The organism is Streptomyces netropsis, from assembly GCF_014203545.1.
GTDB classification, from domain to species: domain Bacteria; phylum Actinomycetota; class Actinomycetes; order Streptomycetales; family Streptomycetaceae; genus Streptomyces; species Streptomyces netropsis.
Genome location: NZ_JACHJG010000012.1, coordinates 1 through 227,483 on the forward strand (window position 1 = coordinate 1; position 227,483 = coordinate 227,483).

The 227,483-nt window shown below is 71.0% G+C and carries 214 protein-coding genes and 9 pseudogenes (1 of these 223 running past the window's edge); 116 read left to right on the plus strand and 107 right to left on the minus strand.

The genetic code is table 11. The annotated features are described in order from the left end of the window. Positions 1-112: 112 nt before the first annotated feature. Positions 113-1,615: a M28 family metallopeptidase gene (locus FHS38_RS25275; RefSeq protein ID WP_376700067.1), complete on the minus strand. Its 1,503-nt coding sequence runs from the start codon at positions 1,613-1,615 to the stop codon at positions 113-115. Positions 1,616-1,840: 225 nt separating this feature from the next. After that, positions 1,841-2,830 carry a trypsin-like serine peptidase gene (locus tag FHS38_RS25280; protein WP_184737186.1) on the minus strand — a complete coding sequence of 330 codons (990 nt, stop codon included), beginning with the start codon at positions 2,828-2,830 and terminating at the stop codon, positions 1,841-1,843. A gap of 304 nt (positions 2,831-3,134) precedes the next feature. Here FHS38_RS25280 and FHS38_RS25285 point away from each other — a divergent pair, with 304 nt between their 5' ends. The 3 genes and pseudogenes from FHS38_RS25285 to FHS38_RS25295 all read left to right on the plus strand — a co-directional run bounded on the left by FHS38_RS25285 (position 3,135) and on the right by FHS38_RS25295 (position 4,881). Beyond that, positions 3,135-3,545: a VOC family protein gene (locus FHS38_RS25285; RefSeq protein WP_184737188.1), complete on the plus strand. Its 411-nt coding sequence runs from the start codon at positions 3,135-3,137 to the stop codon at positions 3,543-3,545. A 203-nt stretch (positions 3,546-3,748) separates the two neighbouring features. Then, a complete protein-coding gene (locus tag FHS38_RS25290; protein WP_184737190.1) occupies positions 3,749-4,213 on the plus strand; it encodes a helix-turn-helix transcriptional regulator in 465 nt (154 codons plus the stop codon). Positions 4,214-4,218: 5 nt separating this feature from the next. Beyond that, positions 4,219-4,881, plus strand: a pseudogene (locus FHS38_RS25295) (glyoxalase). Here the strand turns inward: FHS38_RS25295 and FHS38_RS25300 are convergent. The 3 genes from FHS38_RS25300 to FHS38_RS25310 form a co-directional block, all read right to left on the minus strand. Next, a complete protein-coding gene (locus FHS38_RS25300) occupies positions 4,854-5,282 on the minus strand; it encodes an RICIN domain-containing protein (RefSeq protein ID WP_184737193.1) in 429 nt (142 codons plus the stop codon). The pseudogene FHS38_RS25295 and the gene FHS38_RS25300 overlap by 28 nt on opposite strands. 207 nt (positions 5,283-5,489) lie before the next feature. Then, positions 5,490-6,068, minus strand: coding sequence for an MOSC N-terminal beta barrel domain-containing protein (locus FHS38_RS25305; RefSeq protein ID WP_229821965.1), 579 nt, complete (start codon positions 6,066-6,068; stop codon positions 5,490-5,492). A gap of 24 nt (positions 6,069-6,092) precedes the next feature. Further along, positions 6,093-6,674 carry a TetR/AcrR family transcriptional regulator gene (locus tag FHS38_RS25310; protein WP_184737195.1) on the minus strand — a complete coding sequence of 194 codons (582 nt, stop codon included), beginning with the start codon at positions 6,672-6,674 and terminating at the stop codon, positions 6,093-6,095. Positions 6,675-6,741: 67 nt separating this feature from the next. On the opposite strand from FHS38_RS25310, the gene FHS38_RS25315 reads away from it, so the two are divergent. Then, a complete protein-coding gene (locus tag FHS38_RS25315) occupies positions 6,742-7,224 on the plus strand; it encodes an SRPBCC family protein (RefSeq protein WP_184737197.1) in 483 nt (160 codons plus the stop codon). Between the two features lie 93 nt (positions 7,225-7,317). On the opposite strand, the gene FHS38_RS25320 is transcribed toward FHS38_RS25315, so the two are convergent. The 3 genes from FHS38_RS25320 to FHS38_RS25330 all read right to left on the minus strand — a co-directional run bounded on the left by FHS38_RS25320 (position 7,318) and on the right by FHS38_RS25330 (position 9,292). Continuing rightward, the gene (locus FHS38_RS25320; protein ID WP_184737199.1) at positions 7,318-7,923 is read right to left on the minus strand and encodes a GNAT family N-acetyltransferase; all 606 of its coding nucleotides are present in this window, start codon (positions 7,921-7,923) and stop codon (positions 7,318-7,320) included. Between the two features lie 249 nt (positions 7,924-8,172). Continuing rightward, positions 8,173-8,502, minus strand: coding sequence for a branched-chain amino acid transport AzlD family protein (locus FHS38_RS25325; RefSeq protein WP_184737201.1), 330 nt, complete (start codon positions 8,500-8,502; stop codon positions 8,173-8,175). Beyond that, on the minus strand, positions 8,495-9,292 hold the full coding sequence (locus FHS38_RS25330) for an AzlC family ABC transporter permease (RefSeq protein WP_184737203.1): 798 nt from the start codon (positions 9,290-9,292) through the stop codon (positions 8,495-8,497). The genes FHS38_RS25325 and FHS38_RS25330 overlap by 8 nt, the downstream gene beginning before the upstream one ends. Positions 9,293-9,366: 74 nt before the next feature. On the opposite strand from FHS38_RS25330, the gene FHS38_RS25335 reads away from it, so the two are divergent. The 3 genes from FHS38_RS25335 (at position 9,367) to FHS38_RS25345 (ending at position 11,895) form a co-directional block, all read left to right on the plus strand. After that, positions 9,367-9,813, plus strand: coding sequence for an Lrp/AsnC family transcriptional regulator (locus FHS38_RS25335; protein ID WP_268246166.1), 447 nt, complete (start codon positions 9,367-9,369; stop codon positions 9,811-9,813). Between the two features lie 147 nt (positions 9,814-9,960). Continuing rightward, complete coding sequence (locus FHS38_RS25340) at positions 9,961-10,914, plus strand: immunity 49 family protein (RefSeq protein WP_184737207.1); 954 nt, start codon at positions 9,961-9,963, stop codon at positions 10,912-10,914. A 165-nt stretch (positions 10,915-11,079) separates the two neighbouring features. Further along, positions 11,080-11,895 carry a DUF899 domain-containing protein gene (locus FHS38_RS25345; protein WP_184737209.1) on the plus strand — a complete coding sequence of 272 codons (816 nt, stop codon included), beginning with the start codon at positions 11,080-11,082 and terminating at the stop codon, positions 11,893-11,895. A gap of 109 nt (positions 11,896-12,004) precedes the next feature. Here FHS38_RS25345 and FHS38_RS25350 read toward each other — a convergent pair whose 3' ends face one another. Further along, complete coding sequence (locus FHS38_RS25350; protein ID WP_184737211.1) at positions 12,005-12,313, minus strand: hypothetical protein; 309 nt, start codon at positions 12,311-12,313, stop codon at positions 12,005-12,007. A gap of 478 nt (positions 12,314-12,791) precedes the next feature. On the opposite strand from FHS38_RS25350, the gene FHS38_RS25355 reads away from it, so the two are divergent. The 4 genes and pseudogenes from FHS38_RS25355 (at position 12,792) to FHS38_RS25370 (ending at position 16,215) form a co-directional block, all read left to right on the plus strand. After that, positions 12,792-13,451, plus strand: coding sequence for an NADPH-dependent FMN reductase (locus FHS38_RS25355; protein ID WP_184737213.1), 660 nt, complete (start codon positions 12,792-12,794; stop codon positions 13,449-13,451). A gap of 115 nt (positions 13,452-13,566) precedes the next feature. Then, a pseudogene (locus FHS38_RS25360) lies at positions 13,567-13,827 on the plus strand (MerR family transcriptional regulator); the annotation flags it as partial. 345 nt (positions 13,828-14,172) lie between these two features. Next, positions 14,173-15,285, plus strand: a complete 1,113-nt coding sequence (locus tag FHS38_RS25365; RefSeq protein ID WP_184737215.1) for a WD40/YVTN/BNR-like repeat-containing protein — start codon at positions 14,173-14,175, stop codon at positions 15,283-15,285. A 195-nt stretch (positions 15,286-15,480) separates the two neighbouring features. Further along, positions 15,481-16,215 (plus strand): flavodoxin family protein, encoded by a 735-nt coding sequence (locus FHS38_RS25370; RefSeq protein ID WP_184737217.1) that lies wholly within the window; start codon positions 15,481-15,483, stop codon positions 16,213-16,215. A 28-nt stretch (positions 16,216-16,243) separates the two neighbouring features. On the opposite strand, the gene FHS38_RS25375 is transcribed toward FHS38_RS25370, so the two are convergent. Further along, on the minus strand, positions 16,244-16,894 hold the full coding sequence (locus FHS38_RS25375) for a DUF4360 domain-containing protein (protein ID WP_184737219.1): 651 nt from the start codon (positions 16,892-16,894) through the stop codon (positions 16,244-16,246). A gap of 346 nt (positions 16,895-17,240) precedes the next feature. On the opposite strand from FHS38_RS25375, the gene FHS38_RS25380 reads away from it, so the two are divergent. Beyond that, complete coding sequence (locus tag FHS38_RS25380) at positions 17,241-18,479, plus strand: cytochrome P450 family protein (RefSeq protein ID WP_229821963.1); 1,239 nt, start codon at positions 17,241-17,243, stop codon at positions 18,477-18,479. Positions 18,480-18,519: 40 nt separating this feature from the next. On the opposite strand, the gene FHS38_RS25385 is transcribed toward FHS38_RS25380, so the two are convergent. After that, a complete protein-coding gene (locus FHS38_RS25385; RefSeq protein ID WP_184737223.1) occupies positions 18,520-19,218 on the minus strand; it encodes an ester cyclase in 699 nt (232 codons plus the stop codon). 151 nt (positions 19,219-19,369) lie between these two features. Here FHS38_RS25385 and FHS38_RS25390 point away from each other — a divergent pair, with 151 nt between their 5' ends. From FHS38_RS25390 to FHS38_RS25410, 5 genes are read left to right on the plus strand one after another with little or no spacing between them, the layout of a single operon-like run. Continuing rightward, the gene (locus tag FHS38_RS25390; protein ID WP_184737225.1) at positions 19,370-20,311 is read left to right on the plus strand and encodes an alpha/beta hydrolase family protein; all 942 of its coding nucleotides are present in this window, start codon (positions 19,370-19,372) and stop codon (positions 20,309-20,311) included. Between the two features lie 7 nt (positions 20,312-20,318). Next, complete coding sequence (locus FHS38_RS25395; RefSeq protein WP_184737227.1) at positions 20,319-21,446, plus strand: hypothetical protein; 1,128 nt, start codon at positions 20,319-20,321, stop codon at positions 21,444-21,446. Then, a complete protein-coding gene (locus FHS38_RS25400) occupies positions 21,427-24,420 on the plus strand; it encodes a P-loop NTPase family protein (RefSeq protein ID WP_184737229.1) in 2,994 nt (997 codons plus the stop codon). The genes FHS38_RS25395 and FHS38_RS25400 overlap by 20 nt, the downstream gene beginning before the upstream one ends. Beyond that, positions 24,417-25,571 carry a trypsin-like peptidase domain-containing protein gene (locus tag FHS38_RS25405; protein WP_184737231.1) on the plus strand — a complete coding sequence of 385 codons (1,155 nt, stop codon included), beginning with the start codon at positions 24,417-24,419 and terminating at the stop codon, positions 25,569-25,571. Before FHS38_RS25400 ends, FHS38_RS25405 begins: the two co-directional genes overlap by 4 nt. A 1-nt stretch (position 25,572) precedes the next feature. Then, positions 25,573-26,634, plus strand: coding sequence for a trypsin-like serine peptidase (locus FHS38_RS25410; protein ID WP_184737233.1), 1,062 nt, complete (start codon positions 25,573-25,575; stop codon positions 26,632-26,634). 9 nt (positions 26,635-26,643) lie between these two features. On the opposite strand, the gene FHS38_RS25415 is transcribed toward FHS38_RS25410, so the two are convergent. Continuing rightward, positions 26,644-27,081: an ester cyclase gene (locus FHS38_RS25415; protein ID WP_184737235.1), complete on the minus strand. Its 438-nt coding sequence runs from the start codon at positions 27,079-27,081 to the stop codon at positions 26,644-26,646. Positions 27,082-27,160: 79 nt separating this feature from the next. Between FHS38_RS25415 and FHS38_RS25420 the strand changes: the two genes are divergently transcribed. Together FHS38_RS25420 and FHS38_RS25425 are read left to right on the plus strand one after the other, a co-directional pair. Beyond that, positions 27,161-27,865, plus strand: a complete 705-nt coding sequence (locus FHS38_RS25420) for a TetR/AcrR family transcriptional regulator C-terminal domain-containing protein (RefSeq protein ID WP_184737237.1) — start codon at positions 27,161-27,163, stop codon at positions 27,863-27,865. Positions 27,866-27,959: 94 nt separating this feature from the next. After that, entirely contained in the window at positions 27,960-28,994 is a 1,035-nt protein-coding gene (locus FHS38_RS25425; RefSeq protein WP_229821962.1) for a TolB-like translocation protein, read from the plus strand. A 10-nt stretch (positions 28,995-29,004) separates the two neighbouring features. On the opposite strand, the gene FHS38_RS25430 is transcribed toward FHS38_RS25425, so the two are convergent. Beyond that, the gene (locus FHS38_RS25430) at positions 29,005-31,146 is read right to left on the minus strand and encodes a beta-galactosidase trimerization domain-containing protein (protein ID WP_184737241.1); all 2,142 of its coding nucleotides are present in this window, start codon (positions 31,144-31,146) and stop codon (positions 29,005-29,007) included. A 268-nt stretch (positions 31,147-31,414) separates the two neighbouring features. Between FHS38_RS25430 and FHS38_RS25435 the strand changes: the two genes are divergently transcribed. Continuing rightward, a complete protein-coding gene (locus FHS38_RS25435; RefSeq protein WP_184737243.1) occupies positions 31,415-31,837 on the plus strand; it encodes a DUF7144 family membrane protein in 423 nt (140 codons plus the stop codon). A gap of 16 nt (positions 31,838-31,853) precedes the next feature. Here the strand turns inward: FHS38_RS25435 and FHS38_RS25440 are convergent, their stop codons facing one another. Then, positions 31,854-33,209 (minus strand): chloride channel protein, encoded by a 1,356-nt coding sequence (locus tag FHS38_RS25440; RefSeq protein ID WP_184737245.1) that lies wholly within the window; start codon positions 33,207-33,209, stop codon positions 31,854-31,856. A 212-nt stretch (positions 33,210-33,421) separates the two neighbouring features. Here FHS38_RS25440 and FHS38_RS25445 point away from each other — a divergent pair, with 212 nt between their 5' ends. Beyond that, positions 33,422-33,958: a potassium channel family protein gene (locus FHS38_RS25445; RefSeq protein WP_229821961.1), complete on the plus strand. Its 537-nt coding sequence runs from the start codon at positions 33,422-33,424 to the stop codon at positions 33,956-33,958. A gap of 79 nt (positions 33,959-34,037) precedes the next feature. Here the strand turns inward: FHS38_RS25445 and FHS38_RS25450 are convergent, their stop codons facing one another. The 3 genes from FHS38_RS25450 to FHS38_RS25460 form a co-directional block, all read right to left on the minus strand. Next, positions 34,038-35,093 carry a beta-ketoacyl-[acyl-carrier-protein] synthase family protein gene (locus FHS38_RS25450; protein ID WP_184737249.1) on the minus strand — a complete coding sequence of 352 codons (1,056 nt, stop codon included), beginning with the start codon at positions 35,091-35,093 and terminating at the stop codon, positions 34,038-34,040. Positions 35,094-35,199: 106 nt separating this feature from the next. Next, positions 35,200-36,018: an MmyB family transcriptional regulator gene (locus tag FHS38_RS25455; protein ID WP_229821960.1), complete on the minus strand. Its 819-nt coding sequence runs from the start codon at positions 36,016-36,018 to the stop codon at positions 35,200-35,202. 639 nt (positions 36,019-36,657) lie between these two features. Then, entirely contained in the window at positions 36,658-37,797 is a 1,140-nt protein-coding gene (locus FHS38_RS25460; RefSeq protein WP_184737253.1) for a hypothetical protein, read from the minus strand. A gap of 254 nt (positions 37,798-38,051) precedes the next feature. Between FHS38_RS25460 and FHS38_RS25465 the strand changes: the two genes are divergently transcribed. Beyond that, positions 38,052-39,323, plus strand: coding sequence for an LCP family protein (locus FHS38_RS25465; RefSeq protein WP_229821959.1), 1,272 nt, complete (start codon positions 38,052-38,054; stop codon positions 39,321-39,323). A 30-nt stretch (positions 39,324-39,353) separates the two neighbouring features. Here FHS38_RS25465 and FHS38_RS25470 read toward each other — a convergent pair whose 3' ends face one another. The 5 genes from FHS38_RS25470 to FHS38_RS25490 all read right to left on the minus strand — a co-directional run bounded on the left by FHS38_RS25470 (position 39,354) and on the right by FHS38_RS25490 (position 42,236). After that, on the minus strand, positions 39,354-39,728 hold the full coding sequence (locus tag FHS38_RS25470) for a hypothetical protein (protein WP_184737255.1): 375 nt from the start codon (positions 39,726-39,728) through the stop codon (positions 39,354-39,356). A 95-nt stretch (positions 39,729-39,823) separates the two neighbouring features. Continuing rightward, positions 39,824-40,258 (minus strand): roadblock/LC7 domain-containing protein, encoded by a 435-nt coding sequence (locus tag FHS38_RS25475; RefSeq protein WP_184737257.1) that lies wholly within the window; start codon positions 40,256-40,258, stop codon positions 39,824-39,826. Between the two features lie 37 nt (positions 40,259-40,295). Beyond that, on the minus strand, positions 40,296-41,114 hold the full coding sequence (locus FHS38_RS25480) for a transcriptional regulator (protein ID WP_308433502.1): 819 nt from the start codon (positions 41,112-41,114) through the stop codon (positions 40,296-40,298). Next, the gene (locus FHS38_RS25485) at positions 41,111-41,521 is read right to left on the minus strand and encodes a hypothetical protein (RefSeq protein ID WP_184737259.1); all 411 of its coding nucleotides are present in this window, start codon (positions 41,519-41,521) and stop codon (positions 41,111-41,113) included. The genes FHS38_RS25480 and FHS38_RS25485 overlap by 4 nt, the downstream gene beginning before the upstream one ends. 232 nt (positions 41,522-41,753) lie before the next feature. After that, positions 41,754-42,236 (minus strand): DUF1453 domain-containing protein, encoded by a 483-nt coding sequence (locus tag FHS38_RS25490; protein ID WP_184737261.1) that lies wholly within the window; start codon positions 42,234-42,236, stop codon positions 41,754-41,756. Between the two features lie 69 nt (positions 42,237-42,305). Between FHS38_RS25490 and FHS38_RS25495 the strand changes: the two genes are divergently transcribed. Then, the gene (locus tag FHS38_RS25495; protein ID WP_184737263.1) at positions 42,306-42,923 is read left to right on the plus strand and encodes a TetR/AcrR family transcriptional regulator; all 618 of its coding nucleotides are present in this window, start codon (positions 42,306-42,308) and stop codon (positions 42,921-42,923) included. Between the two features lie 64 nt (positions 42,924-42,987). Here FHS38_RS25495 and FHS38_RS25500 read toward each other — a convergent pair whose 3' ends face one another. After that, complete coding sequence (locus FHS38_RS25500; protein WP_184737265.1) at positions 42,988-44,544, minus strand: AMP-binding protein; 1,557 nt, start codon at positions 44,542-44,544, stop codon at positions 42,988-42,990. A 292-nt stretch (positions 44,545-44,836) separates the two neighbouring features. On the opposite strand from FHS38_RS25500, the gene FHS38_RS25505 reads away from it, so the two are divergent. After that, complete coding sequence (locus FHS38_RS25505; RefSeq protein WP_184737267.1) at positions 44,837-45,199, plus strand: DUF4190 domain-containing protein; 363 nt, start codon at positions 44,837-44,839, stop codon at positions 45,197-45,199. Between the two features lie 62 nt (positions 45,200-45,261). Here the strand turns inward: FHS38_RS25505 and FHS38_RS25510 are convergent, their stop codons facing one another. Both FHS38_RS25510 and FHS38_RS25515 read right to left on the minus strand, forming a co-directional pair. Further along, entirely contained in the window at positions 45,262-46,650 is a 1,389-nt protein-coding gene (locus tag FHS38_RS25510) for a cytochrome P450 (protein ID WP_189222260.1), read from the minus strand. Between the two features lie 290 nt (positions 46,651-46,940). Next, positions 46,941-47,396: a Crp/Fnr family transcriptional regulator gene (locus tag FHS38_RS25515; RefSeq protein ID WP_184737271.1), complete on the minus strand. Its 456-nt coding sequence runs from the start codon at positions 47,394-47,396 to the stop codon at positions 46,941-46,943. Positions 47,397-47,772: 376 nt separating this feature from the next. Here FHS38_RS25515 and FHS38_RS25520 point away from each other — a divergent pair, with 376 nt between their 5' ends. After that, positions 47,773-48,459 (plus strand): DUF4142 domain-containing protein, encoded by a 687-nt coding sequence (locus FHS38_RS25520; RefSeq protein WP_184737273.1) that lies wholly within the window; start codon positions 47,773-47,775, stop codon positions 48,457-48,459. Between the two features lie 6 nt (positions 48,460-48,465). Next, positions 48,466-49,890, plus strand: coding sequence for a DUF1996 domain-containing protein (locus FHS38_RS25525; protein ID WP_184737275.1), 1,425 nt, complete (start codon positions 48,466-48,468; stop codon positions 49,888-49,890). A 127-nt stretch (positions 49,891-50,017) separates the two neighbouring features. On the opposite strand, the gene FHS38_RS25530 is transcribed toward FHS38_RS25525, so the two are convergent. Continuing rightward, positions 50,018-50,866 (minus strand): PucR family transcriptional regulator, encoded by an 849-nt coding sequence (locus FHS38_RS25530; RefSeq protein WP_229821958.1) that lies wholly within the window; start codon positions 50,864-50,866, stop codon positions 50,018-50,020. A gap of 794 nt (positions 50,867-51,660) precedes the next feature. Here FHS38_RS25530 and FHS38_RS25535 point away from each other — a divergent pair. The 3 genes from FHS38_RS25535 to FHS38_RS25545 all read left to right on the plus strand — a co-directional run bounded on the left by FHS38_RS25535 (position 51,661) and on the right by FHS38_RS25545 (position 54,838). After that, entirely contained in the window at positions 51,661-52,212 is a 552-nt protein-coding gene (locus tag FHS38_RS25535) for a hypothetical protein (protein ID WP_229821957.1), read from the plus strand. Then, positions 52,209-53,711 (plus strand): NADH-ubiquinone oxidoreductase-F iron-sulfur binding region domain-containing protein, encoded by a 1,503-nt coding sequence (locus tag FHS38_RS25540; RefSeq protein ID WP_229821956.1) that lies wholly within the window; start codon positions 52,209-52,211, stop codon positions 53,709-53,711. The genes FHS38_RS25535 and FHS38_RS25540 overlap by 4 nt, the downstream gene beginning before the upstream one ends. Before the next feature lie 128 nt (positions 53,712-53,839). Continuing rightward, positions 53,840-54,838 carry an SCO0930 family lipoprotein gene (locus FHS38_RS25545; protein WP_184737278.1) on the plus strand — a complete coding sequence of 333 codons (999 nt, stop codon included), beginning with the start codon at positions 53,840-53,842 and terminating at the stop codon, positions 54,836-54,838. A gap of 106 nt (positions 54,839-54,944) precedes the next feature. Here the strand turns inward: FHS38_RS25545 and FHS38_RS25550 are convergent, their stop codons facing one another. From FHS38_RS25550 to FHS38_RS25570, 5 genes are all read right to left on the minus strand, one after another. Beyond that, positions 54,945-55,595, minus strand: coding sequence for a DUF4360 domain-containing protein (locus FHS38_RS25550; protein ID WP_184737279.1), 651 nt, complete (start codon positions 55,593-55,595; stop codon positions 54,945-54,947). 90 nt (positions 55,596-55,685) lie between these two features. Further along, on the minus strand, positions 55,686-56,327 hold the full coding sequence (locus FHS38_RS25555; protein ID WP_184737280.1) for a DUF4360 domain-containing protein: 642 nt from the start codon (positions 56,325-56,327) through the stop codon (positions 55,686-55,688). Between the two features lie 226 nt (positions 56,328-56,553). Further along, on the minus strand, positions 56,554-57,570 hold the full coding sequence (locus tag FHS38_RS25560; RefSeq protein WP_184737281.1) for a quinone oxidoreductase family protein: 1,017 nt from the start codon (positions 57,568-57,570) through the stop codon (positions 56,554-56,556). 113 nt (positions 57,571-57,683) lie between these two features. Further along, positions 57,684-58,121 carry an Rrf2 family transcriptional regulator gene (locus tag FHS38_RS25565; RefSeq protein ID WP_184737282.1) on the minus strand — a complete coding sequence of 146 codons (438 nt, stop codon included), beginning with the start codon at positions 58,119-58,121 and terminating at the stop codon, positions 57,684-57,686. Positions 58,122-58,202: 81 nt separating this feature from the next. Next, positions 58,203-59,558: an aminotransferase-like domain-containing protein gene (locus tag FHS38_RS25570; RefSeq protein WP_229821955.1), complete on the minus strand. Its 1,356-nt coding sequence runs from the start codon at positions 59,556-59,558 to the stop codon at positions 58,203-58,205. A gap of 89 nt (positions 59,559-59,647) precedes the next feature. On the opposite strand from FHS38_RS25570, the gene FHS38_RS25575 reads away from it, so the two are divergent. Then, on the plus strand, positions 59,648-61,033 hold the full coding sequence (locus FHS38_RS25575) for a pyridoxal phosphate-dependent decarboxylase family protein (protein ID WP_184737285.1): 1,386 nt from the start codon (positions 59,648-59,650) through the stop codon (positions 61,031-61,033). Positions 61,034-61,059: 26 nt separating this feature from the next. On the opposite strand, the gene FHS38_RS25580 is transcribed toward FHS38_RS25575, so the two are convergent. Next, the gene (locus FHS38_RS25580; RefSeq protein ID WP_229822091.1) at positions 61,060-62,127 is read right to left on the minus strand and encodes a PP2C family protein-serine/threonine phosphatase; all 1,068 of its coding nucleotides are present in this window, start codon (positions 62,125-62,127) and stop codon (positions 61,060-61,062) included. Positions 62,128-62,641: 514 nt separating this feature from the next. Here FHS38_RS25580 and FHS38_RS25585 point away from each other — a divergent pair. The 6 genes from FHS38_RS25585 to FHS38_RS25610 all read left to right on the plus strand — a co-directional run bounded on the left by FHS38_RS25585 (position 62,642) and on the right by FHS38_RS25610 (position 69,505). Further along, on the plus strand, positions 62,642-63,781 hold the full coding sequence (locus FHS38_RS25585) for a PP2C family protein-serine/threonine phosphatase (protein WP_184737287.1): 1,140 nt from the start codon (positions 62,642-62,644) through the stop codon (positions 63,779-63,781). Between the two features lie 516 nt (positions 63,782-64,297). Then, positions 64,298-66,286 carry an RICIN domain-containing protein gene (locus tag FHS38_RS25590; RefSeq protein WP_184737288.1) on the plus strand — a complete coding sequence of 663 codons (1,989 nt, stop codon included), beginning with the start codon at positions 64,298-64,300 and terminating at the stop codon, positions 66,284-66,286. A 71-nt stretch (positions 66,287-66,357) separates the two neighbouring features. Further along, positions 66,358-66,945: a hypothetical protein gene (locus tag FHS38_RS25595; protein ID WP_184737289.1), complete on the plus strand. Its 588-nt coding sequence runs from the start codon at positions 66,358-66,360 to the stop codon at positions 66,943-66,945. 39 nt (positions 66,946-66,984) lie between these two features. Then, positions 66,985-67,839, plus strand: a complete 855-nt coding sequence (locus tag FHS38_RS25600; RefSeq protein ID WP_229821954.1) for a papain-like cysteine protease family protein — start codon at positions 66,985-66,987, stop codon at positions 67,837-67,839. Positions 67,840-67,862: 23 nt separating this feature from the next. Then, on the plus strand, positions 67,863-68,741 hold the full coding sequence (locus tag FHS38_RS25605) for a hypothetical protein (RefSeq protein ID WP_184737292.1): 879 nt from the start codon (positions 67,863-67,865) through the stop codon (positions 68,739-68,741). 233 nt (positions 68,742-68,974) lie between these two features. Beyond that, positions 68,975-69,505, plus strand: a complete 531-nt coding sequence (locus tag FHS38_RS25610) for a hypothetical protein (RefSeq protein ID WP_184737293.1) — start codon at positions 68,975-68,977, stop codon at positions 69,503-69,505. Positions 69,506-69,639: 134 nt separating this feature from the next. Here FHS38_RS25610 and FHS38_RS25615 read toward each other — a convergent pair whose 3' ends face one another. From FHS38_RS25615 to FHS38_RS25625, 3 genes are all read right to left on the minus strand, one after another. Continuing rightward, complete coding sequence (locus tag FHS38_RS25615) at positions 69,640-70,056, minus strand: VOC family protein (protein WP_184737604.1); 417 nt, start codon at positions 70,054-70,056, stop codon at positions 69,640-69,642. A 93-nt stretch (positions 70,057-70,149) separates the two neighbouring features. Beyond that, positions 70,150-70,830 carry a DUF899 family protein gene (locus FHS38_RS25620; RefSeq protein ID WP_184737295.1) on the minus strand — a complete coding sequence of 227 codons (681 nt, stop codon included), beginning with the start codon at positions 70,828-70,830 and terminating at the stop codon, positions 70,150-70,152. A 123-nt stretch (positions 70,831-70,953) separates the two neighbouring features. Continuing rightward, the gene (locus FHS38_RS25625; protein WP_184737297.1) at positions 70,954-72,105 is read right to left on the minus strand and encodes a hypothetical protein; all 1,152 of its coding nucleotides are present in this window, start codon (positions 72,103-72,105) and stop codon (positions 70,954-70,956) included. 128 nt (positions 72,106-72,233) lie between these two features. Here FHS38_RS25625 and FHS38_RS25630 point away from each other — a divergent pair, with 128 nt between their 5' ends. After that, a complete protein-coding gene (locus tag FHS38_RS25630; RefSeq protein ID WP_184737299.1) occupies positions 72,234-73,076 on the plus strand; it encodes an alpha/beta fold hydrolase in 843 nt (280 codons plus the stop codon). A gap of 108 nt (positions 73,077-73,184) precedes the next feature. On the opposite strand, the gene FHS38_RS25635 is transcribed toward FHS38_RS25630, so the two are convergent. Continuing rightward, positions 73,185-74,057, minus strand: a complete 873-nt coding sequence (locus FHS38_RS25635; protein WP_184737301.1) for a universal stress protein — start codon at positions 74,055-74,057, stop codon at positions 73,185-73,187. Positions 74,058-74,124: 67 nt separating this feature from the next. Then, positions 74,125-74,886 carry a hypothetical protein gene (locus FHS38_RS25640; protein ID WP_229821953.1) on the minus strand — a complete coding sequence of 254 codons (762 nt, stop codon included), beginning with the start codon at positions 74,884-74,886 and terminating at the stop codon, positions 74,125-74,127. 637 nt (positions 74,887-75,523) lie between these two features. Here FHS38_RS25640 and FHS38_RS25645 point away from each other — a divergent pair. From FHS38_RS25645 to FHS38_RS25660, 4 genes are all read left to right on the plus strand, one after another. Continuing rightward, on the plus strand, positions 75,524-75,802 hold the full coding sequence (locus FHS38_RS25645; protein ID WP_184737303.1) for a hypothetical protein: 279 nt from the start codon (positions 75,524-75,526) through the stop codon (positions 75,800-75,802). A gap of 111 nt (positions 75,803-75,913) precedes the next feature. After that, the gene (locus tag FHS38_RS25650) at positions 75,914-77,395 is read left to right on the plus strand and encodes a hypothetical protein (RefSeq protein WP_373301765.1); all 1,482 of its coding nucleotides are present in this window, start codon (positions 75,914-75,916) and stop codon (positions 77,393-77,395) included. Between the two features lie 141 nt (positions 77,396-77,536). Continuing rightward, positions 77,537-78,085, plus strand: coding sequence for a nitrobindin family protein (locus FHS38_RS25655; RefSeq protein ID WP_184737307.1), 549 nt, complete (start codon positions 77,537-77,539; stop codon positions 78,083-78,085). A gap of 243 nt (positions 78,086-78,328) precedes the next feature. Beyond that, positions 78,329-78,655 (plus strand): hypothetical protein, encoded by a 327-nt coding sequence (locus tag FHS38_RS25660; protein WP_184737309.1) that lies wholly within the window; start codon positions 78,329-78,331, stop codon positions 78,653-78,655. Between the two features lie 419 nt (positions 78,656-79,074). On the opposite strand, the gene ppk2 is transcribed toward FHS38_RS25660, so the two are convergent. The 3 genes from ppk2 to FHS38_RS25675 form a co-directional block, all read right to left on the minus strand. Further along, positions 79,075-79,932: a polyphosphate kinase 2 gene (gene ppk2 / locus FHS38_RS25665; RefSeq protein ID WP_184737311.1), complete on the minus strand. Its 858-nt coding sequence runs from the start codon at positions 79,930-79,932 to the stop codon at positions 79,075-79,077. Beyond that, positions 79,932-80,153 (minus strand): hypothetical protein, encoded by a 222-nt coding sequence (locus FHS38_RS25670; protein WP_184737313.1) that lies wholly within the window; start codon positions 80,151-80,153, stop codon positions 79,932-79,934. The genes ppk2 and FHS38_RS25670 overlap by 1 nt, the downstream gene beginning before the upstream one ends. Before the next feature lie 415 nt (positions 80,154-80,568). Further along, the gene (locus FHS38_RS25675) at positions 80,569-81,783 is read right to left on the minus strand and encodes an ATP-grasp domain-containing protein (protein WP_184737315.1); all 1,215 of its coding nucleotides are present in this window, start codon (positions 81,781-81,783) and stop codon (positions 80,569-80,571) included. Positions 81,784-82,010: 227 nt separating this feature from the next. Between FHS38_RS25675 and FHS38_RS25680 the strand changes: the two genes are divergently transcribed. The 12 genes from FHS38_RS25680 (at position 82,011) to FHS38_RS25735 (ending at position 94,216) form a co-directional block, all read left to right on the plus strand. Then, complete coding sequence (locus FHS38_RS25680; protein WP_184737316.1) at positions 82,011-82,718, plus strand: sensor histidine kinase; 708 nt, start codon at positions 82,011-82,013, stop codon at positions 82,716-82,718. Next, complete coding sequence (locus tag FHS38_RS25685; RefSeq protein ID WP_184737318.1) at positions 82,715-83,413, plus strand: response regulator; 699 nt, start codon at positions 82,715-82,717, stop codon at positions 83,411-83,413. Before FHS38_RS25680 ends, FHS38_RS25685 begins: the two co-directional genes overlap by 4 nt. Positions 83,414-83,647: 234 nt before the next feature. Continuing rightward, positions 83,648-85,015, plus strand: a complete 1,368-nt coding sequence (locus FHS38_RS25690) for an LLM class flavin-dependent oxidoreductase (protein WP_184737320.1) — start codon at positions 83,648-83,650, stop codon at positions 85,013-85,015. A gap of 21 nt (positions 85,016-85,036) precedes the next feature. Next, entirely contained in the window at positions 85,037-86,206 is a 1,170-nt protein-coding gene (locus FHS38_RS25695) for a pyridoxal phosphate-dependent aminotransferase (RefSeq protein ID WP_184737322.1), read from the plus strand. Next, positions 86,196-87,170, plus strand: a complete 975-nt coding sequence (locus FHS38_RS25700; RefSeq protein ID WP_184737324.1) for a 3-methyl-2-oxobutanoate hydroxymethyltransferase — start codon at positions 86,196-86,198, stop codon at positions 87,168-87,170. The genes FHS38_RS25695 and FHS38_RS25700 overlap by 11 nt, the downstream gene beginning before the upstream one ends. Continuing rightward, the gene (ectB, locus tag FHS38_RS25705) at positions 87,167-88,492 is read left to right on the plus strand and encodes a diaminobutyrate--2-oxoglutarate transaminase (RefSeq protein ID WP_184737326.1); all 1,326 of its coding nucleotides are present in this window, start codon (positions 87,167-87,169) and stop codon (positions 88,490-88,492) included. Before FHS38_RS25700 ends, ectB begins: the two co-directional genes overlap by 4 nt. Further along, the gene (locus FHS38_RS25710; protein WP_229821952.1) at positions 88,489-89,457 is read left to right on the plus strand and encodes a diiron oxygenase; all 969 of its coding nucleotides are present in this window, start codon (positions 88,489-88,491) and stop codon (positions 89,455-89,457) included. The genes ectB and FHS38_RS25710 overlap by 4 nt, the downstream gene beginning before the upstream one ends. 1 nt (position 89,458) lies before the next feature. Next, entirely contained in the window at positions 89,459-90,688 is a 1,230-nt protein-coding gene (locus FHS38_RS25715; protein ID WP_184737328.1) for an MFS transporter, read from the plus strand. Beyond that, on the plus strand, positions 90,681-91,421 hold the full coding sequence (locus FHS38_RS25720) for a TSUP family transporter (protein ID WP_184737330.1): 741 nt from the start codon (positions 90,681-90,683) through the stop codon (positions 91,419-91,421). Before FHS38_RS25715 ends, FHS38_RS25720 begins: the two co-directional genes overlap by 8 nt. A 112-nt stretch (positions 91,422-91,533) precedes the next feature. Continuing rightward, entirely contained in the window at positions 91,534-92,406 is an 873-nt protein-coding gene (locus tag FHS38_RS25725) for an NAD(P)-dependent oxidoreductase (protein ID WP_184737348.1), read from the plus strand. After that, on the plus strand, positions 92,403-93,686 hold the full coding sequence (locus FHS38_RS25730; protein WP_184737350.1) for an ATP-grasp domain-containing protein: 1,284 nt from the start codon (positions 92,403-92,405) through the stop codon (positions 93,684-93,686). Before FHS38_RS25725 ends, FHS38_RS25730 begins: the two co-directional genes overlap by 4 nt. Next, a complete protein-coding gene (locus tag FHS38_RS25735; RefSeq protein WP_184737352.1) occupies positions 93,683-94,216 on the plus strand; it encodes a flavin reductase family protein in 534 nt (177 codons plus the stop codon). Before FHS38_RS25730 ends, FHS38_RS25735 begins: the two co-directional genes overlap by 4 nt. Before the next feature lie 488 nt (positions 94,217-94,704). On the opposite strand, the gene FHS38_RS36170 is transcribed toward FHS38_RS25735, so the two are convergent. Beyond that, entirely contained in the window at positions 94,705-95,337 is a 633-nt protein-coding gene (locus tag FHS38_RS36170) for a TetR/AcrR family transcriptional regulator (protein WP_184737354.1), read from the minus strand. A 130-nt stretch (positions 95,338-95,467) separates the two neighbouring features. Here FHS38_RS36170 and FHS38_RS25745 point away from each other — a divergent pair, with 130 nt between their 5' ends. After that, positions 95,468-96,589, plus strand: coding sequence for a serine hydrolase domain-containing protein (locus FHS38_RS25745; RefSeq protein ID WP_184737356.1), 1,122 nt, complete (start codon positions 95,468-95,470; stop codon positions 96,587-96,589). A 387-nt stretch (positions 96,590-96,976) separates the two neighbouring features. Here FHS38_RS25745 and FHS38_RS25750 read toward each other — a convergent pair whose 3' ends face one another. The 3 genes from FHS38_RS25750 to FHS38_RS25760 all read right to left on the minus strand — a co-directional run bounded on the left by FHS38_RS25750 (position 96,977) and on the right by FHS38_RS25760 (position 99,456). Continuing rightward, positions 96,977-97,669: a class I SAM-dependent methyltransferase gene (locus FHS38_RS25750; protein WP_184737358.1), complete on the minus strand. Its 693-nt coding sequence runs from the start codon at positions 97,667-97,669 to the stop codon at positions 96,977-96,979. 639 nt (positions 97,670-98,308) lie between these two features. Further along, positions 98,309-98,590, minus strand: a complete 282-nt coding sequence (locus FHS38_RS25755) for a hypothetical protein (RefSeq protein WP_308433501.1) — start codon at positions 98,588-98,590, stop codon at positions 98,309-98,311. A gap of 173 nt (positions 98,591-98,763) precedes the next feature. After that, a complete protein-coding gene (locus FHS38_RS25760; protein WP_184737360.1) occupies positions 98,764-99,456 on the minus strand; it encodes an alpha/beta fold hydrolase in 693 nt (230 codons plus the stop codon). Positions 99,457-99,689: 233 nt separating this feature from the next. On the opposite strand from FHS38_RS25760, the gene FHS38_RS36175 reads away from it, so the two are divergent. Next, on the plus strand, positions 99,690-100,955 hold the full coding sequence (locus tag FHS38_RS36175; protein ID WP_184737362.1) for an RICIN domain-containing protein: 1,266 nt from the start codon (positions 99,690-99,692) through the stop codon (positions 100,953-100,955). Positions 100,956-101,082: 127 nt separating this feature from the next. On the opposite strand, the gene FHS38_RS25770 is transcribed toward FHS38_RS36175, so the two are convergent. Further along, entirely contained in the window at positions 101,083-101,730 is a 648-nt protein-coding gene (locus FHS38_RS25770; RefSeq protein WP_184737364.1) for an HD domain-containing protein, read from the minus strand. 71 nt (positions 101,731-101,801) lie between these two features. Between FHS38_RS25770 and FHS38_RS25775 the strand changes: the two genes are divergently transcribed. Then, complete coding sequence (locus FHS38_RS25775) at positions 101,802-102,797, plus strand: GlxA family transcriptional regulator (protein ID WP_184737366.1); 996 nt, start codon at positions 101,802-101,804, stop codon at positions 102,795-102,797. Positions 102,798-103,004: 207 nt separating this feature from the next. Here FHS38_RS25775 and FHS38_RS25780 read toward each other — a convergent pair whose 3' ends face one another. After that, positions 103,005-104,324: an FAD-dependent monooxygenase gene (locus tag FHS38_RS25780; protein WP_184737610.1), complete on the minus strand. Its 1,320-nt coding sequence runs from the start codon at positions 104,322-104,324 to the stop codon at positions 103,005-103,007. Positions 104,325-104,796: 472 nt separating this feature from the next. Between FHS38_RS25780 and rpmF the strand changes: the two genes are divergently transcribed. From rpmF to FHS38_RS25795, 3 genes are all read left to right on the plus strand, one after another. After that, positions 104,797-104,967 carry a 50S ribosomal protein L32 gene (rpmF, locus tag FHS38_RS25785; protein ID WP_184737368.1) on the plus strand — a complete coding sequence of 57 codons (171 nt, stop codon included), beginning with the start codon at positions 104,797-104,799 and terminating at the stop codon, positions 104,965-104,967. 6 nt (positions 104,968-104,973) lie between these two features. Beyond that, positions 104,974-106,152, plus strand: a complete 1,179-nt coding sequence (locus FHS38_RS25790) for a GTP-binding protein (protein WP_184737370.1) — start codon at positions 104,974-104,976, stop codon at positions 106,150-106,152. Between the two features lie 152 nt (positions 106,153-106,304). Further along, complete coding sequence (locus FHS38_RS25795) at positions 106,305-106,655, plus strand: TroA family protein (RefSeq protein WP_184737372.1); 351 nt, start codon at positions 106,305-106,307, stop codon at positions 106,653-106,655. 168 nt (positions 106,656-106,823) lie between these two features. Here FHS38_RS25795 and FHS38_RS25800 read toward each other — a convergent pair whose 3' ends face one another. Continuing rightward, positions 106,824-107,144, minus strand: coding sequence for a hypothetical protein (locus FHS38_RS25800; protein ID WP_229821950.1), 321 nt, complete (start codon positions 107,142-107,144; stop codon positions 106,824-106,826). Between the two features lie 49 nt (positions 107,145-107,193). Further along, a complete protein-coding gene (locus FHS38_RS25805; RefSeq protein WP_184737374.1) occupies positions 107,194-107,778 on the minus strand; it encodes a DinB family protein in 585 nt (194 codons plus the stop codon). A 5-nt stretch (positions 107,779-107,783) separates the two neighbouring features. Between FHS38_RS25805 and FHS38_RS35635 the strand changes: the two genes are divergently transcribed. Next, positions 107,784-107,912 (plus strand): hypothetical protein, encoded by a 129-nt coding sequence (locus tag FHS38_RS35635; RefSeq protein WP_260420916.1) that lies wholly within the window; start codon positions 107,784-107,786, stop codon positions 107,910-107,912. On the opposite strand, the gene FHS38_RS25810 is transcribed toward FHS38_RS35635, so the two are convergent. Beyond that, entirely contained in the window at positions 107,882-108,688 is an 807-nt protein-coding gene (locus tag FHS38_RS25810) for a DUF6193 family natural product biosynthesis protein (RefSeq protein ID WP_184737376.1), read from the minus strand. The two genes, FHS38_RS35635 and FHS38_RS25810, sit on opposite strands and share 31 nt — an antisense overlap. 218 nt (positions 108,689-108,906) lie before the next feature. Between FHS38_RS25810 and FHS38_RS25815 the strand changes: the two are divergent. From FHS38_RS25815 to FHS38_RS25835, 5 genes and pseudogenes are all read left to right on the plus strand, one after another. Then, positions 108,907-109,044 (plus strand): annotated as a pseudogene (locus FHS38_RS25815) (transposase); the annotation flags it as partial. Positions 109,045-109,219: 175 nt separating this feature from the next. Then, a complete protein-coding gene (locus FHS38_RS25820) occupies positions 109,220-109,636 on the plus strand; it encodes a hypothetical protein (protein WP_184737378.1) in 417 nt (138 codons plus the stop codon). A gap of 655 nt (positions 109,637-110,291) precedes the next feature. Continuing rightward, positions 110,292-111,185 (plus strand): methyltransferase domain-containing protein, encoded by an 894-nt coding sequence (locus tag FHS38_RS25825; protein ID WP_184737380.1) that lies wholly within the window; start codon positions 110,292-110,294, stop codon positions 111,183-111,185. 272 nt (positions 111,186-111,457) lie between these two features. Further along, on the plus strand, positions 111,458-111,901 hold the full coding sequence (locus FHS38_RS35640; RefSeq protein WP_229822086.1) for a transposase family protein: 444 nt from the start codon (positions 111,458-111,460) through the stop codon (positions 111,899-111,901). Between the two features lie 16 nt (positions 111,902-111,917). Continuing rightward, on the plus strand, positions 111,918-112,262 hold the full coding sequence (locus tag FHS38_RS25835; RefSeq protein ID WP_184737382.1) for a hypothetical protein: 345 nt from the start codon (positions 111,918-111,920) through the stop codon (positions 112,260-112,262). A gap of 88 nt (positions 112,263-112,350) precedes the next feature. On the opposite strand, the pseudogene FHS38_RS25840 reads toward FHS38_RS25835, so the two are convergent. The 5 genes and pseudogenes from FHS38_RS25840 to FHS38_RS25860 all read right to left on the minus strand — a co-directional run. Next, positions 112,351-113,158 (minus strand): annotated as a pseudogene (locus tag FHS38_RS25840) (IS5 family transposase); the annotation flags it as partial. Further along, positions 113,043-113,288 (minus strand): annotated as a pseudogene (locus FHS38_RS25845) (macro domain-containing protein); the annotation flags it as partial. The pseudogenes FHS38_RS25845 and FHS38_RS25840, both read right to left, overlap by 116 nt. Before the next feature lie 181 nt (positions 113,289-113,469). Then, the gene (locus tag FHS38_RS25850) at positions 113,470-113,769 is read right to left on the minus strand and encodes a hypothetical protein (RefSeq protein ID WP_184737384.1); all 300 of its coding nucleotides are present in this window, start codon (positions 113,767-113,769) and stop codon (positions 113,470-113,472) included. Between the two features lie 399 nt (positions 113,770-114,168). Beyond that, complete coding sequence (locus FHS38_RS25855) at positions 114,169-118,599, minus strand: WD40 repeat domain-containing protein (protein ID WP_184737386.1); 4,431 nt, start codon at positions 118,597-118,599, stop codon at positions 114,169-114,171. 7 nt (positions 118,600-118,606) lie between these two features. After that, on the minus strand, positions 118,607-119,467 hold the full coding sequence (locus FHS38_RS25860; RefSeq protein ID WP_184737388.1) for a lipase family protein: 861 nt from the start codon (positions 119,465-119,467) through the stop codon (positions 118,607-118,609). A 455-nt stretch (positions 119,468-119,922) separates the two neighbouring features. Between FHS38_RS25860 and FHS38_RS25865 the strand changes: the two genes are divergently transcribed. Together FHS38_RS25865 and FHS38_RS25870 are read left to right on the plus strand one after the other, a co-directional pair. Continuing rightward, positions 119,923-120,162, plus strand: a complete 240-nt coding sequence (locus tag FHS38_RS25865) for a hypothetical protein (protein WP_184737390.1) — start codon at positions 119,923-119,925, stop codon at positions 120,160-120,162. 61 nt (positions 120,163-120,223) lie between these two features. After that, complete coding sequence (locus FHS38_RS25870) at positions 120,224-120,856, plus strand: HAD family hydrolase (protein ID WP_184737392.1); 633 nt, start codon at positions 120,224-120,226, stop codon at positions 120,854-120,856. Here FHS38_RS25870 and FHS38_RS25875 read toward each other — a convergent pair. The 3 genes from FHS38_RS25875 to FHS38_RS25885 are packed head-to-tail and all read right to left on the minus strand — an operon-like array spanning position 120,744 to position 125,451. Beyond that, positions 120,744-122,093, minus strand: a complete 1,350-nt coding sequence (locus FHS38_RS25875; RefSeq protein WP_184737394.1) for an MFS transporter — start codon at positions 122,091-122,093, stop codon at positions 120,744-120,746. The two genes, FHS38_RS25870 and FHS38_RS25875, sit on opposite strands and share 113 nt — an antisense overlap. Then, entirely contained in the window at positions 122,090-124,099 is a 2,010-nt protein-coding gene (locus FHS38_RS25880) for a PEP/pyruvate-binding domain-containing protein (protein WP_184737396.1), read from the minus strand. Before FHS38_RS25880 ends, FHS38_RS25875 begins: the two co-directional genes overlap by 4 nt. After that, complete coding sequence (locus FHS38_RS25885; RefSeq protein ID WP_422399071.1) at positions 124,096-125,451, minus strand: ATP-grasp domain-containing protein; 1,356 nt, start codon at positions 125,449-125,451, stop codon at positions 124,096-124,098. Before FHS38_RS25885 ends, FHS38_RS25880 begins: the two co-directional genes overlap by 4 nt. Positions 125,452-125,787: 336 nt before the next feature. On the opposite strand from FHS38_RS25885, the gene FHS38_RS25890 reads away from it, so the two are divergent. Continuing rightward, positions 125,788-127,092: a PAS domain S-box protein gene (locus tag FHS38_RS25890; protein WP_184737400.1), complete on the plus strand. Its 1,305-nt coding sequence runs from the start codon at positions 125,788-125,790 to the stop codon at positions 127,090-127,092. Between the two features lie 402 nt (positions 127,093-127,494). Here the strand turns inward: FHS38_RS25890 and FHS38_RS25895 are convergent. After that, positions 127,495-127,770: pseudogene (locus FHS38_RS25895) on the minus strand (macro domain-containing protein); the annotation flags it as partial. 982 nt (positions 127,771-128,752) lie between these two features. Next, positions 128,753-129,883: an MFS transporter gene (locus FHS38_RS25900; protein ID WP_229821949.1), complete on the minus strand. Its 1,131-nt coding sequence runs from the start codon at positions 129,881-129,883 to the stop codon at positions 128,753-128,755. On the opposite strand from FHS38_RS25900, the gene FHS38_RS35645 reads away from it, so the two are divergent. Beyond that, positions 129,771-130,016 (plus strand): hypothetical protein, encoded by a 246-nt coding sequence (locus FHS38_RS35645; protein ID WP_229822120.1) that lies wholly within the window; start codon positions 129,771-129,773, stop codon positions 130,014-130,016. The genes FHS38_RS25900 and FHS38_RS35645 overlap by 113 nt on opposite strands. Before the next feature lie 432 nt (positions 130,017-130,448). Then, entirely contained in the window at positions 130,449-130,571 is a 123-nt protein-coding gene (locus FHS38_RS35650; RefSeq protein WP_260420917.1) for a hypothetical protein, read from the plus strand. A gap of 149 nt (positions 130,572-130,720) precedes the next feature. Here the strand turns inward: FHS38_RS35650 and FHS38_RS25905 are convergent. Both FHS38_RS25905 and FHS38_RS25910 read right to left on the minus strand, forming a co-directional pair. Further along, positions 130,721-131,042: pseudogene (locus FHS38_RS25905) on the minus strand (transposase); the annotation flags it as partial. 35 nt (positions 131,043-131,077) lie between these two features. Next, positions 131,078-131,893: an IS5 family transposase gene (locus tag FHS38_RS25910; protein WP_184737612.1), complete on the minus strand. Its 816-nt coding sequence runs from the start codon at positions 131,891-131,893 to the stop codon at positions 131,078-131,080. 192 nt (positions 131,894-132,085) lie between these two features. Here FHS38_RS25910 and FHS38_RS25915 point away from each other — a divergent pair, with 192 nt between their 5' ends. Further along, the gene (locus FHS38_RS25915; RefSeq protein ID WP_184737404.1) at positions 132,086-132,937 is read left to right on the plus strand and encodes a hypothetical protein; all 852 of its coding nucleotides are present in this window, start codon (positions 132,086-132,088) and stop codon (positions 132,935-132,937) included. A 198-nt stretch (positions 132,938-133,135) separates the two neighbouring features. On the opposite strand, the gene FHS38_RS25920 is transcribed toward FHS38_RS25915, so the two are convergent. After that, complete coding sequence (locus tag FHS38_RS25920; RefSeq protein ID WP_184737406.1) at positions 133,136-133,645, minus strand: O-acetyl-ADP-ribose deacetylase; 510 nt, start codon at positions 133,643-133,645, stop codon at positions 133,136-133,138. 305 nt (positions 133,646-133,950) lie between these two features. On the opposite strand from FHS38_RS25920, the gene FHS38_RS25925 reads away from it, so the two are divergent. From FHS38_RS25925 to rox, 13 genes are all read left to right on the plus strand, one after another. Beyond that, entirely contained in the window at positions 133,951-134,982 is a 1,032-nt protein-coding gene (locus FHS38_RS25925) for a hypothetical protein (protein ID WP_184737408.1), read from the plus strand. Between the two features lie 73 nt (positions 134,983-135,055). Continuing rightward, a complete protein-coding gene (locus FHS38_RS25930) occupies positions 135,056-135,826 on the plus strand; it encodes a vWA domain-containing protein (protein WP_229821948.1) in 771 nt (256 codons plus the stop codon). Next, complete coding sequence (locus FHS38_RS25935) at positions 135,814-136,719, plus strand: PP2C family serine/threonine-protein phosphatase (protein WP_229821947.1); 906 nt, start codon at positions 135,814-135,816, stop codon at positions 136,717-136,719. The genes FHS38_RS25930 and FHS38_RS25935 overlap by 13 nt, the downstream gene beginning before the upstream one ends. Further along, positions 136,716-137,879, plus strand: a complete 1,164-nt coding sequence (locus FHS38_RS25940) for a hypothetical protein (protein ID WP_184737409.1) — start codon at positions 136,716-136,718, stop codon at positions 137,877-137,879. Before FHS38_RS25935 ends, FHS38_RS25940 begins: the two co-directional genes overlap by 4 nt. Positions 137,880-137,883: 4 nt before the next feature. Continuing rightward, positions 137,884-139,614 (plus strand): dynamin family protein, encoded by a 1,731-nt coding sequence (locus FHS38_RS25945; RefSeq protein WP_184737411.1) that lies wholly within the window; start codon positions 137,884-137,886, stop codon positions 139,612-139,614. Continuing rightward, positions 139,611-140,417 carry a C39 family peptidase gene (locus tag FHS38_RS25950; protein WP_184737413.1) on the plus strand — a complete coding sequence of 269 codons (807 nt, stop codon included), beginning with the start codon at positions 139,611-139,613 and terminating at the stop codon, positions 140,415-140,417. Before FHS38_RS25945 ends, FHS38_RS25950 begins: the two co-directional genes overlap by 4 nt. A 1-nt stretch (position 140,418) precedes the next feature. After that, positions 140,419-141,000: a nucleotide exchange factor GrpE gene (locus FHS38_RS25955; protein ID WP_184737415.1), complete on the plus strand. Its 582-nt coding sequence runs from the start codon at positions 140,419-140,421 to the stop codon at positions 140,998-141,000. Next, positions 140,997-141,560: a hypothetical protein gene (locus FHS38_RS25960; RefSeq protein ID WP_184737417.1), complete on the plus strand. Its 564-nt coding sequence runs from the start codon at positions 140,997-140,999 to the stop codon at positions 141,558-141,560. The genes FHS38_RS25955 and FHS38_RS25960 overlap by 4 nt, the downstream gene beginning before the upstream one ends. An 8-nt stretch (positions 141,561-141,568) precedes the next feature. Next, complete coding sequence (locus FHS38_RS25965; protein WP_184737419.1) at positions 141,569-143,575, plus strand: dynamin family protein; 2,007 nt, start codon at positions 141,569-141,571, stop codon at positions 143,573-143,575. Then, complete coding sequence (locus tag FHS38_RS25970; protein WP_184737421.1) at positions 143,572-144,828, plus strand: Hsp70 family protein; 1,257 nt, start codon at positions 143,572-143,574, stop codon at positions 144,826-144,828. Before FHS38_RS25965 ends, FHS38_RS25970 begins: the two co-directional genes overlap by 4 nt. Continuing rightward, entirely contained in the window at positions 144,815-145,273 is a 459-nt protein-coding gene (locus tag FHS38_RS25975) for a hypothetical protein (protein ID WP_184737423.1), read from the plus strand. Before FHS38_RS25970 ends, FHS38_RS25975 begins: the two co-directional genes overlap by 14 nt. Positions 145,274-145,456: 183 nt before the next feature. Continuing rightward, positions 145,457-146,065: a hypothetical protein gene (locus FHS38_RS25980; protein WP_184737425.1), complete on the plus strand. Its 609-nt coding sequence runs from the start codon at positions 145,457-145,459 to the stop codon at positions 146,063-146,065. 209 nt (positions 146,066-146,274) lie between these two features. Beyond that, positions 146,275-147,714 carry a rifampin monooxygenase gene (rox, locus tag FHS38_RS25985; protein ID WP_184737618.1) on the plus strand — a complete coding sequence of 480 codons (1,440 nt, stop codon included), beginning with the start codon at positions 146,275-146,277 and terminating at the stop codon, positions 147,712-147,714. Here rox and FHS38_RS25990 read toward each other — a convergent pair. Beyond that, positions 147,694-148,365, minus strand: coding sequence for a PhzF family phenazine biosynthesis protein (locus FHS38_RS25990; protein WP_184737427.1), 672 nt, complete (start codon positions 148,363-148,365; stop codon positions 147,694-147,696). The genes rox and FHS38_RS25990 overlap by 21 nt on opposite strands. Before the next feature lie 14 nt (positions 148,366-148,379). Then, complete coding sequence (locus FHS38_RS25995) at positions 148,380-148,550, minus strand: hypothetical protein (protein WP_184737429.1); 171 nt, start codon at positions 148,548-148,550, stop codon at positions 148,380-148,382. 491 nt (positions 148,551-149,041) lie between these two features. On the opposite strand from FHS38_RS25995, the pseudogene FHS38_RS26000 reads away from it, so the two are divergent. Beyond that, positions 149,042-149,542: pseudogene (locus FHS38_RS26000) on the plus strand (NsdA family TPR-like regulatory protein); the annotation flags it as partial. A gap of 225 nt (positions 149,543-149,767) precedes the next feature. Next, positions 149,768-150,742, plus strand: coding sequence for an alpha/beta hydrolase (locus FHS38_RS26005; protein WP_184737431.1), 975 nt, complete (start codon positions 149,768-149,770; stop codon positions 150,740-150,742). Here FHS38_RS26005 and FHS38_RS26010 read toward each other — a convergent pair. Beyond that, positions 150,685-151,242, minus strand: a complete 558-nt coding sequence (locus FHS38_RS26010) for a hypothetical protein (protein WP_184737433.1) — start codon at positions 151,240-151,242, stop codon at positions 150,685-150,687. The genes FHS38_RS26005 and FHS38_RS26010 overlap by 58 nt on opposite strands. Before the next feature lie 85 nt (positions 151,243-151,327). Between FHS38_RS26010 and FHS38_RS26015 the strand changes: the two genes are divergently transcribed. Beyond that, the gene (locus FHS38_RS26015) at positions 151,328-151,510 is read left to right on the plus strand and encodes a hypothetical protein (RefSeq protein ID WP_184737435.1); all 183 of its coding nucleotides are present in this window, start codon (positions 151,328-151,330) and stop codon (positions 151,508-151,510) included. A gap of 67 nt (positions 151,511-151,577) precedes the next feature. Here the strand turns inward: FHS38_RS26015 and FHS38_RS35655 are convergent, their stop codons facing one another. After that, positions 151,578-152,057, minus strand: coding sequence for a DUF2637 domain-containing protein (locus FHS38_RS35655; RefSeq protein ID WP_229822857.1), 480 nt, complete (start codon positions 152,055-152,057; stop codon positions 151,578-151,580). 291 nt (positions 152,058-152,348) lie between these two features. After that, positions 152,349-152,597 carry a hypothetical protein gene (locus FHS38_RS26025; RefSeq protein WP_184737439.1) on the minus strand — a complete coding sequence of 83 codons (249 nt, stop codon included), beginning with the start codon at positions 152,595-152,597 and terminating at the stop codon, positions 152,349-152,351. 289 nt (positions 152,598-152,886) lie between these two features. On the opposite strand from FHS38_RS26025, the gene FHS38_RS26030 reads away from it, so the two are divergent. Beyond that, on the plus strand, positions 152,887-153,747 hold the full coding sequence (locus tag FHS38_RS26030) for an ATP-grasp domain-containing protein (protein ID WP_184737440.1): 861 nt from the start codon (positions 152,887-152,889) through the stop codon (positions 153,745-153,747). Positions 153,748-153,820: 73 nt separating this feature from the next. Here FHS38_RS26030 and FHS38_RS26035 read toward each other — a convergent pair whose 3' ends face one another. The 3 genes from FHS38_RS26035 to FHS38_RS26045 form a co-directional block, all read right to left on the minus strand. Then, complete coding sequence (locus FHS38_RS26035) at positions 153,821-154,849, minus strand: aminoglycoside phosphotransferase family protein (RefSeq protein WP_184737442.1); 1,029 nt, start codon at positions 154,847-154,849, stop codon at positions 153,821-153,823. Between the two features lie 136 nt (positions 154,850-154,985). Then, positions 154,986-155,588, minus strand: coding sequence for an AAA family ATPase (locus FHS38_RS26040; RefSeq protein WP_229822858.1), 603 nt, complete (start codon positions 155,586-155,588; stop codon positions 154,986-154,988). A 319-nt stretch (positions 155,589-155,907) separates the two neighbouring features. Then, entirely contained in the window at positions 155,908-157,116 is a 1,209-nt protein-coding gene (locus FHS38_RS26045; RefSeq protein ID WP_229822859.1) for a DUF5005 domain-containing protein, read from the minus strand. 143 nt (positions 157,117-157,259) lie between these two features. Here FHS38_RS26045 and FHS38_RS26050 point away from each other — a divergent pair, with 143 nt between their 5' ends. From FHS38_RS26050 to FHS38_RS26065, 4 genes are all read left to right on the plus strand, one after another. Further along, complete coding sequence (locus FHS38_RS26050) at positions 157,260-157,709, plus strand: hypothetical protein (protein WP_184737448.1); 450 nt, start codon at positions 157,260-157,262, stop codon at positions 157,707-157,709. Positions 157,710-157,785: 76 nt separating this feature from the next. Further along, positions 157,786-158,643 carry an alpha/beta fold hydrolase gene (locus tag FHS38_RS26055; RefSeq protein WP_184737449.1) on the plus strand — a complete coding sequence of 286 codons (858 nt, stop codon included), beginning with the start codon at positions 157,786-157,788 and terminating at the stop codon, positions 158,641-158,643. A 127-nt stretch (positions 158,644-158,770) separates the two neighbouring features. Further along, on the plus strand, positions 158,771-159,085 hold the full coding sequence (locus FHS38_RS26060) for a peptidase inhibitor family I36 protein (RefSeq protein WP_229822860.1): 315 nt from the start codon (positions 158,771-158,773) through the stop codon (positions 159,083-159,085). A 104-nt stretch (positions 159,086-159,189) separates the two neighbouring features. After that, positions 159,190-159,990, plus strand: coding sequence for a maleylpyruvate isomerase family mycothiol-dependent enzyme (locus FHS38_RS26065; RefSeq protein ID WP_184737451.1), 801 nt, complete (start codon positions 159,190-159,192; stop codon positions 159,988-159,990). A 68-nt stretch (positions 159,991-160,058) separates the two neighbouring features. Here the strand turns inward: FHS38_RS26065 and FHS38_RS26070 are convergent, their stop codons facing one another. The 3 genes from FHS38_RS26070 to FHS38_RS26080 all read right to left on the minus strand — a co-directional run bounded on the left by FHS38_RS26070 (position 160,059) and on the right by FHS38_RS26080 (position 164,342). Further along, complete coding sequence (locus tag FHS38_RS26070) at positions 160,059-160,352, minus strand: hypothetical protein (protein WP_184737453.1); 294 nt, start codon at positions 160,350-160,352, stop codon at positions 160,059-160,061. A 509-nt stretch (positions 160,353-160,861) separates the two neighbouring features. After that, a complete protein-coding gene (locus FHS38_RS26075; protein WP_184737454.1) occupies positions 160,862-162,349 on the minus strand; it encodes an amino acid permease in 1,488 nt (495 codons plus the stop codon). Positions 162,350-163,163: 814 nt separating this feature from the next. After that, positions 163,164-164,342: an MFS transporter gene (locus FHS38_RS26080; RefSeq protein ID WP_229822861.1), complete on the minus strand. Its 1,179-nt coding sequence runs from the start codon at positions 164,340-164,342 to the stop codon at positions 163,164-163,166. 147 nt (positions 164,343-164,489) lie between these two features. Here FHS38_RS26080 and FHS38_RS26085 point away from each other — a divergent pair, with 147 nt between their 5' ends. Beyond that, complete coding sequence (locus tag FHS38_RS26085; protein ID WP_184737455.1) at positions 164,490-165,335, plus strand: helix-turn-helix transcriptional regulator; 846 nt, start codon at positions 164,490-164,492, stop codon at positions 165,333-165,335. Between the two features lie 44 nt (positions 165,336-165,379). Here FHS38_RS26085 and FHS38_RS26090 read toward each other — a convergent pair whose 3' ends face one another. From FHS38_RS26090 to FHS38_RS26130, 9 genes are read right to left on the minus strand one after another with little or no spacing between them, the layout of a single operon-like run. Beyond that, positions 165,380-166,489: a zinc-binding dehydrogenase gene (locus tag FHS38_RS26090; RefSeq protein ID WP_221495361.1), complete on the minus strand. Its 1,110-nt coding sequence runs from the start codon at positions 166,487-166,489 to the stop codon at positions 165,380-165,382. Next, on the minus strand, positions 166,486-167,298 hold the full coding sequence (locus tag FHS38_RS26095) for a phytanoyl-CoA dioxygenase family protein (protein WP_184737456.1): 813 nt from the start codon (positions 167,296-167,298) through the stop codon (positions 166,486-166,488). Before FHS38_RS26095 ends, FHS38_RS26090 begins: the two co-directional genes overlap by 4 nt. Before the next feature lie 37 nt (positions 167,299-167,335). Then, on the minus strand, positions 167,336-167,752 hold the full coding sequence (gene panD, locus FHS38_RS26100; protein ID WP_184737457.1) for an aspartate 1-decarboxylase: 417 nt from the start codon (positions 167,750-167,752) through the stop codon (positions 167,336-167,338). A gap of 51 nt (positions 167,753-167,803) precedes the next feature. Next, entirely contained in the window at positions 167,804-168,334 is a 531-nt protein-coding gene (locus FHS38_RS26105) for a flavin reductase family protein (protein ID WP_184737458.1), read from the minus strand. Next, positions 168,331-169,518 (minus strand): acyl-CoA dehydrogenase family protein, encoded by a 1,188-nt coding sequence (locus FHS38_RS26110; protein ID WP_229822862.1) that lies wholly within the window; start codon positions 169,516-169,518, stop codon positions 168,331-168,333. The genes FHS38_RS26105 and FHS38_RS26110 overlap by 4 nt, the downstream gene beginning before the upstream one ends. A gap of 14 nt (positions 169,519-169,532) precedes the next feature. Then, entirely contained in the window at positions 169,533-170,693 is a 1,161-nt protein-coding gene (locus FHS38_RS26115; RefSeq protein ID WP_229822863.1) for an acyl-CoA dehydrogenase family protein, read from the minus strand. Beyond that, positions 170,690-171,010: an acyl carrier protein gene (locus FHS38_RS26120; RefSeq protein WP_184737459.1), complete on the minus strand. Its 321-nt coding sequence runs from the start codon at positions 171,008-171,010 to the stop codon at positions 170,690-170,692. Before FHS38_RS26120 ends, FHS38_RS26115 begins: the two co-directional genes overlap by 4 nt. Then, positions 171,007-172,587, minus strand: coding sequence for an amino acid adenylation domain-containing protein (locus FHS38_RS26125; RefSeq protein ID WP_184737460.1), 1,581 nt, complete (start codon positions 172,585-172,587; stop codon positions 171,007-171,009). The genes FHS38_RS26120 and FHS38_RS26125 overlap by 4 nt, the downstream gene beginning before the upstream one ends. Further along, positions 172,584-173,366, minus strand: coding sequence for an alpha/beta fold hydrolase (locus FHS38_RS26130; RefSeq protein ID WP_184737461.1), 783 nt, complete (start codon positions 173,364-173,366; stop codon positions 172,584-172,586). Before FHS38_RS26130 ends, FHS38_RS26125 begins: the two co-directional genes overlap by 4 nt. Positions 173,367-173,942: 576 nt before the next feature. On the opposite strand from FHS38_RS26130, the gene FHS38_RS26135 reads away from it, so the two are divergent. The 3 genes from FHS38_RS26135 to FHS38_RS26145 all read left to right on the plus strand — a co-directional run bounded on the left by FHS38_RS26135 (position 173,943) and on the right by FHS38_RS26145 (position 176,522). Beyond that, positions 173,943-174,809, plus strand: a complete 867-nt coding sequence (locus FHS38_RS26135) for a LysR family transcriptional regulator (protein ID WP_184737462.1) — start codon at positions 173,943-173,945, stop codon at positions 174,807-174,809. A 162-nt stretch (positions 174,810-174,971) separates the two neighbouring features. After that, a complete protein-coding gene (locus tag FHS38_RS26140; protein WP_184737463.1) occupies positions 174,972-176,000 on the plus strand; it encodes a methyltransferase in 1,029 nt (342 codons plus the stop codon). A gap of 33 nt (positions 176,001-176,033) precedes the next feature. Continuing rightward, complete coding sequence (locus tag FHS38_RS26145; protein ID WP_184737464.1) at positions 176,034-176,522, plus strand: GNAT family N-acetyltransferase; 489 nt, start codon at positions 176,034-176,036, stop codon at positions 176,520-176,522. Positions 176,523-176,608: 86 nt separating this feature from the next. Here FHS38_RS26145 and FHS38_RS36180 read toward each other — a convergent pair whose 3' ends face one another. Together FHS38_RS36180 and FHS38_RS36185 are read right to left on the minus strand one after the other, a co-directional pair. Next, the gene (locus FHS38_RS36180) at positions 176,609-176,824 is read right to left on the minus strand and encodes a hypothetical protein (RefSeq protein ID WP_229822872.1); all 216 of its coding nucleotides are present in this window, start codon (positions 176,822-176,824) and stop codon (positions 176,609-176,611) included. Between the two features lie 55 nt (positions 176,825-176,879). Then, positions 176,880-177,239 (minus strand): annotated as a pseudogene (locus FHS38_RS36185) (nucleoside hydrolase); the annotation flags it as partial. Between the two features lie 829 nt (positions 177,240-178,068). Between FHS38_RS36185 and FHS38_RS26155 the strand changes: the two are divergent. Then, positions 178,069-178,677, plus strand: a complete 609-nt coding sequence (locus FHS38_RS26155) for an HD domain-containing protein (RefSeq protein WP_184737466.1) — start codon at positions 178,069-178,071, stop codon at positions 178,675-178,677. A 72-nt stretch (positions 178,678-178,749) separates the two neighbouring features. On the opposite strand, the gene FHS38_RS26160 is transcribed toward FHS38_RS26155, so the two are convergent. Continuing rightward, on the minus strand, positions 178,750-181,512 hold the full coding sequence (locus FHS38_RS26160) for a SpoIIE family protein phosphatase (protein ID WP_184737467.1): 2,763 nt from the start codon (positions 181,510-181,512) through the stop codon (positions 178,750-178,752). Between the two features lie 637 nt (positions 181,513-182,149). Between FHS38_RS26160 and FHS38_RS26165 the strand changes: the two genes are divergently transcribed. Genes FHS38_RS26165 through FHS38_RS26180 form a run of 4 tightly spaced genes read left to right on the plus strand, consistent with a single transcriptional unit; the run spans position 182,150 to position 185,862 of the window. After that, positions 182,150-182,704 carry a MauE/DoxX family redox-associated membrane protein gene (locus FHS38_RS26165; protein ID WP_184737469.1) on the plus strand — a complete coding sequence of 185 codons (555 nt, stop codon included), beginning with the start codon at positions 182,150-182,152 and terminating at the stop codon, positions 182,702-182,704. Between the two features lie 19 nt (positions 182,705-182,723). Next, positions 182,724-183,278, plus strand: coding sequence for a thioredoxin domain-containing protein (locus FHS38_RS26170; protein WP_184737471.1), 555 nt, complete (start codon positions 182,724-182,726; stop codon positions 183,276-183,278). Continuing rightward, positions 183,275-185,188, plus strand: a complete 1,914-nt coding sequence (locus FHS38_RS26175) for an ABC transporter ATP-binding protein (protein WP_184737473.1) — start codon at positions 183,275-183,277, stop codon at positions 185,186-185,188. The genes FHS38_RS26170 and FHS38_RS26175 overlap by 4 nt, the downstream gene beginning before the upstream one ends. Further along, the gene (locus tag FHS38_RS26180) at positions 185,185-185,862 is read left to right on the plus strand and encodes a S26 family signal peptidase (protein ID WP_229822864.1); all 678 of its coding nucleotides are present in this window, start codon (positions 185,185-185,187) and stop codon (positions 185,860-185,862) included. Before FHS38_RS26175 ends, FHS38_RS26180 begins: the two co-directional genes overlap by 4 nt. A 4-nt stretch (positions 185,863-185,866) precedes the next feature. Here the strand turns inward: FHS38_RS26180 and FHS38_RS26185 are convergent, their stop codons facing one another. The 5 genes from FHS38_RS26185 to FHS38_RS26205 are packed head-to-tail and all read right to left on the minus strand — an operon-like array spanning position 185,867 to position 192,670. Beyond that, positions 185,867-187,378 carry an MFS transporter gene (locus tag FHS38_RS26185; protein ID WP_229822865.1) on the minus strand — a complete coding sequence of 504 codons (1,512 nt, stop codon included), beginning with the start codon at positions 187,376-187,378 and terminating at the stop codon, positions 185,867-185,869. Then, positions 187,375-189,165, minus strand: a complete 1,791-nt coding sequence (locus FHS38_RS26190) for an IucA/IucC family protein (protein ID WP_184737476.1) — start codon at positions 189,163-189,165, stop codon at positions 187,375-187,377. Before FHS38_RS26190 ends, FHS38_RS26185 begins: the two co-directional genes overlap by 4 nt. Beyond that, a complete protein-coding gene (locus tag FHS38_RS26195) occupies positions 189,162-189,749 on the minus strand; it encodes a GNAT family N-acetyltransferase (RefSeq protein WP_184737478.1) in 588 nt (195 codons plus the stop codon). Before FHS38_RS26195 ends, FHS38_RS26190 begins: the two co-directional genes overlap by 4 nt. After that, positions 189,746-191,044, minus strand: coding sequence for a lysine N(6)-hydroxylase/L-ornithine N(5)-oxygenase family protein (locus FHS38_RS26200; protein WP_184737480.1), 1,299 nt, complete (start codon positions 191,042-191,044; stop codon positions 189,746-189,748). The genes FHS38_RS26195 and FHS38_RS26200 overlap by 4 nt, the downstream gene beginning before the upstream one ends. A gap of 51 nt (positions 191,045-191,095) precedes the next feature. Further along, positions 191,096-192,670, minus strand: coding sequence for a pyridoxal phosphate-dependent decarboxylase family protein (locus FHS38_RS26205; protein ID WP_184737482.1), 1,575 nt, complete (start codon positions 192,668-192,670; stop codon positions 191,096-191,098). 396 nt (positions 192,671-193,066) lie between these two features. Between FHS38_RS26205 and FHS38_RS26210 the strand changes: the two genes are divergently transcribed. From FHS38_RS26210 to FHS38_RS26220, 3 genes are all read left to right on the plus strand, one after another. Then, a complete protein-coding gene (locus FHS38_RS26210) occupies positions 193,067-195,121 on the plus strand; it encodes a penicillin acylase family protein (protein ID WP_184737484.1) in 2,055 nt (684 codons plus the stop codon). Beyond that, positions 195,111-195,692: a GNAT family N-acetyltransferase gene (locus FHS38_RS26215; protein WP_184737487.1), complete on the plus strand. Its 582-nt coding sequence runs from the start codon at positions 195,111-195,113 to the stop codon at positions 195,690-195,692. The genes FHS38_RS26210 and FHS38_RS26215 overlap by 11 nt, the downstream gene beginning before the upstream one ends. 211 nt (positions 195,693-195,903) lie before the next feature. Beyond that, positions 195,904-196,635 carry an alpha/beta fold hydrolase gene (locus tag FHS38_RS26220; RefSeq protein ID WP_184737489.1) on the plus strand — a complete coding sequence of 244 codons (732 nt, stop codon included), beginning with the start codon at positions 195,904-195,906 and terminating at the stop codon, positions 196,633-196,635. A gap of 15 nt (positions 196,636-196,650) precedes the next feature. Here the strand turns inward: FHS38_RS26220 and FHS38_RS26225 are convergent, their stop codons facing one another. Together FHS38_RS26225 and FHS38_RS26230 are read right to left on the minus strand one after the other, a co-directional pair. After that, positions 196,651-197,631 (minus strand): DUF8017 domain-containing protein, encoded by a 981-nt coding sequence (locus FHS38_RS26225; RefSeq protein ID WP_184737491.1) that lies wholly within the window; start codon positions 197,629-197,631, stop codon positions 196,651-196,653. A gap of 49 nt (positions 197,632-197,680) precedes the next feature. Further along, positions 197,681-198,286: a hypothetical protein gene (locus tag FHS38_RS26230; RefSeq protein ID WP_184737493.1), complete on the minus strand. Its 606-nt coding sequence runs from the start codon at positions 198,284-198,286 to the stop codon at positions 197,681-197,683. Positions 198,287-198,540: 254 nt separating this feature from the next. On the opposite strand from FHS38_RS26230, the gene FHS38_RS26235 reads away from it, so the two are divergent. Continuing rightward, entirely contained in the window at positions 198,541-199,197 is a 657-nt protein-coding gene (locus FHS38_RS26235) for a CBS domain-containing protein (RefSeq protein WP_184737495.1), read from the plus strand. A 9-nt stretch (positions 199,198-199,206) separates the two neighbouring features. Here FHS38_RS26235 and FHS38_RS26240 read toward each other — a convergent pair whose 3' ends face one another. Beyond that, positions 199,207-200,085, minus strand: a complete 879-nt coding sequence (locus tag FHS38_RS26240) for a universal stress protein (RefSeq protein ID WP_184737497.1) — start codon at positions 200,083-200,085, stop codon at positions 199,207-199,209. 201 nt (positions 200,086-200,286) lie between these two features. On the opposite strand from FHS38_RS26240, the gene FHS38_RS26245 reads away from it, so the two are divergent. Continuing rightward, complete coding sequence (locus tag FHS38_RS26245; protein WP_184737499.1) at positions 200,287-201,159, plus strand: universal stress protein; 873 nt, start codon at positions 200,287-200,289, stop codon at positions 201,157-201,159. A gap of 24 nt (positions 201,160-201,183) precedes the next feature. On the opposite strand, the gene FHS38_RS26250 is transcribed toward FHS38_RS26245, so the two are convergent. The 3 genes from FHS38_RS26250 to FHS38_RS26260 all read right to left on the minus strand — a co-directional run bounded on the left by FHS38_RS26250 (position 201,184) and on the right by FHS38_RS26260 (position 206,883). Further along, positions 201,184-204,849 (minus strand): hydantoinase B/oxoprolinase family protein, encoded by a 3,666-nt coding sequence (locus FHS38_RS26250; RefSeq protein WP_184737501.1) that lies wholly within the window; start codon positions 204,847-204,849, stop codon positions 201,184-201,186. A gap of 46 nt (positions 204,850-204,895) precedes the next feature. Beyond that, positions 204,896-205,885, minus strand: a complete 990-nt coding sequence (locus FHS38_RS26255; protein WP_184737502.1) for an ornithine cyclodeaminase family protein — start codon at positions 205,883-205,885, stop codon at positions 204,896-204,898. A gap of 332 nt (positions 205,886-206,217) precedes the next feature. After that, complete coding sequence (locus FHS38_RS26260) at positions 206,218-206,883, minus strand: TetR/AcrR family transcriptional regulator (RefSeq protein WP_184737504.1); 666 nt, start codon at positions 206,881-206,883, stop codon at positions 206,218-206,220. 128 nt (positions 206,884-207,011) lie between these two features. Here FHS38_RS26260 and FHS38_RS26265 point away from each other — a divergent pair, with 128 nt between their 5' ends. Then, a complete protein-coding gene (locus FHS38_RS26265; RefSeq protein ID WP_184737505.1) occupies positions 207,012-207,941 on the plus strand; it encodes a zinc-binding dehydrogenase in 930 nt (309 codons plus the stop codon). 281 nt (positions 207,942-208,222) lie between these two features. Here FHS38_RS26265 and FHS38_RS26270 read toward each other — a convergent pair whose 3' ends face one another. Next, positions 208,223-209,080: an SMI1/KNR4 family protein gene (locus FHS38_RS26270; protein WP_184737506.1), complete on the minus strand. Its 858-nt coding sequence runs from the start codon at positions 209,078-209,080 to the stop codon at positions 208,223-208,225. Between the two features lie 148 nt (positions 209,081-209,228). Between FHS38_RS26270 and FHS38_RS26275 the strand changes: the two genes are divergently transcribed. Next, entirely contained in the window at positions 209,229-209,597 is a 369-nt protein-coding gene (locus FHS38_RS26275) for a bleomycin resistance protein (protein WP_184737508.1), read from the plus strand. A 44-nt stretch (positions 209,598-209,641) separates the two neighbouring features. Here the strand turns inward: FHS38_RS26275 and FHS38_RS26280 are convergent, their stop codons facing one another. Next, positions 209,642-210,538, minus strand: coding sequence for a YwqG family protein (locus FHS38_RS26280; RefSeq protein ID WP_184737510.1), 897 nt, complete (start codon positions 210,536-210,538; stop codon positions 209,642-209,644). A 155-nt stretch (positions 210,539-210,693) separates the two neighbouring features. Here FHS38_RS26280 and FHS38_RS26285 point away from each other — a divergent pair, with 155 nt between their 5' ends. Both FHS38_RS26285 and FHS38_RS26290 read left to right on the plus strand, forming a co-directional pair. Then, complete coding sequence (locus tag FHS38_RS26285) at positions 210,694-211,752, plus strand: aldo/keto reductase (protein ID WP_184737512.1); 1,059 nt, start codon at positions 210,694-210,696, stop codon at positions 211,750-211,752. Positions 211,753-211,922: 170 nt separating this feature from the next. Then, on the plus strand, positions 211,923-212,573 hold the full coding sequence (locus tag FHS38_RS26290; protein ID WP_184737514.1) for a hypothetical protein: 651 nt from the start codon (positions 211,923-211,925) through the stop codon (positions 212,571-212,573). 49 nt (positions 212,574-212,622) lie between these two features. Here FHS38_RS26290 and FHS38_RS26295 read toward each other — a convergent pair whose 3' ends face one another. The 3 genes from FHS38_RS26295 to FHS38_RS26305 all read right to left on the minus strand — a co-directional run bounded on the left by FHS38_RS26295 (position 212,623) and on the right by FHS38_RS26305 (position 214,779). Then, positions 212,623-213,255, minus strand: a complete 633-nt coding sequence (locus FHS38_RS26295; RefSeq protein WP_184737516.1) for an AAA family ATPase — start codon at positions 213,253-213,255, stop codon at positions 212,623-212,625. Between the two features lie 94 nt (positions 213,256-213,349). Then, on the minus strand, positions 213,350-214,054 hold the full coding sequence (locus FHS38_RS26300; RefSeq protein WP_184737518.1) for a lysophospholipid acyltransferase family protein: 705 nt from the start codon (positions 214,052-214,054) through the stop codon (positions 213,350-213,352). Between the two features lie 161 nt (positions 214,055-214,215). After that, positions 214,216-214,779 carry a YceI family protein gene (locus FHS38_RS26305; protein WP_184737520.1) on the minus strand — a complete coding sequence of 188 codons (564 nt, stop codon included), beginning with the start codon at positions 214,777-214,779 and terminating at the stop codon, positions 214,216-214,218. Between the two features lie 86 nt (positions 214,780-214,865). Between FHS38_RS26305 and FHS38_RS26310 the strand changes: the two genes are divergently transcribed. After that, positions 214,866-215,384, plus strand: coding sequence for a hypothetical protein (locus FHS38_RS26310; protein ID WP_229822867.1), 519 nt, complete (start codon positions 214,866-214,868; stop codon positions 215,382-215,384). Here the strand turns inward: FHS38_RS26310 and FHS38_RS26315 are convergent. From FHS38_RS26315 to FHS38_RS26325, 3 genes are all read right to left on the minus strand, one after another. Continuing rightward, positions 215,381-215,800: a GNAT family N-acetyltransferase gene (locus FHS38_RS26315; protein WP_184737522.1), complete on the minus strand. Its 420-nt coding sequence runs from the start codon at positions 215,798-215,800 to the stop codon at positions 215,381-215,383. The two genes, FHS38_RS26310 and FHS38_RS26315, sit on opposite strands and share 4 nt — an antisense overlap. A gap of 79 nt (positions 215,801-215,879) precedes the next feature. Next, positions 215,880-217,562: a murein biosynthesis integral membrane protein MurJ gene (gene murJ, locus FHS38_RS26320; protein ID WP_184737524.1), complete on the minus strand. Its 1,683-nt coding sequence runs from the start codon at positions 217,560-217,562 to the stop codon at positions 215,880-215,882. Between the two features lie 90 nt (positions 217,563-217,652). Continuing rightward, on the minus strand, positions 217,653-218,537 hold the full coding sequence (locus FHS38_RS26325; protein ID WP_184737526.1) for a hypothetical protein: 885 nt from the start codon (positions 218,535-218,537) through the stop codon (positions 217,653-217,655). Positions 218,538-218,641: 104 nt separating this feature from the next. Between FHS38_RS26325 and FHS38_RS26330 the strand changes: the two genes are divergently transcribed. Continuing rightward, complete coding sequence (locus FHS38_RS26330) at positions 218,642-219,640, plus strand: hypothetical protein (protein WP_229822868.1); 999 nt, start codon at positions 218,642-218,644, stop codon at positions 219,638-219,640. 132 nt (positions 219,641-219,772) lie between these two features. Then, on the plus strand, positions 219,773-220,201 hold the full coding sequence (locus tag FHS38_RS26335; RefSeq protein WP_184737528.1) for a hypothetical protein: 429 nt from the start codon (positions 219,773-219,775) through the stop codon (positions 220,199-220,201). Between the two features lie 218 nt (positions 220,202-220,419). Here the strand turns inward: FHS38_RS26335 and FHS38_RS26340 are convergent, their stop codons facing one another. Beyond that, positions 220,420-221,196 (minus strand): alpha/beta fold hydrolase, encoded by a 777-nt coding sequence (locus FHS38_RS26340; RefSeq protein WP_184737529.1) that lies wholly within the window; start codon positions 221,194-221,196, stop codon positions 220,420-220,422. Positions 221,197-221,375: 179 nt separating this feature from the next. Between FHS38_RS26340 and FHS38_RS26345 the strand changes: the two genes are divergently transcribed. Then, on the plus strand, positions 221,376-221,843 hold the full coding sequence (locus FHS38_RS26345) for a cupin domain-containing protein (RefSeq protein ID WP_184737531.1): 468 nt from the start codon (positions 221,376-221,378) through the stop codon (positions 221,841-221,843). 19 nt (positions 221,844-221,862) lie between these two features. On the opposite strand, the gene FHS38_RS26350 is transcribed toward FHS38_RS26345, so the two are convergent. Continuing rightward, complete coding sequence (locus FHS38_RS26350; protein ID WP_184737533.1) at positions 221,863-222,375, minus strand: DUF3995 domain-containing protein; 513 nt, start codon at positions 222,373-222,375, stop codon at positions 221,863-221,865. A gap of 176 nt (positions 222,376-222,551) precedes the next feature. Here FHS38_RS26350 and FHS38_RS26355 point away from each other — a divergent pair, with 176 nt between their 5' ends. Continuing rightward, positions 222,552-223,325 carry an ArsR/SmtB family transcription factor gene (locus FHS38_RS26355; protein WP_184737535.1) on the plus strand — a complete coding sequence of 258 codons (774 nt, stop codon included), beginning with the start codon at positions 222,552-222,554 and terminating at the stop codon, positions 223,323-223,325. A gap of 49 nt (positions 223,326-223,374) precedes the next feature. Here the strand turns inward: FHS38_RS26355 and FHS38_RS26360 are convergent, their stop codons facing one another. Beyond that, entirely contained in the window at positions 223,375-224,034 is a 660-nt protein-coding gene (locus FHS38_RS26360; RefSeq protein WP_184737634.1) for a DUF6629 family protein, read from the minus strand. Positions 224,035-224,198: 164 nt separating this feature from the next. Here FHS38_RS26360 and FHS38_RS26365 point away from each other — a divergent pair, with 164 nt between their 5' ends. Next, positions 224,199-227,483: the 5' portion of a hypothetical protein gene (locus FHS38_RS26365; protein WP_184737537.1), read on the plus strand. Its footprint extends 432 nt past the window's final position; the window shows 3,285 of its 3,717 coding nt (coding positions 1-3,285); it begins with the start codon at positions 224,199-224,201; the stop codon falls past the right edge of the window.

Below are 227,483 nucleotides of genomic sequence, written 5' to 3' on the forward strand. Positions count from 1 at the left end.
TGCCCCGGGCCCCCCCGCCCCGGGGGGGGGGGCCCCCCCCCCGGGGGGGGGGGCGGGGGGGGGGGGGGGGGGGCCCCCCCCCCCCCCCCCCCCCCCCGACGGGAGCATGTGCCTACTTGCCGGCCGGGTCGTCCAGCGAGCTGAGGTCGTGGGCGTAGATGCCGACCGCGTGCGCGATGACGTCGATGTTGGTGTCGAAGACCTTCAGGTCCAGGTTCTGAAGGGTGTCGCCGGCGCCGTGGTAGTTCGGGTCGTACGCGGTGCCCGCCGTGCCCCCGTACTTCGCGGCCTGCTCCTCGGTCTTGATGCCCTCGGCGCCGGTGAAGGTGCCACCGGCCGGGATGCCGACCTCGATGAAGGGGCCGTAGTCCGAGCGGCCGGTGAAGTCGGTGCCCTCGTGCGCCTTGCCCTTGCGGTCGAGGAAGCCGTTGATCAGCCGCTCGATCTGCGCGGAGCCCTTGGGGCCGGGGCCCGCCCCCGTGTGGTCGGAGTCGTCGCCGTCGTAGACGAACTGGGCCGCGTTCGGAGAGGCGATCATGTCGAAGTTGAGGTACAGCGCGATCTGCTTGCGCTGCTTCTCGTCGAGCTGGGAGACGTAGTGATCGGAGCCCAGCAGCCCGCCCTCCTCTGCCGACCACCAGGCGAACCGCAGCTTGTTGGTGGGCTGCTTGCCGGACTTGCGGATCTGGTCGGCGAGCTTCAGCGCGACCTCCAGCAGACCGGCGGAGCCGGAGCCGTTGTCGTTGATGCCCGGTCCTTCATGCACCGAGTCGAGGTGGCTGCCGAGCGCGACGACGCGGTCGGCGTTGCCGCCCTTGGTCTCCGCGATGACGTTGCGGGTCCGCTTCTTGAGGTGTTCCTGATCGAGCGTCAGCGAGAGCTTGACCTCACCCTTGGCTGCCGCGGCGGCCAGTGCCTCGCCGTCGGCCAGGGTGACGCCGGCGCTGGGGATCAGGCCCTCGGACGGCTTGCCGAAACCACCGCGGACGGGGGTGGTGCCGCTGTGGTTGTAGACGACGATGCCGATCGCGCCGGCCGCGGCGGCGGCCCGCTGCTTGTCGACGAAGGTGCAGGAACCGCGCTTGACCAGGGCGATCTTCCCGGTGAACGTCTCCGATTTGTAGTCATCCGCCTCGCATCCCGGGGTGGCGTCCACCCGGGCCGCGGCGATGGGCGCCTGGATGCCCTCCTTCGGCGTGGAGGGGGTGAACGTGAACGCCGCGACGTTCAGGGTGCGCGGGTCCGGGGAGACGACGGACAGCTTCTCGGTGTGCGTCTTGGCCTCCCAGATGTCGAAGTCCTGGTAGGAGACCCGGTATCCGGCCTTCTTCAGCAGCTTGTGGACATAGGCGGAGGACGCCTCGTGACCGGCGGTGCCGGCGGCGCGGTTGCCGCCGTTGTCGTCGGCTATCTCCTGCAGCTTCTCGAGATGGCGGTAGGCGCTCTTGCCCGAGGACTCCTTGACCAGCTTCCTGGCGAGCTGTTCCGCCTGTCTGTGCTGCCGGTCCGGGTGTGTGGGCGTCGCGCCGGCGGGAGCCGCCGCGAGCAGGACGGGGGTGGCGAGGGCGGTGGCGATGACGGCCGCCATCGCCCGGCGGCGGGGGTGTACGCGCACGGAGGTCCTTCCGGGCAGGGGCGGCCCTTCGGTGGTGGCCGCCCTGATGCGGTGATCGTGATCGGACAACGATCGGGGCTGAAAAGGACCGTAACGAGTTCGTGCAGGTCAGGGGAGGGGGTGAGCGGTGATTGACACAAAGTCGCCATACGCCGGTCATCCGCGTGGTCGGACGGACCCGGCCCGGTGGCCCTGGGGGGAGACCACCGGGCCGGGAGTCGGCCGTCAGGCTGTCTGCGCCTTTTCGTAGAGGCTCTTGACCTCGTCGCCGAAGTACGGGCCGTACATCCTGCCGGGCAGGAAGGTGTAACCGAAGCTGTTCACCGAAGCCTGCAGACCGGTCCCCGTCGACTCGCTGAACGAGTCGAACCACGGCCCGCCGCTGGAACCGCCCGTCATGTCACAGGACATGGCGTGGTCCGTGGTGAACAGGAAGTCCTTGGTGGTGTTCCCGCTGCAGTGGATGAGTTGCTTGCCGTCGTACGGTGCTGCGGCGGGGAAGCCGAACGTGTACATGGGCCGGTTGTAACCGCCGTTGAACTTCAGGCCCTGGCCGCCGACGACCTCGCCGAGCTTCTTGCCGTTCAGCGGCGCGACGACGGCGGCGCCGACGTCGTAGTTGATGCTCTCGCTCGCCGCCCACAGGTCCGTCGCCAGTGTCTTGGCCGCCGCCCACGTGCCGTGGGGGGTCTGGCCGTCGTGGTAGCCGGGGACGAACACCCAGTTGGTGTGCCAGCTGCCCTTGAGCTTGACGCAGTGTCCGGCGGTGAGGACCGTGCTCGCGTTGTGGCTGGTGACCGCGTTCCCCGAGCAGGACGCGGTACGCCCCTGGTGGGTGAAGAACACCCGGCCGGAGGTGACGAGAACGGCACCGCCGCCGCTCCACGGCCCGCCACTCTGCGGGAAGGCGCTGACGGCTCCCGAGCGTCCCGCCGGGGCGGTGGGGGCGACGGTTGAGGTCTTCCCGGCCCGCTGCGGGACGCCGGGCGCGGCGCCGGGGGAGAGCCTGTCGAGGGGAGCGAGGGGGGCCGCCGCGCGCATCCGGTCGGGTGTCCAGAAGTCGCGGGCGTGCTGCTGTGCGGTGGCCGTGGCCGCGAGGGTGTGGACGGTCGTGGGGGTGTTCGGCGCTTCGGCCGTCGCGGCCTGTGTGCCGGTGGTGAGCAGGGCGCCGACGGCCAAGAGGATGCCGGCTCCGAGGTGGTGGGGGCGTCTCACGCGTACTCCTTCCGCCGTGGTCGCGCGAGATGTCGCGCGAGCCGGAGGGCCGGGCCGCGGCTGGTGCGGTCCCGGGCATGCGAGCGGTGCGGATTCGGCGCTGGGGTGCGGATTCCTGCGTGCGTGAGCCAGACTGCCACGTCTTTGACGCAATGTCAGGGCCACGTCAAGCCAATGCCTGCTTCGATCACCACCTGCCCCGCGTATGGCCCGTTGCGGCGCCACCTTCCGTGAAGACCGGGGAGGCCGGATCGATCAGGAATCGAGAAGCGTGGGTCACGGAGCCGCGCCTAGCATCATCGTCATGGACATCACCATTCACACGAGCTTCCTCCCGCATGACGACCCGGACGCGTCCCTGGCCTTCTACCGCGACACCCTCGGCTTCGAGGTCCGCAGCGATGTCGGACAGGGCAAGATGCGCTGGATCACGGTCGGTCCCGTCGGCCAGCCCGGTACGTCCATCCTCCTGGCGCCGCCGGCCGCCGACCCCGGGGTCACCGAGGACGAGCGCCGCACCATCGTCGAGATGATGGCCAAGGGCACCTACGGCTGGATCCTGCTGGCCACCCGGGACCTCGACGGCACTTTCGAGAAGGTGCAGGCCGGTGACGCCGAGGTCGTCCAGGAGCCGACGGAGCAGCCGTACGGCATCCGCGACTGCGCCTTCCGCGATCCCGCGGGCAACCTGGTCCGCATCCAGGAGCTTCGCTGAGCGGTCCGGTCATCGATCCGACCGTGACGCCCGGTGTCGCGGCCACCTGTGAAAAATACGACGGCCGGCGCTTCCGGCCGTCGTGCTGGGCCTGCTGGGCCTGCTCGTCGACTTCGGCAAGCCGGCCGTCGCCATCGAGTACCTCGCCGCCTACCCCGGCCTGCGACCCAGGTGCTCGCGGACATCGATGAAGGAGTTCTCTCATGTGTCACCCCTCGTGGGGGCCCGCACGTACCTCGGCACAGCGCCTGAGCGACCTCGCACGACTGCGCCGCGTCCGCGACCGGATCGACCGGGAGTACGCGCAGCCGCTGAACGTCGAGGCGCTCGCCCGCGGCGCGAACATGTCCGCCGGGCACCTCAGCCGCCAGTTCCGGCTGGCCTACGGGGAGTCTCCGTACGCGTACCTGATGACGCGTCGCATCGAGCGCGCGACGGCGCTGCTGCGTCGTGGCGACCTCAGTGTCACCGAGATCTGCTTCGCGGTCGGCTGCTCATCGCTGGGTACTTTCAGCACCCGCTTCACCGAGTTGGTCGGCATGCCGCCCGGTGCCTACCGGCGCCGCGCGACGGGCGCTGCGGAGGGGATGCCGCCGTGTGTGGCAAAACAGGTGACAAGACCGGTCAGGAATCAAGAAGCGCCGGTCGCCGGGCCGCAACCAGCGTGATGGCCATGGCATCCATCGAATCCGTCACCCTCGACGTGGCCGACCCCACGGCCGCCGACCGCTTCTGTACCGCCGCCTTCGGTTTGGCACGCAGATACGCCTGCGGGCCTCGGAGGAACCCACAACCGGCTTCAGTGGGTTCACACTGGCGCTCACGGTGTCCCGGCCGGCGACGAGTCGACAGCCTCATCGACGCCGCCCTCGACGCCGGCGCCACGCCCCTGAAGCCTGCCGCGAAGTCGCTCTGGGGCTACGGCGGTGTCGTACAAGCCCCGGACGGGACGATCTGGAAGGTCGCGACCTCGGCGAAGAAGGACACCGGCCCTGCCACCCGGCGGGTCGACGAGATCGTGCTCCTGTTGGGAGTCGCGGATGTGGCCGCGAGCCAGCGGTTCTACGTCGACCGAGGCCTTGCCGTGGCGAAGAGCTTCGGCCGCATGTACGTCGAGTTCGCTGCCGGGGCGAGTCCCGTCAAGCTGGCGCTGTACAGGCGCCGTGCCCTTGCCAGGGACGCCGGAGTCTCTCCCGACGGCACCGGATCGCACCGGCTCGCGATCGGCAGCGATGCCGGGCCTTTCACCGACCCGGACGGGTTCGCATGGGAGGCCGCATCACCGGCCCCCGCGCCTTCCCGGAAGGATCACACGCGGTCGAGCTGCCACAGCTGATTGGTGCCGTACGTGCACGACCAGTTGTGGATCGTCGCGCCGTTTCCCAGACCCCCACGGGTGTCGAGGTCGAGGCACTTCCCGTTGTGCCTGGCCACCAGGTTGTACGCGTTGTTCCCCGCGTACGCCTTCCTCCACATCTGGTTGTTCTGGCCCAGGCACTGCCACTGGCCCACGCCGCCGCCGAAGTCCCCGTTCGGGCGGCTGGTGTCGACGGTCAAGCACTTGCCGCTGTGCTGTGCGACCAGGTAGTAGTACGTGCCGTCTCCCGACGGTACGAACTCCCACCGCTGATTGGTGCCCGTAGTGCAGTCCCAATTCTGCACACGCGCGCCGTTCTCACTGCTGTAGCCGGCCACGTCGGCGCATTTTCCGGAGAGCCAGTTCCTGAGGTAGGACATGTCGTTCTGCAGCGTGCCGGCGCTTTTCGAGTCGTTCGCTCTCGCGGGCGCTGTGTCGGCGACTCCCGTCCACGCGACCGTCGCAGCGAGCGCGGCCACGGTACCTACGAGCGATCTACGAAGACTCATTGCATCTCCTGATCCTGGGGACTCCGACGGCCCCTCACCCTAGGCCCGGGCAGCAGGCCGGGACAGGCGCGGATCAGGTCAGTTCGACGGTGTCCCCGAGTCGTACCCGCCCCGGGTGCGCGACCGTGGCCGGCGCATCCAGCCACTCGTCATCCACGAAGGGAGGCGTGCCCGGCGGTGTCCGCACCAGCAGGTTCGGCCGGAACCGGCGCTCGTCGACGGGCATGCCGGAACGGCCGCGCGGACCCAGTCGGGAGTGGCGGTGGTCAGGAGACTGAGCGGGAGCTGATCGAAATGCGAGCCCGTGCCCTCGCGGGCCACTTCGACGTCGTTCCGGTCCAGGTATCGCCGCACGTAGGCGGTGGGGTCCGGGACCGGCGCGCCGTCCGGGTCCAGCAGCTCGGGCAGCTCCGTGACTGTCTTCCCGCGATATCGGGACCGCAGGTGCAACAACCCCGGCATGCGCCGGAACCGGCGCGTGTTCTTGCCTGAGCCGGACTTTCCCTCGGCGTCCCGCACCGCGTAGAGCCTGTCGCCGACGAGGCCCCGGGCGTCGACGGCGGCCTCGTCCAGCAGTTCACCGCCGGTGGACTTGATGGGGTACCGCCAGATCCGTTCGATCGTGCCGAGCATCGCGCCCATGTCCGTCCCTTCCATGAGTTGTCCCTCAGCCGGCTGCGCTCAGGCGAGGAGCGCAGCCGTGCACTCCTCGGCCAGGCCCTCCGCGTGGCCGGGGAGGGCCTCGCCCGCCCGCAGGTGGCGGCGGACGAGGGAGAGCGGCAGGTCGATCACGGCGACGGAGACGCGTTCCCGGGCTGCGGGGTCCGCGGCGCCCAGGGCTGCGGCGAGGCGGGCGACGGCGTCCCGCACCCGCCGGCGGCCGCGGTCGGCGCGCCCGGCCTGCTCGTCGGGCCACTCGGCACGCCCGAAGTCCTGGGCGCCGTAGAGCAGGAGGGCGGCTTCCTCCGGATGGGCGCGGCTCCAGGCGACGACGTGGCGGGCTGCCGCTCTCCCCGCCCGGCGGGGGTCGCCCTCACCTTCGAGAGCGGCGAACCAGCCCTCCTGGAAGTGTTCGACCGTCCGCAGCCACACCTCGGCCAGCAGCACGGTCCGCCCGGCGAAGCGGTGGTACACCGAACCGCTCGGAGCCCCCACCTCCTTGGCGACCGCGGACATCGTCACACCGGCCGGCCCGGAGGCCGCGGCGAGCCGTACGGCGGCGTCGAGGAGCTGGTCGAGGTCGAAGCGGGGTGGTCGGGCCATGAATCAGAGAGTACTCTCCATAATATTAGAGATCCCTCTCTATATTGTTCCGGGAGACGGAGGGTCCATGGACGTCCACAACGTGCACGAGCGCCTGCTGCCCGTGACGGAGCGCGAGGCGGGGGCGCTGATCGACGGCCTCGCGAGCGACGACGACCGGCTGTGGCCGCACGAATCCTGGCCGCCGATGGCCTTCGACCAGCCCCTCGGGCCGGGGGCGGCCGGCGGCCACGGCCCCGTCCGCTACAGCGTTGCCGCATACGTCCCCGCCACACGGGTCCGCTTCACCTTCACCGGGCCGCGCGGTTTCCACGGCTTCCACGAATACGCCGCCCTGCCCGCGGGCGGAGGGCACACCGTTCTACGCCACACCCTCTCCATGGCCGCCCGTGGCCCGGCCGGCCTCACCTGGCCGCTCTTCTGGCGCCCGCTCCACGACGCGTGTCTGGAGGACAGCCTCGACCGGGCCGAACTCGCCTGCACGGGGGTGGTGGCAAGGCCAGCGCGCTGGAGCCGGTACGTCAGATTGCTGCGGGCCCTTGCCCGCTGACTCCGGACCGCAGGCCACCGGGGCACGGCGCGTCCGCGCCCACGCCGCAGCACAGGGGAGTGCGGCGCGGGCGCGGACTCCGGGGCCGTTGGCCTACCGGCGCACGTCTCCGCGCGCCTCCCGCCACATCGACCAGAGTGTCGGGCCGCCCCCGGGTACGTGGATCTCGCCCCGCACGGTGAACCCGAATCGCTCGTAGAAGCCGATGTTGGTTTCCTTCGACGATTCGAGGTGGGTCGGCAGTCCGGCCGCGTCCGCCTTGGCCAGGCCCGAGAGCAGCAGGGCGGCGCCGTGGCCGTTCCCTTGGGCCGCCGGGTCGGCGCCGAGCACCGCCAGGTACCAGTGGGGTTCCTGGGGGGTGGCCTCGCCGACCAGTTCCAGCATTTCTCCCAGCCGGGCCGTGTGCTCGCCCAACAGCCCGTTGATGCGGGCCAGCGTCCCCTCGTCCGGGTGCTGTTCGGCCGTGCCGGGCGGTGTCCAGAAGGCCGCTGCCGCGTCGGTGTGTTCACAGTGGCCAAGCGGGCCGTACTTTTGCGAGAGCATGACGTCGAACCACTGGGCGAGACGGCCCTCACGCCCTTCCTCGTCAGGGAAGAGCCACAGCATCATCGGGTCGTCCCCGAAAGCGCGGGCCAGGATGCGTGTGACCTCAGGAGCGTCGCCGGTCTCGATCGGCTTGGGTGTGTTCGTTGAGTGCATGCGGCCAACGTAGGTTCCAAGATCTTTCCGGCGCATCGGTCGTTCTACCGATTCCCCAGGAGCCGGGTGCTGACCGTTGCCACCACGGTCGGCACCCGGGTCGACTCCTCGATCGGCGACAAGGGACGGGATCCGTCCGGCTGTTGGGGCCACGGCCTCTTTCGACCTGCGGACCTCATCGCCACCGTCACGCTCGCACTTCCGGCGCAAGGCCCCGGGCGGTGAGCCGTGTTCGGCGTCGGACGGGGCTCAGGGGGCGAAGACCGTGCTGGCCAGGACCACGTGGGCGGCCGTGCCGCCGAGGATGCTCAGCAGCGCGTTGCGGCGCCACAGGTGCAGGCCGACGGTGACGGCGAGGGCGGCCAGCGGGGCCAGGGTGCGCGCGTGGGTGAGGGGGAGGTCGCGCAGGCAGTAGGCGAGGAGGATCACCATGACGCCGGCGGGCATCCGGGTGCTGAGGTACTGGACGGTACGGCTGGCGCGCAGGGGGGTGAGGGCCGCGAAGGGGAGGGCTCGCAGGCCCCAGGTGACGGCTGCGGTGACGAGGACGCCGGCGATGGCGTAGCGCGTGTCAGGCATGGGTGGGCTTCCTGCCGGTGGTGAGGTGGCGGGCCAGGAGGGCGGCGGTGAACAGGGCGAAGGCGGCCAGGAGCATCTGGCCGGGGAAGAGGAGCCGCGCGGCCAGGGCGCTGAGCAGGGCGAGCGCGGGGGTGGGCAGGTCGCCGCGCAGGTCCCGGACCGCGTCGAGGGCGAGGACCGTGAACATGGCGGTGAGGGCGAAGTCCAGGCCGGTGACGCCGTCCGGGATGAGGGAGCCGAGCAGGGCTCCGGCCACCGCGCTGCCTGCCCAGTACAGGTGCAGGAAGAGCTGCAGCCACAGGATGCGCCGACCGGAATGGGAGCGGGCCTGCTTCCCGGTGGTCAGCGCGTACGCCTCGTCGCACAGGGCGAAGGTGGCGTACGTCTTGCCGAGGCGCCCGGTTATGCGGTGCAGGGGGAAGGACAGCGCGTAGAAGACGTGCCGGACGTTCACCATGAACGCGGACAGGGCGATGGCCGCCAGCGGGGCCGCAGTGGTGACCATGCCGATGAGCAGGAACTCGAACGATCCGCCGAAGGCGAGCGTCGCGGACAGCCCCGCCCACCACCAGTCCAGGCCCGACTGGGTCGCGAGCGCCCCGAAGGCGAGGCCGAGCGGGACGAATCCCAGGCCGGCGCCCGCAGAGTCGTGGAACGCCGCACGCGCCTCGGACGGTCCGGCGGACGGAGAGACGGACGGAGAGACGGACGGAGAGACGGACGGAGAGACGGACGGAGGGGCGGGCGCAGGCCGAGGACGGTCCTCAGCAACAGCAGGACTTATGTTCATGGAGAAATTTTACGAAGAATCTCGCCTCATATGGTTGCTACTTGTCGCCCTATGATGGCGTTGTGAGCAATGAAGTGAGCCTCGATGAGGTAGATCGAGAAATTTTGTTTCATCTTCGTCAGGACGGGCGGCTGACCAACGTCGAGCTGGCCAAGCGGGTCGGCCTGACCCCGCCGCCCTGCCTGCGCCGGGTCAAGCGGCTGGAGGAGACCGGCGTCATCGCCGGGTACCGGGCCGTCATCGATCCCGAGGCCATGGGCCGCGGACTGGAGGTCCTCATCGACGTCGAGATCTACGCCCAGGACCGCAAGAGCTTCGAGGAGTTCGAGGACACCGTGGCCTCCTATGACGAGGTCGTCGAGTTCCGCCGCATGTACGGGCGCCCCGACTACTTCATCCGCGTCGCCGTGGCCGACCACGCCGCTTACGAAGCCTTCCTCACCGGCAAGCTCAGCTGCTTGCCCGCCGTCCTCCGTCTCGAATCCCACCTGACCATGAAGAAGATCAAGACCAACCGGTAAAGGCAGCCCGCGACAACTCACCGCCGACTGCCACCGGGTGCCGTCCGGGACATCTACGTCGCGTCACCTCGCCCCGTCCTCGCGGCCCGTGGCGATGTCAGCGCCCGCTGGTAGCGTCCCGCCGGAAGATCACGAGAGGACAGCACCGTGCAGGAAGTGACGCGCCACGAGGTCGGTGGACAGCACATAGCCCAGGCACTCGACGACATCAGCGGAAGGACCTGGCGCCGCTGGCAATGGCTGCGCTACGACGACCCGTCCCCGAAGAAGATGGAGGAGATGCGGGACGATCTCCTGGACCACATCGCCGCCCGCACCGTGGGGGATCTCGCGCTCGACGAGTCGTCGCGCACGGCACTGCGGACCGCGGCGGAGTGCTCCCTGGGGGCGCTGAGCGTCGGCTGCTTCCCCGACGGCGACCAGGAGATCGCCTTCCCCCTCATCGGCGAGCAGCTCAGCAGCGAGGACATCGCATTCGGCGACGCCGTCGAGCAGGCCCCCACCGCCAGGACCTGGCTCGACACGTTCGAGACATGCATGGTCAGCGGCCTGGTGTGGGAATGGCAGCGGGTGATCGGCCTGCTCCTGCGGAGCGATTTCGCGCCCGCGATCCGTGAGGGTGTGCCGTACTCGAAGCTGACCTCGACGTCGGATCCGGCGGACCTCGCGGCGATGGACGCGCTGTGCCACTACCTCACCCGGGCGGACGGGCACCTGCCCCGCGACTGGCCCACCGTGACCCTGCGCAAGCCGGACGCCGACGAGCGCGCCGAGGCCGCCCGGCGACTGGACGCCCTCGGTGCGCCGACACCGGACCAGCGCCTTCTCCGCGTACTCCTCGACGACGACCGGCACGCCTTCGAGCAGGCTCTCGTGGCCCGGCTCGTCGAGCACCGGGAGAGCGTGGGATCCGATCCCGCCCCCAGGACCCTGCTGCCGCTCGGCGCCCTTGCCCTGGCCGCCCTTGCGGTCCAAGTGCACGGGTGGGAGCTGGGCGTCCGGTCCGGCTATCTGCCGCACGACATGCTGGGTTCCCCGGAGGCGCTGCGGCGAGCGGCGGACGCAGGCGGGAATCAGCTGGGCTACTGGGCCGCCAAGTAGCCGGTTCCGACAGCGCGTCCGTGACCTTGTCAGCCCGACGTGGTCCGTGCGGGCTCGGCCGAGGGCACCCCCGCCGCGATGAGTTCCGGCGGGGCCGCGAGTCTGTTCCGATGAGCGTCGTAGGCCGTCGTACGCTGCCCGGCACGAGACACCACGGAGGGCACCATGACGACCACGCCCGGCAACGCGAGCGGCAACCTCCCCGGCAAGCCACCGGTCGTCGACCTGGCCACCTGGCAGGCGGCGCGCGAGGAGCTGCTGGTCCGCGAGAAGGCGCACACCCATGAGGGTGACGCGATCGCCGCGGCCCGGCGGCGGCTGCCGATGGTCGAGCTCGACGGCGCGGTCGAGGTCACCGGCGCCGACGGGCCGGTCCCGTTCCTCGACCTGTTCCAGGGGCGCGACGAGCTCGTGGTCTACCAGCACATGTGGTACGACGGCGCGCCGCACCAGGGGCAGTGCGAGGGCTGCACCACCACGGCCTGGCACGTGAAGGACGCCGTCTACCTCAACGCCCGGGGCGTCTCGTTCGCCGTCCTGACCTCGGGCCCGTGGGACGAGGTGGCTCCCTACGTCGAGTTCATGGGTTACACCCAGCCCTGGTACTCGGTGCGGGGCGTGGCGGCGCCGGTCGGCGGAGAGATGGGGCACATCGTCTGCTTCCTGCGCGACGGCGACCGCGTGTTCCTCACCTACTCCACGACGGGCCGTGGCAACGAGCCGGTCAACGGGTCCTTCGGCCTGCTCGACATGACGCCCTACGGCCGTGGCGAGGCGTGGGAGGACAACCCCGAGGGCCGGCCCGTGATCGGCGATGTCCGTGAGGGGTACCCGTCCGAGGGCCGCCAGGCCTGCTGGTACTGGCGCTCGGACGCCGACGGCGTTGCCACCTGGGGCCCGACCAGCCGGCCCGTGCCGCAGTGGACCCGCCCCGGCGCGACCCCGGTGGAGACCCTCGGCCGGCACGGCCACCACCACTGAGGTGCCTTCGCCGACGGCGCCGGCACCAGGCGCTGGGTGCCGGGCGGAACCTCCGGACGATGCGAACGGCGCCCGCGCGCTCGATCGGCCCCCCAGGGAGGGGATCCGGCTAGCGGTGTTTGGTGCGGGCTCCGTCGGGCCGGATGCGGGGGCGGCTGCGTCGGCGGGCTCGCTCCGGCAGCGCCGTCAGGTCCTTGTCCATCCACGGCTGGGCGGCAGCCCATGCGCGCCGGGACATGAACTCCCGAACCGGGCCGGGGATCCCGGCCGCGGCCCGCACACACGCAGTCTCGGAGCAATGCAGGGGCGACGCCTCCTGGCCGAGGTCGTCGTAGCGCATCGTCTTGGGCGGCATGTAGGTGCAGGCGCAGATCACACAGGTGAACACTGGGCGCATCTTGTCCGACTGGTCGGGCATCGCGCCCCCTTTCGGTCAGGCCACGCCACTACCGTGGCAGTGGGAACATGATGAGACCGTTTCATGGCTGACCGAGTTCTTGTGGCCGTTCCGGTCAACCTCTACGGTCCATGCGGTTTTCGTCGTGACGCGATCGCCGTCGCACGCCGGGCACTGCTGCTCTTCCTGCTGTCCCTTGCCCATGGCGGCCTCCTCACCGGTGGCTGTCCCGAGCGTATCGGTGGGTGCCGAGGGAGAACAGCCCGTCGCGGTGGGCTCCGGTGGGCGCGGCCGGCCCGGCTCGCCCCCGGGCCAGGCGCGTACGCATCGCCGCCACCGCACCGTTCCGCCTCCCGGACGCCCGCCCCCTGACGCCCGGGTGTCGTGATTGCCCGCCCACCCCGCACCCGCCATCATGAGGCGGTAGCGGGCCCGTACGGCCCCGCACAGCCGCCAGGCCCCGCCCACCGGCGGGCTCGCCACGAGGAAGGCCCTCGCCATGGCCGACGACGCCGCGCCCGCCCCGACCCGCGTCCTGGTCCTCAGTGCCTCGCTGCGCGCCGACTCGCTCAACACCCGCCTGGCGTCGCTCGTCGCTCGGATCGTGAGGGACACCGGCGCCACCGTCGAACTCGCCCGTCTGGGGGAGTTCCCCATGCCGCTCTACGACACCGACACCGAGGTCGCCGAGGGGCTCCCGGAGGGCACCCTCGCGCTGCGCGACCGGCTGGCGGCCTGCGACGCCTTCGTGATCGCCTCCCCGGAGTACAACGCCTCGCTGCCCGGCGGCCTGAAGAACGCGATCGACTGGGTCTCCCGGGTCGGGCCGCAGCCGTTCAAGGACAAGCACGCCCTGCTGGTCTCCGCGTCCCCGTCCCTGGTCGGCGGCAACCGCGGACTGTGGGCACTGCGGATCCCGCTCGAACACCTCGGCACGCGCGTCTACCCCGACATGTTCAGCCTCGCCCGGGCCCACGAAGGCTTCACCGACGACGGAGACCTGACCGACACCGGACTCCAGGAGCGGCTGACGGACGCGGTGACGTCGTTCCTCCGCCTGGTCGAGGCGGACACCCGCTACGTGTGCCTCCAGCGTCGCTGGTACGAGTTCCTCGGCGACTGCACGGACGCCCCCGTCACCCGGCGCGCCCAGGACTGAACGCCCCGCCCGCCGACCCGCGGGCCCGCCCGATCGTTGCCCGCCCGCGCGTGAGCGACTTGACCCTCACGCGACGTCAGGCCGCACCCTGAACGGGCAACGAAAGGGCAGAATCATGAGCTACTCCGTCGGGCAGGTCTCCGGCTTCGCCGGCGTCACGGTGCGCACCCTGCACCACTACGACAAGGCCGGGCTGCTGTGCCCGGGCGAGCGCAGCCCCGCCGGCTACCGCCTCTACAGCGACGCCGACCTGGCCCGCCTCCAGCAGATCCTCTTCTACCGCGAACTCGGCTTCTCCCTCGACGAGATCGCCGCCATCCTCCAGGACCCCCGGGCCAGCGCGCTGGACCAGCTGCGCGCCCGGCGCGCCGCACTGGGCGTGGCCACCGCCCCGATCCCCTTCAAGGACCTCACCGCGGTCCGGCTCGCCGACGCCCTCACGCGGGCCGTAAGGGACCCCTCGTACGCGCGGGCCGCCACCCTCGTCGCCCGCCGGACAGCCACCGAAGACGGCGCGGGGCGGGTGGCCGAAGCCCTGGAACGGCTCACTCCGGTGCGTTACTGACGGTCCGAATGGCGTAGATCTTGCGTCAAGCTCCTTTCGAGACAGCAAGATTGGCGGCCGACGGCGTTATGCGGCGCAGGCACGGGCGACTAGAACATGATCACCAAGTCGTTCCGCGCCGATAGCGCCATGCCTGTGCCCCACAAGGGAGAGAACATGAAGCGGATCAGTGCGGCCGTCATCACGGCCGCTGCTGCCTTCGCCCTTGCCCAGCCGACCACCGCCCTCGCGGCGGGCCCCGCCGCCTGGACGGCCCCGTCCTGCGCCCGCGTCACCGGTGACGGTTCCGTCACCTTCACCCGGGACGACGGCGCGCACCTGACGCCGACCAGCGTCCCCCTCAAGCCGACGAGCTACACCTTCGGCCTGGTCGCCCTGGACACGCCCAACACGCTGCTCGCCACCCACAACAGCGAACTCCAGCGCTCCACCGACGCCGGCTGCACCTGGACCCGGATCGCGAACCTCGACGCCGGCCTCACGCACCTGACCGCCGCCACCGGCGGCCGCGCCTTCGCGTGGGAGCAGAACGGCGGCTACCTCGCCCGCGTGGACGGCAAGAAGGTCACCCCGCTCACGGCGCCGACCACCGCCATCATGGGCCTCGGCACCGACCGGTCACGCCCCGGCCACCTTCGCCTGGCCGGCAACGACGGCGTGCTGTACGACTCGACGGACGCCGGCGCGAGCTGGCAGCGCGTCGGCACGCCCGCGTTCGAGGCCGGGACCGGTGTCTACACCGTCGCCTTCGACCCCGCCGACCTCGACCACGCCGTCGCGGGCGGCATGGTGCGCGGCGGGGCGGTGACCACCGACGGCGGTGCCACCTGGACCGCGTCGACCGGCCTGACCGGCCCGGGCAGTCCCGCGAACCTCTTCAACGCCGTCGTCTCGCCCGCCTCCTCCTCGGTCGTCTACGCCCTGGGCATCGACCTCGCCCAGGCCACGCCCGGCTCGCCCGCCGAGGGCCGCCACCTCTACCGTTCGTCCGACGGCGGCCGAAGCTTCACCAAGGTGGTCGACGACTCGGCCGAAACCAAGCTGACCAACGGCACCCTGCTGGCTCCGAGCCCGGTGGACCCCGACGTGCTCTACTTCGAGTACGGCACCTACTTCCAGGGCTACGGCACCGACCTCTTCCGGCTCGACGCCGCCACGGGCAAGGTCACCAAGACCCACAACGCCTACGACGGCATCTCCGCCATCGCCTTCAACCCCGCCCAGCCGAAGGTGATGTACCTGGGCCTGGAAGAAGTACGCGTCGACTGACCGGGGCCGAACGGCCCACCGCTGGCACGCGCGCCCCGCCGGAGAACCCTCCGGCGGGGCGCGCGTTGCTCCTTCAGGTGGGCCGTGCCCGGCAGGACGGGAACCGGAGGGGGCATCGGTCGTTGGGCCGGGCACGGCCACGCGAGCGCGGGCCGGCCCCGCACGCTCGACGGACACGACGGAAGAGGCTCCCCCATGTCATCCCCGGCAGCCACGGACGACGGCGACTGGCGCTTCGACGACCTGAGCGCGGTGTTCGTCAACTGCACCCTCAAGCGCTCGCCCGAGCCGAGCAACACCGAAGGACTGATCGACAAGAGCCGGGCGGTGATGGAGGCGCGCGGCGTCACCACCGCACTCGTACGGGCCGTCGACCACGACATCGCGACCGGCGTGTGGCCCGACATGACCGAGCACGGCTGGGAGCACGATGCCTGGCCGGGGCTCTACGAGAAGGTGATGGCCGCGGACATCCTCGTCCTCGCGGGCCCCATCTGGCTGGGTGACAACAGCTCGGTGATGAAGCGGGTCGTCGAGCGGCTGTACGCGTGCTCCGGGATCCTCAACGACCGAGGACAGTACGCCTACTACGGCCGGGCGGGCGGTTGCCTGATCACCGGGAACGAGGACGGCGTCAAACACTGCGCGATGAACGTCCTCTACAGCCTCCAGCACCTGGGCTACACCATTCCGCCCCAGGCCGACGCGGGGTGGATCGGCGCGGTGGGGCCGGGCCCCTCCTACCTCGACCCGGGATCCGGCGGGCCCGAGAACGACTTCACCAATCGCAACACCACCTTCATGAGCTGGAACCTGATGCATCTCGCGGCCATGCTCAAGCGGGCCGGCGGCATTCCGGCGCAGGGCAATCAGCGCTCCGCGTGGGAAGCCGGCTGCCGGTTCGACTTCCCCAATCCCGACTACCGCTGAGCGCCCCGCCGGCAGCGCGCCCGCCCGGCTACTTCCTCGGGCACTCCTTCCAGGAGAGCCGGTAGACGGTGTTGATGGCACCGTCCGTGGAGTCCATCGCCAGGAAACTGGTGGTCTTCTTCGGGTCCGAGGTGCCGGCGGATACGGTCAGCTCGGTGTTGATGTTGAAGTTGCGGCGCTCCCCGCACGGCGCCCACACCTGTGCGGCGATGTCGGTGGTGTCGGTGGCCTGCCAGCTGTCGTGGAACGGGCCCTTGTGGGGATGGATGTTGGTCGTGGTCTGCGACTGCCCCTGGAAGTAGTACGAGGCCTTCTGCTGGCCGGTCGCGCCCGCCTCGAGATGCCCGAAGCCGCGGTAGTCGGCTTGGGCGATGGCGTAGGTGAAGCCCTGGGGAACGTGCACGATCAGATTCAGCTGACAGTTCTTACGGAAGTCGGTCGGCTTGGCCCCGACGCCGACCTGGGCGAGATACTGGCTGTATGTCACGGTGAATGCGGTGTTGTCGGGCGAGACGGCCACCGCGGCGGTGCCCGCCGGGCAGCCCGAGCCGTTGACGGTGGCGATCTCGATCACAATCTTGTCGGGCGGCGCGGGGAAACCGGCCGCCGATGCCGGTGTGGACAACGCCGGGGTGCATAACGCCGCTATCGCGCTGCACGTGACAAGCACTCTGGACATGGCGCTCCCAGGGGGTAGGCGTGGGCCGTGCTCCGGCGCGCGGGACCTGCCGGGCGGTTTTCGGGCAGAGGGGTGCGGAGGAGATTCGGATACGCGGCAGTGCGGTGCGCGGGAGTCCGCAGACGAATGTGTCATCAATTCCACAGGGCGATACAGAAGTCAATACAAGCCGTTCGGGCGACAAATGGAAATCGGCCGCTCTGCCCGGGCGGCGGACCGCCGAAAATCGGCGTAGCTATCCGGCCGCGCCCGTCGCGCCGTTTTGTGGGAACCGGACAGACCGGCCCCCGGGCTGCTGGCCGGGGGCACCGTCGGCCGGTCGGCGCCGATGGGCGAGGATGAGCGGGTGCCCGACGCCCTGAATCCCGCAGATCCCGCCTTCGCGCGCGACCCGTACCCGTACTACGCGCGACTGCGCGCGGAAGGTCCGGCGGCGCGGGTGGCCCTGGCCAACGGCACCCATGCCTGGCTGGTCACCGGCTACCGGCAGGCCCGGGAGGTGCTCGCCGACCCGCGCTTCTCGAACGTACCGCCGCGTGCCGCGGGCCGTCCCAAGCCCGACTCCCCGGCGCAGCGCGCCCGTGGCTGCCTCGCCCGGCACATGCTCAACACCGACGCCCCCGACCACACCCGGCTGCGCCGACTGAGCACCGCCGCCTTCACCCCGCGCCGGGTCGACGCGCTCCGGCCGCGCATCGAGCGGCTGACGGCGGACCTGGTGGGCGAGACCGCGGAGCGGCTCGCCCGGGACGGGAGCGTGGACCTCGTGGACGCCTTCGCCTTCCCGCTGCCGGTGCTGGTGATCGGCGAGGTGCTGGGGGTGCCGGAGGCCGATCGCGCGGATCTGCGTACCTGGACGTACCAGGTCGGATCGCCCGCCGACGCCCTCGCGCCCGGTGCCGTCGACGAGGCGTGGACCAGCCTGCACGCCTACTTCACCGAGCTGATCGCGCAGAAGCGGCGCGCACCCGGCGACGATCTCTTCAGCGCGCTGGTCCGCGACGCGGGGGAGGGCGGGCTCGACGACGGCGAGCTGCTGGCCATGGCCTTCCTGCTGCTCTTCGCGGGCTACGAGACGACCATGAACCTGCTCGCCTCCGCGTCGCTGCTGCTGCTCACGCACCCCGGGGAACTGGCCACCGCGCGCCGGGAGGGGCACGACCGCTGGGCCGCCGTGACCGAGGAGGTGTTGCGGCACGCGAGTCCGCTGGAGGGGACGACGTGGCGGCGTACGACGGAGCGGGTGGATCTCGGCGGGGGAGCGGTCATACCGGCCGACGCCTCCGTCCTCGTCGTCCTCGCGGCCGCCAATCGCGACCCGGAGTACTTTCCGGCGCCGGACGCGTTCCGGCCGGACCGCTATCTGGCCGACGGGGGCCGGGCGGCGGCCCACGTGGCCTTCGGTCACGGCCCGCACTTCTGTCTCGGTTCGCGGCTGGCCCGGCTGGAGGCGGCGATCGCCCTCCCGCTGCTCTTCGCGGGGCTGCCCGAGCTGACCCTCGCCGCGGATCCGGCGGCGCTCGACTACCGCCCCGGTCTGCTGGTCCGCGGCCCGCGCGTTCTGCCGGTCCGCGGGGCGGTCTGAGCGGGGGCGGGCGAACGGTGCCGGCCTTCCGGATCGCCGGCTACATCTGGATCGCGCCGACCTGGCGCATCACGCGCAGCAGATCGTAGGTCCACCAGCCTTCCTGGATCCTGCCGTCGCGGAAGCTGAAGATCGTGACTCCGGTCATGTCCGCCGTGCGGCCCGTGGCCGGAATGCCCATGAAGGCGTCCTGGTGCGTTCCGCGCCAGGTCCAGCGGGTGACGACCTGATCCCCCTCGGCCACCTGGCTGTCGATCGTGAAGCCGAAGTCGAACGCCTTGCGCCAGCCGGCCACGTCCGCCTTGATGACGTGGGAGCCGACGGTGCTGTCCTCCTCCTTGGAGATGTCGTGGTCGCGGTAGTCGTCGGCGAACAGTTCGTCGACGAGGTCGAGGTTGCCCCCGACGGCTATCTCCTCGTAGAAACGGCGGGCCGTCGCCTTGTTGAGCTGTTCGTCGCGCACCACATCGAGGTCGGTGAACGTCGGCATTCCGTCGCAGAGCGCCACCATCTCTTCGAAGATGCGATTGGTTTCCGGCAGTTTCGAGTTCTCCATCGCCTGCTCGTACGACGGGAACTCGATGATTTCCACATAGTGGTCGCTGTCGGAGCGGTCCCGGCCGATGACCGAGTGGGTGGCCGTGCGCTTTCCCTCGGTCAGTTCGAGCCAGTTGTCCATGAGCCGGTTCATGTCGTCGTATCTGCGGGTCTTGCAGTCGACTATCTGTACGAATGTCATGGGGCATCGCCTCCGGGGTGATATCTCCATGTTAGGTCCCTACCAAGGGGTAGCCCGGATCGGCGGGAGCGCCTCGGTTGGCGGTCGTTTCCCGGCGGGCCAATACTGAGAGTGACCGGAAAGCGGTGCGGTGGTGGCGCGGGAGGCAACGATGCAACCCATGATCGTCTACGTCCACGGCAACGGAAACAAAGTCCGCCCGGAGCTGCTCAAGTCCCAGTGGGACACGGCGCTTTTCGGCAAGGACATGGCCGACGCCTCCCGCATGGCGTACTGGGCCTCGCTCCGGTACGACACGCCCTTGCCCGATTTCCGGCCCGACCCCCTGGACGGGGCGCCGGACGGGGAGCTGGAGACGCCCGTCACCGCACTCGTCGAGCCGGCCGAGGAATTCGTGGCGAAGGTGCGCGCCCAGGCCCGGACCGAGGCGGGCCCCGAGCTCGAAGGGGTGCCCGGCGCCGACGCGGCGGGGGACGGGGCCCTCGACGGATGGCTGCGCGGCATGACCTATTTCGCGGACACGCTCGCCGAGGGCACGGCCGAGGACGCCGGAGAGGATGCCTTCTCCCTGCTCGAAGCACTGCCACTGCCGCGCATCGTCCGCGACCCGGTGTTCCGACTGCTCGTCAAACACACCTTCAAGGACGTCCACGCCTACTTCTTCAGCGAGGCGGGACAGGCGATCCGCGAGGTGGTCAAGGAGGCGCTGGACGGCCTGGACGGCGCGCCCCTGGTGGTGGTCGGCCACAGCCTCGGCACCATCGTCGCCTACGAGGTGCTCAGCGAGGAGAAGACGGACGTGGACCTCTTCGTCACCGTCGGATCGCCGCTGGCGATCACCGAAGTACGCGACCGGCTGGCCCGGCCGCCGGCGGTCCCGGTCGGCGTGGTGGCCTGGCGCAACGCCTCCGACCTGCGGGACGTGGTGGCACTCGACCACACCCTCGCGCAGGAGTACGCGCCGTCGGAGCGGGTCACCGACCTGCTGGTGACCAATGACAGCGCCAACCACCACGGCATCAGCCAGTATTTGAGCGCTCCGCCGGTCCGGGAGCCGGTCCGCCGGTTGTTCGATTCCTCCGTGGGTGGGTAGGTGTGGCATGCCGCTGGCCGAAACGGAATGGGACCTTGTCACGACCTGGGTCCGGGAACACCTCCTGGACACCACCGACCCCCACGCCCAGCTCGCCCTGTACGACTTCCCCCCGGAATTCGTCGGCGCGCTACGGCTGACAGCGGTCAGCGGGGACAACGCCCGCGCCCTGGTGGCGGCGTCGCGCAAGGGCATCGAGCGGCAGGTGAAGCTGCTCGAGGTCGTGGCCGCCATCGACGAGCTGGCCGTTCTGCCGGAGGCCGTCAAGGCCGCCGAGTTCCGGGACCGGCTGCGGGAGGACGCCCGCGCCCACGCCTCCCAGGACCACTTCCGCACCTGCGTGCTGAAGAACGGGACCGAGGCCTTCATCGACCGCCAGCAGCTTCGGGAGACACTGCGCGAGTTCGTCGAGGACCCCGAGAAGCGCGTCCTGCTTGTCGACGGCGATCAGGGCAGCGGGCGGTCGTACACCTACAACCTCATCCGCCACGTCGGCCAGCACTGCGGCTTTCGGCCCGCGCGCGTCACCCTGTCGCGCACGGCCACCGCGGACAAGGTGATCCGCCGTCTCGCCGAGTTCGTCGCGGATCCCCGCTCGGGGATCTCCCCCTTGAACCCGACGGAACTCAACGACCTCCTCCCCTCGATCGACGACGCCGCGCACTGGGTGATCAGCCGGGCGACCACCGCCGACGACCACTTCTGGCTGGTCCTGGACGAATGCGACGAGCTCGACCCGAACTCCGACGTCTGGGACTGCATCGGGCAACTGGCCCTCGCCATCTATGAACACACCGCCGTGAGCGGGGACGAGTCACCCCGGATGGTGCTCCTGGGCTACGGGCCGACGATGCGTCAACTGCCCTACGAACTCCGGGGAAACCTGTGCCGGGACACGGCGCGTGCCGTCGAGCCCGCCGATCTGCGTGCCTTCTTCGACCAGTACTTCCACGACTTCCCCCCACCGCGCCCCGAGGGCGCCCCGGCGGAGGAGCCCGACATCACCGACCTCGTGGACGTGGCCGTCCAGGAGGTCCTGCACGCGGCGGAAGCGGAAACCCCCGACGGCGAGAGCTACATGCGGAAGGTCTGCACGGCGACGGAGGAGGCCATCCGTGTCTACCAGTCACTCTAGGACCCGTGAGGTGTTCGCCGCCCGGCTGCGGCAGGAGCTGCACGCCACGCGGACGCGCCCGCGCGAGGTCTCGGACGCGCGCCGGGCCTACCGGGAAGCCGCCTGCCTGCTCACCCAGTTCGACCCCACGCGGCTCCGGCGGCCGGACGAGGAGGAGGCCACCGGCGGGGCCACCTTGGAACTGGTCGACGACTGCACCGCGCTGGGCATGAAGGACAGGACCCGCTGGGCCCTCAAACCCGAGGCGCGGCGCACCGCGCTGCGCGGGCTGACCGGCCCCGAGGCCGCCCGGCTCGCCCTGGAGCGCAACCTCGGACAGTGCCCCGAGGGCCCCGGACCCGAACGCACCGCCCTGGCCTACCTCTCCGGCGAGCCCCCGCCACTGGAGGAGCAGCACGCACAGGAACTGGCCGACACCCTCCAGGCCGTCCTGTGGCTGTCGGAGATCCCCGGGACCACGGGCCTCCCGGACGTCGGACACCTGCAGCACGCGCTGGAGCGCGCCACGATCCTCCAGCCACTCGAACGCCTCGTGCGGGACCCCTTCCAAGGGCGCGCCCGCGAACTGGACGAACTGCGGTCCTACGTCGGCGTGCCCGCCGAAACCACCCGCGCCCGGATCGGACAGGCGGGCCGGAGCATCACGGGCTTCGCCGGGCGGGTCCGGGAACCCCCGCTGGTGGTCCACGGGCCCGGCGGCATCGGCAAGAGCACCCTGCTCGCCAAGCTCATCCTCGACACCCTCCACGACCCCGACCACGACTTCCCCTTCGGCTACGTCGACTTCGAGCGGCCCACCCTCTCGATCCACGAGCCGGTCACCCTGATCGCCGAACTCGCCCGGCAGCTCGGCGTCCAGTACCCCGGGTGCCGCCCGGAAATGGACGAGCTGGCGGGCGAGTGCCAGCGCAGGGCCGCGACCCAGCGGGAGGAACGGGAGCGGATGGCCCAGCTGAACCGGCTCTCCACCACCCGACCGACCCTGGGCCGCAGCGCCTCGCGGGAATTCCAGACGCTGGCCACGTCCGACGAGACCGACCTCATCCGACGGCTCGCCGACATCCTCGTACGGGCGGTGGCGGCCCCGGAAGGGGGGACGGGCCCGCCGCTGCTCATCGTCCTCGACTCGTTCGAGGAGGCCCAGTACCGCGGCTCGCCGGTGATGGGCAGGGTCTGGGCCCTGTTCGTCGCGCTCCAGAAGGCCTACCCACGACTGCGGGTGATCGTCTCCGGCCGCGCGCCCGTCGCGCACCCCGCCCGGACGGTCACCCCCCGCACCCTCGAACTCGTCGACCTCGACCCCGAGGCCGCCGTCGCCCTCCTGGTCTCCTGCGGAGTGGAGGACCCGGACGTGGCACGGGCCCTGGCCGACCGGGTCGGCGGCCACCCCCTCAGTCTGAAACTGGCGGCCAGGGCGGCCGTCCTGGCCGGGAACGAGACCGCGTCGATGGGCGAGCTGATCCGCAGCCTGCCCGCCCGGCGCCGGTACTTCTACCGCAAGGTCGACCAGATGCTCGTCCAGGGCATCCTCTACGACCGCATCCTCAACCACATCGCCGACGAGCGGATCCGCCGTCTCGCCCACCCCGGCCTGGTGCTCCGCGTCATCACCCCCGAGATCATCAAGGACGTGCTCGCGGAGCCCTGCGGACTGCGGGTCGACACCGTCGAGGAGGCGCGCCGGCTCTTCGAGGAACTCTCCCGCCTCGATCTGGTGGAGTCGGCCGGGCCCGACGCCGTGCGGCACCGCGCCGATGTCCGCGCCATCATGCTGCGGCTGTCGGGCAACGACCGGACCGCGCTGACGCGCACCGTCGAGCGCCGGGCGGTCGACTACTACGCGGCCAGGGACGGACTGGAGGCCCGCGCCGAGGAGATCTACCACCGGCTGCGGCTGAACGAGAACCCCCGCTCGGTGGAGGAGCGCTGGCTGCCGGGCGTCGAGCGGCTGCTGGTCGGGTCCCAGCAGGACATGGCGCCGAGAGCCGCCGGCTTCCTCGCCGCGCACCTCGGCGGGGACACCCCCGACCACGTCATGGCCGACGCCGACCAGGAGGACTGGGAGCGGATCGCCGCCCGCGAGGTCGAGGACCTCCTCGCGCAGGGCTTCGCCGAGGAGGCCGCCGTCCGGCTCCGGGAACGCCGCCCCTGGACCCCCTGCAGCCCCCTGCACCCGCTGCTCCTCGAAACCCTGAGCCGGACCGGGCGACGGGACGAGGCACGCCGGGAGGCCACGGAGGCGATCGACCGGGCGGAGGACGCCGGCTGCGCCGAGCAGCGGCTCGAACTGCTGCTGCTCGCCGCCCGCCTCGCGGAAGAGGACGGCGACCTGGAGAGCGCCGACCGCGACCTCCAGGTCGCGGAGGGCGTCGCGGCCGGACTGGGACAGGACCTCGAAGCCATGGGCGCGCTGCTGGCCCGGGCCCGGCTCACGGCCGACACGCCCGTGGATCCCGAGGTCGACACCCAGCTCGCCCGGCGTCTACGGCAGTTGCCCGACGCGACGCTGCTGGACCAGCCGGTGCTGGTGCGGGCCGTCGCGGCGGAAGTCTACGAACGGGACCCGCGCGCCCTCGACCACGCGCTGGAGGTCGTCGGGCTGCCCGGCACCGACGACGGCGTGCTGGAAGACATCGGTACGGCGATCAACCGCGCCGCGACCCGGCAGCCCGAGCTGCGCGGCGCCCTGATGAAGATCCTGGACACCGCCGTCGGCACCCCCCGGCCGCGGAGCGAGCACTCCAGCATCATCGGGATCCTGCGCGAGGTCCGCGGCCGCGGCACCCTGGACGACCTCGCCCGTCGGCTGCTGGTCCTGCGCGACGACAGCGGCGAACTCCTCGCCGGTGTGGCGACCGCCATGCGCAGGGGCACGGCGGGACCCTCGGCCCGAGCCCCCGCGACCAGCGCACTGATGGCCCGACCGGGCACCCCGGCGGAAGGGAACGGCCCCCAGCGGCCTGATGAAGAATGAACGCGTACCTCGCGCCCGACGAAGTCGTCCAGCTGCGTGACGCGGCGATGGAGGCCGGACTCGCCGACCCCACGGTCCGGGAGCTGCTGTTCGACGGCATCATGAACAAGTACCGCGGCACGCTGCCGCTCGTCCCGGCCCCCGGCCGTCAGCTGCACTCGGACCTGAACCAGATGAACCGCGTGGAGCGGCTGATCGACGGATCCGTCCCCCTGGAGACATGGCTGCGCAACGCCGTCGCCCAGACCGTCGAGGCGGGCCCGCTCGCCGTCATCCAACGCGCGCTGGACGACGTGGCCCGCACCGCGGCCGGCGAACCGGACATCAGCGCCGCACTGCCCACCGGGGAGACCAAGGAAGAGATCATCCACCGGGACGACACGGTGCCCTACGAGTTCCTCCGCTCCGGCAACGCGGCGGGGGCGGCGGTCGCCCGCGTCAAGGTCCCCCCGTACCAGGCGGGCGCGCCGCTCCAGCCGAACGGCTTCCCGCACTCGGGGACGGGCTGGCTCATCGCCCCCACCCTGCTCGTCACCAACCACCACGTGGTGAACGCCCGGTCCGGGACCGGCGGCGGGCGCGCGCTGGCCGAGCCCGCGGACCTGCGACTACAGGTGCAGCACTCGCGGTCCCGCTTCGACTACGACGCGGACGAGGTGGAGACCGACGAAGCCACCGCCAGTGACCTCGTCGCCTGGGACGAGGAACTCGACTACGCCATCCTGCGGCTCGCCGCCGAGCCGTCCCGGCCCGTGCTGCGGGTGGCCGCGCAGCCCCTGACGGTGGCCAAGGGCGAGTACGTGGCCGTCAACATCATCCAGCACCCCGGCGGCCAGCCCAAGCGCGTCGCCCTGCGCAACAACCTCGTCTACGAGGCGGACGAGCGCGACGTGCGCTACTTCACCGACACCCGCGGCGGCTCCTCCGGCTCGCCCGTCTTCACCGACGACTGGCAGGTCGTTGCCCTCCACCGGGGGACACGGCGGGTGGAAGACGTGAACTTCCAGGGCAGGAGCACGGCCTTCGTCAACGTCGGTACCCAGATGAACGTCATCATGCGCCACGTCAAGGAGCACTACGGGGAGGTCCACGCGGAGATCGAAGCAGCGCAGTCGGAACTGGCGCGGGTCAGCGCGCCGCAGGAGGTGTGACATGCGACCGAAGTCACCGGTGGCGACCGGCACCGAGCAGGTCTTCGGGGACCTGAGGGAAGTCGCCGACCGCGTCCGCGCGGGCCTGGAGGCGGAACGCCCCGAGTCGACGGAGGAACTCCCCCCGGACGAGGCCCCCGCCGGGCAGATCGGCCAGTTCGCCCAGTCGGAGCGCGACCGGGTCCTCACGGCGGGCGTGGGCGGGCTGGAGAAGCTCGCCGCCGGTCGCACGGACGAGATCAGCGACGACGAATCCTTCGGGATGGAGGCCATCGTCCTCCTCGAGGGCAGACCCGCCATCCTGATCCAGAACCAGGACTTCGCCTCCCAGCAGGGCGACTGGGCGGTGCTCGACGGGCAGCGGGCCGCCATCCGCGACTCCATCGCCCGCGTCGGCCGGGTGGAGGTCTCGGGACACACCAGCCTGGACTGGCTGGGCACGGCCTTCCTCGTCAGCCCCGACGTGGTGATGACGAACCGTCATGTCGCCGTGGAGTTCTCCCGCACCGACGGCACCGGCTGGACCTTCCAGCAGGGCATGGGCGCCCGTGTCGACATCGCCGAGGAACTCGGCACCCCGTCGACGGGAGGCGAGCCGTTCGCGTTCGCCGTCACGGAGGTGCTGGGCATCCACCAGGACGTCGACATGGCACTCCTGCGCGTCGACCCGTCCTCCGGCAGCCAGGCCCTGCCGCTCCCGCTGGCGGTGGCTGCCGACGCGCCGCCCGACGTCCCCGGCCGCCCGGTCTATGTGATCGGCTACCCGGCGTGGGACGGCCGCCGCAACGAACCGGAGTCGATGCGCAGGATCTTCATGGACGTCTACAACGTCAAACGCCTCCAGCCGGGCACCACGACGGAGGTCCTCCCCGAGGAGTTCACCGTGAAGCACGACTGCTCCACCCTGGGCGGCAACAGCGGCTCCCCGGTCTTCGACCTCACCGACCACCGTGTCCTCGGCCTCCACTACGGCGGCCGCTACGGCATCGGCAACTACGCCGTCCCGCTGTGGCAGATGGTGGACGATCCACTGCTGAGCCGAGCGGGGGTCAACTTCGTGTGAGCGCCGGCATCACCGGCCGTCCGGCCAGTCCCAGCCCAGTTGCATGAACATCCCCAGCCGGTCGCTCACCGCCCTGATCTCGGTGATCTTGCCGCGGGCCAGGGTGAAGATCCAGATCTGCTCGACCTCGAAGGCGCGCCGGGTCGGCTCCGGCATCCGAGGATGGGTTCCAGTGTGAACGCCGCGCACGGTCAGCCGCGCGACCACGCGGTCACCCTCGGCGATCAGTTCCTCGGGCACCATCTCGAGGGAACCGAACGCGTCGAGTTGCCGCTGGAACCCGTCGAACGCCGCGCCCGGCTCGTCGGCCTCGCCGTGGATGATCTTGTTGTGGTCGACCACGTCGAGAGCCATGTACAGGGGCAGGTCGGAAATCCGCCGGTCGTTGAGCGCGGCCAAGAAGTCCGACACGACCCGCTTGGCGGCCGTGAGCGACAAGGCGTCCATGGTTGCTGATCCCTTCTCCGGAACTCATTCTTACTGCGTAAGGGCAGGCTGATCGGTACTGTGGACTTACGATGTAAGAATGTCAAGCGGGAACGGGGCGGAAGTGGCACGCAAGCGGACCAGGGGTGAGCGGGCGGGGCTGTCGAGGGATTCGGTGCTCGACGCCGCGCTGGAGTTGGTGGACCGGGACGGACTGGGCGCGCTCACGATGCGCGGGCTCGGTGCCGAGCTCGGGGTCGAGGCGATGACGCTGTACCACTACGTACCCAACAAGCAGGCCCTGTTGGACGGGCTGGTGGAGCGTGTGTTCACGGGCGCGCTGCCTTGGGCCGAGGACGGGTGTCCGTGGCGGGCGTCGCTGCGGGCGTACGCCGAAACGCTGCGGACGACGCTGTTGCGCCACCCCGGTGTGCTGCCGCTGGTGGCCGGCCGGCCGGCGGTGACCCCCGGGACCCTGCACGCGGTGGAACGGGCCCTGCGTACGCTGCGCGCCGCGGGTTTCCCGCTCGGGCGGGCGCTCGACGTCGTCAACTCGCTCTCGGTCTTCGTGGTCGGCCACGCCGCCGCCGAGGCCGCCGTCGGTCCGGTGAACAAGACGGCGGGGCCCGGCTCCACGACGGACCTCGCCCGGCTGGACCCCGCGGAGTTTCCCCTGATCTCCGAAGCGGTCCGATCCGGTGAGGGCGTGGACGACGCGGCGCGCTTCCGGTTCGCGCTCGACGCCCTGCTCAGCGGGTTCGCCGATGACGGGCGGGGCGGGAGGGCGGGCACCTCCGCGGAGTAGACGCAGCGGTTGCCCGAGTATGCGCCGACTGGTCACCAGCTCCCCTCCGGAGAGCCGCTGTTCGTTGAGGGGTGACTGGACTAGGGTCGGTGCGGTGCGCCGTCGCCTGTACGTCACCGCGTTCGTGTCCCTCGCCGTCCTGACGGCCTGCGGTTCGCCGTCCGAGCCACCCGCGCCACGCCCCTCCGGGACATCGGCCGAGCGGGCTACGCGCGGCGACGGCGCCGAGCGGCTGTACCGGGGGACCGGGCGGGCCAGTGCCCAGAATCCCGCGTTCTCCCCGGACGGGAAAACCGTGCTGTTCACCGTCTTCCACGCGGGTTACAACGAGGGCGCCGCCGCACTGCGCGTGCTGCCCCTCGACGGCCGTGACCCCCGCGGCCCCGCCACCTTGTGGGGCGACGCGGACCGTGCCGCGGTGAATCTCACCGGTTCGAGCTGGCACGCGCGGGCCGGGGTGGCCTTTACCTCCGACCGGTCGGGACAGGACGAGGTGTGGGTGCTGCGGCCGGGCAGCCGGCCCACGCGCGTGACCGAGCACGACGGTGATTCCGGCTATCTGGAGCCCAGTTTCTCCCCCCGCGGCGACTGGCTCGTCTTCCAGGAAAGCGTCCAGCGGGAGAACGAGGACGGGCGGCCGGACCGGCCCTCCCGCCGTGAACTCGGCTCCCTCTGGAAAGTCAGACGGGACGGCGGTGACCCCACCCGACTCCTGGACGGCCCCGCCACCGGGACTGACAACCGCCAGCCGAACTGGTCGCCGAGAGGCGACCGGCTCGTCTTCCAGCGGCGCGGCCAGGACGACGACGAGTGGGCGCTGTACGTCATGAACGCGGACGGCGGTGGGTTGCGCCGGCTCGCCGTCGGCGCCGGCGAGCACACGGACGCGAGCTGGTCGCCCGACGGCCGCCGGGTGGTCTTCTCCTCCACCGCGGGCGGCCTGGACCTGCCGCAGATCTTCGTCGTCTCCGCGGACGGCGGACGCCCGCTCCGGGTGACCCGGAGCGGGCGTACCTATGACGGGGCGCCCAGTTGGTCACCGGACGGCCGGTGGATCGCCTTCGAATCCCACCCGGGGGACGAGGAGCGCCCGACGTCGCTGTGGCGGATCCGGGCCCCCAAGGCGTGAGACCCCTCCGTCAGCCCAAAGTGACGGCCAGCAAAGAGTATTGAGTGACCGTCAGGTCGACCGTGGCCGTCGCCGCACCGGTCATCCGCCACGTCACCGGCCGTGGTGCGGGGGAGGCGGCGTCCGGTGAGCTCACCGTCGCGGCCAGGACGCGTTTGCCCTCGGGGACCGTGAGGGAGACCGAGCACGTGGCCGGCGTGGTCCGGAAGGCGGCGGGGACGTCACCGAACTGCGTGAAGTTCACCAGCTGCACGATGGTGTCGTCGCCGAGCCGGCCGACCTCGAGGTGGATGCGACGGTCGCCCGTCAGCGTCACGGCGGCCGGGGCGGCCGCACGGACCGGGCCGAGCAGTGTGTCGGCACTCGCCTGGTCGGTGGCGGAGAGGTACGCGCGGCCGAGCAGGCTCTTGAAGTACCGGCAGGTGCCCGCCCCGAACCGGTTCTCCCTGCTGGTCGGCAACGGATCGCCCTTGCGGAAGCCGAGCACGTCGGCGAGGGCGTACTCGCTCCGGGCCGTGCCCACGTGATCGAGTGCGGTGGGCGCCGGACCGGTGATCACCAGGGTGCCCCCGCCCGACACGAAGTCGCGCAGCACGCCGGCCTCGGCGTCCGACACGGCTTGGAGATTCGGCAGCATCAGCACGCGGTAGCCGGCCAGATCGGCGGCGGTGAGCCCAGGGCTGGTCACGATGCCGAACGGGATGTGCGCGAAGACGAGCGACTTGACCGTGCCGCGGAACTCGCCGAGCCATTCCTGCTGGAGGCAGCTCTCCTCCGGGCTGCCGCCGCTCCACCAGTCCTTGACCCCCGTCGGCGCCTTGGCGTTGGCGAACATGCCCGTGCCCGGTGAGGGGCTGACGAAGTCGCGGGAGGAGGACGAGTGATAGACGCCGACCGCGGCGGCCGAGGTGGCGCCGTACAGCCGCTCCTGATGGGCCGAGACGAAGGCGTACATCCGCGTGCGCATCGCGAGATCGGTGCTGTCGCTCTTGAACGGGCTCTTGATCTCGTACGGATTGCAGCCCGCGGCCAGCAGTTCGGCCATCACCAGCGACGCGTCGTCGGCCTGCCAGCCGTACGAGAACGCCCACGCGGGCTTGGTGCCGCTGGCCGCCCGCGCGTATTTGTACATCGAGATCAGGCACGTCCAGTCCGTCGCGGTGGCGTGCCGCATCCCGTCGTAGAGGCCGAGGATGTCGACCTCCCAGACCTGGCTGACGCCCTCCGCCTGACGCAGATACGCCCCGTCGAGGCCGATGGAGGTGGCGTACTGGTAGTCCATGCTCACCGTCTCGTGGAAGGTGACCAGGTCCGGGTTGGCCGACCGGCCCGCCGCGGCGATGTCGAGTTGCCACTGGAGCAGATTGCGGTGCCGCCACTCCACGTACCGACGGAAGACCGGGTCGGCGAAGTCCGCCTTGGCCGGCAGCCGCAGACCGGTGTCCGCCTTGAACGCGGCCGCCGCCCAGGAGGAGGCGTCGCACCAGCTGAGCACCCCGTCGAAGTAGATCGGCACATCGGGCCATATCCCGTCCAGGCCCGTCCCGGCGAGTGCCTTGACGCGGCCCAGATAGAACTCCCGCCAGGGGGAGTTCGGGCTCACCCAGCAGCTCTCGTCGCCGGGGTCGACCCAGACGACCACACTGCCGTAGAAGACGTTGGGCTTTCCGTCGAGCGAGCGCTGCACCCAGGACTTGCCGTCGCCGTTCTTGTAGAACGACCGCCCCTTCTCGCCGCCGAGGCTGATGACTTCGAGCGAGGGGTAGTACATGACCACCCGGATACCCGCGCCGTGCGCGAGCCCGACGAACTCCTTGATCTTCCCGAGGTGCTGGGTGAACTCGGCGTCGGTCAGCCAGTGCGACAGAATGGTGTCGAGCTCGATCACACTGACGTTCTGCGCCTTGAGGGCGTTGATCACCGGCTTCATGTCGCGGGTGGGGTCGGCGTCCTCGTCGAAGGTCGCGTCGGCGATCCGGGCGAACCGGCTCCAGTCGGGGAAGCCGCCCCCCGTGGCGGCCGGAGCGGCCCAGGCGGGGCGTTCCTGCGGGCCCGGGAGAACGGGCAGGAGGTTGGCCGCGAGCGCCGCGCCCCCCGTTCCCAGGCCGGTCCGTAACAGCTTCCTCCTGCTGATTCTTCGTATTCCGTCCACAGCGGTCCCTCATTCTCACGGTGGGTGTCGGTGTGGTGCCCGAGCAGTCTGCCTGATCGTTTCCGGCCGTGCGGCAGGTTGTCGCGGGGGGCCGGGGATTCGGCTCGATCACGCCTACCGCACCGGTGTCGGCCCGGTCGGTCGCCGCTCCCGGCGGCCTCTCGTCCCGATCTGCCGGTCCGGCCCTGACATGGGACGATGGGAGAAGGAGGCCGCCGATCGGCCTGCTCCGGTCAGCGACGAAGCTCGTCTGTGAAGGAGCCCGACAATGACCACTCACGCAGGTGGGACGAGCACGGCCACCCGGGATTCCGGGAACGGTCTCGTCTCAGGTTGGACCGCGTTCGCCGCGATCCTGATGGTATTCGGCGGGCTGATGGCGATATTCCAAGGGATATCCGCCATAGCCAAGGACAACGTATTCGTTGTCACGCGCGAGTACGCCTTCCAGTTCAACCTGACGGGCTGGGGCTGGATCCATCTGATCCTGGGCATCGTCATCATGCTGGCCGGCTTCGCGCTCTTCAAGGGCGCGATGTGGGCACGCGTGGTCGGTGTCGTGCTGGCGGGCCTGGGCATGATCGCGAACTTCATGTGGCTGCCCTACTACCCGCTGTGGGCCCTGGTGCTGCTCGCGCTCGACGTCTTCGTCATCTGGGCGTTGTGCGCCGCGCCACGGCACACCACCTAGCGCGAAGCCGAAACGCTCACGCCCGACCCGTACCCCCGGCCGGTGGCGAACCGCCGGGGGCGGGGGTCGGTGTGAGCCGTACCGACACCACGTACGAGATGACGACGGCCACGATGACGAGCGGCATCACGGTGAGCCCCTCGGAGCCCAGCAGCAATGTGGCCAGCAGGACGGACGTCATCGGCAGCTTGAGCATCGCGACCGCCATGGCCCCGACACCCATCGCGAACCCCGCGGTGAGGGTCAGCCCGGGCAGCTCGGACAGCAGCATGCCGCCCGCCGCCCCGACGAACATCGCGGGGAAGATGGGGCCACCCCGGAAGCTGCTCAGCGACACGCAGTACGCGAGTGCCTTGCAGGCGACGAGGGAGACCAGCGCGGCCGTGGAGTAGGTGGCGCCGTGCGCCAGCAGCCCCTCCAGCGCGGTCTCTCCCGAGTACATCACCTCCGACGGCTCCCGTCCCGTGCCCGCCCCGTAGCCGATCGCGAGCCCCGCGACGGCCAGGCCCGCCACCACCGTGCCCACCACCCGGCGCCGTTCGACGCGCCCCTTCAGGAACAGGGCGAGCCGATGGACTCCCGCCCCCGCGAAGGCCGCCGCGATGCCGATGACCAGCGCCCAGCCGAACTCCGAGACCGTGGGCGCCGTCGCCTCGGGAATGTCGTGCAGGGCCAGTCCGTACGTACCGAGCCCCGTCCAGTCGCCGAGTCCCGTGAAGATGAGCGCACCGATCCCCGCGGCCAGCAGACCGGGTGCCAGTACCGTTCCCAGCAGTGGCCCGGCGAGCCCCGAGACCTCCATCAGGAGGAAGGCACCGAGCAGCGGTGAGCCCAGCAGCGCGCTGACGGCCGCGAAGCTGCCCGCCGCGCCCACCAGGGCCGCCGCCCGGGCGTCGGCGTTCCGCTTGGCCAGGCGCAGGGCCCCCACCGCCAGCCCGCCGCCGATGGCGATGAGCGGCGCCTCGGGGCCGAGCACCGCGCCGAGCCCCAGGGACGCCAGGGAGGCGCAGGCGACGCCGGGAAGCTCGGCCAAGGAGGGTGCGCCGCCCGCCTTGAAGCCGTCCGCCGGTTCATGCCCGCCGCGACCCGGCAGATGACGTACCGTCAACCCCACGAGCAGGCCTGCCAGGGCCAGCATCGGCAGAGGCCACCACACGGGTGTGTCGTGGAAGCCGAGGGCCGCCGGCAGGTCGGTGTAGATCACTGGTTGCAGCTCGTTGACCAGCGCGAGGAAGCCGAACGCCACCGCGCAGACCGGCACCCCGACGAGTGCGGTCAGGGCCAGGAGTCCCAGATAGGGCCGGGTGCGCAGGGGAGCGTAGGGGTCTTCCGGCGCTGCCGCCGATGCCGCTCCGGGTTCGCCGACCGACATGCGTGCCGCCTCCTCGCCGGGGTGAACGCCGGTGTCCTCGGGATCCGCGTGCCCGGCACGAGCCGGGCGATCATCCGTCAGTAAACCACCTGAAGACGGTATAAATGCCGCATGGCAGCTCAGGGCAGCCGGGTCGGCACCCGCCGTGGCACCGGCGTTCCGGTATGACACCCCCACGGCTCGGATCCTTCGGGCGGCAGGAACGCCGCCGGGTGTTGCTCCGTCATGTCCTGCGCCCGGTGGGAGCGGTGACCCTGCTGGTGGTGCTCTACTACCTGGCCCCGCTGGATCGCTCCCCGGACGCCGGGACGGCGCTGGCCCTGGCCGCGGGGCTGTTGTTGTTCCTCGCCCTCGTCGTCCACCAGGTCAAGGCGATCGCGCGCTCCCCGTACCCGCGGCTGCGGGCCCTGGAGGCGCTCGTCACCGCCGTGCCGCTGCTCCTGCTGCTCTTCGCCGCCGCCTATGTGCTGATCGAGCACGGTCACCACGGGTCCTTCTCCGAGGCGTTGAACCGCACCGACGCCCTGTACTTCACGGTGTCGGTGTTCGCCACCGTGGGGTTCGGTGACATCGCGCCCGTGACGATGGTCGCCCGTGTCGTGACCGTGGTACAGATGCTCTTCGACGTCGTGGCGCTCGGCCTGCTGGCGAAGAGCATCCTCGGAGCCGCCGAGGTCGGGGTGCGACGGCGGTCCGCACGGGACGCCGGAGAGGCGGGGCCCACGGGGAGCGGGTCCGCGGATTCCTGACCGGCGCCGAGCCGGCGAGGGCGCGGACCCGGCTGCCGGAAGGTACGGATCCGGGCGTCCCGCCCGCTCGCCCGGACGCTCAGGCGCACCAGGTGCCACGGCAGGACGCCGCGACGAAGCCGGGCCCGAACGCGAGCAGCAGCCCCTCCTCGCCGTCGCCGGGCGGGTCGTCGTGGGTGCGGGCGAGGACGTCCAGGACCGCGACGCCGCCCAGGTTGCCGTTCTCCTCCAGGCTGCTCCACGAGTGCCGGAGCACCTTGGGCTCGACGTCGAGGCCCCGGGCCACGTCGTCCAGGATGCGGGGCCCGCCGGGGTGGATGGCCGCCCATCGCGGGGGCGTGGGCGTCGTCCGTCCGGCGTGCAGCCAGTCGTGGAGGGCGGGCATGACGTCGCCGGCGGCGTTCGCGGCCTTGCGCGTGGAGTCGAAGTGCAGGCCGGCGTCGTCGAGGCGGCCCCAATAGCGGTCGTGACTGTCGGGGAGCCAGTACTCCCAGGTGTCGTCGATGCGCAGCCCCGGGCCGAGTGGGGTGTCGGTGACGACGCAGGCGCCCGCGCTGTCCCCGAACAGCGCTTTGTAGATCATGCTTTCCAGGGTGGTGTCCCCGTGGTGGTAGATCGTGCTGATCGCCTCGGCGGCGACGACGAGGACGCGGCTGCCCGGGTCGGCCCGGACCTCGCGGGCCGCGCGGATGAGGGCCTGCGCACCCCCGACACAGCCGAGGGTGGCCATCGAGATCCGGCGGACGTCGGGGCGCAGTCCGAGCGCGCCCGTCAGGTGGACGTCGAGGCCGGGCACGGCCCACGAGGTGGTGTGACTGGTCACCACGCAGTCGACGTCGGCCGGTGTCAGCCCGGCGGTGGCCAGGGCCGCGCGGGCCGCCTCCTCGGCGAGGCGGGCGGAATCGGCGAAGGCCACCCGGTTGCGCTCCCCGATCGTGGCGGTGCCCGCGACGGTGGGGGAGCGCAGCGACCGGGTGAAGCGCCGGGTGTGCACCCCGGTGGCCCGGACGACGCGCAGAATCGAGCCCAGCCGTGGGTTGTCGCCGTGGTGCTCGCTGATGTCGGCGCAGATGTCATCGGTGGTGACGACGTGGTCGGGCAGGGCTATCGAAGGCATCGAGACGTAGGAGGGCACGAGGGCTCCACGAGGTAGGCGGGCGCGGTTTGGCTCAAACCTATGTGTAAAGGTGTCGCAAATTCGCCTACACGTGCCATCGAATGTGCTGTGCCGATCCGGAGTATCACCGGGCGTGCAGCATGGGCTGACGCGGCCTCTGCTCTCCGCGGTGGAAGACGAGGACCATGAGGCGGGCGCGGGGGGAGGCGAGGGGTTCGGCCGTGCACAGTGACACCCAGCCCGGGCCCATCCGCGCGTGGTCGAGGGGGCGCTCGTCCCCGTCGGGGTGGATGTACGCGCCCCCGCCGGCCTCGTAGAGCGGGCCGACCACCGGGTCGGCGAGGATGTCCGCCTCCAGCGCGGTCAGCGTCTCGTCATGGGGCAGCGCGGCCACGGCGGCCCGCATCTGGGGGAGGACGAACGGCAGCCAGTACTCGGTCCACCCGGTGAGCACGTCGCGGGCCTCGGGTGCGAGCGTCATCCACCGCATGGTGTTCGCCGGGACCTCCCCGCTGGGGAACATGGCGGCGAACGCCTCGTTGAAGGCGAGGACGTTCCAGGACTGGTCGTTGAGATACGCCATGTGGGACATGCTGTTGACGACCTCCTGCCACGCCCCGGGAACCTCGGTGCCGGACCGGGGGTGCAGCGGGTACGGCGGGTCGCGGTGCACCGTGTAGAGCCACAGCAGCGTCCATTCGTGCTCGTTGAACGCGAGCAGCCGGGCCACGTCCCGCAGGAGGTCCTCGGGCGGGTTGGGGTGATTTCCGGTCTCGAGCCGGTTGAAGGTCCCCGGGGCGCGGTGCAGCAGTTGGTCGATCTGTGACTGTGCCAGTCCCGGGGCCCTTCGACCCTGCCGGGCCGGGCGGGCGAGGCCGTGCTCTTCCGGGGCTATGAGAGCCCGGCGCGCACGGAGCAGCTTCTGCAGTGCTTCCTTGTCCACGTACGAATCCCTAATATCACGAGCGGCACCGCCAGGGGAAGGCGATTTCATTGGACAGTTTTTCCACCGAAAATCTCGGGGAAGAAATGATCGCATCCCTCATGCATGATCGACCTGCGGGTCCGTGTCATGAGAGCGGCGCTGACCTGGGCGCCTCACCCTATGTGAGGCCCAATCAGGGAGGGTACAATTCACTCGTCGACCGATCGAAACGGGAAGCAAAGGGCGGCCGCCATTCGCCCGCAGCTGCCGAGATCTGCGTTACGTGACCCGCTATCGGGTCTGTTCCAGTGCTAATCGACGCCGCCCCGGCGGGCATCCGCGGTGAAGTCTCACAGAGACGGTCCGCGGCATTTGCGACCGCCTCCGGCCGGCCCCATGGGCACGGAATCCACATGCAGTTCCCCATGCAGTTCACCTGCGAACCGGCCGGACGGACGGCACCGGCGCCCTCGGCCGCCGGGAGAGGTTCGTCCCAGGATGCGGCGCTGATCCGCGGCGCATGGGGTGGCTGAACTTCGACGGTGGCGAGGGCTGTCGGCAACCGGCCGACGGCCCCGCTCGCCCAGGTGCCGACGACACCGGCACAAGGCGCTGACGGCTACCGCTCCGTTTTCCCCCGCCCGGCCCGGGGCGCGCTCAGCGCGCGGTCGGCCAGCCGGGCGTCTCCCGGAACCACCGCGCCTTGTAGAGCGAGCCGCCGGGCATGAACCCGGGCCGGCGCCTGCCCTCGGTGGCGAAGCCGACCGTGTTCGCGAAGTCGGCCTTCCACGACGGCTGCGCGTAGATGATCCCGTCGGTCGGCGACAGGCCGATGGACTTCATGCCGGAGAGCGGTTGCCCGGCGTCGTCGCGTTCCCTGACGTGGGAGCCGAAGCCCTTCAGGTACGTGTCGGAGGCACCGGAGAAGGCGCCCCGGTCGATGTCGAAGACGAAGACCGTCAGATCGGTGGTGACGAGCAGTTCACGCTGCCCGGGGACGGGGGCGATGTCGTGCGGCCCGTCGTACCACCCCGGCCACTCGGGCAACGCCGGAGACTTCCGCATGGTGTGAACGGCCTGCTGCGAGAGCGGCTGAGCGGCTGCGGAGTCGTACCGGTAGGCCACCAGGAGGCCGTGGACGTCGGGGCTGTCGGAGCCCTGCTGCGGCCAGCGGTTCGTACCGACCGCCCAGAGGACCTTCGCGGTCTCGTCCCACAGCAGTCCGTGGGACGAAGGAAGCCCGCCCACCCGTTGGATCGGCTCCGTGGCGATCCGCCGGTCCATCGAGTAGACCCACACCCCTCCGGCGGCCGAGGAACCCGTGTCGGCGACGGCGATCCTGTTGCCCGGCAGCATCTCCACGGAGTGCATGTTCGTGTTGTTGCAGGCGCCGAAGAGGATGTCGCCCCCGGGGTAGGAGACGACCACCACCCCGTTGCCCACGATCGCGGCGATCCTCGTTCCGTTCGCGGCCCACTTGGCCTCGGTCACGCCGTAGCTCTCCCGCAGGCAGGACAGGCCGGGTTCGTCACCGGGAGGGACCCAGGACCACAGGGGAGTGACGTTGCCCCGGGAGTAGACGTTGATCTGCTGCTTGATGTTCCTGGTGCCGCGCAGACCGGTGATGAACAGCGGTGCGGCGGCGTCCCGTACGAGCGGGCGCGAGGGCCCCGGCGCGGCGTGCGCGAGCGGGGCGGTACCGCTCAGGAAGAGGAGCCCGGCCAGGGGTGCGAGGAAGAACCGACAGATGCGTGACAGCGGCTTCCGTACGGGGGCGGCTTCGTCTCCGGACGACACGGGGGCTGCTCCTCGGCTGCCGAGCGGACGGTGGTGCATGGCCCGCCCAGCCGATCACCGCTCGGGACGCGCCGCCATTTCCGCTGGCCCATGTGGCGTAGGAGCCCGGCTGCGCGGGCGGCCCCGTCCCTGAAGGTGTCTTCAGCACCCTCAGCAATTCTTCAGCGACGGTCACTCAGGATCGGGTCCCGGTAGGCAAGCACCCGCGCCCTCGTCCGCAGAGCGGAGACGGGGCGAGACCGGAAGGACACCATGTGACCCGTCGCCGCCGAGCCCGTGCACCCCACCCCACCGAGTCCGCTCGGCCGACCGCTCACCCGTCTGCCGAGCGGCCCCGCCGCCACCGGCGGCCCAGGAGCCGACGGGCACGCCTCGGCCGGGCCGCGCTCGCCCTCACCGCGGTGACGGCGCTCTGCGCGGGCGGCACCGGCTGGTACCTCTACCAGGACGTCTTCCGGCACATCGGCACCTCCGACGCGCTGGACGACGACGCGCCGAAGTCCTCGGGAGGCGCGACCAACATCCTGCTCATGGGTCTGGACAGCCGTAAGGACCAGAACGGCGAGGACCTCCCGGACAGCGTGCTCGACAAGCTGCACGCCGGTGGCTCCGACATCGGCGGCTACAACACCAACACCCTGATCCTGCTGCACGTCCCCGCGGGGAACGGCAAGGCGACGGCCTTCTCCCTGCCCCGCGACGACCTGGTCGACATACCCGGCTTCCCGAAAGACAAGATCAAGAAGGCATACGGCCTGACCAAGGCCCGCACGGAGGAACGCCTCGCCCAGCAGGGCACCACCGACCGCCGCACCCTGGAGCGGGCGGGTCGCGAGGCGGGGCGGCGGGCCGAGATCGAGACGGTACGCAGGTTCCTGGACGTCCCCGTCGACCACTTCGCCGAGATCAGCCTGGCGGGCTTCTACCACCTGGCCGACGCCCTCGACGGCGTGGAAGTCTGCCTCAAGCACCCTGTGAAGGACCGCTACTCCGGGGCGGACTTCCACGCCGGGCGGCAGACGCTCGACGGTGCGCGGTCGCTCGCCTTCGTACGGCAGCGCCACGGTCTGGACGGCGGCGACCTGGACCGTACGCGCAGGCAACAGGCGTTCCTGGCCTCGGCCGGACACAAGCTCGACAGCGTCGGCACCTTCACGAACCCGGCCCGGCTGATGCGGCTCCTCGACGTCGTCAAACAGGACGTGGTCATCGACAAGGGCTGGGACCTGGCGTCCTTCGTCCAGCACGCGAGGAACCTCTCCCGTGGGGACGTCGAGTTCTCCACCCTGCCCATCGAAGGGTTCGCGAAGCACCACGGTGAGGACGTCAACCTCGTCGATCCCGACCGGATCAGGAACCTGGTACGGGAGAGGACGGGCGGCGGCCCCGACCGCACGGGGCAGCCGGGCACCGGCCGGGGGGACGGCCCTTCCCCCACCCGTCCGAACGCCGGCAAGCCCACCCCCGGTCCCCCCGCCCGGGACGAACACGTCGTCGAGGGCGGCGGAATACCGTGCGTCGACTGAACCGCCCGGCGCGGGGCGCGACCGGATGCGTCAGACCTCCAGGTCCGCCTCTATCCGCCGCAGCTGGTGCCGTGCCATCGCCAGGTTGGCCCGCTTGCCGTCGAGCACGAGGTAGAGGAAGAGGCCGGTGCCGCCGCGGCCGGTCAGCAGCCTGATCAAGTGGTACTGCGAGCCGAGGGTGATCAGGATGTCCTCGATGCTGTCCTGGATGTTGAGCATCTCCATGGCCCGCAGCTTGGCCCGCACCACGTCGGTGTTGGCCGCGGCCGCGACATTGAGGTCGAGTGTCTGCGACCCGCCGAGAGTGCCGAGCGCCATGCCGCTGCCGTAGTCGACCAGAGCGACGCCGAGGGCGCCCTCGATCGACGTCATCGCATCCTGCAGGGCCGCTTCGGTGTTCGCCATGAGAATCCCGCTTTCGTCATTGGTTGTCATCAAGGACCGCCCCGTCCCCACGGCTGTCCGCCGGCGAACGGGGGTGAAAGAAGAGGTGCCGTGGTTCACACCTGCCGTCGACGCTCCAGCGCGCTGTCGACGAGCTCCGATATTCGCGTTCCGGCCCTGCGGGCCTCCAGGTTCAGCCGGCCCACGTTGGCGTCGGCCGCCGCCAGGAGCGTCAACACGCAGGACGAACCCGCCGCGTACGTCGCCACATAGCCGCGCTCGCCGCGCACCAGCAGTTCGCGGAATCCGCCGTGACCCACGGCGTCCGTCAGCCGTGCGCCCACCCCCAGGGCCGCCGCGGTCAGCGCGGCCACCCCGTCGGGCTCCATGTCGGTGACGAGATGCGCGATCACCAGCCCGTCGGTGCTCGCCACCAGCGCACCGGTCAAGTGCGGTACGCGGACCCGTAACGCCTGGAGCTCGGTGAGCACCTCGGGTAGGGCCGTCATCGACTGTCTCCTTCCTGTCAATTGCCTCAAGGCGCGTCTCATCATGGGATCGGGGCATCCCGGCGGGGGGACGGAATGGTCACAGGGCCTCCAACGCGTCACGGATCCTGATGAGCAGGGAGGTCTCCGGGACGCCCGGCGCCTCGGGCAACGGCCGGTCGGCCTCGGTCGTCCCCGGGTCCGGGGGCCGGATCAGTCCCAGCGCCGTCAGCCGTCGGACGTCCAGGAGGGTGGCGAAGGCCGGGCGCCCGAGTGCCCGGGCGATCTGTACCGGGGTACGCACCCCGTCGGCCGCGCGCAGCACGGCCCGGCGGCCGCACACCGCCTGTGCGCCGCGCCCGCGGCGGCGGTCGGCGTCGGGCACGGGCACGACGGGGGCCGCGTCCACCGCCGCGCCCGGCCATGCCTGTTCCAGGAGCCGGCGCCGTCTGCGCACCTCACGCTGGAGGGCGGGGACCGTCACCGGCCGCACCGGGCCGAGCCAGTGCCGGGCCTCGCGGAGGAACCGCTCGGGTGGGCGCTGACCGTCCCCCAGGGGGTACAGGACGAAGTAGGCGGCGTCGAACAGCGCGCTCAGATGGCACAGTTCGAGCTCGCCCTGGCTCAACCGGCCGTGCTCGACGAGGAAGTCACCGGTCCGGTAGCCCGGGCCGCCTTGTGTCACGGCCTCCTCCCAGGTCTCCGGCGACAGCCGCCCCCGGGCGGTCAGCCGCCATCCCACGTCCGGTGCGGCCGGGCTCTCCGCGTGCACCACCGCCCCGTCGGAGAGATAGAGCGCACCCACCGGCCCGTGCAGTGCTCCGGTGGCGCCTTCGCCGGCCAGCCGGGCCAGCGGGTCGTCCTCGACGGCCGGCCGCACCGGAGTCGTACCCGCGGCTTCCGCGGCGCCCGCGGTCACGACAGAACCAGCCCGGCGGTCAGATCCCTCAGCCGGAAGCGGGCGACGGCCAGGTTGGCCTCGGCGCGGTCGAGCCAGAGGTAGAGGAAGACGCTGCTGTCGAAGGCGGTCTCCACGAAGCGGATCAGATGGTATCCGCCGCGCGCGGTGACGATGAGATCCTCCACGGGCCCGTCGGCCTGCCCTGCCCGTTCCGCCGGCCCGGCCTGTTCGGCCTGGGTGAACGCGCTGCTCTCGAAGGTGAGCCGGGCCAGTTCCGCGGCCTCCGCGGCCGCCGTCTCGTGGTCGTGGTTCGGGCCCTCGCCCACCGCTCCCAGGGCGAGTCCGGTCGTCCAGTCCACCAGACTCGCTCCTCGGACACCGGGGATCGCCAAGGCCTCGGATAAGCACGCGTCGATACCGGACACACAGACCTCTCCAGCCGCGCCGCGGCAGCGCACCGCCGCGACTCGTCGGACACAGACAACAGCTACCAACGGCATGTCGGCTGCGACGGAAGGTAATCGAAAACGGAACCGCGCGTGGTGGTTTTGGCAAATTCAATCGGCATAGGTGGAGCGGCGTATCGGGTGCCGACGAGCCGTCCGCGCCGACGCGTCCACGGCGTGCCACGGGTGCCCGCGTGGCTGCCCCCACGCGTCACCGACGCCGTTCGCGCTCCGGAGCGAAGGGTACGCCGCTCACCAGCCCCCGGTAGCCCACGATCAGTGCCTCACCGAGGAATCCGACGCCGATGGACAGCTGGACCGGCCGCGCGTTCTCGTGCATGCCGAGCCGCACCGCGAGGAAGCCGTAGCCGGCCATGATCATCAAGGACCCGAGGGCCATGAGGAAGGTCCTGCCGGTGTAGCGCTGCCACAACACCCCTTCCTTGTCGAAGACCTGGATGGTCGCGCCGCGCAGGGCGCCGAGCGCGATGCCGAGGACGCAGCCCACGACGACCCAGACGAGGTCGGTGCCCGTCAGGCCGTCGGCCTTGCACAGGGCCCAGATACCGAGGCCGGTGAGGACGAGGGGCGCTGCGAACAGGTCGCGGGCGTTGAGCGGTTCCCCCCTCAGCCGCTTGATCACCACAACGATCGCGACGACAGCGATGAGAGCCGCGAGTGCCCAGCCGTGCATGACGTACCCCTTTATATAGCTTGACCTTGCTAAAAAAAGAATTTAGCTCGGTCGTGCTATAAAGGCAACATGCCGAAGATCGTCGACCCCGAGGCCCGCCGCCAGGCCGTGGCCGCCGCCGTTCTGCGCGTCGTCGGCAGGGACGGCCTGGAAAAGGCGTCGCTGCGCAACGTCGCCGACGAGGCGGGGCTCGCCATCGGTTCGGTGCGTCACTACGTCACCGACCAGGCCGATCTGATGGCGCTCGCCCTGCGGGAACTGGGCCGCCGCGTCGACCGGCGGATCTACGCCCACGCCGAGCAACTGCTCGACCCCGATGCCGACATCGACCGTCGCGCCCGCACCGAGGAACTCCTCGCGGAGCTTCTCCCTCTCGACGGGACCCGCCACGAGGAGGCCGTGCTCTGGCTCGCCTTCACCACCGCGGCGCGCACCCGGCCCGAACTGCGCGCCCGCGCGGACGCGTTGCACGAGGGAATGCACGCCTTGGTGGTGCGCGTGCTGCGGGAGTGGCAGCGGGCCGGCGGCCTGCCGGACGCCCTCGAGGTGGAGGTGGAGGCGCTGCGGCTGTCCGCGCTGCTCGACGGCCTCGCGCTCCAGGTGGTGCTCCAGCCCGCCCACGTCACGCCGGACGACGCCCGAAGGGTGTTGCGACGCCACCTGGACGCGCTCAAGGCGGGGTCCTAGAACGACCGCCGCCCGCGGCCGCACACCTCGGTGCGGACGCGGGCGTGACCGGGCGGATGGTGGGTCAGACCGCCGCCGTCGCCTGCTCCACCATGCGGCGCAGCAGCTTCTTGTCCGGCTTTCCGGCGTCGGTCAGCGGCAGCGCGTCGAGGAAGTCGACGCGCGCCGGTTCGTACATCGTGCCCCGCTCGGTGCGCACCAGCTCGCGAAGGCTCCGCTCGTCGACCCCGCCGTCCTGTGTGGGTACGACGACGGCGTGGACCTGCTCCATGCGGTTGGCGTCCGGGACGCCGAAGACGGCGCTCTGCAGGACGTGCGGGTGGGAGTTCAGCAGGTCCTCGAGTTCGGTGGTGTACACATGGCCGCCGACCACGACGATCATGTCCTTGAGCCGGTCGACGATGGTCAGATAGCCCTCGTCGTCCAGGTGTCCGATGTCGCCGGTGTGCAGCCAGCCGTCCCTCAGTACCTCGGCGGTCAGCTCCGGCTGCTTCCAGTACCCCTGCATGATGCCCGCCGAGCGTACGCAGATCTCGCCGTGCTCACCGGGAGGCAGATCGCGGCCGGACTCGTCGCGGATGGCCACCTCGACGCCTTCCAGCGCCTTCCCGACGGACCAGAGCCGCTCGGGGTGGTCCGGGTCGTGGTCCTCCTCGGTGAGCACGCTGATGCCGCCGGCCTCGTTCTGCCCGTAGAACTGGTTGAGGACGGGGCCGAAGCGCCGTACCGCCTCGGCGATGCGGGTCGGCGAGGACGGGCAGCCGCCGTACGAGATGCGGCGCAGGCTGGAGGTGTCGGTGCGGGCGGCGTCCGCGTGGTCCATCAGCTGGTACAGCAGCGGCGGCAGCAGGAACAGATGGGTGATGCGTTCGCGCTCGATCGTCGCGAGCACGGCGGCCGGCTCGAAGTCCTCCATCAGCACCACGGCTCCGCCGGTGCGCAGGGCGTGATCGGCCATCATGCCGGCGGCGTGGGCGAGGGTGGTGCACACCAACTGCCGGATCGGCTGCCCCGTCCTGGCCATGATGTCTTCGGGTATGACGTCGTGGAACCACGCCACCTGGTCGAAGGAGGTGCAGATGGCCTTGGGGTGGCCGGTGGTGCCGCCCGTGTGACGGATGGTGCAGGTGTCCTGCGGCCGGGCGGGACTGGGGAATGGTTCGGCGGACTCTCCGGCGGCGAGTTCCAGCAGGTCCGTGCCCATCCCGGCCGGGCCGAGCGTGAGCACGTTCTTCACCGGCGCCTGCCCGGTCACCTCACGGGCGCGTTCCGCGTACCGCGGGTCGACGACGAGGGTGTGGGTCTCCACGTCGCGGATGATGGTGGCCTGCACCTCGGCGGCGAGCTTGCTGTAGAGGTGGTTGACCCGGCAGCCGATCAGATTGGCGGCGTAGCGCACGGCGATCGTCTCGGGGAGGTTCCCGCTTAACAGGGTGACGGTCTGGCCGTGGCGCACCCCTTGGGTGCGCAATGCGCGTGCCATGCGGTGGACGAGGTCATGGAGCTCGCGGCCGGTGACGCGTCGGTTTCGATGGACCAGGACGTGCCGGTCGGGTGTGGCTGCGAGGACGTCGAGGGTGTGCTCCACGTAGGTGCGGAAGTCGTTCGCGTTGAGGGGCATGCGCAGTTCCTGGATTCCCTGGGTTCCTGATTCACGGTGTCCGGTGCCCGGGGTGCGGCGGAAGCCGCGCCGGCCGGTCGCGTCCACGTACCGGCCCGGATCCCGACAACTTTGGTAGCCCGGGGCAACTAAAGTGATCTTATCTCTTCACCTTCAAAGGCTCCAGGCCGGACGGGATAGCGCCTGGATTTCATTGCCTGAAACGTCGATATCCGGTCAGTGGCCTCGGTGGCTACGGCGTGCTGCCCCGCATCGTAGGGTGGCTTCTCCACACCGACGGGGGAGAAGCAGCGTGAGCAGCAGTACGCAACAGGCGGCGGATACCGCGGCCGAGGGCCGCAACCGGCCCGCCCGGGTCAGCTTCTGGGCGGCCTTCCTGGGGATTGGCCTGATCTTGGGCATCGTGGCGACGCCGCTGTTCTGGCTGATGTGGGGCGGTTGGTACACGCTGTTCCTGTTCCTGTGTGCCTTCGTCGCCATCCCGGCCGGACACCTCGGCCGCAGGCGCGGCAAGCGGCTGGGCGGCCGCGACCGTGGTGCGGCGCTGTTCGGCATCGTCGCCGGGTGGCTGCTGATGCTCTGCGGTCTGCTGCTGGTGGTCGCCTATGCCGGGCTGGTGACGGGGCTCGCGGTCCTGGTGGACTCGGCCCGCTGAGCAGCGGGCCGGCCATGTGCGGCCCGGGCGTCGTCACCGGTGCGGGACGCCCCGGCCCGCCCTCACCGGGCCTCGGCCACCATCGGCAGCCGATCGGGGTGGATGTTCCCCCTGGCGACGCGGCGGATCCGCTTGCCGGGTACCGGGCGCAGCCGCCACCGGCGGCAGACGGTCGCTGCCACCACGGCCATTTCGGCCAGGGCGAAGGTGTCCCCGATGCACTTGTACCCGCCCGAGCCGAAGGGAATGAATGCTCCCTTCGGCACCTCGCGCGCCCGGTCGGGCAGCCATCGGTCGGGATCGAACCGCTGCGGATCACGGAACCAGCGCGGATCGTGGTGCAGCGCGTACGGACTGTAGAGGATCTCGGCCCCGCCGGGGACCGTTACGGTCCCGAGCCGGGCAGGGGCCGTCGCACGGCGCGTGATCATCCACGGCGGGTACCGGCGCAGCGTTTCCATGATGACCCGGCTGGTGAAGGCGAGGGCCGGTAGATCCTCCAAGCGCGGCGGCCGGCCGCCGAGCACCGTGTCGACCTCGGCGTGTACGCGTTCCTCGATCTCGCGGTGGCGGCCGAGTTCGTGGAAGAACCAGGCGAGGGTCGCCGCGGTGGTCTCCACCCCGGCGACGGCCAGACTGGTCACATGGTCATGGACCTGCTGGTCGGTCAGACCGCGACCCTCCGCGTCGCGTTGCATCAACAGGAGGGACAGCATGTCTCCGCGGTCCCGCCCGGAGCGGCGGTGCGCGGCGATCGCCTCTCCGATGACCCTGTCCATGGTGCGGCGGGCCCGGTCGAAACGTCGGTTCGAGGCGACCGGCACGCGCGCCCACCACTCGGGCAGCAGGATGCGCACCATCATGCCTCGCGTGAGGACGGGCAGTGCCTGGTGGAATTCCGTGCGGGCGTGAGTGTCCAGACCGGTGGGGAGCAGGGTGTTCGCGAGCACGCCCAGAGAGAGGTCGTTCATCGCCCGGTCCACGGCGATGACCCGGCCCGGCCGCCATGGCGTCACGACACTTTCGGCGGCCTGGAGCATGAGGTCGGTGTAAGCGGGGAGGTGCTGATGGTGAAAAGCCGGTTGGAGGGCCCGCCGGGCCCGGCGATGAACCTTGCCGGAAGACGCTGCCAACCCCTCCCCGAGAAAGAGGGACGCCTTCTCGAAGAGACGGCCGCGAGTGAAATCGCGGGCCCCGTCGACGAGAACGTGCTGGACCAATTTCGGATGCGTGAGAGCGTAGAAGGGCAATGCCCCGAGCTGTAGCCGCACCACGTCTCCGTGCCCGGCCAGCGACGTGACGAAGTGCAGCGGCCGCCGCAACAACGGCGCGGTGTGACCCAGCACCGGCCAGGCGCCCGGCGCCCGCCCGACCGGCCCGGTCGTGGCCTCGTCATGACTCGGCGCATTCCGCGTGCGCCCGGGGTTCAGTGTTCGGGAGCGAGGATCCATGGTGTCTCCAACCTCGTATTCACTCGGCACACCGTTGGCCCCTCCATCTAAGTCGAGTGTGCGTGTGCGGGTCGGATGCCCACCGGGGGTATCGGAAGCACGCGGGGCAGCCCATCGGCATGCGGGCTCCCCGATTCCCGGCCCCACGCCCCCTCGTGGGGCCCGGGAGACGGATTTCAAGCGGTCGACGAAGGAACCATCCGATAAATGTGCTCGCTGTATTTAAGGCTCGTGGCATTTATGGGCGCGGACCGTCGCCATGCGAGGCGCCGGCCCGCAGGGGGATCGGGTCACAACGGTTCGGCGGTGTGCGGGACGTAGAGGTCCAGCAGCCGGCTGCGTGCCGTGTGCAGCCGGTGTCCGAGCACCTCGGCGACCGCGCGCATGACGGCGAAACCGAGTGCGGGGTTCTGCTCGCACAGGACCCGCGCGTCGGTGCCGTCGAACTCGTACGCCCGCACGGGGCTGAGTGCCTCCGCGCCGAACCCCCACTCGTACGGCGGGAACAGCCAGGACCAGCCGAGCAGATCCCCCGTGCCCAGCGTCTCCACGGTGACCACCCGCCGCCCGGGCAACTGGAGGTCCAGGGTGACCGCCCCGGAGCGGATGACCCAGAAACGGTCCGCCGTGCCGTGTTCCTCGAAGATCCGGGCGTCCTCCGGGAAGGAGACCTCGCGGGCGAGTTCCATCAGCCGGTCGCGGTATTCCGCGGGCAGGGCTCTGAGCAGTTTCTTCGTTGTCGTCATTGCCGAGAGCCTCCTCGCCGCCCGCGGCGCCGCTGACACGTCGCCGCCCCGCCGGTGGCCCGCCGGGGCCGATGTGTTCCGCCCCGTGCGCGCAGCCTGCTACATCCATTGACCCACGCCCGCCAGCGGGCGGCATCCCGAGCGTGAGGCAGGGACACGTCACCTCGCCGCAGACAGGCCCCGTCCCTGCGGAGGAGCCGCACGGTAGCAGCGTCCGGGAGGGGAGAGGCCGGCTTTGTCAGAGGCCGCGAATCCTCGTCTGCCCGACTTCGCCGACGGCTAGCGTCCGTGGGCATTCCGGCAGGGCGGCTTCCGGCAGGGGCGACCTCCGGCAGGGCGCCCGATGCGAGCGCCCGAAGAATCCGAGGAAGGTGTCATGCGATCCGTACGTTCCCTGCGTTCCGCGCGCTCCCTGCGTCATCTGCGGCCCGTCTCCCGGCGGACCCTCGGTACCGGGCTCGTCGTCGGCTCACTGGCCGCGACGCTCCTGGCGCTGCTGATCCCCGTGTACCTCTTCGGCAGCGCCGAGCCGGCGGCGGCGAGCGCGCGCACCGCCTGGAACGACGACGGCGCCGGCATCACGAGCACGGCGTCCGGGCCGCTGACACCGCTGGACCGGGACTTCGTCCGTCGGGTACGGCTCGCCGGTCTGTGGGAGAAGCCCGCGGGCAGGCTCGCCCTGGAACGCGGCACGAAGGACACGGTGAAGATGGCCGGCAGTCATCTCGTCGACGGCCACACCGAGCTGGACCGGCTGTCCGTCGAAACGGGCCGGGCCCTGGGCGTGACCATGCCGGTACGTCCCACCGCCGAACAGCAAGGGTGGCTCGACCAGTTGCAAGGCGCCCAGGGCGCCACGTTCGACCGGCTCTTCGCGAATCTCGTGCGTGCCGCTCACGGCAAGGTGTTCGGGCTGGTGGCGCTCGTACGCGACCGCACCGCCAACGCGACGGTGCGGGAACTGGCGTCCCGCGCCAACACCGTCGTCCTCGACCACATCACCGTCCTCGAGAAGACCGAACTCGTCGACTTCCCCCACCCAGGCGACAACGAAAAGAAGTGACCCCACATGATGCGACAGGCCCATAAACGCTCGCAATTGAGGACCCGGGCGGTGGTCGCGGCCGCGGCGCTGCTGCTGGGCGGCGGCGGAACGGCGATCATCGCGGCCAACGCCTCCGCCGGCGGTGCCCACGGCACCGCGGAACAGGACACCGGGCACACCCCGCACGGCGCGGCGGCGGGTTCCGCCACCGGTGAGGCGACGACCGTCTCCTGCCCCGACGTCGGTGAACGGCTGCGCGAGGTCCCCGCCCCGGCGCGGACCGAGGTCTCCCGGGGCCTCTCCCAGCTGGATGCCCAAGTGGCAAGCGCCTACGAGCAGATGATGTCGACGGGGAACACCCCGGACGCCGTGCTGGGGGAGCTGAAACGGAAACGCGACGGGACCATCGGCCGCATCACCGATTCCATCAAGGCGGCCGACAGCGGTGCCGTGCCCGCGCCCGAGGACCTGACCGCACTGAGCGGGTGCCGGACCCGGAAGGTCAGCACGACCGCGGCCGACGACTCCTCACGCCCCTTGAGCTCCCGGCTCGGCGAGCAGGGCAAGCCCGGCGGCCCCTCCCGCGCCGACTTCGCCGACATCAGGACCGCGCCCGCCGGCCCCGGTGCGCCCGCCGCCCGCCGCGGCGGCTCGACGGGCACCTTCGCGTCCGTGTGCGGTCGCAACGAGAACGGTCACTTCAACCCCGACAACGTGATCGTCACCCCCGGTGTGCGCAACGGCGCCCACCATATGCACGACTATGTGGGCAACAAATCCACCGATGCCTTCTCCACCGACAACAGCCTCGCGGCCGCGGGAACGACCTGCACCAACGGGGACAAGTCCAGCCACTACTGGCCCGTGCTGCGGGTACTGGACGGAAAGGTGGCGCCGGACGCCAATGCCCCGGGCGGCGGCCACGACGGGAACATGGGAACCGTTCTGCGCCCCGCGTCGGTGACCCTGCAGTTCCGGGGCAATCCGGTGACAAAGGTGACGGCGATGCCCCGATTCCTTCGCGTCATCACCGGTGACGCCAAAGCGCTCACCAACGGCGTGGCCAACGCCAACGCCTCATGGAGCTGTGCGGGATTCGAGAACCGGCAGTTGAAGGACAAATATCCGATCTGCCCGAACGGCGCACAGGTCGTCCGCACCTTCGCCTTCCAGAACTGCTGGGACGGGCGTAACACCGACAGCGCCAATCACCGCACCCATGTCGCCTTCGCCCGTGCGGACGGCTCCTGCCCCCGTGGTTTCAAGGCCATCCCGCAACTGGTGCAGCGCATCACCTACGACGTACCGGCGGGCGTCCCCTTCGCCGTGGACAGCTTTCCCGAGCAGCTGCACAAGCCGGTCACGGACCACGGCGACTTCATCAACGTCATGTCGGACGCGCTGATGGCAAGGGCGACGGCGTGCATCAACGGTGGCCGCACCTGCTGACGGAACCACCCGCTCCACCCCGCGGAACCCCCGGCGCCGGGTGCTCCCCACCCCCACCATCCACCGGGCGCCGGGAAGGCGGCGGCCCCGAACAACCGAGTTCGGGGCCGCCGCGCGACGCTCTGTCTCACAGGCCGTTGATCCGGGCCCGGCCCGCCGGGCTCAGTGGCTGGACGGCCGCTCCCAGGGCCCGCACCGGGCCGTGCGCCCGCGAGCGCAGCTGCCGGGCCTGGGCCAGCAGCCGTCGGCTGCGCAGTGCCAGCTCCAGCTCGAAACGGGTGCGCGGCTCGCGCATCGCCGGCCCGAAGAGCTTCTCTATCTGGCGGAGGCGGTAGCGCACCGTCTGGGGGTGCACCTTGAGCGTACGGGCCGCCTCCGGGGCGCCACCGCTCTCCAGCCAGGCCAGCAGCGTCACCTCGAGCCGCTCGCTCTGCCGCGGGGTGAGGTCCTCCAGCGGGCGCAGCCACCGCGCGGACAGGGCCCTGGCCAGCGATTCGTCCTGGAGCATGAGCAGCTCGGAGAGGTGGTCGTCGACGAACGTGACGCGTTCGGCCGGGCCGCCCACCGCCGCCGCCAGGGCCAGCAGCCGCCGCGCCCAGCGCAGCGAGGATGCGGCGTCCACGACCGGGACGGAGTGACCGACCGCGGCCACCCGGCCGCCCAGTGCCGACTCCAGGGCCGCGCGCGCCCGCGGCCCCGGGTCGGGAATCAGCAGGCACAGGTCGGCCTCGACGGTGCCGGGCAGTCCTTGGCCGAGGGCCGCCGCCAGTTGCGGGGTCAGCTGGGGCGTCGGCTGCGGAACCAGATGGGGCGCCAGGGAATGCGCGTCGTTCGGGCCGGCGAGCACGATGGCACGCACCCGGCGGGGGAGCGGCCAGCCGGCCTGGCCGGCCAGCTCGGTCAGCACGTCGTGGGGGATGTGCCGGTCGTCGGCGAGCGCGGTGAACAAGGCCTGGCGGGCCCGGGTACCGGGCATGGCGGTGACGACCTGTCCCGGTTTTCGCCGCGGTGTGGGTATGCGCTCCGGCCCCGCGGCGGGCCGCAGTCCCAAAGTCAGCAACAGCGCCCTCTCCACCGCCTCTTGCGTGGCTTCCCTGCCGATGCGCTGTGATACCGCCGAGAACGCGGGAGTACTGCGCTGCAGTTCTTCGGCCAACTGCGCGGCGACTGCGGGAAGTTCCTTTCTCAGGACCCGAGTCCACTCACCGCGCGGCCGCGACCAGATGCGGTTCAGAATGTCGCACATCGTCTACCTCCGGACTTCCGTACCGGGCGGGAGGACCGGGAATACCGCCGGTTGCCTCTCGCCTGAGTGGGCATCATCAACAGCCGATCGCCGCCGTGGGGACAGCCGCGCGTGAATTTGTCACAGCACGATAAACCTTATGAAGATCCTGCGAAGTTGGACGATGCTTCTGCACATTCCACCGCCGGACCATGAGTGCCCGGACGGTCACACCACGTGAATTCGATGATCGCCTTGTCGGCGAATAACGCCGATGCGAGGGATTTCCGGATTTCTCAGGAACACGGGCGGCCGTGAGGATCACCGCCGACCGCCTGTGGGAGACCCAGATGCATATGTCGCGAACGCAAACGCTCCTGCCCCGCCCTCGGCCCCGTGGCCGGTCCCGCAGCGGAACCCGCCGCAGGGCTGTCCGTCCCCGAACCCGGCCCCGGCCGAGGGCCCGGCCGCAGACCCGGCCTTCCGGGCGCCCCGCCCTGCCGGCGGCGATCCTGCTGCTGCTCGCCGTCGCCGTCCAAGCCGGCGTGGCCGAACGGACACAGGAGTTCCTCGACTTCGGCGCGGGAGTACTCGCGCTCGTCTCGCTCACCTCCACCGTGCTGTGGGGGCTGGCCGCAACCGACCGACGGCTGCTGGGCTCGGCCCACCGACTCCTCGCCCAGGGCGTGCACCGCGGACTGGCCGTGGCCGGGCTCGGTTTTCTCGCCCTGCACATCTGGGTGAAGGTTGCCGAGGACCGTACCAGTCCGACGGCCACGACCGTCCCTTTCACCGACAACACGCAACCCGTGCTCATCGGACTCGGCACACTGGCCGGGTATCTCTTCGTCGCGGTGGCGGTCACCGGTGCGGCGCGCAGTGCCTTCACCGGCGTCGGTCACTCCCGCCTGTGGCGGACCCTGCACATGGCGGCCTACCCCGCGTGGGGCGCGGCCCTGGTGCACGGACTGCACGCCGGCCGGCCCGCAGCAGGCTGGGTGACCGCGGCGTACGCACTGTGCCTGAGCGGCGTCGCCCTGGCCCTGACACTGCGCATGCGATCCCGGCAGCGCGAGGCGCGGGGAGGACGGCCGTGAAGGGGACCGTGCCGTCACTCGCCACCGTCGGCCCGCCCCGGCTGCTGGCCGGGCTGGACGAGACCGCGTGGATGGACCAAGCGGCGCACACGGCCGTACACGGGCCCGCGCCCGAGCTGAACGTGGAGGAACTGACGGCACTCGCGGAAGACATCGGCCTGCGCGGCCGCGGCGGCGCCGGGTTCCTGTTCGCCCGCAAACTGCGGGCCGTCACCGACTCCCTGCGCCGGACCGGCTCCGTCCCCGCCGTCGTCGTCAACGGCAGCGAGGGCGAGCCGGGTTGTCTCAAGGACACCGCGCTGCTGCTGTTCGCCCCGCACCTCGTCCTCGACGGCGCCGTACTGGCGGCCAAGGCGCTCGGCGCGCGCGAGGTCGCCCTCGGCGTCACCCGCGCCGACGTCGAGGAATCGGTGCGCCGGGCGATCGCCGAGCGCGGGTCCGCCGGGCCGGCGATCGGGGTGACACGGCTGCCCGAACGCTTCGTCACCGGCGAGAGTTCGGCGCTGGTACGCGGCATCGACGGCGGCCCCGCGCTGCCGTCCGGCCGCAGGATCCGTACCAGCGAGAGCGGCCTGGGCGGGGTGCCCACCCTGCTCTCCAACACCGAGACGTTCGCCCAACTCGCCGTCGCCGCCCGGCTCGGAGCCGTGGGCTACGGCGCGGTCGGCCTGCCGACCGAGCCCGGCACCGTCATGCTGACCGTCGCCGGAACACACGTGGTGGAAGCCCCGACCGGCCTGCCCATTCCCTACGTCCTGGAGTTGTGCGGCACCGCACCCGGCCAGGGCGTACTGGTCGGCGGCTATCACGGCGGCTGGCTGCCGCCGCACGCGGCGCGGGCGGCCACCGTCTCCCGCGACTCGCTCGCCGCGGTCGACGGCGTCCTCGGGGCCGGTGCCCTGCTGCCGTTGCCCGAGACCACCTGCCCGGTCGGCGAGACGGTACGGGTGGCCGGATGGCTGGCGGAGCAGTCGGCGGGCCAGTGCGGTCCCTGCGCCCTGGGCCTGCCGGCACTCGCGGACGCGCTCGCCGACGCGGCGGGCGGCGCCGGGCAGCGCGCGCTGGACGCGGTACGTACCCGGATGGCCGCCGTGGAGCGGCGCGGCGCGTGCAGTCACCCCGACGGCTCCACCCGCTTCGTGTCCTCCGCGCTCACCGTCTTCGCGGAGGAGTTCGCCGCCCACGCCCTGGGGCACGGTTGCGGACGCCCGACCCTCGGCGCGCTGCCGCTGCCCGCCGAGGAGCGGACACGGGCCACCTCGCCGGCGGCCCGCGTCGCCGGCACGGCACCGGCCCCCGCGGAGCAGCTGCTGGTCGACTGGACGCTGTGCCGGGGGCACGGGTTGTGCGCGGACCTCCTGCCCGGACTCCTGCGGCTGGGACCGGACGGCTACCCGGAGCGGGCCGTCATCCCCGTACCCGCGCGGATGAGACAACGGGCGCTGCGGGCGGTCCGGCGCTGCCCCGCCCTCGCGCTGCGCGTCGAAGCCGCCGGCTGAGTGGCTTCCGACCCGGAGTTTCTGTCCACGCGTGACAAATTCCCGGCCCCGCTGAGCGCACGGCGGGCCGGCCCCGTATCCCCACGGCAACGGCGGACCATCGCCGGGCCACGAGCAAAGGACAGTTCATGAACAAGCTGCGTCACGCCTCCCTCGCCGGGGCGGCGATCACGGTCATGATGCTGACGGCGGCATGCGGCGGCGGTGAGTCGTCCGCCGGGGACGACTACGGCAAGGCTCCCGCCGGCAGCAGCTCGAAGATCGGCGACGGGTACGCGTCGGGCTCGGGCGGCTACGGCTCGGGTGGTGCCTCAGGATCCGCCGCGGCGGAGAAGAACGCCCCGGCCAAGCAGCTGGCCGTCCGCGAGGCACCGGGGATCGGCCCCGTCGTCGCGGACGGCAAGGGTCTGACGCTCTACCGCTTCGACAAGGACACGGCCAAGCCGCCGGCCTCGCGCTGCGACGGCGACTGCGCCAAGGCCTGGCCCCCCGTACCCGCGGACGACGCGACGGCCACGGCCGGCCTGGACGCCGAGCTGGGCGAGGTCAAGCGTGCCGACGGCACCATGCAGCTCACCCTCGCCGGCTGGCCCGTCTACCGCTACGCCAAGGACGCCGCGCCCGGTGACACCAAGGGGCAGGGCGTCGGCGGCACCTGGAGCGCGTTCGCCCCGGACGGCAAGAAGGCGGGCGTGGCCGGCGGCGGGGACGAAGGCAAGGAGGGGGAGAAGGAGAAGCAGCCCGACGAGGAGAAACCGGCCGCCGACGGTGTCTCCGTCGACGACAACCCGAAACTCGGCAAGATCCTCGTCGACGGCCAGGGCCGCACCCTCTACCGGTTCAACAAGGACAGCGCCTGGCCCATGAAGTTCGCCTGCAACGACGCCTGCCTGGACACCTGGAAGCCCGCCAAGCCCGTCGAGAAGAGCGCGGTCCGCGGCGTACCGGAGAAGCTGATCACCACCGTCACACGGCCCGACGGCACCAAGCAGTTGGCGGTCGACTGCTGGCCCGTCTACTGGTTCACCGGGGACAAGAAGCCCGGCGACATCACGGGCCAGGGCAAGCAGGGACTGTGGTTCGCCGTCGACGACCAGGGCAAGAAGGTCACCACCCCGGCGAGTTGACGTTCGCCACCCCCAGGCCGGCCGCCCGTCCCTCCTCCCCGGGACGGGCGGCCCGCGGTGCGCCGCTGGGTCCGTGGCCGGGCACCTGCCGCACAGGCACCCGCGCTCACACCACGGGACAGGTCTTCCAGGCGAAGTGGTAGAGGGTGTTGATGCTGCCGTCCGTCGAGTCCATCGCCATGAGGCTCGTCGTCCTGGTCGGATCGGAGGTGCCCGCGTCCACCCGCAGCTCGGTGTTGATGTTGAAGTACCGGATGGCCCCGCAGGGTGCGTAGACCAGGGCGTCGATGTCCGTGGTGTCGGACGTCTGCCAGTCGTCGTTGACCGGACCGGTGAAGTGGTGGTTCATGAAGGCTGTCTGCGACATGCCCTGGAAGTAGTAATGGGCCCGCTGCAGCCCCGTGGCACCCTTCTCCAGGCGCGCGAAGCCGCGGTAGTCGGCCTTGGCGACCGCGTACGTGAATCCCTGCGGCACATGGACGTTCAGACCGAGCTGGCAGTTCTTGCGGAAGTCGGTCGGCTTGGAACCGACGCCGACCTGGGCGACGTAGTGGCTGTAGGAAACGGTGAAGGCCGTGTTGTCCGGTGAGACCGTCACGTTCGCCGTCCCGGCGGGGCACCCCGACCCGTTGACGGCCACCACATCGATCACGACCTTGTCCGGCGGGGGCACCCCGTCCGCGGCGGCCGCCCTCGGTGCCATCGGGGCGGCGAGCAGCATCAGGGCCGCGCCGCCGGTCATCACCGGTCTCAACATGAAGATCCCCCTCCAACAGCCCTGGCGCCCGCCCGTTCGGACACCCGTGACGTGCCTGCGGATCACCCGCGGTCCGGCCGTCCGGCCCGATCAGGGGCACTCCTTCCAGGCGAAGTGGTAGAGGGTGTTGACGCTGCCGTCCGTCGAGTCCATCGCCATGAAGCTGTTGGTCGTCGTCGGATCCGAGGTGCCGGCGCTCACCCGCAACTCGGTGTTGACGTTGAGGATCCGCTGTGTGCCGCACGGCGCGTAGACGAGGGACTCGACGCCCGTGACGTCGGACGTCTGCCAGTTGTCGTTGACCGGGCCGGCGAAGCGGTGGGACACCGAGGTCGTGTGCGACATGCCCTGGAAGTAGTAGCTGGCCCGCTCCATGCCCGTGGCCCCGTCCTCCAGGTACGCGAAGCCGCGGTAGTCGGCCTTGGCGATCGCGTACGTGAATCCCTGCGGGACGCGGACGTTCAGACCGAGCTGGCAGTTCTTGCGGAAGTCCGTCGGCTTGGAACCGACGCCGACCTGGGCGAGGTAGTTGCTGTACGTCACGGTGAAGGCCGTGTTGTTCGGCGCGACCGCCACGGCCGCGGTCCCGGCGGGGCAGCCGGACCCGTTGACCGCCACCACGTCGATCACGACCTTGTCCGGCGGGGGGACCGTGTCCGCAGCCGCGGACGGCATGGCCGAAGCGACCACGAGCACCGCGGCCGCGCTGCCGATCAACACCGGTCTGAACATGGAGACCTCCACGGTTCGGCGCGGACTCGTTCCGCGGTCCATGCCACCACCGGCACCGGGGCGTGTACAGGCCAGGTTGAGCCGACCCTGTGCGCCCCGCCGGGCCCCCGGCCGGTCACCCCCTACCGAGGAGTGACACCGTTCGGTGCCCTCGGAAGACCGCGGGACGACGCTCGGCGAACGAACGGACCCCTTCCGCGGCGTTCGGTCGTCACCACATCGGTCGTCACAGCCGTCCTCCGTTGTCGTCGTCCGTGCTCAGCAGAACGCGCCCGAAGGGGCGGTCCTCCATCAGATGGCGCTGTGCCCGCGCCGCCTGCGCGAGCGGGAAGACCCGGGCGACGACCGGGTCGAACCGGTCCTCGGCGAGCCAGTCGATCAGGGTCTGCCGCGCGGCGCGGGTCACCTCGGGGGAGAACATGTCGAACATGTAGCCAATGGCACGTGCGTGCTTCCAGATCAGGTCCGTCACATCGAGCGTGCCGCGGGTGCCCCCGGCGTAGCCGATGCCGACGTAACTCCCGCCGTGGGCCAGGCTACCGACGGCGCCCTCCAGCAGCGGGCCGGCGACGCCGTCCAGGACCACGTCCACGCCCCTGCCGTCGGTCAGCCGTGCCACACCGTCGCGCAAGGACTCCCGGGACAGGTCGATGACGTTGTCGAAGCCGGCCGCGCGGGCCCTTTCGGCCTTCGCCGTCCCGCCCGCCGTGGAGATCACCGTCGACGCGCCGAGCTGGGCCGCGACCTGTGCGGCTCCCATGCCGACCGCCCCGCCGATCGCGGGGGCGAGCACACTCTGCCCGGCCCGGAAACCGACCAGCTCGGTGAGGGCGAGGTAGGCGGTCGCGTGCCCGGCCCCGGCGGAGAGCGCGGCCATCCGCCGGTCGCTCACCCGGGCGGGCAGCGGGGTCAACGCCTCGGCGTACTCCGCGACGTACTCCCGCCAGGTGCCGTCCGTGGTCATGCCCCGCCCCTGTCCGGTGATCGCGACGCGGGTCCCCTCGGCCAGCCCGGACGCGCCCGGCTCGACGACCACGCCGACCGCGGCTCCGCCGGGGATGATCGGCAGCGGTTTGTGCAGGGACGGCGCCATGCGGCCCGCGCGTACGGTGTCGTCAAGGGGACTCACGGTGGTGAAGGTGATCCGCACCAGAGCCTGCCCGTGCTCGGGCACGGGGACCGGCAGTTCCACCGGTCGCAACGCGTCGTATCCACCGTGCTCCCGGTACTGGATTGCCAGCATCGGATCTCGACCTCCCTGTGGAGAAAACAAAGTTTGTTACGTCAAGAGTCGTGAAAAGCCATCGTGAAAAGCCGTCGTGAGAAGGCGCCGCCGAAGGCCTCGTGGGCCGCTCGCTAGCGCTCTCCCGGCGCCAGGGTCTCGCGCAGGACGTCGGCGATCGAGGTGCTCTCCAGCGCGCGCCGCGCGGCCTCCTCCACCTCGCCGTACACCTGCTCCAGCGCGGGGCGGATGCCCGCGCCGATGGGGCAGCGCTGGTTGGGCTCCCCCCGGTGCAGGCCGAAGAGCGGTTCCGTCTCCACCGCCCGGCGGACCTCGGAGAGGGGGATCGACTCCGGCTCGCGGATCAACCGCCAGCCCGCCCCGGCGCCGTGCCGGACGTCGACCAGCCCGGCCCTGCGCAACTCGCCCAGACAGCGCCGGATGACGACCGGATTGGTGTTGACGCTGTCGGCGATCTGTTCCGAGGTCACCACGTCACGTCCGCGGCCGCGCACCAGCGCCATCCACACGAGGACGTGAACGGCGACGGTGAGCCTGCTGTTGGCGGCCATCGCACCTCTCTCGCTGTAACTGTGTCGGTTACACCTAAGGTGCCGTCAGAAGACTTGTCAAGCGGCCGGCTCGGTCCTGGCTCAGTCCCGGCAGACCTCGTCCAGTACCGCCGCGATGTGGTCGAGTGCCGGAACCGGCGGCGTGTACGGCACGCGTAGGTGGTGGGTGAGCGTCGCGTCGGCCGCGAAGCGCGAGCCGGCGGAAAGGTCGAGCCGGTGTGCGCGGGCGCGCTCGACGACCGTGTCGGACCGGGTGCCCGTCAGCCGCAGCCACAGGGACAGCCCACCGGGCGGGACCGCGAAGTGCCATCGGTCGTCCCCGGCGAGCAACCCGCTCAGATGGTCGCGCTGCCGCCGCAGTTCCGCCTGCCGTCGCCGGAGCACCGTGTCCGGGTCGCCGAGCAGTTCGACGGCGATCATTTGCTGCATCGGCGCCGCGGACAGCGGCCCGCACAGCGGGTTGCCGCTCAGTTCGCCGATGAGCCCCGCGGAGCCGCGGATCCAGCCGACGCGCAGCCCGCCCCACACCGCCTTGGCGGCCGAGCCGATCAGCACCGCGCGCCGGATCCTCGGCTCGGGGCCCGCCGCGTCGCGCAGGTCCAGATCCCTCATGGTCTCGTCCACGACGAGAACGACCCCGTGCCGGGCCGCCAGCTCGGCGACCGCACGACGGACTTGCGCGGTCATGAGCGCGCCGGTCGGATTCTGGAAGTCGGGCACCAGATAGGCGAGCCCGCCCCGCGCCGCCCCCAGGGCGTCGTCGAGCTGGTCCAGGTCCCATCCCTCAGTGGTGACCCGGCAGCCGACCAGCCGCGCCCCGGCGCCGCGCAGCACGCGGAGAGCGTCGAAGAACGTGGGGATCTCGACGGCGGCGACCCGCGGGCGCAACTGCGCGCAGAGCAGGGCGAGCGCGCCCCGCGTCCCGGAGGTGACGAGGATCTGCTCGGGCCGGGTGGGCAGGCCCTCGCGGGTGTACCGCTCGGCGACCAGGGCACGGAGTTCGGGCAGGCCCGCCCCCGGCTCCCCGTCCTCGGCCAGCAGCGGGGCCATGCGGACCAAGGCCCGTTCCGTAGCCGCCAGATAGGCCGACCGGGGTGCGGCCGGCACGGCCCGGCGCAGGTCGATGGAACGGCTCTCGCCCGACGCCGAGACGGGAGCGATCCGCTCGGCCGCCCGGGCCGGCAATCGGACGGTGCTCGCGCTGCCGTGGCGGGTGCGCACCCATCCGTCGTCGCGCAGCCTGGTCAGAGCGGCGGTCACCGTGCCGCGGCTGACCCCGAGGGTGGCGGCCAGCCGACGCTCGGCGGGCAGCCCGCTGCCGGTCCGCAGCCTGCCGTCGAGCACCGCTTCGCGCACCGCCCCGGCCAGCGCCTCGGCCAGCGCGACGCCGGGCCTGCGCCACTCGCCCACGGCCCGGACCAGCTGATCCTCACTCACTCGCACTGGTCCAGTTTCCCCCAACTGGACCAGGCCGCCCCCCACCCCCTCGGGCTAGCGTCGCCCCGAACCGAAGAACGGAGCCAGCAGTGCACCCTCGACTCGCGGCGGATCTCGCCCAGCTACCGGAACTCCTGGAGATCACCCGCCGACACGCCACGGCATTCCTCGACGGCCTGGACGACGCCCCGGTCGTCCCGCGGACACGGCCCCCGCACGCCGAGCCGCTGTCCGACCACGGGGTCGGACTGCGGGCCGCGTTGGGGGAGTTCACCGAGCGCTGGGAACCGGGACTGTCGGCCGCCGCCGGACCGCGCTACCTCGGCTTCGTCACCGGCGGCGTGACCCCCGCGGCGCTCGCCGGGGACTGGCTGACGGCTGCCGTGGACCAGAACGCCACCTCGTCGTTGGACGCCGCGGGACAGCACCTCGAACGCGAGACGATCGGTTGGCTGCGTGACCTCTTCGGGCTGTCCGACAGCCACGAGGGAGCGTTCGTCAGCGGTGCCACCATGTCCAACACCGTCGGTCTGGCCATCGCCCGTGAATGGCTCGGCGAGCGGCTCGGCGTCTCGCCCGCCGAGGACGGGGTGGGCGCCCTGGGAGCGGTGCGCGTGCTGTCGGGCAGCCCGCACTCGAGCGTGGCCAAGGGACTGTCGATGCTCGGCCTGGGCCGCGCCGCCCTCGAAACGGTGCCCACCCTTCCGGGACGCGAGGCGATCGATCCGGAAGCCCTGGAGCGAGCGCTGCGGGAGGCGGACGGCCCCCGCATCGTCGTGGCCAACGCGGGCACGGTCAACACCGTCGACTTCGACGACCTGCGGGCCGTCGCCGCGCTGCGGGAACGCTACGACTTCTGGCTCCACGTGGACGCCGCCTTCGGGGCCTTCGCCGGACTGTCCCCCGACCACGCGCATCTGGTCGACGGCCTGGACCTGGCCGACTCGCTCTGTGTGGACCTGCACAAGTGGCTCAACGTGCCGTACGACAGCGCGGTGCAGTTCACCCGCCGCCGGGACCTTCAGGTCCGCGTCTTCCAGAACGCGGCCGCCTACCTCGGCCCGCTGGGCGACACCCCCGACTTCGTCCATCTCACCCCGGAGAACTCCCGGCGCCTGCGCGCGCTCGCGGCCTGGTTCACCCTGCGTGCCTACGGGCGTGACGGACACCGCGAGATCGTGGAGCGCTGCGTGGCGTGCGCACACACCGTCGGGCAGGCCGTCGAGGACCTCGACGGCCTACGGCTCCTCGCGCCGGTCCGGCTGAACGTCGTCTGCTTCACGCTGGCCGAGGACCCCACCCCCGAACGCCTCTCCGCGCTCGCCGACGCCCTGGCCGGAGAGGTCTTCCTGACACCCACCGTCTACACCGGACTGCCCGCGCTACGGGCTGCCTTCAGCAACTGGCGCACGACCGACAAGGACACCCGGCTGATCGTCAAGGCACTGGAAGAGGCGGTCCGCTCCTTGCGGTAGCGCGTGCCTGTCCACCGGCCGGGGATTCAGGACGCGTCCCGGTGGATGGCCACCACCGCGGCGTCGTCGCCCAGGTGGCCCCGGACGTGGGCCGTCAGGTCCTCGCGCAGCTCCCGCAGGAACTCCTCGGGGCTTTCCGCGTTCCAGACCGCGGCCCGTTCGGTGAGCGGGAAGAAGGCACCGTCGGTGTCGCGGGCCTCGATGACCCCGTCGGTGTAGAGCAGCAGCAGATCACCCGCCTCGAAGTCGAACGTCTCGACCTCGTAGTCGTCCGGGTCGGCGAGCCCGCCCAGCCCGCCCAGCCCGATGGGCAGATGGCTCGCTCTCGGCCGGAGCGTGCTGACCCGGTTCCGCCGGATCAGCAGGGGTGGCGGGTGACCGCAGGAGATCAGGTGGACCACCGGTTCCCCGTCCGGGATGTCCAGCAGGATGGCGGTGGCGAAGGACTCGTCGTCGTCCGGTTCGCCCTCGGTTCGCCATTGGGTGGTGTCCCACCGCACCGCGCCGTCCAGATGGACGGCGAGACGGGGGAGTGTGGCCTGCCGGTGGGCGGCGGCACGAAACGCCCCGAGCAGCAGGGCGGCGTGGCTGATCGCGGCGAGGCCCTTGCCGCGGACGTCGCCGATGAGCAGTCGGGTGCTTCCGCTCGCGGTGCGCGCCGCCGCATACAGGTCGCCCCCCATCTCTGCCTCGGCTTCGGCGGGCAGATAGAGACAGACGATGCGGAGGGGACCGCTACGGCGGGGGAGCGGCTGCAGAAGGACATGCTGGGCGACCTCGGCCACGGACTTCACCCGGTACAGCTCCCGCTCCCGGCGGTCCCTCACCAGGCAGAAGACGACCAGCAGGCTCGAGACGACGATCAGTGCGGCGACCTGCGCCTGGATGTTGGCGGTGCCGATCACTCCTCTCGCCGCGCCGATCACCAGCTGTGCCACGACGGTGAGCACACCCACCAGCGCCGTCAGGCGCGCGCCCGCGAACGCCACCGTGATCGCGGGCGCGGCCACCAGCAGCGGGCCGAGATGGATGTGCTGCGGGGCCAGGATGTCGACCACGCAGATCGTGACGATCAGCCCGAGCGGGATCACCACCAGCGCGGGCGAGTGGCCCGGCTGCCAGGTGTGGCGGACGTGCGTCAGCGGCCGAAAGGACACCTCTTCAGTCTGCCACCTGCCCCCGTCCCCGCCCGGGTAGGCGCGACCCGGCTCCGCCCACGGTGCGTGCTGCGTGTCGAGGTCGTCGACGTCCCGCGCGATGGCGCCGTCGGCCACCTCCGCATTCCCTCTGGGCGAGGCCGTGCTGACGGCGAGTGAGTGTGTCGGAGCCCGCGCAGGACTGCGCCTCGCGGCCGTACGTGCCGCGGCGTCGTACGGTACGCGTACTCGTAGGGCGGGCATCGACCGCACCAGCTGGTGGAAGGCGATGAGGCGCGGGTCGTCGCGGTGCGTGGCCGCGCAGGGTGTGGACGATCGACCGCCCGGGGGATCAGTGGGTGGGCTGAAGGACGGTTCTCACCAGGGCGGACTCCGCACGGCTGCGGACGTGGAGGCCGCAGGACGGGAGCGAGGAGTGGACCATTGAGGTTTCAGGGGGCAGCCTGTAGTCATGCGGTGGCTCTTCCGCTCGTCCCCGCGACCAGGAACGGGTGCCTACAGCCGGGTCCTCTTCACACTCGGCCAGTGCGTACCGTTCGCGATCGCCCTGCTCGTGGTGGGCATCGAGTTCTCGCCCGCACACTTTCTGTACACCGGCCCCCTCCTCACCGCGACGCCGGCGCTGGCGGCCGTGACGATGGGGCCCCGCGGGACTGTGTCGGCAGTGGCTGTCGCCCTGGCCGTCAGTGTGGCCACCGCGACCCACAACGACGCGTGGGGCAGCCAGCAGGTCTACACCAATTTCCTCGCTCTTTTCCTGGTGTCCGTGGCCAGTGTCACGACGAGTAGTGCCGTGCGGACGCGCAGGCAGAGCGAGCTCGACCAGGTCCGGCGGATAGCCGCGGCGGCGCAAGCGGTCATTCTGCGGCCGGTACCCGCCCGGCTGGGCCCGGTACGGGCGGCCAGCATGTACCTCGCGGCCGAGGCGGGGGCACAGATCGGCGGTGATCTGTACGAGGCTGTGCAGACCCGGTACGGGGTCCGGATGATCGTGGGGGATGTCCGGGGCAAGGGGCTGCCCGCCGTGCGTGCGGCCGCGGCCGTGCTGGGCGCGTTCCGGGAGGCCGTGCACTACGAGGACGACCTGGTCGAGGTGATAAACCACTGCGCGGCCGCACTGCGACGGGAGTGCGGCGTACCGGGGGTGTCCGATCAGGAGGCCCTGTTGGAGGGTTTCGTCACCGCTCTCGTGGTCCAGGTGCCGGACGGGCCCGTGGTCGAGGTGGTCAACCATGGTCATCCCCCTCCGCTGGTGCTGCACCGGGGCACGGTCCAGGCATTGATGCCCGCCTCCGAGCTGCCGCCTCTGGGTCTGGAGGACTTCGTCATCGGTCTTCCCGACAAGACGGAGAGCTATCCGTTCACACCCGGTGACCGTCTGTTGTTGTACACCGACGGCGTCATCGAAGCACGCAATCGTGACAAGGACTTCTTCCCCCTGTCGGAGGCCATGGAATCGGTGGATGCCCGCACCCCGCGGGAGTTCCTGGAGCGGTTGCATCAAGAGTTGCTCCGACACACCGAGGGATCCCTGGCGGACGATGTGGCGATGCTTCTCGTCGACCGGGTCGAGGAAGAAATCGGCCAATAATCCGGTGCGGCTGCCGCCTCAGGGGTGGGGTGAGCACGCGGCGTCATCGTCGGCTTCGGCGCCTGCGGACCCTGGTGGCACGCAACCGACCGGAATGCCCGGTGTCGGACGCAATTGCGCCCCATAAGCCGCCCTTTGGGTCTCCGAAGCGGGATTCCCGAGGAAGTTGATCAAGGGTGATAGCGCCACCACGCTGCGCAAGCGCACACAAGTGGACTCGTCTATTCCGTGGTAACGATCCTATTAAGCAATGCCCGTGAAATGGCCGGGCATTGGAATAGACCTTTAGTGGTGGCGTCTCCAAGTTGCCTATTTTTAAAGAGACTTGATTGCTTGCCGAGTGACGCCCGCTCCCTCCTGTGAATCATGCTCCATATTTCAACGAGTCAAACCACCTTGCCTGACGGCCTGTTCGTTCTGGCACACTTCCGGCCACCCACAACTCCCCCACGGAAATGAGGTGTGGCCTTGCCCGGTCGCAGAAGACAGGTGCAGCAACGGCGACGAAAACGCGGCATGCTCATCGCCGCGGTCGCCGTCACCGCAGGGGCGCTCGCCGGCACGGCGGCGCTCGGTGGTGTCTTCGACAACGAACCGTCCCGGCCGCAGGTCGCCGCCGCCCGGACGGCGGCCGACGGTCCGGCTCCGGCCCCCGCGCACGACAGGACACCGGAACCGGTGACCCGAATACCCGACGACGACCGCACCCGCGGCCTGGTCTACAAGGGCTTGCGTCCCGCGCCCAAGGGCAACCACTGCGCCGGCGTCCTGCGGACCGCCGACGGTCGTTGCACACACGGCCCCGACAAGCCGCCCAAGGGCGTGGACATCACCAAGGACACGCCGCCCGCCGCGAAGACGCAGGACACGGCCCAGGCGCCGGGCCGCCCCGACACCGGCAAGGCGCCCCAGGGGCAGCCGAACGCCGGCACCACGGTCTCCGTCGACGCCCGCCAGGCGGGGACCGCCGCGACCAAGTCCCCTCCCGCCGCCCCCACTCGGGGTGCCGCGAGCGCGAAGGCGGCACCGGCCGGTCAGGCGGTGCAGTGCGACGGGGACGGCAGCACCGGCAACCGCGTGCAGGTCGTGTACGTCCACGCCCCCGGAAACGACCGGTACGCCGAGTACCTGGCCTCGTTCCGCAAGTGGGCCGCCGACGCCGACACCATCTACTTCGCCAGCGCGCAGGAGACCGGCGGCGTACGGCACATCCGGTTCGTGACCGGCGCCGACTGCGCCCCGTCCGTGCTCAACGCCGAGGTGCCGAGCTCGGCACTGGCAGAGTTCGGCGCGATGAACTCCGCGCTCGCGGCGAAAGGTTTCGACCGGCGCGACCGCAAGTACATGATCTTCGCGGACGCCAAGGTCTACTGCGGTATCGGCACCTTCAGCGGCGACGAGCGCCCCGGTGCCGCCAACCTCAGCAACTTCGGCCCCTCCTACGGCCGTACGGACGCCGGGTGCTGGGGCGGTTCGACCGCCGCGCACGAGCTCGGGCACAACCTCGGAGCGGTGAACAACAGTGCCCCGAACACCAGCCGCGCCGCGCACTGCACCGACGAGTGGGACGTCATGTGCTACTCGGACGCGCCGTACTACCCCACCATGCGGGATATCTGCCCCGAGCGGGGCCACGACGAGCGCCTGGACTGCAGGCACGACGACTACTACCACACCAGTCCACAGCCGGGCAGTTACCTGGCGACCCACTGGAACGTCGCGAACAACCAGTTCCTGATGACCGGCGACGGCACCCGGCCGGACCCCGACCCGAGCCCCACTCCGACGCCGAAGCCGACCGGCAGCACCGGACCGTCGACGGGCCCTGTCCCGGTCGTCGGACAGCTGACGTCCGACTCGGCAGTGGTCACCTGGCCTGCGGCCCCCTCCGCCGCGTGGTACCAGTTGCTGCTGAACGGCAGCCATGTGGCGTGGGTGCAAGCCAACTCGGCCCGCATCCACCACCTGCGGCCCGACACCGACTACACGGTGGCCGTCGCGGTCCGCGACCAGGCCGGACGCGACCAACGGCCCGGCCGTACGGTGTCGTTCCACACCCCGCCCGTCGGCAGCACCACCACCGAGCCCGGCACGCGGTACACACTGACCAACGGGCACACCGGACTGGCGGCCGAGATCTGGGGCGGCAAGACCGCGGACGGCACCGTCCTGGTCGCGTCCCAGCCCAACGGCTTCACACCACAGCAGTGGTACCTCGACGACGCCGGCGGTGGTGTGCGGCTGCGCTCGGCCGCGTCCGGCAAGTGCCTGCAGCTCGGCGGGGACGCGAACCCCGGCCAGTGGGTCGCCCAGCGGCCCTGCTCCGGCAGCACCGCCCAGCAGTGGCAACTGACCAGGTCGGGCGACGGTCTGCGCCTCACGGCCCAGGGCAGCTCCCTCGTCCTGGGCGTCGGCAAACGGCCGTACTACGGGGCCTGGCTGCTCGAGCTCCAGAAGCCGGACAGCTCCGGCTACCAGGCATGGAGCCTGAAGAAGTCCGCCTGAACCACCCCCTTGGTGGCAGGGGCCGTGCGGGCCCCTGCCACCCTCCCCACTCACACCGGAGCCATCCCCTCATGCCCGATCGCCGCTTCACGGCAGCGGCCGCCACGCTCGCGGGCCTGTTGGTCCTGGGGTCTGCCGCAACGGCACACGCCCACGGCGACACCATCCATCTCACCGTCACGGGCATGTCCGCCGGCCACCCCACCACCAAGGCGACCTGGGAGGACGACGGCCATCCCGTGAACGAGAAGGTCGCCGGCACCCTCACCGCGACCTCGGCCGACGGCACCACGCTCGGCCCCTGGCGCCTCGTACCGGTACCCGGACAGCTCGGAACCTTCACCACCACCGAGGCACTGCCCGCCGGCGACTGGACCCTCACGGCACAGACGGCCTTCCCGGCGCTCGGCCGCACTGAATCGCGGGCCGAGGTGACCGCGGCATCCCTGGCCGGCCCCACCCGCGCACCGGCCGGACCGCCGGCCCCGTCGCGAGTGCCCTCCAGCGCGCCCGCGGCCGCCAAGGCGCCCGCCTCCGCATCCGACGGCGGATCGGCACCCGGAGCCGTGACCCTCGGCGTCACGGCCCTGGTCCTCGCCGCCGTCGGCGTACCGGCCGCGTTCTGGCTGCGGCGCCGCCGCACCCGCCACAACGCCTGACGACACCTGACCGACACCAGACAGACAAGGGAACCCCCCATGCTCGGATCCCGTAGGCCTGCCCGCATACCGGGCCGCAGAAAGACCCTCCTCTCCACGATGGCCGCGGTCCTGTCCGGCGGACTCCTGCTGGGCCTCGCCCCCGAGGCCCAGGCAGCGGTCACCGGCACGGTCACCGGCGGACAGGGCAACTTCCAAACCGTCAACCAGCGTTCCCAGCCGTCCCTGTCCTCCGGTATCACCGGCACCTCACGGGTCGGCGACCGCATCTCGATGTCCTGCCGCACCACCGGCGACGTCGTCGAGAACAACTCCCGCTGGATCTGGTCCGGCACCTTCTACCTCGCCGACGCCTTCATCCGGGAGGACACCGGCGGACTGCCGGTCTGCGGCGCCGGCCAGCCCGCCGGACAGAAGCTCCTGAACATCGGCATGCAGAAGCAGGTCCGGGACCAGTGGTGCTGGGACGCCTCCGGCCTGACCATCGCCAACTACTGGGGCTACACCAACTACAACCAGTACGACTTCTGCCGCCTGGCGGCCCAGGGCAACAGCGGACTCGACTGCAACAACCAGCCCGCCACCCTGGGCGACATGGCCAACGGCCTGCGCAACATGGGCTTCCGCAACAGCGGCACCGACCTGTACCGCAACGCCTCCTTCGGTGAGACCCAGACCGAGGTCGCCAACGGGCGCCCGTTCGCCGTCCGCATCGGCTGGACCTCCGGCGGCGGCCACATGAACGTCATCTACGGCTACGACAGCACCAGCAACATGGTCGCGGTCGGCGATCCCTGGCCCAGCACGCAGACGTACACCTGGTGGAACTACTCCACCTACGCCGGAAACAACTCCTTCCGGTGGACCCACACGCGCATCGGCATCCACGGCTAGAGGAGAGACCCACCATGCACCGAATGACCGGACGCGCCGCCACCCTGCTCGCGGCCGCCGCCGTCACCACCCTCTGCGGAATCGTTCCCGCGCAGGCCGCCGACGGCCCCGTCATGCCCAGCCCGCCCGCCGCGACCGACTACGCCGCCGCCCAGAAGACGCTGGGCTCCGGCAAGGTCCACGACACCGTCGCGCGCTTCCTGACGGCCGCCGAGCAGCGGACCCCGGCCGCCGGCGCGGACGGCGGTACGGCCGGCGCCCCGCGCGGCCTGGCGCGGACCCCCGCCACCGCTCCCGGCTTCGACCTCAAGAAGCCCGTACCCCTCTACGAGCTCGCGCCCGAGTTCGTCACGGGCAAGACCAAGCCCACGGCCGGGTCGGCCCTGCGGCTGTCCTACCTCGCCTCCCGCGTCTCGGCCGCGAACGGCCACCAGGCCGCCGTCCTGCTCGCGCCGGGCAAGCCGGGGGCGTCGGGGAAGGGCGGCCAGGACTGGCAACTGGCCGGCATCCGTGACGGCGACACGGACATCAGCGCCGCCGAACGCGGCACCGACCAGGCGCGAACCTTCATGGAACCGCAGATCCACGGCTGGTACCGGCTGAGCGCCGACGGCTCCGTCGAGCCGCTCAACAAGGAAGCCCGCGTGGCCCTCCAGGGCAAGTCGCGCGTCACCCTCGCCGCCTACCAGCAACTCGTCGCCAAGCGCTACGGCGACAAGCTCCCCGGCTCGTCCTACGACCGCAAGGGCCTCGCCGGCGGCTACGCCCTCGCCGAGGACCAGACCGCCACCGAGCCCTCCCGCGCGTCCGGCCCCTGGCTCCCCGCCGCCTCCGGCGCGGCCGTGCTGGCGGCATCGGGCGCAGGGGTCCTCCACCTGCGCCGCCGACGCCGCTCGGCCTGATCCCGCCCGGCGGCCCGGTTCCCACGGTGGGGGGACCGGGCCGCCGGACGGCGTTTTCGTCGGCGCGGGCCCGGAGCCACCGCCGACCGGAGCTCGTCGGAGGCGGGCGCGACCGGCCTTCCACGCGCTCGCCGCCGTCCGTCCGTGCTCCTTGCGCACCTCCGCGCGCTCGTCTCAACGGCGGATGAGCGGGCATCGCATCCTTCACGTCACTCGCCGCGAAGGAGCCCCTCATGGCTGTCAGCAGATCATGGATGTGCGCTGTCGTACTGGCAGCCCTCACCTCGCTCGGTACGACCGTGCCGGCCACGGCTTCGTCCTCCGGCGAGCCGTTCGTGCACGTGCAGTGCCACGGGACCGAGTCGGTCACCTATCACCCGGGAGTCACCTTCCGGGCGCGGAAGGTCGACATCACGACCGACGGCCGGTTCGGCTCCTGCGCCGACAGCCAGGGCAAGGTGACGAGCGGGTCCTACGGGGAACGGTTCACCGTCTTCGCCGGCTGCAACGACCTCCTCGACGGATTCGAGGACCGGCGGACCTTTACCTGGAGCACCGGCGACACCAGCGTCATGAAGGCCACCGGTACCAGCACCGCCGTTGCCGGCCAAGTGGTCACCACGATCAAGGGAACGGTGACACAGGGCCGCTTCCGTGGCCGGACGGTGGTGCAAGTCGTGACGGTTCCCCAGCCGGAGTTGGTGCGATGCCTCACCACCGGACTCACCGGCGCGACAGGAGTGACGACGCTCGCCATCACCTAGGCGGTCTCGTTCGGGCGTACGCTGCCGAGCCTCCGCCCGCCGTGGTCAACCGCGCGGGCGGCTCGAATGCCGCCGAACCGGCGGGACCTGGACACGGACACGTGTCGGCGACCCACGGGGTCGCCGACGCCGGATCAGGTCTGCTGTTCGCTGATGTTGACCATCCAGGTGATACCGAACTTGTCCGTGCACATGCCGAACACATCGCCCCACATCTGCTTCTCCAGGGGGACGGACACCGTGCCGCCGTCGGACAGCTTGTCCCAGTAGCCGCGCAGTTCGTCCGCGTCGTCGCCGCTCAGGCTCACCGAGATGTTGTTCCCGGATCGGTGTTCCGTCCCGGGCGGATTGTCGGCGGCCATCAGCGTGAATCCCCTGACGGTCTCGAGCATGCTGTGCATGATCTTGTCGGCATATCCCGGGGGCGCCTCGGAACCGAAGTCACCATAGGTGTGGACGGCCAGGTCGCCGCCGAAGACCTCCTTGTAGAACTCCATGGCACGTCTCGCTTCACCGGGGAAGCTGATGTACGGGTTGAGACGGGAAGTCATCATTCAGCCCTTTCATGACGAATAGTCAGTTCGGGCAGCCTACGTGCGTCGGAGGCGAAGTCGGAGGACCTGAAGGTCCCTGTCGGACACTGCCTAGTAGCTGAGTGCGGCAAGCCAGTTGTCCCGGCCTCGGCGTGTGAGGTCGAGGATGTGCCATACCGGGCTGAGCAGGTCGATGCCTCGCTGGTCGATGTCGTCGGACATCCGGGGGTGCGCCGAGTAGAAGTGGTGCACCGACCCGCTGTCGCCGCGGGTGAACACCGACACCGTCGAGTCCTGGTTGCCCTCGGCGTCCTCGCTGCCCAGGTCGTACTTGAAGGTACTGGACCCGGCACTGAGCAGACGCAGATTCGTCCACTTCCGGTCTCGGGCGTGCGCGCGGAGCGCGGGCAGGCCGGTTGCGGCGACGATCACGAGGTCGACGTTCTGCGCGACGTGGTGGGCAACTCCGTTGAACCCGTCGCACCACATCGTGCACATGGGGCATGGCTCGGTCTGTTTCTTGCCGTACATGAGGTGGTAGACGACCAGGTCACGCCCGGGCCGCGTGAACAGTTCACCCAGTCGCACGGTCTGCGCCGGCACGTCACCAGCCTGCAGATCAGCAGGGCCCTCCTCGAACACGTAGTCATCGACGACAGGGCCCAGCGGCAACCGGCGACGCAGGTCGGCGACGCCTTCACGATGGCGCATCAGCTCGATCTCGGCTTGCCGCAGCTCCTCGCGGGCACTGACGTATTCGGCCGACTCCCCAGTGAGATGGGTTGGACGCATCGCTACTCCTGGCATGGCTGCTGACCGGTGGCCGCCATCGGTTGTGGCCCACCACCGTATGCCTGCGCACAAGGCCGGTCAGGCAGTGAGATGACAAGGGCCCGGCCAGTGCACTCCTATGGATCAACCACGGTCCACCGGACATGCCCTCCGCTCGAACCACCCCAGGACGGCCTCGGCGGCCTTGCGGGTGCCGCCCTGGCCGAAATGGTCCGTCAGTGCCCGGGCCCTGCCCGCCGTGACGCCGAGTCCGTCGGTCAGTTCCGTCAGGCGGTGCGCCAGCCGGGCGCGTAGACGCGGCTCGCCGGACACCTCACGCACAACGCGGCTGATCGCCTGCGAGACCACGGGTGTGGGAGGGCGGTAGTCGACAGGCCGGCCGACGTCCGCCCAGTCGAGGCACGCGTCACAATAGCCGTGCCGGCAGAGCAGACGGACCTGCTCGGGCTGACTGTCGTTGGCGGCCGGTAGCCACAGGGTGGGGACGCCGGTCACCGCGGCGTCGTAGATGTTGCCGAGGCCCGAGGTCATGCAGGCGTACGCGGCGGTGCTCATGAGGTCGAGCATGGTGGCGTGATCGTAGGTTCCGACGTCCGGGTCGTCGAGCCCGGCGGCGATGGTCCGGCTCGTGGCCACGATGACGGACCGGTCGGCGGGCAGGCTTGCGCGGACGGCGTCGAGCATGAGGCGTGCGTAGGTGACGGCGTCGTCCGGCGGCCAGCACGGGTTGTGCAGACCGCCCAGATTGACCAGGACGTGCCGACCGGGACGCCAGGCGCGTCCGCGGGCGATGACGGGGGGAACGATCACGGCGCGTCCGCGAAGCGCCGGGTCGGCGGCGAGGCGCTCCCGTACCCCGAAGAAGTCCTGGGCGAGGTACAGCGCGGCTTCACGGGCCACTTCCGGGATGGCGGGCCAGTACCAGGTGAGCGCATCGTAGACGGCCACGTCGAGCCCGGTGTCCCGGGCCAGCTCGGCCATCTCGAAATCCATGGCCGTGACGAACAAGTCGTACTGGGGTGCCAAATCCCCCAGAAGGGCGCGCAGTTCGTCCGTCGACCGGCCGGTTGTGTCGTGGACGGTGTCGTACGGCGGCTCTCCTTGCAGGTCCAGGGTGTGCCCGCTCCCGAGGTAGGTCAGCCTTTCGCAGACGGGTGCGAGTTCCGCGGCGAGGACCGACATGGCGGCTGCCGGCCCGAAGCCGAAGGCCTGGGCATTGAGGAGCAACCGTGGTGCTGCGGCGGCGTGGTGACCGCCGTTCGGGCGAGCGGACATGGCATCACGCCTCGGGATGTCGCGGAGCCTCGTGGCCCTACGATTCTGGCGCGCGTCGCGCCGGCTGGCTACGCTGTGGTGGCAGGCAGTGACTCGGTGGTGGCACATCGGTTCGAACCTGGAGGGTGATGGGCACTCCGGAGACGGGAACGCTGGCGGTACCGGGCGCGCGGCTTCACTTCGAAGTACGAGGCGCCGGCCCGCTCCTGTTGCTCATCGCAGGCGGCAACTCCGACGCTGCCGTCTTCGAGCCCCTGGCCGCCGTACTCGCCGACGACCACCGCGTCCTCTCCTACGATCCCCGCGGCAACTCGCGCAGTCCGCTCGACGGGCCGCCCGTCGACCAGCGGATCGACGTACACACCGACGACGCGTATCGCCTGCTCGGTCATGTCGCCGCGGCGGGCGAGTCCGTGCAGGTGTTCGGGAGTTGCTCGGGTGGGCTCGTCGCGCTCGAACTCACCGTCCGGCACCCGGACCGCATCCGGTCCGCCGTCGTGCACGAACCGCCCGCGTTGGCGCTGCTACCCGCCGCCGAGGCCCACTTGGCGTTCATCGACGACGTCCACGAGACCTTCCACCGCGACGGCACCGCGCCGGCGATGCGGAAACTCAATGCCCTCTTCGGTGGCCGACCCGCACCCGTACTGCCTCAGGCCCACGACAACACCGCGTTCTTCCTCGCCCACACGATGCGGCCGTTCACGCGCTGCGTGCCCGATCTCGCGGCAGTGGCGAAGGCGGCGCGGCGGATCGTGGTGGCGGGGGGACGCGCGTCCAGCACACAGATCATCCACCGTCCGGCAGCCGTCCTCGCCGAGCGGATCGGTCAGGAACTGACGGAGTTTCCCGGTGGCCACATCGGCTACGCGAAATGGCCGGTCGAATTCGCCGAGCGGCTCGTCGAAGCATTCGCTGCCATGCCCGGGGCCGGGAGGGTTCCGGAGGCCGCCGAGGCTCGTGAAATGTAGCGTTGCGGCCCCCGGGGCGGTTCCCGATGGTGTCTCCGCATGGCACCGTGTCCGGTGCTTCCATGGCGATGGGCGTGGCTCAGGTGCTGTTGGGAGGGCGGGCGGAGGCTACGAGTGCGGTACCACGGCCACGGGGCAGGGCGCGTGGTGCAGGACGGCGTGAGCGACCGAGCCGATCCGCCGCAGGTCCAGGCGGCCGTGGACGTGACGCCCGACGACCATGAGCACGGCTCGACCACTGCAGGCCAACAACACCTGAGCCGCACTGCCGATCTCGACGTGTTCGATGACATCCACCTGCGGGTATCGCTCCCGCCACGGCCGTAGGGCAACGGCCAGGCGCTCCTTGCGGAAGGAGTCCAGACCGCCGGCTTCATCGGCGAGCCACATGGAACCGGGGCTCCACATGAAGACCGGAGGGATGCTCCAGGCCCGCACGGCCCGTACGCGCGCCCCTCGCACCGCTGCGGCAGCGAAGGCGAAGCCCAGGACCGGGTCGGCCTCCTCCCCGTCCTGCGTGCCCACCACCACCTCGTCGAGTGGCTGCCCGGGGGCACTGCCCCGGCTCGGGTTCCGTACCAGAACGACGGGGCCGGTGGCCTGGCGCAGTACGTGCAGGGCGATGGAGCCGAGCAGGTTGCCGACCAGCGTGCCGTGGCCACGTGAGCCGAGGACGAGCATGTCGGCCACGGCGGCTTCGGCGACGAGAGCCGGAACCGTATCGGTGGCCAGGAGTTGAGTGGTGACCGGCAGACCGGGCCTGTCCTTGACGACCCGTGTCTCGGCTTCGCTCAGCACGCCGGTCGCCCAGCGCTGCTGCTCTTCGGGGTCCATGGCGATCGGGGCGTCCGGGACCCGCCAGGTCCAGGCGTGGACCAGGCGCAGGATCGAGCCTCGGTGAGAAGCTTCGGTGGCTGCCCAGTCGGCGGCGGCGAGGCTGTGTTCGGTTCCGTCCAGTCCAACGGCAATCGTTCCAGGCATGTGGGGCCTCCGGAGCGGGAGCGCTTTTTCACGGCCACGGTCGGGGTGTCGGTGGTGCTGTGGGTGGTTATCCGATGCAGCCGGGGACGGGGGAGGGGCTGCCCGTGCAGTTGGTTGCGGTGTTGGCGGTCACGGTTGAGGTGTTGAGGGTTGCCGAGCCGGCTGTGTAGTAGATCCCGCCGGGGTTGACCGTCGCGGCGTTGCTGTTGACCACGCTGCTGGTCAACGTGAGTGTTCCGTTGACGCTGGCGATGCCGGCGCCCTGATGGGCGGTGTTGCTCTTCACGGTGCTGCTGGTGAGGGTCGTCGCGGATGCCGTGCCGGTGCTGGAGAGGGCGCCACCGAGACCGTCGGCGGTGTTGCCGGACAACTGGCTGCCGGTGAGGGTGACCGCGCCGAAGCTGAGGATGCCGCCGCCGTTGTTGTGGCCTGTCGCGGTTGCGTGGCCGCCGCTGAAGGTGACGGCCTTGAGGGTGAGGCCGCCGGTGGGGCCGACCTGGGCGATACGGAACGGCGTTGCCGTTCCTGCGCGGGTGATGGTGTTGGCGTTGCCTTCGAGGGTGACGGGTGTGGTGATGACCGGCAGTCCGGCGGGCCCGTTCACGCCGTCGTTGCCATGGCTGGAGGTGAGGGTGTAGGTGCAGCCGGGTGTCAGGGTGACGGTGCCGCCGCCGGCGGCGTTCGCGGCGGTGACGGCGACGACCAGGGCTGTCTCGTTGCAGGCGACGGACGCGGGTCGGGCTGCCGCGGCTCCGGGCACCAGCAGTGCCGTGCCGCAGGCCAGGGCGGCGACCACGGACGGGAAGAGAACGTTGCGAGTGTTTCGCATCAGGACTTTCATGGCGCTGAGACCGGTGGTGGCTGAGCAAGAAGCTCAAACGTCCCGCAGGAGCGGGCACCGGCGGCCAATGAACAACCGATTCAGAACCTACGGCATGCGGTCGGGAATTGATACCTCAACGCCGCTCCGCGGCATGGTCTCCGAACAGGGGCTGCCCCCGGAAGGCTGGCGTCAGCGCTGGTGTCCAAGATTGCCGGTATGCGTCTGTCGCGGAGACAGGGGCAGGACTAGGCTGTGCAGCACGGCCCCGGCCCCCGGCAGCATGGAGATGGTTCCGCTCCGAGGAGGCGCATGATGCCCACAGGGCCCGGATCATTCATGACCGCTACGGGTCCCCCGCCCTGTAGGGGCGCCCGCGCGTTGCGCCAGGCCTTCGCTCCTTCTTGGACACGTCGGCCACGGGCCGTCGGCACGCCACCCTCCGGTGGGTGGAAGAGCCGCGTGCTCATGGCCCGCGGAAGACTGGGCATCGCCCGGGACACGAGGCTGCGCGAGAGCGTGCTGCGCAGGCGCCTCCCGGTCATTCCGGGCACGGGGACGACGGTCGGTTCTGCGGCTGTTGTCGTGTCCGGCCCGCACGCCCGGGCCGCTACCCAGGACGCTCAGGCCAACCATGGAGGCCGTCATGCTGCCCCTTCTCCTCGTCGTCTGCTTGGCGCTGATCGGTTTCGGGTTCCTCCACCCCCTCCTGTGGGTGGCCGCGGCCGTGCTGATCTTCGGAGCCGTCCGCTACGGCCGGGACGATGGCGGGCGGGTGGGGTCCCGATACGACCGGGACTATCAGGAGTACCGGGACCGCAGGGATCGTCAGGAGCGCTGGGACCGCCGGTACCGTCGACAGCGCCGAGGCCGTTGGGACCGGCAGGACCGCCAGGACCACCGCGAGGACCGAGGTCTCAGGTAATCGGTGGGGTGCCCCACCCGGCCCGCGCAGAGGCCGCAGACCCCGCTGACCAGCCAGATCGCCCTGTCGGGGGGCGGAACTCCCAGGGGCAGGCCGCGCGTCATGAGGAGCGTGACAGACACAGACAGCCCCACGCCCCTCGCTGAACTCTCCCGGTCCTGGGACGAGATCCGGAAGAACTACCAGGTTTCCGACAACGCTCAGTACGACCGCGAGGTCCTCGACTGCGCTGCCCGACTCGCCGCCGGCCCCGGCGCCGAGTCGGCGTATGCATGGACGCTCGGGCTGGTGGTGATGGCCCGCTATCTCACCTGGCTGCCGGGTGAGGGCGTCGTACGGGCAGCCATGGCGGCTCTGGAAGCCACCGACACGGCGCTGCGCGACCGGCCCTGCGACCACGACTCCCACCCGTACCGGAATCATGACGACGAGGACGACATGTACATCGCCGAACTGCTGGTGCAGCTCGGCGACGAGACGGCCGAATGGGACGAGGACCGGCCTCGGGACGAGTGGCTCTGTCCGCGCAATGTCGCCGGATTCGCGCGGATCGTCATGGACATCGTCGATCCGGGTTCGGTTTCGGATGTGCCGCCCCGCCTGCCGGTGGAGGCCCAGGACACCATCGAAACGCTGTCGGCACTGCTGCACGGCTACCCGAAGCCATGGACCGACATCGACGAAGAGATTTCCTCACAGGCAGGGAATCTCTCCACCGCGGATCCGGAGGACCGCGCCGGACACCTGCTGGTCGTCAGGGCGGTGACCTGGTACGCGGTCTCCGGCATGGTGCGGACGAAGTCGGTCCTCGACGATCTGGTCGAGGCGGTGGAGCGGACGCTGCCGCACTTCGCCGACGCGTCCTGCGCACACGAGTGGCATGCGACCCTGCCCGGTACCGGCCCGGACGCCGCCGAGCTCGGCGTCATGCTGAGCAGCCCCGGTGGGCGGGGCGTCTATGAACGCAACCGTGCCGAGTCCGGGCGGGGCGCTCCGCTCGAGAACGTGGTGTGCCCGGCCTACATGGCAGAGGTCGCGGAAAAGTCACTGACACTGCTGAACGAGCGACGCGAAGAGCTCTTCGGTGACCGTGACACCTCCCGTCTCGACGCCGAATACCTGCGCGCGGACGGGCGGCTGGAGATCGAGAAGATCGCGGAGCGGCTCGACAACAAGAGCCGGAACGAGCAGTACGCCGACGACCTGGGCCTGTGGGCCGCCCGCTGCTACGAGCAGGCCGATGACCTGGAACGCGCCGTACTGCTCCTCGCCGCCTACCAGACGATGGAGATCTCGTACCCGAGCCCGCCGCTCGCCGTGGTCCGGGGCGTCCTCGCGACGATGCGCACCGTCGCGGCCGCGCCCCGGCCGGAGCAGTGCGCACACGACGGCGAGCACCCCACCCTGCGGTACGCGAAGTTTCGAAAGAGCCTGCCGCACTTCTACGAGCCGCAGACCCACCCGTCGGCGGGGGACCCCGTCAGCCCGCAGGCGTGGACCTGTCCGCGGTTCGCCGGGACGGTCGCCGAAAAGTGCATCAGTGGCCTGGAAGGGCTGTACGAGGACCTCGACGAGGACCGGGCAGCTGCCTGATGGCTCTTCGACGAGGTCGCGGGGCCGGACCAGTGACCGGCCGGGGCGTTCACAGGGCCATTGCGCAGACGCGCCCCCGCGCCGGCGGACCGACGCCCTAGGCTGCCACCCGGCACCAGTCTCTACCCAGGAGCACACATCATGTTCGACCCCGCCCGGAAGCACCCGTATCCTGACGCCCTTCGACCGGACGAAGTGCCTGCACCGCACGCACTGCTCGCGCCGGTGACCGGGTTCCTGGGCACCTGGGTCGGTCGGGGCTGCGGGGGGTACCCGACGCTCGCCGAGGAGTTCACGTACGCGCAGGAGGTCACCTTCAGTCACGATGGGCGTCCCTTCCTCCACTACGAGGCGCGCGCCTGGCTGCTCGACGCGGACGGTACCCCGCTGCGGCCGTCGGCTCGGGAGAGCGGCTGGTGGCGGTTGCAGCCCGAGGGGCGTGTGGAGGCGTTGATCACCCAGCCCACCGGCATCGCGGAGATCTCGGTCGGTCGTGCCGACGAAGGCACGGTCGACCTCACGACCCATCAGGTGGCCCTCGCTCCCACCGCCAAGGAGGTCAACGCCACCCGCCGCCGCTACACCCTGATCGACGAGGACACTCTCACCTTCGTCCACGATCTCGCTGCGGTCGGTCAGCCGCTGCAACACCACCTTTCGGCACAGCTTCGACGCGGGGACGGAAACTAGGAAGCGCCATCGGGGACACGTACGCCCGGCAGGGCCGACCTCCGCGCCGGCGTGGTGACTTACCGGTCGTTGCGGAACCGGACCGAGGCCGGGTCTGGCCCCCACTGATTGATCTGCATGCCCCTGGATGAGTATCACGACCGCTTCCAGGCCAAGTTCCGCTTGCGTACTACCGAGGCTCCGGGGGCCTGGATAGCGTCACATCCCGTAGCAGTCGAACCCTCGTCAGGGGAAGGAGACCACATGAGGATCCAGTCCCGTATCGCGGCGGTCGGGGCAGTTCTCGCCCTTGCGGGCGGAGGAATGCTCGGCGCGGCGGCGCCGGCCTCCGCTTCGAGCGCGACCGCTGATCTCTCCTGCGACGCGTGGCGATACCAGCGAGGCGCCAGTGGACGCCATGGCGCGTCGATCACGTGCTACGGCAGTTCGTTCACCGGCTACGTCGTTTGCCATAAGCCCGACGGTTACACGTACGGCAAGCTCGGAAACCGTGCCCGATCGGGTGGCACCTCGACTGCCTGGTGCGACGTCAACGCCGAGGCCGTCGACGCCGGAGCTTTCCCCGGCTGATCCCTCCGCAGTGCCAACCGCCCCCGCTGGACCTCAGGTCTCCCTGGGGTCCAGCGTCGCGGGCGGTCGTTTTCGTGGCCATCCAGGAGGAATGCCCTGATCGGGCTTTCCGGGAGAACGCCGCCGCGCCGGATCGCCCGGCGCGGCGCGCGACAGGTGCGATGGGAGGCCGGCAGAGCGGCCAGGATCCCGTGTCCGGTCGTCATGAGCAGTCCCCTTTCCGTCTGGCGCGGTCCGACCGTGAGCGTCCCGGTCAGGAAGGTAGAGCGCCTCTTCCATCATGCGCCGGTCCGTCGTGAGCGGGCGTGAGCCTCGCGGGTGTCCGGGAAAGCGGCGTGAGGGCAAGGGGAGGCCTGAGCCACGGGACAGCCCGCGCCCTGACGGGCGTCTCGGTCGGCTGGGCGTGCGACGGGCGGGCCTCACGGAGTGCTGGCGGTTCCGGCGGTTCCGCGGAGCAGTGCACCGGCGTGGTCGGGGACGTAGGTCTGGAGGTCGCGCGCGGGCCGCTCGTAGCCCGTGGAGGCCGGGCGCGGCGGCAAGGTCAGCTCGGGTCGCGGGATCTCGTGGTAGGGAATGGTGGACAGCAGATGCGCGATCATATTGACGCGCGAACTGCGCTTGTCGTCGCTCTCCACGACATACCACGGTGCCTCGGAGGTGTCCGTGTGTACGAACATCTCGTCCTTGGCCCGGGAGTACGACTCCCAGCGGGTGATGGACTCCAGGTCCATCTCCGACAGCTTCCACCGCCGGGTGGGATCCTCCAGTCTGTTGCGGAACCGTTGTTCCTGGACCGCGTCGCTGACGGAGAACCAGTACTTGCGCAAGAGGATGCCGTCCTCGACCAGGAGCCGCTCGAAGACGGGGCACTGCTGGAGGAAACGCCGGTGTTCCCGGGGGCTGCAGAAGCCCATGACGTGCTCCACACCGGCGCGGTTGTACCAGCTGCGGTCGAAGAACACGATCTCACCTGCGGCCGGCAGGTGCTCTGTGTAGCGCTGGAAGTACCACTGCCCACGTTCGCGTTCCGTCGGCTTGGGCAGGGCGACCACACGTGCGAGGCGCGGATTGAGATGCTCCGTCACCCGCTTGATCGCCCCACCCTTACCCGCCGCGTCGCGCCCTTCGAACACGACGACCAGCCGCACGCCTTCGGCACGCACCCATTCCTGCATCTTCACCAGCTCCGTCTGGAGCCGGAACAACTCCTGTTCGTACAAGGCGCGCGGCAGCCGGTCAGGGCGCCCGGGCTCTTCCGTACGCCGTTCCCTGTTCATCACCTGTCGACCTCCTCGTGATCTGTACGGATCCGGGCGCGCAGGGCACCGGCACGCACCAGGATGCCGGTGCCGCGGCCGCCCGCCGGGTAGCCGCGACACATCGGGAAGGGAACGATAACGATGCGTGACACCTCGCACGTCATGTCCGTCACCGGAGCCCGACCGATGCCGAGGTCGCTGCCCTGGACGCGCACACCTTCAGCACCAGCGGCGTCCACGCGACGCTCCTCAGCAGGGACGGTGCCTCCAGGTCCGGATACCGGTCCGTGAACACTGCGGATGCGACGGCCACCGTCACGATGTGCTGAGCTGAGCGACGTCGCTCCCTCGTGCAGGTGAAAGGGCCCCGGCCATCCTCTGGCCGGGGCCCTTCTTTGTTCGGTATGCGCCGGCTGAAAGGCGCAAATTCATATCGAGAGGGCGCGGCCGCCGGTGTACGAGCCGCAGGGCGTGACGGCTTCCCCCGGGTTCAGGTGGCTGCTGGGCAGGATTGCCGTCCGACGTCCTCGGGCCGTGCCGCGACGGGCACGTCGAGGGTGAGCGTGCCGGTGGGGACCGTGAGTCGCAGCCCCTTGTCGCGCAGCGCCCCGAAGCACCAGGTGTCGTACGGGCCGAAGTGGGTTTGACCTGCCGTCAGTTGAGGGACGCGTGGTCGTCCTCGCCGTGGCGTCCGGTCCACCGCACCCCCGCGGCGTACCACTGGGCGAGTTCCTGGGCGTGCTGCTCGACCTCCTGGTCGTCGGCGCCGGTCAGGACGTAAGCCGCCAGGTAATGAGCGGACTTCACGCCCCCCTGGTATGCCGTGCCCACCGTGCCCCGTAGGCGTTTCTCCACCACGAAGGGCGGGGGGTCCTCGGGCAGGGCCGCGAGTGTGCCCCGTTCGGGGTAGAAGACGACCCAGCCCGCGCTCTTGCCGGGCGCGACGCCGTGAATCCTGGCATCGGTCAGGGTCTGCGGGGCGACCTGGGCCCGGAACCACTGCTCGTCGAGGTTGAAGCCGGTGGCGGCGTGGATGGCGGGGGCGGTCAGCGCGCCGCCGGTCCTGCTGCCGATCTCGCACAGCACGAGGCGGTCGTCGGGCGTGTGGAAGACCTCCAGGTGGAAGGTGGCGCACTCGGGGGTGGGCAGCGCGTCGAGGACCCTTCGCGCATAGCCGATGAGCCGGTCCGTCAGCGGGTGGTCGCGGGTGAGCTGTGCCGAGCCCAGGTATATGCCGTCGTGGAAGGACAGGCAGTCGTTCAGGTAGCGCGAGACGAACGTGGCCACCGGTGCGCCCGCCGCCACCAGCCCGTCCACCACGTACATCTGACCCTCCACGAACCGCTCCACCTCGGCGTGTTCGGGCAGGCCTTCGGCGAGGAGCCGGGCCAGGTCCGCGGGGCCGCGCAGCACCTGGGTGCCGGTGGAACCGGAACCGAGGGCCGGTTTCACCACCACGGGGTAGCCGTGCTCGCGGACGAAGCCGAAGAGGTCGAAGGCCACGCGTACCGGTGCGAACTCCGGTACCTCGAGGCCGTTTTGACGCACCAGGGTCTTCATGTGGACCTTGTCGCGGAACGCGAGGGTGCTGGCGAAGTCCTGGCCCGGCACGCCGAGCAGCTCCCGCAGTCGCGCCGCGCGCAGCAAGTCGCCCTCCATGCGGGCGATCACCGCGCTGGGCGGCGTGCGCTCGGCGAGGTCGAGAGCTGTCCGCTCCGCTTCGCCGCCCTGGCGGTAGTCGGGGAGGGAGACGGCGCCCGGAACGTGCTCGTACTGCGGGAATTTAGCCGCGGAGACCAGGAGGTGCGGCCGTACGCCCGTATCAGCCGCCCACTTGTCGTACGGAGTGTCCGCATAGTCGCTGTCCACGAAAGCCAGAACACTCCGTTCTGCTCCAGATCTCACCAGCACCTCCCAGGACTCCTGAAAAGCACGCAACGGCTGCGTGCGGCATCAAGGCTAGGGGCGTGAGCCCAGGTCAGGGCCGTCCTGGCAGATACCTCAGCTTTACCTCGGAAAGATTGTTCTGCTCATTCTGACCGTGTAGGAAGAACAGGAACCGAAGATTCTGATCTTGCGCACGCACTGGAGGGAAGTTGAAGAATCAACAAATTTTAGCCGGAACGCCATCGGCTCGTGACCACGAACTGGCGAATTACCTGCACACCCTCGCGGGCTTGCTCGATCTGGAAATGTACGCACGGGCCCGGCAGTTCGTCGCGGAGCTCTCCGGCGATCCCGCTCCGGAGCGAGACCGTGCACCGGGGCGAGACCCCGCACCGGAGCGGGACCACGCGCCGGAGCCGCACCCGCCGCAGGAACGGCGGTCCGAGCCGCTCCTCCATGCCCTCCTCGCCGGTAAGCGGGCAGCCGCAGCCGAGCGGGGCGTCACTCTCCGGCTCGCCGACAGGCCGGCGCCGTCCCGCCCTGCCGTCGCTTCGCACGACCTGGTGACGGTGCTCGGCAATCTCATTGACAACGCTGTCGACGCGGCAGCCGCGCACCCGCCGGCGAAGCCCTTCGTCGAGGTCGGCATGTGGGCGGAGCCCGACGCCACGGTGCTGAGCGTCGCCGACAACGGGCCGGGTGTGCCGACCGCCCTGCGAGCGGCGGTGTTTCGCGAGGGCTGGTCGACGAAGAAGGCGCCGCCGCATCGCGGTCGGGGGATCGGCCTCACGCTCGTCCACGGCGTCGCGCGACGCTACGGCGGCTCGGTCCGGCTGGGCGAACGGCCGGGTGGTGGTGCCGTGGTCACGGTCCGACTGCCCCGGAATCCGCCCGTGGCGGCGGGAGCGGCACCGTGATCGACGTGCTGGTCGTGGACGACGACTTCTACGTCGCCGACATCAACTCCCGCTATGTATCCCGCATTCCGGGATTTCGCGTCACGGGCCGGGCCCACACGGCAGCCGAGGCGCTGACGGCCGTCGAACGCGGCAGCGTCGATCTGATACTGCTCGACCACTACCTTCCCGACGAGGACGGACTGCAGCTGGTGCGCAGGCTCCGTCGGCTCGGCCACGAGACCGACGTCATCATGGTCTCGGCGGCCCGCGGGGCGGAGCAGGTGAGCTCGGCGCTGCGCAACGGCGTCCTGCAGTACCTGGTCAAACCGTTCGGATTCGCCGCGCTGCGGGCCAAGTTGACGTCCTACGCCCAGATGCGTGACCGCCTCGACCGGTTGGAATCCCTGGGCCAGGGCGAGGTGGACGAGATCTTCGGCACGCTCCACGCACCAGTCCAGGCGGAAGTGCCGCCCAAGGGGTACTCGGCGGCGACCACCGAGCACATCCGCGACGTGCTGCTCCGGGCCGGCAAGGCGCTGTCCGCGCAGGAGGTGGCCGACCGCACCGGGGTGAGCCGCTCCACCGCGCAGCGATACCTCAAGCACCTGCAGGAGCGCGGCAGCGCCCGACTCGACCTGAAATACGGGGGCGCCGGCCGCCCCGAGCACCACTACGAGTCCGCGCACGGTGCCTCCCGCACGCGCCCCCGCTGAGCACGCACCACGAGGGCGCCACCCGGCGTCACCAGGCCCCACTCCCCGAAGGGTGCGGGGCCTGCGCCGTTCCACCGGTGCCATCGGGACTTTACCGCACGGTAATCAAAAGAAGCAGAAGGAGCTTTCCGCGGTAAAGCCAGAGTGCACGCAGAACCGTGTCCCCTCTCGGCTCCTGATCTAGTGTCCGTCTCGATCCAGAGTTCCCCCCTGCAAGGACACCGGAGACCTGCTATGGGCGTGACACGCCGTACGCTCCGCCTTGGAGCCTTTCTCCTGGCCCCCGGCTACCACGTCGCCTCCTGGCGGCACCCCACGGCTCGCGCGAACGGCGGCCTGGACTTCGCTCACTACCGAGAGCTCCTGCACACCGCCGAGCGCGGCAAGTTCGACATGTTCTTCGTCGCCGACGGCGTGGGCATCCGCACCCCGTACAACAACGCCGACGAGCTGAGCCGATGGGGCCGCTTCCTCCAGTTCGACCCGCTGACGCTCCTGTCCGCCCTCGCCGTGCACACCACGCACATCGGCCTCGCGGCGACCGCGTCGACGACGTACAACGAACCGTTCCACATCGCGCGGAAGTTCGCCTCGATCGACCACCTCAGTGCAGGCCGGTCCGCCTGGAACATCGTCACCTCGGTGACGGACGCCGAGGCGAAGAACTTCAACCGCGACTCCCAGCCCGACCACGCGTCGCGCTACCACCGGGCCAGGGAGTTCATGGAGGTCGTCACCGGCCTGTGGGACAGCTGGGACGACGACGCGTTCGGGTACGACAAGGAGTCCGGACGCTACTTCGATCCCGAAGGACTGCACGTCCTCGACCACAAGGGCGAGCACTTCTCGGTGCGCGGTCCGCTCAACGTGGCCCGCTCGCCCCAGGGTTACCCCGTGCTCATCCAGGCGGGCGCCTCCGCGGACGGCCAGGACTTCGCCGCCCGCTGGGCGGAGGTGGTGTTCACCGCCGCCCAGACCCTGGACGAGGGCCGGACGTTCTACCGCGGCATCAAGCAGCAGGCCGCCGCCTACGGGCGCGACGCCGACCAGATGAAGGTGATGCCCGGTCTCTTCCCGGTGATCGGCCGCACCCGCGCCGAGGCCGAGGACAAGTACGCGGTACTGCAGGAACTGGTCGACCCGGTGGTCGGGTTGGGGCTGCTCACCCAGCTCCTCGGCGACATCGACATCTCGGGCTTCCCGCTGGACGAGCCGCTGCCCGAACTGCCGCCCACCCAAGGCAGCACCAGCCGCCAGCAGCTCGTCTACGACAAGGCGCGCCGCGAGGGTCTGACGGTCAGGGAGCTGTACCAGTCCCTGACCGGGGGCCGTGGGCACCGCGTCGTCATCGGCACCCCCCAGGACGTCGCCGACCTCATGGAGGAGTGGTTCACCGGGGAGGCCGCCGACGGCTTCAACGTCATGCCGCCCGTGCTCCCCGAGGGCCTGGACGACTTCGTCGACCTCGTGGTGCCCGAACTGCAGCGCCGGGGCCTGTTCCGCACTGAGTACGAGAGCACCACCCTGCGCGGAAACCTCGGCATCGACCGGCCCGCCCGGGGCGCCGCAGCCGAACTCCCGCTCAGCACGGGCCCGTTTTAAGTCCAGGAGTGAGCACCCCCCATGCCTTCCTTTGCCAGAACCCTCAGCGAGATACCGCCCTCCCCACTGGTGACCGTCGACCGGCTGCTGCGCTCTGGCGCGCACACCGAACCGGTGCCGTTGCAGCAGGGCAAGACCGTCTTCGAGCCCTGCGCGCGGCCGAGCACCTGGGAGCGCGCGGAGTTCGGGATCGCGGCCCACGAGCACGCGCCGCCCGCCGGAGTCCCCGCGCTGCGCTCGGCGTTAGCCGAGGCGGCGAGCCGACGCCGGGGCACCCCCGTCGACCCCGGGCAGATCCTGGTGACGAGCGGCGCCACCCACGCCATCGCGGTGACCCTGCACGCCATCCTGGGTGCGGGCGACGAGGTCCTCATCCTGTCCCCGCAATGGCTGTTCGCGACCGGCCTCGTGTGGGCGGCCGGCGGGACGCCGCGCGAGGTGCCGGTCTTCCTGGAGCTCAGTGAGGACCCCGACTTCGACTTCATCGCCGCGATCGAGCGGGCCGTGGGACCGCGCACCCGGGCGATCTACTTCAACAACCCCAACAATCCGACGGGCTTCCGCCTGGACGAGCGTGCCCTGGGCGCGCTCGCCGAGCTCGCCGCACGGCACGACCTGTGGCTGATCGCCGACAACGCGTACGAGAACTACGACTTCAGCGACGGCGGCTTCCTCGACACGGCGACCGTCCCCGGCGCGGCGGAGCGCACCTTCTCGGTGCACAGCTGCAGCAAGACGTACGCGATGCCCGGCGCCCGCGTGGGCCACCTGATCTCGCCGCCCGGCGCGGAGGAGATCCTCACCAAGTGGTCGCTGCACACGCTGTACTCGGTCTCCACGGCCGCGCAGTACACCGCGTTCCGGGCGCTCGCCACACCCGCCGACGAGCTCGCGCGGCGCCGGGCGGCGGCCGAGCGCGCATGGCGACTCGCCGACGCCGCCCTGGAGATCCCGCACACCCGCATCAAGGGCGGGCTCTACACCTTCCTCGACCTGAGCCGGTACGGCGACGGCGCGGAGTTCGTGCGTCGCTGCGCCGAGGCGGGGGTGGGACTCGCACCGGGCCGGGTGTTCGGCGCCCACTGCGACGGCTGGGCCCGGCTCTGCTTCACCGCGGCACCCGAAGAGGTCGTCACGGACGCCATCGGCCGTATCAACAAGATCTACTGGGAGGGTGGCCGTGACCGTTGACACCACCGTGGCCAGGCCGGCGGCGGCTGCCGCGCTGGCTCCGTATCTGCACCGGTACGACAGCCCGGCACAACTCGGACTCAAGATCAACGCGTATCGGGGTTACGAGGTGGAGGGCCTCGCCGAGGCGCTGCGCGCGCCGGACCTGCACGACGCCCCCGTCGAATGCGTGATGGTCGGCGACTCGTACTTCATGACCCACCTGGGCCGCAGCGGCACCACGCTGACCGGCGACGCCGAGCAGGAGTGGGGCCTCGCCACCCTCACCGGCCTGGTGGCCGAGGTGCGCAAGGCGCTGGACGCCGAATTCCCGGCTGCCAGGAGGCCGTTCCTGCTCGCCGACCTGCCGGACGGGACGACCCGCAGCCCGGCCACGGCCCGGGCCGCCGCCGACCGGTTCGTCGCGGCCGGCGCGGACGCCGTCAAGATCGAGGTGGCGGGCGAGGCCGAGTTCGACTGCATCGAGGCGGTGGCCGCGACCGGCACGCCCACCCTGGCGCACCTCGGCTACACCCCGCAGAGCGGCGGCCTGGCCCGGCACGGCGACGCCGTGGACGGCGCGCTCGCGCTCTTCGCGCAGGCCCGCAGGGCCCGGGCCGCGGGCGGCTGCGGGCTGATCGTCGAGATGGTCAGCGAGGCCGTGAACCAGGCGTTGAGCCGGCCGCACCCCGAAGGCCTTCCGCTGTACTCGGTGTTCAGCGGCCGGGCCCGCTGGGGCGGCCAGAGCCTCAACCTGTGGGACGCCGTCGTACGCCCCGTCCCGGGCGGCCGCTACTTCCCGCCGACCCCGGTCATCGACGCGGCCGAGGTGCCCGACCGGTACACCCCGGAGCTGATCGCCGACCGCATGCGCGAACTGCTGCGGCTCAGCGTCGCCGGCTGGTTCCCGCTCTCCCCGCGCACCGCCCTGACCCCCCGTGAGACGGCCGAGATCACCGGCATCGACCCTTGGAGTGCCTCATGACCACCGCCGAACCGGTCACCGCAGGGCCGGCGACCCCCGGATCGGACACGGCCGTCTTCGACGAGCTCGAATCGGCCGTACGCACCTACTGCCGGCGCTTTCCCGCCGTCTTCACGCGGGCGGCGGGACACCGCATGTGGGACGCGGAAGGCCGCGAGTACATCGACTTCCTGTCGGGCGCCGGTGCGCTGAACTACGGCCACAACCCGCCCGAGGTGCGCGCCGCCCTCATCGCGTACCTGCAGGCCGACGGGCCTGTCCACGGCCTCGACCTGCACACCGGCGCCAAGGCCGCGTTCCTGCACCGCTTCCGCGATGTGGTGCTCGCGCCGCGCGGGCTCGACCACCGGGTGCAGTTCACCGGGCCGACCGGCACCAACGCCGTCGAGGCGGCGTTCAAGACGGCCCGCCGGGTCACCGGACGCACCGACATCGTCGCCTTCACCGGCGGCTTCCACGGCCTCTCGCTCGGCGCGCTCGCCGCATCCGCCACCTCGTTCAAGCGCGGGGCGGCCGGGGTGCCGCTCGGTCACGTCACGCGGATGCCGTACGAGGGGTACGCGGGCGAAGGCGTCGACACCATCGACTACCTCACCCGCCTGCTCGACGACCCGGGCAGCGGCATCGACCTGCCCGCGGCCTTCGTGGTGGAGACCGTGCAGGGCGAGGGCGGCCTCGCGGCGGCGAGCACGCCGTGGCTGCGCAGGCTCGCCGAAGTGGCGCGCGAGCGGGGCATCCTGCTGATCGTCGACGACATCCAGGCAGGATGCGGGCGCACCGGCACCTTCTTCAGCTTCGAAGAGGCGGGCATCGTCCCCGACCTGATCTGCCTGTCCAAGTCCATCAGTGGCTTCGGCCTGCCGATGGCCCTCGTCCTGGTCCGCCCCGAGCTCGACCAGCTGGGCCCCGGCGAGCACAGCGGCACCTTCCGCGGCAACAACCTGGCCTTCGTCACCGCCACGGCCTGCCTGGACCGCTGGGCGGATCCGGAGTTCGCCCCGCAGGTGCGGCGCAACGCCGCCGCCCTGGAGGACCGGCTCACCGAACTGGCCGCCACGTTCGCGGACCTCGGCTGCACCGTGCTGGGCCGCGGCCTGATCCGTGGGCTCGGTTTCACCGACCCGACGCTCGCGGACCGGGTGTCACGGGCCGCCTTCACGCGCGGTCTCCTGGTGGAGACGTCCGGCGCCCGCGGCCAGGTCCTCAAGATCATGCCGCCGATCGTGGCGGACGCCGAAGAGCTGGCGCCCGGCCTCGCCATCCTCGCCGACTCCATCGCGTCGGCCGCACAGGACCACGTATCCGAAGGGGACTTGAGTTGAGCATCGCCGAGCACGAGCAGACCATCGAGGGCGACCACGAGGGCGGCATCGACGAGACCGTGCTGCGCCGGATCGCCGACTCCTGGCCGCGGCGCGCCACGATCCGCACCGATCTGGACCAGATATCGGAGCCGGAGGAGTACGACGAGCGGCTGCCGGACTACCCGGAGCACCTGCTGCCGTTCGCCGAGCACCCCCTGTACCTCGCGGCCACGCCCGAGCAGCGCCAGAAGGTCCTCACCATGGCCTGGCTGGTCTACAACGAGCGGGTCATCGCGGCCGAGGAGTACGTCGCCAACCCGACCTTCGCCATGATCATGCACGGCGCCTTTCCCGGTGCCGACCACGTCCAGCTCAAGCGCGCCGTCCAGCAGACGCACGTGGACGAGGTCTGGCACACGTACATGCACATGATCGCGATGCAGCGCACCCGCGAGGTCCGGCAGATCACCGGCGAGCCCGCCTACCCGCACACGGTCACCTATCGCCGGCTCCTCGAGGCCGACGCGAAGGCGTCGGAGCGCTGGGAGCGCGACCTGCTGAAGCTGGTGTGGACGACCGTCTCGGAGATCAGCGTCAACGCCTATCTGGAACTGCTCTCCCGCGACAAGACCGTCCAGCCGCTGCACGCCCTGGTGCCCCGGCTGCACGCCCGCGACGAGTCCGCGCACTCCTCCGTCATGGTCGAGGTCGCCAAGGCGCTGTACGTGCACATGAACGCCGAACAGCGCCGCACCTTCGTCGACTCGCTGCCCAAGGCGCTGCACGCCTTCGTGGAGCAGGACTTCGCGGTGTGGCCCGGCATCCTGCGGGCGGCCGGGTTCGAGAAGGCCGACGAGATCGTCGAGGACTGCCGCCGCCAGGCCGGCGCCGGCCTGCTGGTGCGCGACTTCTCCGGGGTACGGCGCATCGTGCGCGAGATGGAGCTCGAGGACCAGGTCGACTTCGACTTCGGGACCGAGTGACGTGAAGCTCACCGCGGGCGGGCGCAGGCTCGCCGCCGCAGCCCTCGTCCAGTCGCTCGGCATCGGCCTGTTCATGGCGAGCTCCATGGCGTACTTCACCCGGCAAGTGGACCTCTCGGCGAACCAGGTGGCCTCCGGGCTCGCCCTCGCCGGTGTCGTGGCCCTGGGGATCTCGCTGCTCGGCGGGGTCCTCGCCGACCGGTACGGGGCACGGCGGGTACTCGCCGCGGTGTATCTGGGGCGGGGGGCGTGCTGTGTGGCGTACGTCTTCGTCACGGACTTCTGGCAGTTCATGGCGGTGACGCTGTGCGCGGTGGCGTGCGACCGGGCGGGGCCTCCGGTACTCCAGGCACTGGTCGCCGTGGCCGTGCCGGAGCGTCAGGAGCGCACCCGGCTCCTCGCGGTGGTCAACGTCGTACGCAACTGCGGACTCGGGGTCGGCGCGATGGCGGCCGGCGTGGCGCTCGCCAGCGACACCCAGGCCGCCTACCGGGTCACGCTGGTCGCCATCGGGCTCGCCTTCCTCGGCGGTGCGGTGCTCGTGCTGCGGGTGTCCGAGCTGGCCGAGCCGACGGCCGGGGCCGCCCCGGAGGGCGCAGCGGAACGGCAGGTCAAGGGCCGGGTGTTGCCCGACGCGCGCTATCTGACGCTGACCGGGCTCAACTTCCTGCTGTTCTTCTTCGACACGATGCTGCTGGTCGCTATGCCCGTGTGGATCCTGGAGCACACGGATGCCCCGCGGGCCACCGTGTCCGTGCTGTTCGCGCTGAACACCGTGCTCGTCGTGGTGCTGCAGATCCCGGTCAGCAAGCTGGCGACCGGCCAGCGGCGCACCACCCGGATGCTGACGTGGACGGGCGCCGTGCTCGCGGTGAGCAGTCTGTGCTTCGCCGCGTCCGGCTCCGTCGCGGGCGGGCCCGCGGTGGCGTGGCTGGCCGCCGCCGTGGTGACGCTGTCCCTGGCCGAGGTGATCGCCAACTCCGCGGTGTGGGACCTGTCCATCGCCCTGGCCCCCGAGGAGCAGCGCGGACGCTATCTGTCCGTCTTCAATCTGAGCGTGGCCGGACAGCGGGTCCTCGGCCCCGTGATGGTCACCGGGCTGCTGCTCGGCTCGGGTTCGCTCGGCTGGGTGGTGGCCGCGGCGGTGCTCGTGGTGGCGGGCGTCGCGGCCGAGCGGGTCGCCCGCGCGGCCGGGGAGCGGATGCGCGCAGGAGTGCCCGTCGATGCCTGAACTGTCCGTCCTGGTCTTCGCGTCCGCCGCGGTGTTCCTCGGCGCGCTGGTCCAGGGCAGCCTGGGGGTGGGTCTCGCCCTGGTGTCGGCGCCGGTGGTGCAGATCGCCGCGCCGAGTCTCATGCCGGGGTCACTGCTCCTGGTCGCCGCCGTCCTGGCCGCGCTCGGGGCGGTCCGGGAGATCTCCCACACCGACTGGTACGGCGTCTCCTGGGCGATGGCCGGGCGGATCGTGGGCACGGTGGCGGCCTCGTACGTGATCCTCGTGGTCTCGGTGTCGACGCTCGACCTGCTCTCGGCGGGCATCACCCTGGGCGTCGTCTCGCTGCTCGCCTTCGACCCGGCCAGGCTGCCCAGGAACCGGGGCACGCTGCTCGCCTCCGGTGCCGTGGCGGGCCTCACCGGGACGACGTCGTCCATCGGCGGGCCGTTCATCGCGCTCGTCTACCACCGGGAGCCCGGGCCCACGGTCCGCGGCACCCTCAGCGTCTTCTACACGGCGGGGACGCTGCTCTCGCTCGGCTCCCTCACCGTCGTAGGCCGTCTGCCGGGCCAGCAACTTGCCTTCGGGGCCCTGCTGTTGCCTGCGGTGGTGGCAGGGTTCGCGCTGTCGGGGCCGGTCCGGCGGCGGGTGGACGGCGGCGGCCGGATGCGCGGGGCGGTGCTCGTCCTCGCGGTCGTCGCGGCGCTCGTCCTCCTCGTCCGGGGGCTGGCCGCCATCGGCACGGGATGAGAGCGGCGCTACGCCACGACCGCGCCGGAACAGCATGAGCGCGCCGGAACAGCATGAGCGCGTCCGCTCGGACGCGCGAGCAACACGTACCGAGAAAGGAACGGATCGGATCATGCGGGTGGGATTTGCGGGAATGGGGTCCATGGGCGGAGGGATGTGCCGTCGCCTCGCGGAGCGCGGGTTCGACGTGGTCGCGTACGACGCCGATCCGAGCGTCGCCGCGGCGGCCGGTGAGCACCCGGGCGTGCGCACGGCGAAGGGCATCGCGGACCTGGCCGCGCCGGTGGTGGTCACCATGCTCCCCGACGGAGCGGCAGTTCGACAGGTGGCCGATGAGCTGCTCCCGCACCTCGCCGCGGGCTCCCTGATCGTCGACACGGGCTCCTCTGCACCCGAGGACACGCTGGCCCTCGGCCGCGCGGCCGCCGCGCACGAGGTGTCCGTGGTGGACGCGCCGGTCTCCGGCTCCCCGGCCGCCGCGCGCGCGGGTGAGCTGACGCTGATGGCCGCGGGCGAACCCGAGCACGTGGCACGGGCGGAGCACGTACTCGGCGCGCTCGGCAAGGTGTACCGGGTGGGTCCCGCGGGCGCGGGCCACGCGCTGAAGGCGCTCAACAACCTGCTCTCCGCGGTCAATCTCGCCGCGGTCGCCGAAGTCATGCTCGCCGGGCGGGCGTTCGGCCTCGAACCCGCGGCGATGCTGGAGGTGATCAACGCGTCCACCGGCCGCAACCACGCCTCGCAGACCAAGCTCCCCGACCATGTGCTGCCCGGTACCTTCGACTCGGGCTTCGCGCTGCGCCTGATGCTCAAGGACATCCGCATCGGCACGTCGCTGCTCGACTCCGCGGGCGGCCCCGCCGCCTTCGGTCACGCCTGCCAGGAGCTGTGGGAGAAGGCGCACGACGAACTGCCGGCGGGCGCCGACAACGTCGAGGTCGTGCGCTGGCTGGAGAACGCATCGGGACGGGAGCTGCGCGCATGACGCACGGGAACGCACCGCGGATCGCGGTCATCGGCGGCCAGGTGGCCGCCCTGAAGAAGGCACGGAAGGCCGGCTTCGACATCGTCTGGGTGCACGGCCCGCACGAACTCGACCCGTCGGGCCTGGAGCTGGTGGCCGAGGCCCACCTCACGGACTACCGCGACCCGCAGGCCGTCGCGGATCTCCTCGCCGCCGTGCACCGGCACCGGCCGCTGGCCCGGGTCGTCTCGATCATCGAAGACGGCCTGGAGTCGGCAGCGGCCGCGACGACGGCGCTCGGCCTGCCGGGCACCGGCCTCGACACCGTCCGCGTGCTGCAGGACAAGCTGGCCTTCCGGGAACTGCTCGCCGAGCGGGGCATCGAAGGGGTCGCCGCCCGCCTGGGGCACGACGAGGCCGACATCCGCGCCTTCGTCGCCGAGTTCGGTCCCGCGGTGATCAAGCCCAGGTACGGATCCGGCAGCCTTGGCGTGCGGCTGGTGCAGGGGCCCGACGCGGTCGCGGAGGTCGCGGCCTGGGCAGCGGAGTTCGGGCTGCACACGTTCGTGATGGAGCAGTATCTGCAGGGCCCCGAGTTCAGCGTGGAGGCGTTCAGCTTCGCGGGCGAGCACGTGGTCGTCGCGTACACGGCCAAGGAGAAGCTGGACTCGTTCGTCGAGGTCGGGCACGTACAGCCGGCGGGCCTCGACGCGGACGCCACGGCCCGGATCGATTCGCTGGTCACCCGGATGCTGGACGCCGTCGGAGTCAAGGACGGCCCCTCGCACACCGAGGTGATCCTCACCTCCGACGGCCCCCGTCTGGTGGAGTCCCACAACCGGCGCGGCGGTGACCGGATCACCGACCTGGCCCACGAGGTGTACGGGACCGACATCGACGCGCTGGGCTTCCTCTGGTACGCGGACCGTACCGCGCCCATCACGCCGGGCCCGGCCAGGGGCGGCGGCGCCATCCGTTTCCTGACCGCCGAGCCGGGCATCGTCGAGTCCGTCACCGGAGCCGACGAGGTGCGCGCCGATCCGCGGGTGGTGGCCCTGCAGCTCTCCGTGGCGCCCGGTGACACGGTGGCCCCCATCGCCTGGTCGTACGACCGGTCCGGGCTGCTCATCGTCCGTGCCGAGTCGGCCGACGAAGCGCGTGCCCTGGCCCACGAGCTGGCCGCCCGGATCACCATCAAGACCCGGCCCGACACGGCGTCGGGCACACCGCGCTCCATCGCGGCCGTGGCCCCCCGACCCGAACGGCTGCTCGGCACCACGCCCTCGGGGACGGACTCGTGACCACCGCGGCGCCCACGGTCGGCGCCGGTCAGCTGCGCACCGCACTGCGGGGGCACGCCTCCGGTGTCGCGGTGCTCACCGCGGCCACGCCCTCCGGCCCCGCCGGGGTGACGATCACCTCGTTCACCTCGGTGAGCGCCGAACCGGCGCTGGTCTCCTTCGCGCTCGCCGAGACGTCCTCGACCTGGGCCAGGGTCAAGGACTGCCAGAGGTTCGGGATCCAGCTGCTCGGCGCCGCCCAGCGCGACGTGGCCGAGCGGTTCGCGGCCGTCGGCGTCGACCGGTTCGCGCCGCCCACCCGCTGGCACACCGGCCCGCACGGGGTGCCGCTGCTCGACGACTGTGCCGCGTGGCTGGTCGGCACGCGCCACCGTCAACTCACTCTGGGTGACCATGAGTTGATCGTCTGTGCCGTGGAGCACGTACGGATCGGCTCCCCGGCGGGCAGCCTGGTCCATCTGCACGGGGCCCTGCACGCGGCCCCGGGCACGCCCCCTGCCCCGGGGAGTCCAGAGAGTTCAGCGACGTGACCCCCTATGGGCAGGCTCCACGAGGGGCTGCGCCCCCCTGCGCTGCGTGACCTCATCGCCCAAGCCCCCCTGTACGTCGCGGCCACGCACCCCTGTCCGCGGACGGACACGTCAAGGGGGCATGCGCAAGTCCGACCAGGCCCTGGAGGACTACATGCGGCGTGGCCGGGGCGGAGGCACCCGCCCTGCTGTTCCTGGAGCGCCCTGAGCGTTTGATATGTGGAACGGCGTGCCCAGGGCGGGGGCGAGCGGAGCGAACTGACGCGGCGCGAGAGCCGGCTGGAGGGGGTGCCGGACGTTTCGTCCGCAGGTCGCGCACCCGCCGTGTCCCTGACGCAGGTGGGTCTCGGACCGGCCGGCCGATTCGTGTCCCGACGCCGTGGCGGAGACTTGTCTCACCGCAGCCGCCGCCGCGGCGCTGCGGACGCCGCACGGTTGGCGGTGGATCCGGTGAGTCGGCAGCCGGCGTGGCGGTAGTTGACACGCCTCTAGCTGAGCTGTGCGCGTCGACAGGTTCCGCTGAATACGCGGCTGAGTTGGTCGTCCAGCGCGGCGAGGATCGCCGATGTCGGTGTGCCGTCGGGGTCGATGTGCGTGTGCAGGGCGAGCCCTTCGGTGAACGCGACGATCCGCAGGGCCTGGGCGGCGGCATCAACAGGCTCGGCGACCTCGCCACACACCGTGCCATTGCCGATGGCCTGGGCGACGCGTGAGCGGATGCCCGCGAGGGTCTCTCTCTGGACTGCGGCGAGACGGGCGTTGTGCGCGGCCTGGTCCGCGAAGGCGAGACGGACCAGAAACTCGGCGCGGCGGTCGTCGTCGAGCGGTATGAGCTCCACCAGCGCCTGCCGCAGCATCTCGGCGATGGCGCGGCCATCGGCCTCGCCTCGGTTCACCAGCTCGTCCACTCGTGCGGTGAAACGCCCGTTGACGCGGGTGAACGTGGCCAGCAGCATCTCATCCTTCGTCGTGAAGTAGTGCTGCACCAGGCCGACGGACATGCCCGCTTCTGCGGCGGTCCGCGCGACGGTCACGGCGGTGAGGCCGTGCCGCACGATCAGGCGTTGGACGGCATCGGTGATCTGCCCGTGGCGGGCGTCATGATTGGCAACTCTCGGCACGTGAGGACGGTATCGCGTGCCATAACCGTACGTCTATATTGTTATCGGAAGGGGGCTTTCGATGATCCGACGACGATCAACCCGCTTGTTAGGCCTGGGAATTGCTCTCGCTCTTCTGCTGCCACCCGGTATGGCCGTCGCCCACCCGGCCAGTGAGGGAAAGACGGCCGTCGGCCGCCGTGACCCGGCCCTGCAGGCCCTGGTCGATCAGGTGGTGGCGGACCCGAACCCCAACCCAGGCGCTTTCCTGCTCGCCCGCGACGGTTCAGACAACCGCTTCGGCGCGGCCGGCGTCGCCGACCGGTCCACCGACACACCGATGGGGCCGGAACTGAAGTTCCGTGCCGGAAGCATCACCAAGACCTTCACCGCAACGGTCGTCCTGCAACTCGTCGCGGAGCGCCGACTGAGACTCGACGACACCGTGCAGAGCCTGTTGCCCGACCAGGTCCGCACCGACAACGCGCTGTCCGGCACGCCGATCACCATCCGTCAGCTGCTCAACCACACGAGTGGGCTGTACGACTACATCGACGGGCTGCTTCCCCACTTCCGCCAGCTTGACCAGTACTGGCCCCGCGACCAGCTGATCAGCATCGGCCTCGCCCAACCCCGGTACTTCCCGGCTCCCGGCACCCGGTTCCGGTACTCCAACACCAACTGCCTGCTGCTCGACCTGATCGTCGAGCGGATCACCGACCGCGACCTGCGCACCAACCTCGAACGCCGCGTTTTCGCGCCCGTCGGGCTGCGTGACACCTCGTACCCGCTGGCGCAGACCGCCATCGACGGAGCCCATGTCCACGGCTACGCGGACGTCTCGCTCCTGCTGCCGAACGCGCCGGACCGTACCCGGTTTGACGTCACCGCGTTCAGCCCGTCCGAGGCTGGTGCATCGGGCGCCCTCGTCACGACCGCGGCCGACATGGCACGCTTCTACCGGTCCCTGCTGCAAGGGCGCCTACTGCCCTCGGACCTGCTTCGCCAGATGCTCACCGACACGGTCCCAACAACCGGCAGCGCCCGGCCCGCTGTCGCCTATGGCCTGGGTGTCTACGTCTACGCCACCGGCTGCGGTCTCGCGTACGGCCACGGGGGCAGCGCACCCGGGTACCTGACCTTCGCCCTCAACAGCCGCGACGGGCGCGACCAACTCGTCGCCCACACCAACTGGAACTCGTTCGTCGACACAGGGATCGACAAGGACTTCTGGGCTGCCTTCGAGCAGGGTTACTGCGGCCGCCCACGATGACCGGCCGTGGTCTCCGGACCGGATGCGTCCGTCATGGCGAGCCTGGAGGCATGCACGACTCCCGGTCCCTGCCTAGCATCCATGGTCGGCTGGACCGCCGTGGTGGCCTGTTGACCCGCAGGGCACCTGGCCGACGGCGGCTACACCTCCCTCGTTCACATGGAACGGGCAGCCCGCGAACGCCGGGTCACGGTGACCGGCTCTCTTTCCGGTCGCGTAGTCGGAGCAGGACCGCGGCGATGGTGCTGGGCACTCCGGCGCCTTGCCCGCACAGGATGCGGGCACCGTGGCTGTCGGGGCTGATCACGGCTGTGTTCTCTCTCAAGGACGGTGGGTGTCGACCACGGCCACCCAACCCTTCCAGCAGGATCGCGAACTACGTGATCGTCACCCCTTGGCAGGAAGGGCCCGCACCCAGGTGCGGTCGTCGGTGAGGTAGGCGTCGACGACGAGCCCTTCCTGCGCCAAAGCGTGCTCGAAGGCCTCGTCGGTCAGGGGGCAGGACAGGAAGGTCTGGGTCCACCGCCCGTCCGGGAAGACGCATTCGACATGGACGGACCGCACGCCCGGGTGCACCGGATCGGAGGACACCACGCGGATCAGACCGCCGTCGATCTCCCGCTCCTTCGGCAGATTCTCGTGCCGGGTCGGGTCCTCCCGCTGGATCAGCACGCAGCCGTCGTCCGCGACATGCCGCCGACAGGACCGCAGCAGTCCCTCGCGTTCCCCTGGGCCGGCGGTATGGACCAGGAACGAGGCCAGCAGCACGACGTCGAAGCGTTCGTCGAGTTCCAAGGTCTCGATCGAACTGCAGACGGTACGAGCGCCGTGGACGTGCTCCAGCATCTCGGGTGACTCATCGACGGCGGTCACTGTGAAACCTCTGCGGACCAGCGGATGCGTGATGCGGCCCGCGCCACAACCCAGCTCCAGGACGCCGGCCCCGGCAGGGGCGGCACGTTCGATGATGTCGGGCTCGTCGCCCGCCGGAAGCCGCAGGTACAGCTCGACCGCGCACCCGTCCGGAGTGATGGCTCCCGGCCCGCTTCCCTCGTATCCTTCGCGCGCTATATGGCTCATGGGTCCATCGCAACACGACTGCAGAGAGGCGGCGACAGACCACGTCACAGCCGGCCTGCGGCCGGCACCGGAGCAAGCGCCCCCCTGGCGAGGGCGGGCATTTCGCGTCATCGCCTCCGCGCCTCGCGGATGTCGACGCCGAAATGTTCCAGCACAGCGAGGAAGGGCGGTCCGGTTGGGCATGCCGGCCGGTCCCAGATCGCCCACTTCCGCCCCTCGCTTCTGGCATGTACGACGATGCCGCTCGGGCGCGCCTCAGGGTCTCAGCGTGGTCCCACCTCGATGTGGTCGATCCCGGCCCAGGGCAGGAGCTTGTGACGTTTGACGAAGAGCAGCCAGTCGTGAAGATGCAGGCCTTAGCTGCTCTCGACTCTGTCCAGGGCGCTGGGCCGACCCCGGAGGATTCCGCGCGCTCCACAGCAGGCCGCCCTGATGGCCATGAGCGGGGCGGCCTGCTGAGCGTGTCAGCGAAGCGGGCGTGAGGTGACGGGCCAGGAGGTGAGCGACCCCCGGGGGCCGTAGTCGGTGGTGTCCTTGTCACCCTTGCATACGAAGAGTGAGCCCGTGGTGGTCGGGCTGTAGGAGGCCAGCCCGGCCGAACGGGGCCGGGGCATTCGATGAGCCCTTGGGTCGGCCGTACTACAGCGCGTTTCCGTTGTATTCCGGTTGGCTTCCCACACTGAGGAATTCCCGTCGTCCCAGGTCGCACAACGACTCGACGGCGTCGCACCAGGTGTCGAGGTCGGAGGTCGCGCTCAGTTCCTCGGAGCGGGCCTTCGCCCGGCGGGAGGCCTCTTCCCAGTTCTTCGGGTCCCGCAGGAACATCAGGGCGTGGATCCACGCGTTGAGGTCGTCGCGGTAGGCGAAGATCCCTGCTTCGCCGAGGGATTCAACCAGTCCGGGGGTGGGGTGGGCGATCACCGGGATGCCGGACGCGAGTGCGGCGGCAACGTCTTCCTGGCGCCGGGGACCAGCCGGGTGGCGCCGGGCGGGAGGCTCGGCGCTGACACGGGGCGTATCCGGCGAAACGGTGGCAATGATCGCGCCGGGCCCGGCCTTCCGGGTGCGGCGGACGCTCGGACGTCGCTCCGCAGTCAGCCGTCGGCGGCTTGCTTGATGAAGTCGGCCACCGTGCCCGGCCGGGACACGTAGACGGCGTGGCTGCCGGGTACCTCGACGGTCCGTGCCCCGGCACGTTCAGCCATGGTGTGCTGGGCCGGGGGAGGGATCATTCGGTCGTCGGCCGCCACCAGATACGAGGCCGGTTTCGTGCGCCAGGCGGGTTGCGACACGGCGCCGTTGAGCGCATCGACGCCCCAGGGGACCTGGGAGTCGGCCATGAAGGCGGCGAGGTCTGCGGGGAGGTCGGCGGCGAACGAGGCGGCGAACTTGTCGCGGTCCAGGAACAGGAAGCCGTCCCTGGGCGGGAGGATGGGCGGCACCGGAGCGCCGGGCGGTGGGTCGGCGATGAGGGTGCTCACCGACTCACCCTTGTCGGGGGCGAATGCCGCGATGTAGACGAGGCCGGTCACCTTCTCGTGGTTGCCGGCCTGGGTGATCACAGCGCCACCGTAGGAGTGGCCGACCAGGACGGCCCGCCCCTCCAGGGCGTCGAGGACCCGGTGGGTGGTGGCGACATCGTCCTCGAGGGACAGCGTCGGGTTCTGCACGATGCTGACGCGGTACCCCTCTTTGCTCAGCCGGTCGTACACCCCCTGCCATCCGGAGCCGTCCACGAATCCCCCATGGACGAGGACGATGTTCCTGGGGTGCTTGCTCTCGCTCATTGCATCTCCCGTTTTCCCCGGACAGCTGAGGTCGCGCGAGCAAGACTAGGGGCGAGAGCGGTGCGATCGCTTCGGCCAGGTGACGTAGTTCCTGACGACCCGTCCGACACTCATTGGGCCGATAGTTCTTCAACTACCCTTGAGATGTCGTGGAGTTGACGTGAATACTGCCGGGCATGTTTCCCTCATTCTCCCGAAGAGGCCGGGCCTTCCCACCCGCCTCAGGGGCTCCAGTGAAGGCGTTACGTCGCCTGGGCGCGCTGCTCACCGCCGTGCTGCTCGCGCTCGGGATGCTGATCGCGGGCGGCGGGACCGCCTCCGCCGCCGCGCCGGACTCGCACCGCATGGCCACCTGGAACATGCAGGTCGGCACCACCCGCTGGGACGGGGCGCGCACCCTGGCCCGCACCTTCGACGTGGTGGCCCTCCAGGAAGTGCCCAACAGACCGCCCGCCGGAGCCGTCCGGGACGGACAGACGGGCAACATCACCTCGTACCTGTGGCCCATCGGCGGCGGCTCCTACCGGTACCTGTACATCCTGCACCAGCGGTCCCGGAACCTGGGCATCGTCACCTCCTGGGTACCCAACCGGGTACAGGAGATCGGCAGCGTCTACCGCTCGGCCCTGGCCGTCACGAACACCGGCGACAACATCATGTTCGCTTCCCTCCACGCCGCATCCAACGGCGGCAGGCCGAATGACGCCGCCTACCTGGTACGCCAGGTCTCGAACACCGCCTTCCAGCAGAACGTCGGGAACTGGGCGGCACTGGGCGACTACAACCGCGCTCCGGGCGATCTGCAGGGCGACCGCTACATGCCCGGCAACGGACTGATCTACAACAGCGGTCAGGCCACCCAGCAGAACGGCAACGAACTGGACTACATGGTCTCCAACGTCGACACCGACAACTGGCAGGCAACGGTCAACCCCAACTACGGCAGCGACCACTGGCCCGTCGGCTTCAGCGCCCTGCAGGCCGCGGCAGGGCCGCAGCAGTTCACCATCCACGCCGACAACAGCGACCGGCTCCTCGACGTCTACCGCGGCAACACCGCCAACGGCACCCACGTGATCACCTACCACGCCAACGGCGCGGCCAACCAGCGCTGGACGCTGCGACCGGTGGGCCGCAAGGGAGAGTCGGGACAGCCGCTGTACAAGCTGGTCAGCGCCGGCAGCGGCAAGTGCCTCGACGTCAACCGAGGGCAGAGCAGTGGCGACGGCGACTGGCTGAACGTCTGGGACTGCCACAACTGGGACGGCGCCCCACTACCGGGTGGCTACGGGCGCGACACCCAGAACTTCACCCTCGAACACCCCGAACCGCGCTTCCCCAACCTCACCGTGCTGCGCGACAACGGCACCCACCGCTTCGCCAACATCCGCGGCAACGGCACGGGCGACGGCACCTGGGTCATCCAGTGGCCCTACCAGACGAACCCCAATGGCACCCCCGCCGTCAACGAGACCTTCTACCTCCACCCACAGTTCTGATCCCGCGGGCGGGGAGCGCCGCGCTCCCCGCCCCCGCGCGCATCGGCGTCTCCGGCTCGGCAGGACGCGGGCTCCCTCCTGAGACTTCGGCCGAGGTTGCGCCTGGCGCATCACCCGGTGGTGGCTCTCACGTACCCCAGCGGGACGTCGGGGCCGCGCGTTCGAGGAAGGTCGCGGCTCCGGGTTCGGCGCGCTCGCGGAGGAACTCGCCCCCGAGGGTGTAGCGGGCGCCGGCCTGCGGGGAGCGGGTGGCATGCCGCACGATGTCGTCGACCAGCGCGGTGACCATGTTCAGCCTCGGGTGGCTGCCGTGCACGGCCGCGCCCTGGGCGTCCGTCACGAAGTCGGCTCCGATGCCGAAGTCCGCCCCGATGCCTCGGTGGGTGAGGTACGCCAGCACCCCGCGGCGTTCGGCGATGCCGGGCGTGGCGTGCAGTGCGATCGCCTCCCAGACCGGGTCGACCGCCTGTGCTCCGTAGCCGTGCTCGGTGAGGAAGCGGGCGGCCATGTCCGCGCCCTCGACCTCGAAGCGCTCTGCGCCGGGGGCCGAGGGCGAGGTTCCGAGGTCATGCAGCACGCAGGCGTGGAAGAGGAGGTCGGGGTCGAAGTCGGCGGCAGGCTTCAGCCCTTCGTGCTCGGCCAGGAGGGCGGCGAACACGTAGCTGCGGATGCTGTGGTTGGCGACGGGCTCGCTTTCGCAGGACCGGACGTACGTGACGGCGCTGCGGGCCACTGAGGTGTCCGGCAGTGCCGGCACCAAGGGGGAATCGTTCATGACACGACCGTAGGCGCGGCCCGGACGGCGGCGTGAGTGGCATGGATGCCATGTGGCGATAGGATCGTGCCATGCGGAGGAATCCAGCGGCCGGTACCGCGCACCACGTGGTCGTGGTGGCCCTGGAGAACGTCCTCGCCCTGGACATCGGGATCCCCCTGCAGGTCTTCGGGAGCTGGCGGGACGGGCCGTACCGGCTCACGGTGTGCGCGGAGCGGCCCGGAACCGTGCCGATGCACGGCGGCCCGGCGCTGTCCGTCGTGCACGGGCTGGACTGCCTGGAATCCGCGGACACCGTCATCGTCCCGGGCTATGTGGAACCGGAGAAGCCGTCGGACGCGGTCACGACCGCGCTGGCGCGGGCGGCTGCCCGCGGCGCCCGCATGGTGTCCATCTGTACCGGCGCGTTCGCCCTCGCCGCCGCCGGAGTGCTCGACGGGCGGCAGGCCACCACGCACTGGCAGTACGCGGCGGCTCTGGCCGAGCGGTTTCCCCGGGTGTCGGTGCGGCCGGAAGTGCTGTACGTCGACGAGGGCCAGGTTCTGACCTCGGCCGGCGTCGCCGCGGGTCTGGACCTGTGCCTGCACCTCATCCGCCGGGACCACGGCGCCCGCGTGGCCAACCAGCAGGCGCGTCTGCTGGTGGCCGCCCCGCACCGCACGGGCGGCCAGGCCCAGTTCATCGACCTGCCGGGGCGCCCGGAGCGTTCCGACGGACTGGCGCAGGTGTACGAGTGGGCACTGCGCAACCTGCACCAGCCGCTCACCGTCGACCAACTGGCGCACCGGGCCGGTACGTCCCGCCGGACCCTCATCCGCCGCTTCCACGCCGAGACCGGCCGGCCGCCCATGCGATGGCTGCTCGACGCCAGACTCGCCCGGGCGAGGGAACTCCTGGAAGCAGGCGAACCGACGGTGGAAGCCGTGGCACGGCACTGCGGCCTGGGCACACCGGCCAACTTCCGGACGTTGTTCAAAGCCCACGTCGGGGTGGCACCCAGCGTCTACCGCGAAACGTTCCACTCCGCGGCCGCCGCAGACGGCGCGTCGTTCCGCCCGGGTCCGTGACTGGTCCCGCTACAGCGTCCGAATCGCTCTGACAGCGGAGATCCGCTCGGTTCAGCCGGAGGCCCGCACGGACGGCCCGATGGGCGGGTTCACGGCGTGGCTGCTGTGGCACGTGATGGAGCAGGGCGTGATCGGCGCGCAGCCGGCGGTCGGGATGTCCAGCGCGGCCCTGGTCGGCCGGACAACGTCGGCGCCCGGGGGAGCCCGTCAGTGCGCCGGCCGATCGCGATCGACCTCGGCGACGGCGGCCGTACCTGTGTCGCCCGCGGTCGGACGCGCCCGGTCCGTGGCCGGGCTCGGGATCGTCCAGGAGGTGTGGGAGTTGACCTGGGCCGCGGTGGCCTGGGCCAGCCTTCTGTAGCGGGTGGCGATCTCCTCGGCCCGGCCGGCGGGCAGAGGGCCGCCGTGGTCCACTGCCCGCGCGATGATCTCTTCCGGTCCCAGCTCGCGGTTGGCCAGCACGACCGCATTGACGGTCGGCCGGCGCATCCGGTCGTAGCGGCGGAGCGCGGCCGCGGGGCCGCTTTCCCGGGCCAGGCACCAGGCCAGGACCCGGGTGTCGACGATGGACTGCGATCCGCCGTTCATACCCATGGGGAACATTGGATGTGCGGCGTCGCCCACCAGGGTGACCCGGCCGAAGCTCCAGCGCGCCAACGGATCACGGTCGAGCATCGGGTACTCGAGGATCGCCGACGAGTGCTCGACCAGTGCCCCGAGGTCGATCCACGGCAGGTTCCAGGACGCCATCGCGGCGTGGGCCTCCGCTGTCGTGATGCGGCGGCCGGTTTCGCCCGGAGGCGGGGCAGACGGCCCGTGCCGGACCTCCAGCACCCAGTTCATCAGGGCGTCGCCGCCCGCGGTCGCCGGGTCCTCGATCGGGTAGACGACGAACTTCGCGCCGGGGGTGCCTCCGGCCACCACGATCGAGCGGCCGTCGAGGATGTGACAGTGGTGCGCGACCCCGCGCCACATGTGGACGCCGTTCCCCGTCGGAGGGCCCTCGCCCGGGTGGAGCTGGGCGCGTACCGCGGAGTCGATGCCGTCGGCGCCGACCAGTACGTCCGCGTCTTCCACCGCGGGCAGGCCGTTCGTCCGGTCCAGGAAGTGGGCGCGGACACCGTCGGTGCTCTGCTCGAAGCGCCGGAACCGCAGGCCGGTACGGACCGCGTCCGGCCCCAGGCGCTCGCGTACCGCCGCCAGCAACAGCATGTGCAGACGCCCGCGGTGTACGGAGTGCTGCGGCCAGCGGTAGCCGGCCGCGGTTCCCAGCGGCTCCTCCCAGACCGGTTCGCCCGTCCGGTCTCGATAGCTCAGGCGATGTGGGGGCAGCGCGATGGTGGCCAGTTCGCGGGCCAGGCCGAGTTCGGAGAGTTCCCGTACGGCGTGGGGCAGCAGGTTGATCCCCACGCCTACGGCCTCGACCGCCCGCGCCGATTCGCACACCTGTGGCTCGAAACCGGCGGCGTGCAGGCTCAGGGCGCAGGTCAGCCCCGCGATGCCGCCGCCGACGACGGTCACTCTCATCGGTCTGTCCTGCCTCTCGCCGGGGCCGTGGGCACCGATCGGCACGGCGGCCATCGCCACTCGCACACCGTCCCCGGCCGCCGCTGCCATCAGCATCTGGCTACCCGCCGCGCACGTCCAGTACGCGGTGGTGACGGGCCCGGACCGCCGGTCCAACCGTCCAGCGCAAACCGGTTTCGTGTCAGGGGAGTTGACAGCCTCACGTTCATGGGGCTCCGCACACTCGAGTAGGTAGTCGCGGGTCATGTTGGACTTGGGAGTGTCGGTCAGGTCGAGTCGCACATGCTTGACGGACCCCACTCCGCCAACCTTCCGCAGACCGGGCTGGGCGTCGGGTCCCGCACGTCTTCGCCCGTGGCAGTGGACAGGTGCGTTCAGCGGCGGGGGCGGAGCCAAGGGAGCCCCTATGTGCAATGGGATTCATTTTCATTTATAGTGTGCGAGCCCCGCCCAACTCAGCCCGGAGGTTCCCATGGCCGTTCCCAAGCGGAAGATGTCCCGCAGCAACACCCGTCACCGCCGTGCCCAGTGGAAGGCCGCCACCGTCCAGCTGGTGCCCGTCACGATCGACGGCTCGGTCCACCAGGTGCCGCAGCGGCTGGTGAAGGCCTACGAGCGCGGCCTGCTGCGCCCCGAGGGCTGAGGGCGGATGACCGTGCCGACGCACGACCGGCTGCCGGTGACCGTCCTGTCCGGATTCCTCGGTGCGGGCAAGACCACCCTGCTCAACCATGTCCTGGGCAACCGCGAGGGCCTGCGCGTCGCCGTCATCGTCAACGACATGAGCGAGGTCAACATCGACGCCGCGCTGGTGCGCGGCGGCGAGGCGGCCCTCTCCCGCACCGAGGAGCGGCTCGTCGAGATGACCAACGGGTGCATCTGCTGCACCCTGCGCGACGACCTGCTGGAGGAGGTGGACAGGCTGGCCCGTGAGGGACGCTTCGACTATCTGCTGATCGAGTCGAGCGGCATCTCCGAGCCGATGCCCGTCGCCGCCACCTTCTCGTTCCCGCGCGACGACGGCGCCACCCTTGGCGACCTGGCCCGCCTCGACACCATGGTCACCATCGTCGACGCGGCCGGTTTCCTGCCCGAACTCGAGGGCGGGGACGAACTCTCGGCACGCGGACTCGACCAGTACGAGGGCGATGAACGCACCGTCAGTGACCTGCTGGTGGACCAGGTCGAGTTCGCGGACGTCATCGTCCTCAACAAGCTGGACCTCGTCGAGCGGGCCGAGGCGGCGCGCCTGCGCGCCGCGCTCTCCCGGCTCAATCCTGCCGCCCGGATCGTTCCTGCGGAACGGGGTCGCGTGCCGCTCGACGCGGTCCTCGGCACGGGAGCCTTCGACGTCGAGAAGGCGCAGCAGTCTCCCGGCCGGGTGAAGGAGATCAATGGCGACCACGTGCCGGAGACGGAGGAGTACGGCATCTCCTCCACGGTCTTCCGCTCCGACCGCCCCTTCCACCCCGGGCGGCTGTGGGCGTTCGTCACCGAGGCCCTCGACAGCGGTGCCTTCGGCCGGGTCCTGCGCTCCAAGGGATTCTTCTGGTTGGCCAGCCGTCCTCGCGTGACCGGTCTATGGTCGCAGGCCGGGTCGGTGGCCCGTTTCGAGCCGTCGGGTGCCCGCGGGCCGGAGACCGCACAGGGTCAGGAGCTGGTTTTCATCGGCACCGGCCTGCACGCCGAGGCCCTGCACGCCGCCTTGGAGGCGTGCCTGCTGGCCGAGGGAGAGCCCGTGCCCGCCGAAGACGACTTCCCCGCCTGGCAGACGTACGGAATCGACGGCGCCTGCGAGCACGAGAACGCTCTCGCCGAGGCGATGTGAGACTCCGGGCTGGACGGTGGTCGCAGCCACGGCACCGTCCAGCCCGGCAATTCCCTCTGTGACCACCCCTGACGCAGGGCCCCGCTGCGATATTCCCGACGGGGCTTCCTTGCCCCGGCCCCGAGCCGGCAGGTGGCGACAATGCCGCTCCGGTGGAAGAGGCGAGCGGACTGCGCGACATGACACCCGCGGACTTCAGGTCGGCCGTCGAGGAGGGCACCGAGGTCTCCGCGAGCAGCATGCGGCAGATGCTCGACCTGTTCACGGGCAAGCGGGTGAAGGCACTGGTCCATAACCAGCAGACCTCGGCCTCGGGCGAGCAGTATCGTTCGCGGGCGATGGCGAACGCAGTTCCCGCCGTAACACGACGAACCGAATCCCCTTACAGCGCTGCCCCACAACAGCATCCGAGCAGCACCGCGGCGGCCCCGCAACCGACCGAGCAGGCGCCGCCGAGGCTCGGCCACATGTTCTGGACGAGCGGGACCACGACGCCGAAATGAACGTCGTCAACTGGCGGGACAGCAACCGCAAGCCTGTTCCACAACTCCGGATCGGGGTGCGGTTGGTAGGCGCGCATGTTGAGGTGTCGCGTATTCGCCGCCGACGCAGCCGGAAGATCACCGTGTGTTGTCTGCCGCTGTATCGGGCCCTTGTGGGAGGCCCGTTCATCACTCCGGCTCCTGGTAGGTGTTGGGCCGTAGGAAGCGTTGGAGGATGAGGCGCAGGGTGGGGAGTTGATCGGCTGCGGTGAAGGATGGGTCGGTGACGGCGCTGGTGTAGAGAGCGGCGATGAGAGCCATGACCCAGGCTGCGGTGTCGTCCGGGTTCAGGGCGGGGTCGATCTGGCCTGCTGCGGCCGCCTTCCGCAGCAGGGTGGTGACGGTGGACCGTTCCTCGTCATTGTCACGGCTCAGCAGCGAACGACGGCAGCAACGGGGCGGTCGGTTCCCGGAGTTCATCAGGAACCAGACGCTTCGATAGATCAGCACCTACGCCCGGCATCATGCCGTACGAACATCACGTCACGTGAGACACCCTCTAAGCCTTGATTGGTGCGGCCGACCTGGCGGCCTGCTCGATCTTCGCGCAGCAGGCTGCACGGGCTTCCTCGTCGATCTGCTTCTCGTGTTCGGGGCGCACCCCGGTCCGGCCGTCGAGGCCCTCGCGCAGGATGTCGGCGTGTCCGGTATGCCGGTTGGACTCGCCGAGGACATGGACCATGACGGCGAACAGGTTCGTGTTGGGATAAGGCTCCGGCCACCACGGCACGTGGCCGGGGGTGTCGAGGGGAAGCTCGTTGATCGTCGCGTCCGAGTGTTCCCACGTGCGCCGGTAGAACCCGATGATCTGATCGCGGGTCTCGTCCTCGGTCGCCCACAGATCGCTGCCGTCGGAGTCCTGCCACCGGGGCAGCGGTTCCGGGGAAGGGCGGCCGAAGACCTCGCCGAAGTACCTGGCCTCGACGGTGGCCACGTGTTTGACCAGGCCGAGGAGGTTGGTCCCGGTCGCTGTCAAAGGTCGGCGGGCGTCGTATTCGGACAAGCCGTCGAGTTTCCAGAGCAGCGCCTTGCGGTCCCGCCGCAGTCTCCCGTGCAGGTTGTCCTTCGCGAATTCATCGATCATGCGGCATGAGCCTGCCATGGGCTGCTCGTGGTCTCAAGATCCCGTACGTGGTCCGCAACGACTGGCAGAGCCGAGGCCTGGCCATGGCCGCCACCCGGACCTGCTACAAGAAGCTCGCGAAACTTGCCACGTGAGACACCCTCTTAGGTAGCTGGTCGAGTTCGGAGTCACTGGCCTGGACGGCCGGATTACAGTCCGGGGGCAGCGCCTCTACGACCAGGGCGATTGCTTCGGCAACGGTGGTGACAACGGTGTGCGTGCCGAGTGGTGTTTGTCGGCTACCGACCCGCCAGCTGTCGTTCTCGGCGGGGCCTATCTCGAAGAGGTCATGGGAGAAGGGAGGCATGGGGGAGCGGTGGAATGTGAGCGTGCCGTGGGTGACGAACGGGGCGAGTTGGCGAAGCTCCGGGGTGTTGTATGCCCCTTCCACGAGAGGACCGTTCCACTGGCCTGCGGTCGCGGCCCTCGCCACGTCCCACGCGTACTCGACTGTGCGCCCCTCCTCGTGTGCCACTGCGCGCGGGGAGGCGGCGAGCCACCCCCGACGGCCGGCGATCACGGTGAGTGCGTCGCCACGCTGCCAGTCGTCGAGCGCCTGCGCCACGTCCGTCAGCGTCTCGGCATGCCCGGAAAGGGCTGCTCCCAGCCAGGGCATCGTCAGGTCGACCTGGATTTCGCGGCGGTCGCGTTCCAGGGCGACACGGACGATCCCGCGGTCTGCCTTGACGACGAGCGTGACCGGCCCGTGAGGTGCCGATGCCCATTCCGTGACATGCAGGGGCGCCAGGGTGATTCCGGCTGCTGCCGCGAAGCGTCGTAGCCCAGCGCCCGGGTCGCCGGCGTCGGGGCTGAGCTCCGGGTAGAGCGCGGCATCCATCTTTGGCCCGTCGTGCGGGGACTGTGCGCTCACAGGTGATCTTCCTCTCGTCCGGCTGGTCATGTTATGTGGCCGCTGTCCCAGGGGCCGAGTCCCCCACCCGAATCTGGGGCAAGTGCGGACTGCGGTGCGTCGCGGTTCATGCAAGCAGTTCGCCGGAGCCGTCTATCGGCGTGAGGCAGATGGCGGTCAGGTCAGGGACAGCAACTGCCGGTGGGTCATCAGGTAGCAGGCGAGCTTGAGGAACGCTTCGTGTCCGCGCCCGCGTCGAGCACGTCTTCGCCCGTTTGAAGACCGGGGGATTCCTCCGCGACTGCCGCCTCAAAGGCGAGGGAGTCCACCACGCCATGCTCGGCATCGCGCGCATGCACAACCTCGCCCTCGCCGGATGGACGAGCGGCCCGCACACCGCTGACGACCCCGGCGCGACCACTCAAAGATCATCTACGGGACAACCCTTGGCTTTTGACTGCTCTACTCCGAACGGGCGACATGAGGGTGGTGATGGGAGTAGAGGGGGTAATCAGAGAATGCGGTGCCTCATGCGGCATGAAGGGCTGAAGAATGAAACGCTTCTTGATCCCCACTTTGGTCACCGTCGCGGCCCTTGCCGCAGGTGGAATGGCCATCGCCGCCCCTGACGCAACGGATCATCCAGGAGCAGCGTCACTGCCTCACCACAGGCAGGCGCCCGCAGTGAACCCCGATGCGCAGCAGGCAGACGTGTATACCCGGGTTGATGCGCCCCGCGTCGTGATCCCGTCTGGCGAGGTCGGCCAATCCCTGGTCTCCTGCCCATCCGGACAAGTGCCCACGGGCGGTGGCTACAACGCCTTTGACAACGAGGTCGGCATCCAGGTCAGGACGAATTCACCGACCCTCAGCGGCTGGTTTGTTGTGGCCCGAAATACCACTTCATCCGCTGTCGAGCTCTGGGCCATTGCGATCTGCCATCCCGGCACTCAGGTCCGGCCCTCGTAATCTGCGCTGCATACCAAAGTAGAGCAACTCGTGCTGCTGTGTTCAGTGGCTGAGGTGTGCGAAGCTCGGCGAACTTCTCCATGAGCTCGTGGCGTTGAGAGGAGACGACCCGCACGGCCTGCTCAACGCCGCACTGGACCATGAGTTGCGAGGCAGACTTCAGGCAGGTGCGTGTGCTGCGCCTTCCGTGCGGATGTGGATCAGCAGGTCCTCAACCATGCTCTGGAGTCGACGCCCGTCATCACACTCCCTCACCCGCGGGATGGGCAGAGCGACGGCGACGCTGACGAGGAGGAGGTTCAGCGGGTTGCCCGCCGGACGGACCTCTCTCCCGATGAGGCACCCCGGATCCCGAACTGGAGAAGAGGTACCACCCGTCATGAACGGGGACGTGCGTCTACTGGATCCGCTGGCCCCGGCTTTGCGTCGTGATCGAAGGCGTCCGGTACGAGGTCGAACCGGCCGTAGCCGACAGTCCGGTCAGCGCGCCGCTCCGCACGTGGTGCGCCGGCTGTGGGGGCCGAATACATGTACCCCTTCCGGCGCGTCACGGTGCAGAACCGTGCTGTAGGACATACGGGGTTCGCCGGCTGTGTGAGACATCCCTCTCCCGTCGTCGTGGCGCTGGTGGCCTGGGGAGGTTGACCATGTAGTGATGACCTCCTCGCCCCGCCCGCCGCACGTTGGTGGGCGACCGGATCCGATAGACGGGACTACCGCGCTCGGTGGAGAGCCCGCTCCCGCCCGCGGGTATCTGCTGGACAATGCGCGCGCCGAGGCGGGCGAGCGATTCGTTTGGCTCGCCGAGCTGTTCGACGGTGTGACGCGCGGGCATTTCGATCGACTGGGGGTCAGGGCCGGCTCGCGCTGCTGGGAAGTGGGGGCCGGTGGCCCCAGTATCCCGGAGGCGCTCGCGGCGGCCGTCGGTCCGACCGGGTACGTGCTGACCACGGACATCGACCCGTCGTGGCTGAAGACAGGCGACGGGTACGAGGTGCGCCGGCATGACGTCGCCGCTGATCCGCCCCCGGAGCCGGGGACGTTCGATCTGGTGCACGCCCGGCTCGTGCTGGTCCATGTACCCGACCGGGCTCGGGCGTTGGCCACGATGGCGGCAGCGCTACGGCCCGGCGGCTGGCTGCTGGTCGAGGACGCCGATACCGCTCTGCAGCCACTGGCATGCCTGGACGACAGCGGCCCTGCGCAGCGGCGGGCCAACCGGCTGCGCGACGCGGTCCGGGAGCTGCTGACGCGCCGCGGCGCGGACCTGCGCTACGGCCGGACACTGCCGCGGGCATTGCGTGAGGCCGGCTTGGTAGATGTCGCCGCAGCGGGCTCTTTCCCGGTCGGCGGGCTGGCCTGCGACCGGCTGGAGGCGGCGACCATCCGGCACGTGCGCGGCGAGCTGCTCGCGGCCGGCCTGGCCGACGACGCCGAGATCGACGCGCACCTGGCCGCCATCCACGCGGGCAAACTCGACCTGACACTCGCGCCGCTGATCTCGGCCTGGGGACGCCGTCCAGCCGAGCACCCGCCGGCACTCGGTTAGGTGCGGATCCAGGCATTGTCCGACCTGCCCACAGCGCTGTTCGTCGAGGGAGGCCAGGCAGCTCGCGCAGGTGCGCGCCGCGCGTCACCGGAGCTGGGGCCAACCCGCGCACGGGCTTCGAAGATCACGGAGTTCTCGACGCCCCGTGATCCGAGTGGAGGACCGTGCCTGCCGAGGCATCATCCCCGATCCCGGCTGCTCTTGACCAACTCCGCGAGCAGCCCGAACCCCGCCCCGAGGAGATCCCGGGGCTGCTGGAGCGTCTGACCGAAGTGCCCGACCCGCGTGACCCGCGCAGAGCGCGCCACGACCTGGCCGCCGTGCTCGCGCTGAGCGCGTGTGCCGTACTGACCGGAGCCACCTCACTGCTGGCGGTCGGCGAGTGGATCGCCGACGCCCCGACCTGCGTGCTCGAACGCCTCGGTATCCGTTGTGATCCTCTGCTGCCTGGGCCCGAAGGCCCCAAGCCACGCGGCACCGCCAACCGCCCTGCCGGCAGAGCGTACAAACCACCGCCAGGCAGTCCGATGGGTGGGGCATCCCCGGGAGGTGCGGCCGGCCCCGGAACGGCAGGGCGTGTGCACGTACGGCATGTGCTGGTATCACTTCCGTACGCCCCTGATGTCACCCCACACGCCGCGGCGGTTCCTCGAAGGCACCGAGGCCGCAGGGCATGCTCCGGAACGGATCGTCGGCCGTCGGCCGACTGCCGCTGAGCAGAAGGGAACGCATATGCGTCTTCGTCATGCGATTGGTGGCGCCCTCGGCGCCCTCGCCCTTATCGTGACCGTCCCTACTTCGGCCAACGCCGCGACTGGTCAGTTCGTTTTCACTTACAACCGTGACGGCAAAACCATCGAGGGCAGGCTGCACGACCCGAAGGCCCGGGAGTGCATCGACCTGGACGAGGTCGCCAAGCCGGATTCGACGCCCGCGCACTCCCCGCGCAACCGCACCAACAGCATCGCGACGGTGTACACCGACCTTGAGTGCGAGGGCGAGTCCTTCGCCCTGAAGGCGCACAGTGGCTACGGCGGCGAGGGGCTCAAGTTCCGCTCCGTCGTCTTCAACCAGTAATCCCGCAGCCGGCGACCGCCCCAGGTTCCTCCAGCCGCACGTGAGCCGCTGCTGGAGGGGCCAGATGTGCAAACAGCATGAACCTCCTTCAGCCCGTCCAGGGGCGTATCCACAGGCGTATGGCAGCGACGGTCACGGTGCCGTGGAACACGTACGTTCTCTTGTCGGAGCGAGTGGCCACAGCCCGGTAATTCTTCAAACGGTTGATCAGCCGCTCCACCTCGTTGCGGCGCTTGCAGACCGTCGTGTCGAAGCCGGTGGGCCGGCCGCCTGCGCTGCCGCGACGCTTGCGGTTGGCCCGCTGGTCGTTCCGCTCGGGAATGGTGTGCTTGATCAGCCGACGCCGCAAGTATCGGCGGTTCCGGCGGGACGAATAGGCTTTGTCGTCGCTCAGGTGGCCTGGCCTGGCCGGGTACGAGGATGACCACCGGTCGGGCCCGGCGCCCGCCCACGTTCCAGAACCGGAATCACCTGTGGGGCGTCACCCCACTGCCCAGGTGTCACCAGCATGGCCAACGGCCGCAATCCGCCCTCACCTACCACGTGGATCTGCGTCGTCAACCCGCCGCGTGAACGACCCAGGGCCTCATCGGGACGGGCTGCGTCGGACGGGTGCGCTTTCCGGGATTGCGCGGCGCCTCCTTGCGTGCGCCCACGGCATGTTGATGAGCCCGGCACACCGTGGAGTCCACGCTGACCATCGACCAGCCGATACTGCCGGTCGCGTCGGCATCAGCCTGGACTGCCTGCAGGATCTGTTCCACGCCTGTCCCGCTCGGCTCAGTTTCCCTGTGCGGTGAAAGCCGCGTAGGCGGCCTCGTCGAAGAGGACGAAGCGCACCTCTTCCACGGACGTGCGTGCGGCGTCGTCCATCGGCCAGCGGAAAATGCCGGTGGAGACGGCGGGGAAAGCGACCGTCTTCGCGCCCAGCTCGTCGGCGACCCGGAGCGATTCGCGGTAGCAGGAGTCCAGAAGGTTCGAGCGGTCCTCCTCCCGGGAGAACACCGGGCCCACGGTGTTGAGCATTCACCCACCCCTGAGTCCCCGTTCATAGGGCCATTGCACAGACGCGCCCCGGCTCTGGCGGGAGTTTTTCGTTGCCGTCAGGGCCGAGATCGGAAACGAGCTGCGCCATGTCCGGCTGCCTCTCCGGCCGGAATCCGCGGCGGAGAGACGGGGGATGGCCGGGAGGTGGACGGGCGCGGCGTCAGTCTGGTGCGGCGGGTGTTCTGTTGGTGCTGCGGGCTGCCTGTACGCGGGAGTCGATCCACGCGCAGAGCTCGTCGAGGGCGGTCTCGGTCCGCTCCTTGTCTCCGGTGATGAGGTAGTCCCCTTGCAGGCCGGAGAAGGCGCTGTTGAGCAGGGTGGCCGTGGTGAGGGCGTTGCTTTTCGATGTCCTGGACCAGGCATCGGACATCACCGACGCCCAGCCATGGCAGGAGAACGACGAGTGCCCCTCCGGCGTGGAGATCACCTTCTCCACCGGCGCCCGGATCTGGATGGCCATCACCGGCGGCTCCGCCACGGGCACAGATCCCACCGCCCCCCGACCACCCCCGCACAGATGCCTTGGCCAAACCTGTACGCGAACGGGAAGGTCACCCCCGCCCGGGCCGAGCTTTAACTGTCGGCAGCCCTGGCCAACGGCGCCTCACCGAAGGTCAGCAGTACCTTCGGCCATTCGGACCGCGGGTCCGCTCAGCACCCCGGCGCCGGCGTGATCTTCTACGACGGCGCCCGGATATTCGCCCCGTTTGTCCACACCGCGGGAGCCGGACAGAACCGTGGACAGAGGAAATTCCGTCTGCAATCCGAATTCTGAGCCACACCGGCGGGCCTGGCAGCAGTGATGCGGGGCGAGCCGTCCTGGCGCGGACGGAGCATGGGGAGCGGTTCCGTAGCGCAGTCACTGGTCGAACTGGATGTCAAAGACCAGGAGTTCGCGTTGTGCCGCTGCTACGAGGAAGCCGTTGGCCGCGAAGGTGAGACTTTCGACCGGGTAGGGGGCTGGGACGGCTTCCCGCAGGTTGCCCGTTTCGAGGTCCCGGACCTCGATCAGGTCCGGCTCCTTCACTGTCACCAGTGCGGCGAGGGGCTCTCCGAGCGTGCCTGTGCAGGTCAGGGCTTTCACCCGATCCGGCAGTTCGAACGAAGCCGCGCACCGGCCGTCGAGCAGGTCGATCACGGCCAGGCTGGCGTCCTCAAAGGCCACGGTCACTGACGGGATGCCGTCCCGGCACGCCTCGGCGAGGCAGGTGACCCCGCGGGTCGGCAACTGGTGGGCGGCGCCACGCTTCCCGGTGCTGAGGTCCCAGAGGGTCAGTACGTCGTTGGGGCCAGCGGTGACGAGGAAGGGGGCGTCCGCTATGCGTGTGCAGATCACCGGGCCTTCATGGAGTTTCAGGACAGCGTGTTCCCGGTCGGCAGCGACGTCCCAGAGGATGACGGCCTGCTGGCCGCGGGCGGCGCGCTGGGCCAGGACTGCAAGGGGTCTTCCGTCGACATTGGTCAGACCGACAAGGTAGGCACCGGCCGGGCCGCCCAGGCGGCGGCTGTCCCGGCTCCCACCGTCCCACACCCACTGCTCGGAGCCCCGAGGTTCATCGCCGACGGTGACGGCGTAGAAGGGGGACGTGCCATCGGACAGGGCCGCGTAGCCGACGGGCCAGGCGTGCGAATGGATCCGCGCCACGACACTCCCGTCCCGGAGGTTCCACAGCACCACTTCACCGGTGCGGAGCTCGTCGCCCCAGTCGTCGCCGCCGGCGGTGAGCACCACTGGCTCACCGTCGAACCTGCCGCAGGCTGTTGCCTGGATCGGATGGACTGGGCCTTCGATGGGGGCAGGGAGGCCGGGGGCTTCGCGCAGATCCCAGACCAGCGTCTCGGAGAAGCGGGACGACGTCACGGCCACCGGGATGCCGTCGGCGTAGACGCAGTGGACCATGTCGATGGAGCGGACTCTGGGCAGACGCATCTCGCGCTGCCGCCCGGAGTCCAGTTCCCAGACGGAGAGCCGCCCATCGTTCACGACGTTGCCGAATCCGCGGGACTCCCCCGTGATCAGCAGCGGTGTGCCGTCCACGACGAGGCAGTCCATGTCCTGCACCGCGGTTCGCTGGATCGGTGAGGGTCGCACTGTCATGGTCCGCAGGTCCCAGACCGTGACGGTGTCGTTTGTGGCGGTGACGGCAACCGGGACCCCCGTCACTTCCGTGCAGGTGATGGCTCGTGTCCCCCCACTCGCCTCGCCGAGTTCGGCACGCAGTGCACCGGTTCGGAGATCCCAGACCGTGATGGGTCGCTCTGGGTGTTCCAGGGATGTCGTGATGGCCACGAGGGCTACGGGTGCGTCATCGATGGCGGTGCAGGCGAGGGTGGTGTCCCAGCCACCCCTCGCCCCCTCGAACGGCAGCGTGCGCAGTCGGCGTCCGGTCCGCAGATCCCAGACCATCACGCCCAACCCCGCGCAGGTGACGGCCACCGGGGTGCCGTCCACAACCGTGCAAGCCATGGCCTCGAGTCGGGGCGGGTGGTCGTCGAGGGCGCACCGCCGGCGGCCGCTGCGCAGATCCCACACCACCACCTCGTCCCTGGTGCCGTCGAATGCGTGCGACACGCCGACCGGCTCGCCGTCAACCTCAGCGCAGGCCACGTGCAGGACACCTGAGTGCTTGCCTCTGAGCCGGAAGTGTCCGCTGAAAACGGCGGTCGCCTGTCCCGTTGTCAGGTCCGACACGACGACCTGGCCGCCCCGGGCGGCGACGAGGACGGCGACGCCGTCGACGGTGCTGACCGCCACCGCAGAAGAGCCGGTGAGCGAGGAGTGAAGGAAGGGGTTGAGCATGCCTCCGGTGGCCCAGCGAGGGCGCACCGAGAGACCGTCGTTGAGCGCGAGTGAGAGGTCGGTGGCCCGGTAGCGGGCAGCGTCGACGGCGAGGATCCGCCGTCGACGGGCGGGCGTGGTGGTGCGATGAGCGTGCGAGGAGGCCGTGTACACGTCGCGAGCCGTACGCCCGGCCGGTGTGCGCGTGTGGCGCAGGGCGGGCAACAGGGTGTCGGGATCACTGTGGATCAAGTAGCCGACATCCGAGGCCAAGCTGTCCATCCGGTCGGCGGCCACTGCATGGCTGGCGAGGTGACGTAGGGCGTAGGGGTGGGCGCGGGACCAGTCCCTGGTCGCGTCGGCGCGGTAGGGGATGTCGCTGAGCACCTTCACGAACGCCTGGTGCACTGCTCGTTCCCACTCGGCGGCCGGTTGAGTCCCGGCGGTGCCCGGTCTGTCCTGCCGCAGGGATTCGGCGAGCGCCTGGTGGTAGAGCCGGTACACCGAGCGTCCGGCCTCCTGGGTCTCCACGACGTACGCGCCGGCCTGGTCTTGGAGCCAGCTCAGGTCGGCGTCGGTGTACGGGTGGCCGGAGACCGCGGAGGCCAAGGGCGCCCATATGTCCTCCCAGGGCAACCCCTGGCCCCGGGCATAGGCCAAGGGGCGCAGCAGGTCCCGGGCCCGGTCCGCGTCCCGGCCGAGCCGGGTATCGAGGTCTTTCCGCATGGCCGTGTCGGCCAGCCGGGGCAGCGATCGGGTCCAGGCCGCGTCGGTCGGGTCGGCGGGGGCGTCCGCGGCCGCAAGGGTGCCGGCGACGATCCGCGCGACGAGGAAGGAGCCGTCTGCCGCACCCACCACGGCCTGGGCGGTGGCTTGTACCCGGGGGAGCGGGAGGTCCCGGTATGGGCTGTCGGGTTCTGCGTCGAGCAGGCACCGGATGGTGTACCGGTGCAGGCCGTCGGAGTCGGCATAAGGCGGTTCCGCGAGGTCGACGACCACCGGTGGCGGCCAGTGACTCGCGCGCCCGTACAGCGCCTGTTCGCCCCCGGGCTCGAGCAGGGGCAGCAGGTGTGGGCGGGTGCCCAGGAGCAGGCGCACGGGCCGGGATTCGCTGTCGGTGCTGGCGGCGAGGAGGGGGCGCAGCAGGCTCGTCGCCAGGTCGTATGGGTCCACCGCCTCGTCGAGGGCGTCGAGAAGGACGGCGAAGGGCCGATCACCGTGGTGGCGACGCCGGCGGAGCACCGTGATCAACGCATCGGTGTCGGCTGCCGTCGATCCCAGCGCGGCCGCGAGTCCCGCGTGGACCTGTCGTGTCGTCAGGCCTCCGGCATACAGCGCCAGGTCGATGCTGCCGACCGGTGGCTGTGCGGGGCGAGGAAGGCCGAGGCTGTTGAGGGGGACGGACCTTCTGCGTGCGGCATTGGTGAGGGCCGCCACGAGGCCCAGGAGCGCCGTCTTCCCCGCACCGGGGCCCGCGGTGACGGCGAGCGCCGGGGCGTGTGTCTTGGGAGTGGCCAGCCAGGAGGCGATGTCGGTGAGTGCGGCGTGGCGGCCGGAGAACCACCAGGACCCGACGCCGGCGGGGCGTCCGGAGCTGTCCTGCGGCACGGCCCGCGCACTGCGGAGGAAGCGGTTTTGGAACTCCTGTTCCCGGCGTTCGGCCTCGTACTGCCAACTGGCGGCTTGTTGGAGGCTCAGGTCCAGGCTCGGTTCGGGGCCCAGGCCCGGACCTGCTGGCCGGTGGCGGGGGTTGGGGAGGAAGGCGGGCAGGGCAGGGAGGAAGTCGGGCACGGGTCCGCTCAGACCGATGCCGGCCCAGCCGATGTGCTGGTGGGCCGGGCGGGCCGGGTTGGCGTTCATCGCACCAACGACGGTTCCCAGGTCCAGGGCAGCAGGGAGCCGGCCAGCTGTCGCGGGAGAGCTGATCGCTTCGGCAAGGAGGCGCGGGAAGGCGCCGGGACTGGCCTGTTCGAAGGGGCGGGTCGCCGTGATGATCACCAGGCCTGAGTCGCCGGGGCCGCTCCAGTCGCGTTCCATGCCGCTCAGCGCGGCGGCGGCGGCCTGGTTACCGCCCTGCCCCGAGTAGCAGGTGTCGAGGATCAGCAGGAGCCGGCGCAGTGGGGTTTCGAGCAGCATGGCCTCGGCCAGCCGCACGGTCGGCAGCAGGAAGGCCTCGTCGGCCGGATCGGCGTCCGCGGCCACCAGGACGTGGCGGCCGTTCTCAAGGATCTGTCCGTGGCAGCTAAGATATACAACCAGATGGTCCTCGGCCGTGATCTCCTGGCGGCACAGAGCGCGGAGACCTTGTGCCAAGTCGTCCTCGGTGGGGTTCATACCCGGTTGAGGGAGGAGTGTGTAGCCGAGGGGGCCGGTGAAGATGTCGACGATTTGTTGCCGCGCGGTGGTGAGGGCGGGTACGTCGAGTTGCCGTGCCTGCGTGTGGCGTGCGACGGCCGCGGCGATCAGCAGCCGTCGTCCCGGACCGTCTCCCCGCGGGTCCGCTTTCGCCATCGGCTTGTCACCACAGTCCGGCGGCGATGGCCTCGCCGGTGCGCTTCTCCGTCAGATAGGGGCGCACGTCGTGTGCGTGAGCGCCGTTGTGGGTGCGAACGTTCCGCACGCGCGGGCCGAACGCCGGGCGCAGGTCCTTCTCCAAGGCGACCACGTCGGCGGCGTCGGCGAGGTTGGTCCAGGTGAGGGCGTCCGTACCAGGCCAGACCCCGGAGCCGGTCCCGTCCGGCGGCGGGCGCAGGCGCTCGAAGATCAGGTTGGCGATGCCCAGGGGGGAGCCAAGGGTGACAAAGGCGCGGACACGGTGGCGTCGGCGGGACGCGCACAGAGCCTCGTAGGCCACGACGGAGCCCAGTGAGTGGGCCACGACCACCTGTGTCTCCTCGGTGAGCAGGTCCGACACGCGCCGGCGTGCCTTCAACCGCGTCGCCGGATCGAGCATGTAGCCGCGGACCTGCTTGAGGTCGCCGACCATGGACCGCAGTGTCAGACCGGCCATGAAGGGCGAGGCGCTCAGGGCGCGCAGCGCCTTCTGAGTGAACTCCGGGGTACGGGCCAGGGTTTCTGCGGTGGGAGAGACCACCACGGGGTCGGCCGCGGCGGCGGAGTCCCACCAAGCGGCGAGCAGCTCGGTCTCGAAGCCCATCGCCACGTCGCCGGCGCGAAGGACGGGTTCGCCGACGGCAAGCAGCTGTCCGGGCGGGCGGAAGAGATCGCCGTAGAAGGCCATGCCCACATCACCGTCTGTGACCCTACCGCCGGCGCCGGCCCGGCCCAGTCCATCCTTCAGCGCAGGCACCCACTCACCGAGCAGTTGTTGCTCACCGCGCAACTGCTGCCCCATGCCGTGGACGCAGAGAACCCTCATACGCGCCGCCTTCCGCCCGCCGAGAACGTGCAGGTGCAGGTGCAGCCTATGACCCGGGCCGTAGGCCGCGCGCATGTTCCGAAAAAGCCGAAGCGGTGAGTAGCAGACCGCTGAGGTAGCCGGCGCCGTGAGAGGCGTACTGAGGGACGCGGCGCAGATCTGTCTACGCCCCTTCGGCGCCCTCAGCCTTCATGGGCGGGGGAATGGAGGAGTTGTTTCAGCCGGGCGCGGTAACCCGGCCAGCGCATGGGCTTGGCCGGCAAGGAGCAGCGTCAGCGCGCTCTGCATCGCGACGACGACCGGCCACGCCGGACCATTGGAGTCGATCGGCACGTGGCGGCCCCACACCGCCCATACGGGGTCGTTGAGCACGGTGGTCCAGCCGGCCGGATGGGGAAGCCGTCCCATTCACCGGTGCTGTCCGCCGGCGGGTGTGCGGCGGGTGGGGCCTGCCGGTGCTCGCTCAGGCTGGGTACGGCGGCGCGCAGCGCGTCGAGGAATTCGTCCTGGCCGACGTCGTCGATGTCTCCGGCCAGGAGACGGGCAGCGGTCAGCGCGATCGCGGCGTGGGTGACGCGCGGCAGGGCTGGAACCGCCTCGGGATCGCCGCCGGCAGGAAAGAGGATGCGTTGGCCACCGCGGGTTCCCGGGGCCGCGCGGTGATCTCCGAGGATGGCCCCGCGAGACCCGGGTGACACGCGGTGTGCACGGGTAGGACGTGGTGGACCGGTGTGCACGACGAAAGGGCGACGACGTATGAACAGATCCGCCTCCAAGGGCTCCGTGCGGGCAAGCCTCGCGCTGAGCGCGGCTCTGGTGTGGGTCGTGCTCAGCGCCACGGTGAGCGCGGCGCTGCCCGAAGACGCGAGCGGAGTCACGAGAACGGCTGCCGCCGCGCGTGAACGGGCGTGTCCCATCGTGTACTTCGACCTGGGCGAAACCCTCGTGCACACCGCCGACGACGGCAGCACCGGCTATCAACCCGGCGCGGCCTCTTATCTGCGTGCCCTGCGCCTACGCCGCATTCCCGTCGGCCTGATCACCAATGTGCCGCCCTCCTGGGGCACGACCGACGCCGAGCGCGCCGCCAGGCTGCGGCAGGAGGTCGACGCCACCTGGCGGGGGCCCGCGCCCTTCGCCTGGAAGGACTTCGGCGACCGCGTCCTCACCCCGCGGACCGAGGCGGAACGCAAACCGGCCCCCGCTCTCTGGCAGCGGGCGAAGGCCGGCTCGGGCCGCTGCCGAGTGGTCTATCAGGCGGAGACGGCCGAGGAGGTCAGAGCGGCTTCCTCGCTCGGTTTCGTGCCGTACCAGGTCGGTCGGCCGCACCGGCCCGCGTTTCTCCCGGTCCGGCTGGTCGAACTCCTTGGCCGGCGCTCTCCCGCTTGACCACCCCGCTGCGCAAAAGCAGTTGGAAGACCCCGAGCAGCACCGCCGTGGCGAGCGCGCTGTGCCACAGCAAGGCGTCCAGGCGCCCGGCGGCGAGGTAGGCGCCCGCGGCGATCGCGGCCAGTGCGCACACCGCGCGATCCACGATGCTCTCGACCGAGAGCAGCGTGGCGCGCGGGGCGTGCGTGGGCACCGCGTCGTTCACCAGCTTGCGTTGGATGGGGTACGCGAAGCCGGTCGCGGCGGCGAACAGGCACAGCAGCGCGACGACGGCCCACGGCCCGCCGAATGTCATGGCCGCCAGGCTGCCCGCCAGCGCGAGGCTGAGGACCGAGACCCAGGCGACCGGTGGCAGGCGGCGGCTCAGCCACTGCGGACGGGCCGATGCCACCGCCTCCGCCACCGTCATCGCCGCCATCACACTGCCGTGCGAGGCTTCCGCGATGCCGTGGTCCAGCAGGATCGGCTGGAAGAGGTTGACCTGGCAGATCCGGGAGAGCGTGAAGATCGCCACGCCCTGCACCATCACCAGGGTCAGCCATCGCGAGGAGGCGACACAGCGCAGCGCGGCGCCCGCGTCCCGCAGGAACGCACCGCCCCCGTGCCCTCCGTCCGTCTTCCCCGTACCGTCGCCCGCCACCGCAAGGCGGGGCAGCGCGACGGCGCAGGCGAGGGAGCCCGCCGCGCTGGCGGCGCTGAGCACGTACGGGGCCGGATGTGCCACGGCCATCAGGGGCCCGACCAGCGGCCAGCACACGACCTTCGCAACGAGCCCCAGCGCCCGAGCGGTGCCCTCCGCCCTCAGGTAGTGCTCGTCGCACTTCTCGGCGCGCAGACCGTCGTACAGGTAGGCGCTGGCCGCTCCCGAGGTGAGTGAACGGCCCGCGGCGATGGCCAGGAAGTGGACGAGGAAGCCGGTGTAGGAGGCGCTGACCACCGGAGCCAGGTTCGCCGCGGTCATGACCACCGCGCCGGCGAGCAGGCAGTTGCGGGTGCCGATCCGGTCGGCGATCAGGCCCGTCGGGATCTCGAACAGGCAGAAGGCCACGTAGTAGATGCTCTGGATGCCGAAGATCTGCCCGTCCGAGAGCCCGGCCGCCTTCTGGTAGGCGTAGAACACCGGCATCCACCACAGCAGGTTGAACAGCAGCTGGAAGCCGTAGTTGAGCCGGATGATCCGGCGGGCGGTGACGGTCAGGCCGGTGCCCGCCCCCCGCCGGCTGGAGCGCGCCCTCACAGCGCGTACGGGCGGACCTGGACCAGGCGGAAGTCGCCCCGGTCGGTCATCAGCCACTCGATGTCCAACGGCCGGTCCACGTCGGACCCGCTGAAGTGGGACTGCAGGAGCCGCCCGGTCAGGCACAGGTCGGCGAGCCGGGCGCGGGTGGCGGCGGAGAGCCCGTCGCCCGAGGAACCCAGGGCGACGGTACGGCCGCCGCCCTCCACGGTGTTGTACAGGTACTGCTGCGGCAGGACCGAACCCTCGACCACCTGCTCCGGGGAGCCGGGGGAACAGTTGAGGTAGACGTTGCGGAAGTCCTCGCGACGGGTCGGGTCACAGGTCACCAGAACGCCGCCGAGCGAGGCGGGGACGTACTCCTGGACGATGACGCCCATGTAGGTGTCGTCCAGGGAGATGCCGACCTGGTGGCGAAGGCGCACGCTGCGGGGCGAGAGCAGTGAGGCCCACACCTGGCGTACGGCGTCCAGGAGTTCGTCGGCTCCGTGGGCGGTGGTGACGGAGTCGTAGACGCCCGCCGCGGAGAACCCCGGAAGGTCCTCGGCGTTGGACGAGGAGCGCACCACCAGGCGGCCGCGCGGGTCGGCGGGGGCGGGAAAGGCCTGGCTGATCTGCCGGGTGACCGACTCGGGGACGGGTGTGTGCCGGATCAGGTGCTGGAGCTGCAGGCAGAGCGAGTCCAGGACGTCGGTGGCGTCGAGTTCGAGTGCCATCTTGAGCTTGCCGATGCCCTGCTGGAGGGCGGGGGAGGAGGCCAGGAAGTGCTGCTGGAGCGCGAAGGGCAGCGCGACGCCTTCGGGGGCGCCGATCGTCGTGGCCACGAAGGCGGCGGCAGCGGCGCGTAGTTCGGCAAGGGAGGGCGCGTTCAGGCCGAGGCGGGCCGCGAGATGCCCGTAGAGGTCCTCGCGCGGCGGGCGGGGCCGCCCGTAGAAGGCGGTCAGGTCGGCCGTGCGGCTGTCGAGTACGTGGTGCAGCTCGCCGAGGTTGGCCGCCTTGGTGCCATAGCGGTCGCGGTCGGCGCTGCGCAGCCGGTGCAGGGCCAGCACGGGAACGTCTTCGAGCAGCGGCGGTTCGAGGCGTATCCGCTGCTGGTGCCAGGCCGGAGCCCGCAGGTCGGGTTCGTGGTCGAGCCGCTCGAGGGATATCTCGTCCTCGCGGACCCGATAGCGGACCCACGCGCCGTCCAGGCCGTCCTTGTCGACGAGCTGTTCCAGGTCGCGCACGATCGCGTTGGGTATGCCCCAGCCGGAGGCGAGGACGTTGGTGTGCGAGAGCGGGGTGATCGGCGCGGTGTTGAGGAATCCGGCGACCCGGGGGACGTCGTCCGGCAGGCAGGGCATGGCCACGATGTCCGCCCAGCCGAGCCCGGCCTCCGCCGCCGCGTACTCCTCACGCGTACGGAAGAACCGCAGCCGCCCGGTGGCCTCGCCGGGATTGAGCGGGGCGCGGGCCCGGGAACCGAAGAGCTCGTGGCTGAGGATGCGCGGCACGCACAGTTCGCTGATCGCCGCCAGCTCCTCCTCCTGCCCGTGGTTGGCGGGCTTGAGGAACAGCGGCAGCCTGCCGTCGACCCGTGCTCGTACGAACTCATAGAAGGACGCGAGGAGTTCGCCGTGCATGGTGTCGGCCTCGGTCGTCTCCAGGACGAGGAACGTGCGTTCGCGGCCGTCCGTGTCCTGCTCGGTGTGCAGGGACAGCACACCGAGCAGGAAGCGACGCCCGGGGGCCATGTAGACGGAGGCGTTGAAGGCGTCGAGGTCCGCGTCGAGCGCGGTCAGGCCCATGCCCAGAATGCGGGTGGCGATGTAGTTGACGTGGAAGGGGTGCGCGGCGGTGTCGAGCAGGTGCCAGGTGTTCTCGGCACGGTCGACGACGACCTTGAGGTACGGGTGTCCCGCCAGGACCCCGGAGAGGGTGCGGAAGAGCGGCAGGGAGAGGTTCTCGCCGACGACCGTGCGGTCCGTGACCGGTTCGGCGGCACCGGTGAGCAGCTGGGCGGTCATGCCGAAACCTCCTCGGGCTGAGCGGCGGGCAGCACCCGGGGCAGGGCGTCCACCAGGGTCTCGAAGTCGCGGAGCACGGTCCGCGCGTCGGCGGCGGAGAGCAGGCACAGGGCCGCCATGGTGTTGGCGCCGGCGGCCGGGTCGTACGCGGGCACGACATTTCCGTCGGCGAGCGAACTCTCCCCGACCACCGACAGGCGGCTGCCCCGGCTGAGGGCGATGTCCGCCGAGACGGCGCGGAAGTCCCAGACCTTGCGGACCGGCCAGGCCCGGCCGCGGCCGTCGACCGCGAGGACGACGAGGGAGCCCGCCGCGCCGCGCGCCTGCGCCGGGGTGAGGACCTGCTCGGGCCACGCGACCGGGTGTCCGAGGAGGTGGTCGACGAGCATGCCGACGAGGTCGAGCCCGAAGACCTCCTCGATCTGCGGCACGGTCATCGCGCCGCCGAACCGGGCGGCCGTCTCGATCAGCCACATGCTGCCGTCGGCGCCGAGCTTGATCTCGGTGTGGGTCCCGCAGTCGCGCAGGCCGAGGGCGTCGACCGCGCGGCGGGCCAGGTCCACGATCCGGTCCTGGGCGTCCCGGGCCAGCAGGGCGGGGGTGATGCTCGCGCGTTCGGTGAACGGCTCGACCGTGGGCATCCGCCCGCTGAGGCACACCGGGTGGAAGGTGCCGTTCGCCACGACGCCCTCGACACTGACGTAGTCGCCCCAGCCGGGCTCGTCGAACCAGTCCGACGCGGTGCCGGTGACGATCTGCTCGACCACGTAGTCCGCGTCGGCCTCGGCCACATGCAGCTCCGCGTAGCCCAGCCGGGCCGATTCGGCCATCACGTCACAGGAGCGGGCCCAGGCGGCCGACACCTCGTGCGGGGAGCGGATGATCTGGTGCGCGGTGGAGCCGGCGCTCCAGGCCGCCTTGAGGAGCAGCGGGCAGGGCAGGGAGCGAGCCGCCGCGTGCAGGTCGGCCTCGGTGCCCACGGGACGGAACTCGGGCTGCGGCAGCCCGTGTCGCTGCCAGGTGCGGCGCATCAGCCGCTTGTCGCGGGCGAGCGCGGAGGCACTGCCCGCCCCCGCGAGCCCGAGCGCCTCGCACGCCTCGGCGACGGCCACGACCGCGTACTCGGAGAAGGTGAGCACCGCGTCCGCGCCCACGGCCTCGGCCCGCGCGACGATCAGGGACACCAGGTCGGAGCGGTGTGCGTCGGCAGGCGTCACGACCGAGGCGCACAGTCTTTGGGCGGAGCCTGCCACGGCGGGAGGAAGAGCGCTGAGCGCCAGCAGGTGCACTTCCGCCTTCGCGGCCGTCCGGGACAGGACGTGACCGAGCGGCGGACCACCCTTGGCATGCACTAACAGCACCTTGCTCACTGAAGTTCGTCTCCAATCGTCCGGTTTTCGACGGATCGCCGTATGCGGGGGAACGTGCGGAGAGTCCGGTGGCTCTCCGGCCCGCGTGGCGGGGCGTGTTCACCCGCTCACTCCAGGGGACCAGGCCACAACCGCCCGCGACGCCTCCGTGGACCCCCGGGACTCAGGCATTTGCCTGAGTCCCGGGGAACCTCCGCCTCCGCAGCGGCTTTCGGCGCGACGGCACCCGGCCGGGATCCGGGCATGTGCGGAGTGGGGGCGGGATATCCAACGTCATATGACTGAGCGTCAGCCAGTCGTATACGGACGGAGAGCGCTGTGGACGATTCCGGTCTCAAGGCACTGCTCGAGCACCTTCCCGTGTTCTGGTGGGAAGCCGACGAGACGTGGCAGGTGCTGGAACAGGGAGGCGGCGCCTTCACCGACACCGGCACGGCGCGGCGCTTCCTGGACCGGCTGCGCCGGGAACTCCCCGACCCGGGGCACTCGCCGCAGGAGGGCTGCCGACGGATCCGGTTCGACGGCCGCGCCTTCGACGTCAGCCGACTCCCGAGCGGGGGCCGGGCTCACGGCCGTGCGCGCGGCCTCGCGGTGGAGGCCGACACCGCCGACACCCGCACCGAGGCCCCGCGCGGACACGCGGCCTTCGCGGACCTGGTGGACCTCGCCCCGGCCGCCGCCTTCATCCGCGACAAGGACGGACGCTACCTGTGGGCCAACCACGCCTACGGGCACCTCTACGGCACGGTCCCGGAACAGGTCGTCGGCAAGTACATAGAGGACCTCGACGAGCCCGCCGAGGCCGACCGGTTCCGTGCCCTCGACCAGGAGGTCCTCAGCCGGGGTACGCCGGTACGGCACACCCTCGGCTACCGGCGCCAGGACGGCAGCGCGGGCCGGGCGGTGGGCCACCGCTTTCCCGTACGGGAGAACGCGCAGACCTGCGTCGCCGGAATCTACGTGGACGTCACGGACCACCTGCGCGCCACGGTCCAGTGGCAGGAGGCCGAGGAGAACCTGGAGGCTCTGCGCGACCACAGCGGCCTGCCCTGCGCGCTGCTCTCGGCGAACGGGCGCGTGGTCGAGGCGAGCGCGGCGGCGGCCGAACTGTTCCGGCTCAGCCCGCACGACCTGGTCGGCCGCCGCGCGCACACCCTGCTCGCCCCGGAACCCGACCTCGATCGGCTGCACCGGCGCTGGAACGGCCTGATAGCGCGCCGCACCAGAAGGGTCGAGGCATCCGCGGTGCTCGTGGACGCCCAGGGGCTGCAGCGCCGCGCGCGGCTCCACCTGACGACGATCGGCCACTCCGCCACCCGGGCCCGGAACGTCTGGGCCGTCGTCACCCACCAGAGCCTCGCCCACGAGGCGCATGCGCCGCTCACCGCCGCGCAGGTCCGCATCCTCTCCCTCCTGGCGGAGGGCAGCAGCAACGGCGACATCGCCACTTCGCTGCAGTTGTCCCGGCAGACGGTCGACTACCACCTCAGCCGCCTGCGGCATGTCCTGGGGGCGGCGACCCGCCCGGCCCTCGTCGCCCGCGCCTACGTCCTCGGCATCCTGGCCCCGTGCGCCTGGCCTCCGCGCTCCGCGACGGCTGCCCATCCACTCAGCGCTGTCTGAGGGGCAGGGCAGCGGCGAGCCTTCCGCGGTGCGAGGTCGCGCAGCGCTGAACGGGTCGGGCCCTGCGTGTCGGGGGCTGTCGCGGTGTGCTTCGGAGGAGCGGCGCGAGAAGCTGCTGGCCTGGGGGGTGAAGGTCTATGCCGGCACTCGGGGCTTGCGCTTCGAGTACGGCAAGGGTTTTCCCGCTCAGGTGCAGCTGAGTGAGTTGAGATTCGATGGTTCTCATGCCGAGGCGGGGCCGGGCACGGTTTCGGTGGTCATAGACCCGGGTGCGTGGACGGCCGAGTTGATGACTCATGAGGGAGAGGTGACTGCGTTCCCTCTCCCTGGGGGGACTCAGGCGGTAGCCCTGGCTGCGTGAGCAGCCAGGGGTGAATGTTTCGCACCGTGTTCCGCTCGGCGTCAGTGCCCCTGCGCGGTGAAGGCCGCATAGGCGGCCTCGTCGAAGAGGACGAAGCGGACCTCTTCGACGGACGTGTCCGTGGTCTTCACCGTCTCGACGGCGATGCGTGCCGCGTCGTCCATCGGCCAGCGGAAGATCCCGGTGGAGATCGCCGGGAAGGCCACCGTTCGGGCTCCCAGCTCGTCCGCGACCCGCAGGGATTCGTGGTAGCAGGAAGCCAGCAGGTCGGCTCGGGGCGGGGAATCGCTCCACACCGGGCCCACCGTGCTGACCATTCACCCACCCCTGAGTCCCCGTCTATGAACCGGCGCCCACCGCTTCCTGGGGCGCGGTGGGCGCCTCGCTGTACGCGTTTCCGACGGCGCATCATGCGGAGTGTGGGACGGATCGCCGGTGATCCGTCCCGCACGAACGGCAACGCGCGCTTCTCGGATGGCTCGCAGCCGCTGAAGAACCTGGAGCTTGGGGCGCCGGGTGATTGGGCCTCGGCCTGTGCTCTGCGCTGCCGTGGACTCCTGACGGCCAGGCGCGGTGGCGTCGAGGTGCACGCGGAGGCCATCGTGGCCCCTTCTGCCCCGGCGCCCCGACGCCGCCCGCGGTTCGAAGGCTCGCCGCTGATGCCGACCCACGCTCCCGTTCACCGACCTCCGGTATCGGCCCACTGGTCGTTCGGCTGCAGGCTCCTCGCCCAGCCGCTTGAGGCGGCGGCCGTGCCAAGGCTGGCCACTCGGATGATCGATGAGGTCTCGCCCCTCGCCCTGCACGTCCCTGCCATGCTCGCCGACCCGGTACTCAGGGACTGGCGACGGAAGGCTTCTCCATGATTGTGCGCCGGTCTTTGTACAACGAACTCGCTCTGGCCGTTGTGGTCGACCAGGCGGAGGTGGTGGCCGACAGCGTGGCGCCCCTACAGCTGTATTTGGAGCGCGTCGGCGAGCTCGTCGTGGAGGTCCATGACAGCGGGGAGCATAGATACCGGCAGGTTCTTCGTCTCCTGGTGGTACAGCAGTTGCACCCGGGCTGGCCAGTGGAAACGACAGTTGGTGCGCTTCTTTGGCCTGGCTTGGACCGGAAATGGTCCGGAACTTGGTCCGAGCATCCTGACACGGAGAGGACGGGGGTGGGCGAGGTGGTCCGACAAAGGGAGGTGGAGGCACCGCTCGCCGGGTCGGGCCCGCGGGTGCGGGCGCGGCCGGGGGAGAGGGGAAAACGGTGGGGCCGGCGCCGAGGCGGACGGCCGCCCCGGTCACGGCGGGGCTAGGACGCCTTCGGCCACGTGAACCTTCCCGCCCAGTGGGCCCAGGCCACGAGGACCATGAAGACGGCTGCCAGTCCGCCCAGCACCATGACGGTGGAGGGCGAGGAACGGTCGAGGACGGCTCCTCCGACCAAGGCCCCGATGGAGATGGTGGCCTGGAAGGAGGCGGTGAAGAGGACGGAGGACGCCTCGGGGGAGTCGGGGGCGGCCTTCGAGAACCACGTCTGGGAGCAGACCGGGACGGCGCCGTAGGCGACACCCCAAATGACGAGCAGCGCCACCGCGCCGGCGTCCGACTGCCCCAGGACGGGCAGGAGCAGGGTCGCGGCCGCGATCAGGGCCGCCGCCGTGGCGAAGGTGGACCGCGGATGGCGTCCCACCGTGGATCCGCCGAGGAAGTTGCCGGCGATGCCGGCCGCACCGTAGATGAGCAGGTAGATCGTGATGAGACCCGAACTGACGTGGGTCACCTGCTCCAGGAAGGGGGTGACGTACGTGTACGTGCCGAAGTGGGCGAGCACGACGACGAAGGTCATGACCAGGGCGAAGCGGGTGTTGACGCTTTGGAGCATGCCGCCGAGGACATCGAGGCGCGTCGCCTGGCCGGAAGGGAGGGGCGGGACGACTACGAGGAGCAACACGAGGACGGCCAGTGTGAAGCCGCCCATCACGAGGAATGCCGTCCGCCAGCCCGCGATGTCGCCGATGAACGTGCCCAGCGGTACTCCGAGTACGGAGCCGAGCGGTACGGCGGAGAAGATCACCGAGGTCGCTCGGCCCACGGACTTCGCGGGAACCAGTTGACCGGCGAGTCCGGCCCCGATGGACCAGAAGCCGCCGATGGTGACGCCCACCATGACGCGGGAGATCAGGACCAGCCAGTAGCTCGACGCGGCGGCGGCAAGGAAGTTGGCCAATGACAGCAGAAGGATGAACACGCCCAGCATGACCCGCCGGTCGATACGTCCTGTGGCCACCGTGACCACAGGGGCCGAGACCGCGGCGAGGAATCCTGGCATGGTCATCATGAGACCGGCCATTCCGTCCGAAATGGTGAAACTCGATCCGATCGACGTGAGAAGGCCGATCGGAAGAATTTCGGTCGTGACGATGGAGAAGATTCCCAGCATTACCGAAATGACGGCCAGCCATGAGATGAAAGGCGAGCGGTCCGGCGATGCGGGGGATTGGACAGAAGGGGTGGTTGCTGTGGACATGAATCCCGTCCTGAGTTGGTCATCACATGGAGAGTGTGACCTCTAGTCCAGCAGGAACGGGCACCATCTTCTGGCAGATTCCCGACGTCAACAACCGACCCCATGAGAAGAGGTCGGAGGGGACTTGCCGCGCCGACGCGGTGCACGGAAGGCCCTGCTTGATCCGCGACGACCTAGCCAAGTCGAGAAACCGTCTCTCAGGAAAGTCGTCGCGTGACGTTCACGTCGCAAACCTGCTAGACGGCGACTCGATTCGATGCTGTTCTGTGTTCTCCCGCGTCGCATACCATCCGGTGCGCCGCCGTGGTGGACGCGTCGGTCCGACGAGGCCGTCCGTTGAATTGAGGAGACGAATGGTTGAACCCGAAGAGGTGATTCGAACGAACGTGCAGGAGGAGGCGGCGGGACTCGACCGCGACGGTGTCGCCGCACAGAGGAGGGAGGCGCAGCGCAGGTACGATGCCAGTATGCCGGGGTATTGCTTCGACCTGATCATGCGACGGGACAGCTGGAGCGGTACGCCGAGGAATGGCAGCGCGTACTCGACGAGATGACGGCTCGCGGCATCGAGCGCTACCTCCCCGTCGACGAGAAGGTCTGACGGGGCGGCACCGTCCGCACCCAGCAGTCGCGCACCGCGCACCCGACGCCGGGGGCCACCAGTATGCGGATGTCCCGGCCGTTGTGCTGCGTCCGTCAGCGGCGGACCTGCTACTGAAGTTGATTGGGTGCTGTCGGAACTGTTCGCCTGACGCCGGCCGGACCGACGTCGGTCAGCACGGTCTTAGCGCGGGTCCCGTTGCGGGAGTACCCGCCGTTCTTGCCTGCTGGGTCGTGCTTGTCATGCCGAGGTGGTCGGTGATCCAGCCTTCGAGGGCGGACTCCAGCAGCCGCTTCGTCAGCTGCTGGAGCAACCCGCCCTCTCCCGTCAGTCGCAGGCCCTCGGCCCGTGGGCCCGGGACACCAGCTCATCGATCAGCCGGTCATTCACCACCTTCGCCGACTGCGGCTCAGCCGCCTCGGCAGTCTCGGCCTCGGTCACGTTCTCACTGGGTGTCGGTGCATCCTCCATGATCGGGAGTTACACCGAACGATTTAGACCGTGTCCTATGTGGTGGGGCGGATGAGTCGTTTGTAGCAGCAGATCGCGGCGGCAAGTCCGAGGAATGCCAGGTAGTTGCGGGGATCGCGTTCGTAGCGGGGTGAGAGTCGGCGGTAGCCGGTCAGCCACGACATGGTGTGCTCGATCACCCACTTGCGGCGGCCCAGGCGTTCGCTGGACTCGATTCCCTTGCGGGCGATGCGGAGGCCGATGCGCTTGCCGCGAAGCCATTTCCGCAGCTCAGGTATGTCGTAGGCCTTGTCGGCGTGGAGACGCTGGGGTTTGAAGTGGCGGCCGCGGTGGGGGTCGTGTCTCGTTTGGTTACCGGCCACCATGGGTTTCAGGCCTTCGCTGTCGTGGGTGTTGGCGGCGGAGACACCGACGACGAGGGGCAGCCCGTTCTGGTCCGACAGGATGTGCATCTTGGAACCCGGCTTGCCCCGGTCCACGGGCGACGGGCCGGTGAGTTCGCCCCCTTTCGCCCGCACATGGGCGGAGTCCAGGACGGCGCGGGTCACGTCGATCAGGCCTGCGTCGTCGAGACGGTGCAGGACCGCCTCATGCAGCCGGCCCCACACGCCAGCACGCGACCAGATCAGGAACCGGCGGTGAGCGGTCGACTTCGAAATGCCGAAGCACGGCGGCAGGGTCCGCCAGGCACAGCCGCTGACCAGCATGTAAATGATCGCGGCGAACACCGTCTCATCAGGCGTGTCCTGCGTCCCACCGCTCTGTGGCCGGACCTTCGACGGTGGGATCAGCGGCTTCGTGATCTCCCACAGCCCGTCCGGCACGATCCAATCCCATGTTCCCCGCCCCATGACAGGCCCAACGGCCGCCCCACCACATAGGACACGGTCTAAGTCGTACGGGGTTGTTGCTGACTGGCTCAACTCCGGGGGCGTCCCCACGACGGCGGACATTGCCCGCATTCGGGCAGGAGCGTCCAAGGAAAATACGCGGTTGGAGGGTGAGAAGGCGAAGCCTCGGGGGCCAGGTGGATGGCGTCCTCGGTGCGCTCCATTCTGACTTCACGGTCTCTGCTGGGCGAGTACGTGCGCGCAGACGGTACGGTTGTTCGTCACGCTGATGGCTCTCCGGTGATGATCGGGGAACCTGTTCTCACCGAGGTCGAATGGCTTCAGCTGCAGGAGGTCGTGAGCCTGGTCAAGAAGACACAGGGACCTCGGCGGGTCTCGCCGGTACGGGGCTTCCTGTTCTGCGACGGCCCAGGGGCCGCGGTGGCTCCGCACAGCCTGTACTGGACGAAGGGCGGGGATGGCACGGCCCGGACCCGGAGCAGGACCGCCCGTATCCGATGCGACGGGCGCAAGGCCACAGGGCTCAAGCCGTGCCTTGGTCACTCGTGGCCCCCGGACATGCTGTACGGGCTCATGGAAGCTGCCTTCAAGTTCCAGGCGGGCCGGATCCCGGTTCAAGAGCGTAGGACGGTTGCTGACGGTTCCAGAGCGTTGCAGGTGGCGGTCCTGGATGGTCGTATGGCCGAGCTCGGAGCGGAGTTCAAGGCGGGCCATCTCTCCGCTGTCGAGTTCGCCGGGCATCTCAGGGAAGTGGCGAGGCAGCGGGAGGAACTGACGAATGCTCCTGCGGCCAAGCCGGTGGAGCAGTGGGTGGCCGTGCGGAAGCACGTCCCGGGCTGCACAGGTGGGGGCTGTCCGTGTCCTGCCATGACCTACGCGGAGTGGTGGGATGCTTCGACTCCGGAGGAGCGGCGCGAGAAGCTGCTGGCCTGGGGGGTGAAGGTCTATGCCGGCACTCGGGGCTTGCGCTTCGAGTACGGCAAGGGTTTTCCCGCTCAGGTGCAGCTGAGTGAATCGAATCTCAACTCACTCAGCTGCACCTGAGTTGAGATTCGATGGTTCTCATGCCGAGGCGGGGCCGGGCACGGTTTCGGTGGTCATAGACCCGGGTGCGTGGACTGCCGAGTTGATGACTCATGAGGGAGAGGTGACTGCGTTCCCTCTCCCTGGGGGGACTCGGGCGGTAGCCCTGGCTGCGTGAGCAGCCAGGGGTGAATGTTTCGCACCGTGTTCCGCTCGGCGTCAGTGCCCTTGTGCGGTGAAGGCCGCATAGGCGGCCTCGTCGAAGAGGACGAAGCGGACCTCTTCGACGGACGTGTCCGTGGTCTTCACCGTCTCGACGGCGATGCGTGCCGCGTCGTCCATCGGCCAGCGGAAGATCCCGGTGGAGATCGCCGGGAAGGCCACCGTTCGGGCTCCCAGCTCGTCGGCGACCCGGAGCGATTCGCGGTAGCAGGAGGCCAGAAGGTCCGAGCGGTCCTCCTCCCGGGAGAACACCGGGCCCACGGTGTGGATGACCCATCGAGCCTGGAGGCGGCCCGCCGTCGTGGCGACGGCGCGGCCGGTGGCGAGGCCCTTGCCGTAGTGGGAGGCGCGCAGATCACGGCACGCGCTGAGGATCTCGGGGCCGCCCGCGCGGTGGATGGCGCCGTCGACGCCCCCGCCGCCGAGGAGGGAGGAGTTCGCCGCGTTGACGATGGCGTCCACGTGCTGCTTGGTGATGTCGCCCCGCACGAAGGTGATGGTGGTCATGTAGCCATCTTCGCTCACCGCGCCGTCGCGGCCGGAGCGAGATTCCGGGGGCGTACGGTGAGGCGACATGCTCCGCGCGCGAATGACACCGTGCGCCCTCACCGCGCCGTGTGCATCGGCGGGACGAAAAAAGTCATTCCATACCACTGCTCGATCGCCCTGCTGCTGCCAACCTGCAACCTGGACACGCCGAAACATGGGACGGATCTTCCGTCTCCGGCAGGCCATCGGGGGATCACATGGCACGGGCGGACAGCTGCCTTCGGCCTGCCGCGCGAGCGGTTCGGCCTCGGCTCCACGGAACGGTGGTACGGGTACTGGTCGCGCTGGGCGCGGTGGTGGCGCTGAGTGCGCCGTCGTCGCCGGCCCGCAGCAGTGTCCCGGCGGAGTTGAGCCTGACGGCCGAGGCGCTGGGGCGCACGCAGCAGCACGGGACCCTGCTCGTGAGGGTGCCGGAGAAGCTCGACTTCAGCGGCGGCGACATCCAGCAGGGTGTGCGGAAGGTTCTCGAGGCGCGCAAGGACCGGTACCTGATCGTGGACCTGACCGGCTCCCGCCACAGCGGAGAGGCCGGCACCATGCTCCTGCTCCTGGCGAATGAACGCGTGATCCCGGATGACTTGGCTGTCGAATCGCTCCAGAAGAGCGGAGACGTCCTCGAGTCGCGGGAGGCGGCGGAGCTCTGCCGAGGGAACAACGCCACGGTGTGCGACCTGCTGCGGCAAAAGGGGAAGCTGGATCAGCAAGCGATCAAGAGCCACCTGCAATCCGGCAAGGCTAGCGCTCCTCAAGTCCGGCAGCACGCCGCCAAACTGACGCTGCCACAGAATCAGTCGGTCACCAAGCCGCCCCAGAAGGGGGCCGACGCACAGCGCCCCACAGGCAGCGGCGGAGGCCCGGACCCGACCGATGTCCTGCTGATCGCCCTCGTGGCCCTCCTCGCCCTCGTCGCCCTGGCCGTCTTCAAGACCAGGCGCCCCGTCGTCACAGCCGGCACCGGCCGTCCGCTGCCGCCGGGCTTCCTCCTGTCGGGGGCGCCGACATCCGCGGACCGGCCGTCGTCAGTGCCCACGGGCCGGCCTCGCCTGGCCGTCGTGCGGCGGCCGTTGGACGGGCCCGTGCGGACCGCGGTCGTGCGGACGTGCCTGCGGCCTCAGGGGTACGTCGAGTTCGACGGCTGGCTGCACCGGGCGACGTGGGCCGGACCTCCGCTCACCCCGCCGCGGCCCGGAGCGAGGGTCGACGTCGTGGGCCCGGAATCCGGGCGGCTGGAGGCCTTCGCGCCCGGTGGCCTCGGGCACGCCGACGGCCACGCTCGCGGCAGCGCGCCGCCCTGAGGTCCGTACCGGAACATCAACGCATCGAACATCGGGGGACAACGTGATATCCGGAATACCGAAGCGGCCACCCGTGCCGCCGCAGGACCTGCCCACGCAGGACATGCCCGCGTCCTTCAACGACATCGAGATCGAGAACAACAACGCCCAGCGGCTTCCGCTGCTGCTCCTCCTCGACACCTCCAGCTCCATGGCCGGTGAGCCCATCCGCCTGCTCAACGAGGCACTGGCCTCCTGGGGGCACGAGATCAGGGACGACCCGGCGCTCGGCAACAGCGTCGAGATCGCCCTGGTGACCTTCGGCGGCGCGGGCATCGCCATCTGGCAGGGGCCGCACGAGCTGGCCCCGGGAGCCCCGGTCAGCCCGTTCGTACCCGCCCAGCTGTTCCAGCCGCCGCGGCTCGCCGCCTGTGGGGTTACCCTGCTGACCGAGGCGGTGGAGACGGCGATACCCCTGGTGGCGGCCCGCAAGACGGAACTGAGGCGCAAGGGCCTGCAGTACTACCGTCCGCAGGTCTGTCTGGTGACGGACGGCCTGCCGACCGACACGGCAGGGCGGGTCACCTCGGCGTGGCGGCGGCTGATCCCGGTACTCGCCGCGGAGCAGCAGGCGAAGAGGTTCCGCTTCTACGCCTTCGGTATCGGCGGCATCAGCGAGTACGGGCAGCAGGTGCTGCGCGAGCTGGCCCCGACGTACCACGCAACGCTTCAGGGGTTCCCCTTCCGGGACCTGCTCCAGACCATGTCGGCCAGCGCCGGCGCGGAGCAGAGGGGCGCGGAGGAGGAGACGTTCGAGCAGCTCTTCGCCCGCTTCAAGACACAGCGTTCCGCGTGGGACGCCTGAGCGACGGAGGCGGGGACGAGGTGTCGGGGGTGGTGGGAACGGGGCGGTCCCAAGGGGCGACATGGCGGGTGCACGGCCTGAGCGTGCGCGGGTACCGGCACGTGCAGCAGGGGTTGCCCTGTCAGGACGCCTGGGGACAGGTGTGCGTGGGCCCGCACGGTGCCCGGGTCACGGTGCTGGCCGTGGCCGACGGGGCCGGCAGCAGGCCCCGGTCCGAAGAGGGCGCACACCTGGCGATCCGGCTCGCCACCTCGGTGTTCGGGCGGCGTCTCGCCTCCTTCCCGACCGTGCCGGGCGAGGGGGACACCCTCGCCCGGCTCCAACGGGACGCCTTCCGGGAGGTCGTGGACACCTTCCTCGACGACACCCGGGAGCTGGCCGGGGACAGGGGCGGTCCGGAGGACTTCGCCACCACCCTCACCGTGCTGGCGCTCGGCCCCGGCTGGGTGGGTCACACCTCCCTGGGTGACGGATTCGCGGTGCTCCGCGCCGGTGAGACGGACGGCGCACCGCAGTTCCACCTCCTGCCGCAGCCGGAGCCACCGGGGGAGTACGGAAACGAGACGACGTTCCTCAGCTCGCCCGACGCCGCGTCGCGGGTGCGGATCGACTGCGTCCGTGACGACGGGGTCGACGGTGTGCTGCTGTCCACCGACGGTCTGGCCCAGGCGGCCCTGTCCACCACGGACGGACGGGGGCCGGCGCCCAACCGGTCGTTCGCCGCCTCCGTGCTGCGCGCGCTGGACCGGCCGGGCCCGGACCCGCAGGCCGACGCCGAGGACCTGGGGGCGCTGCTGCGCTCGCACCGCCTCACCGCGCTGAACGCCGACGACAAGACTCTCGTCCGGGCGGTGCGCGGAGCCCGGCGGGAGTGGGGGAGGGGCCTGTCGTGACGGGCCGGAAGGTGCGGTTGAACGGCCGGCCGGTCGTCCTGCTCGACCCGCCGCTGGGCTCGGGCCTGGAGGCAGCCGTCCACGGAGTGGAGGGCGCGGACGAACTGGTGGTCAAGGTCTACCACGAGCCCGACGCGGCCCGGGAGCACCGGCTGAGGCGGATGCTGTCCCTGAGCCCGCTGGCCGGCCGCCCGGTGGGCAGCGGCCAGCCGCCCGAGCTGGCCTGGCCGGTGGGTCTCGCGTACACGGCGGACGGTACGTTCCTCGGCTACGGCATGGGCCGCTACGCCGGCCCGGAACACGTGCAACTCACCGGGTTGTTCAGCCGCGACCAGCGGCTGCGCCGGTTCCCCGAGAAGGCCGACTGGCGGTTCCTGCTCGGCGTCTGCTGGAACCTGGCGTTCATGACGGCCCGGCTGCACCACGAGGGCCTGGTCATCGGGGACTTCTCCGCCAAGAACGTGGTCGTCGACCAGCGGGGCTTCGCGACGTTCCTGGACTGCGACTCCATCGGCTTCACCGACCCGGTGACGGGCGAGGCGTTCCCGGCCTCCCTGCACACCCCCGACTACGCGGCCCCGGAACGGCTGGCCGGTGCCCCCGGCAGTGCGCACAGCGACGACTTCGCCTTGGCGGTGCTGATCTACCAGTTGCTCAGCGCCGGGTACCACCCCTTCGGCGGGGTGCCCCGCGACAGCGAGGACGACGTACAGATCTCGGACAACATCACCGCCAGCCGGTGCTTCGTCGTACGGCCGGAGTCGGTGTACCTGCCGCGCGGTGTGATCGACCCGACGGTGCTGCCGCCCGCGGTGCTGGAGCTGGCCCGGCAGACGTTCGGGCCGGGAATGCGGGACGTGACGCTACGGCCCTCGGCCCGGCAGTGGCTGGAGGCACTGGAGCAGGCACGGGCCGCGGGCGCGGTGACCACGTGTCCCAGTCGCCCGCGCCACACCCACAGCACGCACCTGGCCCGCTGCCCGTGGTGCGACCGGGCCCGGCTGACGGGCCACGATGCCTTCAACCCGCCGTCGGCACCGCCCGCCCCCGGCCCCGACCCGCGGCTCGACTTCCCCGAGTTCCCGCCGGAGTGGCTCAAGGTCATCGCAGTGGTGTCGGCCGTCCTCCTCGTCATCATGCTGCTCGCCTCGGTGAGGTGACGGGATGCCGCCGTTCCTCGGTCCCACGGGCATTCACGGCCATGTCTTCGACCGGATCGCCCGTGCCGTCGATCCCGCCGACCCGGCGGCCGCCGACCTGTTGGCCGTCGTCGGCGCCGCGCGGGCCCGGATGAGCACGCCGATGCGGGTGGCCGTGGCCGGACAGATCAAACGCGGGAAGACGACACTGGTCAACGCGTTGCTCGGTGAGGAGGTCGCCGACACCGGGCGACTGGAACTGACCTTCAACGTATGCGAGTTCCACCACGCCGAGCGTCCTCGGCTGCTCGTCCACTTCAAGGACGGCAGGCCCGCCAGGGAGTTACCGCCCGGTGCGCTGTCGCGGCTGACCGTGCGCGACCCCGCCGGGATGCGGCTGCTGCGCGCCGTACGCAAGGTGGAGGTGGGCCGTCCCAGTCCGCTGTTGCGCCACTTCCGGCTGGTGGACACCCCGGGCCTGGGCAGTGCGCACGGCACCGACGCCGAGAACACCCTGGCCTTCCTGGGCATCGACGACCCGGGGCAGCGGGCGGACGCCGCCGGAGCGCTGCGGCGGCTGGGACGTGACGTCCGGTCGGTGCACGCCGAGAGCGCTGCCGAGATGGGCCGCGCCGACGCCGTCGTCTTCGCCTTCAGCCGGGGCCTCGGCCGGGCCGACCAGCAGGCCGTCGACTCCTTCGCCGGGGCGTACGGCGCGGTGGTGAGCCCCCTGAAGGCCTTCGGTGTGCTCACCCGTGCCGACCAGTACTGGCCGCCCGCCGGCGAGGTGGGCCCGGACGGACTGCCCGCCGACCCCATGGCCTACGACCCCATGGCGACGGCCCGCCGCATCGCCGACTCCTGTGGTGAACGGCCCGCCGTGCGGCGCGTGTTCCGCACCGTCCTCCCCGTCGCGGGGCTGCTGGGAGTGGCGGCACAGTGCATGCCGTCCGCCGCGTTCGAGCCGCTCGCGGACCTGGCGAAGACTCCGCCGCACCGGCTCGCGGAGCTGATGGAGGACGTCAACCTCTTCTGCGTCCGTGACGACCCGCAGTTGCCCGTACCTGCCGGGACCCGGGCCGCCCTGGTGGACCGGATGGGCGCCTGGGGTGTCTTCCTCGCCTGCGGTGCCCTGCGCGACGGCCTGGACGAGGACGCCACCCGCCGCTTGCTGCTGGAGCGCAGCGGCGTCGTCGCGCTGCGCGAACAGATCCTGCGGCACTTCGGCAACCGCGCCGCGCTGATCAAGCTCGACCACGGCCAACGGGAGATCGCCGAGGAGGTGGCCCGGCTGCGCACGACGGCGCAGCTCGCCGACCGGCCCCCGCCGGCCGTGGCGGGACGGGTGGCCGCACTGCTGGAGGACATGAGGGTCACCGACCCCGGCCCCGGCGAACTGGCCGCCCTGGCCGCCTACTACCGGGGCGGGCTGAACCTGACGGCGGAGGAGGAGTCCCAGCTGCTGGCGGTGACCGGCGAGTCGGGTCCGGGCTGCGCCGCCCGACTGGGCCTTCCGGCGGGCACCCCGGTGGCCACCCTCCTGCGGACGGCCCGCCGCCACGTCGCCCACTGGGCCGCACGCTGCTGCGACCCGCTGCTCGACCGGCCCACGCTCGCCGTCGCACGCGTGGTCCTGCGGTCGTACGAGCGGGTCGCCGACCTGGTCGGCCGGGCGCAGACGCTGCTGTACGGAGACTGCCACGAAGGGCCGGGCGGGGCCGTCGGGGACGAGACGGACGGAGGGAACGGCCGGTGACCTGGAACACGTACGACGGGGGCTCGAACGCCTACGACGGGGAGGGGTTCGAGCCGGCGATGGACCCGGTGTCCGGCGGGGACCTCTTCGACCCGACGGACCTCACGGGCACCCCGGACCCCGTGGAGTGGACGGATTTCCTGGACCCGCACGACGGCGCGGAGATCGACCACGGTGACGCCCCGGCCCTCGTGGGCGCCGCCGACCTGCCGAACTACGTCTCCGCCCACAGCGACCCCCACGCCGTCGTCGGCGACCCGGGCGGCGCCATGGGCGTATGGCATCAGCACACCGGCGAGGGCGGCTGCGCGATCGGCGCCCAGGGCATGGTCCTCGAGTACCTCACGGGCGAGCGGGTCAGCGAGGAGCAGCTCACGGCGGAGGCAGCGGCCAGAGGATGGTTCGACGGCGCGGGCACCTCGCCGGACGCGGTGGGGAACCTGCTGGAACTGCACGGCGTCCGGGTGGACCACACCGAGGGCGCGTCCCTGGCCCAGCTCCAGGAGGTACTGAGCCGTGGCGACGCCGCCATCGTCGGCCTCGACGCGGACGAGATCTGGGCACCGGGCCACGACCTGGCCGACGACACCGTGGGAGACCTGCCGGGCATCCCCGGTCAGGACGCCAACCACGCCGTCTGGGTCACGGGGTTCGACCACAGCGACCCCGCCCGTCCCATGGTGGTGCTCAACGATTCCGGACACCCCGACGGCCAAGGCCTGATGGTCCCGCTGGACGAGTTCATGGACGCCTGGCAGGACTCCGGCAACCTCCTGGTCACCGCCGAACGCCCGGAGGCATGAGATGACGCACGAGCAGACGACCGGGCCCGCACGACCGCCGGCACCGCCGCTTCCCGACCGGCCGCCGACGGTCGCGTACGAATCCCTGGCGGGGCTCTCCGCCAGGTGCGCCGCGTGGCTGAGCGCGGAACGGGACCGGATCGAAGGCGAACTGCGCGCCGCGTACGGGAAGCCGCCGACAGCGGCGGTCACGGAACCGCGACCGGCCCCGGACCCCGTACCCCCCGCGGCGGCACCGCTCATCGAGCTGCTGGACCGGCTGGCCGGCCTGGCGGGCGACCCGCCCGCGGCCGCCGGACCGGTGCTGGACCGGGTGCGCCGGGGCGTCGTGGCCGCGCTGGCCGCCTCCGGTGTCACCCCGGTCGAGGACACCGGCCCCGTGGACCCCGCCCGCCACCACGTGGTGGCCACCCGCGACGACCCCTCCGGACTGCTGAGCGACCGCATCGCGGAGACGGTCCGCCCGGGCTACCTCTGGCGGGACGTGCTGCTGCGGCCCCAGGAAGTCGTCTCCTACGTGCCGTACGAGTGCCCCCGGCACCCGCAAGCCGAAGCCGAGTGTGGAAGGCAGGACGCGCGATGACCGCCACCGACGGCGACCGCCCGAGGTCCGAGGCCCTGTGGGGGGCCCTGCGCCGCTCCCGGACGTTCCGCGAACTCGCCCCGATGGAGGCGGGCATCGGCTGGCCGCTGCCCGTGCCGGTACTCCACGACGGCGTGCCGCGCGTCTACCTCCGGCTGCCGTTGTTCGTCATGCGCCCCGACCCGGCCGGGGGCGCCGATCTCTTCCCGCCGTTCGCCACGGCGGCGCTCGACTGGTCCACCGGGCGCCTGGTCGAGTACACCGACCTGCGTTTCAAGGAGCCGGACCGATCGCGGCGGGAGTGGCAGCGGCCCGTGGGACGCTTTCCGCACCCGGCCGTCGAAGGGCTGTCCACCGCCGCGTACCTGTCGGAGCGCACCCGGCTGTTCGGCCTGTACGACGAGCTCTTCGACGGCCTCGCGCACGGCCGGCCGCCCGCGGGCGCGTGGGCGGCACCGTTCGGTGAGCTGCTGGGACGGCTGCTCGAACCCTCCCTGGCCCCCTACTACCGCCGCTTGGCCCCCAAGTTCCTCGGCCGGCACCTCCCCCGGGAAAGGTGAACCACAGCGTGCGCGACCACGCCTTCGGCCGACTGCGCGCCGACGTACTCGCCGCTTTCCCCCGGCTCACCGGGGAACTCTCCGACGAGCTGGGCCCCCACCAGCGGGAGCGGCTGGAGCAGTCCCGGGCCCGCCTGGAGCGGGGCACCTGCCACGTCGTCGTCGGCGGCGAGTTCAAACACGGGAAGTCCACCCTGCTGAACGCCCTCGTGGAGCGACCGGGCCTGTTCCCCGTCGACGTCGACGTGGCCACGAGCGTGGTCTCCACCCTCGCCTGGGGGCCCCGGGAGCGGGCACGGGTCCACCTCGGCGACCCGGCCTCCGCCGACGGCGCCGGGCGGCACACGGAGATCGCCCTCGCGGACCTCGGCGCGTACGTCACCGAGCAGGGAAACCCCCGCAACCACAAACACGTGCGCCTGGTCGAGGTCCAGGCGCCGGTGCCGCGCCTGGAGTCCGGTCTCGTGCTCGTCGACACCCCCGGCGTCGGCAGCGTCAACCCCGAACACACCGCGGCCACCCGCTCCTTCCTGGAACGGGCCGACGGGCTGGTCTTCGCCTGCGACGCCCTCGACCCCCTCACCACCTACGAACTCGACTTCCTCGACGAGGCGCTCAAGGCGTGCGACATGGTGATCGTCGCCGTCACCAAGACCGACAAGGTCCGTGACGTCTCCCCGCTGGTCGCCGACGCCCGCGAGAAGATCGCCGCGCGTACCGGACGCCCCGCGGGCAGCCTGGTGGTGATCCCCGTCTCCGCCTTCCGCAAGCTCAAATGGCTGCGGCACAGGGAGCGGGAAGCGGGCCGGGGAGGTGACCGCACCGACGACCGGCTGCTCGCCGACTCCGGCTTCCCGGAGCTTGACCACGCCCTGTGGGGCGGGCTGGCCACCGCCGCCGGAGCCGTCCAGCTGCGCCGGGCCCTGGACGGACTCGGCGACGCCCTCGCCACGGCGGGCTCCCCGACGGCCAACGAACTCGCCGCCCTGGAGTCGGACGCGTCCCTGCGGAGCCTCCGGCACGACATCGCGGGAACGACCGCGCGCATCGAGCGGCTGACCGCGGGCGGCGCCGAGTGGCGCACCGAACTGCGCCGACGCTTCGAACTCGACAACCGCCGTACGCGCACCGGCCTTCAGGACGCCTTCGACGCGGTGTCGCGCCGCTACCAGGAGGCGGCCGCCGGCGGCTGTGACCCCGGATCGGACGAACTGGTCGGCGAGGTGGCCGCGGGCATGCTGCGAGCGCTCACCGAGGCCCACGAGCGGCTGGCCGCCGTGGCCCTGACGCTGATGCGGGAGTTCGCCGAGCGCACCAGCCTGCGTCTCACCCCGCCCGAAGTGCCCCCGCCGCCCTTCGCGCCCGCCGTGGCCGTACCCACCGTGCCGCTCGACGTCCGCCCCGCCCGCGCCTTCGACCTGTTGCGCAGCGGCTGGTCGACCGGAATGGCGGGCCTCGGAGCCGGGGGCCTGGTGGGATTCGTCGAACCGGTCACCGGCTTCGCCGTGGCCGCGTGCCTGGGCGTCACGGGCGTCGTCCAGGGCATCCGCAACCACCGGGAGGACCTGCGCGACCGCGCCGAGCGGGAGCGGGCCGCCCGCCTGCTCCACCTGGTCAACCAGGAGATCGCCGCCAACCGGCGACACGCCACGGAGGCGTTCCACCAGGCGTACGGGGACACCGCCCAGACGTTGACGCAGGAGCTCGGCGCGCAGCTCGCGGCCCAGCGGGAGTCGCTCGCCGAGTCCGGCCGCAGGCTCCAGGAGGCGACCTCGCGGACCGAGGAACAGCTGGCCCGACGGCGCGGCGAGCTGCTCGCCCGGCAACAGCGCCACCGCCTCCTGCAAGGCGAACTCGACCGGCTGCGCTCCCGGATCGAGCAGTCCGCCGCCCCACCGCCCCGCCCTCCCCGGCAGACGGCGCGCCCGGCGGCCCGACGCCGTGACACCGTCGTCTCCCCGGTCTCCCCGGTTTCCCACGGCCCCTTCGACCCCGGTCAGTTCGACGCGCCATGACCGCCGACGCCAACCGGCCCGGACCGGTCTACGGAATCGACTTCGGCACCTGGTCATCGGCGCTGGTCGTGCTGCGCCGGGGCCACCCGCCGCTACCGGTGCGCGACCCCGTGAGCCCGTACGGCACGACATCCGTGCGCACCGCCGTCTGTCTGCTGCCCGACCGGTCCATGGTGGTCGGGCAGGCCGCGCAGAACTCGCGACTGCGCCACCCGGAACGCTTCCGGTCGGGATTCAAGCAGGAGTTCGGCCAGCCGTCCCCGCATCTGCTCGGCGACCGCCGCTTCAGCACCGCCCAGCTGACGACCGAGGTCCTCGGGTTCCTCGTCCGGCAGGCCCGGCGCGCCGTCGCCACCGCCCCCACCCGCGTGGTGATCACCGTGCCCGCCACCTGGGAGAGCAGCCGGCGCGAGCTGATGAAGAGCGCCGCCCGGGCCGCGGGCCTCGCCCCGGAGACCATCGAGGTGTACAGCGAACCCGTGGCCGCCGCCGTGTATGCCCTGCACGACCACGGCCTGGGCAGGGAGCGCACCCTCCTCGTCTACGACCTCGGCGGTGGCACCTTCGACCTGGCCATCGCGCGGGGGACCACGGAGGGCTTCACCGTCCTCGGCTCGCCCGGGGGCCTGCCCGACTCCGGCGGCATCGCCATCGACCAGGCCGTGCTCGCCCTGATCCGCGACCGCTGCCCGCAGGCCGTGGACGACCTGCGGCGGGCGGCCACCGGCACGGACGACGCCTCGGTGCTGCGCCGCGCGACCCTGCTCCACGAGGCGTGCACCGCCTTCAAGCACCAACTGTCGGTCTCCTCGGAGCACTCCGACCTGCTGACCATGCTGGACCCGCCCGTCGAGATCACCCTGACCCAGGCCGACCTGCGGGACGCCGTCCGCCCGCTGCTGTCGGACACCGTCGCCGAGTGCGAACGGGTGCTGAGCGCCCACGGCCTCGGCTGGGGCGACCTCGACCTGATCGTCCCCGTGGGCGGCAGCTCCCGCCTGCCCATGGTCGGAGAACACCTCGTGCGGCACTCGCGACGACCGGTGCTCGACGTCTCCGAGCCGGAACTCGCGGTGGCCACCGGTGCCGCGTGGCTGGCCGGAGGCACCGCTCCCGCACGGGTGACGACCTCGCCGGCATCCCCGCCGCCCGCGCCCCGCGCCCGTCCGCTGCCGCCCCGGATCGCGGCCCTGCTGGATGCCGGACTGACCGACCGCATGGTGATCGAGGCGGTGCGCCGTGCCCGCACCTGACACCACGCCGGAAGCGCCGATGCCGCTGGCCGCCCATTGGCGGCAACTGGTCTGCTCCTGGGCATCCGGCCACCTGTGGCCGTACGAGGCCGACGCCTCGTACGTGACGATCGAGCGCGACGCCCCCGAAGCGGAGTGGAAGATCCGTCTGACGGTGACCACGACGGGAAACGACCTGCTGATCGTCTTGATGACCGACGACCGCTTCCTGAAGGGAGATCAGCTCGCCCTGGCGGCGGCCGCCGCCAACGCCTGGAACACCGACAGGCTGGTCCCCATGCTGACCGTCTTCAATCTGACCACCCCCCACCCCTACCTGGCCGGGATCCGCACCCTGCCCCTGACCTGCGCGATCCCCGAGGCGGACTTCCGTAAGGCCGCCGACCGGTGGGTCACCGAGGCTCGCCAACTCTTCGCGTGGTGCCGCGAGGAATGCCGCCTGTGACACCGCCCCCGGCCGTCCCTCCCCCCATACGACTGAACCGTCGTCGACCGGAGCCGTCCGTGCGCGGATGCCCGCCCGGGCCGGTGTTACTTATAGGACGGGCGTGAACGTGCGCGACCCGTCCGCCGGTGAGGCACGGCCATCGTGACGATCCCGGGCCCGGCCCGGTGGGAGGTTCTGGTTATGAGACGTGCGCTGGCGTGGACTCCCGTCGCCTTGGTGGTGGCGGTCCTGGGTACCTCGGTCGCGGTCGCCGCCGTCGGCCCGACGGTGCCCGTGCGCGGCTCGGCCGGACTGTGCCTGACCGGGCCCGCCGCGGCGGCCCTGGAGGACGCGGACATCACCATGACCGCGACCGCCCCGGCGTCCATCGACCCCGCGGCCCCCACCTGCGTACGCTTCCCGATCACCCACGGCAAGGTCTCGCTCCCCCTGGAGGACGGCGGGGCGATGCTCGACGGGGGCCTGGCATTCGTCCGTGAGGACAAGAAGGTCGAACTCGACGGATTCTTCGGGCACTTGGGCAACCCTCGCACCACGGCGAAGGCATCGATCAACGGCACGAAGAAGAAACAGATCACTTTCCTGCGGTACGCGGTGGACCTGGAGCACTTCTCGGTCGGCGCCCGGAGAGTGGCCGCCAGGAACGTCCGGACCGTACTGGCCGACGACGGCTACGCCGCCTTCGACAAGGCATTCGACGGCTCCCCGCTGCGCGCCGGCGAGGATGTGTTCACAGTCGGCGCGACCACGGTCTTCGTCCTGCCCGAACCCCATGAGGTGACGTGGTGACCGACGACAAAAGGCAAGGAGAGTATCCACTCCTTGCCTGTCTCAATTTATAGCGCACCGGGGGGCTTGCGGCAAGGCCCGGGTCATGCCGCAGAATTGTCGATCAAGGCCAGACCTGCGAAAACGTCGACGCGGAGGTGCGCGGGTGCGCACCGCCGGACTGCGCGGAGCAGCTGGCCGGAATTCAACTTTGTTACATGGGGGACTTTGTGATTGACGTGATCGTGGTCGGCAGTGGGCCGACCGGCTTGATGCTGGCCGGCGAGTTGCGGCTGCACGGCGTGCACGTGGTCGTGCTGGAGAAGTTGGCGGAGCCGACCTCGGAGTCCCGCGGGCGCGGCCTGCACGTGCGCAGCGTCGAGGTGATGGACCAGCGCGGCCTGCTGGAGCGGTTCCGCGAGGTCAGCGAGCCCTTCACGGTCGGCGGTCCGTTCGCCGCCTTCCCCACGCCGTGGCCGGACCGGATGGACACCGCACACCCGTACGGCCTCGCCATGCCGCAGCCGGTCACCGAGCGCGTGCTGGGCGAGCGCGCCGTCGAACTCGGCACCGAGATACGGCGCGGCTGCGAGGTGGTCGGGCTGAGCCAGGACGAGGACGGGGTGAGCGTCGAGCTGGCGGACGGCACGCAGCTGCGCTCGCGCTACGTCGTCGGCTGCGACGGCGGCCGCAGCGCGGTGCGCAAGCTGCTCGGCGTCGGCTTCCCCGGTGAGCCCCCCACGGTCGAGACGCTGCTGGGCGACATGGAGGTGACCGAGGACCCGGCGACGGTGGCCGCCGTGGCGGCCGAGATCAGCAAGACCTACGTACGGTTCGGCGTCGTCCCCAACCCGGACGGGACGACGTACCGCGTCATCGTGCCCGCCGACGGGGTGGCCGAGGAGCGTGCCGCACCGACCCTCGAGGAGTTCAAGCAGCGGCTGCGGGAGGTCGCGGGCACCGACTTCGGCGTGCACTCGCCGCGCTGGCTGTCCCGGTTCGGCGACGCCACCCGGCAGGCCGAGCGCTACCGGGTCGGGCGGGTGCTGCTGGCCGGCGACGCGGCGCACATCCACCCGCCGGTCGGCGGGCAGGGGCTCAACCTCGGCGTGCAGGACGCGTTCAACCTCGGCTGGAAGCTGGCCGCCGAGGTGGGCGGCTGGGCGCCGGAAGGCCTGCTGGACAGCTACCACGCCGAACGGCACCCGGTGGGCGCCCGCGTCGTGCTCAACACCCGCGCGCAGAGCGTGCTGCTGAGGACCGACGCCGGTGCGATGGCGTTGAAGGAGCTGTTCTCGGAGCTGTTGGAATTCGAGGTCGTGAACCGGTACGTGACCGAGATGATCACTGCGGTCGGGGTCCGCTACGACTTCGGCGAGGGGCACGAACTGGTCGGCCGGCGGCTGCGGGACGTGCAGCTGAAGCAGGGTCGTCTCTACGAGCTGATGCGCGGCGGCCGTGGGCTGCTGCTCGACCAGACCGGCCGGCTCTCGGTGGAGGGCTGGGCGGACCGGGTCGACCACGTCGTCGACGTCAGCGAGGAACTGGACGTCCCCGCCGTGCTGCTGCGCCCGGACGGCCACGTGGTCTGGGTCGGCGACGATCAGGCGGACCTGCTCACCCGTCTGCCCAAGTGGTTCGGCGCTCCGTCAGCCGAGCGCGCCGCCTGACCGGGAAACCACCTGCCTGGCCCGGCCCCCGACCTCGATGGTGCCGTCGGGGCGGGGGAGGGTCAGGATCTGTGAGCCGCTGCCCTGACGGATGTCCAGGGCGCGGCCCTGCTCGTGGGTGAGCACCATCGCGGCCGCGCCCGTCGCCTCGTCCTCGACGACGCCGTCACCGCGGCGCGGGAAGGCGCGGGCGCGAACCCGCCCCGCGCCCTCGTCGAGCCACGCCCACGCGTAGAGCCACCCCTCACCCCCGGGCGGCGCGGGCAGCGCCTCGACCTCGGCCGGCGAGGCGAACCGCTCGGTGCGCCGGCCCGACGCCCACTCGGCGCGCCCGCGCACCCACGTGAGGTCCCCGTCCCGGCGGACGGGTACCTCACCGGCGGGCGGGCGGAGAACACCGGCGCCCAGCAGCCACGCCACACCGATGAGCGGATGTCCGGCGAACGGGAGCCGGGCGGACGGCGTCCAGATGTCGACCACCCCGCGCTCGGCGTCGTCGATGAACACGGTCTCGCTGTAACCGAGTTCGGCCGCGAGCTCCCGTCGGCTCCCGTCGCCGCGCACGGCGGCGCCGTCGCGTACGACACCGAGCGTGTTGCCGCCCCGGCCGCCGGGCCCGCCGAAGACACTGAGTACCTGGATGTCGGTCATCCCGGCATTCAACATCACCGTCCACACCCGTGCCCGGGTCCGCCCTCTTCGCCATCGGCGCGTTCCTCACCGTCCCGTCGCCACGCGCGGATCCGGCGCAACCCCCACACGGTCAGAGCGCCGAGCAGCGCCGCGAGGTAGTCGCCGAGGACGTCGTGCAGGAGGAAGTCGGGCAGTCGATGCATGCGGCCCAGGTTCCGGGCCCTCCCCGGCCCGGCGGTCGCCTGCGATCGGTTGTGGACATCCCCGGCGCGACGGCGGCCGGACTGGGATGATCCGGGACAGCCGCGAACGGCTGCGAACGGTTGAGAACGGGTCGATGGGAGAGCGAGTCGTGGGACGAGCGGGCCACTTAACGATGCCGGAACTGCCGTCCGGCGCGCGCCGTCGGCTCAAGCGCAAGCTGCACGAGCTGCATCTGAAGGCGGGAGCGCCATCGGTCGGGACGATCCTCCGGGAAATGCCCGAGCGGTACTCCCGGTCCGTCGTGCACGGTGTGTTCGCGAGCCCGGTGATCCAGCAACGGGACCAAGTCGTCGCGGTGGCCGAGGCGTTGGTGCGACGTGTCCGTGGCGGCGACGCGGCGAAGTTGCTCGACGAGGTGTACCGGCAGTGGGAGGAGGCCTGGACGGAGGAGGTCCACCTGGCCGCGGCTTCCGAGACCCCGGTCTGGACCGTGTCGTATCTGGACGAGGCCCCTCGCCCGCAGTCCCGGGGTGCCAACACCCGGCTCGCGGATCTGTTCGGTCTGAGCGGCTGGACCAAGGGCGAGTTGGCGAGACTCGTGAACCGGCAGGCGGCCGTGATGGGACATCCGCAGTTGGCGACCGACACCGCACGGGTGCGGCGCTGGATCGACATGGGGGAGTCCCCGCGCGATCCCGTGCCCAAGGTGCTGGCCGCCCTGTTCACCGAGCGCCTCGGTCGTGTCGTGACCATTGAGGACCTCGGGTTCGCCCGGCGGGGGCGTGGGGCCAGGACACAGTCCCCGGACGGACTGCCCTGGGCGCCGGAGCGGACCGCCGCGATCCTCACCGAATTCACGGGAATGGACCTCATGCTCAACCGGCGCGGTCTGGTGGGGGCGGGTGCGACGCTTTCCACGGGTTCGGCCCTCGGCGTCACCGCGGTGTACGACCCGCTTCATGCGGGCGGCCCGGCCGCCGGAACCGCCCCCGGCCAGGAAAAGCAGCGCGCGTGCGTGGTCTGCGGACATCCGGCCGCGGACGGGCTGCTGCACACCCCGGCGTCCCGCGGCGGTGTCTGTCACCCCTGCGCCCGGCGACTCGGCCACATGGCGGGCCCGTCCGCATGAGGGCCCCTGACGTCCCGTCGAGAGGATCCCATGCGACGATCTCGGCAGTAACTCACATGATTTCAGGACCATGAGAGGGAACGTGGCATGACGGACCACACACGGCGCGGTGTCCTACGAACGGCTGCCGCGACCGGCGCCCTGGCGGCGGGAGCGCTCGCCGCCGCCCCCGGCGCGAACGCGGCACCCAACGGCGGCGGACACGGCGGGCACCGGCCGCCGACCTACGTATTCGTCCACGGTGCGAACAGCTCGGCAGGCGGCTGGGCACCCTACATGCGGGAGCTCACACTGCTGGGCCACCGCACCCTCGCGGTCGACCTGCCCGGCCACGGCCCGGACGCCTACTTCCCGGTCGCCTACCAGGCGCCGCAGGACCTCGAAGCGCTCAAGACGGAACCGTCCCCGCTCGGCAAGGTGACCCTCGACGACTACACCGACCATGTGGTGGAGGTCGTCCGACGGGCGCGCCGGAACGGCCCCGTGATCCTGGTAGGGCAGAGCCAGGGCGGACTCACCGTCAACCGGGTGGGCAACGCCGTTCCCGAACTGCTCGACCGCATCGCCTACGTCGCGGCCTTCTGCCCCGTGAAGCTGCCGACCCTGCTGGACTACCTCAAGGCACCGGAGGCCAAGGACAGCCTGGCGTTCACGATCCCGGGCATCGCGGCGGCGCCCGGACTCGGCATCACCCGGGCCAACTGGCGTTCGGGCGACCCGGACTTCCTGGCGAAGCTCAAGGCGGCGACGGCCGCCGATTACCCGGACGCGGCGTTCCGGGCGCTGATCAATTCCCTCGAACCGGACGAGACGGCGGGCATCGCCATGACGGACGCCCGTGTCGACGCCGCGACCTGGGGCCGGATCCCCCGGACGTACATCCGCTTCAGCGAGGACCGGATGATCCCCCCGGCGCTCCAGGACCGGATGATCGCCGAGGCGGACGCCCTGACACCGCGCAACCGCTTCACGGTACGCACCGTGAAGGCCCCGCACGTCGGTCCCTACCGGCGCGCCCCGCTGGTGTCGGCGCTCGCGGAGCTCGCCCGCGGCATCGCCTGAGCCCGGTCCGGGGTTCCTGGCTGCCGGTCCGTCCGGCCTCGCGACGAGGGTGCCGCGAGGCCGGACGGACCGATGCCCGTGCCGACCGCGTCATCGGCTGCTTTGTGCGCTTGCAGGACCCGGCAGCCGAGTACGGAAGCCGCGATCACCAAGAACGCCGCGGCCACCGCCAGCACCCGGCGCGGGAGGCGCAGGCGCAACGCAACGGCCATGTGGGCGAGCACGGCGGGTACGAGGGCCCACAGCATCAGGCGCTCGCTCAAGTCGCCCTGTCCGCCGATGTCGCGGACACAACCCCCGGCCCCCGGCCCGTCCCCGCACGGTTCCGCGTCGTACCCGTCGGTGCCAGCGGCGACGACGGCCCACCACAAGCCGCCGAGCAGCAGCACCACCCACAGCACCGGCAACGTCATCGAGCCGTCGGCTCCCTCGCCGTTCGAGGAGTCCTCCTCGTCACCCCCACTCACGTCGGGCCGCCCCTGATGTCGTTGCATCGCCATGCCCGCCAGCGTAATCCCGGCTCCGGGATGGATAGGCTGATCCTGTCCGGACAGGATGAAGAGGGAAGCCCGAGAAGGAGGCGCTGTGAAGGACACGCAGGGAAACGGGATAGCGATCGCGCCGCATGTCTTGCTGATCGCCTTGTTGTTGGCGCTCGTCATGTTCGCGCCCGGAGTCTTCCCGGGGGAGTTGATCGGTGACGTGATCGGTCTGGAGATCGTCGTCATCAGCATGTACGCGATGTTCAGGCGCCACGGCCGCAGTTGAGGCCCTGGGGCCTCGCCCGTTCTGCCGCAGCGCCACGTCATCCGGTCGGTGACTGCTCTGAAGATGCTCAGTGGTTGCGCGTGTGTGCGGGGCGGGCCCGGCGAGGCGGCCGGGTAAGGGTGATCTGACGGGTCATCTGGTGGAAGCAGGCGAGCGCGGTGACGGGTGGCAGGGCGGCGACGCCCAGGGACGGCAGTGACATGGGGGTGTGGCTGACGCACAGGGCTACCGCGAGGCCGGAGAAGAGCAGGAGCACGCCCCAGGAGTGTGCGGCGCGGCGCTGGTGTACGGCGGCGCGCAGGATGGACAAGGCGGCTGCCAGCCAGGGGCCGTAGACCAGGGGCGGCCACCAGGGGCACAGACCGCGCGGCACGTACGGGGCAGCCAGGTTCTCCAGGAGCGGATAGGAGATCACGCCGCCGAGCATGCTGGCCGCCGCCACGATCAGCGCGGTCAGCGCGGCCAGGGTGGAACTGAGCAGCCGTGTCCACTGCGACGCCCCGGGCTGCCAGCCGCGGCGTCGGCGATGCCGGGGATGGCTGTGCACACCCCCAGCCCGTGGTGTGGCAGCCGTGCGCCCGGCCTGGCGAGGCGCTTGGCCTGGTTCTGTTTCGTGCCATACAGGGGGGTAATCGGGTGCGGGGGCGAAGGAGAAGGCCTCTGTTCCCACGGCGGCATGGCGTGGTTCCCCCGGGAGGGATCCGGCGGTTCGCACGGGCTGCTCGTTTGCCGCTCTCGGTTGGGGAACGTGCGGCTTGTGGTCATGCATGGCAGGGCGGCCCGCACCGCCGGGCGTGCTCGTCGGTGCTGTGCGCACCATATGCCGACTCTTCCGCTGTCACCGCAGCGCCTCCCAGGACTTGTGGAAATCGGCCTGGAGGCGGGCGAGCGTGGCCAGATACCCCTCCAGCAGGTCCGAGTCTGCCGGCCCGTCCGGCCGTTGCACCCCGGCGTTCACCGTGCGGTGCCTGGACCGGACGGACAACGCTGCCGCCCACCGGGCGGGAAATGAAGAGGCCCGTAGGACCCTGGTGGCGCCGGGACGGTCATGGCCGTCGGGTACGGGCTGCTGCGGTTCGGATGACATCACGCTGCCCCAACGAACGAGAGGCCGACGCAGTTGACCGACATTTGGGTGAATACTACTCAACTCAACAATTTTTGAGCACACCTTGCATTGGCCGGTCAGACCATCGCATATTGGCGTAATGCGGGAGAAGGTGCGGGCTCGTGCCTGCACACCTGCCGCTGCCTGCCCGTCCCCGCTCACCACACGGACACCCGCGCTGCACCGTTTCCTTCGGGGCGCCCCACGCCCCTGATGCGGAATCGGCCGAAGGTAGATTGGCCGATAGCCGATCTTTCAGGAGAACACCGTGTCGCCCGCTCAGCCCCGTGTCCTGTACGTCACCGACCTCGCCTACCCGGCGAAGGGGCGGCGGTACTGCGACGAGGACATCTTCCTGTCCTCGCGGCTGCGTGACGACTTCGACATCGCGCTGTGCCACCCGTTGGACGCCGCCGCGCTGATGGATTCCTTCGACGCGGTCGTGGTCCGCAACAGCGGCCCGGTGCTGCACTACCAGGACCGGTACGACGACTTCCGCGACCGCGCGGCCCGGAGCGGCACCCTCGTCCACAACGAACTGACGGGCAAGGCCGACATGGCCGGCAAGCAGTACCTGCTCGACCTGAGCGCGGCGGGACATCCGGTCATCCCCACCATCGACCGGTACCAGGACATCGACCGACTGCCGCAGGTGGACGAGTACGTGGTCAAGCCGAAACTCGGCGCGGACTCCATAGGCCTGGAGATCGTGCCCCGCGACCGGCTGGACACCTTGGAGTACGGCGGCGTGCTCGTCCAGCCGCGTATCCGCTTCCGTTACGAGGTCTCCTTCTACTTCATCGACCACGCCTTCCAGTACGCCCTCCACGCGCCCCGGCCCGAGGAACGGTGGGTGCTGGAACCGTACGAGCCCACCGCCGCCGATCTGGACTTCGCGCAGCGCTTCATCGACTGGAACACCCTCGACCACGGCATCCAGCGCGTCGACGCCTGCCGCACCCCGGACGGCGACCTGCTCCTCGTCGAGCTGGAGGACCTCAACCCCTACCTGTCGCTCGACCTCGTACCGTCGGCCACCCGCGACGCGTTCGTCGCCGAACTGAAGGCATCCCTGCACCGCCTGCTCAGCACGGCAGGGGCCGCCAAGCGGGCCGTGACGGTCGGGTAGGTCATGCTGTGACTGCGGATTTCGCCGCGACGCCCTGGTGATCCACCGCACGGCGTCGTGACCGCCGGCCCCACTACGGGCGGTGTGCCGGCAAGGGCGTGAGCTTCGGCCAACGGGCGAGCATGCGCCGGCGCATGTCCGCGCAGAGTCGGCTCAGGCCGCTCAGGTCGGCCCGGCCGGCGGTCATCCGGGCGACGACACCGAGCCGGTGGGCCAGGCGCTGCCGGGCGGTCGCGGTGCCCCACGCCCAGTCCCGGTCGGTCACCCGGGCCAGATGGTCGGTGGCTCCGCGCTGGGCCCGCTGGACGAGCGCGTCGCCCCGGAGCAGCCAGCCGGCGCACGCGTCGGTGAGATCACCGCGGGGTCCGGTGCCGCTCGCGGCGCGCCACGCCGAGTGGTAGGCGGCCTCGGCGCGGCGGAGGAGCGGTTCGGGGGCGGTGGTGGCGCACCAGCACGTCGGGAAGCCGATGCGCAGGTAGGCGAGCTCCATCAGGCCGTTGCCGAGGGAGGCCTGTTCGAAGTCGATGAACCGGATCCCGTCGGCGGTGTGCAGATCGTTGCCCGGACACGGATCGCCGTGCAGCAATGCGTACCCGGGCGCCTCGCCGAGGCGGTGCACGAGGTCGTCGAGCTGGTCGGGCGCATGGGACGGCACGGGGACCTCGAGCGTCTCGGCCAGCCGGAGGAAGGCGGCCGTGTCGTGCTGTCCCGGGCCCGACCATGCGGGGAGCGCGCCGGTGTCCCGCGGTCCGGTCGTCGCGTGCAGCCGGGCCAGGGCCGCGGCGTAGCCGACGATCCAGTCGCCGGGCGGGCGGTGATGGTCCATGTGCTCCAGGACCAGTACGCGCTCGACGGGATCGGTGCCGAGCAGCGCGGGTGCCACCGGCGGATCGGCACGGGCGGCGAACCGTAGCGCGGTCACTTCGCGGTCATGGCGCTCCGCGGCGTCCGGACCCTCGACGGCCTGCTTGACCACGGCCCGCGCCCCGCCCAACTCGACGCGCCACACATGTGAGCGTGGGCTGCTCTCCAACAGGCGAGGCCGCCGGGGGCTGCCCAGTTCGGCCCGTAGCGCTTCCCCGAACGGCAGCCGTGGCGACATGAGTTCATCCTTCCCGGCGGTGCGACAGGCTCCGGTGGCCGCCACGGCGTCACAGTAGGCTGCGGGCACGGCGGTTGGCCACGGTATTGTCGCGGGCGCCGATCACTTCCCCGGCCGGGTGCCGAGGACGTGTCTCTCACGCCGCCGTGCACGCCCGCTCGGGGCGTTCCGGGCGGTGGCCGTCCGAGCCGAACTCCACCGCCCGCACCCGCTCGCGCGAGGTCCGGTCGAGCAGCACCACCGAGACCGCCTCAGCCACCACTTCGGGAACCGCACCCCGGTCCGTCCCGACCGGTGCGGACAGCGCGAGCAGGAGCCGGTCGAGCCTCCGCCGATGGCGGGCGAAGACCCGGCCCGGAGCCCAGCGGCCCCGCGCCCGCTGCCCCGCGAGGGCCTCGGCGGCGCCGACGTCGAGCAGCACCAGATGCAGTTCGCGGCCCTGGCGCCCGGCGGACCGGGCCAGCCAGCGGCGCAACCACGGCCGACTGCCGCAGTCGTGCACCAGCAGCGGTCCTCCCGCGCGGACCGCGGCGCGCAGCCGGCGGACGTGCTCCAACCGCGCCCAGGGCCGGTACACCGCGTACGGGAGACGATCCGGCATCAGCGCCTGGCACGCGACGTGGACATCCCGGGGATCGACGGCTGCCGCGGCCTCGGACCACCGGCGCAGCAGGGTGCTCTTGCCGCTGCCGGGCAGACCGGAGACGACCACCACGGCCCCCGCGGGGTAGGACAACACGGCCGGAGCGCCCGCCTGCCCTCGGAGGTCCACCGACCCGCGTGGACGCACACTCGCTCCCCGGTCCCCGTGCGGAACGGCCCGTACGTCCACCGCGTCCGGCCTGCCTGTATCGCCCACTGCCGCCCTTTCTCCGTGCCGACGTGCCCCACGGCCTCGTACGGGCCGCCGATCGGCCCTCGAGAACCTCGCGCATCGGCCCCCACCGGGGCGCGAGCGGGGACAGTCTGGGAGACGTCGCGGGGAGCCCATTGGTTTCTGCGTCCGGGACATTTACGGATGGAGGCGCGATGCCGCCCACAAGTCGGCCGGTAGCGGTCTAGGGAGAAGCCGGTGTCAGGGCGATGCGGAGGAAGCGGGGCCGGTAGATGTCCGCGCGGTCGATGACGTCACGGGGGTTGAGACTGTTGACGTTGTACGAGACGACGAGCTCGCCGTGGGACGCGAGCTCCGGGTGTTCGTGGGCGTTGTAGGCGTAGACGTTCTGGTTGTGGTAGGTGCCGTGCGGTCCTGACTCGGGTGCCGTGTAGACCGTGCGGGGTGTGCTGAACGGGCCGCCGGGGGAGCGGGACCAGGCGAGCTGGAGTTCCGCGCTGAACGGCTGGTCCGCCCGCTGCGTGAGCAAGGCGTACCAACGGCCGTGGCGGACCACGCTCAGCTCGTCCGCGGTGCGCAGCGGCGTCCCGCCGGGACCGGTCAGCCGGGCGGAGCGGGACTCGTGGGGGGACCAGGTGCCGTGGGCGGTCCGGTACTGCCAGGGGCGGCGCAGGTCGGACCCGGCGACTCGGGCCAGGCGGAGGTGGTAGCCGCCGGAGGGGGCTTTCTCGGTGCCGTAGATGTAGGTGTGGTGCCGCTGCCGGTCCAGCCACGCCCCCCACGCCGTACGGGTCGCGGACGGCAGCGGGGTGACCGACCGCGGCCGGGCGAGCCGGCCCCGGCCGAACCTGGCCAGGACGTTTCCCCGCCAGGCCACGTCGAGCGAACCGGGCCCGGTACGGGCGTAGCGCGCGTAGACGACCGCGACGCCGTGGCCGTCGGGGACACCGGCCCGGGCCCAGTACCAGTGACCGCGGCCGGACACCAGGGACGCGACACGGCCGGAGGCGTCCCGTCCGGTGACCGTGCGGGGGCCGTCGGCCCTCCACAGCACGAAACTGTTGTGGACGAAGGGCGTCGGTCCGCCGTCTTCGGTGGTGGGAGGGCGCGAGCCGTCGGGCCGTACGGTGCCGAGGAAGGTGTCGGAGAAGATCCACAGTTGACCGGCGGGCGTCGGTACGGAGTAGGTGCTGTCCCCGCCGGTCCAGTGGTGCGGTGAGCGGGCGTGTTCGGCGTACCGGGTGAAGGCGTCGTTCAGCGCATGGATCGGGCGTACCCCGGCCACCCGGGGCGGATCCGTGGCGGGAGGCGGGGCGGGGGGCAGGAACGCGCAGGTCGCGGTGAAGGCCGCGAGCAACAGCGCGCGGGGCGCCCGCGACCTGGCCGCGGCCGCGAGCGCGTCGCGGATCGGGCTCCATGGCGACGTGGACATTGTCATGACAGCCGGACCAACGAGCCGGTGGGGCCGACGGTTGCTGCCCGCTCTCCGGCCGGTGGTGACCGGTTCGCCCGGTGCCCCCGCGGTTTCGACCCCGTCGCGGGCGGGGCAAGGGGGAGGTGAGCGGAAGGGGGAGCGTGACAGAGGGAAGCTCGCGTCATCCGAAGGAAGAGATCATCGCGCTGCGCATGAAGGAGTACGAATCACTGCGGGCCGAGGTGACCCAACGCGTCAACGCCCGGCAGCAGATCGCGGGTTTCGCCGGTGTGATCTCGGCGCTGCTGTCCACGGGCAGTGGATTCGCCCTCGGCAGCTGGAAGCTGTACCTCGCAGTGATGATCATGGGGCTCGCCGTCCTCTGGCTGCGGGACAGCAACCAGGCGATTCAGCGGATCGGGGTACACCTTCAGCACATCGAGGACGACGTCAACCAACTGTCCCAAGAGATCTACGGCCGCAGCGCCCTGAGCTGGGAGACACGCAGGCAGCGGCAGCGTGACCGGGAGAAGACGGTCTGGAAGCTGGGCGGCAGCGCGGGCGGATGGCATTTGAAGGACCCCGCCCGCCACCTGCCTCCGCCCCCGTAGCGTCTTTCCGTCATCCGGGCAACGTGCCATGGGTTCGCGTCGGGACGTCGTCACGTGCTGTCGTACCATCCCCGCCATGAGTCAGCTCCTGACGGTCGACCTGCCCGTGGCGGTGCATGCGCACAGACTCCGGACCAGCCGCGGAAGCTTCGCGGTCATCGAGGCGCCTCCGCACGGAGACGCCTCGAGGGCCACCGCCCTGCTGGTGCCCGGATTCACCGGCAGCAAGGAGGACTTCATCCCGTTGCTGGAGCCATTGGCGGCGGCGGGGCTGCGTGTGGTGGCCATGGACGGGCGCGGTCAGCACGAGACCGGGGGGCCCAGGGAGGCAGCCCCGTACGGACAGACGGAGGTGGCCCGGGACGTCATCGCCGTCACCGAAGCCCTGGGCGAAGGCCCCACACACCTGGTGGGGCACTCCTACGGGGGGCTCGTGGCGCGCGCCGCGGTCCTCGACGCGGCTGCGCGGGGGGCTGTTCCCTGGGCCTCGCTGACGGTGATGAACAGCGGCCCCGCCGCCGTGTCCGAGCAGCAGCGGGAACGACTGCGCATGCTGATCACGGCACTCGGCAGCGTGAGCATGGAAGACATCTGGGAGTTCATCGGCCGGTCGGAAGCGGACGGCGTCCCCGCGAAGGCCGCCGAGTTCATGCGCCGGCGTTGGCTCAACAACGTTCCCGACCAACTGCGTGCCGCGGGGGTGCAGATGATCGAAGAACCCGACCGGACCGAGGAGTTGGCGCGCATCGCCGTGCCCAAGATGGTCATCTCCGGATCCCCGGACGCCACCTGGGACCCCTCCCGACTGTCGGACATGGCCGAGCGCCTGTCCGCGGTGCTGCTCTCGATTCCCGGTGCCGGTCATTCGCCGAACGTTCACCGTCCCGAGGAAGTGGCGGCCGGACTGCTCGCGTTCTGGAACGGCCGGCCCTAGGAGGGGACTTCGGCGAGCGGAGCCCGGCGTCGCACCCGGAGTCGGCCGTCCTCGAATCCGGCCCTCCTTTCGGGAAAGGTTCCCTTCGAGTGACACGCCGAAATGGTGGGCCCGCCGTCGGGAATTCATGGTGGCAGCGCCCCGGTCACGACGTACGGGGGTTCGCGACACCACAGGCGCGTGGACCGACGCCAATTACAGCGGGCAGCGCGCCAACTGGTCCGGTGACGACGGCTGGTGGGAGAGCTACATCGCCGACGAGGACTCGTCGTGGGCGAACCACGGCATTTCGGGGCCGGGGATCAAGGACCACGTGAAGGTGTACTCGGGGGCGCACCAGGGCGGGCACATGACGATCTGCCTGGCCCCGGGGCAAGAGGTCGGTTACGACGGAGCGGCCAACGACAACGGCGATTCCCACACCTGGGCGATGAGCTGCTGAAACCCTTCGCCCTCCGGGCCCCGCTCGGCTGTGGAGCGGGGCCCGGAGGGGCCGGCCGCGTCGGCACACCCCCGGCAGGGGCAGGTGAAGGGCAGAGTGGGCCCATGGACTACATCCCTCATTTCCGGCGCGAGGTCGTGGCCTTCGAGGCAGCGGCCCGCCGGGCGGCCGAAGCCGATGTCGCCCCTCTGGTCCCCTCCTGCCCCGGCTGGTCGGTGTCCGAGCTGGTCGGGCATCTGGGCGCGGTGCACAGGACCGTGGCCCGCGTCATCAGGGAACGGCGTCGCGAGCCGCTGGACGGCACGGACCTCAGCACCCTCGAACTCCCCGCCGACCGCCCGGGCTGGCCGACGGCACTGGAGCACACCTCACCCGACCGTGGCCCGGTTCCGGTGAGCATGATCGACTGGTTCGGCGACGGGGCCTCGGCGCTGGAGGCACAGTTCAGGAGCAGCGGTCCGGGGGAGCCGGTGTGGACCTGGTCGCGGGAGCAGACCGTCGGCTTCTGGCTGCGGGTCCAGGCGATCGAGGCGGCCGTGCACCGCTGGGACGCCGAGAACGCGATCGGAGCGGCCGGGCCGGTCGCGTCCGAGCTCGCGGCGGACGCGGTGGGCCAGACCTTCGAGGTCATGGTGCCGGCCCGGCGGGCCACGGGAGTGGCCCCGCCCGGTTCGGGTGAACGGTTCCGGTTCCGGCGCACCGACGGCGCCCACGCGTGGACGGTGGGCTTCGACGGCGACGACGTCCGGCTCGACGACGGTACCGGCCCCTGCGACGTCGAGCTGGCGGGTACGGCGTCGGACCTGATGTTGTTCCTCTGGCACCGGATCCCCGTGGACCGGCTGGAGGTGAACGGCGACCAGGCCGTGCTCGACCGCTACTTCACCCTCGTCCCGCCCATGTGACGGCAAGCCGGGGCGCGCGAAGTGCCACGGTGTTCGCGCCGGCCCGAGGAACGGAGCCGGCGCGCGCGTCACCTGATGACGACGTTGTGGGCCGGAGTGACTTCGGGGCGCAGATCGCCGTATCCGAGGTCGGCCAGGATCGGACCGAGCACGGTGGCGAAGGTCTCGAACGCCTCGGAGGACTCCCAGACGTCGGTGACCCGCCACCCTCCCTCGACCGGTCCGGAGGCGTGCGCGAGCAGCCCGGGCACCGGAAGATCGTCCGTGCTGGTGAAGCCGTGTCCGTCGGTGACGCGCTCGATGCACTTGTCGTAGAGGTCCTGGGCGGCGCCGGGGGCGTTGAACGTGACGATGATGGCCATGGCGGTTCCTGTCTCTCGCGGGTTTCGGTGGATCCGGAGCGTGCCGTGCGACCTGCCGCGCCGGGCCCTGTCGTGAACCGGGCCCCGCGCGGCCGACCCGCCCCTCGGCACCTCCTCTGGCTCCCCGGCCCGTGGCCATGGCATCCCCGGCCGTGACGGCTCGTCGGCGCGTTGGCCACCGAGCCGGAGGCTCGGGGCGCGGGCGTGAGGGACGGACGGGCTCACCGCTTACCGCGCGCCCGGCGCCACCGCTCACGGGCACCCGCGTGATCACGGCCTCGCCTTCTCCGGGTCCCGTTCCCTCCGCCGGAAAGGCCTGCTCGTCGATGCGCCTGCGGAGGCCGCCCTGAGCCCTGACGGCCTCACCCACGGCCCAGGGGCGAGGGGCGAGGGCGCCACAACGGCGAAGGCGCCCCTCCCCGGCCTGTGCCGGGGAGGGGCGCCTTCGTGGCTTTCACGGGCCGTGGGAGCCTACGCGCGAGGGCGCGGACCCCTGTGGCCGGTCGGGGCTAGGCCTTCTCGGCCCCGGCCTGCTGCAGCTCGGTCTCCTGCTTGACGCGGGCGACCTTGCCGCGGACGACGAACCAGCCGCCGACCAGCGCTGCCGCGATGAGCGGCAGGCACAGCACGGTGGTGCGGCTGGCGCCCTCGTCGGCCGCCATCAGACCCAGCACGCTCGCCAGGAAGACCAGCGTGATGATCTGGGTGTACGGGGCCCAGGGCAGCTGGTAGGAGGGGCGGGCGAGCTTGCCTTCCTTGGCGCGCTTCCAGAAGAGCAGCGAGCAGAGCATGATCATGCCCCAGGTGCCGATGATGCCGATCGCGGCGAAGTTCAGCACGATCTCGAAGGCGTTCTCGGGGACGACGAAGTTGAGGCCGACGCCGAGGACACAGAAGAACGCGGTGAGCAGGATGCCGCCGTAGGGGACCTGGCCCTTGTTCATCAGGCCGGTGAACTTCGGAGCGGAGCCCGACATGGCCATCGAGCGCAGGATCCGGCCGGTCGAGTACAGACCCGAGTTGAGGCTGGAGAGCGCCGCGGTGAGGACCACGAGGTTCATCACGCCGGCCGCGTACGGGACGCCGATCTTGCCCAGGACGGTGACGAAGGGGCTCTCGTCGCCGGTGAAGGCGGTGTAGGGCAGGAGCAGGGCCAGCAGGATGACCGAGCCGACGTAGAAGAGACCGACACGCCACATGATCGAGTTGATCGCCTTCGGCATGATCTTCTCGGGGTTCTTGGTCTCACCCGCCGCGACACCGCACAGCTCGACCGAGGCGTAGGCGAAGACGACACCCTGGATGACCATCAGCATGGGCATCACACCGGTCGGGAAGACACCGCCGTTGTCGGTGATGTTGGCCAGGCCCGGGGTGGTGCCGCCGACGTCGTGCTGGGTGACCAGCAGGAAGATGCCGATGAACATGAAGAGGACCAGCGCGCCGACCTTGATGATCGCGAACCAGAACTCCATCTCGCCGAAGTACTTCACCGAGATCAGGTTCACGGTGAGGACGATCGCGAGGGCGATCAGCGCGAGCACCCACTGCGGGATGTCGCTGAACATTCCCCAGTAGTGGGTGTAGGTGGCGACGGCGGTGATGTCGGCGATGCCGGTGGTCGCCCAGTTGAGGAAGTACAGCCAGCCGGCGGTGAACGCGCCCTTCTCGCCCATGAACTCACGGGCGTAGGAGACGAACGCGCCGGAGGACGGGCGGTAGAGCACGAGCTCGCCGAGCGCCCGGACGACGAAGAAGGCGAAGACGCCGCAGACGGCGTACGCGATGAAGAGGGAGGGGCCCGCGTTGGCGAGGCGGCCGCCGGCGCCGAGGAAGAGGCCGGTGCCGATCGCTCCGCCGATCGCGATCATGTTGACGTGGCGGGACTTGAGGTCCTTGCTGTAGCCCGCGTCTCCGGCGTCGACGTGTGTGGACGTCGTCGTCGGGGCGGATACATCGGGCTCGGTGCCGGCCGCAGTGAGGGTGCGGTCACTCATGTATGTCTTCGCCTTCATTGGAGGGGGGAGCAGGACCGGGCCGTACGACGCCGTCGGGGGTGATCTCCGTGTGCGGGGACGGGCGGCCTGAGCGGCCGACCACCCGGCACCGCTGAGCGGCAGCCTCGACGATGGCCCGGGGCCCGGGAGACGGCTGGCGACGCCGCTTCCCGAGGGGTTCGGAAGGGATGGACCGGTGGGCCGGGGCGTCCCGGTGCTCTTCGATATCTCATCGATGATCTTGGGGGTGCCGGTTGCCCGAGGCCCGGGTGATCAGGACGTGGAAGAAGGCGCCGAGCACCCCGGGGGATGGATTCGGACTTCTCGTCCCATGTCTTGATCAGTTCTTGTGGTGAGGACGCTCGCCATGGGCTAAGCGCCGTCGGCGCCCCGAGGGGCGAAGAGGCCGAACACCTGCGGGGTGTGTCGTGCCTCCCCTGTGGCAGACAGGGCCGCCGTGGGGAGCTTGCGCCCCAGGGCGTGGCCGAGCACCGCTTCCGTGGCGCTGACGCGCCCCGGTGCTCCGCCGGCTGTCTGACAAGTCCATGCGGTGAATGGTGTGAGGCGCGCTAGGTAATCGTCAAGAGTTTACGAAAACTTGTTTTTACCGGCTACTCACGGTAAGACCCTCCAGGCCAGCGGCTTCCTACCAGCCGGTTACCGCGCTGCGCGGACACGTGCCAGTGACGCAAGACACGCCTTCTTGGACATGTGTGCGGCATTCGTCACGGTGAAAACGCGCGATAAAGAGGCCGCGACCCACCAGGGCCGCGGCTGCTTTCGGTTACCTCGGACGTATCCGCCGTCCGGCGGCTCAGCGGTAGCGGGCGCGCCCGACGCCGGCGGCGACGGTCAGGGGGACCGTCAGCACGGCGGCGATCAGAAACAGGGCGCGGTACGCGTGGTGGTCGGCCGCGCCCGCCGCGAGACCGCTGGCGAGCGCGCTGCCGACGTACAGGGCCACGCCGAACATCGCCACACCGGTGGCCCGGGCCGTCGGGGCGAGCACCGTCGCCCAGGACTGGACCGTGGAGTGCATGAACGACCAGCCGCCCCCCAGGAGCAGCGCCGTCACCACCAGCGCGGGCACGGACAGGCTCACCGCGGCGATCGCGTAGGCCACGGCCATCTGTACCCCGCCGACCAGGATGATCATGGCGGGGCTCCACCGGCCGACCAGCCGCTTGACCAGCTGAGCCGCTGCCATGGACCCCACCCCGTACAACGCGGACACCGCACCTGCCAGGGCGGTCGGCACCCCCCGGGACTCCAGGGCCGGGGCCAGATAGGTCAGGAAACCCAGCAGCACCGCCCCTTCGAGCAGGGCGACGGCCATCACGTACCACTGCCAGCGCGAGCGCATCACCACCCGGATCGGGGCGACCAGCGAAGGCGTGGGCTCCCGCTCGGGCTCGGCCAGCCGCCGCAGGGCCACCGCGAGGTACGCGGCGAACAGGCCCGGCAGCGCGAACACCAGCCGCCAGCTGACGTAGTGCGCCAGCGCCCCCGCCACCACGGTGGCCACCGCCGTGCCCAGGGCGAACGCCGTCATCAGCTCACTGAGCGGGCGCTGCCGGACCTCGGCGGGCACCGTGTCGCCCACGTAGGTGAGCGAGGCCGCGATGGACGCGGCGAAGAAGGCACCGGCCACGGCGCGGGCCACGATCAGCATCGTGGCGTCCGTGGCGGCCGCCGACACGAACGCGGCCAGGGCCGCACCCGCGAGCGAGAACCGCATCACGGCGACCCGGCCCACCCGGTCGCTGGCGAGCCCCCACACCGGCTGCATCAGCCCGTAGCAGAGGTAGTAGCCGCTCGCCGCGAGCACCATGGTCGGCAGCGGCACCCCCAGCCGGGCCCCGATCACCACCAGCATCGGGGCGATGCAGAAACGGTCGAAGTTGCTGATGAACCCCGCCGCACGCAGCAGCCGTAACGAAGCGGGCGGCAGGCCCGTCGGCGGCGGGGCGGTGGGAGCGGTCGTCGTGGTCACGAGGACGGTGTCCTTTCTTCAACTCTTCAACCGGACACACCAAGCCCATCACCCGGCCGGACTCCCTTCCCCGCTCAGCCGATTACCATCACTCACAGCCTGCCGGGCAGCGGGCCGGGTGACGTGACGGGCGGGGGAGCCGACGGGATGCCGGGGAACGGGAACGGCGAGGGCACGGACCGGAACACCCCGCGCAAGGAGCTCGGCGCCTTCCTGCGCTCCCGCCGGGAACGCCTCACCCCCGCGGAGATGGGCCTGCCGGGATCACCGCGCCGCCGCACCCCCGGGCTGCGCCGCGGCGAAGTGGCCGAACTCGCCGGCATCAGCGACTCCTGGTACGCCTGGCTGGAACAAGGCAGGGTCCGCACCTCGGAACAGGTCCTGCGCTCGGTGGCGCGCGCCCTGCGCCTGGACGAGGCGGAGACCGCGCACGTGCTCTCGTTCGTCGAGGACACGGCGACGGAGGAGCCCTCACCGGGATGGGTGTCGAGGAATCTGCTGTCGCTGGTGGAGGCGATGGCACCGAACCCGGCCGTGGTGATCGACCCGCACTGGGACCTGCTGGCGTGGAACGCCGGTTACGCGGCGCTGCTCACCGATCCGGCGCGGCTGGCGCCGAAGCAGCGCAACCTCCTGTGGCTGGTGTTCCGGTGGCCGCCGAGCCGGCGATTGCTCGCCCAGTGGGAGCCGGAGGCGCGGAGCCTGCTCGGCCAGTTCCGCGCGCACGCCGCCCGGCACCCCCACGACCGGCGGTACGCCGAGATCGTGGGCGAACTCATGGCCGACCCCGACGCGGCCCGCTGGTACGCGGAGCGGGCGATCGCCGACTTCCAGCCCGCGGTGCGGCACTTCCGGCACCCCACGGCGGGTGATCTGCGGCTGCGCTACGTCAAGCTGGCGGCGGTCGAGGAGCCCGGCCATCACTTCCTGGCCTACCTGCCCGACGACCGGACCACCGGGGCCGGGCTCCGCACGCTCACCGGGCACGGGTGAGAGCCGCCCGTCGCCGGGCGGCTCTCACGTCGCGGGTCGCGGGCTCAGCTCGTCAGGACCGCCTTCATCACCGACCCGTCGGCGACGGCGGCCAGCGCGTCCGCGTGCCGCTCCAGCGGGAACGACGTCACCAGGCTCGCGAGGTCGAAGCGGGCCGTGAGCGCCGGCAGCAGTCGCACGTACTCGACGAGGTGGGCTCCGGTGAACGCCCAGGAGCCGATGACGTCGAGCTGGCGATGGACGATCTGATGCGGGTTGATCAGGGTGTCACCCGCGTCCGTGTACTGGCCGATGACCAGATAGGACCCGCCCCGGCGGGCCAGGGTGAGGCCCTGTGCCACGGCCGCCGGAACACCCGCGCACTCGATGACGAGGTCCGCCCCCGCCCCGCCGGTGGCGGCACGCACCTCGGCGAGGACGCGTTCGGGTTCGTCGGCGTCGGCGATGTCCAGATGTACGTCGCCGATGCCCGCCCGGGCCGCGCGCTCCAGCCGTTCGGCGGGACCGCCGACGAGGATGACCTTCGCCGCCCCGGCGAGCTGGGCGAAGGCCGCCGCGGCCAGTCCGACGGGCCCGCTGCCCTGGACCACCACGACCTCACCGAGCCGTACGGGCCGGCGCTCGCACAGGGCGTGCACCACGGTGGGGCCCGCGCAGGCCAGGGACATGGCGGCGAGCGGATCGACGCCCTCGGCCGCCTTGACCACGGTCGTACCGGGGTGCAGCACGATGTGGTCGGCCCAGGAACCGGCCAGCTCGGGGCCGTCGTTCAGCGACCGGTTGACGCCGTACGTGCGGCGGTTCTCGCACAGCGTCGGTTCGCGGTGCAGCCGGCACGGCGGACAGACACCGCAGGCGATGGAGGAGGCCCACATCACCGCGTCCCCGGCGGCGAGTTCCGCGCCGGTGGCGTCCCGGTGGGTGCCCGGCCCCAGCTCGCGCACCACGCCGAGCCCCTCGTGACCGAGCACCAGCGGGGTGGGGATGGCGAGATGTCCCTGGCACAGATGCAGATCGGTACCGCAGACCCCGCCGTGCCCACAGGCCACGATCATGCCGCCGTCGGGGGCCGGCGGGATGGCGAACTCGCGCAGCGAGAGGGGCCGGCCGAACTCCTCCAGGACGACGGCGCGACCGGTCCGCACGCCGGTCACGCGGTCACCGTCCGGAGCGTGTCGAGGAACGGCGCGGACAGGGGGCGCAGCGGTTCGGTGTCGCGGCACACCACGTACTCCGGCCGCTGACCGCCCGGCGCCTCGGGCAGGTTGGTGACGTCGTTGTAGGTCGCGATGAGCAGCCGCCGGGCGAAGGGCGACATGTTGGGCGCCGACCCGTGCACGATCTCGGGCGAGAAGAAGACCACGGATCCCGCGGGACCCTTGGGGCTGGTCATGCCGTGCCGGTCGACGTGCTCGGCGAGCTGCCGGGGCGTCAGCGAGATGTCGTCCGGATCGAGGTGCTGCTCCGACTTGGCGTCGGCCTTGCGGCTCTCGCGCACGAGGCCGCCCCGGTGGGAACCGGGTACGAAGATGACCGGGCCGTTGAACTCCGTGACGTCGTCGAGGAACACCCCGATGTTGACCTGCCGCGGCGCGGGCAGCCCGTCGGCGATCCGCCATGCCAGATAGTCCTGGTGCCACGCCCACCGCTCGCCGCCGAAGGCGGGCTTGGCGTTGATTTTGAACTGGTAGACGTACACGTCGTCGGTGAGCAGCTGCTGGACGGGGCCGAGCACCCGGGCGTCGCGAACGAGCCCGGCGAACTCCGGCTGCCGGTGGTGCGAGGCGTAGACCGCGCGTACCTCCGCGCTGTCGTCCTCGACGACCAGGTGCGGGCCGGGTACCTCGCAGTCACGCGCGAACGACTCGCGCAGCCGCTCCACTTCCCGCTGGTCCAGCAGGGACTCCATCACCAGGAAGCCGTCCCTGTGGTACTGCTCCACCTGCCGCTGGTGCAGAAGCATGGTTCTCCTCGGTTCGTAGGGGGGTTCGCGCCGCGGGTCAGCCGGCGACGAGGTCGCCGCGCTTGAGCCCGGAGTCCGCGGGAACGGCGGCCGGGTCGCCGCCGAGTTCGACGACGGCGTTGTGCTCGTCGACGAAGACGACACTGGGTACGAAGGAGCGGGCCTCCTCGTCCTTCATGGCGGCGTAGGCGATGATGATGACGCGGTCACCGGGGCTGATCAGCCGTGCCGCGGCGCCGTTGATGCCGATGACGCCGGAGCCGCTCGGCCCCTCGATGACGTACGTGGACAGCCGGGAGCCGTTCTCGATGTCGACGATGTCCACCTTCTCGCCCGGCAGCAGATCGGCGGCCGCCATGAGATCGGCCGCGATCGTCAGCGAACCGACGTAGTGCAGATCGGCCTGGGTGACGGTGGCGCGGTGGATCTTCGACTTCATGAGGGTGCGGTCCATGGGGAACTCGACTTTCCTTGTCGGGAGTGGTGATGAGGGCCCGAAGGCCGTTCAGAGGGGCCAGGTGACGTACCGGCGCATGCCGTACAACAGCGGCGCCGCGGTGCTCCCGTCGGAGGCCGTCGTGTCGTTCGCGGTCTCCGTCCGCAGCACCTCACCGATCACGATGGTGTGGTCACCGGCCGGTACGAGCCGTTCGACGCGGCACTCCGCGAGGGCGTGGGAGTCCTCGCGCAGGGCCGGCAGCCCCGTCGCGGGGGCGGGCTCCCAGGGGACCTTGGAGAAGCGGCCGGCGGTGCGGCTCGCGAAGGCCTCCGCCGCCCGCCGCCCGGTCCCGTGCAGGAAGTTGACGACGAAGGCGCCCCGTGCGGCGAGGACGGGCAGGGTGCTGCCGGTGTTCGCCGCGCACACCAGCAGCAGCGGGGGATCGAGGGACACCGAGCACACGGCCGTGCACGCGAACCCGTAGGGCTGCCCGGACCCGTCCGCCGAGGTGACGACGGAGACACCGCCGGGATGGGCGCCCATCACGGCGCGGAAGGCGTCCGGGGTCACGGGGGCGGTGCCCGCGAGGGGGCTCACCACGCGAAGGCCCGCGCGTCGTAGAGGTTGACCCCGACCGCCGCCTTGCCGAGGTACTCCAGGCATTCGTGCGGCTTGGCGGGCATGACGGAGGAGAACGACACCTCGCGGATGAGCCGTTCCAGCGGCTGGGAGCGGCTGACCGCCGCCGAGCCGCAGATCCGCAGGGCGTCGTGGGCGAGCTCGGGGCCCACCTCGCCGACGATGTACTTGGCGGCGTGCACCATGGCGTTGGCCTCCATGCTGCCGCGTTCGGCGTCGACGAGGTCGCCCGCCTCGTGCACCAGCGCCCGGGCGGCCCGCAGCCGGGCGGACATCCGCCCCAGGTCCTGCTGGAGCACCGGGGATCCGGCGCGCGCGTCGGAGGCTGCCACGTAGTCGGCGGTGCAGCGGTAGACGGCCTCGGCGATGCCGAGATAGGCGCCGGTGTACCCGGCGATCATCCAGTGCGGTTCGCGGACGAGCTTGAACAGCGACATGCCCTCGACGCCGAGGTAGAGCCGGGAGCGCGGCACGGGCACGTGGTCCAGGGTCATCGTGGCCGTGCTGGTGCCGTTCATCGCGGACATGCTGTGCACCGTGCCGAAGGTGATCCCCGGGTCGTCGGCGGCGACGACGAAGTGCGAGACCTCGCTGCTTCCCTCGGTGCCCTCGGCGCGCGCCGCCACGACGTAGTAGTCGGCGATGCGCGCCAGGGAGACGAAGGACTTCTCACCGGTGATGACGTAGGTCTCGCGGTCCTCGCTCAGGGTGTAGCTGGTCCGCACCCCGCGGAGTTTGGCGCCGCGACCGGTCTCCGAGGTGGCGGACGCGAACAGCTTGCGGCCGCGCACCACCTCGTCGTTCATCCAGGACCGGAACCGGTCGGCGGCGGGCGGCAGCGGGGTGGCCGCCGCGTCCGCGAGCGCCCCCATCACGACGTTGTGCATGTTGAAGCCGAGCGCGGCGGCGCCGTTGTGGGCGCCCAGTACGGCCAGTACGCGGGAGTACCCGCCGTAGCCGAGGCCCGCGCCGCCGGCCTCGCGCGGCAGGAGCAGCCCGAGCAGCCCGGCGTCGCGCAGGATCCGGTAGGTCTCCTGGCCGTCGGTCAGTCCGGCGTCCACCCCGGCGGCCAGTGGCGCGAGGGCCGCGCCGGTCTCCTCGGCGAGCTTGAGGATGTCGTCCATGTGTGTCGGCAGCGTCATCGATGTCCTTCGGGTCAGTTCTCGACCGGGAGGCCGAATTGACGGGCGATACCCACCCGCAGCAGGTCGTTGGGGCCCGCGTAGGTCAGCGCGGCCATCGGGCTGTGCAGGTCGGCGGGGAGTTCGGAGTCGGCGATGAAGGCACGTACGCCCGACAGCGCGGTGGCGTGTTCGGTGAGGCGCACGTAGTCCTCGGAGACGGAGATCTTGGTCAGTGCCGCCTCCGCCGCCAGCTGCCGGGCGGGGGTGCCCGCGTCCAGCAGGGCGGCCATCGCGTACAGCTGCACTCGGGAGCGGTGCAGGGCGAGTGCCATCTCGCTGACACGGGACGCCACTTGATGGCTCGCCCCCATCCGGCGCCCGAAGTGGTCGCGGCCGGCGGCCCATTCGACGATGCGCCGCAGGGTGCGGCGCATGGGGCCGAGGGCGTACCCGAGGATGACGGCCCGCTCCCAGGCGGTGGTGGAGGCCATCACCGCCAGCCCGGACCCCTCGTCCCCGATCAGGGAGCCCGCGGGCAGCCGGGCGCCTTCGAAGACCAGCTCGCCCATGGGAACACTCGGCAGCGCCGTCTTGGTGAAGGACTCGGCCCGGACCACACCAGGGATGTCGAGCGGGAAGAGGAAGGCCGACAAGGCGAACGGCGAGCGTCCCTCGCCGGTGCGGGCGAAGACGATGGCCCGGTCGGCGACCGGCGCGGCCGTGATGAACGTCTTGGCGCCGTCGAGGACGAAGACATCGCCCTCGCGCCGGGCACGCGTCCGCATCGAGAACGGGTCGCTGCCGCCCGAGCGCTCGGTCAGCGCGTGGCACAGGAGCGTGCCACCGTCCTGCACCTCTGCGATCGCCCGCCACGCGTCCTCGGCGAGAGCGGCACGCAGCGGGAACTGCATGCCGAACACCTGGGAGGCCAGCGCGTAGCAGATGCCCGGGTCCGCGCCGGCCAGCCCGATGCCCTCGATCATGGCCAGGGAGCGGGTGACCGGTCCGGGACCGGTGTCGTCGGCCGCCGCCAGGCGCAGCACACCGAGGTCGGCCATCGCCTGCCATTGCGTACGGAAGTCCGCGTCGCGCACCTTCTCCACGACCGGCCCGGCCAGTTCGCGGTAGGTGTCGACGACCTCCTCGGCCGCCTTCGGTCCGGTGCGCAGCAGCAGGTCGGCGGGGGCACTCACGCGCCCGCTCCGCCGGCGGCCCGGTGGACCTCGACCGCGGACCAGAGGGCCTGGGGGGTGCGGAAGTTGGCCGCCACGATCTCGGTGTCGGGCAGCGCGATCCCGGCCTCCTTGTCCAGCGCCGCGACGATCTCCATGATGGCCAGCGAGTCCAGCAGGCCCTGTTCGAGGAGCGGGGTGTCGGGGGCGAGCCGCGCGGGCGTCTCGCCCCGGCCCCAGGTGATCTTGCTGCTGATGAGGACGCAGAGGTCTTCGACGCTGTTCATGTCCCGGGACACGGGCGTTACGGGCGACACGGCGGGGTTCGCGGTGGTCATATCAGGCTCTCCTCGGTGGTGGCGGGTGTGACGGTCGGTGCGGCGGCATCGCCGCTGAGGGCGCGGCGGTCGACCTTGCCGCTGGTGAGGGTGGGCAGGGCCGCGACGGGGATCACCCGGTCGGGCAGCATCCGCTTGGGCAGCACCGCGCGCAGCTCCGCCAGTACGTCCCGCTCGGTCGCGGCGGTCTGGGCGTACGCCCAGATCTCACCGGTGTGCGGGGCGTCCTTGGCGACGACGGCGGCGGTGGCGACCTGCGGCAGGTCGAGCACGGCGCTCTCGACGTCGAGCAGATCGATGCGGTGGCCGCGCCGCTTGACCTGGGAGTCGCGACGGCCGCGCAGGAAGACACGGCCGTCCGCGGTGATCCGGCCGATGTCGCCGCTGGCGTACGCGCGCCGGGTGGTGCCGTCGCGGAAGGTCGCGGTGACCGTGGGGTCCCGAAGCGCGCCGCCCTGCAGATATCCCTGGAAGACGGTGGGTCCGGCGATGTGGATCTCGCCTTCGCCGTCGGTGGGCCGGCCCTCGTCGTCGAGCACCTCGATGTCGACGCCGCCGATGCCCCGGCCGATGGTCAGCTCCTGGTCCGCGGTCCAGTCGGGCGGCATGCGGAAGTAGGTGCACGCGTTGGTCTCGGTGGGCCCGTAGAGGTTGTAGAAGGGCACGTCGCCCAGGAGTTCCAGGTAGCGCTCCAGCAGGTGCGGGGCGAAGGGTTCGCCACCGAAGGCGGCCACCCGCAGCGACGGCGGTACGGCTTCGGCGAAGCCGCCCTGCTGGAGCATGCCGTGGTAGAGCGAGGGCACCGCGACGAAGGCGGTGACGCGCTGTTCGTGGAGCCAGCCGACGACGTCGCGCGGGAAGGCGCGCAGCAGGTCCGGCATGAGCACGGTGCAGGCGCCCACCGCCGCCGCGCTGAAGAGGTCGAAGGTGGTGAGGTCGAAGGTGAGCGCGGCCTGTGAGCCGATGCGGTCGGTCTCGGTGAGGCCGAACTCCCGGGCGGCCCAGAGCGCGTAGTGCGCGACGTTGGTGTGCGAGAGCAGAACGCCCTTGGGCCAGCCGGTGCTGCCGGAGGTGAAGAGGATGTAGCCGCCCTGGTCCGTGGGCGGGGGCAGTGGTGCGGGGGCCGCCGGGGCGGCGACCCGCAGCCAGTTCAGCCCGTGCGCCAGCGGCCCCTCGGCGGGTGTGCCGCTGCTCTCGCCCGCCTCCTCGACGGCCCGTCGGCACGTGGTGAGGGACCGGTCCGTGGTGAGCAGCAGGGAAAGACCGGCGTTGCGGGCCATCCGCGCGGTACGGGCCGGCGGATCGGCGACGTCGAGCGGGGCGACGACGGCGCCCGCGCGCAGCGCGGCGTAGAGGGCGATCACCGTCGCCGGGCCCTTGGCGGCGTACACCCCGATCCGTACGCCCGGCCCCGCGCCGACGGCGGCGAGCTCATGGGCCAACTCGCCGACAGCACGCTCCAGTTCGGCGTACGTCCAGCTCTCGCTGCCCGCGACGAGCGCGGGGCGGTCGGGGTGCGCCGTCGCGGACCGGGCCAGGAGGGAGTCCAGCCGTGGGGTGTCGGTCACGGTCGTCACGAGAGCGTCTCCACGGGTCGGGCGCCGAGTCCGTACTCGACGAGGAAGGAACGGGTGGTGTCGGCGACGAGGTCGGGGCAGACGAGATGGGGGTAGTGGTCGCATCCCTCGGGCACCAGCCGCCGCACCACGCCGGAGACCGAGCGCTCGACGGCGTCGAGCTGGTCGAGGGTGCCGTACTCGTCCCGGTCGCCCTGGATCATGAGGACGGGCGCGGTCACGTCGAGGTCGTCCTCGATGGTCCAGTCGCGGAACTCGGGGGAGAGCCACACCCCGCTCCAGCTCTCGAAGACCGAGCGCGGGTCGTCGTGCACCAACCCCAGCTTCCTGGCCAGCGGACCGGCCTCGTAGGAGGCCCGGGCCGCCTCGATGCCCAGCCGGTTCTGGTCCTCGAAGTACATGTGCGGCCCCATGGCGACGACCGCCTCGACGGGCCGCACGGAGGCGTACAGCAGCGCCATGGAACCGCCGTCGCTGTGCCCGACGAGAACCGGGCTGCGCACCCCGAGCAGGTCCAGCAGCTCGGGCAGGACCTCGTGGGCGTGCTCGTGCATATAGCGCGGAGTCCGCGGCCCGCGGGCCGGCCCGGAACCGCCGTTGCCGTGCCGGGAGTACACCAGCGCGCGACGGCCGGTGGCCGCGGCGAGACGGGCGGGGAACCGCCCCCACGACGCCACGCAGCCGAGCCCGCCGTGCAGGAAGACCAGGGGCGGCAATTCCGGGTCGCCGTCGAGGAATACATGCTCGACGGGGCCGTTTTGTGTGTCGACTACCGGCACATCAATACCCTTCTCAGTGGTCTGTTCGTCCCGTGCGCCCGGTCTTCGGAACAACGGTGCGCACGCATGCGGGAGGGGATGCGCAAAAGGAGATACGGGCAGCCGTAGCAGGTGGATGCATCAGGAAACCACATGCCTGTGGCAGGAATCGGAGGATTACTTCCGGTAAAGGCGTCATGGGCCCGCCTCATGACATGTCGGACATCTTTGACGTGATTTCCGGCATAGGGTCAAGCGGGTTGGGCGCCGAGGGCGGACGCGCCGGATCCACGCGCCCCGTCTGCTACTTCGCTGCTCGGAGCCGTCTCGGTCGAGGTCCGGACGGCCCGGGGGCGACCCGGTTGGTTATTTCTTTAATGACTCTTGGCTGCCGCATTGATTGCCTATGGGTAAGGCAAGGGAAAATCCGCACTGTCAACCCCCGTCAACTTTCTTTACGCACACCTGACGGCACGGGTGACGATGCGTCAGCGACGCGCTTCGTGCAGGAATCCGTCCGCCCGGTGCATCGATAAGACTAGGCAGACCGCATCGATCAGAGAAATACGTTTGCCGTATCGCCTATGCTCTGGCCGTATGGGTGTTGAACTACGTCATCTCCGCAACTTCTTGGTCGTCGCAGAGGAAGGCGGTTTCACGGCAGCCAGCAGACGGCTGCACCTCGCGCAGCCCACACTGACGCGAAACATCCGGACGCTGGAGGACCTCCTGGGCGTCCGCCTCTTCGACCGCAACACCCGCCGGACCGACCTCACCGCGAAGGGACGCGAGTTACGGGACGCGCTCGTCCCGCTCCTGCAGCAACTCGACACCACACTCGCCGACATCCGCGAGGGGGAGACGTTGCGCCTGGGGTTCAGCTGGGGGCTGCCCGACGGGTTGTCCGCCGTGGCCGCGCGCTTCGAGAGCGAGACGGGCGTCGAGGTCGAGTTCGTACGCTGCGACACCCCGCTGGCCGGGCTGGACACCGGCGTGGTCGACCTCGGGCTGTTGCGCGGCGAGAGCCTGCCGCCGGGGGTGCGTGGAGTGTTCCTCTTCGAGGAGCCGCGCGTCGCCGCCGTACCCCGCCCCGGGCCGCTGGCCGACCGTGCCGGACTGAGCTGGGCGGAACTGGCCCACTGGCCCCTGGTGGTCAACACGGTCAGCGGCACCACCTACCCCCACATGTGGCCCGAGGGCGGGCGCCCGGAGGTCGGCGCCGAATGCCGCAACTACGACGAATGGCTGGAGAAGGTGGCGGCCGGCCACGGGGTGGGCACCGCCCCGGTCTCGGCGGCCCGGCGCTTCACCCACCCCGCCGTGCAGTTCGTCCCGCTCACCGGTGCCCCCACCGTCCGCACGCATCTGGCCTTCGCCTCCCACGGCGCGCATCCGCAGGCCGCCCGGCTCGCCGACGACGCCTGGCGGGCGGCCGCCGAGCTGCTCACCGAAGCGACCGGGTGAACCGCCGGACGGCCGAACGAGGGCCCCCGCCGCTGCCCGGCATGCGGGGGGCGTCCGTCGTGGTGGCGCACGACGCGCCCTGGCGGCCCGGCTTTTTCCGGTCCATGGTGGGGGCTGCATCCCATCTTCCCCATATGGCACAGGAATTCAGGAGGCAGCCCCGTGGACGCCACCCAACCGGCCCCCGGTGACAAGGAATCCCTCACGCTCCGGCTCAGCGAACACGCCCTGGGTTACCTGCACTCCGCGGCGCTCCGGGTGGCGGCGCGCATCGGCATCGCCGACCACCTCGCCGACGGCCCGCGCACCCCCGAGGAGCTCGCCGCCCTCACCGGCGTCAGTGCCCCGCACCTCCAGCGGGCGCTGCGCCTCCTCGCCACCCGTGAGGTGTTCCGCGAAGACAAGGACGGATCCTTCCACCTCACGCCCGCAGCGGAACTCCTGCGCTCCGACGCGCCGACGTCGATGCGGGACGGGGTCATCATGCTCACGGACGAGACCTTCTGGAAGCCCGCCGGGCGGCTCGAAGACACCGTCCGCGCGGGCCACACCGTCTTCGACGAGATCTTCGGCGCCCCCTTCTTCGACCACCTCGCACGCGTACCCAGCGCCGGCGAAGCCTTCGACACCGGCATGGCCGGCCTCTCCGGCAGCGAGGACGACCTCGTCGCCGGCGCCTACACCTTCCCCGCGACCGGCACGGTCGTCGACATCGGCGGCGGCAGGGGCGGTCTGCTGCGCCGGACGCTCCTGCGCAATCCGGGCCTCACCGGCGTCCTGTACGACCAGGAAGCGGTCCTGCGCCACCACCACCTCGAGGACCCCGCGCTCGCGGGGCGCTGGGAGGTCAGGCCCGGGGACTTCTTCGCGTCCGTACCGGACGGCGCCGACGTCTATCTCCTCAAGCGGATCCTCCACGACTGGAGCGACGAGGACTGCCTGCGCATCCTGCGCGCCTGCCGCGCGGCCATGAAGGACGGCAGCCGCCTCCTCGCCATCGACGCGGTCATCGTGCGGGACAACGCCCCGGACCTGGGCAAGACGCTCGACGTGCTGATGATGACGTCACTGGGCGGCAGGGAGCGCGGCGAGCAGGAATTCCGCCGGCTGCTGGCCCAGGCCGGACTCGAACTGACCCGTGTCCTGCCCACGCCGTCGGCGATGTCGATTGTGGAGGCCACTGCCGTGTGAGGCCGTGCGCGTGAGGTGAGTAATACTCTCCAAATGACTTCACGCATTACAGATGGGGCTCGCGGGGCCCGTGGCACAGCCGTGCAGGTCAAGCGGGCCACCGCACGGGACGCGAAGCGCCTCACCCGGCTCATACGCGCTTCCAAGGCCTACGACGGCCGGTACGCCCCCATGGTCGCCGGTTATCGGGTGGGCCCCGACTACATCGAGACCCACCGGGTCTTCCTGGCCGTCGACGCCGACGACCGGCTGCTCGGCTTCTACGCCCTCGTGCTCGACCCGCCGGAACTGGACCTGATGTTCGTCGCCGACGCCGCGCAGGGGCTGGGCATCGGCCGGCTGCTCGTCGAGCACATGCGGGGCGAAGCGCGCGACGCCGGTCTCGCCGACGTCCGGGTGGTCTCGCATCCGCCGGCCGAAGGCTTCTACCGCAGTGTGGGGGCGCGGTGGGTCGGCACCCGGGCCGCGAACCCGCCCGCGGTGATGTGGGACCGACCGGAGCTCGTCTTCCCGATCGCGTGACGTCGGCGTCCCACGGACGAACGCGCGCGGACCCCGCCGGATCCGCGCACCCCGTGGGGTGAGCCCGCCGCGTCGGCGGGATCACCTCAGGAGACCACCGCCAGCACGCCGTCCAGGACCTCCCGCACCACCCGGTCGCGGTCGACACCGAGGACCAGCCGGACCGCGGTGTCCTCGGGCCGCCCGGGGCCCCGGTTGTCCCGACGGTCGACCACCGTCGTCCCGCGGGTGTGCTCCCCGCGCAGCTCGACCCGTACCGGCCGGGTCAGGACCTCCGTCGCCGCGGTCGGGTCGACGAGCACGACGGGCCGCGGTCGGGTCGTGCAGCGGAAAGCCCCGACGGTCGTCGTGCTCGCCGTAGAAGCGCACGTAGTGCCGCAGCGCGTCCCGTACGAACACACCCGCCGGGGAGGTCACGGCCTCGAGCCGGGCCAGGTCCGACGGCTCCAGCCAGGTGCGCATGGTCGCGTCCACCGTCACCAGGGTGACCGGCCAGTCGGCGGACAGGACCAGATCGGCCGCCTCCGGGTCGTGGACGATGTTCGCCTCACCCGGGGGCGTCACATTGCCCGGCTCGACGACGGCGCCACCCATCACCACGACCCGGCTCACCAGGCGGGGCAGCTCGGGCTCCAGCCGCAGGGCGAGCGCCAGGTCGGTGAGCGGCCCGGTGGCGAGCACCGGGCACTCCCCGGGGTGGGCGCGCGCGATCCGCACGAGCTGCTCCGCCGCCGACGGTCACCACGATCTCGTCGCCGGGGCCGACGCGGAAGCGGGGGGCCTCCTCGCCCGCGGTGGCGGCGTTCGCCGGCCCCGACCATCGAGAACCGGCAGGTGCCCAGCGGCTTTTCGCGGGAGGCGGCCTCCATGGCGGCCTCGCAGCCGAGCTTGCGGGCGAGCAGATCACCCACCAGAAACGAAAGAGCCGAAGACGGATCGGGGATCACGTTCCGCTGCCCCGACTCGGGGAAGTGGGCCACGGTCCGCAGGTCGTCCGCCTTCAGCTCGGTGAGGTGAAGAGGAGTCAGGTCGATCGCCGACTCCGCGATGCTGTCGAAGTAACATCGCGCGAATTCGAGTGGCAGCATGCTGGTCGGCGTGCTGATCACATTTGGGTGGGTGGGGTTGGTGTCCGCCCGGCGTGTTCCCGTTAATACGCTGGGGCCGTCGGACGTGTTCGCCATGACGGTGCACTGGAATACCGGCTGCCAGAGCGGGCCGGGCGCGAGGCATTCGGCGAGAGTAGCGGGGCCACGGGATCGGAAACCGGTCAGTATTCCGTCGAGTTCGGACTCGCCGTAGTACTTTGCCGCGAGAGCATCCTCCCTATGATCACCAAGTAGATGCCGTCGGAATCCATAAACCCGGTCAGGTGTCTGTCAACGATCGTTTCCAGACGGACGCCGAGCGTCCGAATGGCTCAACCGGGCGGCGGGCAAGGGGAATTGGCTGGCCGAGAACTGCCCCTCGGGGTGTCGGTGCTAAAGTCCGGCACGGTTGCGGCAGTGGCCGCGTCAACGGTTTGTCAAAGATTGAGGCACACGGCATGCAGGACGGTCTCCGAGAAGCGTTCGACTTCATCGCATTCAGCGCTCGGCTACGTGAAGTCGAACGCCACAACAACGCCACCGCCGACCGGAAGGAGAGCGTCGCGGAACACTCCTGGCACCTGGCGATGGTGACCTGGGTCTTACATCGGGATTTCGAGCGCGAATGTGGACATGCGCTGGATCTGGAGCGGATGCTCAAGATGTGCCTGATGCATGACCTCGTGGAAATCGAAGCGGGTGACCCTTCGGCGTGGACCACCCAGCACAGCGCCGAGCACACCCGCGACAAGGCCAGGATCGAGGAGGAGGTCGCCCGGCGCCGCTTCACGCCCCTCCCGGGCGACTTGGGGCCCGAGTTCCTCGCCCTGTGGCACGAGTACGAGGAGGGCGTCACACCGGAGGCCCGCCTCGTGCGCGGCGTGGACCGCCTCAACCCCGCGCTGATGCGTTATCTCACCGGACAGGGCTGGCAGGACGTCGGCGCGGACACCGCGGCGCTGGACGGCCTCCAACTCCCGCGCGTACGGGTGAGCGAGACACTCACGGCGCTGTACGAGGAGGTCCGGGACGCCGCCGTGCGCCAGGGCCTGCTGCCCGCGTCGTGAAGCCCCGGGCGGTGGCCGCCGACGGGCGGCGGCCACCGCCCCCCGGGCGTGGCTCCCCTCGGGAGGAGGCCCTCAGGGCAGGAGCTGTTCGGCCCAGATGACCTTGCCCTCGGGGGTGTAGCGGGTACCCCAGCGTTCGGCGAGCTGGGCGACGAGGAACAGGCCGCGGCCCCCCTCGTCCTCGGCGGCCGCGTAGCGCAGGTGCGGCGAGGTGCTGCTGGTGTCGGAGACCTCGCAGATCAGGGTGCGGTCGTGGAGCAGCCGCACGCCGATCGGGCCGGAGGCGTAGCGAATGGCGTTGGTGATCAGTTCGCTGAGGATCAGTTCGGTGGTGAACCCCGTCTCCTCCAGGCCCCACCGCGTCAGCTGCCGGGTGACCTCGGCGCGTGCGCCGGCGACGGCCGCGGGGTCGGAGGGCAGCTCCCAGTCGGCGATCCGGTCCGGCTCCAGAACCCGGGTGCGGGCCACGAGGAGGGCGATGTCGTCGCTCTGGCGGGCGGGCAGCAGGGCGCTGATCACCGCCTCGCAGACCTCGTGGGGCGTCCGGCCGACGTGCGCCAGTGTGGCGCGCAGGATCTCCAGGCCGATGTCGATGTCCCGTTTGCGGTCCTCGATGAGCCCGTCGGTGTACAGGACCAGGCTGCTGCCCTCCGGCAGCCGCAGTTCCGCGGCCTCGAAGGGCAGGCCGCCCAGGCCGAGGGGCGGGCCGGCGGGGATCTCGGGGAAGTCCACGGTGCCGTCGGGGCCGACGACCGCGGGCAGGGGATGGCCGGCCCTGGCCAGCTGGCAGGTGCCCGACGACGGGTCGTAGATCGCGTACAGACAGGTGGCGCCCGCGATCGTGGCCTCCCCGCCCGCCGAGGCGGCCTCGGCTTCCTGGTCGATGCGGCCGACGAGCTCGTCGAGGTGTCCGAGGAGTTCGTCGGGCGGCAGGTCGAGGGTCGAGAAGTTCTGCACGGCCGTGCGCAGCCGGCCCATCGTGGCGGCGGCGTGCAGCCCGTGCCCGACCACGTCGCCGACGACCAGGGCGACGCGGGTGCCGGACAGCGGGATGACGTCGAACCAGTCACCGCCGACCCCGGCCTGGGCGGGAAGGTAGCGGTAGGCGATGTCGAGGGCGTTCTGCTCGGGCAGCCCGCGCGGCAGCAGGCTGTGCTGGAGAGTCACCGCCATGGCGTGCTCGCGCGTGAAACGGCGCGCGTTGTCGATGCAGACCGCGGCGCGGGCCGCCAGCTCCTCGGCGAGCGACAGGTCGTCCTCCTCGAAGGGCTCGCTCTCCCCGGTGCGCCAGAAGTTGACGATCCCCATGAGCACGCCCCGTGCCTTCAGCGGGACGGTGATGAGCGAGTGGAAGCCGTAGTCCAGGACCGCCTGGGTACGGGTTGGGTCCTGTGTGCGCCAGGCGGTGGAGGACGCCAGATCCGGCACGAGCACGGGGTGGCCGCCGACGAAGCCCGTGGCCTGCGGAGTCGGCGCGGCGAACGTGATCAGCTCGCCGGCGCGGTACAGCGGATGGTCGTCCGGTGTGCCGGTGAGCGCCACGCGCCGCAACTGCGGCGCCTCGCCCCCCACCCCCGCCCGGGGCTCCTCGCCGCGCAGGACGGGCTCGGCGAGGTCGACGGTGGCGTAGTCGGTGAACCGGGGAGCGGCCACCTGGGCGAGCTCCTCGGCGGTGCGCTTGACGTCCAGGGTCGTACCGACGCTCACGCTCGCGTCGTACAGCAGCCGCAGCCGGCCGCGCGCGGCCTCGGCCTTCCCCGCGAGCGCGCGCAGCTCGGTGGAGTCCCGCAGGGTGGCCACGCTGCCGGGCGGGCCTCCGCGGCGGTCCGTCGGCCGGTTGTTCACCGCCAGCAGCCGGTCGCCGACGGGGAGCACCTCGTCGGTGGCGACGCGGCGGGAGACCAGCAGTTCGGCCATTCGGGGGTCGAGGCCGAGTGAGGTGACGTGCCGCCCCTCCACGTCGGTGGGCAGGTCGAGCAGTCTGCGGGCCTCGTCGTTGGCGAGCATGACGCGGCCGTCGCCGCCGACGATGACCACGCCTTCGCGCACCGCGTGCAGTACCGCGTCGTGGTGCTCGTACATCCGGGTCATCTCGGACGGTCCGAGGCCGTGGGTCTGGCGCCGCAGCCGTCTGCTCACCAGCGCCGTGCCGGCCGTGGCCAGGGCCAGTCCGGCGGCGCCGGCGCCGAGGACGACGGGCAGCTGCCGGTCGAACGCGCTGCTCACCGCGCTGACCTTGACCCCGGAGGACACCAGGCCCACGACCGTGCCGCGTGCGTCCTTCACCGGGACCACCGCCTGCACCTCTTCGCCGAGCGGCCCGTCGACGCTCTCGACGGTGACGCCGCCCTGCTGCGACGGTCCGATCGTGCCGATGAACTTCTGGCCGATCAGCTCCGGCTTGGGGTGGGTGTAGCGGATGCCGTCCCGGTTGGTCACGACGACGAAGTCGACCCCGCCCTCCATCCGGGCGGCCTCGGTCAGCGGCTGGAGCACCGCGGTGGGATCGGGGCCGCGCAGTGTCTGCACCAGTCCGGGCGAGTGGGCGAACGTCTGGGCAGCCGCCAGCGAACGGTCGCGAGCCGCCTGGAATCTGTCACTGCGGGCCTGGAGCAGCAGGGTGACCACCGCGGCCACCACGAGCAGCAGCACGATCAGGACCTGGAGCACGAACATCTGCCCGGCGACGCTGCGCGAACGCGCCACGGCCCACAGACGCCGTGCCGACGGCGCCCGCGAGCCGTGGCGCTTGCGCCGCTCACGCCGGCTACCTGAGCGCCGACCGGCGAACCAGCGGCCCGAGGGCCCCCAGGACCGGCCCCGGATTCGGGCCATACCCCATGTCTACCCCGCACCCTTCCGCGACGCGAACGATATGCGCGGAGCCGGGGAGACGGAAGGCCCGTAAAATCGAATATGCGTGCGTATTTTGTCCTGGTGCGGCGGCGGGTCAAGGACGATTCCGGCTGACCGAAGATCGTCCGGCAGATCAGGCCGTGCCCCGCGCGCGACCGGAAAAAGCCCTATCCGCCTCATGGCAACGCGGTGAGACTCAAGCGGCGAAAGCACCGGATGCTCGCCCGACCACGTGAGGAGTGTGCACATGTACGCAAAGCTCACAGCGCTAGGCAGCCGGGTTCTCGGGTTGTTCGTGCCCGGGATCGACGCCGCGGCGGCGGAGATCCTCGCCTGCCGCAACTACCCGGCCTGCTGGCAGTGCTCCGGTAAGTGCGGCTACAACGCACCCTGCTACGCCTGCTGCAACTCGTCAGGTTGTCCGACTGTGATCTGTCACTGCTAGCAGCCGCACCAGGCAAGAGTGGCCGGTCGAGGGATACCGCCGCCATCGAGCACACACGCACTGGCCGCACTGGCCGGAACCGTGCGCTCCGGCTCCGGTTTCCCCGGCCGGCGACGCCGCCCGCCGGGCGCGGGCGCGCTGACGGCGACGACAGCCGGAGGAGGCAGCCGGGTGGGGTATGTGGCGCTCGGGATCCGCGCTCTGATCGGGGCGGTGTTCCTCGCCTCGTCGATCGGCAAGGTGACCGGACGAGGAGCCTTCGGCCGGTTCGTCTCCTCCGTGGGAGACATGCGGGTCGTGCCACGGCACCGGGCCCGGGCGGTGGCGCGCACGGTGGTGACCGCAGAGTTCGCAGTGTGGCCGGCGCTCACGGCACCGGTGCCGGCCGTCGCCGCGGCGGGGTTCGCGGTGGGCGCCGGTCTGCTGGTGGTGTTCACCTCCGGGATCGCGCTCTCGATGCGGCGCGGTGCGCGGACGCCCTGCCGTTGTTTCGGCGTGTCGGCGAGCCCGCTCGGCCCGCGGCACATCGTCCGCAATCTGGTTCTCACCGCGCTGGCGGTCGTCGGCGCGGTCGCCGTGCTCGTCTCCGGCCCGGTCGATCCGGGCGGGGCGGCCGTGGCGGTGCTCGGCGGCCTGCTGCTGGGCGCATTGGTGGCGACACTCGACGACGTTCTCGACCTGTTCCGGCCCGTGCACCGGCCCTCGGGCCCCGCGCGCGGCCGATGAGCCCTGAGGAGACGACGACATGCCCGTCATGATCGCGGCAGTGGTGCTGGTGGGGGCGCTCTGCGTGCTGGACCTCATCCTGACGCTGGGTGTGGTCAAACGGCTGCGGGAACACACCGCGTTGTTGCTCGAGGTGTCCGGCAACATGCCGGGCAGGCCCCCCGTCCTCGCGGTGGGCGCGGAGATCGGCGAGTTCACCGCCGTCACCGTCGACGGTGAGATGCTGACCCGCGAATCGCTGGCCGGTGACACCCTGGTGGCGTTCTTCTCGCCCAACTGCGAACCCTGCCAGGAGATGCTGCCGAAGTTCGTCGCCCACGCCCGGGCGGCGGGCGGCGGCCGGGACCGGGTGCTGGCCGTCGTGGTCGGCGCCACCGACCGTGCCGCGGGGCAGGTCGCCGAGCTGAGCCCGGTTGCCCGGGTCGTGGTCGAGGGCAGTGACACCGTGCTGACGTCCGCGTTCCAGATCAAGGGGTTCCCGGCGTTGTTCAAGGTGGCCCCGAACGGCGACGGCCGGCCCGTGATCGCGGACAACCGGGTGCAACTGCTGGACACCCCCACCGTGGTGGCATGAGCGGGCCGTCACCCGAGGAGCCCGCCGCCCCGGCCGCCCCGGGCGCGGATCCGCCCGGGGAGCGGTCGGCGAGCCGCGTTCCGCAGATACGACGGATCGTCGCGGCGGGCGCGCTCGTGGCGAAGGCGGCACCCGGCACGCTCGGTGTCTATCTGGTGCTCACGCTCGGGACGGGTGCGCTCCCGGTGGCCACCGCGTGGCTGACCAAGCTGATGCTGGACGGCCTGAGCGGTGACGCCCCCCTGGGAAGGTTGGTCGGCCTGGGAGCGGGGCTCGCCGCGGCGAGTGTCGCCCTCGGGGTCCTGCCGCAGGCCGCCCAGTACTTGCGCGCGGAACTCGGCCGCAGGGTGGGGCTGCTCGCCGAGGACCGGTTGTTCACGGCCGTGGAGGGCTTCGCCGGCCTGGGACGGTTCGAGGACCCCCGCTTCCTGGACCGGCTGAGGCTCGCGCAGAGCGCAGGCGGGGGCACCCCCGGCCAAGCCGTCGACGGCGCCATCGGCATCGCCCGGGCAGCCATCACGATCGTGGGATTCCTCGGATCGCTGTTCCTGCTCAGCCCGTTGATGACCGTACTGGTGCTGGCGGCCTCGGTGCCCACCCTGCTGTCCGAGATCGCGATGGCCCGGCGCAAAGCGCGCACGCTCTGGAACATCGGCCCGATCGAACGCAGGGAGATGTTCTACAGCGAGCTGTTGTCCAGCGTGGAGGCGGCCAAGGAGATACGGCTGTTCGGCATCGGTGCCTTCCTGCGGTACCGGATGCTCGACGACCGCCGTACCGCCAACGCCGCGAAGCGGTCGGTGGACCGACGCGAGGCCCTGGTCCAGTCGGGACTGGGACTGCTCGCCGGGCTCGTCTCCGGCGGCGGCCTGCTCTGGGCGGTGACGGCCGCGCACGCCGGGACCCTCTCGGCGGGCGACGTCGTGATGTTCGTGGCCGCGGTCGCCGGAGTGCAGGGCGCGCTGGCCACCCTGGCCGGCGAAGTCGCCCGGTCCCACCAGGCGTTGCTGATGTTCGAGCACTATCTCGCCGTGACGGATGCCGGACCTGATCTGGCCGCACCCGAGCGGCCCGCGCACCTCACCCCCCTGGTCCGTGGCATCGAACTGCGGGATGTCTGGTTCCGCTATTCCGAGGAACACCCGTGGGTGCTGCGGGGCGTCAGCCTGCGCGTCCCGCACGGTGGGGTGCTCGCCCTGGTCGGGCTGAACGGCGCCGGAAAGTCCACGCTGGTGAAGCTGTTGTGCCGGTTCTACGACCCCGACCACGGCGCCGTGCTGTGGGACGGCGTGGACATCCGCGCCGTCGACGTGACGGAGCTGCGACGGCGGATCGGCGCGGTGTTCCAGGACTACATGCACTACGACATGACGGCGGCGGAGAACATCGCCCTCGGCGATCTGACGGCGCTCGACGACCGCCCGCGCGTCCAGGCCGCCGCCCGGCGGGCGGGTATCCACGACAAGCTCGCCGGCCTGCCGCACGGATACGACACGCTGCTGTCGCGACGGTTCTTCATGGAATCCGACAAGGAGGACCCGGAGACCGGCGTCGTCCTCTCCGGCGGACAGCGCCAACGGCTCGCGCTCGCCCGCGCGTTCCTGCGTGACCGACGCGATCTGATGATCCTGGACGAGCCCTCGGCGGGGCTCGACGCCGAGGCCGAGCACGAGATCCACACCGCGCTGCGAGCCCATCGGGGCGAACGGACCGGCCTGCTCATCTCGCACCGGCTCGGGGCGGTGCGCGACGCCGACCTCATCGCCGTACTGGACGACGGACGGATCGTCGAACAGGGCCCGCACGCCACGCTGATCGACGCAGGAGGACAGTACGCGCGTCTGTTCGCCCTGCAGGCCGCCGGCTACCGGCCCGACGGTGAACCGGCACCCGAGGGAGAGCGGCCATGACGGGCGCGCCGGGGCCGGACCCGCTCGAACAGCGGGCGCTTCCACCGGCCGTCTCCCTCGCGCCGCCCCACCCCGCGCCGCCCGCCCGTCGCGCCGCGCCCGCCCGTCGCCGCCCGCCGTTCGTACGGGTCGCGACACCGCTTCTCGCCCTCCTGACGGTCGGTACGGCGGTGTTGCTGCGTGCCGGGACGGGGCCGTGGGCGATGCTCTGCGGCGCGGCGACGGTGACGACGGGCCTGGGACTGCTCCTCTCCGCGGTGGCGACGCGCGGATTCGTCACGGTCACCGTGCGCGGGGCGAGCATGGCGCCGGCCTACCGGGACGGGGACCGGGTCCTGGTGCGCCGCGGACCCGGGCCCTCGGTGGTGGGGCAGGTGGTCGTGGCCGAGCGGCCGGCGAAGGACGGCACCTGGGCCGCACCGCCCGTGCGGCGCACCGCCACCGCGGCCGAGGTGCACGGACGGCAATGGCTGATCAAACGCGTGGCCGCGGTGGCGGGCGACCCGGTGCCGTCGGCCGCCCTGCCCGGCACGCATGTGCCGGACGGCGGCCTGGTCCTCCTCGGGGACAACCGGGCGGTCAGCTTCGACTCGCGTGACGTGGGGTACTTCCCGACCGACCGCGTGCTGGGAACGGTACGGCGACGGTATCCCGGTGCGTCGGCGGTGCGGTGACGGCCTACGCTTTCCCGGCGTCCCCCTTCCGCCGCTCGGCCCTGTGCAGCAGCAGCGCCGCGAGAGCGCCGCCGAGGAGCACCACCGCCGCGCCCGCCAACTGGCTGGTCTCCACCCCCGAGGCGAACGCGTCCAGCACGTCCGCCCGCTCCCCTTCCGTGCGGGCGTCCGCCAGGGCGGCGGGAAGCGATCCCGCGCCGGCGAGGCCCACGGGGAGCAGGGCGGTGAACCGGGAGTTCATGACGGCGCCCAGGACGGCGACGCCGAGACTGCCGCCGAGTTCGGACATGGTGCCGTCGACCCCGGCTCCGGCCCCGGCCTTCTCCGGCGGAATCGCACCCATGATCGCCTCGGCGATGGCCGGGTTGGCGAGCGCGCAGCCCGCGCCCATGAGGACGAGGCCGGTCAGCAGCACCCCGTAGCCCTCCGCGGGGAAGGCTCCGACGACCGCGAACCCGCCCGCCAGCGTCCCCACACCGAGGGCGATGGCGAGCGGCAGCCCGAGGCGGCGCAGCAGCCGTGTCGAGATCCCGGTGAAGTTCAGGGCGACGACCGTGAGCGCGAACGGCGCCGTCCGCAGGCCCGCCTCCAGCGGTGTGTAGCCGCGGACGAACTGGAGCTGCTGGGTCAGCAGGAAGAGCGCACCGGTGCTGCCGAAGGTGATGAGGACGACGCCCACGATGGCCCCCACGAACCGGCGGTCGCGGAAGAAGCGCAGGTCCAGCATGGGGTGCGGGACACGGCTCTCCCACAGCGCGAAGACACCGAGGACGAGCACACCGCCCAGGGCCGGCAGCAGCACCCGGCCCGTGCCCCAGCCGTGCTCCGGCCCCGAGACGACCGCGAAGACGACCGCGGCCATGCCCACGGTGGACAGCAGCGCGCCGAGCAGATCGGGCCGCTGCCCGGCCGCGCTCTTCGACTCGGGCACCAGCGCCCAGGCCGCGACGAGGCCGAGCAGCACCACCGGGATGTTGACCAGGAAGATCGCCCCCCACCGGAAGTGGGCGAGCATCACACCACCGAGCAGGGGGCCGGCGGCGAAGCCGAGGGCGTTCACCGCGGCCCAGACGCCGATCGCCCGCAGGCGCTCCTCGGCGTCGAATATCTGCATGACGACGGCGAGGGTGGTGGTCAGCAGCAGCGCACCGCCGACGCCCATGCCCGCACGGGCCGCGATCAACTCCCCGGTGGAATCGGCGAACCCGGCCGCCAGCGATCCCACACCGAACAGCGCGAGGCCGACGAGCAGCATCTTCTTGCGACCGTAGCGGTCGGCGGCGCTGCCCCCGGCGAGCAGCAGACCGGACTGCACGAGCGAGTACGCGTTGATGATCCACTGGACGTCCGCGGTGCTCGCGCCCAGGTCCCTGGTGAGGGACGGCACCGCCACGTTCAGGACGGTGTTGTCCAGCAGCACGGTGAGCTGCGCCAGGCAGATCACCGCGAGGACCAGCCACCGGGTGGGGAGCCGGGCCCCGGCCGTGGTCCCGGTGGCGTCCGAAGTCACCGTCACGGCCGGGACCGCGGGGCGAAGCGGGCGAGGGGATTGGCCAGGTCACCCACCAGCTGGAGGGCGGCCGAGGGGTCCGTCAGGTCGACCATCTGCTGGTTGTCGCGCAGCTGCAGCCGGTTGAGGCAGGACAGCGCGAACCGCTCCGCGAACATGTCGTACTGCTCGAACTTCTCGGCCAGGTGCGGGACGGACGCCTGGTAGTCGCGGACGCACTCGGCGACGGTCCGCCAGAAGGTCTCCTCCGCCAGGGCGCCCTCGGTGGCCAGGATGCCGTTGAGGTAGCGGAAGAAGCAGTCGAAGACGTCGGTGAAGATCGACAGGAGCTTCATGTCCTCGGGCACGTCGGCCCGGACACGCCGGACCTCCGGCGGCAGGGCCGCGTCCGGGTCCATCACGACGATCTCCTCGGCGATGTCCTTGAAGATCACCCGCTCGACCGTGCCGCCGTCCAGGACCAGGATGACGTTCTCGCCGTGCGGCATGAAGGCCAGGTCGTAGGCGTAGAAGCTGTGCAGCAGCGGCGTCAGATACGCGTCGAGGTAGCGCCGCAGCCACACCTCGGGCGCGAGCCCGGACTGCTCGATCAGCGCGGCCGCGAAGGAACGGCCCTCGTGGTCGGTGTGGAGCAGGCCGGCCATGGTGGCCAGGCGCCGGCCCGGTTCGAGACCGGCGACGGGGCTCTCGCGCCACAGCGCGGCGAGCATCTTGCGGTAGGGGGAGTGGCGGTCGGTGGCGGCCTCGTACTGGCGGTGGTGGTAGCCGACGGCCGCCCGCTCGCGGATGATCGACAGGCGCGCCCGGCGCAGGACGTCGTCGTTGTCGACGAGGTGGGCGAGCCAGTCGTTGATGGCCGGGGTCGCCTCCATGTACGCGGCCGAGAGGCCCCGCATGAAGCCCATGTTCAGCACCGACAGGGCCGTCTTCACGTAGTGCTTGGACGGGGCGCTGGTGTTGAAGAAGGTGCGGACCGACTGCTGGGCGAGGTAGTCGTCCTCGCCGGGGCCGAGGCAGACCAGGCGCTGCCGGGCGAGCTCGGCGGCGAAGGTCACCGACAGCTTGTTCCACCACTGCCAGGGATGCACGGGGATGAGGTGGTAGTCGGCGAGGTCCAGGCCGAGGCCCGTCATGGTGTCCGCGAAGCGGGCGAGGACCGGCTCGCCCAGCTCCGCGCGCATCAGGGCGTCGTAGTCGAGGCCCGCACCCGAGGTGAAGGTGGAGTGGTCGCGGTGGGCCGCCAGCCAGATCAGCCGCACGGGGCTCGCGGTCTCGGGGGCGTACGCGTGGTACTCGTCCACGCCGAAGCCGAGCCTGCCGTTGTTGGCGACGAAGCCGGGGTGACCCTCGGTCATTCCGGTCTCTATCGCCTGGAAGTCCGCCTCGGCCAGTTCGGCGGCCGTGATCTGTGGCTTGCCGAGCTTGTAGGCCGTGCCCGCCAGGGTGGAGCTGATCTCCTCCAGGTAGACCGGGAGGATCTTGTCGGCGAGGCCGAGCGCGTCGCGCAGCTCGATGTGGAAATCGAGTGCGTCCAGCGGGAGTTCGGTGTCACCACGGTGCCGGGTGATGCTGTCCGCGTCGATGTGCCAGTGGTCGAGGGCCAGCAGACGGGCGGCGAAGCGGTACTCGACCGACCCGTCGTCACCGCGTACGACGTACCGGCCGTCCGGGGTCCGCTCGGGGGCGAGGAGCCGTTCGTGGGAGAACTCGGCGAGCGCCTTACGGATCAGCTGCCGGTTGGCGCGGTCCCAGGCGTTTGGGGTCAGATGGGAGACGGCTTCACGGGGGTTCACGCGGTCACTCCTCGGGTGGCGGCCGGCTCGGTGGAATCGAGGAACCGGTCGCGGGTGCAGATGCTCAGCAGCGCGTCCTTCTCGGGCTTCGAGATCGTGCGCACGGCCTCGAAGCCGACGGCGGCGTTGAGCGTGTGGACGGCGGTGTTGCGTATGTCGGGTTCGACCACGACGCGCAGGGTCGCCGGGTCGGCGAAGAGCCAGGCCATGACCGTGGTGATCACGGCACGGGTGAACCCGTGCACCGGGGTGTCGGCCGGCGCGCACAGGAAGTGCATGCCGACGTCGCCGGGCTGCGGGACGTACAGTCCCACCAGCTCGACCCGGGCGGGGTCGTAGCGTTCGGCCAGGAAGGCGGGGTGGCCGTCCAGCAGTCCGATGAAGGCATCGTGGTGCGGATGCTCGGCGATCTCGCGGTACGCCTGGGCGACCTCGGCCACGTCGGCGTCCTGCATCATCCAGAACGCCGCCTTGGGATGGGTGACCCAGCCGTGCACCAGCTCGGCGTCGGCGGCCGGGTCGAGCGGGCGCAGGGTGAATTCCCCGAGCCGTTCGTCGGTACGGGCGAAGACGGTCTCGTTCATCGGACGACACCCTCCGGCGCCCCGAACTCCTGGAAGGCGATGGCCTTCTCCACGGGGTAGTGCTCGCGGCCCAGCAGCTCGCGAATGATCCAGGAGTTGCGGTACGGGCCCATGCCCAGGTCGGGGGAGGTGATGCTGTGCGTGTGGGTACCGGCGTTCTGCAGGAAGACACCGCGTCCGGTGACGTCGATGCTGTAGTTGCGGGCGACGTCGAAGCGCCCGTGCCCGTCCCAGCGGATCCGGTCGTGCAGCGGCTCGAGGAAGGCCGGCGGGCGGTAGCGGTATCCGGTGGCCAGGACGAGGCCCTGGGTGGTGAGCGAGAAGTCCCGCTCCTGCTCCACATGGCGCAGACCGAGCGTGTACGTACCGGCCGCCTCGTCGTACGAGGCGCTCTCCAGCGCGGTGTTGGTCATCAGCCGGGTGGGGACCGGGCCCGCGATGCTCTTCTGGTACAGCAGATCGAAGATGCTGTTGATCAGCTCCGCGTCGATGCCCTTGAACAGGCTCTTCTGTTCGGCTTCGATCCGGTACCGGGTGTCTTCGGGGAGGGCGTGGAAGTAGTCCACGTACTCCGGGGACGTCATCTCCAGCGTGAGCTTGGTGTACTCCAGCGGGAAGAAGCGCGGGGACCGGGTGACCCAGTTCAGCCGGTAGCCGTGGGTGTCCGCGTCGCCGAGCAGGTCGTAATAGATCTCGGCCGCGCTCTGGCCGCTGCCGACGACGGTGATGCTCTCCTTGCGCTGCAGCTCCGCCTTGCCCTCCAGATAGCGGGAGTTGTGGAGGAAGTCCCCACCCAGCTCCTGGCACGCGTCCGGGACGTACGGCGGGGTGCCCGTGCCGAGCACGAGGTGCCGTGCGCGGTGCGCGGTCTTCTCCCCGGTGGCGACCGCGACCGCGTGGACGGTGTAGAGACCGTCGCCCTCGTCGTACTCGACGGAGGTCACCTCATGGCCGAACCGGACGCTGCGGAGCTTGGCCGCGGCCCAACGGCAGTAGTCGTTGTACTCGCTGCGCACGGGATAGAAGATCTCGCGTATGTAGAAGGAGTACAGCCGCCCGGATTCCTTGAGGTAACTGAGGAAGGAGTACGGGGAGGTGGGGTCGGCCAGCGTGACGAGGTCGGCCATGAAGGGGGTCTGCAGCGTGGCGGAGTCCAGCAGCATCCCCGGGTGCCAGTCGAAGTGCGGCTTGCTCTCCAGGAAGAGGCCGTCGAGTTCGTCGAGCGGTTCGGTCAGACAGGCGAGGCCCAGATTGTAGGGGCCCAGCCCGATCGCGATGAAGTCATGTGTGGACATGGGGGTCTCCGTGCGGGGTGGAACGGGCAGGTGGGGGGAGGGGAGAAGGGTTCAGCCGGCGCGGTGGCGGAGCTCGGGGGCGAGCCGCTCGTTCACGTACCGGCCGGCGTGCTCGGCGAGGAGGTCGAGGACGTGCGCGATGTCGTCCAGCGAGGTCTCCGGGTTGAGCAGGGTGAATTTCAGGTAGTGGTGGCCGTCGACCTTGGTGCCGGCCACGACGGCCTCGCCGGAGGCTGCCAGTGCCTCACGCGCGAACAGATTGGCCCCGTCGGCCAGGTCCCGGGCCGGGCCTTCCGGCGGCAGGTAGCGGAAGACGACGGTGCTGAGCTGGGATTTGGTGACGACCTCGAAGCGCGGGTCGTCGGTGAGCAGTTCCCAGGCCCCGGCCGCGCGGTCGATGACCTCGTCGAAGAGCGCGCCGACCGCGTCGGCACCCATGATGCGCAGCGTCAGCCACAGCTTGAGCGCGTCGAAGCGGCGGGTGGTCTGGATGCTCTTGTCGACCTGGTTGGGGATGCGCTGCTCGGCCATGCGGGCCGGGTTGAGGTAGTCGGCGTAGTAGGTCGCGTGCCGCAGCACGGCTCGGTCGCGCACCAGGACCGCGCTGGAGCTGACCGGCTGGAAGAAGGACTTGTGGTAGTCGACGGTCACGGAGTCCGCGCGCTCGATGCCGTCGAGCAGGTGGCGGCGGGTCGGGGAGACCAACAGCCCGCAACCGTAGGCCGCGTCCACGTGCAGCCACAGGCCGGCCCACTCGCACAGGTCGGCGATCTTGGGGAGCGGGTCGATGGAGCCGAAGTCCGTGGTGCCGGCCGTGGCGACGACGGCCATGATCACCAGGTCGTCGGCGTGGCAGCGTTCGATCTCGCGGGCGAGGGCGGCCGGCCGCATGCGCCGCTCGGGGCCGGTGCCGACGGCGATGACGGCGTCCTGGCCGAGGCCGAGCAGCTTCGCCGACTTCTGGACGCTGAAGTGGCTGGCCTCGGAAGTGAGAATGCGCAGGCGCGGCAGGATGTCGTGGCGCGAGAGCGGGGTCGGGGAGTTCTTCGCGGCGAGTGCGCAGGCCTCGTCGCGGGCGAGCAGCAACGCCTGGAAGTTGGACTGGGTGCCGCCGCTGGTGAAGATGCCGTCGGCGTCCTGGCCGAGGCCGATGCGTTCGGCCGTCCAGTCGATCAGGCGGCGCTCGATGAGTGTGCCGCCCGCGCTCTGGTCCCAGGTGTCGAGCGAGGAGTTGACGGCGGTGAGCACCGCCTCGCCGAGCAGGGCCGGAATCAGCACCGGGCAATTGAGGTGCGCGAGATAGCGCGGGTGGTGGAAGTAGACGGCGTCACGCAGATAGACCTCCTCGAGTTCGTCGAGGGCGGCGGTGGGGTCGTTCAGGGGCTGTTCCAGGTCGATCCCGTCGATTTCGGGCGCGAGCCGGGCGGGGGATATCCCGCTGAACGGCCGCTCGGTGCCGGCGATGCGGGCGGCCACCCGGTCGACGCCGTCGGCGAGTGAACGCCGGTAGTTCTCGACCGTGCGGTGGTTGAAGAGGTGCGGACTGGCGCCCGCAGCCCTGGCTCCGGGGGCCTGTGTCCCGGCTCCTGCCGAAGGGGCTTCGGCGATGTGCCCCTGGAAACTCATGATCTGTCCTTCCGGTCACGAACGTGATCGACTTAGGTAAGGCTAACCTAACTTACTTCGGCGCTGGGAAGCGCCGGCCGCCATGGGTGAGCTGGCCTTTTGGGTGGCTCGGGCGAATGTCGCGCACGGGGGAAGCGTGGATTCCGGTGCGGCGCCGAGGTGTGGCGCCCGACGAGCCGACTTAGGTTAACCTAACCTAAGTTTCATCCCGGATGGGTGCTGCCGCACCGCTCGCCGGCCGCACCCCGGCCCCGGTGTTCCCGCGCCCAAGTGGCAACGGATCCCCGGCAGTTCGGTGACCGGATGCGGTCCCGCGGGTAGCCGACAGTCCGGCCGTACCCGCCGCCCCGCCGCCACCGGCGTGGCCGTACCGGCGCATGGCGCCAAGGAGACAATGTGAGCATCAAGGTCTACCGGGACGCTTGGGGGATTCCGCATCTGCGGGCCGACAGCCCGACCGAACTCGCCTTCGCTCAGGGCCGCACCACCGCCGTGGACCGGGCCTGGCAGATCGAGGTCGAACGCCACCGGTCACAGGGCGGCACGGCTGCCTTCCTGGGCGCCGACGCCGTCGGCTGGGACCGGTTCGCCCGTCAGGCCCGACTGGACGACACCGCCCGGCGCTGCTTCCTGGGCCTCGACGCCGATACCGGCGCCTGGGTCACGGCATACGTCGACGGAGTCAACACCGGCCTCGCCGACGGAGCGCGGCGGGCGGGGCAGTTCGCGGCGACGGGACTGGCTCCCGGCCGGTGGGAGCCGTGGACGCCCCTGGGGATCTGGCTGTCCCACCACATCCTCTTCGCGGGTTTCCCCGCCAAGCTCTGGCGCGAGGAGGTCGCCCGCCTGCTCGGCCCCGGGATGACCGGGCTGTTCGCCACCGACGGCCCCGCCACCTCCGGGAGCAACGGCTGGCTGGTCACCGGCGACCGCACGGTCACCGGGGCCCCGCTCATCGGGGGCGACCCGCACCGCTTCATCGAGGACCCGGGCATTTACCAGCAGATCCACCTGGCGTGCCCGGAGTACGACGTGGTCGGCCTGGCCGTCCCGGGCGTCCCGGGCATCGCCCACTTCGGCCACACCGGCGGTGTCGCCTGGGCGATCACCAACGCCATGGCCGACTACCAGGACCTCTACGAGGAACGGCTACGCCGTCGCGGAACGGACGTGGAAGCGCTCGGCCCGCGGGGCTGGCGGCCCGCCGCGGTCCACACCGAGACCATCGAAGTGGCCGGGGCGGACCCCGTCGAGGTCGAGGTGATCGAGACCGAGCGCGGCCCGGTCGTGATCGGCGGCCCGGACGACGCGCGCGCCCTCAGCCTCCGCTGCCCACCACGGGTCCGCGAGGACCTCGGCTTCGGCACACTGCCCGCACTGCTGCGGGCCACCACCGTCGCCGACGTGGACCGGGCCTTCGACCAGTGGACGGAGCCGGTCAACGTCGTCCAGGCCGCGGACACCGAAGGCGGCCTGCTGCACCGGGTCGCGGGCCGGGTGCCGCTGCGACACCGGGACAACCGACTGCGCGTCGTGCCGGCATGGGTGCCCGGCCACGAATGGCAGGGGTGGCACGAGCCGATGCCGCGCGCGGTGGTCGACGGCATCGCGGTCATGGCGAACGAGCGGGGCCTGGCCGCACCGCTGGGCGCCGAGTTCGCACCACCGCACCGGGCCGACCGGATACGTCAGCTGCTGGAAACCTCGACGTCCTGGTCCGCCGAGAACATGGCGGCCGTCCACACCGACACCTGGTCGGCTTCGGCCCGGCCGCTGCTGGACCTGCTGGCAGGACTGGACGGGCTGAGCGCCGAAGCCCTTCGGCTGCGGGAGCGGCTGCTGCGCTGGGACCGCAGGATGGAGGCCGACAGCACGGACGCCGGAGCATACGCCGCTGTCCGGGCGGAAGTGGTGCGACGGCTGGCCGCTCACCCGGCACTGGCCGAACTGGCCGGTCCCGCCCCGTACCCGGACCTGTTCCTGCCGTGGCTCGCCCTCGTCCCACGGGTCGCGTTCGCGCTGGAGCATCTGCTGAACGATGACGTGCTGCCCGGCGTCGACCGGGCCGGACTCGTCCGCGCGGCCGTCGAGGAGGTGGCCTCCGCGGCTGACGCGCCGGTGGCATGGGGGGAGACGCATCGGCTCGCGCCGTGGCAGTCACTGCCCGGCGAGGAACCGGGAGGGTGGCCGGGGCTCTCCGGCGACCACGACTGTGTGCTGTCCACCTCCAGTGTCCCCGGCGTCACCGACCTCAGCGCGCGCGGACCCGCGGCACGCTACGTCTGGGACCTCGCGCGGCGCGAGAACAGCCTGTGGGTGGTCCCCTTCGGCGCCAGTGGTGTACCCGGCGACGCCCACCACCGAGACCAACTGCCCCTGTGGCTGCGGGGAGACCTCATCCCCGTGGTCACTGACTGGAACCTTCTGACCGAGGAGCGAAATGATCTCTGAGACCCCCACCCACCGGACGGCCGTGCACGAGCAGGTGGTCGAGGGTTTCGGCACGGTACGTGTCGTCCCCGTGCACCCCCGGGCCGACCTCGATGTGATCCACACCTGGGTCGGTCAGGAGCGGGCACGCTTTTGGGGCATGCGGGAGGCGGGCCGCGAGCGGGTCCTGGAGATCTACGAGTACCTGGACTCCCTCCCCACCCACCACGCCTATCTCCTGCACCGGGACGGCCGGCCCGTCGCGCTCTTCCAGACATACGAGCCGGAGTCGGACCCGGTCGGCGCGTGCTACGACGTACAGCCCGGTGACTTCGGCATCCACCTCCTGATCGGACCCGCCGCGGGGGAGCCGGAGCGGGGTTTCACCGACACCCTCCTCTCCGTGTTCCTCACCTTCGTCCTGGCGGACCCCGGCAGGCAGCGGATCGTGGCCGAACCGGACGCCCGCAACGCCAAGGCCATCGCCCGTCTCACCGGGGCGGGGTTCGTGCCCGGACCCGAGATCGACCTTCCCGAGAAGCGGGCCCGGCTGGTCTTTCTGAGCCGTGACACCTTCATGGGCCGCGCCTGAGCAGGAAGCCGGGTTCGCACGCCCTACCGGTCCGCTGGGGCCGACCGGTAGGGCGGCGCCTGTTCAACGCCCAGGCCGCCGCCTACCGAAGCAAGGAAGCCGCTCCATAACCACTGCTTCTGTCAGGAGGAACAGTCAGCTCTTGGACTTCTGGATCGCCTTCCCACAGAGTTGGTTCCACGCCGAGAGGAACCGCACAGAGGAGCAAGGCATGGCCGACTTCGTTCTCATCCCGGGTATGTGTCACGGCGGTTGGTGTTTCGACGCGCTCGCCGAGCAGCTGCGGCAGCACGGTCACCGCGTCCACGCGCTGACGCTCACCGGTCTGAGCGAGCGAGCGGACCAGCTGACTTCCACGGTGAATCTCGATACGCACATCCAGGACGTGGTGGACGTGCTGGTGACCGAGCAGATCGAGGACGCGGTGCTCGTCGGCCACAGCTACGGGGGGATGGTCGTCAGCGGGGTCGCGGACCGGGTGCCCGAGCGGGTGGATTCGCTGGTCTACCTGGACGCCGTCGTGCCGGACGACGGCGATTCCTGCTGGAGCCTCGTCCCCGACGAGCGGGAGTGGTATCTGGATGTCGGCGAGACGGGCTACGCAGTCCCGTCGCTGCCGTTCTTCGACCCGCGCGCCACGGCCCATCCGCTGGCTTCGCTCCTCCAGCGGATCCGGCTGACCGGCGACGCCGGGCGGTTCCGGCGCCGGGAGTACGTCTACGCGACGTTGTGGGACGGCCGGTCGCCGTTCGCCTCGACCTATCAGCGGCTGCGTGAGGATCCGACGTGGACGGTGCACGCGCTGGAGAGCAGGCACAACCTCATGCGGGATGTGCCGGACGACCTGGTGAAGATTCTGCTCCAGTCCCTCGAGGAGCCGGCCCGCCCTGCCGGTCGGCAGGAGCGGATCGGATCCGACGAGGCAGAGGGCTCCCGCCCGTGAGCGGGAGCCCTCCCCTCACTGGCGCGACGAACCGCCGGTCAGGCGCACCGTGCTGAGGATCTTCCGGACCGTCGCGTCCGGAACCTCCTCCTTCACGCCCTTCACGCCGTGGAACGTCCAGGACACGAAGTCGCCCTTGGAGTCCTTGAAGGCGAACGCGGTGGCCTTGCCGTCGGTGCCGCACTTGCCTTTCTTCCCGACGCCGGAGGACGTGGCCGTCGCCACGCTGCCGGTGATGCCGGACGCCGTGGTGAAGGACTCCACGGTGCCGGGCTTGACCTTCGACCGGTCCGGCTGGGTGTAGCCGCCGTAGATCCACTGGCTCACGTTGTGGCGGGCGGCCTCCTCGGTGCTCTTGGCGCCGTTCTCACCGCGGGAACCGGCAGCGGCGATCGGGGTGTTCTCGGTGGTGCCGTTCTTGTCCTCGTCGGACGTGCACCACTGCTCCTCGAGTACCGCCGGGGCCAAGAACCCGACGAGGGGGGTGTCCTCCGGATCCTTGTTGTCGGAGACGTAGCTGGCCCAGTCGGCATCCTTGCGCTGCCACTTCGCGGGAACGTCGAAGGCGATGCCCCGCTTGGGGTTCACCACGACCTTCCAGCCGGGAACCACCGGCTTGGGCTCGGCACCGCCGCGTCCGTCGTCACCACCCGTGGGCGTCGGCTCGGACGCCTTGGACGGCGCGGACTCGGTCGGTTCGGGGCTCGCCGCGTCGTCCTTGTCGCCGCCCAGGACCAGGAAGCCGGTGACGCCGGCCGCGATGACGACAGCGGCCGCCACGGCGACGGCGATGACGGTCGTCCTCTTTCCTCCGCCGCGCGGCGGCTGGGGTGCCGCGGCCGGGGTGGTGGGGGCGATCCACGGCGGTGCCTGTTGCGGCTCCAGGTACGGGTTCGTCTGCGTGGGCTGCTCGTGCGGGTTCGGCTGTCGGTACGGATTCGCTTGGGGGTCCTGCGGGTCCCGCTCGCCCCCGGCAGCTGTTTGTCCTGGCCACATGAGGAGCAACCCTATGCGTCGGCCATCGGAGGGGGTGCGCCAGGGCCCGTCAGCCGGCCGACGTCGCTTCGTAGAGGCCGCGGCCGGTGCGCTGTGCCCGTCCCGCCTTGACCAGCCGTTCGAGCGCGGTACGCACGGCGTTGATGCTGCCCGGGGTGTCCTCGCGCCCCAGCGCGAGGGCCGCCTCGCGGGCCCGGACCGGGGCGTCGGCCCGGGCGAGGTACGCCACGAGGTTCCTGGTCAGCCCCTGGATCCGCTGCTTCGGCAGCACCGGCTGCGGTGCTGCCGGAGCGGGGGACGCGGCTGCCTTCGCCGCGGAAGGCTTGCGGGCCTTCGATGTGACGGCGGCCTTCGACGTGACAGTGGCCTTCGACGTGACGGCGGTCCTTGCCTTGGCGGGGGTCTTCGCCTTGACACGGCTCCCGGCCTTCCGCTTCGCGGGGGTGGGCTCCCCGGCTTCCGGCTGTGGGGTCGGCGTGGCGGAGGAGAGCAACTGAAGACTGTGCAGGGCGGCACGGACGGATTCCAGGCGCTCGGTGACCGCGGTCAGCTCCGTCTCCAGGCTCTGTCGGTGCTTCTCCAACGGGGGGAGTGCCGTCCGCAACAGTTCCACGGTCTTCGCGACCTCGCTGTGCGTACCGAAGGTGGAGGGCATGCAGGGCTCCTCTCTGCGGGCGTGACACGTGAGGTGCCGGCCCGTGGGTGTTGCGCGGCAGCCTAAGCCCGCCATGGTGCGCTGAGAAGTGGCTGTTGCGAACCACTACGACCGCTTGCCCGGGAATCCCCGGCGAGGGGCGCCGGGGGCGGCGCACCGTGGAAACGGTGGCTTATGGCAGCCGCGGCCGCACGGAGGGAGACTGATATCCACGGCGGTCGTCCGGTCGCCGCGAGCACGTGGAATGAGACGGCATGCAACACCAGACAGTGAAGGACGTGATGACCCGAGAGGTCGTCAGGGTGGTACCGGAAACGGGCTTCCGCGAGATCGTGACCCTGCTGACCGAGTTCGACATCACCGCCGTCCCCGTCGTGGACGTCGACGACCGGCCCGTAGGAGTGGTTTCCGAGGCGGACCTGATGCGTACTCAGGTGGCTCAGGACGACACGGAATCCGATCTGCCGGCCCTGCCTCCCGGTCCCGCGGCGGTCACGGCCGGGCAGCTGATGACCAGCCCCGCGGTGTGCACCACGCCGGACGTGAGTGTGGTGGCCGCCGCCCGCGTGATGGCCGGCCGTCACGTCAAGCGGCTGCCGGTGGTGGACGGCCACGGACGGCTGGTCGGCATGGTCAGCCGGGGCGACCTGCTGAGGGTGTTCCTCCGCGACGACAAAGCCATCCGCACCGAGATCGTGGAGGAGGTCCTCGACGACGTGACCGGGGTCAGCCCCGCGGCGGTGGGCGTCGAGGTGGAGCAGGGACTGGTGGTGCTCAGCGGCACGATCGAGCCGCCCGAACTCGTACCGCTGGTGCTGCGCCTGTGCCGGGCGGTCGACGGCGTCGTATCGGTCACCGACCGCACCAACGGGGCGGTCGCCCGGGCCGCGGAGGCCGCTTCCGAATCCTGAACCCGTCCCTCACTCGTGTGGGGCGACCGCCACCGGGCAGGGCGCGTGATGCAGGGCGGACTGCAGTACGGGGCCGATGTGCGGCCCCAGGCCGGACCGGGGCTTGTGCCGACGGCCGATGACGAGCAACCCGGCCCCGGCCGCCGCCTTGGTGATCACCCGGGCGGGGCTCTCCAGGTGAACGCTCTCCTTCACGTCCACCCCCGGGAACTTCTCCCGCCACGGACGCAGCGCGTCACCCAGCAGCTTGCGCGCGTCGCGCGTCAGGTCCTCCACGACATCGGGGTCCATGCCCCAAGGCGCGTAGGCCTGCACGGGCAGCTTCCCCGCGTGGACGGCGTGCAGGGTGGCACCGCGGCGGGCGGCACCGGCGAAGGCGAACTCCAGGAGACGGTCGCACGGGCCCTGCAGGTTCAGCCCCACGACCACCTCACCGTCGGCGGCCGGGGGAGGCGTCTGTGCTGCCGTGTCCTCCTGGGCGCGGACGAGCACCACGGGTGTGTCGGTATGAGCCACCACGTGCAAGCCGACGTCCCCGAGGAAGTAGGCGGCGATGGGCCCCATGCCCCGGGACCCGAGGACGAGCAGGTCCGACTCCGCGGCGGCCGCCAGCAACGCCGGGGTGGGGTCCTCCGCCACCAGTTCCTCGGTGACCGGCAGCTCCGGGTAGAGCCGGTGGACCTCCCGTTGTGCGTCGTCGACGATCTTCTTCGACCAGTAGTCCCGGTCGCTCTCCGCCGTGGTCTCCTCCCCGGCGGCGGAGAGCAGGATCCACGCGTGGAGCATCCGCAGCGTGCAGCCGCGCAGCCGCGCCTCCTGAGCCGCCCACAGGGCGGCAGAGCGACTCTCCGGAGAACCGTCGAGCCCTACGGTGATGACGGGGTCCATGACGAGTGCCTCCATCTCCTCGGGATCACTTCGGCGTCCCTCCGGGCGGAATCCCGACGAGAGGGCTCGGTTTCCTCCCCCTCCCATCATGCGGCGCTCGGCGGCCGCCCGCTCAGGGGCCGGATCCCCTCGCACCCCGGGCCACGGGGTGCGACCGTGGTGATGAGGCCTTTACGGCGATCGCGGAGAGTTGGTGGAATCATGGAGATTCCGGTGGTCGTAGGGGTGGACGGGTCGGAAACCGGGCTGCGGGCGGTGGACTGGGCCGTGGCGGAGTCGCTGCGCCTGGGCCTGCCCCTTCGCATGGTCTATGCCTCCTTGTGGGAGCGCTACGAGGGAGGCGGGCCACCGGACCCCGAGCGCCCCTCCGAACAGGTCCTCGCCGATCACATCGTCTCCGCGGCGATGGAACACGCCCGTCGGCTGGCCCCGGAGATACGGGCCTCCTCGCTGATCCGGCCGCAGGACGCCGTGACGGCCCTCCTGGAGGAAGCCCGCTCGGCCACGATGGTCGTCGTCGGCTCGCGGGGCCGGGGCGGGCTCGCCGGGCTGCTCCTGGGCTCGGTGAGCCTGTCCCTGGCTGGCCGGTCCCACTGCCCGGTGGTGGTGGTCCGCACCGCGCGGCCCGGCCCTGCCACGGAACCGCACGGGGTCGTGGTCGGCGTCGGTGGTGCCGCCGAAAGCGGGCAGGCCCTCCGGTTCGCCTTCCGCGAGGCGGAGACACGCCGATCCCCACTGGTCGCGGTCCGGGCCTGGCGCTCCCCGATGCACCGCCCGATGGGCAACCCCCTCTTCACGGGCGATCCGGAGGCCGCGCACCGGCGGCAGGCCACGGACATCCTGGACGACGCCCTCGCGGGCTTCGAGCGCAGCCATCCCGACGTGGACGTGCGCCGCGAGACCGTGGAGGGCTCCGCGCACCACGCGCTGCTGACGGCGGCCGCCACCGCGGAACTTCTCGTCGTCGGCGCGCGGCGGCTGTCCGGGCACGGCGGGCTTCAGCTCGGCCGGGTCAACCACGCCGTGCTGCATCACGCGCCCTGCCCGGTCGCCGTCGTCCCCGAGCGGATGTGACGGGCACCCCCGCTTCGGTGGTGATCAGGTGCGGGCGTCAGTGGCCGGCGCACCGTCCGGTTCCGGGGTGCCGTATCCGCCGCCGCCCGGGGTCTCCACCACCAGCACATCGTCCGTCCCCACCTCGACGGAGTCGCATCCGGCCATCTGCACCGTGCTGCCGTCCGCACGCTCCACGCGGCCCGTGCCCAGGGCCCCCGGGGAGCCGCCGGCCATGCCGTAGGGCGGCACCCGGCGGTGGCCGGCGAGCGTGCTCACCGTCATCGGCCGACGGAAGCGGATCCTGCGTACGGCGCCGTCGCCGCCGTGCCACCGTCCCGAACCGCCGCTGCCGTGCCGCACCGCGAATTCCTCGAGCAGCACGGGGAAGCGCCATTCGAGGACCTCGGGGTCGGTCAGCCGTGAGTTGGTCATATGGGTCTGCACCACGGACGCGCCGTCGAACCCCGCGCCCGCGCCCGAGCCGGAGGCGACGGTCTCGTAGTACTGGTGGCGTTCGTCGCCGAAGGTGACGTTGTTCATGGTGCCGGAGCCCTCGGCCTGCACACCCATGGCGGCGTAGAGCGCCCCGGTGATGGCCTGGGACGTCTCGACGTTGCCCGCGACCACGGCGGCCGGAAAGACCGGCGCCAGCATCGAGCCCGGCGGGATGACGATCCGCAAGGGCCGCAGACAGCCGTCGTTGAGGGGGATGTCGTCGGCGACGAGGGTCCGGAAGACGTAGAGCACGGCCGCCGCCACCACGGAACTCGGCGCGTTGAGGTTCGAGTCCAGCTGCGGTGACGTACCCGTGAAGTCCACCGTCGCCGTGCGGTGTTCGCGGTCCACCGAGACGCGCACGGCGATGACCGCCCCGGAATCCGTCTCGTAGCGGTACGCGCCGTCGTCGAGCGCGTCGACGACCCGGCGTACGGCCTCCTCCGCGTTGTCCTGGACGTGGCGCATATAGGCCTGCACCACGTCCAGGCCGAAGTGGTCGATCATCTTGCCGACCTCCTCCACTCCCTTGCGGTTGGCGGCGATCTGGGCGCGCAGGTCGGCGAGGTTGGTGGCCGGGTTGCGGGACGGGTAGGGCGCCTCGGTGAGCAGCCGCAGCGTCTCGGCCTCCCGGAGACTGCCGTTCTCGACGAGCAGCCAGTTGTCGAACAGCACGCCCTCCTCGTGGATCTCGCGGCTGTTCGCCGGCATGGAGCCGGGGGTCAGCCCGCCGATCTCCGCGTGGTGCCCACGGGAGGCGACGAAGAACAGGATCCGCGCGCCCGCGGGTCCCGCCCGGCCGGCCCCGTCGCCGAAGACGGGGGTCACCACGGTCACGTCCGGCAGGTGGGTGCCGCCGTGGTACGGGTCGTTGACCGCGTAGGCGTCGCCGGGTTTCATGGCCCCCTCACGGCGGCGGACGACTTCCTTCACCGCGGTGCCCATCGAACCGAGGTGTACCGGGATGTGCGGGGCGTTGGCGACGAGGTTGCCTTCGGGGTCGAAGAGGGCGCACGAGAAGTCGAGCCGCTCCTTGATGTTGACGGACTGCGCCGTCGACTCCAGTCGCGCGCCCATCTGTTCGGCGATGGACATGAAGAGGTTGTTGAAGATCTCCAGGAGGACCGGATCGGCCGTGGTCCCGACGTCGGCCTCGGCGGGCGCAGCCACCCGTTCGACGAGCAGGTGACCCGCCGGGACGGTGGCCGCGTGCCAGCCCGTGTCCACGACCGTGGTGGCGTTGGCCTCCGTGATGACGGCCGGGCCGGTCACGGAAGCACCGGGCCGCAGGTGTTCCCGGCGGTGGAGGGGGACTTCCCGCCAGGCGCCGTCCGTGAAGAGGGACGCGGTGCCGCCTTCCGGGACTGCCGTGCCTTCCCCGTGGAGGTTGCCGAGGGCGTCGAGGTCGGGCTGGAGCGTGAGGCCGGTCGCCTCGACCGACAGGGACTCGACGACGATCGGGCGGTCCATGAGGAAGGAGTACGTCGCCCGGTGACCCGCCTCGAACGCCGCGGTCATGGTGGCCGGGTCGGTGAGGTCGACCGGCGCGGTGGTGTCGGTGCCGTCATAGCGCAGGTGCGCGCGTCGCGCGACCCGGATGTGCTCGGCGGGGACGTCCTCGTCGAGGAGTTCGGAGCGCGCCGCCGACTCCAGTTCCCCGGCGACCGCGTTGATCCGCTCCATGTGCGCTTCTTCGAGGGGCGCCTCCACCGACTGCTCGCGCATCGCCGTGGTGTCGGCGAGGCCGATGCCGAGCGCGGAGAGCACACCGGCCATCGGCGGTACGAGCACGGTGCGGATACCGAGCGAATCGGCCACCGCGCACGCGTGCTGGCCGCCGGCGCCGCCGAAGGTCGTCAGCGCGTAGCGCGTGACGTCGTGGCCCTTCTGGACGGAGATGCGTTTGATCGCGCTGCCGATGTTCGCCACGGCGATCCGCAGATACCCCTCGGCGACCTGTTCGGGCGAACGGCGGTCGCCCGTACGCGTGTGGATGTCCTCCGCCAGCTCGGTGAACCGCCGCCGCACGACGTCGCAGTCCAGGGACCGGTCGCCGTCCGGTCCGAACACGTGGGGGAAGTGCGCGGGCTGGATCCGGCCGAGCATCACGTTGGCGTCCGTGACGGTCAGCGGGCCGCCGGCGCGGTAGCAGGCGGGCCCCGGGGCGGCGCCGGCCGAGTCCGGGCCCACCCGGTAGCGGCTGCCGTCGAAGTGCAGGACCGACCCGCCGCCGGCCGCGACGGTGTGGATGTCCAGCATGGGGGCCCGCAGCCGGACACCCGCCACCTGTGTGGTGAACACCCGCTCGTAGTCACCCGCGAAGTGCGACACGTCGGTGGACGTGCCGCCCATGTCGAAGCCGATCACCTTCTCGAAGCCCGCCAGCCGTGACATGCGCACCATGCCGACGATGCCCCCGGCCGGGCCGGACAGGACCGCGTCCTTGCCGCGGAAGTGCCCCGCTTCGGCGAGACCGCCGTTGGACTGCATGAACATCAGCCGCACGTCCCGCAACCGGTCGGCGACCTGCTGCACGTAGCGCCGCAGGACCGGTGAGAGATAGGCGTCGACGACCGCGGTGTCCCCCCGCGGCACCAGCTTCATGAGCGGGCTGACCTCGCTGGACAGCGACACCTGCGGGAATCCGATCCGCTCGGCGAGGTCACCGATCGCCCTCTCGTGCGCCGGGTGCAGATGGCTGTGCAGGCACACCACCGCCACCGCGCGGATGCCGTCGTCGTGGGCGCGCCGCAGCTCGGTGGCCAGAGGGCCGAGTTCCGGGGCGCGCAGGACCGTGCCGTCCGCGGTGATGCGTTCCTCGACCTCGATCACCCGCTCGTACAGGGCCCGGGGGAGGGTGATCGCCCGGTCGAAGATCCGGGGCCGGTTCTGGTAGCCGATGCGCAGCGCGTCACCGAAGCCGCGGGTGATGACCAGTGCCGTCCGCTCGCCCTTGCGCTCCAGAAGGGCGTTGGTCGCCACCGTGGTGCCCATCCGTACGGCTTCCACCGTGCCGCTCGCGACGGTCTGGTCCTCCCGCAGGCCGAGGAGCGTGCGGATCCCGGCCACGGCGGCGTCGCGGTAGCGGGCGGGGTCCTCCGACAGGAGCTTGTGCGTCAGCAGCCCGCCGTCGGGGCGGCGCGCCACGATGTCGGTGAACGTACCGCCCCGGTCGACCCAGAACTGCCACTTCCCACCAGCGCCGTCCGTCACGTCCGCTCCCTTCACCGCCGGCCGCGACGCGGCCCGCCCACGGCCTCTACCGCAGGGTGATCTCCTCGCCGGTGCCCCGATCGCGGGCGGCGGCGAGGACCAGTGCCGCGGCGGCGGCGTCCTGCACTGCCACGCCCACCGATTTGTAGAGGGTGATCTGCTCCGGCGAGGTGCGTCCCGGCTTGTCTCCCGAGACGAGCTCGCCCAGTTCGGTGTGGACGTGCCCGGCGGTGACGACGCCGTCGCGGATCGGTTCCACCAGGTCGTTGCTGCCGGTGGGGAAGGGGGCCAGCGCGGTCCGCCGCGACTCGACGCACACCAGCGCGTCGGCGACGGTGGCGTCGTCGATCTCGCGGCCCTTCGGGTTGAACCCGACCGAGGTGATGTGCACTCCGGGTGTCAGCCAGGGGCGGCGGACCACCGGGTCGGTGGCGTGGGTGGCCGCCGCGGCGATGTCGGCGCCGTCGAGCGCCTCGGCGTAGGTCGGCACCGCCCGTACCTCGGCGTCGAGTACGGACGACAGGTCCTCGGCCAGGGCGGCCGCCTTCGCCGGGTTCCGGCCCGCCACCCGGATCTGCCGGATCGGGCGGACCCGGCACATGGCGCGGGCGTGGGAACGGGCCTGCACCCCGGTGCCCAGCACGGCCAGCACCGACGCGTCCTCGCGGGCCAGGAGCCGCGCCGAGAGCGCGGAGCAGGCAGCGGTGCGTTCCGTGGTGATGGCCGTACCGTCCAGCAGGCCCACGGGCTCGCCCGTCTCCGGGTCGAACACGACGATCAGTGCCTGGTGGGTGGGCAGCGGCGTTCCCGCGTTGCCGGGAAAGAGGGAGACCAGCTTGCTCATGAGCGCCCCGGCCGAGGGCACGTAGCCCGGCATGGCGCCCAGCAGCCCCTCGCGCTCGGGCACCAGCGCGGCGACCCGGTCCGGCGCCGAGGCGCGGCCCGCACTGAGGTCGGCCATCGCCGAGGCCAAGGTGTCGATCAACTCGTCCAGGTCGAGCAGGGTCTCGACCTGGGTGGGCCCCAGAACCAGCACACGCCTCAGCCTCCCGAATCGCCGTTCCGCCGCCGCGGTCGGGGTGTCGGCCCACCGTCCGGGCCGGCCGGCCACGAACGCACCGCGCCGCCGGGCACGTTCACCGGTACGCGTCCGACCCCGTTCGACTGTACGCGTCGCGCTCCTCGGAACGGTGGAGCCGGGCCCACGCTGGTGGAGGTGCCGTGCATGGCCTCCCGGAACAGGTCCGGCATCACCGGGACCTCGGCGCCGAACGGGCTGGACCGGGCGTCCGGGCCCCGGGCGATCCGGGCTCATGCGCAGGCGGAATCGGGTGATGTGGTGACGTACCGACAGTAAACCGCCGGGGGTTATCCCGGTGGGCGCAGGCCGGCGGTCAGGGTGAGGCTGCCCGGCAGGGCCGCGCAGGCGTCGCGCACATGGGCGGCCAGGCCGGCGCGCGTGAGGGTGCCCGGTCCGGCCGTCCAGGTGTCCAGGGCGCAGTGGAAGGCGGCGACCAGCATGTCCACGGCCAGTCGGGTGCGCGGATCGTCGGGGGTGGCCAGATCGAGGCGGCGGTACAGGGTGGCGAGCGCGGCCCGGCCGGTGTCATGGCAGAAGTGCAGGCCGTGGGCGTCCATCGACGGGGTGGCCGCGGCCAGCTGACGGGTGAGCAGGACGCGGTGGGCCCATCCGTCGGCGGTCATCCGGTCCATCGCCGCGAACAGGGCCTCTTGCAGCATCTCCAGCACCGGGCGGCCCCCGGGCTCGCGCGTCTCCAGGTCCTCGAGGAAGGCCCGCCACAGGTCCTGGGTCGGCGCCATGGCGACGTCTTCCTTGCTGGCGAAGTAGCGGAAGAAGGTGCGCTTGGAGACCTCCACCGCGTCGCAGAGCTCGTCGAGGGTCACTCCGTTGAAACCCCGCTCGGTGAATAGCTCCAGGGCGGTGTCGACCAGGGTCTGTCGCGTGCGCAGCTTTTTGCGTTCGCGCAGCGGGAGCCGGTCGTCGTGGTCGCGGGGCGGCAGCGCGTTGCTCATGGCGGCAAGCGTACCCGAGGGGTGAATGCCACTTGCGCGCTTATGCCACTCAGTGGCATAACTGTGTTTCCGATCTTCACCGGCCCGATCCCCGGTGCCGACCCGACCTCCAGCGAAGGGTGCACCCCATGCGTGCTCTGCTCGTCGACCGATCCGTTCCCGCAGGCCTCCGCCTCGGCCAGGCCCCCGACCCCGAGCCCGCCCCGCACCAGGCCCTGGTGCGGGTGACGGCGACGTCCCTCAATCACGGCGAGGTCGAGTTCGGCCTGAAGGGCGCGCCCGAGGGTGCCGTCCTCGGCTGGGACGCGGCCGGAGTCGTGGAGCGGGCCGCCGCCGACGGCTCCGGCCCCGCGGCCGGTACCCCCGTGGTCACGCTCGGCGCCGACGGCGCCTGGGCCGAACTGCGCGCCGTCGACACCGACTTGATGGGGATCGTCCCGGCGGGAGCCGACCCCGGGGCGATCAGTACGGTGCCCGTGGCGGGCGCCAGCGCCCTGCGCGCCCTCCACCGCGTCGGCCCGATCCTGGGCAGGCGCGTCCTCGTCACCGGCGCCACGGGCGGCGTCGGCCGGTACGCCGTGCAGCTCGCCCGGCTCGGCGGAGCGCACGTCATCGCTTCCACCGGAGACCCGGCGAAGCACGGTGACGGCCTCCTGGCGCTGGGAGCCCACGAAGTGGTGAACGGGCCGCTCCAGGTCGACGGGCCGGTCGACGGTGTCGTGGACCTGGTGGGAGGGCAGCAGCTCGTGGACGCCTACGACAAGCTGGTCGAGCGGGGCACCCTGGTCGCGGTCGGGCACTCCGCGCGGCAAGGCGAGACCTTGCCCTACGGTGCGCTCTTCGGCGACCAGGGCCGGCACGACCGCGCGATCACCACCTTCTTCCTGCTCGGCTGCCCGGGGCTCGCCCCGGACCTGACCTGGCTCGCGGACAAGGTCGCCACGGGCGGGCTCGACCCGCAGATCTCCTGGCGCGGCGGCTGGGACGGGGCCGCCGAGGCGATCGGCGCCCTGCTCGAACGCCGGCTCCACGGCAAGGCGGTACTGGACATCCCCTGATACGTGCCGGGGGCCGCGAGAACGCCCGCCCGCGGAGCGTCGTCGACGCCGGCCCCTGGGGCCCGCCGCTGTCGTTCCGGGACTGGGCGCACGACCTGCGGGCGGGAAACGGCGGGAGACAGCCGGAGACGACGCCCTCAGGAGCGGCGAGCTACTGGACTCCACGGGCACCCTGGAGATCTACTCCGCCCCGCCCCACCGGGTGCACCGGGTCAAGCTCGACCGCGTCACCTCGGTGACCCCCGTCGCGCCCTGCGCCGCGCCCCGCGACTGACGGAGCACTACGGCGTCGGCCCCCACGCGCCGGCGCCGTGCACGGTGTTCGTCGAGAGCACCTCGCAGCCCATCGACGCCACCGCCCCGAGCACCGCCCGGCGGGCCCGTTCACTGTCCTCGGGCGGGAACGCCACCCGGATCTGATGGCCGTACGCCGTCTCGTACGTCAGCCGCCAGCCGGTCTCCACGGTCGCGAAGTGGTCCTGGCGGCTGTCGTTGTACGGGGAGTGGAAACTGCCCCGGTCGACGGTGGGTGCCAACTCCTCGCGCAGGATCCGCAGTCGCTCCGGGTAGGGCAGGGGGCCTTCCGACAGCGGCACGTACACATGGACCTCCTCGCGCGCCGCGTCGAACCACGGGGCGAGCCCCTCGTCGTCGGGCATGACCTCGGAGACGATCCGCCCGCTGGTCCAGCCCTCGATGAAGTCCGTGGCACAGCAGTCGTATTCCTCGTGGTCGTCGTCGCGCGACCAGAGGACCACCGGCCAGGAATCGGGCTCTCCGACGGTGAGCCAGCACAGATGGTGGCCGACGTCTGTCAGCCCCCAGGCGATCAGTCCGCCCGGTTCCGGGAACAGCGGGTACGGATAGCGCTCCGGGAACATCTCCCGCGACGGTCCGTAGTCCTCGAGCAGGTCCGCCGTGAGCCGCACCGGGTTGTCCTCCCCGAACGGGGTGCACAGGCCGATGACGTCACAGAACTCCCCCCGGCCGTACGTGGCGACGAGCGCCTTGAAATCGGACGGCAGACGGGTCCCGAGCGAGGCCTCCACGGCCGCCCAGTCGCCCTGACCGCCCGTCGGGCGCGACGGCGGCGGCACGCGCCGGACGAGATCGGTCAGCAGAGGGCTGGAAAAAGACATGCGGGCCACCCTAACCGGGCCGCGGGCGCCGCCCTTGCCGCAGGCTCGGCCGGGGAACCCCGGCCGGCCTGCGGGTGCCGAGGCGTGGGCCGTTTCGCCGATAGCCTGATTCCCCATCTGTCGGGCAACAACGCGAAAGGGGTCCGTCATGGTGAAATTCACCGGTGCCGTCCCGGTTCTGACCGCAGTCGACGTGCCGGCCGACGTCGCCTTCTGGGTCGGTACCCTGGGCTTCGAAGAGGACTTCGGGGACCGGGACTTCGCGGGTATCCACCGAGGTGACGTGCAGTTGTTCATCAGCCGGACGGAACACCGGATCGTCGCGGACAACACCTCGGCGTGGGTGGAGGTCGTGGGCCTCGACGCCTTGCATGAGGAGTGGTCGCGGAAGGTCTCCACGGACTACGCGGACACCTCCGGCCCGGCCATGACCGAAGTGGGCGACTCTCCCGCGGGCCGCGAGTTCGCGCTGCGCGACCCCGCCGGGAACTGCGTCCACTTCGCTGCCGAGCGCTGAGGCGACGGGCGGCACCCACGCGGGATCGTCAAGGACCGAGGGCGCTACGAACAGTCGGAGTGGTAGGCATAGGGCCGGTCGGGGCACCTGGTGCAGACGAAGAGGTATATGCCGCCCATGTCACCGAGCATCAGCCCCGGCGGCCCCTGGATCATCCGGCGCTCCTCGTAGGGGAGGTCCCAGATCTCGCCCGTGCCGGGCGTGTCCTCCAAGGGCAGCCAGCCCCGCCACGACTCCCCGTCGAACTCCCTGCTGTTGACCGTCAGCAGATGGTCCATGCGCAGACCGCACCCGGTGCAGTCGGGCCAGTACGGATCCTGGGTCCACGTCGGGTATCCGCCGACCTTGACGCCGTGGGCCACCGAGAGGTGGGACCAGTACGACCAGCCGGTCTCCTCCTCCACCTCCTCGAACCGCTCCTCCAGCGCGTCGGCGATGTCCTCGGGCAGATCCCAGTTCGGGTACTCGGTGATCCGCTCCGGGTGCAGCACGCACGGGTCCGGGAGGTAGTCGTCGTCGGCACCGGCCGGCCGGGGCGGTGCGACGGGATCACCGTCACACCGGGCGCTGTCCCACCAGTGCAGCTCCGGGCGGGGTACGTAACCGGCCTTGTGGTCGAAGGGGCACCACAGCACCTGAAGAACGTCCGTACCGGCGGGAAAGGGCAGCTCGGGCACATCGGCGGCGAACAACTGGAGCACGGGCACCAAGGGCAGCGCACCGGCCCCCCGCGGCGGCGCGAACGCCGTCGACGGGTGGTCGTCGGCGCAGTGCGGCCACTCCACCGACCGCGGCCACAGCACCGGCCCGCCCAGCGAACTCTCCCGCACGCCGGGACTCCCGGGCCGTGGGTGCAACCGGACCGCGTCCCTGCGATAGGGGACGACCTCGGGGAACAGCGCCTCCACGTCGAGGGGGCGGGGAGGGGTGGTACGAGCCATGGCAGGCACTCCTGACGGACCGGTCACGCACGGCGGCTCCTGCCGCGGCGGACCGAGAGCGTAACCCCCGGGTGTGACACGCCCGCCGAAGAACTTGCGTTGAAGCACACTCCAGCTCGTAGCGTCGTGGGCACGACCTCACCGAAGGGAACACCGTGCGATACACACTGTTCGGCAGGACCGGCCTGCGCGTCAGCGAGCTGAGCCTGGGCGCCATGACCATCGGCGACGACTGGGGATGGGGCGCGACCAAGGAGACGAGCGGACGCATCCTCGACGCCTACGCCGACGCGGGCGGCAACTTCATCGACACCGCCAACATCTACACCGACGGCACCTCGGAGACCGTTCTCGGTGAGCTGCTCGACGGCCGCCGCGAGAGTTTCGTCCTGGCCAGCAAGTACACCTGCGCCACCCGCAAGGGCGATGTGAACGCGGCGGGCAACCACCGCAAGAGCCTCGTGCGATCGGTGGAGGAGAGCCTCGACCGGTTGCGCACCGACCGCCTCGACGTCCTGTGGGTGCACGCGCGGGACAACTTCACGCCGGTCGAGGAGGTCATGCGGGCGCTGGACGACCTCGTCCGCGCCGGAAAGGTGCTCTACATCGGCGTTTCCGACTGGCCGGCCTGGGAGATCGCGCAGGCCAACACGCTCGCCGAGCTCCGTGGGTGGACCTCGTTCGCGGGCTCGCAGCTGCGCTACAACCTGCTGGAGCGGACGCCGGAGCGTGAACTGCTCCCGCAGGCCCGCGCCTTCGACCTGGCCGTGCTGGCGTGGAGCCCGCTCGCGGCCGGCAAGCTCACCGGCAAGTACCGGCGGGGCGAGACGGGCCGACTGAACGCCCCGGGCTGGGAAAGCGGGACGGACCCCAGGGAGGACGAGATCATCACCGCGGTGATGGAGATCGCCGAACAGGGCGGCTGGAGCCCGGCGCAGGTGGCGCTGGCATGGCTCCGGAGCCGCCCCGGCAACGTCGTACCGATCATCGCCGCCACCAAGGAGAACCAGCTCGCCGACAACCTCGCCGCCGTCGAGGTCGAGCTCGACGCCGCCGCCGTCGAACGGCTCGACGAGGTGAGCGCGGTGCCGCTCGGGTTCCCGCACGACTTCCTGCGGGAACCGGGCATCACGGAGAACGTCTACGGCGACCGGTGGGCCGCCATCGAGGACCGACGCTCCACCTATCGCCGCACGACCAGCGAGATCCTCTAGGCGGTTTCGTCCGCGGCACCGGTGCGAGCCCGGAGACGGACCTCACGGTGCGTGAGCATGCTGGACTTGCTTAGCATGTACACGACGCGCGTAGCGCGGCCAAGAGGGGACTCGTCACGCTCAGGCTGCTGTTCCCCTGGGTCGGGTATTTCTGCCAGAAGGAAGAACACATGCACCACCGCTCCAAGGTCCTCTACGGGATGCTGGCCTCCGCACTGGGCATCGCACTCACCGCCTGCGGTGGTGACGGAGGCGGTGAGGAGTCCGGCGCTTCCGAGGGCCGCACGGCGAAGAGCGGGAGCGGCAAGGCGAGCCCGGCCACGAGGGTGGAGTGGAGTCCCGCGCTGGCGATGGGACAGTCGGCTCCGGAGCTGTACGAGCCCCGGAATTCCGCTGGCGGGAAGTTCCAGGTAACCGCCACGAAGGTCGTCAAGGGAACCCAGAAGCAGATGAAGGACGGCCACTACGTCGAGGCCGATCGCACTCTGGAAGGCCGTACGCCGTACTTCGTGTACGTGACGTACCTGCTGAAGGAAGGGAAGCCGGGCGTAGCCAATCCCGATCTCAATGCCCATGCCGTGGTCCTCGACGAGAACGGCGACACGGCAGCGAAGCGACCGGTCGTCCACTCGGGCTATGTCGAGGGTGGTTGCCCGGTGGGGGACATCTACATGGGCTGGGACGTCGGCGAGAAGCGCACTCTGTGCTCGATCTACATCGGGGATCCGTCGAAGCGGCCCGCCCGACTCGCCTGGAGCACGGCCGCGGAGACCGCCGACGACTACAAGAAGGGTGCCTCTTGGGCGTGGACCGCCCAGTGACCGGACGAACGACGAACTCTCCTTGATGTGAGCCGAAGCGGCGGCGCCGTCAGTCGAACCGGACGTGCCGCGCCCCCGTCCAGGCCCGGCGCAGCCGCCCCCGGAGCGGACTGTCCGTGTTCGGGGTGAGCGTCAGACCGGCGGAGCCCGCGATGTGGTCGGCGACCCGCGCGATCGGGATGTGGTCGGTCCACACGTGCTCGGCGAACTCCGCATCGCGCAGCCGCTCCAGACACAGGTCGAGCTTCGACACCGCGAAGCTCTCCCGGCGCAAAGGGGCGTCCTTGCCGGCGACGAGCCGCACGGCGTGCCCGAAGCCACGCTCGCTCAGCCGTCGCAGCACCGTCTCCCGCCGGGCCAGCAGCGCGAAGTGCCGCACGTCGTGGCCCTGTTCACGCAGCCGGCCGACGACCTCCCGGAAGTACCCGGGCTCCACGACCGTCATCGGGACGATCACCGTGCCCTCGTGCGCGGTGAGCGTCCGGTCCAGTACCTCGTACACGCCCTGCCGCCAGGCCGGAAGGTCCTGGAAGTCACCGCGCAGGGCCGGGGGCGTCATCCGGTGCAGGCCGAAGCCGACGTGTTCGGGGTCGCAGATGACGCTGCCGGGGAGCCGGCGCTGGATCTCGTGCGCGGTCTGCGTTTTTCCGCCACCGAAGGGGCCATTGATCCACAAGAGCATGCACAAGACCCTACGAGACGCCCTTTCGGTGGCGCGGAATCGGGGACCCACCCGGTCGGCCCGGCGCAGTGCCGGACCGACCGGGCGCACGGCGTCAGTGCGGTTGGTGGACCAGGACCGGCGTCTGCTGCTCCGCCTTGGCCTCGGCCGCGTACCTGTCGACGTACTCCTGTTCCGACAGCTTCAGGAGCGCGTACATGATCTCGTCCGTGGCGGCCCGCAGCACCTCGCGCCGCTCCTCCATCCCCGCGTAGCGGGAGAAGTCCAACGGCTTCCCGAAGCGGATGGTGATCGGCATGAGACGCGGGAGCCGACGCCCGATCGGCTGGGACTCGAACGTGCCGATCATCGCGCACGGAATCACCGGCGCCCCCGACCGTATCGCCATGGCCGCCACCCCCACCTTCCCCTTGTAGAGCCGCCCGTCGTGCGAGCGCGTCCCCTCGGGATAGATGCCGAGCAGCTCCCGCCTGCCCAGCACGCGCAGGCCCTCCTCGACCGCCGCCCGACCGGCCCCCTCACCGGACCGGTCCACCGGGATCTGCCCGTTGACCCGGAAGAACGCCGCGGTCAGCCGGCCTTTGAGGCCGCGGCCCGTGAAGTACTCCTTCTTGCACAGGAAGGTGACCCGGCGCTTGATCATCACGGGCATGAGGAAGCTGTCGCAGAACGACAGATGGTTCCCCGCGATGATCGCCGCACCCGCGTGCGGAACGTGCTCCAGCCCCTCGACCCGCGGCCGGAAGAGCCACCGCAGCAACGGCACCAGTACCACGGCCCTGAACACGTAGTAGAACAAGTCAGTGAGCCTCTCTCCGTAAGCGACCCCCGTGCCGAGGGACGGTAAACCGCCGGGAGTGACGAGCGGGAGAGTGCCACTTGAGCCATGAGAGGAAAGCCGACGGTGGCCGGAAGTGGTGGTCGTGCACCCTGCCGCAGCCGCGCCGCAAGCGCGGCCCTCTACTCGGCCGGTTCGAGCACGGCCTCGACGTCGACGATGACGTCGATCATGTCACTGACGACCACCCCGCCCCGGTCGACCACGTCGTTCCAACTGACCCCGAAGTCATGTCGGTTCACCCGGGCCTTGGCCGTGAAGCCGGCGCGGCGCCTGGGCCCGATGTCCTGGCCGTCCTCCCACCAGGGGGTGTCCCATTGCCCCAGATACGACACGTCGAAGGTCACGGGATGTGTCACTCCGCGTACGGTGAGATCGCCGGTGACCTCGAACCCCGTCGCGCTCACCCGATGGACGCGCGAGGAGTCGAACGTCCAGGTCGGGTGGTTGTCGACATCGAAGAAGTCGGCACTGCGCAGGTGGGCGTCGCGCTCGGGCTGCCCGGTGTACACCTGGGTCGCGTCGATCGTCGCTTCGACACGGGCCTTCTCCGGCTCGTCGGGGTCGACCTCCATCACACCACGCACGTTCTTGAACTGACCGCGCACGTAGGTGACCATCATGTGCCTGGCGCAGAACTCCGCACCGGTGTGACCGGGCTCGAAGACCCACTTCGTCGTGACCATGGCAGCTCCCTGGGCTTGCCCCCTCAGCCAGCGTAGGACGGGAGCGCCGAGTATTCCTGTGGAAGGAATCCGGGTACGGTGATCCGGTGGGGAATGTGTACGGAGGCGGTGGTCACGACCTCTATCTGTCGAACGGTGGCACCGCGGTCTTCGCCGACACGCTCATGCTCGCGGTCACCGCGCTGGCCGTCACGGACTGGGATTTCCGCTTCGCGGCCCTCATCGCACGCCAGGACCAGTCCCTCATGGGCTCCGGCGCGGTCGGGTTCGCGCTGGAGGACGTCGACTGGGGCGAGGACCCCACCGAGTGGGCCCGGAACAAGCGCTTCGTTCTTGACGTCGCCGGTCTGGCCCTCGACCGCCACCGCTGGGACGAGCTCGGCTACGAGCCGCCCTTCGCCCTGAAGTATCTGCACCGGTTCCGCCGCATCGTCGCGGCCTTCGATCCGTCCACCGCCACCGGGGAGCCGGACGAACTGCCGGCTCCCCATGACGTGATCCCCGCCTCCTGCGTGCGGGACCGGGTGCTCACCCCGCTGGCCTGGTGCGACGCGTGCATGTTCTGCGGCCGTGACCGGGGTGTCCGAACCGGCCCGGTGCGCTAGAGCCGTCCGTAGGCCATCCAGTTGCCGGGCATCTCCAGCGGCTGGAAGCCGATCTTCTCGTAGACGCCGTGGGCGTCCCCGGTCGAGAGCAGGATGCGGTTCAGACCGAAGGGCGCGAGGTGGTCACGGACGGCCGTGACCAGCCCCGTGCCGAGTCCCTTTCCCCGTGCCCTGCGGTCGACGTAGACATCGCACAGCCAGGCGAACGTGGCACGGTCCGTGACCACCCGCGCATAGGCGACCTGGGCGCCCGATGCCTTCTCGTACGCGCCGAAGTTCAGCGAACCGGCTATCGCGCTGTCCTGCTTCTCGCGCGAGCGGCCCAGCGCCCAATACGCGTCGGTGGAGAGCCAATGATGCACCAAGGCGCTGTCCAGGCGGGCCGGGTCGCTCGTGAACTCATAGTCGTCGATCACGAAAGTCGACCCTGCCACAGGCGGCCGGGATCTCGCACCGGGGTATTCCCCGGACCGAGTCGGACACTGCCCTGACGGATCACCGCAGGCCCGGCAGGCTCCGCAACTCGCCGATCTCGAAGGCCTTCGCGAGCAGCACGAAGAGGAACACCATCGTGAAGCCTCCCGCCGTGAGACTCAGGGCCGGGGCCCACGCGGTCGGGACGAGGTCCGTGGGGCAGGCGCGGGCCGCGAGCCAGCCGAGGGTGCCGGCCAGCACCGCGGAAGCGGTGAGCTTGCCGTAGGTGCGGCACAGCCTCCGGCCGTCGAGCCGGCCGTCCAGACGCCGCCGCAGCACCAGCGCGGTGACGAACAGGCCCACGGCATACGAGACGGCGTAGGCGGCGGCCATGCCGGTGACCGCCCAGCGGGCGGGCAGCAGGAAATGACAGGCGGTGGCCAGGCCGATATTGACGGCGCTGATCCACAGGGCCATCCGGAACGGCGTACGGGTGTCCTCGAAGGCATAGAAGCCGCGGAGGAGCAGGTACTGCGCGGAGAAGGGCATCAGGCCCAGTCCGAAGGCCTGGAGCATGTGCCCGAGAGGCCGGGTGGACGCGGCATCGGCCGCGCCGTGCGCGAACAGCAACTGCGCGATCTGCGGGCCGAAAGCGAGGAAGAAGAAGGCGGCGGGAACGATGACGACGCCGCTGACCCGCAGGGCCCGGGAGAGGTCACCCCGCAGGTCGTCGAGGCGGTGTTCGGCGACGGCCCGGGTCATCCGCGGCAGCAGCGCCGTGACCAGCGTGACCGTGACGATCGACTGCGGCAGCATCCAGATCGTCTGCGCGTAGGTGTAGGCGGTGAAACCCACACCGTCGTGGGGCAGCGCCTTGTCCGCCGCGGTGGCGTAGTGCGTCACCACGGTGGTGGCCACGAGGTTGACCAGCACGAACAGCAGAGTCCAGCGGGCCGCCGCGACGCTCTTGCGCAAGCCCGTGCCACGCCAGTCGAAACGCGGCCTGAAGCGGAAGCCGGCGGCGCGGACGCACGGAATCAAGGCAACGGCCTGCACGGCCAGGGCGAGCGTGGTGCCCACCCCGAGCAGCGTCACCTGCGTCGGGGTGATGTCCTCCACCCGGTCCGGGACGGTCATCATGCCGACGTACACGCCGAACATCGCGATCAGGATCACGTTGTTGAGGACCGGAGTCCACATCATCGCCCCGAACTTCCCCCGGGCGTTGAGCACTTGTCCCAAAATGCTGAACAGACCGTAGAAGAAGATCTGCGGAAGCAGGAACCGGGCGAAGACCACGGTCAGCTCGAACGCGGCGTGGTTGTCCGGCGAGTCCGTCTGGTAGACGCTGATGATCTGCGGAGCGGCCCACACGGCCAGCAGCGTGCCGATGCCGAGCACGGACAGCACGAGCGTCACCAGGCGTTGCTCGAAGGCCAGCCCGCCGTCCGCGTGCTCGACCCGGGCCCGGACCAGCTGGGGCACCAGCACCGAGTTCAGCGCCCCTCCGATGAACAGGAAGTACAAACTCGTCGGGACGACGTTGGCGTTGTTGTACGTGGTGGCGAGCAGGCCGGTCCCCAGGGCACCGGCCTGGAGTATCTGTCTGATCAGCCCCGTCGCCCGGGACACCACCGTCCCCGCCGCCATCAGCAAGGACGAGCGCATCAGCCCGCCCTTGCCCGCCTCCGACCTCCGGGCGGCGTGCCGCCCCCTGTGTTGCTCACGCGACCGCGTCGCCGCGGCGTTCTTGCCCTCTGACATGGGCTCAAATCTATGGTGCGGAGATCATTGGCTCTTCCGTCCCTACCGGGCAGACGTGACGCACCGGCGTCGGGCCATCCGGCGCCGGTGTCAGACGCGGGGCCCGCGGGGGTGGGCCGGCCAGGGGTCGACGGGGCGTGGGGCGCCCCCTTCCGCACAGCAGCGGAGGGCCTCCGCTGCTGCCCTGCGGCCGGCTTTGGCGAAGACCACCTCGTTGGAATCGACCTCATGCCACTTCGCGTCGTGCAGCCGGACCCGGAAGGCCGCGGTGGGCACCCGACGGGTACCGGACGCGCAGAGCGTGTGATGGACACCGTGCTCGAACGCGTCGGCGAATTCGCGCGGGAGGCGGTCCTCCGGAACCTCCGCGGCGAACTCGAAGAGGAGGCCCGAGTCGGCGGGGAGCGGTTCGAAGTCGGTGGTGGCGATGGCGAAGACTCCGCAGGCGGCGGACGTGACGAGTCGGACGTGCACATCACGGACGGTGCGACCGGGCACACTCGGCCGGGGGCCGGGCACGTCGTACTCCGGCACCGGGTGCGTCGCCGTACGGGCGGACGGCCAGCGGGTGACGTACGGGCGCGGGAGGACGCCTTCATGGATGCAGTGGCCCGCCTCACGGGCGGCACGCCGCCCGGCCCACGCGAACCCGGCAGCGGTCGACTCGTCTTCGCGCCAGCGCGCGTCACGCAGCCGTACGCGCACCGCGTACGGCGGCACGCCGTTGAACGACCACGCGCGCAGCTCCGCGAGAACGCCCTCGCCGAACGCCGCACCGAACTCCGGCGGCAGTTCGGCCGCGGGCACCTCGTTGACGAACGCGAGGACGTCGGAGCCCTCTCCCTCGGGCACCAGCGGTTCGAAGTCGGCCGACGCGAGGGCATAGGGCCGCAGGCCACCCGCACTCGACAGGAACGCCTGCACGTCGCGCACCGGCTGCTTCAGGCGGAGGGGGTAGTCGCGCACTCGGGGCATGGGACCACCGTAGGTCCTCGCACCCCGCTCCGGGCGGCATCACCGGCCCGCCACGACGGTGTTCCGGATGTGTGACTGTCTGCTCGTCCCTTTACAGTCACGGGATGCGGCGTACGAATCTCACCGGCTCCGACGGAACCTGGGCGGCCTTGCTCCTGGACGTCCGGGAGCGGCCCCGGCCGGCCCTCCGCGTACTGACCGCCGAGAACCGGCTGATGCTCGCTCAGGGCACGGACCCCCTGCTGCTCGGCATCGTGGATCCAGGCCGGGCCGGCGTGCAGTTCCTCCGGACCACGCGCTACCGCCCCCTCGTACCGCCGCTGAGGGCCCACACCGCCCGCGCCCACGCGGGTTCCGTACAGCGCTGGGCACACCGCTTCGCGGAGGTGCTGGCCACGACGCCCGACGGGCCTCTGCACGACGGACGCTGGGTGCTGTCCCGGGACGTCCTGCTGTGCCGCTGGAACCACGGTCGCCGACCGCTCGCCGAATACTGGCGCTCCATGCTCATCGAGGGTGAACCCGGCGGGTACATCGACTGGTACGACCATGCCGGCTCGTGGGAGATCCTTCCGCTGCGGGTCATGCCCGACGCCGACGACAGCAGAGTCAAGGCCTACCGGAAACAGGCCCGCGAGGGGATCCTCCCGCCCGTTCTCCTCTGGTGGGTCAGCGGTCTGGACAGCCACGTGGTCCTGGACGGGCACGCTCGTCTCACCGCGGCGATCGCCGAGTCCGTGGAACCCGCCGTGCTGGAACTCCAGCGCGCCACCCCCGAGGACGAGGTGGTCACCGGAACCCGGCAGGCCGTAGCGGCGTACGAGGCCGAACTGGCCAGGTTCGCCGAGCTGCGCGCCGTCCGCGGCCCCGGCGTTCCCGACGGAGCCGGTACCGCCGGGCCGGTGCTCGCCCGTCGGCTCCTCGCCCTCCGGGCCGAACACCGCCCCACCTGGGCCTGGCCGCTGCCCGGCGGCATCGAGCAGTGGCACCGCGTCGCCCGCGAGCACGACGTGCCCGGCCCGCGCGGCGATCTCACCGTCCCCTCCACCGCGGCCGAGCCTGATCGCGGTGGTGCGGGACAACCTTCAACCTCGACTTCTTAAGATTCAGCAAGAGACCCTGAGAGACACCAAAAATCACCCTTCGCCCAAAAGGGGTCATTCTCTATTACGGATTGGCTCAACGGGCATACTTTCGCCTATCATTTGGACTGTCTTCGAGAAGGGAAAACCGCAATGGCCGTCAAGTTTGTCCAGGTCGACGAATCCGAAAAGGGTGAGCCGGGAGTGGAAGAGGCTGTCACCACTACGGTAGTCGGCGGCCAGACGCTTACGACGACAACCTACGGGCGTCTGCTCCAGCACGACGACCTGAAGCCGGATGTCACCGAGGGCGTTTTCTCGGTCGAGCTTCTGGTCGCCGCCAAGGGCACCGAGGAGTACGACACGGGGGAGCAGAACGAGGACGGCAGCCCGAAGATCGCCATGCGACCGTGCGTGGTCTACGAGCGCCGGGAGCTGGACATGGGTGAGGACACCTTCAAGGAATACCTGGAGGCCATTCAGCCGTATGCGGCTGCTTCCCGGGAGGCTCAGCAGGTTCCGGCGCAGGCCCGAAAGCGTCGCGCGAAGACGTCCAAGCCGACCGCGGGCGAACCTGTATAAGGGTTTTTAGTCAGGCGCCCCAAAGGCAATCTCCAAAGGCGGCCACTGATTCGGTGGTCGCCTTTTTCGCGCCCCTGGCGAACGAGTGCGTCTATGGTGTCACTCGGAAATCGGGAATTGCGGGACGTGGATTTGCTTCGAGCCGGTCGTCATTCCTGTAAAAGGCACCGCCCCGCACCTCTTCCATGGTGCGGGGCGGTCTCTTCTCATCCGGACCGTCAATCGGACTTTCTCCGGCCGAGGAACCGCTCCACAGCCACCGCAAGGGCTTCAGGAGACTCCTCCGGAGCGTAGTGGCCGACGTCCGGGAAAACTTCGAGTTCGACATTCGGATACCACCGCAGCCACGTGGACTCCATCGCCTCGGGGCCCAGCGCCGGGTCGTGCGCCCCGGCGACGAGGAGCACCGGCGCCGGGTTGCCCTTCACGCGCTCGTGGAAGTCCTCGCGTGCCCAGGAGTCCAGATACGCGCGGAAGGCGGCCGGTGAGGACCTCTCCACCGAGCGGCTCACCATGGCGTCCAGCCAGGTGTCGTCGCGCTGCCCGCCCGTCGTGTTGTCGATGATCGCCCTGCGGTTGCCGGGATTCTCCGCGGCCCCGGCGAAGAGCCCCCAGGACTCCTCGTCGAGGGGGAAGCCGGACGCGGGCACCGGAGAGATCCCGATGATCGAGCGGACGCGTGACGGCGCGTCCAGCAGCATCAGTTGGGCCGCCTTCGCCCCCATGGAGTGACCGACGACCGAAAAGGTCTCCCAGCCCAGATGGTCGGCCACGGCGAGGGCGTCCCCGGCGATCTCCTCCATCGTGAACGCGCCGGCGGTGTCCCTCGCCTCGCCGTATCCGCGGCAGTCCAGGAACGCGTAGCTGAACGCGTCACCGTTCAGGTGCTCGCGCATGGGCCCGAAGCTCGTTCGGTCACCGAACCAGTTGTGGAGCAGCAGGCACCGTTCGGAGCCGCTGCCCTGCACCTCGTGCGGAACAACCTGTCCTGTCACCACGTCCCCCGGTCATGAGGCGGTCGCCCGTGCTGGTGGCGGAGCCGGCGTCGGCGTCGGCGGGCTGCCGACGGTCAAGTCTCGCGACCTCCCTCGGGCGAGGTCAATACGACATGCCGTGACGATCGGTGCGGCAAATCCGCTACGCCCGCATGGCTGAACTCTGCCATCATGCGACGATGATCGAACACGAGACGCCGGACCCCCGCCCGCTGCTTCGACGCCCCGAAGAAGGGGAGTTGATAGATGTGGCGGGGGTCGAGCACTTCTTCCGGCTGACCGCCGAGCACACCGAGGGGCGGTTCTCCTTCGAGGAGTTCACGTTGGAGCCGGGGATCGTGGGTGCCCGGCCCCACGTCCACCACGGACACGACGAGTATTTCTATGTACTGGAAGGCCAGTTGACCCTCCACAACGGCGACGGCGAGGTGACCGCCGGCCCCGGCACCCTGCTGGCGGCCGTTCGGGGGACACCCCACGGCTTCCGGAACGCGGGCACGGAGACCACGAGGGCCCTGTGTCTGTACACCCCCGCCGGATACGAGGGGTACTTCCGCGAAGTACACGCGGCGGTGGCCGCGGGCGCCGAGGTGACCGACGAACTGCTGGCGGAGTTCCGCGGCCGCTATCGCACGACGTCGAGCTGAGTCCGTTCCCGGGCGGGCGTCACACGCGCCGAGGGGCGGGACGCGCGGATCCTGCGCGACGGGCGGACAGGACGGTGGCGGGTACCAGCGTCACCGCGCCCAGGAAGAAGAAGGAGTTGATCACCATGTCCTTCCAGAACTCCCACAAGCCGGTGTCGAGGGGTTCCTCCTCCATGCCGAGCAGGCCGTAGGGGGTGAGGCCGGTCGCCACGGTGATGTTCTCGACGAGACCGGGTACGCCGCGGAGCGTCAACAGCGCGCAGCCGAACCATAGGGGCCAGCGCACCGACCAGGGCGGAAGGCGGCGGCCCCACGGCTTGACCGCGGCCAGTACGCACACCACTCCTGCGAGCGACATGGCGGTGATCAGGCCGTCGTACGCCAGGAAGATCCACACCGGGCCTGTGGAGTCGGCGCCCATCGCGTCCCGGTACATGATGCCCATCTGCAGATGCCACACGAAGCTCAGCGCCAGCCAGACGGCGGCGGCGTAGGCCCAACCAGTGGGTGACTTCACGGAATCGAATCGCATAAGAGGACGCTAGGAGTTCGCGTCGGCTGCCGCGTCAGCCTCTCGCGCGAGTTGCCTCCCCCCGGTGGGGGAGGAAGCCGACGCGACCGGGGACCGTCCCCGTTTGCCGGGCCGGTCGTGGGTACACCTTGACATGCAGGCATTTACCTGCATAACGTAAAACCGTGAGCTCAGAGATGGACAAGGTCTTCAAGGCCCTGGCCGACCAGACCCGGCGTTATCTGCTGGACAGGCTGCACGAGCACAACGGGCAGACGCTGGGAGAGTTGTGCGAGCGCCTCGACATGACGCGCCAATCGGCGACTCAGCATTTGGCCCTTCTCGAGGCCGCCAATCTGGTCAGCACGGTGCGGCGGGGCCGGGAGAAACTGCACTACCTCAATCCCGTTCCCCTTCACGAGATCCAGGAACGATGGATCGACAAATTCGAGAGCCCGCGTCTGCGCGCGCTCAGTGCAGTGAAACGGCGAGCGGAGGAAGTCATGACCGACAAACCGGCATTCGTCTACGTCACCTACATCGAAAGCACGCCCGAGAAGGTCTGGCAGGCGTTGACCGACGCCGACCTGACGGCGGAATACTGGGGCCACAGCAACGTCTCGGACTGGCAGGCCGGCTCCCCCTGGGAGCACCGGCGGACGGACGGTTCAGGGATCGCCGACGTCGTCGGTACCGTGGTGGAGAGTGAGGCGCCCACACGGCTGGTGACCACCTGGGCCGACCCCCGTGCGGAGCAGTCCGGTGAACCGTCCCGGGTGACCTTCGACATCCAGCCGTACGGCGAGATCGTCCGGCTGACCGTCACCCATGAGAACCTGGCCGACGAAGCCGAACGGGAAGCGGCGGCCGCGGGGTGGGCGGCCGTGTTGTCGAACCTGAAGTCCCTGCTGGAGACGGGAAGCGTCCTTCCGCAGGAGCCGTGGCTGGTGCCCGACGGCAACCAGCGCTGAGCCACCTGCCCGGCCCGGGCCCGGGCCGCCGCGTCGCTGACCGCGAGCGTCACCGGCTCGCCGGACTCCGGGCACCGGACATGCCAGGCGGCGCGGGACCCTCCGGGCGCCGTCGTACCCAGGCGAGCATCACGACAGCCGCCACCGCGGCGAAGGCGCACCAGGTGGAGATGAACTCCAGCCGCCACAGCGCCGCGCAGACCGCCGCCCCGGCCGCGACGAGAACACCGAGCAGACGCAACAGCGGATCACCGCCGAGCAGCAGAGAGCCGACCGTGGCAAGGAGATAGCCCGCGACGATCAACGGAGCGTGCGGCAGGTCGAGGACATAGCCGAGGGTGTGGCCGCGGATCTCGGCCGTCACGGGCCGCGTGCCGAGGAAGTACGCGAGGACGACGGAGGTGAGGAGCCCGACGACGACGGGGACCACCAACCGGCTCCGGACCGAAGGCGGAGCGGCGAGCCATACGCCGAACGGAACCCATACCGCCAGCAGAGGCAGGGCGACGACGGCCCAGGCCAAGGTCGCGGGGCCGGTACCGCCGCCGGAACGCCAGACGGCGGACTCGATGATCTGGTGGGTTCCCAGGAGCAACGGAAGCGCACCGAGCGGCAGATCGCGGGCACGGCGCAGCCGCACCACACACACCACCCCGACCGCGGCGATACCGGTGCCCGCCACGAGGTCCGCCGTCGCACTCCAGCACATGACGTCACCCAGAAACCCAGTCACCGGACACCTGTGAACCGACGCTTCCAGCATGCACGCCGAAGGCGGTCGCGCGCGCCGGCACCCGCCGGCCGAAGAGCGTTGTCACAGGCGTGTGGTGGGATCGAGTCACACGATGTGGGAACGAACAGAGGGGGCGCCCGGTGGCGCGTACGTATGGGCACGAGGCGGAGTCGCGGCGCTATGCCCTCCGGTTGCTAACGCCGGGGCTGCCGCCGCAGGACGTGTCCGCGTTGAAGCGGCTGTACGGGCAGGACGTGCCGGAGCCGGAAGCTGAGGGGCCCGGCGGCGAGGGCGAGGCCGCCGGCGCTGACCTGCGCGCGGCGCTCGCCGCGCCGCGCGCTGCCGCTCTCGGCCGACTCGCCACCGCCGCGCGGAAGGCCGGTGAACTCGACGACGAGCTCGTGGTGGAACTGGTGGAGCGGGTCCGGCCCGCCCGTGCGACGGCGGGCCTGCTCGGCCCCGCCGTCGTCCCCGAGGGTCGCGCGGCAGCCCGCCTGCGGGACCTGGCCGAGCGGCACCTCGGCACGGATCCGGTCCGCTGGCGGGGCGTGCACGACGCGCTGGGGACGTACCGCGGCACCCTGCCCGAACTGCTCGCCGCGGAGCCGAAGCCGGCCACCGACCCGATACCGCTCCCGCCCAGGACCGTGCCCGCCACCTTGTGCCTGCTGCTGGAGCACGCCCCACCGGAGCACACGGCAGCCGCCCTGCCCGCGCTGCCGGACACCACCCTCCGCAACATGCTGGCCACGGGTTCCCTCCCCGGCCCCGCCCTGACGGCCGCCGTGGCCGACCGGGGAGACCGGCGGTCCCGTACCGCCCTCGCCGGCCACCCCAGGCTGGACGCCCGCGTACTCAAACGGCTCATCGCCGCCGACGACCCGGCCGTCAACGCCACCGTCTACCGCAACCCCCGGTGCACCCCCTCCCTGCGCCGCGCCATCGCCCACGCGACGCACCGCGTGCCGCTGGAGCGCGCGCTGCGCGCCGAACTGCTGTCCGCCACGGGCAACGTCCCTCGCACCTGGCACGCCCCGCTGCTCGGCTGCGGCGACCCCGAACTCGTCGCGAAGGCTCTCGGCTGGGGCATGCGCAAGGTGGCCCAGCGCCACGCCCTCGTACGCGTATGGGAACTCCGCGGGCCCGACGCCGTACGGCGCATGCTCGCCGACCCCTCGACCACGCGTCACCTCCACCCGGACATCAGCGCCGAGGCCGCCGCCGCGCTGGACGAACCGGACGGCGCCGCCCGGCTGCGCGCCCGGGGCGAGCCGTACGAGGACCCCGCCACGCTCACCCGGCTGCTCTCCACCGTGCGCGGCACCAGCACCATCCGTGACCTGCTCAGCGAGCCGTACGCCCAGGACTTCCCGGCACTGGCCGCCGCGAACCGGCGGACCCCCTTCATGCCGAAGGCCGCCGAGGAACTGGTCCGGCACGAGGACGCCACCGACGCGGACCGCGGCGACTTCTCGCTCAGCGTCCTGAACGCGTCGTGGCGGGCCGACGGCCGACGCGGCGGCAACCTCACCCCGCCCGCCTGGCTGCTCGCCCAGGAGCCGCTGAACGACTCCGCAGGCGAATGGGCCACGGGGATGGCCCGCGCCGGGCTCCTGGACCCCGTCGACGTCGTCCGGCTCGCCCGCCCCGCCGCCCGCACCCTGAGCGCCCTGGCCACCTTGTCGGATCGTGACCTGCTGACCCCAGGCGCCCGCGACGCGCTGCGCACCGCCGCGCGAGCACACCTCACGGGCCGCCCCGAGGCGTGGGACGCGCTGCTGCGCCTGGTGCCCGCATTCGACGGCACCCTGCCCGAACTCCTCACGGTGGCCGGGCGGACACCACCTGCGGACGGCACGGTCGAGGCGACGGGCCGGGAAACCGGCCAACAGGCGACGCGTGAAGAGGAGACGGCCCGGCCCGCGGACGGCGCCACCGCCGCACCGCTCCCCGACGCCCCCCGCGGCGAGCGCCAGCGGGCCGCCCTGAGCGCGCTGGACCTGCTGCTCTCGCTCTGCCCCGGCGAGGCCCCCTTGCCCGACGACCCCGGCAGCCTCCATTTCCTCGCCCAACACGACCTCGTCGACTGCCCCGGCTGGGAGTCCCCGGACTGGCTGATGCACGCATGCCGCCGCCACGGTGTCGAACCGAAGGACGGCTGGTACGCCGCTCCCACCCGTGACGAGGCACTGACCGAACTCGCCCGCCCGCACCGCGAGTGGACGTGGCGCGTCGCCGAGAGGGCCTACACGCACGGCATCCTCCAGGCGGACGACATCCTCCGCACCTTCCCCGCCTGCCAGTTGATCCACCTGCCGCACGACTGGCGGCGGTTGGCCATCCCCGTGGCCTGGTGGAACGCGCTCGCCGAACTGCTCGACCGCGAGCTCGGCACCGACGCGGACGCCTGGCTGCGGCTGGCCGCGGCCGCCGCCGACGAGGCCCACAGCGACAGCTGGCGGCGGGTGGACGGCGCCACCTGGCCCGAATTGCTCGACCGCTCCCGCACGCTGCCCGTACCCGACGCCGGTGACGTAGCCCTGCGCGAGGGCGTTGGCGACGAGGAGTCGAGGCACACCCCCGTCCCCACGACCCCCGACGAGGCCTTGCGTCTACTCGCCCGCGGGAACCACCTGTGGCTGTGGCCGGCGGGCACCCTGCTCTGCCTGGCGCGTCCCGAGACCGTCGCCGCCGTGCTGCCCCGCCTCGGCCCCGACGGCCCCTGGCTGCTCGCCGCGTATCTCCTCCGGTACGACCACACGCCCCGGGCCGCCTTCGACCACCTCCTCCGGCTGCGCGACCCGCACGCGCTGCGGGTGCTCGCCGAGCAGGCACGCTGGCTGCACGAAGACCTGGAGCACCGGCTGGCCGACCTCCAGGACCCGGCCACCGACCTGACCCTGCTACGCAACAGCCACCACCACTCCGTCCGGCGGCGCATCACCACCACCGCGCCCTCCCGGGTGGCGGGCACGCTGGCCCGCGAGCTGCGGGCCGCCCCCGCCGCGGCCCCGCCCGGAGGCGCCCTCTGGCTCCAGTCGGCCGAACCCGACCTCATCGAACTGGTCTTCGCCCGGATGGGCAAACACCTGGGCCTCGCACAGCAGATCGTCGGCTGTCTCAACCTCCTGCGGCACGGCGGCAGGCAGCGCCTCGCCTCGCTGGTGGACAGCGGCCACCCCGGCCCGGCCGTGACCCGGCTCTGCCAGAAGGCGCTGGCAGCGGAGGACCCCGAGGCAGCCCTCGCCGTCCTCCGGGCCCGCGCCGACCGGGAGGCGGCCACGGACAAGCTCGTCAAGCGACTGCGCCGCTGCGATCAGCGATGGTCCGCCACGAGCCAGGTCCAGAGCCTGCCCGGCGACATCGACTGGGTTCAGCTGGAAGGCGAACACCTCCGCGAGGCCATCCCGCACTGGTCGGTGCTG

Coding starts and splice junctions, on each gene's coding strand:
- FHS38_RS25285 (WP_184737188.1), top strand. CDS start 3,135: ATGGACATCACCATTCACACGAGCTTCCTCCCGCATGACGACCCGGAC.
- FHS38_RS25290 (WP_184737190.1), top strand. CDS start 3,749: ATGTGTCACCCCTCGTGGGGGCCCGCACGTACCTCGGCACAGCGCCTG.
- FHS38_RS25300 (WP_184737193.1), bottom strand. CDS start 5,282: ATGTCCTACCTCAGGAACTGGCTCTCCGGAAAATGCGCCGACGTGGCC.
- FHS38_RS25305 (WP_229821965.1), bottom strand. CDS start 6,068: ATGGAAGGGACGGACATGGGCGCGATGCTCGGCACGATCGAACGGATC.
- FHS38_RS25310 (WP_184737195.1), bottom strand. CDS start 6,674: ATGGCCCGACCACCCCGCTTCGACCTCGACCAGCTCCTCGACGCCGCC.
- FHS38_RS25315 (WP_184737197.1), top strand. CDS start 6,742: ATGGACGTCCACAACGTGCACGAGCGCCTGCTGCCCGTGACGGAGCGC.
- FHS38_RS25320 (WP_184737199.1), bottom strand. CDS start 7,923: ATGCACTCAACGAACACACCCAAGCCGATCGAGACCGGCGACGCTCCT.
- FHS38_RS25325 (WP_184737201.1), bottom strand. CDS start 8,502: ATGCCTGACACGCGCTACGCCATCGCCGGCGTCCTCGTCACCGCAGCC.
- FHS38_RS25330 (WP_184737203.1), bottom strand. CDS start 9,292: ATGAACATAAGTCCTGCTGTTGCTGAGGACCGTCCTCGGCCTGCGCCC.
- FHS38_RS25345 (WP_184737209.1), top strand. CDS start 11,080: ATGACGACCACGCCCGGCAACGCGAGCGGCAACCTCCCCGGCAAGCCA.
- FHS38_RS25350 (WP_184737211.1), bottom strand. CDS start 12,313: ATGCCCGACCAGTCGGACAAGATGCGCCCAGTGTTCACCTGTGTGATC.
- FHS38_RS25355 (WP_184737213.1), top strand. CDS start 12,792: ATGGCCGACGACGCCGCGCCCGCCCCGACCCGCGTCCTGGTCCTCAGT.
- FHS38_RS25365 (WP_184737215.1), top strand. CDS start 14,173: ATGAAGCGGATCAGTGCGGCCGTCATCACGGCCGCTGCTGCCTTCGCC.
- FHS38_RS25370 (WP_184737217.1), top strand. CDS start 15,481: ATGTCATCCCCGGCAGCCACGGACGACGGCGACTGGCGCTTCGACGAC.
- FHS38_RS25375 (WP_184737219.1), bottom strand. CDS start 16,894: ATGTCCAGAGTGCTTGTCACGTGCAGCGCGATAGCGGCGTTATGCACC.
- FHS38_RS25385 (WP_184737223.1), bottom strand. CDS start 19,218: ATGACATTCGTACAGATAGTCGACTGCAAGACCCGCAGATACGACGAC.
- FHS38_RS25390 (WP_184737225.1), top strand. CDS start 19,370: ATGCAACCCATGATCGTCTACGTCCACGGCAACGGAAACAAAGTCCGC.
- FHS38_RS25395 (WP_184737227.1), top strand. CDS start 20,319: ATGCCGCTGGCCGAAACGGAATGGGACCTTGTCACGACCTGGGTCCGG.
- FHS38_RS25405 (WP_184737231.1), top strand. CDS start 24,417: ATGAACGCGTACCTCGCGCCCGACGAAGTCGTCCAGCTGCGTGACGCG.
- FHS38_RS25410 (WP_184737233.1), top strand. CDS start 25,573: ATGCGACCGAAGTCACCGGTGGCGACCGGCACCGAGCAGGTCTTCGGG.
- FHS38_RS25415 (WP_184737235.1), bottom strand. CDS start 27,081: ATGGACGCCTTGTCGCTCACGGCCGCCAAGCGGGTCGTGTCGGACTTC.
- FHS38_RS25420 (WP_184737237.1), top strand. CDS start 27,161: ATGTCAAGCGGGAACGGGGCGGAAGTGGCACGCAAGCGGACCAGGGGT.
- FHS38_RS25435 (WP_184737243.1), top strand. CDS start 31,415: ATGACCACTCACGCAGGTGGGACGAGCACGGCCACCCGGGATTCCGGG.
- FHS38_RS25440 (WP_184737245.1), bottom strand. CDS start 33,209: ATGTCGGTCGGCGAACCCGGAGCGGCATCGGCGGCAGCGCCGGAAGAC.
- FHS38_RS25470 (WP_184737255.1), bottom strand. CDS start 39,728: ATGGCGAACACCGAAGCGGCCCTGCAGGATGCGATGACGTCGATCGAG.
- FHS38_RS25475 (WP_184737257.1), bottom strand. CDS start 40,258: ATGAGACGCGCCTTGAGGCAATTGACAGGAAGGAGACAGTCGATGACG.
- FHS38_RS25490 (WP_184737261.1), bottom strand. CDS start 42,236: ATGCACGGCTGGGCACTCGCGGCTCTCATCGCTGTCGTCGCGATCGTT.
- FHS38_RS25495 (WP_184737263.1), top strand. CDS start 42,306: ATGCCGAAGATCGTCGACCCCGAGGCCCGCCGCCAGGCCGTGGCCGCC.
- FHS38_RS25500 (WP_184737265.1), bottom strand. CDS start 44,544: ATGCCCCTCAACGCGAACGACTTCCGCACCTACGTGGAGCACACCCTC.
- FHS38_RS25510 (WP_189222260.1), bottom strand. CDS start 46,650: ATGGATCCTCGCTCCCGAACACTGAACCCCGGGCGCACGCGGAATGCG.
- FHS38_RS25515 (WP_184737271.1), bottom strand. CDS start 47,396: ATGACGACAACGAAGAAACTGCTCAGAGCCCTGCCCGCGGAATACCGC.
- FHS38_RS25520 (WP_184737273.1), top strand. CDS start 47,773: ATGCGATCCGTACGTTCCCTGCGTTCCGCGCGCTCCCTGCGTCATCTG.
- FHS38_RS25525 (WP_184737275.1), top strand. CDS start 48,466: ATGATGCGACAGGCCCATAAACGCTCGCAATTGAGGACCCGGGCGGTG.
- FHS38_RS25530 (WP_229821958.1), bottom strand. CDS start 50,866: ATGCCCGGTACCCGGGCCCGCCAGGCCTTGTTCACCGCGCTCGCCGAC.
- FHS38_RS25545 (WP_184737278.1), top strand. CDS start 53,840: ATGAACAAGCTGCGTCACGCCTCCCTCGCCGGGGCGGCGATCACGGTC.
- FHS38_RS25550 (WP_184737279.1), bottom strand. CDS start 55,595: ATGTTGAGACCGGTGATGACCGGCGGCGCGGCCCTGATGCTGCTCGCC.
- FHS38_RS25555 (WP_184737280.1), bottom strand. CDS start 56,327: ATGTTCAGACCGGTGTTGATCGGCAGCGCGGCCGCGGTGCTCGTGGTC.
- FHS38_RS25560 (WP_184737281.1), bottom strand. CDS start 57,570: ATGCTGGCAATCCAGTACCGGGAGCACGGTGGATACGACGCGTTGCGA.
- FHS38_RS25565 (WP_184737282.1), bottom strand. CDS start 58,121: ATGGCCGCCAACAGCAGGCTCACCGTCGCCGTTCACGTCCTCGTGTGG.
- FHS38_RS25585 (WP_184737287.1), top strand. CDS start 62,642: ATGCGGTGGCTCTTCCGCTCGTCCCCGCGACCAGGAACGGGTGCCTAC.
- FHS38_RS25590 (WP_184737288.1), top strand. CDS start 64,298: ATGCTCATCGCCGCGGTCGCCGTCACCGCAGGGGCGCTCGCCGGCACG.
- FHS38_RS25595 (WP_184737289.1), top strand. CDS start 66,358: ATGCCCGATCGCCGCTTCACGGCAGCGGCCGCCACGCTCGCGGGCCTG.
- FHS38_RS25600 (WP_229821954.1), top strand. CDS start 66,985: ATGCTCGGATCCCGTAGGCCTGCCCGCATACCGGGCCGCAGAAAGACC.
- FHS38_RS25605 (WP_184737292.1), top strand. CDS start 67,863: ATGACCGGACGCGCCGCCACCCTGCTCGCGGCCGCCGCCGTCACCACC.
- FHS38_RS25610 (WP_184737293.1), top strand. CDS start 68,975: ATGGCTGTCAGCAGATCATGGATGTGCGCTGTCGTACTGGCAGCCCTC.
- FHS38_RS25615 (WP_184737604.1), bottom strand. CDS start 70,056: ATGACTTCCCGTCTCAACCCGTACATCAGCTTCCCCGGTGAAGCGAGA.
- FHS38_RS25620 (WP_184737295.1), bottom strand. CDS start 70,830: ATGCGTCCAACCCATCTCACTGGGGAGTCGGCCGAATACGTCAGTGCC.
- FHS38_RS25625 (WP_184737297.1), bottom strand. CDS start 72,105: ATGTCCGCTCGCCCGAACGGCGGTCACCACGCCGCCGCAGCACCACGG.
- FHS38_RS25630 (WP_184737299.1), top strand. CDS start 72,234: ATGGGCACTCCGGAGACGGGAACGCTGGCGGTACCGGGCGCGCGGCTT.
- FHS38_RS25635 (WP_184737301.1), bottom strand. CDS start 74,057: ATGCCTGGAACGATTGCCGTTGGACTGGACGGAACCGAACACAGCCTC.
- FHS38_RS25640 (WP_229821953.1), bottom strand. CDS start 74,886: ATGCGAAACACTCGCAACGTTCTCTTCCCGTCCGTGGTCGCCGCCCTG.
- FHS38_RS25645 (WP_184737303.1), top strand. CDS start 75,524: ATGCTGCCCCTTCTCCTCGTCGTCTGCTTGGCGCTGATCGGTTTCGGG.
- FHS38_RS25655 (WP_184737307.1), top strand. CDS start 77,537: ATGTTCGACCCCGCCCGGAAGCACCCGTATCCTGACGCCCTTCGACCG.
- FHS38_RS25660 (WP_184737309.1), top strand. CDS start 78,329: ATGAGGATCCAGTCCCGTATCGCGGCGGTCGGGGCAGTTCTCGCCCTT.
- ppk2 (WP_184737311.1), bottom strand. CDS start 79,932: ATGAACAGGGAACGGCGTACGGAAGAGCCCGGGCGCCCTGACCGGCTG.
- FHS38_RS25690 (WP_184737320.1), top strand. CDS start 83,648: ATGGGCGTGACACGCCGTACGCTCCGCCTTGGAGCCTTTCTCCTGGCC.
- FHS38_RS25695 (WP_184737322.1), top strand. CDS start 85,037: ATGCCTTCCTTTGCCAGAACCCTCAGCGAGATACCGCCCTCCCCACTG.
- ectB (WP_184737326.1), top strand. CDS start 87,167: ATGACCACCGCCGAACCGGTCACCGCAGGGCCGGCGACCCCCGGATCG.
- FHS38_RS25720 (WP_184737330.1), top strand. CDS start 90,681: ATGCCTGAACTGTCCGTCCTGGTCTTCGCGTCCGCCGCGGTGTTCCTC.
- FHS38_RS25725 (WP_184737348.1), top strand. CDS start 91,534: ATGCGGGTGGGATTTGCGGGAATGGGGTCCATGGGCGGAGGGATGTGC.
- FHS38_RS25730 (WP_184737350.1), top strand. CDS start 92,403: ATGACGCACGGGAACGCACCGCGGATCGCGGTCATCGGCGGCCAGGTG.
- FHS38_RS25745 (WP_184737356.1), top strand. CDS start 95,468: ATGGCCGTCGCCCACCCGGCCAGTGAGGGAAAGACGGCCGTCGGCCGC.
- FHS38_RS25750 (WP_184737358.1), bottom strand. CDS start 97,669: ATGAGCCATATAGCGCGCGAAGGATACGAGGGAAGCGGGCCGGGAGCC.
- FHS38_RS25760 (WP_184737360.1), bottom strand. CDS start 99,456: ATGAGCGAGAGCAAGCACCCCAGGAACATCGTCCTCGTCCATGGGGGA.
- FHS38_RS25770 (WP_184737364.1), bottom strand. CDS start 101,730: ATGAACGATTCCCCCTTGGTGCCGGCACTGCCGGACACCTCAGTGGCC.
- FHS38_RS25775 (WP_184737366.1), top strand. CDS start 101,802: ATGCGGAGGAATCCAGCGGCCGGTACCGCGCACCACGTGGTCGTGGTG.
- FHS38_RS25780 (WP_184737610.1), bottom strand. CDS start 104,324: ATGAGAGTGACCGTCGTCGGCGGCGGCATCGCGGGGCTGACCTGCGCC.
- rpmF (WP_184737368.1), top strand. CDS start 104,797: ATGGCCGTTCCCAAGCGGAAGATGTCCCGCAGCAACACCCGTCACCGC.
- FHS38_RS25790 (WP_184737370.1), top strand. CDS start 104,974: ATGACCGTGCCGACGCACGACCGGCTGCCGGTGACCGTCCTGTCCGGA.
- FHS38_RS25805 (WP_184737374.1), bottom strand. CDS start 107,778: ATGATCGATGAATTCGCGAAGGACAACCTGCACGGGAGACTGCGGCGG.
- FHS38_RS35635 (WP_260420916.1), top strand. CDS start 107,784: ATGAGCCTGCCATGGGCTGCTCGTGGTCTCAAGATCCCGTACGTGGTC.
- FHS38_RS25820 (WP_184737378.1), top strand. CDS start 109,220: ATGAAACGCTTCTTGATCCCCACTTTGGTCACCGTCGCGGCCCTTGCC.
- FHS38_RS25825 (WP_184737380.1), top strand. CDS start 110,292: ATGACCTCCTCGCCCCGCCCGCCGCACGTTGGTGGGCGACCGGATCCG.
- FHS38_RS25835 (WP_184737382.1), top strand. CDS start 111,918: ATGCGTCTTCGTCATGCGATTGGTGGCGCCCTCGGCGCCCTCGCCCTT.
- FHS38_RS25850 (WP_184737384.1), bottom strand. CDS start 113,769: ATGGCCATCCAGATCCGGGCGCCGGTGGAGAAGGTGATCTCCACGCCG.
- FHS38_RS25855 (WP_184737386.1), bottom strand. CDS start 118,599: ATGGCGAAAGCGGACCCGCGGGGAGACGGTCCGGGACGACGGCTGCTG.
- FHS38_RS25860 (WP_184737388.1), bottom strand. CDS start 119,467: ATGAGGGTTCTCTGCGTCCACGGCATGGGGCAGCAGTTGCGCGGTGAG.
- FHS38_RS25870 (WP_184737392.1), top strand. CDS start 120,224: ATGAACAGATCCGCCTCCAAGGGCTCCGTGCGGGCAAGCCTCGCGCTG.
- FHS38_RS25880 (WP_184737396.1), bottom strand. CDS start 124,099: ATGACCGCCCAGCTGCTCACCGGTGCCGCCGAACCGGTCACGGACCGC.
- FHS38_RS35645 (WP_229822120.1), top strand. CDS start 129,771: ATGGTCATCATGAGACCGGCCATTCCGTCCGAAATGGTGAAACTCGAT.
- FHS38_RS25900 (WP_229821949.1), bottom strand. CDS start 129,883: ATGCTGGGAATCTTCTCCATCGTCACGACCGAAATTCTTCCGATCGGC.
- FHS38_RS25910 (WP_184737612.1), bottom strand. CDS start 131,893: ATGGGGCGGGGAACATGGGATTGGATCGTGCCGGACGGGCTGTGGGAG.
- FHS38_RS25920 (WP_184737406.1), bottom strand. CDS start 133,645: ATGACCACCATCACCTTCGTGCGGGGCGACATCACCAAGCAGCACGTG.
- FHS38_RS25945 (WP_184737411.1), top strand. CDS start 137,884: ATGCCGCCGTTCCTCGGTCCCACGGGCATTCACGGCCATGTCTTCGAC.
- FHS38_RS25955 (WP_184737415.1), top strand. CDS start 140,419: ATGACGCACGAGCAGACGACCGGGCCCGCACGACCGCCGGCACCGCCG.
- FHS38_RS25960 (WP_184737417.1), top strand. CDS start 140,997: ATGACCGCCACCGACGGCGACCGCCCGAGGTCCGAGGCCCTGTGGGGG.
- FHS38_RS25970 (WP_184737421.1), top strand. CDS start 143,572: ATGACCGCCGACGCCAACCGGCCCGGACCGGTCTACGGAATCGACTTC.
- FHS38_RS25980 (WP_184737425.1), top strand. CDS start 145,457: ATGAGACGTGCGCTGGCGTGGACTCCCGTCGCCTTGGTGGTGGCGGTC.
- FHS38_RS25990 (WP_184737427.1), bottom strand. CDS start 148,365: ATGACCGACATCCAGGTACTCAGTGTCTTCGGCGGGCCCGGCGGCCGG.
- FHS38_RS25995 (WP_184737429.1), bottom strand. CDS start 148,550: ATGCATCGACTGCCCGACTTCCTCCTGCACGACGTCCTCGGCGACTAC.
- FHS38_RS26005 (WP_184737431.1), top strand. CDS start 149,768: ATGACGGACCACACACGGCGCGGTGTCCTACGAACGGCTGCCGCGACC.
- FHS38_RS26010 (WP_184737433.1), bottom strand. CDS start 151,242: ATGGCGATGCAACGACATCAGGGGCGGCCCGACGTGAGTGGGGGTGAC.
- FHS38_RS26025 (WP_184737439.1), bottom strand. CDS start 152,597: ATGTCATCCGAACCGCAGCAGCCCGTACCCGACGGCCATGACCGTCCC.
- FHS38_RS26035 (WP_184737442.1), bottom strand. CDS start 154,849: ATGTCGCCACGGCTGCCGTTCGGGGAAGCGCTACGGGCCGAACTGGGC.
- FHS38_RS26045 (WP_229822859.1), bottom strand. CDS start 157,116: ATGTCCACGTCGCCATGGAGCCCGATCCGCGACGCGCTCGCGGCCGCG.
- FHS38_RS26055 (WP_184737449.1), top strand. CDS start 157,786: ATGAGTCAGCTCCTGACGGTCGACCTGCCCGTGGCGGTGCATGCGCAC.
- FHS38_RS26060 (WP_229822860.1), top strand. CDS start 158,771: ATGGTGGCAGCGCCCCGGTCACGACGTACGGGGGTTCGCGACACCACA.
- FHS38_RS26065 (WP_184737451.1), top strand. CDS start 159,190: ATGGACTACATCCCTCATTTCCGGCGCGAGGTCGTGGCCTTCGAGGCA.
- FHS38_RS26070 (WP_184737453.1), bottom strand. CDS start 160,352: ATGGCCATCATCGTCACGTTCAACGCCCCCGGCGCCGCCCAGGACCTC.
- FHS38_RS26075 (WP_184737454.1), bottom strand. CDS start 162,349: ATGAGTGACCGCACCCTCACTGCGGCCGGCACCGAGCCCGATGTATCC.
- FHS38_RS26085 (WP_184737455.1), top strand. CDS start 164,490: ATGCCGGGGAACGGGAACGGCGAGGGCACGGACCGGAACACCCCGCGC.
- FHS38_RS26095 (WP_184737456.1), bottom strand. CDS start 167,298: ATGCTTCTGCACCAGCGGCAGGTGGAGCAGTACCACAGGGACGGCTTC.
- panD (WP_184737457.1), bottom strand. CDS start 167,752: ATGGACCGCACCCTCATGAAGTCGAAGATCCACCGCGCCACCGTCACC.
- FHS38_RS26110 (WP_229822862.1), bottom strand. CDS start 169,518: ATGACGCTGCCGACACACATGGACGACATCCTCAAGCTCGCCGAGGAG.
- FHS38_RS26120 (WP_184737459.1), bottom strand. CDS start 171,010: ATGACCACCGCGAACCCCGCCGTGTCGCCCGTAACGCCCGTGTCCCGG.
- FHS38_RS26135 (WP_184737462.1), top strand. CDS start 173,943: ATGGGTGTTGAACTACGTCATCTCCGCAACTTCTTGGTCGTCGCAGAG.
- FHS38_RS26145 (WP_184737464.1), top strand. CDS start 176,034: ATGACTTCACGCATTACAGATGGGGCTCGCGGGGCCCGTGGCACAGCC.
- FHS38_RS26155 (WP_184737466.1), top strand. CDS start 178,069: ATGCAGGACGGTCTCCGAGAAGCGTTCGACTTCATCGCATTCAGCGCT.
- FHS38_RS26160 (WP_184737467.1), bottom strand. CDS start 181,512: ATGGCCCGAATCCGGGGCCGGTCCTGGGGGCCCTCGGGCCGCTGGTTC.
- FHS38_RS26170 (WP_184737471.1), top strand. CDS start 182,724: ATGCCCGTCATGATCGCGGCAGTGGTGCTGGTGGGGGCGCTCTGCGTG.
- FHS38_RS26175 (WP_184737473.1), top strand. CDS start 183,275: ATGAGCGGGCCGTCACCCGAGGAGCCCGCCGCCCCGGCCGCCCCGGGC.
- FHS38_RS26180 (WP_229822864.1), top strand. CDS start 185,185: ATGACGGGCGCGCCGGGGCCGGACCCGCTCGAACAGCGGGCGCTTCCA.
- FHS38_RS26195 (WP_184737478.1), bottom strand. CDS start 189,749: ATGAACGAGACCGTCTTCGCCCGTACCGACGAACGGCTCGGGGAATTC.
- FHS38_RS26200 (WP_184737480.1), bottom strand. CDS start 191,044: ATGTCCACACATGACTTCATCGCGATCGGGCTGGGCCCCTACAATCTG.
- FHS38_RS26205 (WP_184737482.1), bottom strand. CDS start 192,670: ATGAGTTTCCAGGGGCACATCGCCGAAGCCCCTTCGGCAGGAGCCGGG.
- FHS38_RS26215 (WP_184737487.1), top strand. CDS start 195,111: ATGATCTCTGAGACCCCCACCCACCGGACGGCCGTGCACGAGCAGGTG.
- FHS38_RS26220 (WP_184737489.1), top strand. CDS start 195,904: ATGGCCGACTTCGTTCTCATCCCGGGTATGTGTCACGGCGGTTGGTGT.
- FHS38_RS26225 (WP_184737491.1), bottom strand. CDS start 197,631: ATGTGGCCAGGACAAACAGCTGCCGGGGGCGAGCGGGACCCGCAGGAC.
- FHS38_RS26230 (WP_184737493.1), bottom strand. CDS start 198,286: ATGCCCTCCACCTTCGGTACGCACAGCGAGGTCGCGAAGACCGTGGAA.
- FHS38_RS26235 (WP_184737495.1), top strand. CDS start 198,541: ATGCAACACCAGACAGTGAAGGACGTGATGACCCGAGAGGTCGTCAGG.
- FHS38_RS26240 (WP_184737497.1), bottom strand. CDS start 200,085: ATGGACCCCGTCATCACCGTAGGGCTCGACGGTTCTCCGGAGAGTCGC.
- FHS38_RS26245 (WP_184737499.1), top strand. CDS start 200,287: ATGGAGATTCCGGTGGTCGTAGGGGTGGACGGGTCGGAAACCGGGCTG.
- FHS38_RS26260 (WP_184737504.1), bottom strand. CDS start 206,883: ATGAGCAACGCGCTGCCGCCCCGCGACCACGACGACCGGCTCCCGCTG.
- FHS38_RS26265 (WP_184737505.1), top strand. CDS start 207,012: ATGCGTGCTCTGCTCGTCGACCGATCCGTTCCCGCAGGCCTCCGCCTC.
- FHS38_RS26270 (WP_184737506.1), bottom strand. CDS start 209,080: ATGTCTTTTTCCAGCCCTCTGCTGACCGATCTCGTCCGGCGCGTGCCG.
- FHS38_RS26275 (WP_184737508.1), top strand. CDS start 209,229: ATGGTGAAATTCACCGGTGCCGTCCCGGTTCTGACCGCAGTCGACGTG.
- FHS38_RS26280 (WP_184737510.1), bottom strand. CDS start 210,538: ATGGCTCGTACCACCCCTCCCCGCCCCCTCGACGTGGAGGCGCTGTTC.
- FHS38_RS26290 (WP_184737514.1), top strand. CDS start 211,923: ATGCACCACCGCTCCAAGGTCCTCTACGGGATGCTGGCCTCCGCACTG.
- FHS38_RS26295 (WP_184737516.1), bottom strand. CDS start 213,255: ATGCTCTTGTGGATCAATGGCCCCTTCGGTGGCGGAAAAACGCAGACC.
- FHS38_RS26305 (WP_184737520.1), bottom strand. CDS start 214,779: ATGGTCACGACGAAGTGGGTCTTCGAGCCCGGTCACACCGGTGCGGAG.
- murJ (WP_184737524.1), bottom strand. CDS start 217,562: ATGTCAGAGGGCAAGAACGCCGCGGCGACGCGGTCGCGTGAGCAACAC.
- FHS38_RS26325 (WP_184737526.1), bottom strand. CDS start 218,537: ATGCCCCGAGTGCGCGACTACCCCCTCCGCCTGAAGCAGCCGGTGCGC.
- FHS38_RS26330 (WP_229822868.1), top strand. CDS start 218,642: ATGCGGCGTACGAATCTCACCGGCTCCGACGGAACCTGGGCGGCCTTG.
- FHS38_RS26335 (WP_184737528.1), top strand. CDS start 219,773: ATGGCCGTCAAGTTTGTCCAGGTCGACGAATCCGAAAAGGGTGAGCCG.
- FHS38_RS26345 (WP_184737531.1), top strand. CDS start 221,376: ATGATCGAACACGAGACGCCGGACCCCCGCCCGCTGCTTCGACGCCCC.
- FHS38_RS26350 (WP_184737533.1), bottom strand. CDS start 222,375: ATGCGATTCGATTCCGTGAAGTCACCCACTGGTTGGGCCTACGCCGCC.
- FHS38_RS26355 (WP_184737535.1), top strand. CDS start 222,552: ATGGACAAGGTCTTCAAGGCCCTGGCCGACCAGACCCGGCGTTATCTG.
- FHS38_RS26360 (WP_184737634.1), bottom strand. CDS start 224,034: ATGTGCTGGAGTGCGACGGCGGACCTCGTGGCGGGCACCGGTATCGCC.